This is a genomic window from Thauera sp. GDN1 (assembly GCF_029223545.1).
Classification (GTDB): domain Bacteria; phylum Pseudomonadota; class Gammaproteobacteria; order Burkholderiales; family Rhodocyclaceae; genus Thauera.
This window is the reverse complement of sequence record NZ_CP097870.1, coordinates 3,033,039-3,251,946: the sequence shown is the minus strand read 5'-3', so window position 1 is coordinate 3,251,946 and position 218,908 is coordinate 3,033,039. Positions and strand designations below refer to the sequence as shown.

215 protein-coding genes, 2 tRNA genes, 2 other RNA genes, 1 pseudogene and 1 riboswitch (2 of these 221 only partly in view) are annotated in these 218,908 nt (G+C 68.7%); of the genes and pseudogenes, 104 read left to right on the top strand and 116 right to left on the bottom strand.

Features of this window, described 5'->3' with window-relative positions; all coding sequences use genetic code 11:
- Both rbbA and CKCBHOJB_RS14985 read right to left on the bottom strand, forming a co-directional pair.
- Positions 1-1,506, bottom strand: partial view of a ribosome-associated ATPase/putative transporter RbbA gene (rbbA, locus tag CKCBHOJB_RS14990; protein WP_281051706.1) — the 5' portion only. The gene continues 1,209 nt to the left of window position 1, outside the view; 1,506 of the gene's 2,715 nt are visible here — the first part of the coding sequence; it begins with the start codon at positions 1,504-1,506; its stop codon lies off the left edge, out of view.
- Between the two features lie 59 nt (positions 1,507-1,565).
- Positions 1,566-2,633, bottom strand: coding sequence for an HlyD family efflux transporter periplasmic adaptor subunit (locus CKCBHOJB_RS14985; protein ID WP_281049457.1), 1,068 nt, complete (start codon positions 2,631-2,633; stop codon positions 1,566-1,568).
- A gap of 262 nt (positions 2,634-2,895) precedes the next feature.
- Between CKCBHOJB_RS14985 and CKCBHOJB_RS14980 the strand changes: the two genes are divergently transcribed.
- Genes CKCBHOJB_RS14980 through CKCBHOJB_RS14965 form a run of 4 tightly spaced genes read left to right on the top strand, consistent with a single transcriptional unit; the run spans position 2,896 to position 6,563 of the window.
- On the top strand, positions 2,896-4,065 hold the full coding sequence (locus CKCBHOJB_RS14980) for an ABC transporter permease (protein ID WP_281049456.1): 1,170 nt from the start codon (positions 2,896-2,898) through the stop codon (positions 4,063-4,065).
- Positions 4,062-4,883 (top strand): ATP-binding cassette domain-containing protein, encoded by an 822-nt coding sequence (locus CKCBHOJB_RS14975; protein WP_281049455.1) that lies wholly within the window; start codon positions 4,062-4,064, stop codon positions 4,881-4,883. The genes CKCBHOJB_RS14980 and CKCBHOJB_RS14975 overlap by 4 nt, the downstream gene beginning before the upstream one ends.
- Before the next feature lies 1 nt (position 4,884).
- On the top strand, positions 4,885-5,826 hold the full coding sequence (locus tag CKCBHOJB_RS14970) for an MlaD family protein (RefSeq protein ID WP_281049454.1): 942 nt from the start codon (positions 4,885-4,887) through the stop codon (positions 5,824-5,826).
- On the top strand, positions 5,823-6,563 hold the full coding sequence (locus CKCBHOJB_RS14965) for an ABC-type transport auxiliary lipoprotein family protein (protein WP_281049453.1): 741 nt from the start codon (positions 5,823-5,825) through the stop codon (positions 6,561-6,563). The genes CKCBHOJB_RS14970 and CKCBHOJB_RS14965 overlap by 4 nt, the downstream gene beginning before the upstream one ends.
- 8 nt (positions 6,564-6,571) lie before the next feature.
- On the opposite strand, the gene CKCBHOJB_RS14960 is transcribed toward CKCBHOJB_RS14965, so the two are convergent.
- Both CKCBHOJB_RS14960 and CKCBHOJB_RS14955 read right to left on the bottom strand, forming a co-directional pair.
- A complete protein-coding gene (locus CKCBHOJB_RS14960; protein WP_281049452.1) occupies positions 6,572-7,462 on the bottom strand; it encodes an ADP-polyphosphate phosphotransferase in 891 nt (296 codons plus the stop codon).
- 54 nt (positions 7,463-7,516) lie between these two features.
- Positions 7,517-9,508 carry an SLC13 family permease gene (locus tag CKCBHOJB_RS14955; RefSeq protein ID WP_281049451.1) on the bottom strand — a complete coding sequence of 664 codons (1,992 nt, stop codon included), beginning with the start codon at positions 9,506-9,508 and terminating at the stop codon, positions 7,517-7,519.
- 193 nt (positions 9,509-9,701) lie between these two features.
- Here CKCBHOJB_RS14955 and CKCBHOJB_RS14950 point away from each other — a divergent pair, with 193 nt between their 5' ends.
- Both CKCBHOJB_RS14950 and CKCBHOJB_RS14945 read left to right on the top strand, forming a co-directional pair.
- Positions 9,702-10,358 carry a hypothetical protein gene (locus CKCBHOJB_RS14950; protein WP_281049450.1) on the top strand — a complete coding sequence of 219 codons (657 nt, stop codon included), beginning with the start codon at positions 9,702-9,704 and terminating at the stop codon, positions 10,356-10,358.
- Between the two features lie 66 nt (positions 10,359-10,424).
- Positions 10,425-10,622 (top strand): hypothetical protein, encoded by a 198-nt coding sequence (locus CKCBHOJB_RS14945; protein ID WP_281049449.1) that lies wholly within the window; start codon positions 10,425-10,427, stop codon positions 10,620-10,622.
- A gap of 21 nt (positions 10,623-10,643) precedes the next feature.
- On the opposite strand, the gene CKCBHOJB_RS14940 is transcribed toward CKCBHOJB_RS14945, so the two are convergent.
- From CKCBHOJB_RS14940 to CKCBHOJB_RS14930, 3 genes are all read right to left on the bottom strand, one after another.
- Positions 10,644-13,346, bottom strand: a complete 2,703-nt coding sequence (locus CKCBHOJB_RS14940; protein ID WP_281049448.1) for a cation-transporting P-type ATPase — start codon at positions 13,344-13,346, stop codon at positions 10,644-10,646.
- 185 nt (positions 13,347-13,531) lie between these two features.
- Positions 13,532-14,947: a TonB-dependent receptor gene (locus CKCBHOJB_RS14935; protein ID WP_281049447.1), complete on the bottom strand. Its 1,416-nt coding sequence runs from the start codon at positions 14,945-14,947 to the stop codon at positions 13,532-13,534.
- A gap of 40 nt (positions 14,948-14,987) precedes the next feature.
- Complete coding sequence (locus tag CKCBHOJB_RS14930; protein ID WP_281049446.1) at positions 14,988-15,806, bottom strand: NADPH-dependent oxidoreductase; 819 nt, start codon at positions 15,804-15,806, stop codon at positions 14,988-14,990.
- A 292-nt stretch (positions 15,807-16,098) separates the two neighbouring features.
- Between CKCBHOJB_RS14930 and CKCBHOJB_RS14925 the strand changes: the two genes are divergently transcribed.
- Positions 16,099-17,790, top strand: coding sequence for an AMP-binding protein (locus CKCBHOJB_RS14925; protein ID WP_281049445.1), 1,692 nt, complete (start codon positions 16,099-16,101; stop codon positions 17,788-17,790).
- A gap of 81 nt (positions 17,791-17,871) precedes the next feature.
- Positions 17,872-17,970: signal recognition particle sRNA small type (gene ffs, locus CKCBHOJB_RS14920), an RNA gene on the top strand.
- Between the two features lie 94 nt (positions 17,971-18,064).
- Here ffs and CKCBHOJB_RS14915 read toward each other — a convergent pair.
- Complete coding sequence (locus CKCBHOJB_RS14915; RefSeq protein WP_281049444.1) at positions 18,065-18,958, bottom strand: ZIP family metal transporter; 894 nt, start codon at positions 18,956-18,958, stop codon at positions 18,065-18,067.
- Between the two features lie 216 nt (positions 18,959-19,174).
- Between CKCBHOJB_RS14915 and argB the strand changes: the two genes are divergently transcribed.
- Complete coding sequence (argB, locus tag CKCBHOJB_RS14910) at positions 19,175-20,077, top strand: acetylglutamate kinase (RefSeq protein ID WP_281049443.1); 903 nt, start codon at positions 19,175-19,177, stop codon at positions 20,075-20,077.
- Between the two features lie 115 nt (positions 20,078-20,192).
- Here the strand turns inward: argB and CKCBHOJB_RS14905 are convergent, their stop codons facing one another.
- Entirely contained in the window at positions 20,193-20,630 is a 438-nt protein-coding gene (locus CKCBHOJB_RS14905) for an Hsp20/alpha crystallin family protein (protein ID WP_281049442.1), read from the bottom strand.
- A gap of 230 nt (positions 20,631-20,860) precedes the next feature.
- Between CKCBHOJB_RS14905 and CKCBHOJB_RS14900 the strand changes: the two genes are divergently transcribed.
- Entirely contained in the window at positions 20,861-21,094 is a 234-nt protein-coding gene (locus CKCBHOJB_RS14900; protein WP_348634850.1) for a cysteine-rich CWC family protein, read from the top strand.
- On the opposite strand, the gene CKCBHOJB_RS14895 is transcribed toward CKCBHOJB_RS14900, so the two are convergent.
- The 9 genes from CKCBHOJB_RS14895 to ccsA all read right to left on the bottom strand — a co-directional run bounded on the left by CKCBHOJB_RS14895 (position 21,033) and on the right by ccsA (position 29,536).
- Entirely contained in the window at positions 21,033-21,416 is a 384-nt protein-coding gene (locus tag CKCBHOJB_RS14895; RefSeq protein WP_281049441.1) for a barstar family protein, read from the bottom strand. The genes CKCBHOJB_RS14900 and CKCBHOJB_RS14895 overlap by 62 nt on opposite strands.
- Positions 21,413-21,808 (bottom strand): ribonuclease domain-containing protein, encoded by a 396-nt coding sequence (locus CKCBHOJB_RS14890; protein ID WP_281049440.1) that lies wholly within the window; start codon positions 21,806-21,808, stop codon positions 21,413-21,415. Before CKCBHOJB_RS14890 ends, CKCBHOJB_RS14895 begins: the two co-directional genes overlap by 4 nt.
- An 85-nt stretch (positions 21,809-21,893) precedes the next feature.
- Entirely contained in the window at positions 21,894-23,693 is a 1,800-nt protein-coding gene (gene aspS, locus CKCBHOJB_RS14885) for an aspartate--tRNA ligase (protein WP_281049439.1), read from the bottom strand.
- 84 nt (positions 23,694-23,777) lie between these two features.
- Positions 23,778-24,404, bottom strand: coding sequence for a DUF502 domain-containing protein (locus CKCBHOJB_RS14880; protein WP_281049438.1), 627 nt, complete (start codon positions 24,402-24,404; stop codon positions 23,778-23,780).
- A 1-nt stretch (position 24,405) separates the two neighbouring features.
- Positions 24,406-24,669 (bottom strand): zinc ribbon domain-containing protein, encoded by a 264-nt coding sequence (locus CKCBHOJB_RS14875; RefSeq protein WP_281049437.1) that lies wholly within the window; start codon positions 24,667-24,669, stop codon positions 24,406-24,408.
- 132 nt (positions 24,670-24,801) lie between these two features.
- The gene (locus tag CKCBHOJB_RS14870; protein ID WP_281049436.1) at positions 24,802-25,653 is read right to left on the bottom strand and encodes an A24 family peptidase; all 852 of its coding nucleotides are present in this window, start codon (positions 25,651-25,653) and stop codon (positions 24,802-24,804) included.
- A 3-nt stretch (positions 25,654-25,656) separates the two neighbouring features.
- Positions 25,657-26,886, bottom strand: coding sequence for a type II secretion system F family protein (locus CKCBHOJB_RS14865; RefSeq protein WP_281049435.1), 1,230 nt, complete (start codon positions 26,884-26,886; stop codon positions 25,657-25,659).
- Positions 26,887-26,901: 15 nt separating this feature from the next.
- Positions 26,902-28,617 carry a type IV-A pilus assembly ATPase PilB gene (gene pilB / locus CKCBHOJB_RS14860; protein WP_281049434.1) on the bottom strand — a complete coding sequence of 572 codons (1,716 nt, stop codon included), beginning with the start codon at positions 28,615-28,617 and terminating at the stop codon, positions 26,902-26,904.
- Between the two features lie 85 nt (positions 28,618-28,702).
- Positions 28,703-29,536: a cytochrome c biogenesis protein CcsA gene (gene ccsA, locus CKCBHOJB_RS14855; protein WP_281049433.1), complete on the bottom strand. Its 834-nt coding sequence runs from the start codon at positions 29,534-29,536 to the stop codon at positions 28,703-28,705.
- 48 nt (positions 29,537-29,584) lie between these two features.
- Here ccsA and ffh point away from each other — a divergent pair, with 48 nt between their 5' ends.
- The 5 genes from ffh to gloA are packed head-to-tail and all read left to right on the top strand — an operon-like array spanning position 29,585 to position 33,684.
- Complete coding sequence (ffh, locus tag CKCBHOJB_RS14850) at positions 29,585-30,955, top strand: signal recognition particle protein (RefSeq protein WP_281049432.1); 1,371 nt, start codon at positions 29,585-29,587, stop codon at positions 30,953-30,955.
- A 16-nt stretch (positions 30,956-30,971) separates the two neighbouring features.
- A complete protein-coding gene (locus CKCBHOJB_RS14845) occupies positions 30,972-31,748 on the top strand; it encodes an EI24 domain-containing protein (protein ID WP_281049431.1) in 777 nt (258 codons plus the stop codon).
- Positions 31,745-32,494: a molybdopterin-binding protein gene (locus CKCBHOJB_RS14840; protein ID WP_281049430.1), complete on the top strand. Its 750-nt coding sequence runs from the start codon at positions 31,745-31,747 to the stop codon at positions 32,492-32,494. The genes CKCBHOJB_RS14845 and CKCBHOJB_RS14840 overlap by 4 nt, the downstream gene beginning before the upstream one ends.
- Positions 32,491-33,267: a SprT family zinc-dependent metalloprotease gene (locus CKCBHOJB_RS14835; RefSeq protein WP_281049429.1), complete on the top strand. Its 777-nt coding sequence runs from the start codon at positions 32,491-32,493 to the stop codon at positions 33,265-33,267. Before CKCBHOJB_RS14840 ends, CKCBHOJB_RS14835 begins: the two co-directional genes overlap by 4 nt.
- A 27-nt stretch (positions 33,268-33,294) precedes the next feature.
- On the top strand, positions 33,295-33,684 hold the full coding sequence (gene gloA / locus CKCBHOJB_RS14830) for a lactoylglutathione lyase (RefSeq protein ID WP_281049428.1): 390 nt from the start codon (positions 33,295-33,297) through the stop codon (positions 33,682-33,684).
- A 68-nt stretch (positions 33,685-33,752) separates the two neighbouring features.
- Here the strand turns inward: gloA and CKCBHOJB_RS14825 are convergent, their stop codons facing one another.
- On the bottom strand, positions 33,753-34,997 hold the full coding sequence (locus CKCBHOJB_RS14825; RefSeq protein ID WP_281049427.1) for a nitronate monooxygenase: 1,245 nt from the start codon (positions 34,995-34,997) through the stop codon (positions 33,753-33,755).
- A 140-nt stretch (positions 34,998-35,137) separates the two neighbouring features.
- Here CKCBHOJB_RS14825 and CKCBHOJB_RS14820 point away from each other — a divergent pair, with 140 nt between their 5' ends.
- The 3 genes from CKCBHOJB_RS14820 (at position 35,138) to ssrA (ending at position 37,152) form a co-directional block, all read left to right on the top strand.
- Positions 35,138-36,121, top strand: a complete 984-nt coding sequence (locus CKCBHOJB_RS14820; protein ID WP_281049426.1) for an MDR family oxidoreductase — start codon at positions 35,138-35,140, stop codon at positions 36,119-36,121.
- A 38-nt stretch (positions 36,122-36,159) separates the two neighbouring features.
- Positions 36,160-36,738, top strand: coding sequence for a peroxidase-related enzyme (locus tag CKCBHOJB_RS14815; RefSeq protein WP_281049425.1), 579 nt, complete (start codon positions 36,160-36,162; stop codon positions 36,736-36,738).
- An 89-nt stretch (positions 36,739-36,827) separates the two neighbouring features.
- Positions 36,828-37,152, top strand: a transfer-messenger RNA (tmRNA) gene (gene ssrA, locus CKCBHOJB_RS14810).
- A gap of 70 nt (positions 37,153-37,222) precedes the next feature.
- On the opposite strand, the gene CKCBHOJB_RS14805 is transcribed toward ssrA, so the two are convergent.
- The 4 genes from CKCBHOJB_RS14805 to rpsU all read right to left on the bottom strand — a co-directional run bounded on the left by CKCBHOJB_RS14805 (position 37,223) and on the right by rpsU (position 41,641).
- A tRNA-Ile gene (locus CKCBHOJB_RS14805) sits at positions 37,223-37,298 on the bottom strand.
- Between the two features lie 43 nt (positions 37,299-37,341).
- Positions 37,342-39,342, bottom strand: a complete 2,001-nt coding sequence (rpoD, locus tag CKCBHOJB_RS14800) for an RNA polymerase sigma factor RpoD (protein WP_281049424.1) — start codon at positions 39,340-39,342, stop codon at positions 37,342-37,344.
- A 48-nt stretch (positions 39,343-39,390) separates the two neighbouring features.
- On the bottom strand, positions 39,391-41,277 hold the full coding sequence (gene dnaG, locus CKCBHOJB_RS14795) for a DNA primase (protein ID WP_281049423.1): 1,887 nt from the start codon (positions 41,275-41,277) through the stop codon (positions 39,391-39,393).
- Positions 41,278-41,428: 151 nt separating this feature from the next.
- Positions 41,429-41,641 carry a 30S ribosomal protein S21 gene (gene rpsU, locus CKCBHOJB_RS14790; RefSeq protein ID WP_004260978.1) on the bottom strand — a complete coding sequence of 71 codons (213 nt, stop codon included), beginning with the start codon at positions 41,639-41,641 and terminating at the stop codon, positions 41,429-41,431.
- A 137-nt stretch (positions 41,642-41,778) separates the two neighbouring features.
- Here rpsU and tsaD point away from each other — a divergent pair, with 137 nt between their 5' ends.
- On the top strand, positions 41,779-42,825 hold the full coding sequence (gene tsaD / locus CKCBHOJB_RS14785) for a tRNA (adenosine(37)-N6)-threonylcarbamoyltransferase complex transferase subunit TsaD (RefSeq protein WP_281049422.1): 1,047 nt from the start codon (positions 41,779-41,781) through the stop codon (positions 42,823-42,825).
- Positions 42,826-42,916: 91 nt separating this feature from the next.
- Here tsaD and plsY read toward each other — a convergent pair whose 3' ends face one another.
- On the bottom strand, positions 42,917-43,528 hold the full coding sequence (gene plsY, locus CKCBHOJB_RS14780; protein WP_281049421.1) for a glycerol-3-phosphate 1-O-acyltransferase PlsY: 612 nt from the start codon (positions 43,526-43,528) through the stop codon (positions 42,917-42,919).
- A 164-nt stretch (positions 43,529-43,692) separates the two neighbouring features.
- Here plsY and CKCBHOJB_RS14775 point away from each other — a divergent pair, with 164 nt between their 5' ends.
- Positions 43,693-44,067 (top strand): dihydroneopterin aldolase, encoded by a 375-nt coding sequence (locus CKCBHOJB_RS14775; RefSeq protein ID WP_281049420.1) that lies wholly within the window; start codon positions 43,693-43,695, stop codon positions 44,065-44,067.
- A gap of 201 nt (positions 44,068-44,268) precedes the next feature.
- Here the strand turns inward: CKCBHOJB_RS14775 and CKCBHOJB_RS14770 are convergent, their stop codons facing one another.
- The 10 genes from CKCBHOJB_RS14770 to CKCBHOJB_RS14725 form a co-directional block, all read right to left on the bottom strand.
- Complete coding sequence (locus CKCBHOJB_RS14770; RefSeq protein ID WP_281049417.1) at positions 44,269-44,640, bottom strand: H-NS histone family protein; 372 nt, start codon at positions 44,638-44,640, stop codon at positions 44,269-44,271.
- 197 nt (positions 44,641-44,837) lie between these two features.
- The gene (ybaK, locus tag CKCBHOJB_RS14765) at positions 44,838-45,326 is read right to left on the bottom strand and encodes a Cys-tRNA(Pro) deacylase (protein ID WP_281049416.1); all 489 of its coding nucleotides are present in this window, start codon (positions 45,324-45,326) and stop codon (positions 44,838-44,840) included.
- A gap of 95 nt (positions 45,327-45,421) precedes the next feature.
- The gene (gene xerD, locus CKCBHOJB_RS14760) at positions 45,422-46,351 is read right to left on the bottom strand and encodes a site-specific tyrosine recombinase XerD (protein WP_281049415.1); all 930 of its coding nucleotides are present in this window, start codon (positions 46,349-46,351) and stop codon (positions 45,422-45,424) included.
- On the bottom strand, positions 46,348-46,863 hold the full coding sequence (locus CKCBHOJB_RS14755; protein WP_281049414.1) for a methylated-DNA--[protein]-cysteine S-methyltransferase: 516 nt from the start codon (positions 46,861-46,863) through the stop codon (positions 46,348-46,350). Before CKCBHOJB_RS14755 ends, xerD begins: the two co-directional genes overlap by 4 nt.
- Entirely contained in the window at positions 46,860-47,441 is a 582-nt protein-coding gene (locus CKCBHOJB_RS14750; protein ID WP_281049413.1) for a chalcone isomerase family protein, read from the bottom strand. The genes CKCBHOJB_RS14755 and CKCBHOJB_RS14750 overlap by 4 nt, the downstream gene beginning before the upstream one ends.
- Positions 47,442-47,491: 50 nt before the next feature.
- Entirely contained in the window at positions 47,492-48,769 is a 1,278-nt protein-coding gene (locus tag CKCBHOJB_RS14745) for a glutamate-5-semialdehyde dehydrogenase (protein WP_281051704.1), read from the bottom strand.
- A 133-nt stretch (positions 48,770-48,902) separates the two neighbouring features.
- A complete protein-coding gene (holA, locus tag CKCBHOJB_RS14740; RefSeq protein ID WP_281049412.1) occupies positions 48,903-49,913 on the bottom strand; it encodes a DNA polymerase III subunit delta in 1,011 nt (336 codons plus the stop codon).
- A gap of 77 nt (positions 49,914-49,990) precedes the next feature.
- Complete coding sequence (gene lptE / locus CKCBHOJB_RS14735) at positions 49,991-50,581, bottom strand: LPS assembly lipoprotein LptE (protein ID WP_281049411.1); 591 nt, start codon at positions 50,579-50,581, stop codon at positions 49,991-49,993.
- A gap of 11 nt (positions 50,582-50,592) precedes the next feature.
- Complete coding sequence (leuS, locus tag CKCBHOJB_RS14730; RefSeq protein WP_281051703.1) at positions 50,593-53,220, bottom strand: leucine--tRNA ligase; 2,628 nt, start codon at positions 53,218-53,220, stop codon at positions 50,593-50,595.
- A 229-nt stretch (positions 53,221-53,449) separates the two neighbouring features.
- On the bottom strand, positions 53,450-53,779 hold the full coding sequence (locus CKCBHOJB_RS14725; RefSeq protein WP_281049410.1) for a hypothetical protein: 330 nt from the start codon (positions 53,777-53,779) through the stop codon (positions 53,450-53,452).
- 315 nt (positions 53,780-54,094) lie between these two features.
- On the opposite strand from CKCBHOJB_RS14725, the gene CKCBHOJB_RS14720 reads away from it, so the two are divergent.
- Positions 54,095-56,311, top strand: coding sequence for a UvrD-helicase domain-containing protein (locus CKCBHOJB_RS14720; protein ID WP_281049409.1), 2,217 nt, complete (start codon positions 54,095-54,097; stop codon positions 56,309-56,311).
- Between the two features lie 70 nt (positions 56,312-56,381).
- Here CKCBHOJB_RS14720 and CKCBHOJB_RS14715 read toward each other — a convergent pair whose 3' ends face one another.
- Entirely contained in the window at positions 56,382-57,779 is a 1,398-nt protein-coding gene (locus CKCBHOJB_RS14715) for a phosphomannomutase/phosphoglucomutase (protein WP_281049408.1), read from the bottom strand.
- A gap of 199 nt (positions 57,780-57,978) precedes the next feature.
- Here CKCBHOJB_RS14715 and rfbA point away from each other — a divergent pair, with 199 nt between their 5' ends.
- Together rfbA and rfbC are read left to right on the top strand one after the other, a co-directional pair.
- Positions 57,979-58,863: a glucose-1-phosphate thymidylyltransferase RfbA gene (rfbA, locus tag CKCBHOJB_RS14710; protein ID WP_281049407.1), complete on the top strand. Its 885-nt coding sequence runs from the start codon at positions 57,979-57,981 to the stop codon at positions 58,861-58,863.
- Positions 58,863-59,411, top strand: a complete 549-nt coding sequence (gene rfbC / locus CKCBHOJB_RS14705) for a dTDP-4-dehydrorhamnose 3,5-epimerase (protein WP_281049406.1) — start codon at positions 58,863-58,865, stop codon at positions 59,409-59,411. The genes rfbA and rfbC overlap by 1 nt, the downstream gene beginning before the upstream one ends.
- Before the next feature lie 33 nt (positions 59,412-59,444).
- Here rfbC and CKCBHOJB_RS14700 read toward each other — a convergent pair whose 3' ends face one another.
- From CKCBHOJB_RS14700 to CKCBHOJB_RS14685, 4 genes are all read right to left on the bottom strand, one after another.
- A complete protein-coding gene (locus CKCBHOJB_RS14700; RefSeq protein ID WP_281049405.1) occupies positions 59,445-60,434 on the bottom strand; it encodes an alpha/beta fold hydrolase in 990 nt (329 codons plus the stop codon).
- Positions 60,431-60,856, bottom strand: a complete 426-nt coding sequence (locus CKCBHOJB_RS14695) for a nuclear transport factor 2 family protein (protein ID WP_281049404.1) — start codon at positions 60,854-60,856, stop codon at positions 60,431-60,433. The genes CKCBHOJB_RS14700 and CKCBHOJB_RS14695 overlap by 4 nt, the downstream gene beginning before the upstream one ends.
- Before the next feature lie 86 nt (positions 60,857-60,942).
- Positions 60,943-61,143: a zinc-finger domain-containing protein gene (locus CKCBHOJB_RS14690; RefSeq protein ID WP_281049403.1), complete on the bottom strand. Its 201-nt coding sequence runs from the start codon at positions 61,141-61,143 to the stop codon at positions 60,943-60,945.
- A gap of 23 nt (positions 61,144-61,166) precedes the next feature.
- Positions 61,167-62,087 carry a branched-chain amino acid transaminase gene (locus CKCBHOJB_RS14685; RefSeq protein WP_281049402.1) on the bottom strand — a complete coding sequence of 307 codons (921 nt, stop codon included), beginning with the start codon at positions 62,085-62,087 and terminating at the stop codon, positions 61,167-61,169.
- Between the two features lie 215 nt (positions 62,088-62,302).
- Here CKCBHOJB_RS14685 and CKCBHOJB_RS14680 point away from each other — a divergent pair, with 215 nt between their 5' ends.
- Genes CKCBHOJB_RS14680 through mnmA form a run of 3 tightly spaced genes read left to right on the top strand, consistent with a single transcriptional unit; the run spans position 62,303 to position 64,593 of the window.
- On the top strand, positions 62,303-62,758 hold the full coding sequence (locus CKCBHOJB_RS14680) for an NUDIX hydrolase (protein ID WP_281049401.1): 456 nt from the start codon (positions 62,303-62,305) through the stop codon (positions 62,756-62,758).
- Between the two features lie 13 nt (positions 62,759-62,771).
- On the top strand, positions 62,772-63,467 hold the full coding sequence (locus CKCBHOJB_RS14675; RefSeq protein ID WP_281049400.1) for a hypothetical protein: 696 nt from the start codon (positions 62,772-62,774) through the stop codon (positions 63,465-63,467).
- A gap of 28 nt (positions 63,468-63,495) precedes the next feature.
- Positions 63,496-64,593: a tRNA 2-thiouridine(34) synthase MnmA gene (gene mnmA, locus CKCBHOJB_RS14670; RefSeq protein ID WP_281051702.1), complete on the top strand. Its 1,098-nt coding sequence runs from the start codon at positions 63,496-63,498 to the stop codon at positions 64,591-64,593.
- An 18-nt stretch (positions 64,594-64,611) separates the two neighbouring features.
- On the opposite strand, the gene CKCBHOJB_RS14665 is transcribed toward mnmA, so the two are convergent.
- The 5 genes from CKCBHOJB_RS14665 to glnE all read right to left on the bottom strand — a co-directional run bounded on the left by CKCBHOJB_RS14665 (position 64,612) and on the right by glnE (position 71,384).
- On the bottom strand, positions 64,612-65,559 hold the full coding sequence (locus CKCBHOJB_RS14665) for a hypothetical protein (RefSeq protein ID WP_281049399.1): 948 nt from the start codon (positions 65,557-65,559) through the stop codon (positions 64,612-64,614).
- Positions 65,560-65,608: 49 nt separating this feature from the next.
- Entirely contained in the window at positions 65,609-66,184 is a 576-nt protein-coding gene (locus CKCBHOJB_RS14660; RefSeq protein ID WP_281049398.1) for a DUF2062 domain-containing protein, read from the bottom strand.
- A 224-nt stretch (positions 66,185-66,408) separates the two neighbouring features.
- Positions 66,409-66,861, bottom strand: a complete 453-nt coding sequence (locus tag CKCBHOJB_RS14655) for a histidine phosphatase family protein (RefSeq protein ID WP_281051701.1) — start codon at positions 66,859-66,861, stop codon at positions 66,409-66,411.
- 91 nt (positions 66,862-66,952) lie between these two features.
- Positions 66,953-68,482 (bottom strand): CYTH and CHAD domain-containing protein, encoded by a 1,530-nt coding sequence (locus tag CKCBHOJB_RS14650; protein ID WP_281049397.1) that lies wholly within the window; start codon positions 68,480-68,482, stop codon positions 66,953-66,955.
- A 208-nt stretch (positions 68,483-68,690) separates the two neighbouring features.
- On the bottom strand, positions 68,691-71,384 hold the full coding sequence (gene glnE / locus CKCBHOJB_RS14645; RefSeq protein ID WP_281049396.1) for a bifunctional [glutamate--ammonia ligase]-adenylyl-L-tyrosine phosphorylase/[glutamate--ammonia-ligase] adenylyltransferase: 2,694 nt from the start codon (positions 71,382-71,384) through the stop codon (positions 68,691-68,693).
- 298 nt (positions 71,385-71,682) lie between these two features.
- On the opposite strand from glnE, the gene CKCBHOJB_RS14640 reads away from it, so the two are divergent.
- The 3 genes from CKCBHOJB_RS14640 to tldD all read left to right on the top strand — a co-directional run bounded on the left by CKCBHOJB_RS14640 (position 71,683) and on the right by tldD (position 78,121).
- Positions 71,683-75,558, top strand: a complete 3,876-nt coding sequence (locus CKCBHOJB_RS14640) for a YhdP family protein (RefSeq protein ID WP_281049395.1) — start codon at positions 71,683-71,685, stop codon at positions 75,556-75,558.
- Between the two features lie 171 nt (positions 75,559-75,729).
- Complete coding sequence (locus CKCBHOJB_RS14635) at positions 75,730-76,554, top strand: carbon-nitrogen hydrolase family protein (RefSeq protein ID WP_281049394.1); 825 nt, start codon at positions 75,730-75,732, stop codon at positions 76,552-76,554.
- A 121-nt stretch (positions 76,555-76,675) separates the two neighbouring features.
- The gene (gene tldD, locus CKCBHOJB_RS14630; RefSeq protein WP_281049393.1) at positions 76,676-78,121 is read left to right on the top strand and encodes a metalloprotease TldD; all 1,446 of its coding nucleotides are present in this window, start codon (positions 76,676-76,678) and stop codon (positions 78,119-78,121) included.
- Between the two features lie 75 nt (positions 78,122-78,196).
- Here the strand turns inward: tldD and CKCBHOJB_RS14625 are convergent, their stop codons facing one another.
- The 5 genes from CKCBHOJB_RS14625 to CKCBHOJB_RS14605 all read right to left on the bottom strand — a co-directional run bounded on the left by CKCBHOJB_RS14625 (position 78,197) and on the right by CKCBHOJB_RS14605 (position 82,932).
- Positions 78,197-79,255: a PA0069 family radical SAM protein gene (locus tag CKCBHOJB_RS14625; protein ID WP_281049392.1), complete on the bottom strand. Its 1,059-nt coding sequence runs from the start codon at positions 79,253-79,255 to the stop codon at positions 78,197-78,199.
- A gap of 108 nt (positions 79,256-79,363) precedes the next feature.
- A complete protein-coding gene (locus CKCBHOJB_RS14620) occupies positions 79,364-79,546 on the bottom strand; it encodes a hypothetical protein (RefSeq protein ID WP_281049391.1) in 183 nt (60 codons plus the stop codon).
- A 21-nt stretch (positions 79,547-79,567) separates the two neighbouring features.
- Positions 79,568-80,959: a sigma 54-interacting transcriptional regulator gene (locus tag CKCBHOJB_RS14615; protein WP_281049390.1), complete on the bottom strand. Its 1,392-nt coding sequence runs from the start codon at positions 80,957-80,959 to the stop codon at positions 79,568-79,570.
- Between the two features lie 7 nt (positions 80,960-80,966).
- On the bottom strand, positions 80,967-81,494 hold the full coding sequence (locus CKCBHOJB_RS14610) for a hypothetical protein (RefSeq protein WP_281049389.1): 528 nt from the start codon (positions 81,492-81,494) through the stop codon (positions 80,967-80,969).
- Positions 81,487-82,932, bottom strand: a complete 1,446-nt coding sequence (locus CKCBHOJB_RS14605; protein WP_281049388.1) for a HAMP domain-containing sensor histidine kinase — start codon at positions 82,930-82,932, stop codon at positions 81,487-81,489. The genes CKCBHOJB_RS14610 and CKCBHOJB_RS14605 overlap by 8 nt, the downstream gene beginning before the upstream one ends.
- Before the next feature lie 350 nt (positions 82,933-83,282).
- Here CKCBHOJB_RS14605 and CKCBHOJB_RS14600 point away from each other — a divergent pair, with 350 nt between their 5' ends.
- Positions 83,283-83,891 carry a polymer-forming cytoskeletal protein gene (locus CKCBHOJB_RS14600; RefSeq protein WP_281049387.1) on the top strand — a complete coding sequence of 203 codons (609 nt, stop codon included), beginning with the start codon at positions 83,283-83,285 and terminating at the stop codon, positions 83,889-83,891.
- An 8-nt stretch (positions 83,892-83,899) separates the two neighbouring features.
- Here the strand turns inward: CKCBHOJB_RS14600 and CKCBHOJB_RS14595 are convergent, their stop codons facing one another.
- Together CKCBHOJB_RS14595 and CKCBHOJB_RS14590 are read right to left on the bottom strand one after the other, a co-directional pair.
- On the bottom strand, positions 83,900-84,565 hold the full coding sequence (locus CKCBHOJB_RS14595; RefSeq protein ID WP_281049386.1) for a transglycosylase SLT domain-containing protein: 666 nt from the start codon (positions 84,563-84,565) through the stop codon (positions 83,900-83,902).
- Between the two features lie 34 nt (positions 84,566-84,599).
- Positions 84,600-86,348, bottom strand: a complete 1,749-nt coding sequence (locus tag CKCBHOJB_RS14590; RefSeq protein WP_281049385.1) for a proline--tRNA ligase — start codon at positions 86,346-86,348, stop codon at positions 84,600-84,602.
- 180 nt (positions 86,349-86,528) lie between these two features.
- Between CKCBHOJB_RS14590 and CKCBHOJB_RS14585 the strand changes: the two genes are divergently transcribed.
- The 6 genes from CKCBHOJB_RS14585 (at position 86,529) to coq7 (ending at position 90,829) form a co-directional block, all read left to right on the top strand.
- A complete protein-coding gene (locus tag CKCBHOJB_RS14585) occupies positions 86,529-87,113 on the top strand; it encodes an RNA pyrophosphohydrolase (protein ID WP_281049384.1) in 585 nt (194 codons plus the stop codon).
- Between the two features lie 119 nt (positions 87,114-87,232).
- On the top strand, positions 87,233-87,652 hold the full coding sequence (locus CKCBHOJB_RS14580; protein WP_281049383.1) for a rubrerythrin family protein: 420 nt from the start codon (positions 87,233-87,235) through the stop codon (positions 87,650-87,652).
- Between the two features lie 93 nt (positions 87,653-87,745).
- A complete protein-coding gene (locus CKCBHOJB_RS14575; RefSeq protein ID WP_281049382.1) occupies positions 87,746-89,098 on the top strand; it encodes a heterodisulfide reductase-related iron-sulfur binding cluster in 1,353 nt (450 codons plus the stop codon).
- Positions 89,095-89,682 (top strand): DUF3501 family protein, encoded by a 588-nt coding sequence (locus CKCBHOJB_RS14570; RefSeq protein WP_281049381.1) that lies wholly within the window; start codon positions 89,095-89,097, stop codon positions 89,680-89,682. Before CKCBHOJB_RS14575 ends, CKCBHOJB_RS14570 begins: the two co-directional genes overlap by 4 nt.
- 56 nt (positions 89,683-89,738) lie before the next feature.
- Positions 89,739-90,209 carry a CNP1-like family protein gene (locus CKCBHOJB_RS14565; protein WP_281049380.1) on the top strand — a complete coding sequence of 157 codons (471 nt, stop codon included), beginning with the start codon at positions 89,739-89,741 and terminating at the stop codon, positions 90,207-90,209.
- Positions 90,209-90,829: a 2-polyprenyl-3-methyl-6-methoxy-1,4-benzoquinone monooxygenase gene (gene coq7, locus CKCBHOJB_RS14560; RefSeq protein WP_281049379.1), complete on the top strand. Its 621-nt coding sequence runs from the start codon at positions 90,209-90,211 to the stop codon at positions 90,827-90,829. Before CKCBHOJB_RS14565 ends, coq7 begins: the two co-directional genes overlap by 1 nt.
- A gap of 31 nt (positions 90,830-90,860) precedes the next feature.
- Here coq7 and CKCBHOJB_RS14555 read toward each other — a convergent pair whose 3' ends face one another.
- A complete protein-coding gene (locus CKCBHOJB_RS14555) occupies positions 90,861-91,280 on the bottom strand; it encodes an OsmC family protein (RefSeq protein ID WP_281049378.1) in 420 nt (139 codons plus the stop codon).
- A gap of 627 nt (positions 91,281-91,907) precedes the next feature.
- Here CKCBHOJB_RS14555 and rplM point away from each other — a divergent pair.
- The 4 genes from rplM to erpA all read left to right on the top strand — a co-directional run bounded on the left by rplM (position 91,908) and on the right by erpA (position 94,415).
- The gene (rplM, locus tag CKCBHOJB_RS14550; RefSeq protein WP_002924531.1) at positions 91,908-92,336 is read left to right on the top strand and encodes a 50S ribosomal protein L13; all 429 of its coding nucleotides are present in this window, start codon (positions 91,908-91,910) and stop codon (positions 92,334-92,336) included.
- A gap of 12 nt (positions 92,337-92,348) precedes the next feature.
- Positions 92,349-92,741 carry a 30S ribosomal protein S9 gene (gene rpsI, locus CKCBHOJB_RS14545; RefSeq protein WP_281049377.1) on the top strand — a complete coding sequence of 131 codons (393 nt, stop codon included), beginning with the start codon at positions 92,349-92,351 and terminating at the stop codon, positions 92,739-92,741.
- Positions 92,742-92,932: 191 nt separating this feature from the next.
- The gene (argC, locus tag CKCBHOJB_RS14540; protein WP_281049376.1) at positions 92,933-93,970 is read left to right on the top strand and encodes an N-acetyl-gamma-glutamyl-phosphate reductase; all 1,038 of its coding nucleotides are present in this window, start codon (positions 92,933-92,935) and stop codon (positions 93,968-93,970) included.
- A gap of 94 nt (positions 93,971-94,064) precedes the next feature.
- Positions 94,065-94,415, top strand: coding sequence for an iron-sulfur cluster insertion protein ErpA (gene erpA / locus CKCBHOJB_RS14535; RefSeq protein ID WP_281049375.1), 351 nt, complete (start codon positions 94,065-94,067; stop codon positions 94,413-94,415).
- Positions 94,416-94,490: 75 nt separating this feature from the next.
- Here erpA and CKCBHOJB_RS14530 read toward each other — a convergent pair whose 3' ends face one another.
- Positions 94,491-95,816 (bottom strand): peptidoglycan DD-metalloendopeptidase family protein, encoded by a 1,326-nt coding sequence (locus CKCBHOJB_RS14530; RefSeq protein WP_281049374.1) that lies wholly within the window; start codon positions 95,814-95,816, stop codon positions 94,491-94,493.
- Positions 95,817-95,906: 90 nt separating this feature from the next.
- On the opposite strand from CKCBHOJB_RS14530, the gene tyrS reads away from it, so the two are divergent.
- Positions 95,907-97,106: a tyrosine--tRNA ligase gene (gene tyrS / locus CKCBHOJB_RS14525; RefSeq protein ID WP_281049373.1), complete on the top strand. Its 1,200-nt coding sequence runs from the start codon at positions 95,907-95,909 to the stop codon at positions 97,104-97,106.
- Between the two features lie 31 nt (positions 97,107-97,137).
- Positions 97,138-97,947 (top strand): glutamate racemase, encoded by an 810-nt coding sequence (gene murI, locus CKCBHOJB_RS14520; RefSeq protein ID WP_281049372.1) that lies wholly within the window; start codon positions 97,138-97,140, stop codon positions 97,945-97,947.
- Between the two features lie 114 nt (positions 97,948-98,061).
- Here murI and CKCBHOJB_RS14515 read toward each other — a convergent pair whose 3' ends face one another.
- The 3 genes from CKCBHOJB_RS14515 to CKCBHOJB_RS14505 all read right to left on the bottom strand — a co-directional run bounded on the left by CKCBHOJB_RS14515 (position 98,062) and on the right by CKCBHOJB_RS14505 (position 100,261).
- Positions 98,062-98,916, bottom strand: a complete 855-nt coding sequence (locus tag CKCBHOJB_RS14515; RefSeq protein WP_281049371.1) for a sulfurtransferase — start codon at positions 98,914-98,916, stop codon at positions 98,062-98,064.
- Between the two features lie 24 nt (positions 98,917-98,940).
- Positions 98,941-99,309, bottom strand: a complete 369-nt coding sequence (locus CKCBHOJB_RS14510) for an STAS/SEC14 domain-containing protein (RefSeq protein ID WP_281049370.1) — start codon at positions 99,307-99,309, stop codon at positions 98,941-98,943.
- 109 nt (positions 99,310-99,418) lie between these two features.
- On the bottom strand, positions 99,419-100,261 hold the full coding sequence (locus CKCBHOJB_RS14505) for a DMT family transporter (protein WP_281049369.1): 843 nt from the start codon (positions 100,259-100,261) through the stop codon (positions 99,419-99,421).
- 139 nt (positions 100,262-100,400) lie between these two features.
- On the opposite strand from CKCBHOJB_RS14505, the gene glpK reads away from it, so the two are divergent.
- Together glpK and CKCBHOJB_RS14495 are read left to right on the top strand one after the other, a co-directional pair.
- Complete coding sequence (glpK, locus tag CKCBHOJB_RS14500; protein WP_281049368.1) at positions 100,401-101,894, top strand: glycerol kinase GlpK; 1,494 nt, start codon at positions 100,401-100,403, stop codon at positions 101,892-101,894.
- The gene (locus CKCBHOJB_RS14495) at positions 101,891-103,444 is read left to right on the top strand and encodes a glycerol-3-phosphate dehydrogenase/oxidase (RefSeq protein WP_281049367.1); all 1,554 of its coding nucleotides are present in this window, start codon (positions 101,891-101,893) and stop codon (positions 103,442-103,444) included. The genes glpK and CKCBHOJB_RS14495 overlap by 4 nt, the downstream gene beginning before the upstream one ends.
- Here CKCBHOJB_RS14495 and CKCBHOJB_RS14490 read toward each other — a convergent pair.
- Complete coding sequence (locus CKCBHOJB_RS14490) at positions 103,396-104,727, bottom strand: ATP-binding protein (protein ID WP_281049366.1); 1,332 nt, start codon at positions 104,725-104,727, stop codon at positions 103,396-103,398. The genes CKCBHOJB_RS14495 and CKCBHOJB_RS14490 overlap by 49 nt on opposite strands.
- On the bottom strand, positions 104,724-105,491 hold the full coding sequence (locus CKCBHOJB_RS14485; RefSeq protein WP_281049365.1) for a response regulator: 768 nt from the start codon (positions 105,489-105,491) through the stop codon (positions 104,724-104,726). Before CKCBHOJB_RS14485 ends, CKCBHOJB_RS14490 begins: the two co-directional genes overlap by 4 nt.
- A gap of 194 nt (positions 105,492-105,685) precedes the next feature.
- Here CKCBHOJB_RS14485 and CKCBHOJB_RS14480 point away from each other — a divergent pair, with 194 nt between their 5' ends.
- Positions 105,686-106,243, top strand: coding sequence for a Spy/CpxP family protein refolding chaperone (locus CKCBHOJB_RS14480; protein WP_281049364.1), 558 nt, complete (start codon positions 105,686-105,688; stop codon positions 106,241-106,243).
- Between the two features lie 126 nt (positions 106,244-106,369).
- Here the strand turns inward: CKCBHOJB_RS14480 and aceA are convergent, their stop codons facing one another.
- The 4 genes from aceA to clpS all read right to left on the bottom strand — a co-directional run bounded on the left by aceA (position 106,370) and on the right by clpS (position 111,278).
- Positions 106,370-107,683 (bottom strand): isocitrate lyase, encoded by a 1,314-nt coding sequence (gene aceA / locus CKCBHOJB_RS14475; protein WP_281049363.1) that lies wholly within the window; start codon positions 107,681-107,683, stop codon positions 106,370-106,372.
- A gap of 345 nt (positions 107,684-108,028) precedes the next feature.
- Positions 108,029-108,508 carry a ribonuclease E activity regulator RraA gene (rraA, locus tag CKCBHOJB_RS14470; RefSeq protein WP_281049362.1) on the bottom strand — a complete coding sequence of 160 codons (480 nt, stop codon included), beginning with the start codon at positions 108,506-108,508 and terminating at the stop codon, positions 108,029-108,031.
- Between the two features lie 187 nt (positions 108,509-108,695).
- A complete protein-coding gene (clpA, locus tag CKCBHOJB_RS14465) occupies positions 108,696-110,969 on the bottom strand; it encodes an ATP-dependent Clp protease ATP-binding subunit ClpA (protein ID WP_281049361.1) in 2,274 nt (757 codons plus the stop codon).
- Positions 110,970-111,278 (bottom strand): ATP-dependent Clp protease adapter ClpS, encoded by a 309-nt coding sequence (clpS, locus tag CKCBHOJB_RS14460; RefSeq protein ID WP_281049360.1) that lies wholly within the window; start codon positions 111,276-111,278, stop codon positions 110,970-110,972.
- 389 nt (positions 111,279-111,667) lie between these two features.
- Here clpS and CKCBHOJB_RS14455 point away from each other — a divergent pair, with 389 nt between their 5' ends.
- Positions 111,668-111,871, top strand: a complete 204-nt coding sequence (locus CKCBHOJB_RS14455) for a cold-shock protein (protein WP_002924494.1) — start codon at positions 111,668-111,670, stop codon at positions 111,869-111,871.
- A 237-nt stretch (positions 111,872-112,108) separates the two neighbouring features.
- Here CKCBHOJB_RS14455 and rpmG read toward each other — a convergent pair whose 3' ends face one another.
- The 3 genes from rpmG to radC all read right to left on the bottom strand — a co-directional run bounded on the left by rpmG (position 112,109) and on the right by radC (position 113,332).
- Complete coding sequence (rpmG, locus tag CKCBHOJB_RS14450; RefSeq protein WP_004258834.1) at positions 112,109-112,276, bottom strand: 50S ribosomal protein L33; 168 nt, start codon at positions 112,274-112,276, stop codon at positions 112,109-112,111.
- Positions 112,277-112,301: 25 nt separating this feature from the next.
- The gene (gene rpmB / locus CKCBHOJB_RS14445) at positions 112,302-112,538 is read right to left on the bottom strand and encodes a 50S ribosomal protein L28 (protein ID WP_004358811.1); all 237 of its coding nucleotides are present in this window, start codon (positions 112,536-112,538) and stop codon (positions 112,302-112,304) included.
- Between the two features lie 116 nt (positions 112,539-112,654).
- Positions 112,655-113,332: a DNA repair protein RadC gene (gene radC / locus CKCBHOJB_RS14440; RefSeq protein ID WP_281049359.1), complete on the bottom strand. Its 678-nt coding sequence runs from the start codon at positions 113,330-113,332 to the stop codon at positions 112,655-112,657.
- A gap of 76 nt (positions 113,333-113,408) precedes the next feature.
- Here radC and coaBC point away from each other — a divergent pair, with 76 nt between their 5' ends.
- From coaBC to CKCBHOJB_RS14420, 4 genes are all read left to right on the top strand, one after another.
- Complete coding sequence (gene coaBC, locus CKCBHOJB_RS14435) at positions 113,409-114,596, top strand: bifunctional phosphopantothenoylcysteine decarboxylase/phosphopantothenate--cysteine ligase CoaBC (RefSeq protein ID WP_281049358.1); 1,188 nt, start codon at positions 113,409-113,411, stop codon at positions 114,594-114,596.
- An 88-nt stretch (positions 114,597-114,684) separates the two neighbouring features.
- Positions 114,685-115,134 (top strand): dUTP diphosphatase, encoded by a 450-nt coding sequence (gene dut / locus CKCBHOJB_RS14430; protein WP_281049357.1) that lies wholly within the window; start codon positions 114,685-114,687, stop codon positions 115,132-115,134.
- A complete protein-coding gene (locus CKCBHOJB_RS14425) occupies positions 115,134-115,568 on the top strand; it encodes an NUDIX domain-containing protein (protein ID WP_281049356.1) in 435 nt (144 codons plus the stop codon). The genes dut and CKCBHOJB_RS14425 overlap by 1 nt, the downstream gene beginning before the upstream one ends.
- A 140-nt stretch (positions 115,569-115,708) precedes the next feature.
- Positions 115,709-116,329 (top strand): c-type cytochrome, encoded by a 621-nt coding sequence (locus tag CKCBHOJB_RS14420; RefSeq protein ID WP_281049355.1) that lies wholly within the window; start codon positions 115,709-115,711, stop codon positions 116,327-116,329.
- Between the two features lie 98 nt (positions 116,330-116,427).
- Here CKCBHOJB_RS14420 and CKCBHOJB_RS14415 read toward each other — a convergent pair whose 3' ends face one another.
- Together CKCBHOJB_RS14415 and CKCBHOJB_RS14410 are read right to left on the bottom strand one after the other, a co-directional pair.
- Positions 116,428-117,708: an NAD(P)/FAD-dependent oxidoreductase gene (locus tag CKCBHOJB_RS14415; protein WP_281049354.1), complete on the bottom strand. Its 1,281-nt coding sequence runs from the start codon at positions 117,706-117,708 to the stop codon at positions 116,428-116,430.
- Positions 117,709-117,725: 17 nt separating this feature from the next.
- Complete coding sequence (locus tag CKCBHOJB_RS14410; RefSeq protein ID WP_281049353.1) at positions 117,726-118,025, bottom strand: c-type cytochrome; 300 nt, start codon at positions 118,023-118,025, stop codon at positions 117,726-117,728.
- Between the two features lie 219 nt (positions 118,026-118,244).
- Here CKCBHOJB_RS14410 and CKCBHOJB_RS14405 point away from each other — a divergent pair, with 219 nt between their 5' ends.
- The 8 genes from CKCBHOJB_RS14405 to soxB all read left to right on the top strand — a co-directional run bounded on the left by CKCBHOJB_RS14405 (position 118,245) and on the right by soxB (position 125,268).
- Positions 118,245-118,637 (top strand): metalloregulator ArsR/SmtB family transcription factor, encoded by a 393-nt coding sequence (locus CKCBHOJB_RS14405; protein ID WP_281049352.1) that lies wholly within the window; start codon positions 118,245-118,247, stop codon positions 118,635-118,637.
- A gap of 38 nt (positions 118,638-118,675) precedes the next feature.
- Entirely contained in the window at positions 118,676-120,013 is a 1,338-nt protein-coding gene (soxC, locus tag CKCBHOJB_RS14400) for a sulfite dehydrogenase (protein WP_281049351.1), read from the top strand.
- The gene (locus tag CKCBHOJB_RS14395; RefSeq protein ID WP_281049350.1) at positions 119,997-121,061 is read left to right on the top strand and encodes a c-type cytochrome; all 1,065 of its coding nucleotides are present in this window, start codon (positions 119,997-119,999) and stop codon (positions 121,059-121,061) included. Before soxC ends, CKCBHOJB_RS14395 begins: the two co-directional genes overlap by 17 nt.
- 22 nt (positions 121,062-121,083) lie before the next feature.
- A complete protein-coding gene (gene soxY / locus CKCBHOJB_RS14390) occupies positions 121,084-121,551 on the top strand; it encodes a thiosulfate oxidation carrier protein SoxY (protein WP_281049349.1) in 468 nt (155 codons plus the stop codon).
- 30 nt (positions 121,552-121,581) lie between these two features.
- Positions 121,582-121,893 carry a thiosulfate oxidation carrier complex protein SoxZ gene (soxZ, locus tag CKCBHOJB_RS14385; protein ID WP_281049348.1) on the top strand — a complete coding sequence of 104 codons (312 nt, stop codon included), beginning with the start codon at positions 121,582-121,584 and terminating at the stop codon, positions 121,891-121,893.
- A gap of 113 nt (positions 121,894-122,006) precedes the next feature.
- Positions 122,007-122,810: a sulfur oxidation c-type cytochrome SoxA gene (gene soxA / locus CKCBHOJB_RS14380; protein WP_281049347.1), complete on the top strand. Its 804-nt coding sequence runs from the start codon at positions 122,007-122,009 to the stop codon at positions 122,808-122,810.
- A 13-nt stretch (positions 122,811-122,823) separates the two neighbouring features.
- The gene (gene soxX, locus CKCBHOJB_RS14375; protein WP_281049346.1) at positions 122,824-123,423 is read left to right on the top strand and encodes a sulfur oxidation c-type cytochrome SoxX; all 600 of its coding nucleotides are present in this window, start codon (positions 122,824-122,826) and stop codon (positions 123,421-123,423) included.
- A gap of 120 nt (positions 123,424-123,543) precedes the next feature.
- Positions 123,544-125,268 (top strand): thiosulfohydrolase SoxB, encoded by a 1,725-nt coding sequence (gene soxB / locus CKCBHOJB_RS14370; protein WP_281049345.1) that lies wholly within the window; start codon positions 123,544-123,546, stop codon positions 125,266-125,268.
- Positions 125,269-125,334: 66 nt separating this feature from the next.
- On the opposite strand, the gene aceK is transcribed toward soxB, so the two are convergent.
- Positions 125,335-127,104 (bottom strand): bifunctional isocitrate dehydrogenase kinase/phosphatase, encoded by a 1,770-nt coding sequence (aceK, locus tag CKCBHOJB_RS14365; RefSeq protein WP_281049344.1) that lies wholly within the window; start codon positions 127,102-127,104, stop codon positions 125,335-125,337.
- A gap of 268 nt (positions 127,105-127,372) precedes the next feature.
- Between aceK and icd the strand changes: the two genes are divergently transcribed.
- From icd to CKCBHOJB_RS14345, 4 genes and pseudogenes are all read left to right on the top strand, one after another.
- A complete protein-coding gene (gene icd / locus CKCBHOJB_RS14360; protein WP_281049343.1) occupies positions 127,373-128,617 on the top strand; it encodes an NADP-dependent isocitrate dehydrogenase in 1,245 nt (414 codons plus the stop codon).
- Positions 128,618-128,850: 233 nt separating this feature from the next.
- Entirely contained in the window at positions 128,851-129,108 is a 258-nt protein-coding gene (locus CKCBHOJB_RS14355; RefSeq protein WP_281049342.1) for a DUF4212 domain-containing protein, read from the top strand.
- Positions 129,109-129,121: 13 nt separating this feature from the next.
- Positions 129,122-130,979 (top strand): annotated as a pseudogene (locus CKCBHOJB_RS14350) (sodium:solute symporter family protein).
- Between the two features lie 141 nt (positions 130,980-131,120).
- Complete coding sequence (locus CKCBHOJB_RS14345) at positions 131,121-131,504, top strand: hypothetical protein (protein ID WP_281049341.1); 384 nt, start codon at positions 131,121-131,123, stop codon at positions 131,502-131,504.
- A 57-nt stretch (positions 131,505-131,561) separates the two neighbouring features.
- Here the strand turns inward: CKCBHOJB_RS14345 and CKCBHOJB_RS14340 are convergent, their stop codons facing one another.
- From CKCBHOJB_RS14340 to CKCBHOJB_RS14305, 8 genes are all read right to left on the bottom strand, one after another.
- Positions 131,562-131,822 carry a sodium/substrate symporter small subunit gene (locus CKCBHOJB_RS14340; protein WP_281051700.1) on the bottom strand — a complete coding sequence of 87 codons (261 nt, stop codon included), beginning with the start codon at positions 131,820-131,822 and terminating at the stop codon, positions 131,562-131,564.
- Positions 131,823-131,875: 53 nt separating this feature from the next.
- A complete protein-coding gene (gene fusA, locus CKCBHOJB_RS14335) occupies positions 131,876-133,933 on the bottom strand; it encodes an elongation factor G (RefSeq protein WP_281049340.1) in 2,058 nt (685 codons plus the stop codon).
- Positions 133,934-134,040: 107 nt separating this feature from the next.
- On the bottom strand, positions 134,041-135,666 hold the full coding sequence (locus tag CKCBHOJB_RS14330; RefSeq protein WP_281049339.1) for a hypothetical protein: 1,626 nt from the start codon (positions 135,664-135,666) through the stop codon (positions 134,041-134,043).
- Positions 135,667-135,743: 77 nt separating this feature from the next.
- Positions 135,744-136,478: an LrgB family protein gene (locus CKCBHOJB_RS14325; RefSeq protein WP_281049338.1), complete on the bottom strand. Its 735-nt coding sequence runs from the start codon at positions 136,476-136,478 to the stop codon at positions 135,744-135,746.
- Positions 136,475-136,840, bottom strand: a complete 366-nt coding sequence (locus CKCBHOJB_RS14320; protein WP_281049337.1) for a CidA/LrgA family protein — start codon at positions 136,838-136,840, stop codon at positions 136,475-136,477. The genes CKCBHOJB_RS14325 and CKCBHOJB_RS14320 overlap by 4 nt, the downstream gene beginning before the upstream one ends.
- Positions 136,841-136,878: 38 nt before the next feature.
- Positions 136,879-137,814 carry a nucleoside recognition family protein gene (locus CKCBHOJB_RS14315; protein WP_281049336.1) on the bottom strand — a complete coding sequence of 312 codons (936 nt, stop codon included), beginning with the start codon at positions 137,812-137,814 and terminating at the stop codon, positions 136,879-136,881.
- Positions 137,815-137,915: 101 nt separating this feature from the next.
- Positions 137,916-138,887 carry a DMT family transporter gene (locus tag CKCBHOJB_RS14310; RefSeq protein ID WP_281049335.1) on the bottom strand — a complete coding sequence of 324 codons (972 nt, stop codon included), beginning with the start codon at positions 138,885-138,887 and terminating at the stop codon, positions 137,916-137,918.
- 5 nt (positions 138,888-138,892) lie between these two features.
- Complete coding sequence (locus CKCBHOJB_RS14305) at positions 138,893-139,675, bottom strand: sulfite exporter TauE/SafE family protein (RefSeq protein ID WP_281049334.1); 783 nt, start codon at positions 139,673-139,675, stop codon at positions 138,893-138,895.
- Between the two features lie 284 nt (positions 139,676-139,959).
- On the opposite strand from CKCBHOJB_RS14305, the gene CKCBHOJB_RS14300 reads away from it, so the two are divergent.
- Positions 139,960-140,035, top strand: a tRNA-Thr gene (locus CKCBHOJB_RS14300).
- 54 nt (positions 140,036-140,089) lie between these two features.
- On the opposite strand, the gene CKCBHOJB_RS14295 is transcribed toward CKCBHOJB_RS14300, so the two are convergent.
- Positions 140,090-140,332 carry a hypothetical protein gene (locus tag CKCBHOJB_RS14295; RefSeq protein WP_281049333.1) on the bottom strand — a complete coding sequence of 81 codons (243 nt, stop codon included), beginning with the start codon at positions 140,330-140,332 and terminating at the stop codon, positions 140,090-140,092.
- A gap of 174 nt (positions 140,333-140,506) precedes the next feature.
- Between CKCBHOJB_RS14295 and CKCBHOJB_RS14290 the strand changes: the two genes are divergently transcribed.
- The 10 genes from CKCBHOJB_RS14290 (at position 140,507) to CKCBHOJB_RS14245 (ending at position 150,564) form a co-directional block, all read left to right on the top strand.
- On the top strand, positions 140,507-141,046 hold the full coding sequence (locus CKCBHOJB_RS14290) for an ACT domain-containing protein (protein ID WP_281049332.1): 540 nt from the start codon (positions 140,507-140,509) through the stop codon (positions 141,044-141,046).
- A 170-nt stretch (positions 141,047-141,216) separates the two neighbouring features.
- Positions 141,217-141,984 (top strand): 3-hydroxyacyl-CoA dehydrogenase, encoded by a 768-nt coding sequence (locus tag CKCBHOJB_RS14285; protein WP_281049331.1) that lies wholly within the window; start codon positions 141,217-141,219, stop codon positions 141,982-141,984.
- A gap of 159 nt (positions 141,985-142,143) precedes the next feature.
- On the top strand, positions 142,144-144,633 hold the full coding sequence (locus CKCBHOJB_RS14280; protein ID WP_281049330.1) for a heavy metal translocating P-type ATPase: 2,490 nt from the start codon (positions 142,144-142,146) through the stop codon (positions 144,631-144,633).
- 18 nt (positions 144,634-144,651) lie between these two features.
- On the top strand, positions 144,652-144,861 hold the full coding sequence (gene ccoS, locus CKCBHOJB_RS14275; protein ID WP_281049329.1) for a cbb3-type cytochrome oxidase assembly protein CcoS: 210 nt from the start codon (positions 144,652-144,654) through the stop codon (positions 144,859-144,861).
- Positions 144,862-145,355: 494 nt separating this feature from the next.
- Complete coding sequence (ccoN, locus tag CKCBHOJB_RS14270) at positions 145,356-146,786, top strand: cytochrome-c oxidase, cbb3-type subunit I (RefSeq protein ID WP_281049328.1); 1,431 nt, start codon at positions 145,356-145,358, stop codon at positions 146,784-146,786.
- 15 nt (positions 146,787-146,801) lie between these two features.
- Positions 146,802-147,437 (top strand): cytochrome-c oxidase, cbb3-type subunit II, encoded by a 636-nt coding sequence (gene ccoO, locus CKCBHOJB_RS14265; protein ID WP_281049327.1) that lies wholly within the window; start codon positions 146,802-146,804, stop codon positions 147,435-147,437.
- A 14-nt stretch (positions 147,438-147,451) separates the two neighbouring features.
- A complete protein-coding gene (locus CKCBHOJB_RS14260; protein ID WP_281049326.1) occupies positions 147,452-147,640 on the top strand; it encodes a cbb3-type cytochrome c oxidase subunit 3 in 189 nt (62 codons plus the stop codon).
- Entirely contained in the window at positions 147,633-148,523 is an 891-nt protein-coding gene (gene ccoP / locus CKCBHOJB_RS14255) for a cytochrome-c oxidase, cbb3-type subunit III (RefSeq protein WP_281049325.1), read from the top strand. The genes CKCBHOJB_RS14260 and ccoP overlap by 8 nt, the downstream gene beginning before the upstream one ends.
- A 99-nt stretch (positions 148,524-148,622) precedes the next feature.
- A complete protein-coding gene (ccoG, locus tag CKCBHOJB_RS14250; RefSeq protein WP_281049324.1) occupies positions 148,623-150,053 on the top strand; it encodes a cytochrome c oxidase accessory protein CcoG in 1,431 nt (476 codons plus the stop codon).
- 1 nt (position 150,054) lies between these two features.
- On the top strand, positions 150,055-150,564 hold the full coding sequence (locus CKCBHOJB_RS14245; RefSeq protein WP_281049323.1) for a FixH family protein: 510 nt from the start codon (positions 150,055-150,057) through the stop codon (positions 150,562-150,564).
- A 107-nt stretch (positions 150,565-150,671) separates the two neighbouring features.
- Here the strand turns inward: CKCBHOJB_RS14245 and CKCBHOJB_RS14240 are convergent, their stop codons facing one another.
- Positions 150,672-151,115 (bottom strand): universal stress protein, encoded by a 444-nt coding sequence (locus CKCBHOJB_RS14240; RefSeq protein ID WP_281049322.1) that lies wholly within the window; start codon positions 151,113-151,115, stop codon positions 150,672-150,674.
- Positions 151,116-151,229: 114 nt separating this feature from the next.
- On the opposite strand from CKCBHOJB_RS14240, the gene CKCBHOJB_RS14235 reads away from it, so the two are divergent.
- Positions 151,230-152,639, top strand: a complete 1,410-nt coding sequence (locus CKCBHOJB_RS14235; protein ID WP_281049321.1) for an MBL fold metallo-hydrolase — start codon at positions 151,230-151,232, stop codon at positions 152,637-152,639.
- 36 nt (positions 152,640-152,675) lie between these two features.
- On the opposite strand, the gene CKCBHOJB_RS14230 is transcribed toward CKCBHOJB_RS14235, so the two are convergent.
- On the bottom strand, positions 152,676-153,359 hold the full coding sequence (locus CKCBHOJB_RS14230; RefSeq protein ID WP_281049320.1) for a Crp/Fnr family transcriptional regulator: 684 nt from the start codon (positions 153,357-153,359) through the stop codon (positions 152,676-152,678).
- Positions 153,360-153,452: 93 nt separating this feature from the next.
- Here CKCBHOJB_RS14230 and CKCBHOJB_RS14225 point away from each other — a divergent pair, with 93 nt between their 5' ends.
- The gene (locus CKCBHOJB_RS14225; RefSeq protein WP_281049319.1) at positions 153,453-153,833 is read left to right on the top strand and encodes a SirB2 family protein; all 381 of its coding nucleotides are present in this window, start codon (positions 153,453-153,455) and stop codon (positions 153,831-153,833) included.
- Between the two features lie 19 nt (positions 153,834-153,852).
- Here CKCBHOJB_RS14225 and fnr read toward each other — a convergent pair whose 3' ends face one another.
- The gene (fnr, locus tag CKCBHOJB_RS14220) at positions 153,853-154,593 is read right to left on the bottom strand and encodes a fumarate/nitrate reduction transcriptional regulator Fnr (RefSeq protein ID WP_281049318.1); all 741 of its coding nucleotides are present in this window, start codon (positions 154,591-154,593) and stop codon (positions 153,853-153,855) included.
- 139 nt (positions 154,594-154,732) lie between these two features.
- Here fnr and hemN point away from each other — a divergent pair, with 139 nt between their 5' ends.
- From hemN to ppa, 4 genes are all read left to right on the top strand, one after another.
- Positions 154,733-156,124 (top strand): oxygen-independent coproporphyrinogen III oxidase, encoded by a 1,392-nt coding sequence (gene hemN / locus CKCBHOJB_RS14215; RefSeq protein ID WP_281049317.1) that lies wholly within the window; start codon positions 154,733-154,735, stop codon positions 156,122-156,124.
- A gap of 112 nt (positions 156,125-156,236) precedes the next feature.
- Entirely contained in the window at positions 156,237-156,947 is a 711-nt protein-coding gene (locus CKCBHOJB_RS14210; protein WP_281049316.1) for a sulfite exporter TauE/SafE family protein, read from the top strand.
- Between the two features lie 44 nt (positions 156,948-156,991).
- On the top strand, positions 156,992-157,201 hold the full coding sequence (locus tag CKCBHOJB_RS14205) for a cation transporter (RefSeq protein WP_281049315.1): 210 nt from the start codon (positions 156,992-156,994) through the stop codon (positions 157,199-157,201).
- Positions 157,202-157,284: 83 nt separating this feature from the next.
- The gene (gene ppa, locus CKCBHOJB_RS14200; RefSeq protein WP_281049314.1) at positions 157,285-157,812 is read left to right on the top strand and encodes an inorganic diphosphatase; all 528 of its coding nucleotides are present in this window, start codon (positions 157,285-157,287) and stop codon (positions 157,810-157,812) included.
- Between the two features lie 123 nt (positions 157,813-157,935).
- On the opposite strand, the gene pyk is transcribed toward ppa, so the two are convergent.
- The 6 genes from pyk to gcl all read right to left on the bottom strand — a co-directional run bounded on the left by pyk (position 157,936) and on the right by gcl (position 163,987).
- Positions 157,936-159,354, bottom strand: coding sequence for a pyruvate kinase (pyk, locus tag CKCBHOJB_RS14195; protein ID WP_281049313.1), 1,419 nt, complete (start codon positions 159,352-159,354; stop codon positions 157,936-157,938).
- Positions 159,351-159,785, bottom strand: coding sequence for a heme-binding protein (locus CKCBHOJB_RS14190; protein WP_281049312.1), 435 nt, complete (start codon positions 159,783-159,785; stop codon positions 159,351-159,353). The genes pyk and CKCBHOJB_RS14190 overlap by 4 nt, the downstream gene beginning before the upstream one ends.
- 31 nt (positions 159,786-159,816) lie before the next feature.
- Positions 159,817-160,239, bottom strand: coding sequence for a DUF3830 family protein (locus tag CKCBHOJB_RS14185; protein ID WP_281049311.1), 423 nt, complete (start codon positions 160,237-160,239; stop codon positions 159,817-159,819).
- A gap of 132 nt (positions 160,240-160,371) precedes the next feature.
- On the bottom strand, positions 160,372-161,256 hold the full coding sequence (locus tag CKCBHOJB_RS14180) for a 2-hydroxy-3-oxopropionate reductase (RefSeq protein WP_281049310.1): 885 nt from the start codon (positions 161,254-161,256) through the stop codon (positions 160,372-160,374).
- A 112-nt stretch (positions 161,257-161,368) separates the two neighbouring features.
- Entirely contained in the window at positions 161,369-162,148 is a 780-nt protein-coding gene (gene hyi / locus CKCBHOJB_RS14175) for a hydroxypyruvate isomerase (protein WP_281049309.1), read from the bottom strand.
- Positions 162,149-162,211: 63 nt separating this feature from the next.
- A complete protein-coding gene (gcl, locus tag CKCBHOJB_RS14170; RefSeq protein WP_281049308.1) occupies positions 162,212-163,987 on the bottom strand; it encodes a glyoxylate carboligase in 1,776 nt (591 codons plus the stop codon).
- 278 nt (positions 163,988-164,265) lie between these two features.
- Here gcl and CKCBHOJB_RS14165 point away from each other — a divergent pair, with 278 nt between their 5' ends.
- Positions 164,266-165,189 (top strand): LysR family transcriptional regulator, encoded by a 924-nt coding sequence (locus CKCBHOJB_RS14165; protein WP_281049307.1) that lies wholly within the window; start codon positions 164,266-164,268, stop codon positions 165,187-165,189.
- 66 nt (positions 165,190-165,255) lie between these two features.
- Here the strand turns inward: CKCBHOJB_RS14165 and CKCBHOJB_RS14160 are convergent, their stop codons facing one another.
- From CKCBHOJB_RS14160 to CKCBHOJB_RS14140, 5 genes are all read right to left on the bottom strand, one after another.
- Positions 165,256-166,755, bottom strand: coding sequence for a nucleobase:cation symporter-2 family protein (locus CKCBHOJB_RS14160; protein WP_281049306.1), 1,500 nt, complete (start codon positions 166,753-166,755; stop codon positions 165,256-165,258).
- Positions 166,756-167,138: 383 nt separating this feature from the next.
- A complete protein-coding gene (locus CKCBHOJB_RS14155) occupies positions 167,139-167,654 on the bottom strand; it encodes an AmiS/UreI family transporter (protein ID WP_348634872.1) in 516 nt (171 codons plus the stop codon).
- A gap of 115 nt (positions 167,655-167,769) precedes the next feature.
- Entirely contained in the window at positions 167,770-168,282 is a 513-nt protein-coding gene (locus tag CKCBHOJB_RS14150; RefSeq protein WP_281049304.1) for an ureidoglycolate lyase, read from the bottom strand.
- 8 nt (positions 168,283-168,290) lie between these two features.
- Positions 168,291-169,340, bottom strand: coding sequence for an allantoicase (gene alc, locus CKCBHOJB_RS14145; RefSeq protein ID WP_281049303.1), 1,050 nt, complete (start codon positions 169,338-169,340; stop codon positions 168,291-168,293).
- Positions 169,341-169,389: 49 nt separating this feature from the next.
- Entirely contained in the window at positions 169,390-169,551 is a 162-nt protein-coding gene (locus CKCBHOJB_RS14140; protein ID WP_281049302.1) for a hypothetical protein, read from the bottom strand.
- 173 nt (positions 169,552-169,724) lie between these two features.
- Here CKCBHOJB_RS14140 and CKCBHOJB_RS14135 point away from each other — a divergent pair, with 173 nt between their 5' ends.
- From CKCBHOJB_RS14135 to CKCBHOJB_RS14040, 20 genes are all read left to right on the top strand, one after another.
- Positions 169,725-170,480 (top strand): GntR family transcriptional regulator, encoded by a 756-nt coding sequence (locus CKCBHOJB_RS14135; RefSeq protein WP_281049301.1) that lies wholly within the window; start codon positions 169,725-169,727, stop codon positions 170,478-170,480.
- Positions 170,481-170,534: 54 nt separating this feature from the next.
- The gene (locus CKCBHOJB_RS14130) at positions 170,535-171,266 is read left to right on the top strand and encodes an aspartate/glutamate racemase family protein (RefSeq protein WP_281049300.1); all 732 of its coding nucleotides are present in this window, start codon (positions 170,535-170,537) and stop codon (positions 171,264-171,266) included.
- 139 nt (positions 171,267-171,405) lie between these two features.
- The gene (locus CKCBHOJB_RS14125; RefSeq protein WP_281049299.1) at positions 171,406-172,788 is read left to right on the top strand and encodes an NCS1 family transporter; all 1,383 of its coding nucleotides are present in this window, start codon (positions 171,406-171,408) and stop codon (positions 172,786-172,788) included.
- Between the two features lies 1 nt (position 172,789).
- Positions 172,790-173,722: an allantoinase PuuE gene (gene puuE / locus CKCBHOJB_RS14120; protein WP_281049298.1), complete on the top strand. Its 933-nt coding sequence runs from the start codon at positions 172,790-172,792 to the stop codon at positions 173,720-173,722.
- A gap of 135 nt (positions 173,723-173,857) precedes the next feature.
- Positions 173,858-174,322, top strand: a complete 465-nt coding sequence (locus CKCBHOJB_RS14115) for a cytosine permease (protein ID WP_281049297.1) — start codon at positions 173,858-173,860, stop codon at positions 174,320-174,322.
- Positions 174,319-175,320, top strand: a complete 1,002-nt coding sequence (locus CKCBHOJB_RS14110) for a cytosine permease (protein ID WP_281049296.1) — start codon at positions 174,319-174,321, stop codon at positions 175,318-175,320. Before CKCBHOJB_RS14115 ends, CKCBHOJB_RS14110 begins: the two co-directional genes overlap by 4 nt.
- A 214-nt stretch (positions 175,321-175,534) precedes the next feature.
- Complete coding sequence (locus tag CKCBHOJB_RS14105; protein ID WP_281049295.1) at positions 175,535-176,431, top strand: EamA family transporter; 897 nt, start codon at positions 175,535-175,537, stop codon at positions 176,429-176,431.
- Between the two features lie 66 nt (positions 176,432-176,497).
- A riboswitch (cobalamin riboswitch) is annotated at positions 176,498-176,720 on the top strand.
- A 265-nt stretch (positions 176,721-176,985) separates the two neighbouring features.
- A complete protein-coding gene (locus CKCBHOJB_RS14100; RefSeq protein ID WP_281049294.1) occupies positions 176,986-177,624 on the top strand; it encodes an energy-coupling factor ABC transporter permease in 639 nt (212 codons plus the stop codon).
- Positions 177,624-178,463: a precorrin-4 C(11)-methyltransferase gene (gene cobM / locus CKCBHOJB_RS14095; RefSeq protein WP_281049293.1), complete on the top strand. Its 840-nt coding sequence runs from the start codon at positions 177,624-177,626 to the stop codon at positions 178,461-178,463. Before CKCBHOJB_RS14100 ends, cobM begins: the two co-directional genes overlap by 1 nt.
- On the top strand, positions 178,460-179,389 hold the full coding sequence (locus tag CKCBHOJB_RS14090; protein ID WP_281049292.1) for a sirohydrochlorin chelatase: 930 nt from the start codon (positions 178,460-178,462) through the stop codon (positions 179,387-179,389). Before cobM ends, CKCBHOJB_RS14090 begins: the two co-directional genes overlap by 4 nt.
- A 13-nt stretch (positions 179,390-179,402) precedes the next feature.
- Positions 179,403-180,083: a precorrin-8X methylmutase gene (locus CKCBHOJB_RS14085; protein WP_281051699.1), complete on the top strand. Its 681-nt coding sequence runs from the start codon at positions 179,403-179,405 to the stop codon at positions 180,081-180,083.
- A gap of 9 nt (positions 180,084-180,092) precedes the next feature.
- Positions 180,093-181,259, top strand: coding sequence for a cobalt-precorrin-5B (C(1))-methyltransferase (locus CKCBHOJB_RS14080; protein ID WP_281049291.1), 1,167 nt, complete (start codon positions 180,093-180,095; stop codon positions 181,257-181,259).
- Positions 181,252-182,646, top strand: coding sequence for a precorrin-6y C5,15-methyltransferase (decarboxylating) subunit CbiE (cbiE, locus tag CKCBHOJB_RS14075; RefSeq protein ID WP_281049290.1), 1,395 nt, complete (start codon positions 181,252-181,254; stop codon positions 182,644-182,646). Before CKCBHOJB_RS14080 ends, cbiE begins: the two co-directional genes overlap by 8 nt.
- On the top strand, positions 182,643-183,512 hold the full coding sequence (gene cobI / locus CKCBHOJB_RS14070) for a precorrin-2 C(20)-methyltransferase (RefSeq protein ID WP_281049289.1): 870 nt from the start codon (positions 182,643-182,645) through the stop codon (positions 183,510-183,512). Before cbiE ends, cobI begins: the two co-directional genes overlap by 4 nt.
- A gap of 11 nt (positions 183,513-183,523) precedes the next feature.
- Complete coding sequence (locus tag CKCBHOJB_RS14065) at positions 183,524-184,312, top strand: cobalamin biosynthesis central domain-containing protein (protein WP_281049288.1); 789 nt, start codon at positions 183,524-183,526, stop codon at positions 184,310-184,312.
- Positions 184,309-184,770 (top strand): cobalamin biosynthesis protein, encoded by a 462-nt coding sequence (locus tag CKCBHOJB_RS14060; RefSeq protein ID WP_281049287.1) that lies wholly within the window; start codon positions 184,309-184,311, stop codon positions 184,768-184,770. The genes CKCBHOJB_RS14065 and CKCBHOJB_RS14060 overlap by 4 nt, the downstream gene beginning before the upstream one ends.
- 84 nt (positions 184,771-184,854) lie before the next feature.
- Positions 184,855-185,835: a precorrin-3B C(17)-methyltransferase gene (cobJ, locus tag CKCBHOJB_RS14055; RefSeq protein ID WP_281049286.1), complete on the top strand. Its 981-nt coding sequence runs from the start codon at positions 184,855-184,857 to the stop codon at positions 185,833-185,835.
- Between the two features lie 86 nt (positions 185,836-185,921).
- The gene (leuE, locus tag CKCBHOJB_RS14050) at positions 185,922-186,593 is read left to right on the top strand and encodes a leucine efflux protein LeuE (protein ID WP_281049285.1); all 672 of its coding nucleotides are present in this window, start codon (positions 185,922-185,924) and stop codon (positions 186,591-186,593) included.
- A 66-nt stretch (positions 186,594-186,659) separates the two neighbouring features.
- Entirely contained in the window at positions 186,660-187,607 is a 948-nt protein-coding gene (locus CKCBHOJB_RS14045; RefSeq protein ID WP_281049284.1) for an ABC transporter ATP-binding protein, read from the top strand.
- Entirely contained in the window at positions 187,604-188,365 is a 762-nt protein-coding gene (locus CKCBHOJB_RS14040) for an ABC transporter permease (RefSeq protein WP_281049283.1), read from the top strand. Before CKCBHOJB_RS14045 ends, CKCBHOJB_RS14040 begins: the two co-directional genes overlap by 4 nt.
- A gap of 60 nt (positions 188,366-188,425) precedes the next feature.
- Here the strand turns inward: CKCBHOJB_RS14040 and CKCBHOJB_RS14035 are convergent, their stop codons facing one another.
- The 17 genes from CKCBHOJB_RS14035 to uraH all read right to left on the bottom strand — a co-directional run bounded on the left by CKCBHOJB_RS14035 (position 188,426) and on the right by uraH (position 206,614).
- Positions 188,426-188,719 (bottom strand): hypothetical protein, encoded by a 294-nt coding sequence (locus CKCBHOJB_RS14035; protein ID WP_281049282.1) that lies wholly within the window; start codon positions 188,717-188,719, stop codon positions 188,426-188,428.
- A 214-nt stretch (positions 188,720-188,933) separates the two neighbouring features.
- Positions 188,934-190,244, bottom strand: a complete 1,311-nt coding sequence (locus CKCBHOJB_RS14030; protein ID WP_281049281.1) for a Glu/Leu/Phe/Val dehydrogenase — start codon at positions 190,242-190,244, stop codon at positions 188,934-188,936.
- A gap of 107 nt (positions 190,245-190,351) precedes the next feature.
- Complete coding sequence (locus CKCBHOJB_RS14025; RefSeq protein ID WP_281049280.1) at positions 190,352-191,260, bottom strand: LysR substrate-binding domain-containing protein; 909 nt, start codon at positions 191,258-191,260, stop codon at positions 190,352-190,354.
- 33 nt (positions 191,261-191,293) lie between these two features.
- Positions 191,294-192,622: a guanine deaminase gene (gene guaD, locus CKCBHOJB_RS14020; protein WP_281049279.1), complete on the bottom strand. Its 1,329-nt coding sequence runs from the start codon at positions 192,620-192,622 to the stop codon at positions 191,294-191,296.
- 57 nt (positions 192,623-192,679) lie between these two features.
- Entirely contained in the window at positions 192,680-193,762 is a 1,083-nt protein-coding gene (gene xdhC, locus CKCBHOJB_RS14015) for a xanthine dehydrogenase accessory protein XdhC (protein WP_281049278.1), read from the bottom strand.
- A gap of 10 nt (positions 193,763-193,772) precedes the next feature.
- Positions 193,773-196,124, bottom strand: a complete 2,352-nt coding sequence (gene xdhB, locus CKCBHOJB_RS14010; RefSeq protein ID WP_281049277.1) for a xanthine dehydrogenase molybdopterin binding subunit — start codon at positions 196,122-196,124, stop codon at positions 193,773-193,775.
- A gap of 10 nt (positions 196,125-196,134) precedes the next feature.
- On the bottom strand, positions 196,135-197,652 hold the full coding sequence (gene xdhA / locus CKCBHOJB_RS14005; protein ID WP_281049276.1) for a xanthine dehydrogenase small subunit: 1,518 nt from the start codon (positions 197,650-197,652) through the stop codon (positions 196,135-196,137).
- A 251-nt stretch (positions 197,653-197,903) separates the two neighbouring features.
- Complete coding sequence (locus CKCBHOJB_RS14000) at positions 197,904-199,304, bottom strand: nucleobase:cation symporter-2 family protein (protein ID WP_281049275.1); 1,401 nt, start codon at positions 199,302-199,304, stop codon at positions 197,904-197,906.
- 154 nt (positions 199,305-199,458) lie between these two features.
- Positions 199,459-199,647: a 4-oxalocrotonate tautomerase gene (locus CKCBHOJB_RS13995; RefSeq protein WP_281049274.1), complete on the bottom strand. Its 189-nt coding sequence runs from the start codon at positions 199,645-199,647 to the stop codon at positions 199,459-199,461.
- Positions 199,648-199,686: 39 nt separating this feature from the next.
- Positions 199,687-200,451 (bottom strand): class II aldolase/adducin family protein, encoded by a 765-nt coding sequence (locus CKCBHOJB_RS13990; RefSeq protein ID WP_281049273.1) that lies wholly within the window; start codon positions 200,449-200,451, stop codon positions 199,687-199,689.
- 75 nt (positions 200,452-200,526) lie between these two features.
- Positions 200,527-201,774 carry a diguanylate cyclase gene (locus CKCBHOJB_RS13985; RefSeq protein ID WP_281049272.1) on the bottom strand — a complete coding sequence of 416 codons (1,248 nt, stop codon included), beginning with the start codon at positions 201,772-201,774 and terminating at the stop codon, positions 200,527-200,529.
- 109 nt (positions 201,775-201,883) lie between these two features.
- Positions 201,884-202,393: an ureidoglycolate lyase gene (locus tag CKCBHOJB_RS13980; protein WP_281049271.1), complete on the bottom strand. Its 510-nt coding sequence runs from the start codon at positions 202,391-202,393 to the stop codon at positions 201,884-201,886.
- A gap of 8 nt (positions 202,394-202,401) precedes the next feature.
- Positions 202,402-203,451, bottom strand: coding sequence for an allantoicase (gene alc, locus CKCBHOJB_RS13975; protein WP_281049270.1), 1,050 nt, complete (start codon positions 203,449-203,451; stop codon positions 202,402-202,404).
- A 25-nt stretch (positions 203,452-203,476) separates the two neighbouring features.
- Positions 203,477-204,409, bottom strand: a complete 933-nt coding sequence (puuE, locus tag CKCBHOJB_RS13970; RefSeq protein ID WP_281049269.1) for an allantoinase PuuE — start codon at positions 204,407-204,409, stop codon at positions 203,477-203,479.
- 16 nt (positions 204,410-204,425) lie between these two features.
- A complete protein-coding gene (gene uraD, locus CKCBHOJB_RS13965) occupies positions 204,426-204,974 on the bottom strand; it encodes a 2-oxo-4-hydroxy-4-carboxy-5-ureidoimidazoline decarboxylase (protein WP_281049268.1) in 549 nt (182 codons plus the stop codon).
- A gap of 46 nt (positions 204,975-205,020) precedes the next feature.
- Positions 205,021-206,214 carry a urate hydroxylase PuuD gene (locus CKCBHOJB_RS13960; RefSeq protein ID WP_281049267.1) on the bottom strand — a complete coding sequence of 398 codons (1,194 nt, stop codon included), beginning with the start codon at positions 206,212-206,214 and terminating at the stop codon, positions 205,021-205,023.
- 49 nt (positions 206,215-206,263) lie between these two features.
- Positions 206,264-206,614, bottom strand: a complete 351-nt coding sequence (gene uraH, locus CKCBHOJB_RS13955; RefSeq protein ID WP_281049266.1) for a hydroxyisourate hydrolase — start codon at positions 206,612-206,614, stop codon at positions 206,264-206,266.
- Between the two features lie 178 nt (positions 206,615-206,792).
- Between uraH and CKCBHOJB_RS13950 the strand changes: the two genes are divergently transcribed.
- Entirely contained in the window at positions 206,793-207,731 is a 939-nt protein-coding gene (locus CKCBHOJB_RS13950; RefSeq protein WP_281049265.1) for a LysR family transcriptional regulator, read from the top strand.
- Positions 207,732-207,808: 77 nt separating this feature from the next.
- Here the strand turns inward: CKCBHOJB_RS13950 and CKCBHOJB_RS13945 are convergent, their stop codons facing one another.
- Positions 207,809-208,282: a universal stress protein gene (locus CKCBHOJB_RS13945; RefSeq protein ID WP_281049263.1), complete on the bottom strand. Its 474-nt coding sequence runs from the start codon at positions 208,280-208,282 to the stop codon at positions 207,809-207,811.
- Positions 208,283-208,555: 273 nt separating this feature from the next.
- Between CKCBHOJB_RS13945 and CKCBHOJB_RS13940 the strand changes: the two genes are divergently transcribed.
- Together CKCBHOJB_RS13940 and CKCBHOJB_RS13935 are read left to right on the top strand one after the other, a co-directional pair.
- A complete protein-coding gene (locus CKCBHOJB_RS13940; RefSeq protein WP_281049262.1) occupies positions 208,556-209,266 on the top strand; it encodes a glutathione S-transferase N-terminal domain-containing protein in 711 nt (236 codons plus the stop codon).
- Between the two features lie 56 nt (positions 209,267-209,322).
- Positions 209,323-209,943 carry a glutathione S-transferase family protein gene (locus tag CKCBHOJB_RS13935; RefSeq protein ID WP_281049261.1) on the top strand — a complete coding sequence of 207 codons (621 nt, stop codon included), beginning with the start codon at positions 209,323-209,325 and terminating at the stop codon, positions 209,941-209,943.
- A gap of 64 nt (positions 209,944-210,007) precedes the next feature.
- Here CKCBHOJB_RS13935 and CKCBHOJB_RS13930 read toward each other — a convergent pair whose 3' ends face one another.
- The 4 genes from CKCBHOJB_RS13930 to CKCBHOJB_RS13915 form a co-directional block, all read right to left on the bottom strand.
- Complete coding sequence (locus CKCBHOJB_RS13930; protein WP_281049260.1) at positions 210,008-212,632, bottom strand: EAL domain-containing protein; 2,625 nt, start codon at positions 212,630-212,632, stop codon at positions 210,008-210,010.
- 183 nt (positions 212,633-212,815) lie between these two features.
- Positions 212,816-213,748 carry an ABC transporter permease gene (locus CKCBHOJB_RS13925; protein WP_281049259.1) on the bottom strand — a complete coding sequence of 311 codons (933 nt, stop codon included), beginning with the start codon at positions 213,746-213,748 and terminating at the stop codon, positions 212,816-212,818.
- A gap of 13 nt (positions 213,749-213,761) precedes the next feature.
- The gene (locus CKCBHOJB_RS13920) at positions 213,762-214,826 is read right to left on the bottom strand and encodes an ABC transporter permease (protein ID WP_281049258.1); all 1,065 of its coding nucleotides are present in this window, start codon (positions 214,824-214,826) and stop codon (positions 213,762-213,764) included.
- Positions 214,819-216,423, bottom strand: a complete 1,605-nt coding sequence (locus CKCBHOJB_RS13915) for an ABC transporter ATP-binding protein (protein ID WP_281049257.1) — start codon at positions 216,421-216,423, stop codon at positions 214,819-214,821. Before CKCBHOJB_RS13915 ends, CKCBHOJB_RS13920 begins: the two co-directional genes overlap by 8 nt.
- Before the next feature lie 268 nt (positions 216,424-216,691).
- On the opposite strand from CKCBHOJB_RS13915, the gene CKCBHOJB_RS13910 reads away from it, so the two are divergent.
- Entirely contained in the window at positions 216,692-217,075 is a 384-nt protein-coding gene (locus tag CKCBHOJB_RS13910) for a hypothetical protein (RefSeq protein ID WP_281049256.1), read from the top strand.
- Between the two features lie 19 nt (positions 217,076-217,094).
- Here the strand turns inward: CKCBHOJB_RS13910 and CKCBHOJB_RS13905 are convergent, their stop codons facing one another.
- The 3 genes from CKCBHOJB_RS13905 to CKCBHOJB_RS13895 all read right to left on the bottom strand — a co-directional run.
- On the bottom strand, positions 217,095-217,922 hold the full coding sequence (locus CKCBHOJB_RS13905) for a tetratricopeptide repeat protein (protein WP_281049255.1): 828 nt from the start codon (positions 217,920-217,922) through the stop codon (positions 217,095-217,097).
- A 14-nt stretch (positions 217,923-217,936) separates the two neighbouring features.
- On the bottom strand, positions 217,937-218,176 hold the full coding sequence (locus tag CKCBHOJB_RS13900) for a hypothetical protein (protein WP_281049254.1): 240 nt from the start codon (positions 218,174-218,176) through the stop codon (positions 217,937-217,939).
- 155 nt (positions 218,177-218,331) lie between these two features.
- Positions 218,332-218,908, bottom strand: the 3' end of a protein-coding gene (locus CKCBHOJB_RS13895) for an adenosylcobalamin-dependent ribonucleoside-diphosphate reductase (protein ID WP_281049253.1). 2,297 nt of this gene lie beyond the right edge of the window; 577 of the gene's 2,874 nt are visible here — the last part of the coding sequence; the start codon falls outside the window, past its right edge; its stop codon occupies positions 218,332-218,334.

Here is a 218,908-nt window from a genome sequence, read left to right as displayed (position 1 = left end):
CTCCAGGTAGGCGATGAATGCATCCTCCAGCCGTTCGCTGGCGCGCGCCGCGGTGAGCGCCGCCGGGCTGTCGCTGGCGAGGATGCGGCCGGCGTGCATCAGCGAGACGCGGTCGCAGCGCTGGGCCTCGTTCATGAAGTGGGTGGTGATGAAGATCGTCACCCCCTCCTGGCGCGACAGGTCGACGATCAGCGCCCAGAAATGGTCGCGCGCCACCGGGTCGACGCCCGAGGTGGGCTCGTCGAGGATCAGCACGTCGGGCCGGTGCAGCACCGCCACCGCCAGCTGCAGGCGCTGGCGGATGCCGAGCGGCAGCGCGTCGGGCTGGGTGTCCATCACCGGCTCGAGGTCGAAGCGGCGGGCGAGTTCGGCGATACGGGCCGCGGCCTCGTCCGCGGGCAGGTGGAACAGGCGCGCATGCAGCTCGAGGTTCTGCCGCACCGAGAGCTCGCCATACAGCGAGAAGGACTGCGACATGTAGCCCACGCGGTGGCGGGTCTCGATGTTCTTCGCGTCGAGCTTGCGGCCGAGCAGCAGGGCTTCGCCGGCGGTGGGCTCGAGCAGGCCGGTGAGCATCTTCATCGTGGTCGACTTGCCGCAGCCGTTGGAGCCGAGGAAGCCGAAGATCTCGCCGCGGCGCACGGCCAGGTTGACGTCGTCCACCGCGACGAAGTCGCCGAAGCGCATCTGCAGGCCGCGCGCCTCGATGACGACCTCGCCCGCATCGTGCGGCGGAATTTCGAGCCGGCGATGCTCGCGCCGGCGCGCCTCGGGCAACAGCGCGATGAAGGCCGCTTCCAGCGTGTCGGCGCCGCCGGCGGCGCGCAGCGCGTCCGGGGTGCCGGTGGCGAGCACGCGGCCGGCGTCCACCGCCACCAGCCAGTCGTAGCCCTCGGCCTCCTCCATGTAAGCGGTGGCGATCAGCACGCTCATGCCCGGGCGGGCGGCGCGGATGCGTGCGATCAGCTCCCAGAACTGGCGGCGCGACAGCGGATCGACGCCGGTGGTGGGCTCGTCGAGGATCAGCAGGTCGGGGTCGTGGATCAGCGCGCAGCACAGCCCGAGCTTCTGCTTCATGCCGCCGGAGAGCTTGTTGGCGGGACGGTCGGCGAAGGCGCCCAGGCCGGTGGCCGCGAGCAGTTCGGTGATGCGGCGCGCGCGCTCGGCTGCGGACTGGCCGAACAGGCGGCCGAAGAAGTCGATGTTCTCGAACACCGACAGCGTGGGATAGAGGTTCCTGCCCAGGCCCTGCGGCATGTAGGCGATGCGCGGGCAGACGCGGGCGCGGTGGCGGGCGTCCGCCATGTCGCCGCCGAGCACCTCGACGGCGCCGTGCTGGATCCGGCGCGCGCCGGCGATCAGACCCAGCCAGGTCGATTTGCCCACGCCGTCCGGACCGATGAAGCCGACCATGCGCCCGGCGGGGATGTCCAGCGTGACGCCGGCGGCGGCCAGCGTCTCGCCGTAGCGGTGGCGCACATCGATCAGGCGCGCGACCGGCGGCACGGCGGCGTCCGCTGTGGCGGCCGGCGCAACAGTGCGCGCTGCGTCGCCGCGTTGCGCGCTCACGGCAGCCTCACCTGCAGTTCCGGCGGCCACTCGCGCTGCGTGTTCAGGCGCAGGTGGGCGATGCCGGGCAGGCCGGTCTTTACCTGCTCGGGGTACTTCGCCAGCAGCTCGGGGTCGATGCGCGCCTTGACCCGGAACACCATCTTCTGGCGCTCGCTCTGGGTTTCGACGGTCTTGGGCGTGAACTGGGCGACGCTGGCGACGTAGGACACCTTCGCCGGGATCACGAACTCCCGCGCGGCGTCTAGCACGATGCGCACCTCGCTGCCGAGTGCGACCCGGCCGGCGGCCATCTCGGGCAGGAAGAAGCTCATGTACACGTCGCCGACGTCGACCAGGCTCACCACCTTGCCGCCGCCGCCGACCACCTCGCCCGGCTGCACCACGCGGTACTGCACGCGGCCGTTGCGCGGGGCGCGCAGCTCGCCGTCGGCGATCTCGGTGCGCAGGCGGGCGACGACCGCCTCGGCGGCCAGGATCGCTGCTTCTCCCTGCTGCACCTGGGCCTCGGCGGCGCGCACGCCGGCGCGGGCGGCGGTGATCTGGGCCTGGGCGACGGCGATGTTGGCCTCGGCGCTGCGCGCGCGGGCGGCATCGTCCTCGACCTTCTGCGCCGAGGTGGCGCGGTCGGCAAGCAGGGCGCGCGAGCGGGCCGCGGTGCTGCGCGCGACGTCGAGTTCGGCGCGGCGCTGGATCAGCGTCGCCTCGGCCATCGCCACGTCGGCGTGGCGCTGGGCGACCAGGGCGCGGGCGGTTTCGCGCGCGCTCATCGCGTTGGCGACTTCGGCCTGGGCCTGGGCGAGCTGGGCCTGCAGCGCCTTGACGTCCATGCGCGCGACCATCTCGTCCGCGCGCACGAAGTCGCCTTCGTTGACCAGGATCGCGTCCACCCGGCCGGGGGCCTTGGCGGCGACGTCGACCTCGGTGGCCTCGATGCGGCCGTTGCCGCGCACGAGACTGCCGTCGTCGGCCGCCGGGCGCAGGAGCTGCCAGGCCGCGGCTGCGGCAATGACCACAATCCCGGCCCCGATCCAGGCGAGCCGGCTCCGTTGTGCTGTGTTCATGGAAATCACCTTGGGGCGGTGGCGCCCGTGATGACGCCGCTGGCATGTTGCCGCGCAAGGTCGGCGGGCGCCTTCGGGCCTGGAGCATCACAGGAGCACGCGCGATGTCGCATGCCACGATTGTGCGCCCATTGGCCGCATCGCACAAAACGCACCTCAGCGCCGGCGCGCTCCGGGGCCTGATTCCGACTGTTTCGATTCAATGGCGGAGCTGCGCGGACGGTGTTGTAACATCCGGCCCTTGCCCACCGAGTCGCAACGAATGCCCAGGGATCCCGAACAAGCAGACACTTCCGCGCGCAGGCCCGGCGACGTCGAGCTCGTCTCCGACGCCACCGGCGCGCGGCTGCGGCTGTCGGGTGACTGGACGCTGGCGCACCATGCGGCGCTGGAGGCGCGGCTCGCGGCGCTGGGTGCGCAGGGGGAGGCGGGGCTGCCGGTCGACGTGGGCGCGCTCGGCGCGCTCGACACCGCCGGTGCCCGCATGCTGCATCGCCTGCTCGGTCCCGCGCGCGTGGCCGCGCTGCTCGCCGACGACGGGGCGCTGCCGCGCGAGCGGCGTGCGCTGCTGAAGGCGGTCGCCGACGCGCTCGCCGCACCCGCGGTGCCGGCAGCCGTCGCCGAGGGCTACGCGCTCGGCGACGTGCTCGCCCATATCGGCCATGCCATGGTAGTGTTCTGGCGCCACGTCATCGGCCTCTCCGGCTTCATCGGCCTGATCCTCGAGACCGCCCTGCGGGTCGCGGTGCAGCCGCGGCGCTGGCGGATGACAGCGCTCGTCGCCAACCTCGAGCGCACCGGGCTCGACGCGGTGCCGATCATCGCCCTGCTGACCTTCCTGGTCGGCGCGGTGGTCGCCTTCCTCGGCGCCACCGTGCTCGCCAACTTCGGCGCCAGCATCTTCACCGTCGACCTGGTGGCCTACTCCTTCCTGCGCGAGTTCGGCGTGATGCTGGCGGCGATCATCGTCGCCGGCCGCACCGCGAGCGCGTTCACCGCACAGATCGGCTCCATGCGCGCCAACGAGGAGATCGACGCCATCCGCGTGCTCGGCCTCGACCCGATCGAGCTGCTGGTGCTGCCGCGGGTGTATGCGCTGCTGATCGCGCTGCCGATCCTGAGCTTCGTCGCCATGGTCTCGGGCATCGTCGGCGGCATGCTGGTGTCGGCGCTGTCGCTCGACATCTCGCCGGCGCTGTTCCTGTCGCGCATCCAGGAGAACGTCGGCCTGATCCACTTCTGGGTCGGCATGGCCAAGGCGCCGGTCTTCGCCTTCCTGGTGGCCGTGATCGGCTGCCTGGAGGGCTTCCGCGTGCAGGGCAGCGCGCAGTCGGTGGGCGAGCACACCACCTCCGCGGTGGTGCAGTCGATCTTCGTGGTCATCGTGGTCGATGCGATCGCCGCGCTGTTCTGCATGGAGATGGGGTGGTGAGCGTGGCCGCGAATCCGGTGGACTCGGTCATCGAGGTGCGCGGGGTGCGCAACCAGTTCGGCGCCCAGGTGGTGCACGATGCGCTCGATCTCGACGTGCGCCGCGGCGAGATCCTCAGCGTCGTCGGCGGCTCGGGCACCGGCAAGTCGGTGCTGCTGCGCACCATCGTCGGTCTGAACCGGCCGCGGGAGGGCAGCGTGCATGTGTTCGGCGAGGACCTGCTGAGCCTGCCGGATGCGCGTCGCAAGCAGGTCGAGCGCCGCTTCGGGGTGCTGTTCCAGAAGGGTGCGCTGTTCTCCTCGCTGACCGTGAGCGAGAACGTGGCGCTGCCGCTGATCGAGCATGTCGGCCTGTCGAAGCGCGACGCGGCGGAGCTGGCCGCGCTCAAGATCGCGCTCGCCGGGCTGCCGGCGAGCGCCGGCGACAAGTATCCGGCGGACCTCTCCGGCGGCATGGTCAAGCGCGCCGCGCTCGCCCGTGCGCTCGCGCTCGACCCCGACATCCTGTTCCTCGACGAGCCCACCGCCGGCCTCGACCCGATCGGCGCCGCGGCCTTCGATCAGCTCATCCTGACCCTGCGCGACGCGCTCGGCCTGACCGTGTTCATCGTCACCCACGACCTCGACACCATCTACACCATCACCGATCGCGTCGCCGTGCTGGCGCAGAAGAAGGTGCTGGTCAATGCCCGCCTGGACGAAGTCGCCGCCACCGACGACGACTGGATCCGCGAATACTTCCACGGCCCGCGCGGCCGCGCCGCCGCCGCTGCGGTGGCCGCCGCCCGCGCCGTGCGCGCCGCAACGGAGAACCCCTGACATGGAAACCCGCGCCCATCATGTGCTGATCGGCCTCTTCACCGTGCTCGTCGTCGGCGCCGCGCTGATGTTCACGCTGTGGCTCGGCAAGAGCGACGCCGACCGCCAGTTCGACACCTACGACATCGTGTTCCAGGAGGCGGTGTCCGGTCTGTCCAAGGGCGGCACGGTGGAGTTCAACGGCATCCGCATCGGCGACGTCGTCAGCCTGCGTCTCGACCCCGAGGACGCGCGCCGGGTGATCGCCCGCGTGCGCGTCGACAGCACCGCGCCGGTGCGCACCGACACCCAGGCGCGGCTGGTGCCGGCGGGCATCACCGGGCTGACGATGATCCGCCTCACCACCGGCAACGACCCCGCCAGCCAGCGCCTGGTGAGCGCAGACGGCGAGGTGCCGCGCATCGTCGCCGCACCGTCGCCGTTCAGCCGCCTGCTCGCCGACGGCGAGGATGCGATCACCAACGTCAACGAGCTGATGGTGCAGGCGCGTGCGCTGTTCTCGGCCGACAACGTCGCCGCGATCGGGCGCACGCTCGACAACCTGGAGCAGACCACCGCCGCCCTGGCCGCGCAGCGTGACGACGTGGGGGCGGCGCTCAAGCAGCTCACCGCTGCCAGCGCGCAGGCAGGTGTCGCCCTGGCCGAGGCCACCCGGGTGCTCGGCACCGCCAATCGCCTGGTCGAGAAGCAGGGCGTCCAGACCCTGGTCAGTGCGCGCGATGCGATGCTGGCCTTCGAGCGCGCGATGGGCTCGGTCGACAAGCTGATCGCCGACAATCGCGAGCCGCTCGACGGCGGCATGCGCGGGCTGGCCGAGATCGGCCCGGCGGTGGCCGAGCTGCGCACCACGCTCGCCTCGCTGCGCGCGATCACCCGCCAGCTCGAAGACCGTCCCGCCGACTACCTGCTCGGCCTCGAACCGACCAAGGAGTTCACGCCATGAAAACGCCGCAATCCGTGCCGGGCCGGAACGATGACGGGCCGATGACCACGAATGCCGGAGCCGATCGCGTGCGCGCCGTGAGCCGGACGGCGCGTGCGGTCGCCGGACGCGTCGGATGTCGGGTCGGGTGGGCCGCGCTCGCTGCAGTGCTGCTGCCCGCGTGCACCATCCTGCCCACGGCCGAGCCGGTGGACGTCTACCTGCTGCCGTCCGCCGCGTCCGCTCCGGCCCCGGTCCGCAACGCCGCGCAGGTGGCGCCGTGGTCGCTGCGTGTCGCGCGTCCGGCCGCGGGTGTGCATCTGTCCGGCCAGCGCATCGTGGTCGTGCCCGAGGACAACCGGGTCAGCGTCTACAAGGGGGCCGGCTGGAGCGACCCGGCGCCGGTGCTGGTGCGCAACCGCCTGCTCGACGCCTTCCGCGCCGATGGTCGCATCGCCGCGCTGAGCAGCGACGACAGGCAGTTGCAGGCCGACTTCGAACTCGACAGCGACCTGCGCGCCTTCCACAGCGCGTACCGCGATGGCCGCCCCGAGGCCGTGGTCCGCCTCGACGCCCGCCTGGTGCACACGGCGTCCCGGCGCATCGTCGCCAGCCGCAGTTTCGAGCAGCGCGTGCCCGCCGCCGATGCCGCGGTGCCGGCGGTGGTCCAGGCCTTCGGCAGCGCCGGCGACCGGCTGGCGGCGGAGGTGGTCGAGTGGTCCGTACGCGCTGCCACGGAGCCCGCTGGCGCGCGCTGAGGCGTCGCTCAAACCTCGCCGGCTTCGAGCTGGCGGCGGATTTCCAGCAGCCGTTCGCGGCGCGCCGGGGTGGTGGTCGGGTAGCTCATGTCGAGTGCCGACAGCGTGTCGACCAGGATCTGCGACACGATCAGGCGCGCGTTCTTCTTGTCGTCGGCCGGCACCACGTACCACGGGCAGTCGGACGTGCTGGTCGCGCGCAGGCAGTCGGCGTAGGCCGCCATGTACCTGTCCCAGTGCTTGCGCTGCTCGATGTCGCCCTCGTCGAACTTCCAGTTCTTGTCCTCCTCGTCGATGCGCGCGATCAGGCGGTCGCGCTGCTCATCCCTGGACAGGTGCAGGAAGATCTTGACGATGCGGGTGCCGTTGCGGTGCAGATGGGCCTCGGAATCGGCGATCGAGCGGAAGCGGTCGCCCCAGAAGTCCTTCGCCGCCAGGGTTTCGTCGGGCAGCTTCTCGCCGCGCAGGATGTCGGGCAGCACGCGCACGATCAGCACCTCCTCGTAGTACGAGCGGTTGAAGATGCCGATGCGGCCGCGCTCGGGCAGCGCCACGTGGGTGCGCCACAGGAAGTCGTGGTCGAGCTCGGTGGCGCTCGGGTGCTTGAAGCTGAACACCTGGCAGCCCTGGGGATTGACGCCCGACATGACGTGGCGGATCGCGCCGTCCTTGCCGGCCGCGTCCATGGCCTGGAAGATCACCAGCAGGGAGTAGCGGTCGTGGGCGTAGAGCATTTCCTGCAGCTCGGCGAGATGCTCGGTTCCCGCCTCCAGCCGCGCCTGGTAGTCGCTCTTCGATGCATACAGGGGAGCGATCCGGGTCGGCCAGTCGTCGAGGTCGATCTTCCTGCCGGCCTTGACGCGGAAGTCGGCGATGTCGATCGGTTTGTGCCTGCTCATGGGGTTCTCCGTCGTGAAGGTTCGGGGGGCTCGGGAAAGGCGCCGTGCTCATGCTCAGATGGTGCCTCCGAGCGGCCACACGAGCAGCAGCAGGGGGACGGACAGCGCCACCACGAGCAGTTCCAGGGGCAGTCCGAGCCGCCAGTAGTCGCCGAAACGGAAGCCGCCGGGGCCGAGGATCAGGGTGTTGTTCTGATGGCCGATTGGGGTCAGGAAGGCGCACGAGGCGCCGATGGCGACCGCCATCAGGAAGGCGTCCGCGCCGACCCCGAGCGCCGCGGCGGTACCGATCGCGATCGGGCACATGACCGCGGCGGTCGCGGCGTTGTTCATCAGGTCGGACAGGAACATGGTGACGAGCAGCACCAGGGTGAGGGCGACGATGGCGTCGCCCCGTGCCACGCCGTCGAGCAGCGCACGTGCGATCAGGTCGGCCGTGCCGGTCGACTCCATCGCTCCCGCCACCGGGATCAGCGCCGCGAGCAGCACGATGACCGGCCAGTCGATGCTCTCGTAGACCGATCGCAGCGGGATGGTGCGCAAGGCCATCGTGGCGAGCACGCCGAGCGTGAAGGAGATGGCCGCGGGCAGCACGCCCAGCGCCGCGCTGCCGACCGCGAACAGCATGATGATGCCGGCGGTCCAGGCCTTGCGGCGGTCGGGGATGCGCAGCTCGCGCTCGGCCAGCGGCACGCAACCCGAGTCCGCCGCGAACTCGGTGAGCGCCTCGAGCGGGCCCTGCATCAGCAGCAGGTCGCCGGCCTGGATCTTCAGCGTCCTCAGTCGCGACTTCGAACGGCTGCCGTTGCGCGAGACGGCGAGCAGGTTCAGTCCGTAGCGCGTGCGCAGCGACAGATCGCGGGCCGAGCGGCCGATCAGGATGGCTTCCGGGCGCACGACCAGTTCCATCAGCGTGATCTCGGCGTCAGCGGCGGATCGGGCAGCGTCCTGCTCATCCTCTTCCGCTTCTTCGCTCGCCTCGGTTCCCTTCTTGTCACTCGTGCCTTTCGTGTCCTTGTCTTTTTCCTTTTGCTGACCGCCCTGCTCCTGCTCGCCTGTCTTGCGCGCGTCGTCGCGGTTAGCCTGCGCAGGTTTTGCCGGAGACTTGCGGGGCTGCGCGTCTTCCCCGTCCTGTCGCGCCGCGTCCGCGCTCGACGGGCCGGCCTCTTCGAGCTGCAGGCCGAGCGTGGCGAGGACTTCGGGCAGCGCCTCGATGTCCGCTTCGATGACCAGGATGTCGCCCGCCAGCACCTTGCGGCTCGACTGGGGGGCGGTCATGCGTACCTCGTTGCGTACCAGGCCGATGATCTGCGCGCCGGCCTCGTCGAGTCGGGATTCGATCTCGCGCAGGAAGAGGCCGGCGGCCTTGCTGTCGGGCACCACGCGGACCTCGGTGACATAGGCGCCGGTCTCGAAGCCCTCGGTGCTCGCCTTCTCGCGCGCGGGCACCAGGCGCCAGCCGAGCAGCACGATGAACAGGGTGCCGACCACGGCGACGGCGAGGCCGATCGGCGTGAAGTCGAACATGGCGAAGCTCCCGGCGCCGGTCTGCGCGCGAAAACCGGAAACGATCAGGTTGGGCGGGGTGCCGATCATGGTCGTCATGCCGCCGAGGATGGTGCCGAAGGCGAGCGGCATCAGCACCCTGCCGGGGGGCAGCGCGAGGCGCGAGGCGAGCTGCATCGCCACCGGCATGAGGAGGGCCATCGCGCCGACGTTGTTCATGAAGCCCGACAGCAGCGCGCCCAGGCCGACGAGCGCGGACAGGCTGAGCAGGATGCCGGCCTTGGCCGGCAGGAGTCGCGCGGCGAGCGCATCGACCGCGCCCGAGACCTGCAGGCCGCGTGAGAGCACCAGCACGCAGGCCACGGTGACCACCGCCGGGTGGGCGAAGCCGGCGAAGGCCTCGGCGGGTGCGACCAGGCCGGCGAGCACGCAGGCGAGCAGGGCGGCCGCCGCGACCATGTCGTGGCGCCAGCGCCCCCACAGGAACATGCCCACGGTGGCGGTGAGGATGGCGAGGATGAGGAGCTGTTCCTGGGTCATCGGGCCGGCGCGAAGCGGGGATGGGAGGCCCCAGCTCGGTTCGCGGCTGCCGGCCCGGACCGGGTCGTGCCGAAAGCGAAGCCGGGGGCGAGCTCGGGGCGAGCGTCGGGGGGCAGGTTTGCGGGCATTGTGCGCTGCGCTAAGCTGCAGGTGCAATCACCCCAGCATCCCCCGAAGCCGACCAGGAGCCCCGATGCAGGACCTGTCCCCGCACGCCGAGTCGTCCGCGCCGAAGCATCCCGAGTGGATGGAGAGCCTTTACGAGCGCCTGGCTGAGGACGACGAGGGGCGCGTGTGCAAGGCGATCTCCGAGGATGCCTGCCGCGAGTCGCCGGGCAACTTTTTCCACACCCTGGTCGCCAACACGCTTTCCAGCCTCGCCGACCGCATCGCCAGCGCCAAGACCACGCTGCCCTGGCTGCTGCTGCAGCTTGGTGCGCCGGGCTGGATGCTGAGCCTGCTGGTGCCGATCCGCGAGTCGGGTTCGATGCTGCCGCAGATGCTGATCGGCGCGGTGGTCCGCCGCCAGCCGGTGCGCAAGTGGGTGTGGGTGTGGGGCGGCGCGCTGCAGGGCCTGTGTCTGCTCGGCATGGGCTGGGCGGCGCTGGCGCTGGAAGGGGCCGCGGCAGGCTGGGTGGTGATCGCGCTGCTGGTGCTGTTCAGCCTCGCGCGCGGCGCGTGCTCGGTGGCGTACAAGGACGTGCAGGGCAAGACCATTCCGAAGACGCGGCGCGGACGGCTTTCGGGCTGGAGCAGCGCGGTGTCGGGGATGGCGGCGCTGGGCGTCGGCCTGGCGCCGTGGGCCTGCTCGGGCTCTTCATCGCGGTCGAGGGGCTGGTCGGCCTGTTGAGCGCGCCGGTCTGGGGGCGCTGGGCCGATCGTTCGAACCGGATGGTTTTCGCCCTCGCCTGCGCGCTTGCCGGCCTTCCTGGTGCTGGGTATCGCTCATGCGGGTGTGCGCCTCGGCCGCAAGACCTGCCTGGTGGCCATGGCCGGAAGCAACCGGCGCACCGACTACGTCGCGGTGAGCAACTCGGTGATCGGGGCGATGTTGCTGGCCGTCGGCGTGCTCGGGGCCTGGCTCAGCCTGCACTGGAAGGACGTCTCGGGCTGAGCGCACGCCGCTTGTGGGCCTTCAGCGCCGACGCGCGCGCAGCCATGCCTTCTCGGCCTCGATGACGAGGAACACCGCGGCGCCGACCGCGATCGGCATCAGCCAGTCGCGCAGCGGCAGCGGGGTGGTGCCGAACCAGATGTTCATCACCGGCAGGTAGACGAAACCGAGCTGCAGCAAGGCCAGGATCAGCACCGAGACCTGCGCCGCCGGGTTCGTGAACAACCGTGAGGGCGCCAGGCTGGAGGCGGTCAGGAAGCGGCTGTTGAACAGGTACCAGGCCTGGGCGATGACCAGCGTGTTGACCGCCATCGTACGCGCGGCGTGCAGCTCCATGCCCTGCAGCAGCGAATACTCGAAGGACAGGATGGTGGCGCCGCCGATCAGCAGCGAGACGAAGCCCACCCGCCACAGCATCCCGCCGTCCATGATCGGCGCCCCCGGCTTGCGCGGCGGGCGCTGCATCACCCCCGGCTCGGCCGGCTCGAAGGCGAGCGCCAGCGCCAGGGTGACCGCGACCACCATGTTCACCCACAGGATCTGCACCGGGGTCAGCGGCAGGGTGAGGCCGAACACCACCGCGGCGAGCATCACCAGACCCTGCGCGCCGTTGGTGGGGAGGATGAAGAGAATGGCCTTCCTCAGGTTGTCGTAGATCGTGCGCCCTTCCTCGACCGCGCGTTCGATGGTGGAGAAGTTGTCGTCGGCGAGTACGATCTCGGCGGCTTCCTTGGTTGCCTCGGTGCCCTTGATGCCCATCGCCACGCCGACGTCGGCGCGCTTGAGGGCTGGGGCGTCGTTGACGCCGTCGCCGGTCATCGCGACCACCTCGCCGCGTGCCTGCAGGGCCTTGACCAGGCGCAGCTTGTGCTCGGGGCTGGTGCGGGCAAAGATGTCGCAGTCGTGGGCGATGTCCTGCAACTGCGCGTCGCTGGCAGCCTCGATCTCGGCGCCGGTGATCACCTTCAGCGATTCCGCCGTGCCCAGGCCCATCTCGATGCCGATCGCGCGCGCGGTGCCGGCATGGTCGCCGGTGATCATCTTCACCCGGATTCCGGCGGTGTGGCAGGAGCGGATGGCGTCGATCGCTTCCGGCCGCGGCGGATCGATGATGCCGATCAGGCCGAGGAAGACCATGTCCTCCTCGAGGTCCTCCAGTGCCAGGTCGTCCTTGTCGCGTGCCACCTCGCGCGTCGCGGCGGCGAGCACGCGCAGGCCCTCGGCGCTCAGCGCCTCGATCTGGCCTTCCCAGAAGGCGCGCTCGAGCGGCTCGCACTCGCCGCCGGTGCCGAGTTCCTGGCGGCAGCGGTCGAGCAGGCGGTCGGGCGCGCCCTTCAGCAGGATGCGGCGGGTGCCGCCGGGTACGGTGTTGAGCGTGGCCATGAACTTGTTGGCCGACTCGAAGGGGATGCTGGCGTGGCGCTCGTGGGCCTCGGCGTCGAAGCCGGCCTTGTGGGCGAGGGTGCGCAGCGCGCCCTCGGTGGGTTCGCCGGTGACTTTCCACTGGCCGTCTTCCTCGGCCACATGAGTGTCGTTGGCGACCGCGACCACCTCGATCAGCGCGTGCAGGTGGCCGTGGTTCGCCAGGCTGGCCACCTTGCCTTCGAGCGTGATCTCGCCCTCGGGGCGGTAGCCGGTGCCGCTGACCTCATAGAAGCCGCCGCGGGTGAGGACGTGGCGTACGGTCATCTCGTTCCGGGTCAGCGTGCCGGTCTTGTCCGAGCAGATCACGGTCACCGAGCCCAGCGCCTCGACCGCGGTGAGCTTGCGGGTGATCGCGTTGCGCTGCGCCATGCGCTGCACGCCGAGCGCGAGGGTGATGGTCAGGATCGCCGGCAGGCCCTCGGGGATCGCCGCCACCGCGAAGCCGATCGCGGCGAGGAAGACCTCGGCGAGCGGGAAGTCGTGCACCTTCAGCCCCACCGCCAGCATCAGCAGCGCGAGGGCGACGATCGCCACCGACAGCAGCTTGCTGAACTGCGCCATCTGCCGGGTGAGCGGGGTCTGCAGCGTCTGCACCTCGGCGATCAGGCGGTTGATGCGGCCGAGTTCGGTGTCGCCGCCGGTGGCGACCACCACGCCGATGCCGCGCCCGGCCGCGACCAGGGTGCCGGAGAAGGCCATGCCGCTGCGGTCGCCGACGCCGGCATCCGCCGCCACCGCGTCGGTGCCCTTGTCGGCGGGCACCGATTCGCCGGTCAGCGCCGATTCCTCGATGCGCAGGCTGGTCGCCTCGATCAGGCGCAGGTCGGCGGGCACGCGGTCGCCCGAGCGCAGGCGCACGATGTCGCCCGGCACCAGGGCGTCGGCGTCGATCGCGCTCCAGCGCCCGTCACGGCAAGCCTGGGCGTGCAGCGACAGCATCTTGCGGATGCCCTCGAGCGCCTGTTCGGCCTTGCCCTCCTGGATGAAGCCGATGATGGCGTTGATCACGACCACGCCGAGGATCACGCCGGTGTCGATCCAGTGCCCGAGCAGGGCGGTGATGCCGGCGGCGCCGAGCAGCACGTAGATCAGCACGTCGTTGAAGTGCCTGAGGAAGCGCTTGAGCGCGCCGTCCTTCGCTGCCTCGGGCAGGCGGTTGGGGCCGACGGTCTCGAGCCGGCGTGCGGCCTCGGCGGTGGACAGGCCGCAGGCATCGCTGGCCAGCGCGGCGAGCGCGGCTTCTGCGGGGACGGCGTGGGGATGGTCGATGTTCACAAACGAAGGGCTGGGTGGACTCATGCGCGCTTGGGTTCGGGGCCGTGTGGGTCTCGTGTGCCGCCCGCGGCGGGCGGGCGACCTTGTTGCGCAGCCGGACGACTGCGTTGCTGCGCTGCCATATATGAAGACCGCAACGCCCGCCGAAGTTCAAAAAAAGACCCTGCTTTGGGCAGGGTCGGGGTCTGCAGGGTACGCGGCACAGGCGCTCACTCGGTGTCGAAGCCGAGCAGGCGGCCGTCGATGATGCGCTGCGCGACCGCCTCCGGCACCTCGGCCTCCCAGTCGCCGCGCCCGCGCCGCAGTCGCGCCAGCACGTCGGCGATGTCGATGTGCAGGTGACTTTCGTCGAGCGGCTGCACCGCCACCAGCTTGTCGTTCTCCTTCAGGTGGGCGAGCAGGTGGCGCAGGTTGTCCGGCACCTGCACGTTGTCGAGGGTGACCGTGGCCGAGGCGTCGGTGCCGCGCGGGCGCGAGGGGTAGACATAGACGTGGGTGTTGTCCGGGAACAGCTTGCCGAAGGCTTCCAGGATGCCGCCCTCCAGGCCCTCGTAGTACTTCTCGTCGAACAGGAAGGCGAAGTCGCGCACCGACAGCACGATGCCGATCGGCTTCTGCGTGTAGCGGCGCAGGTAGGCGCGCAGGCGGAAGAAGCGCACGTAGTCCGAGATCATCACCGTGTAGCCCTGCGAGGCGAGCAGGTCGATGCGGGCGAGGAAGTCGGCGCCGTCCACGTTGTCGCCGCTGATCAGCGAGTTCATCGTGATCTCGGCGAGCGACAGGACCTCGTTCTCGTCCACCGCGGCAAGCTGGCTGAACTGCCTGCGGCCAGCGGCCATCATGTCCACGTTGACCAGGGTCACCGGCTTGAAGCTGCCGCGCATCACCATCACCGGCTTGCGGTAGAAGAGCTCGCCCGGCACCACCACCTCGCCCGCCGGGTTGAACACCACCGCGCGCGTGAGCCAGCTGCGGATCAGGTGCAGGTTCATCAGCCGGTTCTCGACTTCCTCGAAGTAGGGGCCGGAGAAGTGGATCAGATCCACCTCGATGCGGTCCGAGCCCAGGCCGTCGGCCAGGCCCTCGACCACCCACTCGGGCTGGTCGTGGTGGAAGAAGGCGCCGTAGATCAGGTTCACGCCGAGGATGCCGAGCGCCTCGGACTGCTGGGCGTTGTCGTTGTCGAGCATGCGCACGTGCATGATCACGTCGCTCGGCTCGGCGCCGGGGTGCAGCTGCAGGCGGATGCCGACCCAGCCGTGGCATTCGTTCTTCTGCTTGAAGCTGCGCGCGGTGACGGTGGCGGCGTAGGCGAAGAAGGTGGTGTTCTTCGGCCGCAGGTGGGCGAGGCGCGCGACCACCTGGGAGAATTCCTTGTCCAGCATCTGCAGCAGGCGGGCGCGGCTGACGTAGCGGTCGACATGGCCGTAGATGTCGTCGCTGACCGCCATGTCGTAGGCCGACATGGTCTTGGCGATGGTGCCGGCCGCGGCACCGACCTGGAAGAAGCGGCGCGCCACCTCCTGGCCGGCGCCGATCTCGACGATCGCCCCGTACTTGTACTTGTCCAGATTGACCGCGAGGGCCTTCTGGTCGGTGGTCAGCGTGGTGTCGCGTTTGCGCATGGACTGTCCTCGGCTGGAACGGGGGCGGCGGATGGCTGGATCACTTGAGCGGGAAGCCGAGCGCGTGCAGCGCCTCGACCAGTCGATCGCGCCCCGACAGGGTCTCGGGACCGGCGATGCGCTTGGCCGAGTGCACCGCCCAGCTGCCATGCACGTTCATGTTCTGTTCCGTGTAGAAGCGCGCCATGGCCTGGTTATAGGCCTCGACGCCCTCGTCCTGGACGTCCTCGCGGTAGCGCTCGTGATGCAGCACCACCGACTGCGGCGGGCGCGGCTTGACCGCGGTCGGGCGGGCCGGATCGGGCGTGCCGACGCACATGCCGAAGACCGCGAACACTTCGGGCGGCAGCTCGAGCAGCGCGGCGACCTGTTCCGGGTGGTTGCGCATGCCGCCGATGTACACGATGCCGAGGCCGAGCGATTCGGCCGCGGCTGCGGCGTTCTGCGCGGCGAGCGCGGCGTCGATGACGCCGGTCAGGAACATCTCGGTGTAATCGAGGCCCGCCGACGGGCGGCCGAGCTGGCCGGCGATGCGGCGCAGGCGGGCGAGGTCGGCCAGCCACACCAGCTGCAGCGGCGCCTCGCGCACATGGGCCTGGTTGCCGGCGAGCTCGGCGAGGCGGGCGCGCTTGCCGGCGTCGCGGACTGCGACCACACTCCATACATTGAGGTTGGACGAGCTGGCAGCCGACTGTGCCGCGGCGACGATGGCGGCGAGCTGTGCGTCGCTGACCGGATCGGGCAGATAGGCGCGCACCGAGCGATGGTCGAGCAGCTGTTCGATCAGCGGGCTCAGTGCGGCAGCCGGCGCGGCGCCAGTGCCGTAGCGGGCGCTCAGGCGGGACGGAGGCGAAGACATGGGCATTCCTCGGGTCGGACAGGGGGTGTCGGCAAGCAGTATAGCGGCTGGCTGCGACGCGGCGCATGCGCGGCCCGGACCGCGTGCAGCCGTTGCCCAAGGAGCCGCCTGACGGGGAGCGGGGCCGGTCGAGCGGCGCGCGCGAATGGCCGCCCGGGTCGTCCGCATGAGTTTTTTTTGATCCCGATCGGTGAATTACGTTAACGTCAACGTAAAATAACGCCCGACCGCGGTGCCGCCGGCCGCCGATGATTCGCCAATGATGCCAACGATGTAATGGAGAGGAGAGCCCATGACTGCCCTGAATGAATTTCTCGCCGCCCGCGACTTCCTGTTGCAGCACCGCAGCGACTACGCCACCGCCTACGCCGGCTTCACGTGGCCGAAGCTGAAGGAGTTCAACTGGGCGCTGGATTACTTCGACGCCATGGCCAAGGGCAACGACAACCCGGCGCTGTGGATCATCGAGGAAGACGGCCGCGAGTCGAAGCTCAGCTTCGCCGAGATGTCGGCGCGCTCGAACCGCGTCGCCAACTGGCTGCGCAAGCAGGGCGTCAAGCGCGGCGAGCGCATCCTGATCATGCTCGGCAACGAAGTGCCGCTGTGGGAGACCATGCTCGCCGCGATCAAGCTCGGCGCGGTCGTGATCCCGGCGACCACGCTGCTGACCCCGGACGACCTGGTGGACCGCGTCGAGCGCGGCCAGGTCAAGCACGTGGTGATCGGCAAGGCCCACACCGACAAGTTCGAGAGCCTGCCGGGCAGCTTCGGCCGCATCGCCGTGGGCGGCGCGCCGGTGGGCTGGAAGGCCTTCGAGGAGGCCGCCGCCGAGTCCGACGTCTTCACCCCGGAGGGCGTGACCCGCGTCGATGACCCGCTGCTGCTGTACTTCACCTCGGGGACCACCTCCAAGCCCAAGCTGGTGCTGCACACCCACCAGTCCTACCCGGTCGGCCACCTGTCGACGATGTACTGGATCGGCCTGAAGCCCAACGACCGCCACATGAACATCTCCTCGCCGGGCTGGGCCAAGCACGCCTGGAGCTGCTTCTTCGCGCCCTGGAATGCCGGCGCCTGCGTGTTCCTGTACAACTACAACCGCTTCAACGCGGCGGCCCTGCTCGACGTGCTGGTGCAGTACGAGGTCACCACCATGTGCGCGCCCCCGACCGTGTGGCGCATGCTGATCCAGCAGGACCTGGCTTCGGTCAAGACCAAGCTGCGCGAGCTGATCGGTGCCGGCGAGCCGCTGAATCCGGAAGTCGTCGATCAGGTGAAGAAGGCCTGGGGCATCACCATCCGCGACGGCTTCGGGCAGACCGAGACCACCGCCGAGATCGGCAACACCCCCGACCAGCCGCTCAAGCCCGGCTCCATGGGCCGTCCGCTGCCCGGCTACAAGATCGCCCTGCTCGACGTGGACAGCAACCCGGTGACCGAGGGCGAGATCTCGCTGGTGCTCGGCGACAGCCGTCCGGTGGGCCTGATGGTCGGCTACTCCGGCGATCCGGCGAAGACCGCGGAAGTGATGCGTGACGGCCACTATCGGACCGGCGACGTCGCCAGCATCGACGAGGACGGCTACATCACCTACGTCGGCCGTGCGGACGACGTGTTCAAGGCCTCCGACTATCGAATCAGCCCCTTCGAGCTCGAGAGCGTACTGATCGAGCACCCGGCGGTGGCCGAAGCCGCGGTCGTGCCGAGCCCGGATCCGGTGCGCCTGGCGGTGCCCAAGGCCTTCGTGATCCTGGTCGCCGGCCAGGAACCGAGCAAGGAGCTGGCCAAGGAGATCTTCGCCTTCACCCGCGAGCGCCTGGCCCCGTACAAGCGCATCCGCCGCCTGTCCTTCGCCGACTTGCCGAAGACGATCTCGGGCAAGATCCGCCGCGTCGAGCTGCGCAAGGCCGAAGAGGCGCGGGGCGAGAACGCGCGTGGCGAGCTGGAGTTCTTCGAGGAAGACTTCCCCGAGCTGAAGGGCTGAACGAGGGGCTGATCCCGCCCGGCGGAGCGCGGCTTCTTTGCCGCACCGCAGCGGCCGGCATGCTGCTACAATGCCGGCCGTGGCGGGTCTCCCCGCATTGCAGCGCGGTGAACCTGGTCAGGGCCGGAAGGCAGCAGCCACAGCCGCTTCCTGCAAGTGCCGGGGGTCAGGCTCGCCACCCCGAATACGACAAGCGAAGGGCGCTCCATGCGGGCGCCCTTCGCTTTTACATCTTCCGCTGGTCGAGGCATGAGGTGCTGGCGCGCCACGCGTCTCAGCCCAGCAACGCATCCATCAGCATCATCAGCACGAAGCCGGCCATGAGGCCGCCGGTGGCCAGGGTTTCATGGCCGCGGCGGTGCGACTCGGGGATGATCTCGTGACTGACCACGAACAGCATCGCGCCGGCGGCACCCGCCAGGCCCCAGGGCAGGATCGTCGCCGACACCGAGACCATCATCGAGCCGGCGATGGCGGCGATCGGTTCCATCAGACCCGACACCGCGGCCACGCCGAAGGCCAGCCAGCGGCCGTAGCCGGCGGTGACCAGCGCGATCGCGACGATCAGGCCTTCGGGAACGTTCTGCAGCGAGATCCCGGTCGCGACCGCATCGCCCGCAACGCCGTCGATACCGGCGGCAACGCCGATCGCGAGGCCCTCCGGGATGTTGTGCACCGCGATCGCGAACACGAACAGCCACACCGCATTGGCGCTGCGCCGCCCTTCCGGCGCGTGGGTGTGGGGCAGGGCGTGGTCCATGGCCAGCAGGCCGCCGGCGCCGAGCAGCAGACCGAGGGCGACCAGCATGGCGGCGCCCGAGGCCGAGCCGGCGTGCCCCTGCGCGGCCTCGAAGGCGGGCAGCAGCAGCGAGAACACGCTCGCGGCCAGCATCACGCCGGCCCCGAAGCCGAGCAGCAGGCCCTGCACGCTGGCGCCGATGCGGCGCACCACGAGCAGCGGCACCGCGCCGAGCGCGGTGGCCGCCGCCGCCATCGCGCCGCCCGAAATCGCGCCGGACACCGGCAGATCGAAGCCTTCGACGCCGCGCACGAGCTGGGCGATCAACAGCGCGAGGCCGGTGAGCGCGATCAGCCAGCCGCTGAGCGCACGCAGGGCGCCGGCCGGGCTGGCGGGCTGGAAATGCAGGCCGGCTACCTTGGCGACCATGGCGGAACTCCTCGTCTCGGGTGCTGAAACGGGCAATCGCCCGCTTTCGACGATTGCAGTATGGACTCCGGTTTTCGATAGCTCAAATTGAACGTAACGACGTGCTCGATAGAAAATTAATATCAATTACGCCGCCGTCTTGCCGATCGTCGCGGTGCGCTTCCGGTTCCGGGGGCGGGCCACTAGAATCTCGGGGTTCGTTCAAGGAGCTTCCCGATGACCCAGTCCGCCCCCCACCAAGACGTGAGCCCCGCGCGCAAGGCCGAGATCCTTGCCGAGGCCCTGCCGTACATCAAGCGCTTCTTCGACAAGACCATCGTCATCAAGTACGGCGGCAACGCGATGACCGACCCGCACCTGAAGGACTGCTTCGCGCGCGACGTGGTGCTGCTCAAGCTGGTCGGCCTCAACCCGGTGGTGGTGCACGGTGGCGGTCCGCAGATCGAGAACCTGCTCGCCCGCGTCGGCAAGAAGGGCGAGTTCATCCAGGGCATGCGGGTGACCGATGCCGAGACCATGGAAGTGGTCGAGATGGTGCTCGGCGGCCAGGTGAACAAGGAGATCGTCAACCTGATCAATCAGGCCGGGGGCAAGGCCGTGGGCCTCACCGGCAAGGACGCCAGTTTCATCCGCGCCAAGAAGCTGCTGATGCAGAAGCTCGACGCCCCCGCGGGCGACCTGATCGACGTCGGCCAGGTGGGCGAGATCACCAGCATCGACCCCAGCCTGATTTCCTTCCTCGACCAGGGCGACTTCATCCCGGTGATCGCGCCGATCGGCGTGGGTGAAGCGGGCGAGACCTACAACATCAACGCCGACGTGGTCGCCGGCAAGCTCGCCGAGATCCTCAAGGCCGAGAAGCTGGTGCTGCTCACCAACACCCCGGGCGTGCTCGACAAGGCGGGCAACCTGCTCACCGGCCTGACCCCGCGCCAGATCGACGACCTGGTGGCCGATGGCACGCTGTCGGGCGGCATGCTGCCCAAGATCGGCTCGGCGCTGGACGCGGCGCGCAATGGCGTGAAGTCGGTGCACATCATCGACGGCCGCGTCGAGCACTGCCTGTTGCTCGAGATCCTGACCGACCACGGCGTCGGCACGATGATCAAGAGCAAGTAGGGGCAAGCGCATCGGGGCTGCGGTTTCACGGTCCGAGAAAAGCAGAACCCGCCGCCGGCGCTCGCCGGGGCGGGTTTTTTCATACGCCCGATGCGGCGGGAACGGTGCCGCGCGATCAGTCGATGGTCAGCCGCTTGGCCTGGGCCTCGGCCTTCTTCGGCAGCGCCAGTTCGAGCACGCCGTCCTTGAACTTGGCCGAAGCCTTGGCCTCGTCGATCTCCTGGCCGAGCTGGAAGCTGCGCGAGACCTTGCCGAAGTAGCGCTCGGTGCGCAGGACCTTCTCGCCTTCCTTCACTTCCTTTTCCTGCTTGCGCTCGGCGCTGATCGACACCACCGGGCCGTCGATGTGCACATGGATGTCTTCCTTCTTCATCCCGGGAAGCTCGGCGTGCACCTCGTAGCCATCGGTGTTCTCCTTGACGTCGACCCGCATCTGCGGGGCATCGGCCCCGAGGTTGGCCAAGGCGCCGCCGCCGAAATCGACGGGGCGGACGAAGAAGCCACGGAAGAAGTCCTCCAGGGGGTCGGCGCGTCGGGTGACATTGGTGCTCATGTGCGGTTCTCCTCTCGACAAGGTGGCCGGTGCATTCCGGCCTCAAAGCCAATATAGGCGCGCATCAGGGGTTTTCAAGACGGCGGGCGTGCGATGTCCGGGAGCAAGGCGGTCGGGAGGAGCGGGCGGCGGGAAGACGCAGGGATGGACTATCATCGCCGGCGCAGTGCTTGCTGCCTCCGCTGCCGGCACTCACCGGCTTCCGACATCCCATCAGGCGGGCATGGACCATGAACGACCACACCAACACCTGTCCACGCTGCGGCGCACGTTTCACCTGCGGCATGCAGGCCGGCGAACCGGCATGCTGGTGCGCCGCCTATCCCGCGGCCTTCGCAGTGCCAGAAGCCGGCGCGGTGGCGGTGGATGCCGGGTGCTATTGCCCGCGCTGCCTCGCGGAACTCATCGAGGAGCGGCGGGCGCGTCTGGCGCAGGCGGAGCATCCGCCTGCGGCGTCTCGCTGAGGGCGAATTCGAACGCGACGCCTTCCGCAGCCCAGAACTCGGCCGCGTCGGTGAGGATGTCGAGCGCGACTTCCAGGGTTTCGGGCGCGGCGGCGCGCAGGGCCTGAGGGTCGGCGAGTTCGAGGCGGTAGTGGTGCGCGGGGAGCCAGGACAGGTCGGTCAGGCAGTCGGCGAGCGCGTCCCAGTTGTGGCCGAACCAGGCGGGGAAGTGGAGCGCACAGGCGAAGCGCGAGAGCAGCTCGGCCTTGTCGGCGCAGGCCGCGAGGTCGATGCGGATGTCGAGCGGTGCGCCGGGGGCGGGGCGCGGCGGCGTGGCGTTCATGGCAGGGGCTCGATCCGGCGGAAGCTGCGGTAATGATCGGCGGTGTAGTAGAACACCTCGGGTGGGTCGCCGCCGGCGACGATGCGGCGGGCGCCGCGGTCGCGCGAACCCGGCGTCGGCACGGTGTATTCGCGGTAGTAGCCGCGCGGCTTGCCCGGCAGCAGGCGTTCGCGGTTGTGGAAGGTGGTGCCGTCCTTGCGATAGGGGAAGGGGCCGCCGCGCTGGATCAGCGCGAGGGTCTCGATCGCCTCGGCCGGCAGCCCGGCGTGGGTGGAGCGGGCAGGCGTGCGTGCGTCTTGGGTGGCCTCGGGCCCGCCTGCCGGCGAGCAGCCCGGCAGGGCCATAACCACCGAGAGCAGGAGCAGCAGGCGCAGCAGCACGGTGCGGAGCATGGCGGTGTTTCGGATGCGGCAGGTTTGCGGGCGGACGGCAGCGGTCCCGCGCGGAGCGCTGCCGTCGTGCGTCGCGGGGCGGCGCTCAGCCGCGCTCGACCTCGACCTGGGTCTCGACCTTCTGGCGCAGGCGGATGTGCAGCTCGCGCAGCTGCTTCTCGTCCACGCCGCTGGGCGCGTCGGTCAGCAGGCACTGGGCGCGCTGGGTCTTGGGGAAGGCGATGACGTCGCGGATGGACTCGGCGCCCGTCATCATGGTGACGATGCGGTCCAGGCCGAAGGCGAGGCCGCCGTGCGGGGGCGCGCCGTACTTGAGCGCGTCGAGCAGGAAGCCGAACTTGGCCTGCTGCTCCTCGGGGCCGATGTTGAGCGCCTGGAACACGCGCGCCTGCACGTCGGCACGGTGGATACGCACCGAGCCGCCGCCGATCTCCCAGCCGTTGAGCGCGAGGTCGTAGGCCTTGGCCAGACACTCGCCCGGGTTGGACTCGAGCAGGTCGATGTGCTCGTCCTTCGGGCTGGTGAAGGGATGGTGGCAGGCGGTCCAGCGCTTGTCGTCCTCGTCGTACTCGAACATCGGGAAGTCGACCACCCACAGCGGGCACCAGGCTTCGCCGGTGACGTAGCCCTTCTCGTGGCCGAGCTTGATGCGCAGCGCGCCCATGGCGTCGTTGACCACCTTGGTCTTGTCGGCGCCGAAGAAGATCAGGTCGCCCGACTGCGCGCCGGTGCGCTCGAGGATGGTACGCAGCGCGGTTTCGTGCAGGTTCTTGACGATCGGCGACTGCAGGCCCTGCTCGTTGGGCTGGGTGAGGTCGTTGACCTTGATGTAGGCCAGGCCGCGGGCGCCGTAGATGCCGACGAACTTGGTGTATTCGTCGATCTCGCCGCGAGTGAGGCTGTTGCCGCCCGGCACGCGCATCGCGGCGACGCGGCCGCCCGAAGTGGCGGGGCCGCTGAAGACCTTGAAGGCGACGTCCTGCACCGCGTCGGTGACGTCGGTGAGTTCGAGCGTGACGCGCAGGTCGGGCTTGTCGGAGCCGTAGCGGCGCATCGCCTCGGCGTAGGTCATGCGCGGGAAGGGCGCGGGCAGTTCGACGTCCATCGCTTCCCGGAACACGACGCGGATCATCTCCTCGACCAGGGCGGTGATCTCGTGCTCGTCCATGAAGGACGTCTCGAGATCGACCTGGGTGAATTCGGGCTGGCGGTCGGCGCGCAGGTCCTCGTCGCGGAAGCACTTGACGATCTGGTAGTAGCGGTCGTAGCCGGCGACCATCAGCAGCTGCTTGAACAGCTGCGGCGACTGCGGCAGGGCGAAGAACTGGCCCGGATGCACGCGCGAGGGCACCAGGTAGTCGCGTGCCCCTTCCGGCGTGCTCTTGGTCAGCATCGGCGTCTCGACGTCGATGAAGCCGGCGCCGTCGAGGAAGCGGCGGAAGGCCATCGTGGTCTTGTAGCGCAGCATCAGGTTCTTCTGCATCTGCGGGCGACGCAGGTCGATGACGCGGTTGGTCAGGCGCACCGTCTCGGACAGGTTCTCGTCGTCGAGCTGGAAGGGCGGCGTGGCGGCGGCGTTGAGCACCTCGATGTCGTGGCAGAGGATCTCGATCTCGCCCGAGGTGAGGTTGGCGTTCTCGGTGCCGGCCGGGCGGCGGCGCACCTTGCCGCTCATCTTCAGCACGAACTCGCTGCGCACCGACTCGGCGGTCTTGAACATCTCGGCGCGGTCGGGATCGCACACCACCTGCACCAGGCCCTCGCGGTCGCGCAGGTCGATGAAGATCACGCCGCCGTGGTCGCGGCGACGGTGCACCCAGCCGCAAATGGTGACGATCTGGTCGAGGTCGGCGGCGGTGACTTTTCCGCAGTAGTGAGTTCGCATGTCGGGTTCCGGCTGGTCGGGGGCGGCGGGCCGCCCCGGGGAGTCAATGATCGTTGAGGGTCTGGCTGGCTGCAGCAGGCGTCGTCATTCGTTGAGCAGCGCGGCACGCGTGGCCGGCTTGCGCAACGGGGGCGCGACCACCCCCATGGAGATGATGTACTTGAGCGCCTCGTCGACGCTCATGTCGAGCTCGATGACGTCCTCGCGCGGCATCATCAGGAAGAAGCCCGAGGTGGGGTTGGGCGTGGTCGGCACGTACACGCTGACGTAGTCGCCCTCGAGATGATTGGCGGCGTCGCCGCCCGGCTGTCCGGTGAGGAAGGCGATGGTCCACGCGCCCTCGCGCGGGTACTGCACCAGCAGCGCCTTGCGGAAGGCCTGGCCGCTGCTGGAGAACAGGGTGTCCGAGACCTGCTTGACGCTGTAGTAGATCGACTTCACTACCGGGATGCGCGCGAGCAGGGCTTCCCACAGCCGCACCAGCTTCTGGCCGAGCACGTTGGCCGCGACCAGGCCGGTGAAGAAGATGATCAGCAGGCTCGCGACCACGCCGACGCCGGGAATGTCGAAGCCGATGTAGCGGCTCGGCTGGTGCTCGGCGGGCAGCCACAGCAGGATGGCGTCGAGCGAGCCGACGATCCAGGCGAGCACCATGAAGGTGATCGCCAGCGGGATCCAGATCAGCAGGCCGGTGATGAAGTATTTTTTCAAGTCAGTGGCACGCGCAGCCGCCGCCGCAACCGGCCGCAGGGGAGGAGTCGGAGGAGGACGAGGCGGCCGGGGCCGAGCTGCTGCCACCCTTGAAGTCGGTCGCGTACCAGCCCGAGCCCTTGAGCTGGAAGCCGGCGGCCGACAGCAGCTTGGCGTAGCCGGCGGCGCCACAGGAGGGGCAGGCGGACAGGGGTTGATCGCTCATTTTCTGCAGGTGTTCCTTCTGGAAACCGCAGCTCGGGCAACGATATTCATAGATGGGCATGGCGTGCTCCCGAAAACAAGTGCGCAAGTCTAACGCAATGCAGCATAAGGAAAAAGCGCGCCCCGGTTGCCGGAGCGCGCTCGATACATGAGGGCGGAGGAGGTCTGCTTCAAGCCCCTTGCGCGGGCAGGGTCAGAGCAGGCCGAGATAGCGTGTCGTCAGCGCTTCGCCCCAGAACAGCGCGATCACGCCGGCGGCGGCGAGGTAGGGGCCGAAGGGGATCGGCACGTTGCGCCCGTGGCGGGCGAACACGATCAGGCCGATGCCGACCGCCGCCCCGACCACGGAGGACAGCAGGATGGTCAGCGGCAGCACCTGCCAGCCCAGCCAGGCGCCGATCGCGCCGAGAAGCTTGAAGTCGCCGTAACCCATGCCTTCCTTGCCGGTGGCGAGCTTGAACAGCCAGAACACCGACCACAGCGCGAGGTAGCCGGCCATCGCGCCGACGACCGCGCTCGACAGTTCGGTGTAGGTGTCCGCGAGGTTGAAGGCCAGGCCCAGCCACAGCAGGGGCAGGGTGATGTCGTCCGGCAGCAGTTGGGTGTCGAGGTCGATGAAGGCCAGCGCCATCATCGCCCAGATGAAGAGCAGGGCACCGGCCGCGGCGGCGCCGAAGCCGAAGTGCCAGGCCGCATAGCCCGACAGCAGCGCGGTGAAGGCCTCCACGATCGGGTAGCGCTTGCTGATGCCGGCGCCGCAGTGGCGGCAGCGCCCGCGCAGCAGCACGTAGCTGACCACCGGGATGTTCTCCAGCGCGCCGATCTGGTGTCCGCAATGCGGGCAGCGCGAGCGTGGGGTGGCGAGGTTGAAGCGTTCGCCGGCCGGCGCGTCCTCGCCGCGCAGTTCGGCGGCCTGGGCGTGCCAGTCCTGCTCCATCATCTTCGGCAGGCGATGGATGACGACGTTGAGGAAGCTGCCGACGAACAGGCCGAGCAGGGTCGCGAGCGTGGCGAAGGCCACCGGGTCGTGCAGCAGCGCGAGCATGGATCAGATGACCGAGCCGAGCTTGAAGATCGGCAGGTACATCGCCACCACCAGGCCGCCGATGATGGTGCCCAGGAACACCATGATGATCGGCTCGAGCAGTTGCGACAGGCCGGCGACGGCGTCGTCGACCTCCTGCTCGAAGAAGTCGGCGACCTTGCCGAGCATGCCGTCGAGCTGGCCGGATTCCTCGCCGATCGACACCATCTGCACCACCATGGTGGGGAACACGTCCGCATTCTGCATGGCGACGGTGAGGCTGGTGCCGGTGCTGACCTCGCTCTGGATCTGCTTGGTCGCCACCATGTAGACGTGGTTGCCGGCGGCGCCACCCACCGAGTCCAGCGCCTCCACCAGCGGCACGCCGGCGGCGAACATCGTCGACAGCGTGCGCGTCCAGCGTGCGATCGTGGCCTTGCGGATGATCGGGCCGATCACCGGCAGGCGCAGCACCAGGCGGTCGAGCGTGGTCTGCATGGCGGTGGAGCGCTTGTAGCTCCAGGCGGTGGCGACGATCGCCCCGATCAGGACGCCGAATATGACGTACCAGTAGTCGACGAAGAAGTCCGACATCGCGATCACCAGCAGGGTCGGCGCCGGCAGATCGGCGCCGAAGCTGGAGAACACGTTCTTGAACTCGGGAATCACGAACAGCATCATCACCGAGATCACCAGCGCGGCGACCACCACGACCGCGGCCGGGTAGAACAGCGCGGACTTGATCTTGCCCTTGATGGCGAGGATCTTTTCCTTGTAGGTGGCGATGCGGTCTAGCAGGCTGTCCAGGATGCCGGCCTGTTCGCCGGCGGCGACCAGGTTGCAGAACAGCTTGTCGAAATGGACCGGATGCTTGGCGAAGGCCTGCGACAGGTTGAGGCCGGTCTCGACGTCGGTGCGGATCTCGTTGAGCAGGCGCGAAAGCGCCGGATTGCCCGAGCCCTTCATGGCGATGTCGAAGGCCTGCAGCAGCGGCACGCCGGACTTCATCATGGTGGCGAGCTGGCGGGTGAACAGCGCGATGTCCTTGTCGGTGATGCGCCCGCCGCGCGACATCTTCAGCTTCTTGATCTTGCCGACCTGGATGCCCTGGCGGCGCAGCATGGCCTGCACCATGGCGTCCCCGTTGGCGCGGATCTCGCCGCGCACGACCTTGCCGGTCTTGTCCTTGCCTTCCCAGGTGTACAGCTCTTCCTTGGGGCCTGTGGCGCGCATCGCCCGGCTCGCAGTCGCCATGAGATCGAACGTCCTTTATTCGTTGGTCGTCGCCAGCACTTCTTCGAGTGAGGTGACGCCCTGTTTCACCTTGCGCAGTCCCGACTGGCGCAGGTCCAGCACGCCCTCGCGCTGGGCCTGGGCCGCGATGTCCATCGAGTTGCCGCCCGTCATGATGATGCGGGCGATTTCCTCGGTGATCGGCATGACCTGGTAGATGCCGACGCGGCCCTTGTAGCCCGTGCCCTTGCAGCGATCGCAGCCCACCGGGCCCATCGTCTGCCAGCTGCCGTCGAGCTCTTCGGGGCCGAATCCAGCCTCGATCAGCGCCTCGACCGGGATGTCCACCGGCTTCTTGCAGGAGCATAGCCGGCGGGCGAGGCGCTGGGCCGTGATAAGAATCACCGACGAGGCGATATTGAACGGCGCCACGCCCATGTTCTTCAGCCGTTCCAGCGTCGCCGGGGCGTCGTTGGTATGCACGGTGGACATCACCAGGTGGCCGGTCTGCGCCGCCTTGATCGAGATCTCGGCGGTCTCGAGGTCGCGGATCTCGCCCACCATGATGACGTCCGGGTCCTGGCGGAGGAAGGCGCGGAGCGCGGTGGAGAAGGTCAGGCCGGCCTTTTCGTTGACGTTGACCTGGTTGATGCCGGCGAGGTTGATTTCCGCCGGATCCTCGGCAGTGGAGATGTTCACGCCGGGCTTGTTGAGCAGGTTCAGGCAGGTGTAGAGCGACACCGTCTTGCCCGAGCCGGTGGGGCCGGTGACCAGGATCATGCCGTAGGGGCGCTCGATGGCGGCGAGCAGGGCCTCCTTCTGATCGGGGTCGTAGCCGAGCGCGTCGATGCCGAGCATGGCCGAGCTCGGGTCGAGGATGCGCATGACGATCTTCTCGCCGTGCAGCGTGGGCAGCGTCGATACCCGGAAGTCGATCGCCTTGTTCCGCGACAGCACCAGCTTCATGCGGCCGTCCTGCGGCACGCGCTTCTCGGAGATGTCCAGGCGCGAGATCACCTTGATGCGTGCGGCGATCTTGTCCTTCAGCACCAGCGGCGGCTGGGCGACGTCGCGCAGGATGCCGTCGGTGCGCACGCGGATGCGGTAGAACTTCTCGTAGGGCTCGAAGTGGACGTCGGATGCGCCCTCGTTGATCGCGTCGATCAGCACCTTCTGGATGAACTTGACGACCGGGGCGTCATCGACCTCGTTGGCCTCGTCCTCGTCGCGCTGCGGCGTCGGCCCGTCCTGCTGCAGCATGTCCATGTCGAAGGCTTCGCCGGTCAGCTCCTTGAGCGTGTCGGCGGCCGATTCGGACAGGGTGTCGACCACGCGCTTGAGCTTGTCCGCCTCGGCGATGACCAGCTCGAGCTGCATGCCGGTCTGGAAGCGGATCTCGTCGAGGGCGCGCAGGTTCGAGGGATCGGCGACCGCGAGCGTGATCCGGTTCTGGCGCTTGAGCAGTGGGGCGACCTGGTGCTTGGCCAGCAGCTTGCGGTCGACCGCCTCGCGGGCGAACAGCGCGGGGTCGAAGGCGGTGATGTCCAGGAGCGGGTAGCCGAAGGTCTCGGCAGCGAAGCGCGCCATTGCGGCACAGCTCATCAGGCCGCGGTTGGCGACCTCGAGCATGAAGGCGCTGGTGGTGTCACCCGCCTGTGCGGAGCAGGTGACGGCATCCGCTTCCTGCAGATGTCCATGCTGGATCAGCGCCCTGGCGAATCCGCTCAGGGTCGGTTTGGTGGTTGCCGCCATGGCTTGCTCGATTTCGGAGTGCGTCCGATGTTGCCCGCCGGGCGCGGCCTTGTAAAGCTTCGCGCCGCCGCTGATCGATGGCGGCTCATCCGGTGCGATGGAGCACTACTTCGATGACGAAACGGCTGCCGACGTAGGCCAGCATCAGCGCCAAGAAACCCGCCAGCGTCCACCGCAGGGCGACACGGCCGCGCCAGCCCCACAGCCGGCGTCCGACCAGCAGGCCGCCGAACAGCAGCCAGGAGATGACGCCGAACACGGTCTTGTGATCCGCACGCAGGGCCTGGCCGAACAGGGTTTCCGAAAACAGCAGGCCGGTCACCAGGGTGAGCGTCAGCAGCACGAAGGCGATGCCGATCAGGCGGAACAGCAGGGCTTCCATGGTGAGCAGGGGCGGCAGGCCGGAGAGCAGGCGGCTGAAGCGCGCGCTGTGCAACTGGCGGCTGGCGACCGACATCAGCATCGCGTGCAGGGCGGCGAGCGTGAACAGGCTGTAGCCCAGCATGGCGATCACGAAATGCACGCGGAAGGCGGGCGAGGCGGCGTTGGCGAGCACGTGCTCGCCGGGGAAGAACAGGGGAATCAGGCTGGCGACTGCGCCGGCGGGCATGATCACCGCGTGCAGGCCCTCGAGCCGGGTGTACAGGGTCTCGACCCAGTAGAAGCACGCCGCGAGCCACACCATCAGCGACAGCGCGACACCGAAGCCGAAGCGCATGTCCATGCCGGGGAAGATGTCGGCGTGCAGTGCGGCCCCGTGGGCGAGCACCGCGGCGAGGAGAAGCAGGCGTTCGCGTGTGCTCATGCATTCGCGCGCCCGGTCGCGACCGGGGCCGGCCATCACGCAGGCTCGCCAGAACAGCAAGCCGCCTGCCGCGTAAAGCGAGGCGGGAAGCAGATGAAGTAGAATTGTGCGCATACGTAGCTGCAGTTTACTCCAAGTCACGCGCCCAAGGCCTGCCCGAACATGCTCGACAATCTCACTCAACGCCTGTCCAAAGTCGTCAAGACCCTGCGCGGCCAGGCCCGCCTCACGGAAGAGAACATCCAGGAGGCGATGCGCGAGGTGCGCATGGCGCTGCTCGAAGCAGACGTCGCGCTGCCGGTGGTCAAGGAATTCGTCGCCAAGGTCAAGGAGAAGGCCGTCGGTCAGGAGGTCGTCGGCTCGCTGACCCCCGGCCAGGCCCTGGTCGGCGTGGTGCACGACGAACTCAAGGCGCTGATGGGCGGGGCCCACGAAGGCCTGAACCTGTCCACCCAGCCGCCCGCCGTGGTGCTGATGGCCGGCCTGCAGGGCGCGGGCAAGACCACCACCACCGGCAAGCTTGCCAAGCTATTGCACGAGCAGCACAAGAAGAAGGTGCTGGTGGTGTCCACCGACGTCTATCGCCCGGCGGCGATCGAGCAGCTGAAGACGGTGGCGGCGCAGGCCGGCGTCGGCTTCTTCCCCTCCGAGACGGCGCAGAAGCCGGTGGATATCGCGCTCGGCGCGCTCGACTATGCCCGCAAGCACCACATCGACGTGCTGCTGGTCGACACCGCCGGCCGTCTCGCGGTGGACGAGGCGATGATGGCCGAGATCCAGGCCCTGCACGCCGCGGTCAAGCCGATCGAGACCCTGTTCGTGGTCGACGCGATGCTCGGCCAGGACGCGGTCAACACCGCGCGCGCCTTCAACGAGGCGCTGCCGCTCACCGGTATCGTGCTGACCAAGCTCGACGGCGACTCGCGCGGCGGCGCGGCCTTGTCGGTGCGCCACGTCACCGGCAAGCCGCTCAAGTTCGCCGGCGTCGGCGAGAAGCTCTCCGGACTGGAGCCCTTCCACCCCGACCGCATGGCCAGCCGCATCCTCGGCATGGGCGACATCCTCGGCCTGGTCGAGGAGGCGCGCCGCGGCGTGGACGAGGAGAAGGCCCGCGTCTTCGCGCAGAAGCTGAAGAGCGGCAAGGGCTTCGACCTCAACGACTTCAAGGAGCAGATCGCCCAGATGCGCAAGATGGGCGGGCTGTCGTCGATGATGGACAAGCTGCCGGCGCAGTTCGCTCAGGCCGCCGGCAAGCTGCAGGGCGGTGCCGAGGAGAAGGCGATCGCCCGCATCGAAGGCATCATCAACTCGATGACCCCGCTCGAGCGTGCCAAGCCGGAAGTTCTCAAGGCCAGCCGCAAGCGCCGCATCGCCGCTGGCGCCGGGGTCACGGTGCAGGAGGTCAATCGCCTGCTCAACCAGTTCGAGCAGACGCAGAAGGTGATGAAGCAGTTCTCCAAGGGCGGCATGAACAAGATGATGCGCGCGATGAAGGGCATGATGCCGGGCGGCCTCCCCGGCATGCCGCGCTGAGCGGGAGGGTCGAGCCGTGAAAGACATCCTGGTCGCTTTCGGACGCGCGAGCCGCAGCCTGATGCGGCGCGACATCTTCTGGCACCTGCTGTGGCCCGGGCTGCTCGCGGTGGTGATCTGGGCCGTGGCTGCGGTGATGCTGTGGGCGCCGGTGACCGAGGGGCTGTACGCCTGGGTGAGCGGCTGGACCTTCATCAGCGGCTGGCTGGCCGCGTCCGAGACCACGGCGGCGATCGTGCTGGTGCTGATCCAGATCACGACCGCCCTGCTGATCGTGCCGCTGGTCTACCTGACCGCGGCGATGCTGGTGGCGACCATCGCGCTGCCGCTGATGCTGGAGAAGGTGGCGCGCACCGACTATGCAGACCTCGAGCAGCGCCGCGGCGGTTCGAACCTCGGCAGTGCGTGGAACTCGATCCTCGCCGGCGTGCTGTTCCTGATCGCGCTGGTGGTGTCGCTGCCGTTCTGGCTGATCCCTGGTGCCGGCCTGCTGATCTCGGTGACGCTGACCGGCTGGCTCAACCAGCGCGCCTTCGGCTACGACGCGCTGATGTTCCACGCCGACCGGTCCGAACTGCAGCGCCTGCGCGAGGACTGGCGGCCACAGATGCTGCTGCTGGGCGGCGGCGCGGCGCTGCTGGCCTACGTGCCGGTGATCAACCTGGTCGCGCCCGCCTACGCGGGTCTGGCCTTCGTCCATTACATGCTCGAAACCCTGCGCCGTCACCGGCTCAAGTACGGGGTCACCGTACTCGACGCCGATCCGGGTGCTGAATCGCGGAAACTGCCATGAACTTCGGTGCACTGATCATCGGCGACGAGATCCTGTCCGGACGTCGCAGCGACAAACACCTGGCCCGGCTCATCGAGCTCCTCGGCGCGCGCGGCCTCAAGCTGTCGTGGGCGCGCTACGTCGGCGACGACTTCGCCCGCCTGACCGAAACCCTGCGCCAGACCTTCGCCACCGGCGACGTGGTGTTCAGCTTCGGCGGCATCGGCGCCACGCCCGACGACCGCACCCGCGAGGCGGCCGGCGCCGCGCTCGGTCTCGAACTCGCCCTGCATCCCGAGGCCGAGGCCGAGATCCGCGCCCGCTTCGGTGACGAGATCACCCCCGAGCGTCTGCAGATGGGCGTGTATCCGGTCGGCAGCGAGATCATCCCCAACAGCTTCAACCGCATCCCCGGCTTCTCGATCCGCCAGCACTACTTCACGCCGGGCTTTCCGGTCATGGCCTGGCCGATGGTGGAGTGGGTGCTGGACACCAGGTACGCTCACCTGCACCACGCCGAGGACTACGTCGAGCAGGCGGTCACCGTGTGGGACACCTATGAAGGGCAGTTGATCGGCCTCATGCGCCAGGTCACCGCCGACTTTCCCGACACCAGCCTGTTCAGTCTGCCGACGATCGCCGCCGAGGGCCAGCGCCGTTCGCTGGAGCTCGGCATGAAGGGCAAGGCGGCACGGACGGCAGCGGCGATGGCGGTGATCAAGGCCGACCTGTCCGCGCGCGGTCTGCAGTGGGAAGACAAGGCTTGAGCGCAGCCGGTCGCTCGCAGGCCCAGGAACAGGCCCACAGCCTGGTCATCGAGGGCACGCGCGTCGAGCTGGTCCTGCGTCGCTCGGCACGGCGTTCGTTCGCGCTCCAGGTCGATCACCGTGGCGCGCGGGTGGCGGTGCCGCTGCGCACTCCGCTGGGCGAGGTGGAGCGCTTCATCCACAGTCATGGCCGCTGGCTGCTCGACCGCCTGCAGGCGCGAGCCGTGCCGCGGCCGACGCAGGTCGTGGCGGTGGTCGACGGCGCCACCGTGCCGCTGTTCGGGCGGCCTTTGACGCTGCGCCTGCAGGCAGGCCGCAGTGCGCGCTGGCGAGTGCTGGCGAATGATTTCGAGGAGCTCCTGCTGCCCACCGCCGCCGATCCGCTGCGTGCGCTGCTGCGTGCCCTGCACGCCAGGGCGCTGGCCTGGTATCGCGGCCGGGTCGAGGAGTACTGCCACCGGCTGGCGCTGCCGGTGCCGGCGGTGCGGCTGTCGAGCGCGCGCACGCGCTGGGGTAGTTGCAGCAGCCGCTCGGGCGTCCGCTTGCACTGGCGGCTGGTTCATCTGCCGCCGGCGCTGATCGATTACGTGGTCGCGCATGAAGTGGCCCATCTGGTTGAGATGAACCACTCCCCGCGCTTCTGGGCGGTGGTCGAGCGCCTGTATCCGGACTGGCGGGCGGCACGCGCCGCGCTGCGCCAGGCCGCCACCACCCTGCCGATCCTCGCCGCCGCGCCGGACGCGGACACCGGCACCTTCGAGCAGGAAGACTGAGACTTTCAACGAACGAGGAAACACCCCATGCGAATCCTTCACACCATGCTGCGCGTCGGCGATCTGGAGCGTTCGATCGCCTTCTATACCGAGGTGCTGGGCATGCGCCTGCTGCGCAGGCACGACTATCCGGACGGCAAGTTCACGCTCGCCTTCGTCGGCTATCAGGACGAGAAGGACGGCGCAGTGCTGGAGCTGACCTACAACTGGGGCGTGGACAAGTACGAGCTCGGTACCGCCTACGGCCACATCGCACTCGAGGTCCCCGATGCCGCCAAGGCCTGCGCAGAGATCCGCGCCCGCGGCGGCAAGGTGGTGCGCGAGGCGGGGCCGATGAAGCACGGCACCACCGTCATCGCCTTCGTCGAGGATCCGGATGGCTACAAGGTCGAGCTGATCCAGGCCCGGACCTACTGAAAACGCAGCAGCCCGGAATGAGCCGCGTGGGGCGGCCATTCCGGGCTGCTGCTGCGGCCGGCTGGGGCTCAGGCGGGGAGGGCGAGCTTGCCTTCGGTGCTGAACTGGTAGTCGTGGAACACGTGTTCGGCCGACAGGATCCGATAGTCGCCGTTGTCCTCGCGCACCGAGGTGTCCTTCAGGCGGTAGGTGTAGTGGCCGCAGGTCCAGCAGTCGAAGTTGCGCATGTGGGTGCACAGGCAGGTCTTGTCGAAGACCTTGACCTTCTTCGCGTCGGGATGCGCCGCGACCTCGCGGTTGTAGGCTTCGATGTACTGGCAGTTGCCGGTGGAGTCGAGCAGGTAGCCGTAGGCCTCGCAGTTCGGGCGGATGCCCGAGTCGATCGCCGGGCTGCTCTTGAGCATGCGCATCGGGTAGCCGGTGGGCGAGATCTGGTTGACCTCGATCTCGTCCTCGCTCGCCTTGAAGTAGTGCTGCTTGACGTCGTCGGGCAGGCCGCATTCCCTGGTGACGGTGAATCGGGTCGCGACCTGGACAGCGGCCGCGCCGGCCTCGAGGAAGTCCACCGCATCGGTGCCGGTGAAGATGCCGCCGGCCGGGATCAGCGGGATGTCGAGCTGCTGCTCGCGCATCCAGTCACGGATCTCGGCGACGATGGTGGCGAGGTCGTACTGCGCCCAGTCCATGCCGAAGCCGAGGTGGCCGCCGGCGAGCGGGCCCTCGACCACCACGTAGTCGGGCAGGCGGCCGGTGCGGGAGCTCTTCTTCAGGAACAGCTGCAACGCGCGCAGCGAGCTGACGATGATGCCGAGCTGCACGTCGCGGAAGCGCGGGTGGTCCTCGATCAGCGCGAACGAGCCTAGGTGCAGGCCCGCGGCGAGCGTGATGCCGTCGATGCCGTGGTCCATCGCGGTGCGCAGGCGCACGCGCAGGGTGTCCTTGGGCGCGTTCATCGTCAGCTTTTCCATGCAGTTGATGAACACCATGCCCGGCCCGCGCTTGCGTTCCATGGTGCGGCTGACGTGGGTCGCGGTGGCCTCGGCGATCAGGCCGAGGTCGAATTGCACCACCGACTTGTCGGCGTTGGCGACGTTGAATTTGTACTGCTGCAGCTTGTTCTTGACGTACTTGGTGTTGTAACGCCGGTCGGATACGGTCGGCAGCATCGCGTCGGAGATGTGTCCGACCCCGCCCAGGCGGGCGGCCTCGAGGGCCAGGTCGGAGGTGGAAATATCCACCCCCATTCCGCCCACCATGATCGGCACGAGTTCGCTGGCACCCAGTTTCAGGCGGAAATCATCTACACGCTTCATTGCTTCGAGTCCGTTAATTCGGCAGTCCGACATTATCACCCGAGAGCCCTTCCGCACCCAAGTTCGAGCTGCGTTCGGCCATCGGTTACCATGCGTCTTCGACATCGAACAGGGCGTCGCGTGCGCCGGCTGGAGGGGACATGTTCAAGGCTGTGCTGATCGAGAAGGACGAGGCGGGTTATCGCGCGGGGGTCACCGAACTGGACGATGCGGCGTTGCCCGAGGGCGACGTCACCGTCCGCGTGGCCTATTCCACGCTCAACTACAAGGACGGGCTGGCGATCACCGGCAAGGGGCCGGTGGTGCGCAAGTTCCCGATGGTGCCGGGCATCGACCTCGCGGGTACGGTCGAGGCCAGCAGCCATCCCGGCATCGCGGTCGGCGATGCGGTGGTGCTGAACGGCTGGGGCGTGGGCGAGGGCCACTGGGGCGGGCTGGCGCAACGTGCGCGCCTCAAGGGCGACTGGCTGGTGCCGCTGCCCCCTGCGTTCTCGCCGCGCCAGGCGATGGCGATCGGCACCGCCGGCTACACCGCGATGCTGTGCGTCATGGCGCTCGAGCGCCACGGCGTGACGCCGGAGCAGGGCGAGGTGCTGGTGACCGGCGCCAACGGCGGGGTCGGCAGCGTCGCGGTGGCCCTGCTGGCGAAGCTCGGCTATACGGTGGTGGCGTCCACCGGGCGCCCGCAGGAGACCGACTATCTGAAGGCGCTCGGCGCCGCCGAGATCGTCGACCGCGCGCAGTTCTCCGCGCCCGGCAAGCCGCTCGCGAAGGAGCGCTGGGCGGGGGCGGTCGACACTGTCGGCAGCCACACCCTCGCCAACGTGTGCGCGAGCACCAGGTACCGCGGTACGGTCGCCGCCTGCGGCCTCGCCCAGGGCATGGACTTCCCGTCCTCGGTCGCGCCCTTCATCCTGCGCGGCGTCACGCTCGCCGGCGTCGATAGCGTGATGGCGCCCCGTGTCGAGCGCCTCGAGGCCTGGCGTCGGCTGGCGCGGGACCTCGACGTCGGCAAGCTCGAGCTGATGACGCGCGAGATCGGCCTCAGCGAGGCGGTCGCCACCGCTGCGGCATTGCTCGAGGGCAGGGTGCGCGGCCGCGTCGTCGTGGACGTCAACCGCTGAACCCGGACCGCAACGATGAGAATAGGAGGAGAAGACAAATGACCGAACGCATCAGCCGCTTTCCCGTGCCCGACCTCTCCCATGTGCCCGAGGACGTCCGCGATCGCATCCTCGCCGTGCAGGAAAAAGCCGGCTTCGTGCCCAACGTTTTCCTGATGCTTGCGCACCGTCCGGCCGAGTTCCGCGCCTTCTTCGATTATCACGACGCGCTGATGGAGAAGGATGCCGGGCTCACCAAGGCCGAGCGCGAGATGATCGTCGTCGCCACTTCGGCGGCGGGTAACTGCCTGTACTGCGTCATCGCCCATGGTGCGGTGCTGCGCATCCGCGCGAAGAATCCGCGTATCGCGGACCAGCTCGCCGCCAACTACCGCAAGGCCGAGCTCAGCCCGCGCCAGCGTGCGATGCTGGACTTCGCGCTCAAGCTCAGCACCCGCGGCGGCGAGGTCGAGGATGCCGACCTCGAGGCGCTGCGGGCGCACGGCTTCGACGACGAGGCGATCTGGGACATCGGCGCCATCGTAGCCTTCTTCGCGATGAGCAACCGCCTGGTGCATCTCACCGGCACGCCGCCCAACGAGCCTTTCTACCTGATGGGGCGCGTGCCGAAGGGCTGAGACGTGCGGGCTTGAGGCGGGGCTGGGGCCGCGTCGTGCGGCATTTCGCCCTGCACGGTGCAATTGCTTACAAACCGGTTCCGTCTTGTCCTCGCGCAGGCATTGAATGCCGCGCCCGACCTGCGTAAGATCGCGGTCATGGTTGTAATCCCGGCAATCTGGAGGCGTTCTGGACAGGGGTTCGATTCCCCTCACCTCCACCCAAGCGCATTCGGGAGTGTGTTTGGGTGGGGGTGTACCGGTTTCGACAGGGCGGGCAAAGGTGAGCAGGCAACCCGAGAGGCGACGGACGTAATCCGCGCAAATCCATAAACGCCAACGATGAGCGTTTCGCAGTCGCTGCATAAGCACTGCCGGGGCCGCTGAAGCCTTGTAACCCAAGACAGCCGATGGGGACTTCGGTCCCCATCGTCACGTCTACGGCCCCCGTTCCTGGAAAGCAAAACGCCAGCCCCGAAGGACTGGCGCAAGTGCTTGAATCTACTGGTGGGCCCTGCGGGATTCGAACCCGCAACCAAAGGATTATGAGTCCTCTGCTCTAACCGTTGAGCTAAAGGCCCGCGCGTGCCCTGCCGCCTGAGCGGCCGGGCGGACACGGTGCCTTTACGCGTCGCTGTCGAGGAAGCTGCGCAGCTTCTCGGAACGGCTCGGGTGGCGCAGCTTGCGCAGGGCCTTGGCCTCGATCTGGCGGATGCGCTCGCGGGTGACGTCGAACTGCTTGCCGACCTCTTCCAGCGTGTGGTCGGTGTTCATCTCGATGCCGAAGCGCATGCGCAGCACCTTGGCTTCGCGCTGCGTCAGCGAGTCGAGCACCTCGCAGGTCGCATCGCGCAGGCCGGAGTACATCGCCGCCTCGGCCGGGGCCAGGGTGGCGGTGTCCTCGATGAAGTCGCCCAGGTGGGAGTCGTCATCGTCGCCGATCGGCGTCTCCATGGAGATCGGCTCCTTGGAGATCTTCATGATCTTGCGGATCTTCTCCTCGGGCATCTCCATCTTCTCGGCCAGCGTCGCCGGATCCGGCTCCTGGCCGGTTTCCTGCAGGATCTGCCGGCTGATGCGGTTCATCTTGTTGATCGTCTCGATCATGTGCACCGGGATGCGGATGGTGCGCGCCTGGTCGGCGATCGAGCGCGTGATGGCCTGGCGGATCCACCACGTGGCGTAGGTCGAGAACTTGTAGCCGCGGCGGTATTCGAACTTGTCCACTGCCTTCATCAGGCCGATGTTGCCCTCCTGGATAAGGTCGAGGAACTGCAGGCCGCGGTTGGTGTACTTCTTGGCGATCGAGATCACCAGGCGCAGGTTGGCCTCGGTCATCTCGCGCTTGGCACGGCGCATCTTGGCTTCGCCGGTGGACATCTGGCGGTTGATGTCCTTGAGCTCCTTGAGCGGGATGCCGATCCTGTCCTGCAGGTCGATCAGCTTCTGCTGCTCTTCGAGCACCGCGGGGTGCACGCGCATCAGGCCGTCGGCGTAGTTCTTGCCGGCGGCGATCTCGTCCTTGAGCCAGTCGAGATTCACTTCCTGGCCGGGGAAGACCTTGATGAAATGCTGGCGCGGCATGCCGGCGCGATCGACGCACAGTTGCAGGATCTGGCGCTCGTGGCTGCGAACCTGCTCGACCATGTGGCGTACCGAGTCGCACAGCTTCTCGATCGCCTTGGCGGTGAAGCGGATGTTGAGCAGCTCATCCGAGATCTGCTGCTGCAGAGCGAGATAGGACAGGTCCTGCGACCCGCGCTTCTCGAGCGCCTCCATCTTCTTCTTGTACAGCTCGCGGATCACGTCGAAGCGGGCAAGCGCGTCGTTCTTGAGTTGCAGCAGCGAGGCGGCGTTCGCGCGCTCGGCGCTCTCGGCGCTGTCCTCCTCGTCGTCCTCCTCGGATTCCTCGTCGGTGTCCGCTTCCTCGTCGGCGTCGGCGTCCGCGTCGGCGGCGTCCTCGTCCTCGGCAGCTTCCTCGGCGCTCGTTGCGTTGAGGTCGATCAGGCCGTCGACCAGTTCGTCGATCTTGGCTTCGTCGGCGGCGATGCGGTCGACGATGCCGAGCATCTCGGCGATCGTGGTCGGGCAGGCGGAGATGGCCTGCACCATGTGCTTGAGGCCGTCCTCGATGCGCTTGGCGATCTCGATCTCGCCCTCGCGGGTGAGCAGCTCCACCGTGCCCATTTCGCGCATGTACATGCGCACCGGGTCGGTGGTGCGGCCGAACTCGGAGTCGACCGAGGACAGGGCCTGTTCGGCTTCTTCCTCGGCGACGTCCTCGTCGACGTTGGTCGCGACGCTGTCGGACATCAGCAGGTCTTCGGCGGCCGGCGCCTCGTCATAGACCTGGATGCCCATGTTGTTGAAGGTGGCGATGATGCCTTCGATCTGCTCGGCGTCGGCGACATCGTCCGGCAGGTGGTCGCTGATTTCGGCATAGGTCAGGTAACCACGCTCCTTGCCGAGCGTGATCAGGGTCTTCAGCCGGGTGCGCCGCACTTCTGCGTCGAGCGGCGTTGCAGCGGGGCTTTCGACGACCGGGGCTGCCTTGTCCTTGGCCTTCGAAGGGCGGCCCTTCGCGGGGGCGTCCTTGCGCGGGTCCTTGGCTTTTTCGCGTGCCATAGCACTCCTCAAGTGAGGGTGTAAGAAAATGGGAAACCCAAAATTGTACTATAAATCTGAGACTTTGCCGCCGCCGACCAGGTTCCGCTTCTCCAGCAGCAGCTCGCTGAGTCGATGGCGAGCGGCTGCGTCCAGGCCGCGCTCACGATCCTGTTGTAGCAGGGCGGTGATCTCGCTGCTGACGCTGTCGGCCTGCAGCTTGCGCAGGCTGTCCTCGAACAGGGTCTCGACCACCGCTTCGTCGAATTCCGCGTCCACGAGTTCCGCGGCTACGCGGGAAAGGGTCTCGCCGTGGGGCGTCTCGCGGAAGCGCTCGATCAGCGCGCCGAGTCCCCCCATGGGGATGGGCTCGCCCAGGCTGAGCAGGTCGATGATGGCAATCAGCGCGAGGCCTTCGGCACTGTCGTCCGGTATCAGCGTCACCGGCAGGCGGGCCGCCCAGGTGGGGTGCTGGAGTACCAGGCGGAGCAGCGTGCTCGTCGTCGATGGCGGCTTGCGGCGTCCGCCCGGGCGCGGGCGGGTGCTGGTGGTGCGTGCGGGTCGGCGTGCTGGTGCATGATCACGGCGCGCTTCCGGGGCGTCGTCGGGCGGTGCAGGCGAGGCGCTGCTGCGTGCAGCGGGCGGGCTGTCGGCGCCGCGTCGCCGCGGCGCCTGGGCGGCCAGCTGCTCGAAGGCGAATTCGACCTCGCCCTGGGTCATGCCTGCGGTCTCGGCGACCGACTTGACGACCTGCAGCTTCAGCAGCGGTGCCGCGATCCGGGTGACGAGCGGTGCGGCCTCGTGCACGAAGGCGGCGCGGCCCTCGGCGCTGTCGAGCGCATGGCGGCCGGCGAGCTCCTGGATCAGGAAGCTTGCCAGTGGCGTGGCGGCGAGTGCCGCCTTGCGGAAGGCCTCGGCGCCCTCGGCGCGCACGAAGGAGTCGGGGTCGTGCTCGGCGGGCAGGAACAGGAAGGCCAGCGTGGCGTCGTCGCGCAGGGATTCGAGCGCGTTCTCCAGCGCGCGCCAGGCTGCACGGCGGCCGGCGGCGTCGCCGTCGAAGCAGAACACGATGCGGTCGGTCTGGCGCAGCAGCGTGTGCACGTGATGCGGCGTGGTCGCGGTGCCGAGGGTGGCGACCGCGTTCTCGATGCCGAACTGGGCGAGTGCGACCACGTCCATGTAGCCCTCGACCACGATCGCGAAGCCGGCGTCGCGGATCGCCTTCTGCGCCAGGAACAGGCCGTAGAGCTCGCGTCCCTTCTCGAACAGCGGCGTTTCGGGCGAGTTCAGGTACTTCGGCTCGCCCTTGTCGAGCACGCGGCCACCGAAGGCGATGATGCGGCCGCGGCGATCGTGGATCGGGAAGATGATGCGCCCGCGGAAGCGGTCGTAGCGCCGACCCTGGTCGTTGTCGATGACAAGGCCGGCGTCGGCGAGCGTCTTCGTCTGGTAGTCGGGGAAGACCTTTTCCAGCCCCTGCCATTCGTCGGGTGCATAGCCGAGCTCGAAGCGTGCCGCGACCGGGCCGGACAGGCCGCGCCGCTTCAGGTAGTCGACAGCCTGGCGGGACGTCTTGAGCTGCTCGCGGTAGAAGCGCGCGGCCATCGCCATCGCCTCGTACAGGCGTTCGCTGGCGTCGTCATGAGGGGCGGGTGCGCTGCGTCCGTCGTCGGGTACCTGCAGGCCGGCCTGGCTGGCGAGCTCCTTGACTGCATCGACGAAGCCCAGGCCGCTGTACTCCATCAGGAAGCCGATCGCGCTGCCGTGCACGCCGCAGCCGAAGCAGTGATAGAACTGCTTTGACGGGCTGACCGAGAAGGAGGCGGACTTCTCGCCGTGGAAGGGGCAGCAGGCGAAGTAGTTGGCGCCGCTCTTCTTGAGCGGAAGATAGCGTTCGATGACGTCGACGATGTCGACGCGGGACAGCAGTTCCTGGACGAAGGACTGTGGAATCATCGCGCGCGCGAACTGACCAGCTGCGCTCGATCCGCGCGCAGTGGCGGAGGAGGGCTGCGGGTGTGGTCGTGAAAAAGCATCACGCCGGAAGAGGGTCGAGAGACCTTCGTCCGGCGTGCAGGCAGCCCCGCGAGGCGGGGTGCGAGAGCAATCAGTACAGCTTCGGCGGCAGCATCTGGCTGCGCAGGCGCTTGTGATTGCGCTTCACTGCGGCGGCCAGCTTGCGCTTGCGCTCGGCGGTGGGCTTCTCGTAGAACTCGCGCGAGCGCAGTTCGGTCAGCACACCGGTCTTCTCGATGGTGCGCTTGAAGCGGCGGATCGCAACTTCAAACGGCTCGTTTTCCTTGACGCGGATACCGGGCATTGCGGACTTCCTTGGGTGTCTGGTGGGCAGAAAGACCGCGAATATAAACCAGGCGCCCTCTCAAGGCAAGGCCCGCGATCGCCTGCCGCGTCTGGCGACGGGTTAAAATGCGACACCGAATCAAACGGATGCATTCCATGAAAGTGCTCGGCATCGAAACCTCCTGCGACGAGACCGGCGTGGCGATCTACGACACCCGGGTCGGCCTGCTCGCGCACGGGCTGCATTCGCAGATCGACCTGCACGCGGCCTACGGCGGCGTGGTCCCCGAACTGGCCTCGCGCGACCACATCCGCCGTCTGCCGCTGCTGATCGGGCGGACGCTGGCCGATGCTGGCCTGCGGGCCGGGGACGTCGACGCCGTCGCCTACACTTCCGGCCCCGGCCTGGCCGGCGCGCTGCTCGTCGGCGCGAGCGTGGCCGAGTCCTTTGCGATGGCGCGTGGCATCCCGGCGCTGCCCGTGCATCACCTCGAAGGCCATCTGCTGTCGCCGCTGCTGGCGGCCGATCCGCCTGCATTCCCGTTCGTCGCCCTGCTCGTGTCCGGCGGCCATACCCAGTTGATGCGGGTGCGCGGGGTCGGCGACTACGCGCTGCTCGGCGAGTCGGTGGACGACGCCGCCGGCGAGGCCTTCGACAAGACCGCCAAGCTGCTCGGGCTCGGCTATCCGGGCGGCCCTCAGCTCGCAAAGCTCGCCGAGCAGGGCGTCGCGGGGCGCTTCCGCCTGCCGCGTCCGATGCTGCATTCGGGCGATCTCGACTTCAGCTTCAGCGGCCTGAAGACGGCGGTGCTCAACGTGGTCTCGGCGCCGGGGTGGAATCCTGCGGACATGGCCGACCTCGCCGCCGAGTTCCAGCAGGCGGTGGTCGAGGTGCTGTGCGCGAAGGCGCTCGCGGCCATGAAGAAGGTCGGGCTGAAGACCCTTGTGGTGGCGGGAGGGGTCGGGGCCAACCGCCACCTGCGCGAGACGCTCGACGAGGCGGTCGCGCGTCGTGGCGGGCGGGTGTATTACCCCGAGCCCGCGCTGTGTACCGACAACGGCGCGATGATCGCGTTTGCCGGTGCGCTGCGCCTGGCTGCCGGGGAAGCGGGGCCGGAGATCGCGGCGGTCAGGATCCGGCCGCGCTGGCCCCTGGTCGAATTGCGCCCGCCGCAGTCTGCGCGGACCTCCTGCGAGACCTAGCGGCCGCGCTGCGCGATGGCCTCCGTTCCGGCGCGGGGACGTGCGGACGTTTCGCGATCGCGCTTTGCAGGGACCGTCTCGGTGCCCCGCTTCAGGCCTCCGAATCGTCCTTCTTCTTGCCCCCGCCGATCTTGCCTTCGGTGCCGGCGCGCAGGCGGGCGATGTTGGCCTTGTGGCGCCAGATCAGCACGGCGGCGATCACCGCCAGCACGCCGACCGCAAGCCGGGGGCCGAGGAAGAGCAGGCCGGCGAAGGGTGCGGCGATCGCGGCGGAGAGGGCCGCGGCCGAGGAGTAGCGCGAGGTGTAGGCGATCATCAGCCAGATCACCGCGCAGAAGATCGCGATCCGCCCGTCGATCCCGGCCAGCACGCCCAGTGCGGTGGCCACGCCCTTGCCGCCGTTGAAGCGCAGGAACATCGAGAACACATGGCCGAGGAAGGCCGCCAGGCCGGCCAGTGCGGCGTGGCCCGCGTCGAAGCCCAGTTGCGTGGCGGCCCATACCGCCAGCCAGCCCTTGAGGCTGTCGCCAACCAGGGTCAGCGCCGCAGCGGCCTTGTTGCCGCTGCGCAGCACGTTGGTGGCCCCAGGGTTGCCCGAGCCGTACTTGCGCGGATCCTCCAGGCCGAACAGCTTGCTGGTGACGATGGCGAAGGGAATCGAGCCGAGCAGATAGGCGGCGACGAGCAGCAGCAGGAGTGACATCTTGGCTCCGCCGGCCGGCGCTGCCGGGCGGCTTTGGTGAAGGACGTTGAAGGGTATTCGGTGATGCGGGTGCTGCGCGGGATGCGGTGTCTGCAGCACAAAGCTTTTTCCGGCGGACCAGCCCCGGCGCGCTAGAATCCCGGCGATTCTAAACGGGAAGCAGCATGGATTTCATCTTCATCGAGGAAATGCGCGTCAAGGCCTGGGTCGGCATCTATGAGCGCGAGAAGACCGGTCCGCAGACCCTCGAGCTCAATCTGACCTTCGGTGTGCCCGAGGCGGCTGCCGAGCGTGACGACATCGCCGATACCATCGATTACGCCGTCGTCACCGCGCGCATTCGTCGCGAGCTCGGCGAGCGTCATTTCAACCTGATCGAGAGCCTGGGCGAATTCGTCGTCAATCTGCTGTTCGAGGAATTCGGCGCGCCCTGGGTGAAATTGAAGGTGGCGAAGATTGGCGTGATGAAGGATGTGCGCCGTGTCGGCGTGCATATCCAGCGCAGCCGCGCCGGGGGGGTGGTGCCGCCGACTGCCTGACTATGCGGAATTTGCCGCGAAGGCGAGCTGCAAACGAGGAGGGGCCGCGAAGCCGGGATTCGCAGGCGGCATCTCGGCCGGACTCCGCCGCGGATGCTGCCCGATTCACGGCCCTCGTTTCTGCAATTGCCCATCGACGGCCGGCAATTCTTCCGGAATCCCCCCGTGAATTGCCCCTGAGGCTGCGGGGGCTTGCAGGACTCAGGCGGCGAGCTCTTCGATCGGCTTGCCCTGCGCGATCCAGTCGAGCGCCCACTGGGGCTTGCGGCCGCGGCCGCTCCAGCCCTGATCCGGATTGGTGGGGTTGCGGTACTTGATGACGGGTGCCGGCTTGGCGGCCTTGGTCGCCTTCGCGCCCGCGCGCTGGCCGCGCTTGGCTGCGGGCTTGGTCTCGGCGCTCGCCGGTGCGCTGCCCACGAGCAGCTCGTCGAGCGACAAGCCTTCGTCGGCGGCCATCTTCTGCATGCGCTTGAGCAGGTTTCGCCGGGTCACGTCGCTGCGGCGACGGATTTCGGCCTCGACCTTGGCTTGAAGGCGGCGCAGCTCGGGCAGGGTGTAGGTCGACAGATCCATGATTTCTCCGTTATTGAAAAGTGGCGATGCCCCGGACGCTCGAGCATTGGCGTCGGATATGCGGCGCGCAATACCGCCCGATTCACTTGCCGGCAATTGTGCCATTTTTCAAAACCGGATTGAAAGCAATTCGATCCGCAGAATTGTCGTTCGAATGCCGCGGCTTTCGATTTCGAATTGAACGGGATTGCCGTGCGTCAATTCGCGACCTGGACCAGCTTTGGCTGCAGCGCGCGGAGCAGGTCGTGCGGATGGATGCCGACCAGGAATCCGCGTCGCCCGCCATTGATGTAGATCAGCGGCAGATCGAGGATGGTGCGCTCCAGATAGACCGGCATCTTCTTGCGGGTTCCGAACGGCGAGGTGCCGCCGACCAGATAGCCGCTGTGGCGATTGGCGGTTTCGGGCTTGCAGGTCTCGACGTGCTTGCTCGGAATCTGGCGCGCGAGCTCCTTGGTCGATACCTTGCGATCGCCGTGCATCAGCACCACCAGGGGCTGGGCATTCTCGTCCTCCATGATCAGGGTCTTGATCACGGCGTGCTCGCTGACGTTGAGTTCGCGCGCGGAAACGGCGGTGCCGCCGTGTTCCTCGTAGGCGTAGAGGTGGGTGGAAAAGGCGATTCCGTGCTGGCGAAGAAAGCGGGTAGCCGGCGTTTCCGGGGCGTGCGTGTCTTGTTTGCTCATGATGGATCCGGATCCGATTGAATCCGTCTGCGGTCGTCGTTGAATGCGCTCGATTGTAATCGGGGCTGCGCCGGTACTGCGTGCTCCGCTTCGAATCATGCGCGCGGATGGTGCTTTTCGTGCAACTGCTTGAGCCGTTCGCGCGCCACGTGCGTGTAGATCTGCGTGGTCGATATGTCGGCGTGTCCGAGCAGCAATTGCACGACGCGCAGATCCGCGCCGTGATTGAGCAGATGGGTGGCGAAGGCGTGGCGCAACGTGTGCGGCGAAATGCGCTCGCGGGCAATGCCGGCATTCATTGCGTGCTGTTTGATGATGCGCCAGAACATCTGCCGTGTCATGCCGGCGCCGAGCCGGGTGACGAAGACCTCGTCGCAACGACGCCCTGCGAGCAATGCCGGCCGGCCTTCGTGCAGGTAACGCATCAGCCAGTCGGCGGCGATCTGGCCCAGGGGGACCAGGCGTTCCTTGCTGCCCTTGCCCATGATGCGCAGCACGCCTTCGTTGAGGCCGACCGCGAAAACCTTGAGGCCGACGAGTTCCGACACGCGCAGCCCGGCGGCATAGAGCACCTCGAGCATGCAGCGGTCGCGCAGGCCCAGGGGCGTTTCCGTATCGGGCGCACCGAGCAGGGCTTCGACCTGGGCCTCGCTGAGCGTCTTCGGAAAACGCTCGGCGGGCATGGGCGAATCCAGCATCAGCGTGGGGTCTTCCGCGATCTCGCGATTGGCGAGCAGCATGCGGTAATAGCGCCGCAAGGTCGCGAGCAGCCGGCGCTGGCTGGCCGGCTTCGCGCTGCGGCTGAATTCGGCCAGATAGGCGGCGAGATCGGCGGAAGTCGCCGCGGGCAGGCCGGAGTCGCGCTTCTCGAGCCAGGCGGCGAAGCGCGCGAGATCGCTGCGGTAGCCTGCCAGCGTGTTGCGTGCAAGGCCGTGCTCCAGCCACAGGGCGTCGGCAAAACGGTCGAGCTCGCTGCGGTGGAAGGGCTGCAGGCCGCGCTCGATGGCCGGCGGGCGAGCGCTCACAAGGCCCCTTCGAAAGCCAGCAGCCAGCGCTTGACTTCGAGCAGCCAGCCGTCGTGCGCGTTGGCGAAGCCGCCCAGTCCCGTCGCGGAGGTCACCCGGTGGCAGGGCACGATCAGCGGGAAGGGGTTGGCGCCGCAGGCCTGGCCCACCGCACGCGGCGCGCTGCCCAGTTGCGCGGCGAGCGCGCCATAGGTCGCGGTGTGGCCGCGCGGGATCGCACTGATCGCCGCCCACACGCGGCGCCGGAACGGCGTGCCGGTGTCCGCGAGCGGCACCGGGAAGGGCTGGTCGGGATCCTCGATCCATTCACGCAGCGCATGGGCTGCGGCGCCCGCGGTGGCATTGCGCGGGTCCTGCAGGGCCGTGCCCGGCGGCAGGAACACCAGCTCCCGGAGCGCGCCTTCATGGGTGCGGATGCCGAACGGGCCGAAGGGCAGGGCGATGATCGCGTCGAAGCCAGGCGGCGCTGCCTCGTTCGGCGCGTGCGCGCCCGCTGCGCTCGGGCAGATCACCTGGGACGCTCGAGCAGGGCGTCGCGCAGGTCGTGGTCGGCCGGGCGGACACCCAGCCAGATGCGCAGCAGGGCGGGATAGAGCTTGGTATCCAGGATGTCCTCGCCCTGCTGCTGGCCATTGACGACCAGGCGCGTGGCGCCGTTGGCGAGCTGATCGAGCAGGATCTCGGTGCCCGACTTGACCGCGCCGACCGCGTTGAGGGCGCCCAGCAGCGCCTCGGTGGCGGGCTTGAGCGCCGCTAGTTCGGCGGGCTCGTGGTTCTTCTCCAGGCCGGTCAGCAGCGCGTCGCCGAACTGCTTCGCCTCCAGGTCGCGGATCGGCACGATGCGGATGCGCTTCTCGCCCTCGTCGGCGATGATCGCCGCGGCATCGGCGAGCGGCGCGCGCAGGTAAAGTCCCATTGCATAGACCTTGAAGCCGAGCCGGGTGCGCAGGCCGGCACCGTTGAGCGTGAGGGTGCGCTTCTGGGCGCTCAGCTGGGGTTCGTAGTCGACGCCGCCGACCTGGATGGCGGCCTGCGCGACGCCGGCCGACAGCAGGGCGGCGATCAGCAGGGAGCGGATGAAGCGGGACATCGGGGTTCCTTGTTTTTCGGGAGGCACGTGGCGTTCGGTAGCCGTCGGGCTCAGCGCCGCACTTCGCCGTTGCCGAACACGATCCACTTCTGGCTGGTCAGGCCTTCCAGTCCGACCGGGCCGCGGGCGTGGATCTTGTCGGTGGAGATGCCGATCTCGGCGCCGAGGCCGTACTCGAAGCCGTCGGCGAAGCGGGTCGAAGCGTTGACCATCACCGAGGACGAATCCACCTCGCGCAGGAAGCGCATGGCGTGGGAATAGTTCTCGGTGACGATCGCTTCGGTGTGGCCGGAGCTGTAGGTGTTGATGTGGGCGATCGCCTCGTCCACGCCGTCCACCAGCTTCACCGCGATGATCGGGGCGAGGTATTCCTCGCGCCAGTCGGCCTCGGTGGCGGCGACCAGCTTGCCGGCGTCGATGCCGGCCGCGCCCAGCAGGGCGAGGGACTCGGCGCAGCAGCGCATCTCCACGCCCTTTGCCGCCAGCATGCGGCCGATCGCGGGCAGGTAGATGTCGGCGACGTCGCGCGCCACCAGCAGCGACTCGGCGGTGTTGCAGGTGCCGTAGCGCTGGGTCTTGGCGTTCTCGACGATGGGGACGACCTTGGTGGGGTCGGCCTCATCGTCGATATAGACGTGGCAGTTGCCGTCGAGGTGCTTGATCACCGGCACGCGGGCGTCCTTCGAGATGCGCTCGATCAGGCCCTTTCCGCCACGCGGCACGATCACGTCCACGTATTCGGGCATGGTGATCAGCGCGCCCACGGCTTCGCGGTCGGTGGTCTCCACAACCTGCACGGAATGCTCGGGCAGGCCGGCCGCCAGCAGGCCGGCGCGCACACAGGCGGCGATCGCGCGGTTGGCGTTGATCGCCTCCTTGCCGCCGCGCAGGATCGCGGCGTTGCCCGACTTCAGGCACAGCGCCGCGGCGTCGGCGGTGACGTTGGGGCGGGCCTCGTAGATGATGCCGATCACGCCCAGCGGCACGCGCATCTTGCCGAGCTGGATGCCGGAGGGGCGGCGCTTGATGTCGGTCATCTCTCCCACCGGGTCGGGCAGGGTGGCGACCTGCTCGAGGCCGGCGGCCATGGCTTCGATGCCTTTTTCGTCCAGTGTCAGGCGGTCGATCAGCGCCGGCTCCAGGCCGGCGGCGCGGGCTTCGTCGAGATCGCGGGCGTTGGCGGCGAGCAGCTCGTCGCGGCGGGCGCGGATTTCGACGGCCATCGCCATCAGCGCGGTGTTCTTGGCGGCGGTCGAGGCCGCGGCGAGTGCGCGCGAGGCGGCACGGGCCTGGCGACCGAGGGTCTGCATGTAGTGCTGGATGTCCATTGGGGGGCGATTCTCGGCGATGTTCGGCGCACCCTTGCTGCGGTGCGGACAGATCTGCATTAAAGCATCGAAAGCGGCACCGATGGAACCGGGGCGGGCAGTCCCGGTGTGCGCGGCTGCCGTGGGCGCGGGCTCAGCCGCGTCGGGCCAGGCGCAGCGCGAGCTGCAGAAACTCGTCCCACACATCGCCGGTGGCGAGGCCCTTGATCATGCGGTCGATGCGCGCGGCGTGCATCAGCGCGGCACGCAGGCTGCCCTGGCTGAGGCGGCCGAGCGCGCGGCCGATGGCCTGCTGGCGGCGCGGCTCGAAGATGCGCTCGGCCTTGAACAGCGCGGGCAGCGGCTGGCCGGCGTCGCGGCCGGCGCACAGGTTGGCGAGGCTGCGCGTCTCGTTGGCGAGCGCCCACAGCACCAGCGGGGGTGCGGCGCCTTCGCCCCTGAGGCCGTCGAGCAGGCGGGCGCAGCGCGCCGGGTCGCCCTCGATCACCGCCTGGCGCAGCTTGTCGATGTCGTAGCGGGCGACGTTGAGCACGGCGTCCTGCACCTGCTCGAGCGTGAGCGCGCCCTCGCCGTGCAGCAGGCCGAGCTTGAGGATCTCCTGGTGGGCGGCGAGCAGGTTGCCCTCGACATGGTCGGCGATGAAGGCGAGCGCCTCGGGCGCGGCGGACTGCTTCTGCGCGGCCAGGCGGCGGCCGACCCAATCGGGCAGGCGCTCGCGTTCGGGGGCGTTCAGTTCCAGCGTCACGGCGGCCTCGGCCACGGCCTTGAACCAGCCGGTCTTGCGCGTCTGCCAGTCGACTTCGGGCAGGGTGATCAGGGTCAGGGTCTGCGCGGGCGGGGCGGCGACGTAGCGCTGCAGGGCGTCGCCGCCGTCGCGCCCGGGCTTGCCGGTGGGGATGCGCAGGTCGATCAGCTTGGCGCCGCCGAACAGCGACATGTTGCCGGCGGCCAGCGTCAGCGCGTCCCACTTGAAGCCCTGGCCGACGACCAGGGTCTCGCGTTCCTCGTAGCCCTGGCGGCGGGCGGCGGCGCGGATGGCGTCGGCGGCTTCCAGCACCAGCAGCGGCTCGTTGCCGTGCAGCAGCCACAGCGGGGCGAGCGGACGCTCGAGCTGGGCAGCGAGCTGGTCGGGACGCAGGTTCATGGATGCGGGGCTACGGGCCGGGAGTGCAGGCGACGGCGCACGCTCGCCCCTCGTCGCGACACGCTCCTCACCTCTGCTCAGTCTGCGCGCCTGGCGGTCGCCAGGCGCCGCATCATCTGCTGCACCAGGTCGTTCTGCATGTCGCGGTAGAGCAGGGCCTCTTCCTGCTCCTTGCCGAGCACCTGGCTGTCGTCGAAGGTGTATTCGCGCCGCGCCGAAAGGCTGGTGGGCGGGATCAGCGGCTTGCCGGCCTTGTCCAGGAGCTGGAAACGCAGTGTCTGGGTGAGCTGGTATTCGCGCACCTTGCCCGCGCCGGTCAGGCTCAGGATCTCGCGGCCGCGGTTGTTGGAGAGGATCTGCAGGCGTGCCTCGGCCTGCTCGGCGTCCTCGGTCACGGTGGTCGTGCCGCTGGTGGCGATCAGGCGGCGCAGCTGGGCGCCGAGCTCGGTCTCGGGCGGGGTGTTGATGTGCACCGTGGCGAAGTCGAGCGCCTGCGGTCCGCGCAGGCGGAAGCCGCAGCCCGAGGCCAGCAGGGCGGCCGCGCCGCAGCCCGCGAGCAGCAGGCGGCGACGTCCGGGGGCGATGCCGAAGTCGACCTCGGCCTCGTCCGCCTGCGGCCGGGCGGGGGCGTCGGCGGATCGGGCGGCGATCGGGTTGCGGACGGACATGCGCGGCCTCCTCAGGCGACGATGTTGACCAGGCGGCCGGGCACGACGACGACCTTCTTCGCCGGTCGGCCTTCCATGAACTTCTGCGCCGCTTCCGAGGCCAGCGCCAGCGCCTCGATGTCGGCCCTGGCGGCGTCGGCGGCGACCTTGATGCTGCCGCGCAGCTTGCCGTTGACCTGGACCATCAGCTCGATCTCGTCCTGCTTCAAGGCGTCTTCGCACACTTCCGGCCAGTTGGCGGCGAGGATGTCGGTGCCGAAACCGCAGTCCTGCCACAGCGCGTGGCAGATGTGCGGGGTGGTCGGCGACAGCAGGCGCAGCAGGATCGAGAAGCCTTCCTCGGCGACCTCGGCGTGCGCGGCCGGCTCGGCGGCGGCCAGATCCTTGTGCGCCTTCTCCAGCGCGTTGAGGATCTTCATCGCCGCCGACACCACGGTGTTGAACTGGTGCTTGCCGAAGTCGTAGCTCGCCTGCTTGAGGTGGGTGTGCACCTCGCGGCGCACGTCGGCCGCTGCCGCGGGCAGCGCGTTGGCGGCGAGCTTGCGCTCGGCGGGCAGGGCGGCGCGGGTCGCGGTGGCGAAGGCGTGGCCGTAGTTCCACACCCGGCGCAGGAAGCGCGAGGCGCCTTCTACGCCGGCGTCGGACCACTCGAGCTGCTGGTCGGGCGGGGCAGCGAACATCATGAAAAGGCGCGCGGTGTCGGCGCCGTACTGGTCCACCAGTGACTGCGGGTCGACGCCGTTGTTCTTCGACTTCGACATCTTCTCGGTGCCGCCGATGACCACCGGCAGGCCGTCCGCTTCGAGCTTCGCGGCGACGATGCGGCCCTTCTCGTCACGCTCGACCACCACGTCGGCCGGGTTGATCCACTGCTTCTTCCCGCCGTCGAGCTCGCGGTAGTAGGTCTCGGCCACCACCATGCCCTGCGTGAGCAGCGCGCTGAAGGGCTCGGAGACATTGACCAGGCCGCAGTCGCGCATCGCGCGGGTGAAGAAGCGCGAGTACAGCAGGTGCAGGATGGCGTGCTCGATGCCGCCGATGTACTGGTCGACCGGCGCCCAGTAATTGACGCGCTCGTCCACCATCGCGGTCGTGCTGTCGGCGCAGGCGTAGCGCAGGAAGTACCAGGACGACTCCACGAAGGTGTCCATGGTGTCGGTTTCGCGCCTGGCCGGCTTGCCGCACTTGGGACAGGCGCAGTCGTAGAACGAAGCCATCTTGGCGAGCGGCGAGCCGCGACCGGTGATCTCGACGTTCTCGGGCAGCACCACCGGCAACTGCTCGTCCGGCACCGGCACGTCGCCGCAGTCGGCGCAGTGGATCATCGGGATCGGGCAGCCCCAGTATCGTTGGCGCGAGATGCCCCAGTCGCGCAGGCGGTACTGCACGCGCTTGGCGCCCAGGCCTTTCGCGGCGAGGTCGGCGGCGATCGCGTCGACCGCGCCCTGGAAGTCGAGCCCGTCGTACTTGCCCGAATTCACCAGGCGGCCATACTCGGCGTAGGCGTCCTGCCAGGGGGCGACGGTGTCGGCGTAGGCGTCCGAACCGACGACCATGCGGATCGGCAGCTCGTACTTGGTGGCGAAGGCGAAGTCGCGCTCGTCGTGCGCCGGCACCGCCATCACCGCGCCCTCGCCATAGCCCATCAGCACGTAGTTGGCGACCCAGACCTCGAGCGGCTCGTCGGTGAGCGGGTGGCGCACCTTGAGACCGGTGGGCATGCCCTTCTTTTCCATCGTGGCGATGTCGGCCTCGGCGACGCCGCCGCGCTTGCACTCCTCGATGAACTCGGCGAGCGCCGGGTTGCTGGTCGCAGCCTGGGTGGCGAGCGGATGCTCGGCGGCCACCGCGACATAGGTCGCGCCCATCAGGGTGTCGGCACGGGTGGTGAAGACCTTCAGCGCGCCCTCGTGGCCGATGCTGGAGACGTCGTACGGGAAGCTGATCTCCACGCCTTCCGAGCGCCCGATCCAGTTCTTCTGCATCAGCTTGACCTGCTCGGGCCAGTCAGGCAGATCGTCGAGCGCGGACAGCAGTTCGTCGGCGTAGGCGGTGATCTTCATGTAGTACATGGGGATCTCGCGCTTCTCGACGAGCGCGCCCGAGCGCCAGCCGCGGCCGTCGATGACCTGCTCGTTGGCGAGCACGGTCTCATCGACCGGGTCCCAGTTGACCGTGCCGAGACGCTTGTAGATCAGGCCCTTCTCGAACAGGCGGGTGAACAGCCACTGCTCCCAGCGGTAATACTCGGGGGTGCAGGTGGCGAGCTCGCGCGACCAGTCGATGGCGAAGCCGAGGCGCTTCAACTGCGCCTTCATGTAGTCGATGTTGGCGTAGGTCCACTTCGCCGGCGGCACGTTGTTCTGGATCGCGGCGTTCTCGGCCGGCATGCCGAAGGCGTCCCAGCCCATCGGCTGCAGCACGTTGAAGCCCTTCATGCGGTGGAAGCGCGCGAGCACGTCACCGATGGTGTAGTTGCGCACGTGCCCCATGTGCAGCTTGCCCGAGGGGTAGGGGAACATCGACAGGCAGTAGTACTTCGGACGGCTGGCGTCCTCGGTCACGCGGAAGGCGTCGGTGGAGTCCCAGTGCTGCTGGGCGGCGGTCTCGACGGCGGCGGGCTGGTATTTTTCCTGCATGGTGTCCTGCATGGCGTGCGCGCGGGCTGGATGACGTTGAAAACACGCCAGTATACCCGGAAGCGCAGGCTGCGGCTCCCGGGTGCCGGTGCAGCCGTCCGCCGGAGCCGCTTGTGGGCAAAAAAATGGCACTCCGCAGGCGCGGAGTGCCGAATCTCCATTGAAGGAGGGAGGGAGACAAATGACCGGGGTGCGCCGCGATCGCGGCGCGGGAAATCTGCTTGTGCGCTCAGGCGGCGCGACGGGTGTCGCCGCCGTGCTGGCGCTGCCAGTTGGCGTGGAAGGCCGAGAACAAGTCTTCCATCGCGAGCAGCGGCAGGCGCCACATGCGGTTCTGGGTGCGCACGTAGGATTGCACGCGCGGGGCGCACAGCGTGCTGCGCTCCTCTTCGAGGAGGCGCACGAAGTGATCCATGGCCGAGCCCCAGTATTCGGCGTTGCCGACCCAGCCGGTTTCGGTGGTGGCTTCGCGGACGGCCTTGCGCCACAGGGCTTCGGCACGTTCGAGGGAGACACCCGCCTTGCGGGCATACCAGGGCAGCAGCTTGGGCGTTTTCATGATCCGTTCTCCATCGGGGCCGGGTATGGCCCGTCTTGTTCCGCCCGCTTTCTGGGCGGGCGTTTCGTCGTCTATGTTGTGGCGCAATATAGGTCCGGCGCCTTCGGCATTCCTTGATTTTGCACAATTGAGAGCAGGTTGAATGGGAAAGGTTCCTGTCTCTCGAAATCTGTTTGTGCAACGCACAATGCAAATTTAGCGTAAAACCGCGTTCCTGCAAGTAACTTGTTGTTGCGATGCAACATCATGCCGTGCCACATCGATTCGGCCTCGCCCGCCGTGGCCGATACAATGCGGGCTCGAAGAGGAACCGCGATGTCCACGCTGCTCAGCAACCTGAATCCCGAACAACTGCAGGCGGTCACGCTGCCTGCGCAACACGCCCTGATCCTCGCCGGCGCCGGCTCCGGCAAGACCCGCGTGCTCACCACCCGCATCGCCTGGCTGATCCAGTCGGGCCAGGTCGACCCCGCCGGCATCCTTGCCGTGACCTTCACCAACAAGGCGGCGAAGGAGATGCTCGCCCGTCTCGGCTCGATGCTGCCGGTCAGCACCCGCGGCATGTGGATCGGCACCTTCCACGGCCTCGCCAACCGCCTGTTGCGCGCCCACCATCGCGATGCCGGCCTGCCGCAACTGTTCCAGATCCTCGATTCGGGCGACCAGCTCGCCGCTATCAAGCGCCTGCTCAAGACCTTGAACGTCGACGACGAGAAATTCCCGCCGCGCGAGCTGCAGCACTTCATCAACGGCCAGAAGGAAGCCGGCAACCGCCCGCACGCGGTCGAGGCCTGGGACGACTACACTCGCCAGCGCGTACACCTGTTTCAGGAGTATGAAGCACAGTGCCAGCGCGAGTCTGTTGTGGATTTTGCGGAGTTGCTGCTGCGCAGCTACGAGCTGCTGGAGCGCAACGAACCGCTGCGCCGCCACTACCAGCGCCGCTTCCGCCACATCCTGGTCGACGAATTCCAGGACACCAACCGCCTGCAGTACCGCTGGCTCAAGCTGTTCGCCGACGAGGGCCGCGAGGGCGGCGCGGCGATGTTCTGCGTCGGCGACGACGACCAGAGCATCTACCGCTTCCGCGGCGCCGAGGTCGGTAACATGCGCGACTTCGAACGCGAGTTCCGGGTGCACAACGTCATCCGGCTCGAGCAGAACTACCGCTCGCACAGCAACATCCTCGATGCTGCGAACGCGATCATCCGCCACAACAGCAACCGCCTCGGCAAGAACCTGTGGACCGACCAGGGCGCGGGCGAGCCGATCCGTGTGTTCGAGGCCTACTCGGACGGCGACGAGGCGCGCTGGATCGTCGAGGAGATCCAGTCGCTGGTGCGCGACGGCGCGCTGAGGAGCGAGATCGCGCTGCTCTACCGCTCCAACGCGCAGTCGCGGGTGCTGGAGCACCAGCTGTTCTCGGCCGGCATTCCCTACCGCGTGTACGGCGGCCTGCGCTTCTTCGAGCGCCAGGAGATCAAGCATGCGCTCGCCTACCTGCGGCTGATCGCCAACGCGGACGACGACACCTCCTTCGCGCGCGTCGTGAACTTCCCCACCCGCGGCATCGGTGCGCGCTCGCTGGAGGTGCTGACCGATGCCGCGCGCGTCTACAACACCAGCCTGTACGCCACCGTGCCGCACCTGACCGGCAAGCCGGGCACCTCGCTGGCCCAGTTCGTGCGTCTGATCGAGGACCTACGCCGCGATACCGCCGGCCTGCCGCTGCCCGAGCTGGTCGACCACGTGCTCGACCTCAGCGGCCTGCGTGCGCACTACAAGGCCGACAAGGAAGGCCGCGAGCGCCTGGAGAACCTGGACGAGCTGATCAACGCCGCCGCCAACTTCCTCGCCGAGTCGCAGGCCGATGCCGACGTGCTGGCGCAGCCCCATGCGCTGCTGGCCGACTTCCTCGCCCACGCCTCGCTCGAAGCCGGCGACCATCAGGCCGACCAGGGCGCGGACGCGGTCCAGCTGATGACGGTGCACTCGGCCAAGGGCCTGGAATTCAACGTCGTGTTCGTGTCGGGGCTGGAGGAGGGGCTGTTCCCACACGAGAACAGCATCCTCGAGACCGACGGCCTGGAGGAGGAGCGTCGCCTGATGTACGTCGCGGTGACGCGGGCGCGCGAACGCCTGTACCTGTCCTTCGCGCAGAGCCGCATGCTGCACGGGCAGACGCGCTACAACCTGCGCTCGCGCTTCCTGGAGGAGATCCCCGCCGAGCTCACCAAGTGGCTGACGCCGCCCAATCCGCGCTCGGCTGCAGGCGGGGCGATGGGCGGCATGGGGGGCGGCTACTTCAAGCCTTCGCCGGCGACGGTCCAGGTGCAGCGCGCGCCGCGGCCGACGTTCGCGACCCTGCCCAACGGCCTGCGCATCGGCCAGGCGGTCAGCCATGCGAAGTTCGGCCAGGGCGTGATCGTCGCCGCCGAGGGCAGCGGCAGCGATGCCAAGGTGCAGATCAACTTCGGCCCCGCCGGGGTAAAGTGGCTGCTGCTGGCGGTGGCCAAGCTGGATCCGGCCTGAGCGCGCCGGCCGGCGTGCGCGATCGGTCGCGCCCGCGTGCGGCAGCGTTCGCGGCGCCTGCCCGCAATGCTCAGAACGGCAGTTCCAGGCCCGGCCACACCGCTTCGATCGCCTGCCGGAAGCGCGCCTGGATCGCCGCCAGGCCTTCGGCATCGTCGGCCTCGAAGCGCAGCACCACCACCGGCGTGGTGTTCGACGGCCGCGCCAGGCCGAAGCCATCGGCGAACTCCACCCGCACGCCGTCCAGCGTGATGAGCTCGCGCGCGTCGGCGAAGCACGACGGCGTGGCGAGCGCCGCCTCGCGCAGCCGGCGCACCAGCTCGAAGGGTTCGCCTTCGGCCATCTTGAGGTTGAGTTCCGGCGTGCTCACCGCGTCGGGCAGCGCCTTCAGCGCGGCGCTGGCGTCGGGGCGGGCAGAGAGGATCTCGAGCAGGCGGGCGCCCGCGTACAGGCCGTCGTCGAAGCCGAACCAGCGCTCCTTGAAGAACATGTGGCCGCTCATCTCGCCGGCGAGCGGTGCGCCGGTCTCCTTGAGCTTGGCCTTGACCAGCGCGTGGCCGGTGTTCCACATCGTCGGCTTGCCGCCGCGCGCGCGGATCCACGGCGCCAGGTTCCGCGTGCATTTGACGTCGTAGATGATCTCGCCGCCCGGCACGCGGGAGAGCACGTCCTCGGCGAACAGCATCAGCTGGCGGTCGGGGTAGATGATCTCGCCGTCCTTGGTGACCACGCCGAGGCGGTCGCCGTCGCCGTCGAAGGCCAGGCCCAGTTCGGCGTCGGTGTCGCGCAGCGCGCGGATGACGTCCTGCAGGTTCTCGGGCTTGGACGGGTCGGGGTGGTGGTTGGGGAAGCTGCCGTCGACCTCGCAGAACAGCTCGACCACCTCGCAGCCGAGGCGGCGGAACAGTTCGGGGGCGATGCCGCCGGCGACGCCGTTGCCGCAGTCGACGACGACCTTCATCGGCCGCGCCAGCTTCACGTCGGCGGCGATGCGGTCGATGTAGGCGGCGCGCACGTCGGCGCTGCGCAGCGCGCCGGCGCCGTGGGCGAGATCGTTCTCGGCGATGCGCCGGCGCAGGCCCTGGATCATGTCGCCGTGCAGCGTCTCGCCGCCGAGCACCATCTTGAGGCCGTTGTAGTCGGGCGGGTTGTGGCTGCCGGTCACCGACACGCAGGAGTCGCAGCCGAGCTGCCAGGCGGCGAAGTAGGTCAGCGGCGTCGGCACGCAGCCGATGTCGATGACGTCCACGCCGGCGGCGCGGATGCCGTCGGCGAGCGCGCCGGCGAGCGCCGGGCCGGACAGCCGGCCGTCGCGCCCGACCGCGATCGCATGCTGGCCGCGTGCGACCGCCTCGGCGCCGAGGGCATGGCCGATCGTGCGCACCGCATCGGCGGTGAGCACGGTGTCGACGATGCCGCGGATGTCGTAGGCCTTGAAGATCTCGGGGGCGGGCTGGGCGTGGCGCATGAGGGTGTCCGGCGGAAGGTCGTGCGGGGCGCCTGTGCGTCCCGGAGGGCGTACAGGCGGCGTGGATCGGAGGATTCTATGCTGCGCCGCGCAAGCTTGCATGCGTGGCGGGGCGTGCGGCCCGCGTGCGCGGGCGCATACAATGCCGCCTGCACGCGGGCCGCAGGGCCCGCCCCCCGCTTCCGGAGCACATCACCTCATGACTCGACGCAAGGGCATCATCCTCGCCGGCGGTTCCGGCACCCGGCTGCATCCGGCGACCCTGGCGGTCTCCAAGCAGCTGCTGCCGGTGTACGACAAGCCGATGGTCTATTACCCGCTCGCGACGCTGATGCTGGCGGGCATCCGCGACATCCTGGTGATCTCGACGCCGCAGGACACGCCGCGCTTCGCGCAACTGCTCGGCGATGGCAGCCGCTGGGGCCTGCGCCTGCAGTACGCGGTCCAGCCCAGCCCCGACGGCCTCGCCCAGGCCTTCCTGATCGCCGAGGATTTCCTCGCCGGCGCGCCCTCGGCGCTGGTGCTCGGCGACAACCTGTTCTACGGCCACGATTTCGCCGCCGAGTTGCGCGCCGCCTCGGCGCGCGCCGACGGGGCGACGGTGTTCGCCTACCCGGTGCAGGACCCCGAGCGCTACGGCGTGGTCGAGTTCGACGCCGACGGGCGTGCGGTCAGCCTGGAGGAAAAACCGGCGCGGCCCAAGAGCCGCTACGCGGTGACCGGGCTGTACTTCTACGACGCGCGCGCGGTCGAGTTCGCGCGCGGGCTGGAGCCGAGCGCGCGCGGCGAGCTCGAGATCACCGACCTCAATCGCCTCTATCTCGAGCGGGGCGCGCTCGACGTGCAGGTCATGGGCCGCGGCCATGCCTGGCTCGACACCGGCACCCACGAGAGCCTGCTCGAGGCCGGCATGTTCATCCAGACCATCGAGAAGCGGCAGGGCCTGAAGATCGCCTGCCCCGAGGAGATCGCCTGGCGCGCGGGTTGGATCGACGGCGGGCAACTGAAGGCGCTGGCGCGGCCGCTGGCCAAGAGCGGCTACGGCCAGTACCTGCTGCGCCTGCTCGAGGATCGGGTGTTCTGATGAAGGCGACCCCGACCGCACTGCCCGAGGTGCTGCTGCTCGAGCCCAAGGTGTTCGGCGACGCGCGCGGTTTCTTCCTCGAGAGCTGGAATGCGCGCAGCTTCCGCGAGCTGACCGGGCTCGACGTGGATTTCGTGCAGGACAACCACTCGCGCTCGGCGCGCGGCGTGCTGCGCGGCCTGCACTACCAGCTGCTGCAGCCGCAGGGCAAGCTGGTGCGGGTGGTGCGCGGCCGGGTGTTCGACGTCGCGGTCGACCTGCGCCGCGACTCACCGCGCTTCGGGCGCTGGGCCGGCGTCGAGCTGGGCGAGGACGATCACCGCCAGTTGTGGATCCCGCCCGGTTTCGCGCACGGCTTCCTGGTGCTCAGCGAATCGGCCGACTTCCTGTACAAGACCACCGACTACTACGCCCCGGCGCACGAGCGCTGCATCGCCTGGAACGATCCGCAGATCGGCATCGACTGGCCGCTGCAGGGAGAGCCGCTGCTGTCGGCCAAGGATGCGCAGGGTTCGAGTCTCGCCGCGGCCGAGGTCTACGGCGACTGAGTCACGGCGCCGGAGCGGGCTTGCACGGCGCGTTCAGCGCAGCGCCGCGAAATGCGCCAGCACCCGCGCGGCGAGCCAGTCCTGGCTGCCCGGCCAGCGGCCGGCGAGGAAGCCGACGTGGCCGCCCTGCTGCGGACACTCGAAACGCACTGCGGACGGCAGCGCCTGCGTATCGGGCCAGGCCGCGGCAGGCACGAAGGGGTCGTTGGCGGCATTGAGCACCAGGGTCGGCATCGCGATGCCGCCCAGCCAGGGCCGTGCGGAGGCTCGGCGCCAGTAATCCTCCACGCCGGCGAAGCCGTGCGCCGGTGCGGTGTAGGCGTCGTCGAACTCGGCCAGCGAGCGCGCACGGGCGATGCGCCCGGCGTCGAAGCGGCCGGGATGCCGGTCGCTCTTGGCCAGCGCCTTGGCGCGCAGGGTGGCGAGGAAATGGCGGGTGTAGACGCGGTTGAAGCCGCGGCCGAGGGCGTGGCCCGAGATCGTCAGGTCGAGCGGGGCGCAGATCGCCGCCGCGCCATCCACCAGTTCGCCGGCCGCGCTGCCGCGCTCTCCCAGCCATTTCAGCAGCGCGTTGCCACCGAGCGACACGCCGGCGGCGTACAGCGGCGCGGGGCCGGCGAGCAGGCGCAGGCGGCGCAGGATCCAGTCGATCTCATCGCTGTCGCCGGAGTGGTAGGCGCGCGCCAGTCGGTTGGGCGTGCCGCCGCAGCCGCGAAAGTGCGGCACGACGGCACGCCAGCCGCGTGCCTGCGCGGCGCCGGCGAGGGCGCGGGCATAGTGCGAGCGGCTGCTGCCTTCGAGGCCGTGGAAGAGAACGACAAGGGGGATCAGCAGGGGACGCGCGGGTCCGGCTGCGGCCAGGGGTGCATCCAGCCAGTCGAGCTCGATGAAGTCGCCGTCCGGTGTGTCCCAGCGTTCGCGCTGGTAGGCCGGCAGCGGCGGCTTGCACGCCAGCGGGAAGATGGTCTGCAGGTGGCCGCCGGGCAGCCACCATGGGGCGCGGTAGGCGGTCGGCCTGCTCAATGCACCACGCGCGGAGACAGGTCGCCGAAGTCGGCCTGTTCCGGAGTCGGCGAGGCGTGGTGCAGCACCATGCGCCAGCCGTTGGGGCCGCGCACGTAAACATTGGTCGCCGCCAGGGTCGGGCCGCTCTGCAGCGCGCCTTCGCCGGCGACGCGCTCGAACACGCAGTGCATCGCCATCATCGCGCTCGCGCTGACCACGGCCTGGCTGACGTCGATCTTCAGGCCGCCGCCGCTCAGGATCTGCCGCCAGGTGTCGCGCACGGCCGCCAGGCCGACGATGCGCGGCCCGCCGGGGTGGACGCACACCACCTCCTCGTCCTCGGACCAGACCGCCATCAACGCGTCGAGGTCGCCCTGGGCCAGCGCCTGGTAGAACGCGGCCTCGGCTTCCAGTGCGGTGGTGAAGTTGGCTTTGCTCACGGGATCGCTCGCTGCTTGTTCGGGGGGGCAAACGCGACGGGGGCCGAAGCCCCCGTGCATGCGAGACTGCGGAACGACCGCAGGGTTCAGTGGTGGCCCTTCGGGCGCTCGCCGGCGAACACGTAGTGCGCGCTGCAGTACGGGCACACCGCCTCGCCGGTCTTCAGGATGTCCAGGAAGACGCGCGGGTGGCGGGCCCACAGCGGCGCGCCCGGCGGCGGGCAGTGCAGCGGCAGGTCCTTGGCGGCGATGACGACGGCCTGGGTCTTGTCGGTGTTCTCAACCATGACGGAATCCTTGGAGAAGGGAATCAGACGTGGGCGAGCCAGTGCGCGTACTCCGGCGCACGGCCATTGACGACGTCGAAGAAGCGGGACTGGATCTTCTCGGTCACCGGGCCGCGCTTGCCTTCGCCGATCTTGCGGTCGTCGAGCTCGCGGATCGGGGTGACTTCGGCGGCGGTGCCCGTGAAGAAGGCCTCGTCGGCGAGATAGATGTCGTCGCGAGTCAGGCGCTTGGTGCCCACCTCGTAGCCGAGCTCGCGCGCGACGACGTGGATCGAGTCGCGGGTGATGCCGGTCAGCGCGGAGGCGATCTCCGGCTCGTAGATGCGGCCGTCCTTGACGATGAACAGGTTCTCGCCCGCGCCCTCGGCGACGAAGCCCTGGTTGTCGAGCAGCAGCGCCTCGTCGTAGCCCATGCGGGTGACCTCGAGGTTGGCGAGGATCGAGTTCGGGTAGGTCGCGGACAGCTTGGCGCGCGGCATCGTCGAGTTGACGTGGTGGCGGGTGTAGGACGAGGTCTTCACCCGGATGCCCTTCTCCAGGCCTTCCTCGCCGAGGTAGGCGCCCCAGGGCCAGGCGGCGATCGCCACGTGCACACGCGCGCCGATGGTCGAGATGCCCATCTTCTCCGAGCCGTAGAAGGCGATCGGGCGCAGGTAGCAGGACTCGAGCTTGTTGGCGCGCACGACCTCCTTCTGCGCCTCCATGAGTTCATCCTTGGAGTACGGGATGTCCATCATGTAGATCTTGGCGGAGTTGATCAGGCGCTGGGTGTGCTCGGCGAGGCGGAAGATCGCGGTGCCGCTGACGGTGTTGTAGGCACGGACGCCCTCGAAGACGGCGAGGCCGTAGTGCAGCGAGTGGGTGAGGACGTGCGTGGTCGCCTCGCGCCACGGGACGAGCTTGCCGTCCTGCCAGATGAAGCCGTCGCGGTCAGCCATGGACATGATCAAAATCTCCGCCTGTATGAGTGTTCGCTGGATGGGTGTCGGGAACGCCCCGGCCAGGATCTCGTCGGGGCATAGCCGGCGAATTCTAGCGTAAAGGCGGGCGTCCGATGCGCCCGACGTGCAATGTCGGTGATCACGGCCGCGGCGCGGGTGGTTGGGAGGGCGCGCCGGCGCGCGCTAGAATGCAGCGCTTTCTGCGCCCGGAGCCGGAATTGAAGGATCGTCCCTGGAAACCCAACGTCACCGTCGCCGCCGTGATCGAGCGCGACGGCCGCTTCCTGCTGGTCGAGGAGGAAACGCCCGAGGGCCTGCGCTTCAACCAGCCCGCCGGCCACCTCGAGGAAGGCGAGTCGCTGGAAGAGGCGGCGGTGCGCGAGGCGCTGGAGGAAACCGCGCACCGCTTCGTGCCCGAATACCTGGTCGGCATCTATCAGTGGACGCGGCCGCAGGGTGACATCACCTACCTGCGCTTCGCCTACGGCGGGCGGATCGAGGGCGAGGAGGTCGGGCGCCGGCTGGACGAGGGCATCGTTCGTGCGGTGTGGATGAGCATCGATGAGGTGCGCGCCACCGCCGACCGCCATCGCAGCCCGCTGATCCTGCGCTGCATCGAGGACTGGCTCGCCGGCGAGCGCCACCCGCTGGCGCTGGTGCGCCACTACCGCTGAACGCCGGGCCGGGATGATCCGCACGCTGCTCGCACTGCTGCTGTTCCTGCCCCTGTTCGCGCAGGGGGCGGCGCTGCGGGGCGGGCACGGGACGGCGGCGGCAGGCGTGCGGGAAGGCGCCGAGATCAGCATCTGCTACAACTACGGCTGCGTGCGCGAGGACGTGGTGCGCTTTCATGCCGGGACGCTGACGCGCCTGGGCGAGCGCCTGGCCACCGCCCGCACCGCGGCCGAGGAGCGCGAACTGCTCGCCGAGGCGGTCGGTCGCCTGTACCGGGTCGCGGGCACGCAGACCCCGGTGGGCGCCGACCGCGCCGGCAATTTCCTCGATGCCGAGGTCCATGGCCGCATGGACTGCATCGACCATTCGACCTCGACCACGCGTCTGCTCGAACTGGTCGAGGCGCGCGGCTGGCTGCGCTTTCATCGCGTGCTGGAGCCGGCGCGGCGCACACGCTTCATCCTGCAGCACTTCAGCGCGGTGGTGGAGGTGCTGTCGGCGGAGGAGCGCATCGCCCGCCTGCCGCCCGGCCAGGCGCTGGCGGGCTGCAACTGTACCGAGGACGGGCAGACGATCGGGGATGCGGACGAGCAGGGTCGTCCGGGCGAACGTTACGTGGTCGACAGCTGGTTCGTCGACAATGGCGAGCCGGCCGTGGTGCTGCCGCTCGCGGAATGGCTCAAGGGAGGTGGACCGAATGTCCAGTAGGAAGAATGGAATGCAGGATGGGCAGGGCATGAAGGTGGTCGTCGGCATGTCCGGCGGCGTGGATTCGTCGGTGACCGCGCTGCTGCTCAAGCAGCAGGGCTATGACGTGACCGGGCTGTTCATGAAGAACTGGGAGGACGACGACGACTCGGACTACTGCTCGACGCGCCAGGACCTGGTGGATGTCGCCTCGGTGTGCGACGTGATCGGCATCGAGCTCGAGGTCGTCAACTTCAGCACGGAATACAAGGACCGCGTGTTCGCCGACTTCCTGCGCGAGTACGAGGCCGGCCGCACGCCCAACCCGGACGTGCTGTGCAACTCCGAGATCAAGTTCCGCTGCTTCCTCGACCACGCCATGCGGATGGGCGCCGAGCGCATCGCCACCGGCCACTACGCCCAGGTGCGCGAGTGGACCAACGACGGCCGCAGCGAGTACCAGCTGCTCAAGGCAGAGGACGGCACCAAGGACCAGAGCTACTTCCTGTACCGCCTCACCCAGGAGCAGCTGGCGAAGACCATGTTCCCGCTCGGTGCGCTGTACAAGCGCGAGGTGCGCAGGATCGCCGCCGAGGCCGGCCTGCACGTCGCAGAGAAGAAGGACTCCACCGGCATCTGCTTCATCGGCGAGCGCCCCTTCCGCGAGTTCCTGATGCGCTACCTGCCGACCCGGCCGGGCGAGATCCGCGCGCTCGACGACGAGCGCGTGCTGGGCGAGCACCAGGGCCTGATGTACCACACCATCGGCCAGCGCAAGGGCCTGCACATCGGCGGCATCAAGGGTAACCAGGACGAGGCCGGCGAGCACGACGCGTGGTATGTGGCGAAGAAGGACGTCAAGACCAACGTGCTGTACGTGGTGCAGGGGCACGATCATCCGGCGCTGCTGCGCGACCGCCTGGTGGCGACCGACCTCAACTGGATCGCCGGCCGCGACCCGCATACCAACTGGGTCTACACCGCCAAGCCGCGCTACCGCACGCCCGACCAGCCGTGCGAAATCGACCGCATCGCCGACGGTCGCGCCGAGATCGCCTTCGCCCAGCCGCAGTGGGCGATCACCCCGGGGCAGAGCGTGGTGGTCTACGAGTCGAAGGTCTGCCTCGGCGGCGGCATCATCGTCTGAGCGCCCGCGGGCGCGGCGTCACGCCCGCAGCACGCCGCCCGCCACCGCCAGTGGCGGGTGGTTCGCCGCCTGCAGGCGCGCGGCATAGGCTTCGCAGCGTTCGATGTACTCGCGCGCGCTCTTGGGCATGGTCACGCGCGCGCGCGTGATGTCGGTGACCAGGTTGCGTCCCTGCAGGATCAGGCGCAGGCCGTCGGTGGCGAGCTGGCGCTCGTGTTCGGTCGAGGCCGGCGACAGCATCGCGCTGACCGCGCCGAGGTGCTCCGAGGCGACCACGAAGTCCGCCCACACGTCGAAGATGTCGGGGTCGGTGCGCAGCGTCTCGCACTTGATCTTGGCGATGCGGGTGAATTCCAGCACCAGCGGGGCTACGCCCTGGAACAGGTGCGTCCCCGAAAAGCTCGCCGCCATCACCGCGCCCAGGCGGTCGATCTCGCGCAGGGCCTGGGCGATCTTGATGTAGCGGCTCTCGTAGAAGGCCTCGACCGGGATCGAGAACGCGCGGAAGGGCTCGCCCCACAGCTCGTCGATGCCCTCGTCGCCGCTGCGATGCAGGACCAGGCGACCGAGCGCGAGCGCCTCCTGCAGGCACAGGCCGCATTCGCGCATCAGCGCGTTGTCGGTCTCGATCTCGATGCCGAGCTCCTGCAGTTCGACCAGCTTGGTGAAGATGTCGGTGGCTCGGTTGAACAGCGCGCCCGCGTACATCGCACCCTTGACGCGCTTGCGTTCCGGGTCCGGCTCGTCCAGGTAGGAGCGGCGCGCATCGTCCAGGCGCTTGCCGGGGATGTTGATGCCGTGCTCGACGTGGTTGAACAGGCGGCGGGTGAGGGCCTGGATCAGCTTCTTCTTGGCGTCGAGCGAATCCACCGGCGGGTCGTAGACCTTGAGCCAGTAGCCGTCGTGGTGAATGCGCCGGATGCCGTCGATGAGGGCGACGGTGCCGTCCTGGATGGGCTCTTCCATTGCGCTAGGCCGTCAGCGTGGGATCGGGAGGCCAAGGATACGCCCGTGCTCAGGCGCTTCCAATAGCTCGCTCCCCTGCGGCCGCGGCGCGCAGCTTGCGTTCGCGGCGCAGCTTGCGCCACTTGGCGGTGACGCGCAGGCGCCAGACGAGCTGGGTGAGCAGATAGGCGACGATGGACCCGGTGACCGCCATGATCAGCATCCCCATCAGCAGCGGCTGGCCGATGCCGGTGAGCCAGGCCCAGGCCTGGGCGAACGAGTCCATCACGCGGAAGGGCTGCTCGACGTCGCCGGGCGTGAGTTCGGCCGGCGTGTGTGCGCCGATCACGCCGGCGCCGAGCCGGTAGGCGAAGTAGTACAGGGGGCCGTAGGTCAGCGGATTGCTGACCAGCGTGGAGACCGCGGCGATCCACAGGTTGCCGCGCAGCAGCAGGGAGGCGACCGCCGCCGCGGGGATCTGCGCGACCGGGATCATCAGCCCGAAGAACACGCCCATCGCCACGCCGCGCGCCACCGAACGCCGATTGACATGCCACAGCAGCGGATCGTGGATGCGCGGCCCGAGCCAGCGCAGCAGACGGCTGCGCGTGATGGCGTCGCGGGTAGGCAGGAAGCGTTCGAGCATGGTCCGGTCCGGGGCGAAGACGGCATCTTACGCATTGCGTGACAAAGCACAAGCAAGGCTCCCGCGGGCGACCGGGCTCGCGCCGAACCCCCGCCGTCGGGTGGGTGTTCATGCTCGCTGAGACCGCTCTCGCGGCGCGAAATTCAGCGCTCGGCCGAGGGGGGTGCGCGCTTCCCCGGGAGACGGCGCGAACGCGGCCGTCCGCTACCGGCGACCGCAGCGCTTCACGCCAGATCGCTCGGAATCATCGCGCGCAGCACGGTCTGCGTCTCGCCTTCGCGCACACGGTTGGTGAACCACCACAGCGCGCCCTTCTTGATCGTCCAGTCGGCTTCGCTGCCCGACAGCAGCAGTGCGCACAGGCGACCCAGCGCCGGCTGGTGACCGACCACCAGGGCGGCGCCGCTGGCGTCCGGCCAGCCGGTGGCGCCGAGAATGTCGGCGACGTTGCCGTCGGGGCCCAGACTGCCGACGATCTGGAAGTCGTCGGTGAAGGCGGTGGCGGTCTGGCGGGTGCGCAGGGTCGGACTGACCAGCACCTTGAGTTGCTTCGGCCGGCGCTCGTCGAGCCAGCGTGCCATGCGGCGCGCCTGCTTCAGTCCGCGCGGAGTGAGCTCACGGGTGTGGTCGGGCGTGCCGTCCACCGCCTCCGCATGTCGCCATAGCAGCAGGTCCATCGTGTTCGTCCAGGTGTCGAGGGCCGGCATCATCGGTTCTCCATGTTGCAGCACGATGACCCTGCCGATTTCCGCGCCGCGCGTGACACCGTCACCATGGCTTCCTCCCCTCCAGCAGTGGCGCGCATTCGTGCAGCACGCGGCGGCGCAGGCGGGCGTAGCGCGGCGCATGCCAGCCGAGCACGAACGCGGCCGCGGGTGCGAGCGCCGGATTCGCCTGCGTCCAGGTGATGAGGCGCTGGCGGGCGATATCCACGTCCTGCAGGAAGCCGAGCGCGGTCTGCGCCCGCACCACGCCCTCGAGGTAGCGCTCGACGGTGCGCGCGGGGAACAGCGGGGCGAAGAACTCGACCCCGTAGCGCAGCAGCTTGAAGGCGATGCGGAGCGCATGGAGGCGGGTGGGCTCGAGGCTGGCCGCGGCTGCGGCCCGGCGCCGGGCGCGCTTCCTCAGGCGGCTCAGGCGCAGGCGTGCGAACGCGCGCAGGTCCACCGCGGCGGCGAGACTGCCGACCGGCAGGCGGTGGAGGTCGGCGGTGAAGGCGAGCAGCAGCCGGCCCTGGGTGGCCATGTCGAGGTTGTGGCTGGCGAAGCGGCGGGCCTCGTTGCGCGCCTGGTGCACGGTGTCGAGGAGCGCGGCCATCGCCGCCGGGTCGGCGAGACCCTCGGGCGTGACCGGTTCGAGCAGCTCGGCGTAAAAGACGTCGAGATCGCGGGCGTCGCCGAAGCGCTCGGCGTTGTCGCGCAGGCGGGCGTTCCAGGTGCCGGCGAAGTTCTCCGGCAGCGCCGGCGCGAACAGTTTGAGCAGCGCGCGCAGCCGGCGCTGGGAGACGCGCAGCTGGTGGATGAAGTCGGGATGGATGGCGTCGGGGGCGGCGCTGGCGAGCGCGGCGGCGGCATTGCCCTGCCACTGGCGCACGCAGGAAAAGGCCAGGTTGCGGAAGGCGTCGACGACGTTCTGGCCGGCGGCGATCGTCGACGCTTCGGCGCGCAGCGGGCTTGGCGGGGTGTCGAGGAACAGTCGGTAGCCACGCTCGGCCTTGGAGATGTCTGCCGGCATCAGCGGCAGGTCCTGCGCCAGCGTGCACGCGAGCTCGACGAGATCCTGCGCGCGGCCGCGCTCGAGCTCGAGTTCGAGCTCGCAGATCGGCGCGCTGCGCTCGGTGCCGTCCGGCGTGCGCACGGTGACCTCGCCGGTGTCGATCATCAGCAGGATGGAGAGCTCCGGCGTGGGCGCGTGGCGGCGCGTCTCGCGGCGGAAGCGGGTGGTGAACACCGGCACCAGGTCGTCGCGGTGGCGGGCGAGCAGCCTGGCGGCCTCGGGCTGGTCCACCGCCGAGAAGTCGAAGGCGCCGGTCCACGGCTGCTCCCATTCCGGCCGGCTCGAAAGGCCGCCGCTGGAGACGGCCGCGCACTTCACGGTCTGCAGCATCTGCCGGCCCTGGCGGCGGGTGCGCACCGCCACCTTGCGCGCCTTGAGCGCGAGCGCGGGGGTGTCGAAATAGGTGTTGTCCAGCGTGCTGGCGTTGCCGAGCTTCTCCGCCGCTGCGACCAAGGGATGGCGGCGCAGGGCAGGTAGCGCGTTTTTCGGCAGGGCAAGCTTGAGTTCGATTTCGTTGCTCATGGACGTCCGCCCGGATCGGGCGCCAGAAGAGGTGGGCGCTTGGATTCTAGATGGCGACCGGCGGGGCGTCATGCACGCCTTGATGACATGAAACACGACGGCGCGCGTCGCTTCGACTACTGCGGACGGCTGGGGCCCCGCGGGCCGTGCGCGGTCCCGGGCAAGCCCCGCCCTGCGGCCTCGGGCGCGGCACGCTCGCGTCAGGCGCTCATTCGCCGAACACCAGCCGCCACAGCGCGCGCACCGGCGCGCGCGCGGGCTCGGCCTCGTCCGCATCGATCCGCGAGGGGCGGTCGTTGAGGCGCTGGCGGTGCTGCAGCCGGCGCAGTTCGCGGTAGCTGTCGGCGCAGGCGGCGGCGAGGTCGGCGGGGATCAGCCCGATCTCGCCGGCGATGCGCAGCAGCGCGATGTTGCCGAGGTTGCCGGTGAGCTGCGGGTGGTCGTGGCTGTGGCCGAGCACCAGATACTGGATCAGGAACTCGACGTCGATCAGCCCGCCCTCGTCGTGCTTGAGGTCGAAGAGTTCGCTCTTGCCGCCATGTGCGTCACGCATCTTCCTGCGCATCGCCAGCACCTCGGCGCGCAGGCCGTCGAGCTCGCGCTTCATGCGCAGCACCTCGCAGCGGATGCGCTCGAAGGCCTCGCCGAGCGCGCGGTCGCCGGCCGAGAAGCGTGCCCGCGTCAGCGCCTGGTGCTCCCACACCCAGGCCGATTCCGTCTGGTACTTGCGGAAGGCCTCGAGCGAGCTGACGAGCAGGCCGGATTCGCCGTTCGGACGCAGGCGCAGGTCGGTGTCGAAGAGCTGCCCGGCCGCGGTCTGGCTCGACAGCCAGGTGTTGGTGCGCTGGGCGAGCCGGGTATAGACCTCGGACGCCTCGGGGGCGTCGTCGTCGTAGAGGAAGACGATGTCGAGGTCTGAGGCGTAGCCGAGCTCCTTGCCGCCGAGCTTGCCGTAGCTGATCACGGCGAACTTCGGTTCCTCGCGATGGCGGATCTTGATCCGTCGCCAGCACAGCGGCAGGGTGAGGTCGAGCACGAGGTCGGCGAGTTCGGACAGGTGGTCGGCGAGCTTCTCCACCGTCAGCAGGCCGGCGAGATCCTGGGTGAGCAGGCGGAACACCTGGGCGTGGTGGCGCTCGCGCATCACGTCCATCTGGCGCTCCATGTCGGGCTCGAGCGACTCGAGCTCGGCGGCCAGGCTGGCGCGGAAGGCCTGCCAGTCGGGTGCGCTCTCCAGGTTGCGCGCGTCCAGCATCTCGTCGAGCAGGATCGGGTGGCGGGTCAGGAACTGTGCGCCCCAGCGCGAGGCGCTCATCAGGTCCGCCACCCGGCGCAGCGCCTGCGGATACTGCTGCAGCAGGGCGAGATAGGCGCCGCGGCGGCCGATGGCCTCGATCAGGTCGAGCATGCGCGCCAGCGTGTCGTCCGCCCCGGGGGTGGCGGCGGCGGCCTCGATCATGCGCGGCATCAGCGCGTCGAGCCGGCTCTTGATGTTGTTCGGGAGCTGGCGGTAGCGCGGGCTGGCGTGGATCGCCGCCAGGCGTTCGGCGCCGGCCTGCGGGCGGCGGTAGCCGAGCTCGCCGAGGGCGTTGGTCGTGGCCTCGGTGTCCTCGGCGTTGGTCCAGGTCGCGTCCAGGCTGTGGTCTTCCTCCGAGGGGTCGCCGAACACGCTGTCGAAGTGGCGGCTCACCACCTTGCGGTGGGCATCGAGCACGGCCAGCAGCGCCGGGTAGTCGGCGAAGCCCATGGTCTCGGCGACCAGCGCCTGGTCCTCGGCCTTCGTCGGCAGGTCGTGGGTCTGCGCGTCGTCCAGATACTGCAGGCGGTGCTCCAGCCGGCGCAGGAAGACGTAGGCGGTGCTCAGCTCCTCCACCGTCTGCGTCGACAGGATGCCGCGCTCGGGCAGCAGGGACAGCACCCTCAGCGTCGGCCGCACCTGCAGCGCGACGTCGCGGCCGCCGCGGATGAGCTGGAAGACCTGGGCGATGAACTCGATCTCGCGGATGCCGCCGGGGCCGAGCTTGACGTTGTTGGCGCGGTCGCGGCGGGCGACCTCGCGCCGGATCTGCGCGTGCAGCTCGCGCATGGCGTTGATCGCGCCGAAGTCGAGGTACTTGCGGAACACGAAGGGGCGGGCGATGTTGCGCAGCTCCTGCCAGCGTTCGCCGAGCAGCACCCGGCCCTTGATCCAGGCGTAGCGTTCCCACTCCCGGCCCTGGGTCATGAAGTAGTTCTCCAGCATGTCGAAGCAGCACACCAGCGGACCGGAGTCGCCGTTGGGGCGCAGGCGCATGTCGACGCGGAAGACCTGGCCATGCTCGGTGACCTCGGCCAGGGCCTGGATCAGCTGCTTGCCGAGGCGTTCGAAAAACTCGAAGTTGCTGATCACCTTGCGGCCGCCGGTGTCGCCGTCCTCGGGGTAGATGAAGATCAGGTCGATGTCGGAGGACACGTTGAGCTCGCGCCCGCCGAGCTTGCCCATGCCGATCACCAGCAGCTCCTGCTCCCAGCCGGTGGGCGACAGCGGCTGGCCGTAACGCTCGACCAGCGCGGCGCGCAGCACGTCGTGGGCGTGGCGGATCGCGACCTCGGCGAGCAGGGTCATGGTCGTGGTGACTTCCTGCAGCGGGGCCGCGCAGGCGAGGTCGCGCACGACCAGATGGCACAGCACCCAGATCCGCAGCTGGCGAAGGGCCGGGCGCAACGCGGCGTCGCCGCCGCCGGACACCGCCTCGCGCGCGGCGAGGAAGCGCTGCAAGTCGGCCTCGCCGATCGGCCCTGCGATGCTGTCGGCAAGGGCGGCACCCAGCCAGGGCTGGCTGTCCAGCATGCGCGACAGATAACGCGACAGGCGGCGGGCGGAGCGCACCGGCTGCGGCAGGGCGTCGGGTAGGGAGGACATGGCTGGGCTCCAGTGCGGGCGCGGATCGTTGGTAGAATGTGGGCCTGGCCGGCGATCCTGCGCCAGCGGGCGGTGCACAGGCATTTTATCCGCCCGTGCAGGCAGCCGGCATGTCTCGCGCAGGCGGCCCGCGCAAGCCCGCCGGGCCGGCCTCGCAAGCAGCAGGCTTGCCCGGCACGACCTCGCCGGCAAGGATCGGCCGCCAACATCTCTCCGAGCACCTTCCCTGAGCACGCCCGCACCCCCTTCCTCCGCTGCACACACTCCGTCGCCCGTGCCCGCGCGCCGGAACGGCGGCGTGCGCAATGCGATCGCATGGCTGCTCCGCGTCCTCGTCCTGGCCTGGCTGGTCGCGGCCGGCACCGTGCTGGTGGTGCGCCACGTGGTCATGCCCGCGGTCGGCGGATTCCGCGAACCGATCGCCGCGCTGCTCGCGCAGCAGCTCGATCTCCCGGTCGCGATCGACCATATCGAGGGGGCATGGGCGGGCTGGCGGCCGCGCGTGCGCATCGAGGGGCTGCGCATCGCCGACCGCGAGGGGCGCGAGGCGCTGACGCTGGGCGAAGTGGATGCGGTCGTGGCCTGGTCGTCGCTGCTGAAGGGCGCGCCGCATTTCGACCGTCTCGACATCCGCGCGCCCGAGCTGGTGCTGCGTCGCGACCCGGCGGGGAAAATCTTCGTGGCCGGCATTCCGCTGCCGGCGGACGAGGGCGGGGAGGCCGGCGGGCTGGACTGGTTGCTCGCCCAGCGCCAGATCACGATCCACGGCGCCCGCCTGGTCTGGCAGGACGAGCTGCGTGCCGCGCCCGCGCTGGAGCTCGAGGACCTGGCCTTCCGCCTCGACCGCCGCGGCGGCGCGCTGCGGGTCGCGCTCGACGCCCGGCCGCCGCCGGCGCTGGCCTCGGCGCTGCGCGTGCGCGCCGAGCTGCGGCGCGGGCTGCAGCTCGCCGACCTGCAGCGTCCCTGGCCGGCGATCGGCCGCCTGTACCTCGAACTCGAACGCGCCGACCTGGGCGGCTGGCAGCCCTGGCTGGACTACCCGCTGGCGCTCGCGGGGCACGGCGGGCTTCGTGCCTGGCTGGATGCGGAGGAGGAAGGCGCGCTGGCGCTGACCGCGGATCTCGCGCTCGACGGGGTGAGCACCCGTCTGGCCGAGGCCTTGCCGGAGCTGCAGGTCGCCCACCTGGCGGGGCGCCTCATGCTGGCGCGGGACGCGACCGGCACCCGGCTGAGCTCGCGCGCACTGACGCTGAGCCTGGCCGACGGCCTCGCGGTGGCGCCCACCGACTTCGAGCTCGGGCTCGAGCAGGCGGCCGACGGTGCGATCGCAGGCGGCACGATGAACGCGAACCGGCTCGATTTCGCCGCGCTCGCGGTGCTCGCGGGCTATCTGCCGCTGGACGAAGGCGTGCGCGCACGGCTGGCCCGCTTCGAGCCCAGCGGCAGCGTGGAGGACCTGCGCCTGAAGTGGCGCGGCGAGCCGGGGGCGCCGAGCCACTGGGCGCTTACGGCGCGCTTCGACGGCGTCGGCCTGCTCGCGCGCGAGGGCTGGCCCGGGCTGGGCGGCCTGTCGGGGAGCATCGATGGCGACGCCGACGGCGGGCGTTTCAGGCTGGCCGGCAGCGGCATGCATCTCGACCTGCCGATGGTGTTCGATCCCGGCCGGCTCGAATTCGACCGCCTGCGCGCCGAGGGCGGCTGGCAGCGCCGCGACGGCCGGCTGGAGATCGCGCTCGACGGTGCCGAGTTCGACAACGCCGATGCCGCCGGCACCGCCTCCGGGCGTTACTGGCCGACTGCGGACGGCACGGGCGCGGTCGACCTCCAGGCCCGCCTGAGCCGGGCGCAGGCGACGTCCGTTTGGCGCTACCTGCCGCGGGTGGTCAACGCCCATACCCGGGAATGGGTGCAGCACGGCATCCGCGCCGCGGGCGTGCCGGAAGCCAGGCTGCGCCTGCAGGGCAGGCTGGCGGACTTCCCGTTCCGCGACGGCTCGGGCCAGTTCCTGGTCACGGTGCGGGTGGCGGACGGGGTGCTGGATTACGCGTCCGGCTGGCCGGGCATCGACGGCATCCAGGGCGAACTGCGCTTCGAGGGGCCGGGCATGCGCATCGCGGCCGAGCGCGGGCGCATCCTGGGCGTCGATCTGGTCGACGTGGTCGCCGACGTGCCCGACCTCGACGCCCGCCCGAGCGAGATCATGACCATCACCGGGCGTGCGCGCGGGCCGACCGCGGAATTCCTGCGCTTCGTGGCGGAAAGCCCGGTGTCGGAGCGCATCGGCGGCTTCACCGACGACATCCGCGCCGAAGGCCGGGGCGAGCTCGACCTGAAGCTGGTGATGCCGCTGCGCAATGTCCGCGAGACCGAGGTCGAGGGCGAGTTCCGTTTTGCCGGCAACCGCGTCGAACTGCTCGACGGGCTGCCGGCGCTGGAGCGCGCCGCCGGCAAGGTCCGCTTCACCGGCGACTCGCTCGCCATTCCGGAGGCGCGTGCGCAATTCCTCGGTCATCCGGCGACGGTCAGCGCGCAGACCGCGGCCGACGGTGCGGTGCGCTTCGAGGCGAGCGGGCGCGCCGACGCCGGCGCCGTGCGCGCCCGCTACGCCCTGCCGCCGCTCGACGGGCTGTCCGGCACCGCCGGATGGCAGGCCGCGATCCGCGTCGGCAAGGGCGGCACGCGGGTGGAGGTCGCGTCCGATCTGCTCGGGTTCGCGTCCAGCCTGCCGGCGCCGCTGAACAAGTCGGCAGGTGATGCCTGGCCGTCGCGCTTCGTGTTCGAGCATCCGGCCGGTGGGGAGGTCGACGGCATCGCGCTGCAGATCGGCGGGCAACTGCGTGCCGATCTGCAGCGCGCGCGCGACGAGGTCGGAACGCTGCGCGGCGGCCTGGCGATCGGACGCGCCACCGCCGATGCGCCGCCCGCCTCCGATCGCGGCCTGCGGGTGGCGGCGGTGCTCGACCATCTCGACGTCGACGCCTGGCGCCGCGTGCTCGAGGCCGACGAGGGCGTGGCCGGGGAGGCGGCGGACGGTGCCGGGGCCGACAGCGGATCGGGCGGCGCGATGCTGCCCGCCTCCGGCTTGAGCGATCTCGCACTCGCTGCGGACGAGGTGCGTGCCTTCGGCCACACCCTGAAGGCGGTGGATCTGCGCGCCGCGGCCGATGCCGGGGGCTGGAAGGCGCGACTGGAGAGCGACATCGCCGACGGCGAGTTCGACTGGCGCAACGCGGGCGACGGCGCACTGCGGGCGCGCTTCCGCCATCTGCGCGTGGGGCAGGAGGGCGCCGATGCGGCGGAGGCGGGCGAGGACGGTGGCGAGACGCGCGCGGCGGCGGAGGAAGCGCCCCCGCGCCGACTGCCCGCGCTCGACGTGATCGCCGAGCGCTTCGAGCTGCGCGGCCTGGCGCTCGGGCGGCTGGAGGTGTTCGCGCGCAATCGCGGCGGGCTGTGGGAGCTCGAGCGCTTCGAGCTCGCCAACGACGACGGCCGGCTGGCCGGCAGTGGTCAATGGCGGGCGGCGGGGCGCCAGCGCACGCGGCTCGACTTCCGCCTCGAGACGCCCGATGTCGGCCGCCTGTCGCAGCGCCTGGGGCATCCGGAGGTGGTGCGCGGGGGCAAGGCGAGCCTGGCCGGGCAGCTCGGCTGGCAGGGCGCGCCCACGCGCATCGACTATCCGAGCCTGAACGGCAACATGAGGCTCGAGGCCGGCGCCGGCCAGTTCAGGAAGCTCGAGCCCGGCGTCGGCCGCCTGCTCGGCATCCTCAGCCTGCAGGCCCTGCCGCGGCGGATCACGCTCGACTTCCGCGACGTGTTTTCCGAAGGATTCGCCTTCGATCGCATTTCCGGTAGCATCGCTGTGGCTGCCGGCGTGATGCGCACCGAGGACCTGGAGATACGCGGGCCGTCGGCGCGGGTGACGATGACCGGCTCGGCCGACGTCGTCGCCGAAACGCAGGACCTGCGCGTGCTGGTGCAGCCCACGCTGTCCGAGTCGGTGGCCATCGGCGCGGCCGCCGGCCTGCTGAACCCGGCGGTGGGGGTGGTGACCTACCTCGCGCAGAAGGTGCTCAGCGACCCGATCGAGAAGCTCTTCGCCTTCGAATACGCGGTGACCGGGGGGTGGTCCGACCCGCAGGTGGCCAAGCGTGGCCAGGCGCCGGTGGCGGAATAGGGATGCACTTCGCCGCCTTTCCCAGATCGGTGCGCCGCGTCGCGAAGGCTCCGCGATCGTCGCGGGGGCGCCTCGCCTCATTCGCCGGCGCGCCTGCGCGATGCCGACACCGATCCGATCATTACCCGAGTTGACGCGCCTCCCGCGCCGTCCGCGACCAAGAATCCAGACATGAACCCGCAGAGCCCTTCCTCCCCGGTGCGCATCGCCGCCATCCAGACCATCTCCGGCCCCGACGTGCAGGCCAACCTCGACGTCGTCGCCGGCCTGATCGCCGAGGCGGCGGCGGGCGGCGCGAAGCTGGTCGCCCTGCCGGAGTATTTTCCGGTGATCAGCAAGGACGAGGCGGCCAAGGTGCGCATTCGCGAAGCGGAAGGTGCCGGGCCGCTGCAGGACTTCCTCGCCGACGCGGCGCGCCGTCACGGTGTGTGGCTGATCGGCGGCACTATCCCGCTGGTGGCCGAGGCCGAGGACAAGGTCCGCAACAGCACGCTGGTGTTCGACGACCAGGGGCGGCCGGTGGCGCGCTACGACAAGATTCACCTGTTCGGTTTCCAGCGTGGCGAGGAGCGCTACGACGAGGCGGTCACCATCGAGCCCGGCGGAACCGTCGCCTGCTTCGATTCGCCGGCCGGGCGCACCGGGCTGTCGGTGTGCTACGACCTGCGCTTTCCCGAGCTCTTCCGCGCCATGGGCGAGGTCGACCTGATCGTGCTGCCGGCGGCCTTCACCTACACCACCGGCCGTGCGCACTGGGAGGTGCTGCTGCGCGCGCGCGCGATCGAGAACCAGTGCTACCTGATGGCACCGGCGCAGGGCGGGCGCCATCCGAGCGGGCGGGTGACCTGGGGGCACACGATGATCATCGACCCCTGGGGCGAGATCCTCGCCTGTCGCGAGGAAGGCCCGGGCGTGGTCATCGCCGAGCTCGATCCCGCACGCATCGCCGCTGTGCGCGAGAGCCTGCCGGCGCTGCGCCACCGCTGCCTCGCCTGATGGCCCCGCTTGCGAAGGGCGGCGGCCGGTCCGTGCCGGGACCGCGCCACGGCAAGCACCCGACCACGATCGTTTTCGCCTGACGCCGGTCCAACCGGCACGATTCCCCAAGGATTTCCGCATGAGCAAGAGCCAGAACCCCCTCAAGGTCGCCGACCGTTACCTGCTGTCGCCCTACGGCCTGGGCGAGGCGGAGCTCGAGAAGACCTTCCGCAAGCTGATGCGCCACGACATCGACTTCGCCGACCTCTACTTCCAGTACCAGCGCTCCGAGGCCTGGAGCCTGGAGGAAGGCATCGTCAAGTCGGGCAGCTTCGACATCGAGCAGGGCGTGGGCGTGCGTGCGATCAGCGGTGAGAAGACCGCCTTCGCCTACTCCGACGACATCTCGATCGATGCGCTGGTCGGCGCCGCCACCGCCACGCGCGCGATCGCCGCGGCGGGCGAGCGCCGCCGCGTCGGCATCCGCCCGCACAAGCTGAGGACGCGGCTGTACCGCGCCGACGACCCGCTCGATTCGCTCGACGACACCGCCAAGGTCAAGCTGCTCGAGCGCCTGGAGAGCTTCGCGCGTGCCGAGGACCCGCGCGTCACCCAGGTCATGGCCCACATCGCAGGCTCCTGGGAGGTGGTGATGGTGGCGCGCAGCGACGGCCACCTGGCTGCCGACGTGCGTCCGCTGGTGCGGGTGTCGATCACCGTGATCATGGAGGAGGCCGGCCGCCGCGAGCAGGGCAGCGCCGGCGGCGGCGGGCGCTACGATTACGGCTGGTTCTGCGACGACCGCCTGCACGACTATGCGCGCGAGGCGGTGCACCAGGCGCGCGTCAATCTCGGCGCCGATCCGGCGCCGGCGGGCACCATGCCGGTGGTGCTCGGCCCCGGCTGGCCGGGCATCCTGCTGCACGAGGCGATCGGCCACGGCCTGGAGGGCGACTTCAACCGCAAGGGCAGCTCGGCCTTCTCCGGGCGCATCGGCCAGCAGGTGGCGGCGAAAGGCGTCACCGTGGTCGATGACGGCACCCTGCAGGACCGCCGCGGCTCGCTCTCCATCGACGACGAGGGCAACCCGACCGAGCGCACCGTGCTGATCGAGGACGGCGTCCTCACCGGCTACATGCAGGACATGATGAACGCGCGCCTGATGGGCATGCCGCTGACCGGCAACGGCCGCCGCGAATCCTTCGCCCACCTGCCGCTGCCGCGCATGACCAATACCTACATGCTCAATGGCGACAAGGACCCGGAGGAGATCATCAAGTCGGTGAAGAAGGGTTTGTACGCGGCGAACTTCGGCGGCGGTCAGGTGGACATCACCTCCGGCAAGTTCGTGTTCTCCACCGCCGAGGCCTACCTGATCGAAGACGGCAAGGTCACCCGCCCGGTCAAGGGCGCGACCCTGATCGGCAACGGTCCGGACGCGCTGACCAAGGTGAAGATGATCGGCAACGACATGCGCCTCGATCCCGGCGTCGGCACCTGTGGCAAGGACGGCCAGAGCGTGCCGGTGGGCGTCGGCCAGCCGACGCTGCGCATCGACGGGCTCACGGTGGGCGGCACCGCCTGACGGGCAGGCGCCGCATCCCCGGCTGGGTGCACGGGCGCGGCGCAAGCCGCCAGCGCTCGCCTGGCCGCAGCGCGCTCAGAACAGCGCGAGCTGCGGCCCGTCCGGGCGTGGCGGGCGGAACAGCGTGGTGTCGAGCCCGCGCCGCATCCGCCCCATCCCCAGCCTGGCCTGCAGCCGGCGCATGCGCTGGCTGTAGAGCTGGGCGATGACGCCCTCGCCGCGCATGCGGTGGCCGAAGCGCGGGTCGTTGGCCTTGCCGCCGCGCAGCTCGGCGATGCGGCTCATGACGCGCGCGGCGCGCGCCGGGAAATGGGTCGCCAGCCACTCCTCGAACAGCCCGGCGAGCTCCTGCGGCAGGCGCAGCAGCACATAGCCGGCGCTGCGCGCGCCGGCCGCGTGTGCGGCCTCCACCACCGCCTCCATCTCGTGATCGTTGAGCGCCGGGATCAGCGGCGCGAACAGCACGCCCACCGGCACGCCCGCCTCGTGCACGCGGCGCAGGGTCTCCAGTCGCCGTGCCGGGCGGGCGGCGCGCGGTTCCAGACGGCGGGCGAGGGCGTCATCCAGCGTCGTCACCGAGATCGTCACCTCGACCAGATCCTCGCGTGCCAGCTCGGCGAGCAGGTCGAGGTCGCGCTCGATCAGCGCCGACTTGGTGATCAGGCTCACCGGGTGGCGGGTCTCGAGCAGCACCTCGAGGAGCTGGCGGGTGAGGCCGGTATGGCGCTCGACCGGTTGCCAGGCATCGGTGTTCATGCCGAGGGCGATCGGTGCGCAGCGGTAGCCGGGCGCAGCGAGTTCCTTGCGCAGCAGGACGGCGGCGTCGGGCTTCCAGAACAGCCTGGTCTCGAAATCCAGCCCTGGGGAAAGATCCAGATAGGCGTGGCTGGGGCGCGCGAAGCAGTAGATGCAGCCGTGCTCGCAGCCGCGGTAGGGGTTGATCGAGCGGTCGAAGGGGACGTCGGGCGAGCTGTTGTAGCTGATGACGCTGCGCGCGTTGTCGATGAAGAGCTGGGTGCGCAGCGGTTGTCCGGCGTCGTCGCCTTCAGTCTGCCAGCCGTCGTCGAAGGCTTCGCGACGGTGATCGAGGTAGCGCGCGCCGGGGCGCGACGCACTGCCGCGGCCGCGCGGCAAGTCGAACGCCGGGTACCGTTCGGCGCTGCCAGGAAGAATTGAATAGCTGTTTTTATATACAGTCACGAGGCGAAGTTTCCGCCTCGTGACCGGGGCCGTCAAGCGTGTTCAGGTCTGCGCCGGCTTGTCCTTGCGCTGGTCCGGGGTGGCGGTGGCCGGATTGTCGCTGCTGCAGGCAGCGATGTCGAGGCGGGGCCCGTCGACGAGGCGGGCGGCCTGGGCCGGGGTGGCGATCGAATAGGCCACCGCGGTGGTGGCGAGGATGGCGGCGATGGTCTGGCGCTTGATCATGTCTGGCTCCTTCGGGATTCGTCATTGTTCGACATCGGGCCCGTCGCCACGGAAATGCTCGGGCGTCAGGCCGTGCCGGCGCAGCAGGCGGTAGAACTCGGTGCGATTGCGTTCTGCCAGTCGTGCAGCGTCGGAGACATTACCCGCAGTAAGTTTCAATAGCTGTATCAGGTAGTTTCGTTCGAAGCGCCGCTTTGCCTCCGCATACCCCAGGGCCTCGATCGGCTTCACGCGCAGCGCACGTGCGACCAGCGCCCGCGGGATCAGCGGGGTGGTCGCGAGCGCGCACACCTGTTCGACCACGTTCTGCAGCTGGCGCACGTTGCCCGGCCAGGCCGCGGTGGCGAGCGCCTCCAGCGCGTCGGGCGCGAAGCCGGACAGGCGCTTGCCGTACTTGCGTGCCAGCTCGCGCAGGAAGTGCTCGGCCAGCAGCGGGATGTCCTCGCGGCGTTCGCCCAGGGTCGGCAGTTCGAGGCTGACGACGTTGATGCGGTAGTAGAGGTCCTCGCGGAACTGGCCGGCGGCGAGCGCGGCATCGAGGTCGCGATGGGTGGCGGACAGGAGGCGCAGGTCGACCGCTTCCGCATGCGTGGCGCCGACCGGGCGCACCGCGCGCTCCTGCAGCACGCGCAGCAGCTTGACCTGCAGCGCCGGCGGCATGTCGCCGATCTCGTCGAGGAACAGGGTGCCGCCGTGTGCGGCCTGGATCAGGCCGGTGTGGGCGCTGGTGGCGCCGGTGAAGGCGCCGCGCACGTGGCCGAAGAGCTCGGATTCGAGCAGCGGCTCGGGGATGGCGCCGCAGTTGATGGCGACGAAGGGGGCGGCGGCACGCGGGCTGGCGAGGTGGATCGCGCGCGCCAGCAGCTCCTTGCCGGTGCCGCTGTCGCCGCGGATCAGCACGCTCGCGTCCGACGCCGCGACCAGGCGCGCCTCGTCGAGCACGGCGTGCATCAGCGTGCTGCGGCTGATGATGCCGGCGCGCCAGGCAGGGTCGCCGGCGGCCGGCGGCGCCGCGTCCGCCGTGCCCAGCTGCAGGATCTGCTCGATGCGCTGGGTCAGGCTGTGGCCGTCGAAGGGCTTGGTCAGATAGCCGGCGACGCCGCGCGAGGTGGCCTCGACCGCGTCCGGGATGGTGCCGTGGGCGGTGAGCAGGATCACCGGCAGCGCCGGATGCTGGTGGCGGATGTCCTCGAACAGCGCCAGACCGTCGCCATCGGGCAGGCGCACGTCGCTGAGTACCAGATCGAAGCGCTCGACGCCGAGCCGGGTACGTGCGGCCTGGGCGCACTCCGCGGTCGACACGCGGTAACCGCTGGCCTGCAGGCGCATCGACAGCAGGCGCAGCAGGTCGCGGTCGTCGTCGATCAGCAGCAGGTGCGCGCGCGTGCAGGCAGCGGAGGCGGGGCGGGTCATCGCGGCCTCATTCCGCACTGCCGGGATCCGGCTGCAGCGCCGGTGGGCTCAGGCGACGCTCGATCTCGGTCAGCGCATCGAGCTTCTTCTGCAGTTCCGCGTTCTGCAGGTGGAGGGCTTCGAGCTCGCGTTTCTGCGCCTCGAGGCCGCCGTTGCGCTCGTCCAGTTCCTGGTTCAGGCGTTCGAGCTGTGCGCTCAGGCGCTGGCGTTCGCGGATCTGCTCGAGCAGCGCGCGCGCGTAGGGGTGGTGCGCGCGGGCTTCGGTGCTGTCGTCGGCGAGCAGGCTCTCCAGGGCCTGGCGCGCCTGCGCGAGCCGGGCGTGGCCGGGCTGGGCGGCCTGCACGGCGAGGTGCAGCTTGCGCTGCGCGGCATCGTGGGCCGCGGCGTCGGCAGCGGTGGGAATGAGGCCTTCGTCCCCGTCCAGCCAGGCGGGCAGGCTGCCGCATCCGGTCAGCAGGACGAGCACGAACGGCAGCAACACGAGCGCGATGACGCTGCGGCCGGATGAGCGGGGCAGGGCGCGATCCTCAGGCATGGGGCAGTTCGATCCGGAAATGGGCGCCGTGGGCGCTGGGCAGCGCGCGGACGGTGCCGTGGTGGGCCGAAATGAACTCGTGCACGATCGCCAGCCCGATGCCGCTGCCCTTGACCGGCGCGCCGGAACTGCGGCTGCCCTGGAAGAAGGGCTCGAAGATACGCTCGAGCTCGGCCGGCTCGATGCCGGGACCCTGGTCGCGGCAGTCGATCACCACCCGTTCGCCGTCGACGCCGATCTCGATCTCGATGCGGCCGTCGGCCGGGCTGAAGGCAACGGCGTTGGCGAGCAGATTGGAGAAGGCGGTGCGCAGCTTGGCGATGTCGGCGGAGACGATGGGCGCCGCGCCGGCGAAGTCGATGCCGACGCCGCGGGCCCGGGCCTGGAGACGGAGTTCTGCGGCGACCTCGCGCAGCAGGGGCAGCAGCGCGGTCGGCTGAAGGTCCAGCGTGCGTGCGTCGAACTGGCTGGCGTTGTATTGCAGGAGCTGCTCGATGCGCTCCTGCAGCGTGCGTGCGCTGTGTTCCAGGATGCCGGCGACCTCGCGCTGCTCGGGAGTGAGCCGGCCGAGCACGCCGTCGGCGAGCAGGGCCACACCCTCGTGCAGCGAGGCGAGAGGGGTCTTCAGCTCGTGCGAGACGTGGCGCAGCACGCGGTTGCGGTTGGCTTCGAGTTCGGCGAGGCGCAGGCGCAGCCAGTCGAGGCGTTCGCCGAGCTGGCGCAGGTCGGCGGGGCCGGTGATCTGGATCGCTTGGGCGAGGCGGCCCTCACCGAGCGCCGCGATCGCGTGCTCGATGCGGCCGAGCGGGCGCAGCAGCCACCAGCCGCCGAGGGCGGCGAGCGCCGCGGCCAGCAGCAGCGCACCCAGTACCTGCACCGCTACCGTGTGGCGTTCCCGGTCGAGCGCATCCATCACCGCCCGGTCCCGACGGGCCAACCGATCCTCGACCAGGGTGGCGAGTGTCGCCGAGAGCGCAGCGAGACGGGCGAAGTCGCCATCGGCCTCGTCCGCTGCCAGGACGGTGGGCGTGGTCGGTGTCCCCACGTCGTCGTGCGCGGCCGCGTGCGCCGCCTCCAGTCGCGCCCCGATCCGCTCCGCGGTCGCGCGCCAGTCTGCGCTCGGGGCGGAGAAGTCGGTGCCGGCGGATTCGAGCACGGCGAGCGCTGCCCGTGCGTCTTCCACCGTGCCGGCGAAGCGTGTCGCCAGGGTTTGGTCGCCGAGCACCAGGTACTGGCGGGCGCTGCGCTCGAGGTCGACCGTGCGCTCGCCGATCCGCCTCGCCGCCGCGCTGAGTGCGAGCGCCTCGCGCTTGCCGTCCTGGATCGCGCGTGCGGTCGCCTCGAGGCCCAGCCAGCCGGTCACGGCGGCGGCGGCCAGGGCACCCGCGATCAGCAGGAAGCTCACCAGCAAGGTGCTGCGGAACGAGAGACGAAGCATCGGGAGTCGGGGGGGCGCAGGCGGGGGCGACACAAACCCTGAAGTCTAGGTCAGCCGCTCGCCAGATGCAGTCGTGGAAGTGCAAGGCGAAGTAAGTCGGCGGCCGCGTCGTCGCTCCACGGCGACAAACGAAAATGCTTTTGAAACAGTGGCCTGTCTCACTCGGCTGCATCGACTGTCGGGTTGCGGCGACAGATGGGGCCGATCAGCGGTGGCGCCCTCATTCCCGCTCCCCCGGACCGAGTCCGCAAGTCCTTGCCTGATTTGGCGAAAACGTTATCTGGCACGGGTATTGCTGAAGTGCTGGTCGGACTGCAGCGCAGGGGCTGCACCCCATTCAAGGAGAAAGCATGTTCAACAAGCCCAATATGTTCCAGAAGACGGCGGACACTTCCCCGATTCGCAACACCCAGCGTCCGGCAGGCAGCCTGGGCACGTCCGGCAGCGTCCTTGCCGCTGCCGAATCGACCGGCACGACGGCGTCCGGCATGTCGAGCGAGGCGGTGCGCAGGACGGAGATGCCGGCGTCCGCTGGCGCTGCGCCCGCGCCGGGCAGCGAAACGACGGGCGGAAGCCGTCTGATCGTCGGTCCCGACGTCAAGCTAAAGGGCGCCGAGATCCTCGACTGCGACACCCTGGTGGTCGAAGGCCGGGTCGAGGCGACGATGGACAGCCGGGTGCTGAAGATCGCCGAGAAGGGGGCTTACAAGGGCACGGTCGTGATCGACATCGCCGAGATCCATGGCCACTTCGAGGGCGAGCTGACCGCGCGCCAGCAACTGTTGATCCAGGCCACCGGCCGGGTGAGCGGCAAGATCCGCTACGGCAAGATCCTGATCGAAGAAGGCGGGGAGCTGTCGGGCGACGTGCAGTCGCTGAGCGCCGCGGGCAAGGAGTCACTGCGCGCGGTCGACGGGAAGACCCAGGAGCCGCGCGTGCTCGCCGCAGTGGCGGGCTGAGGCGACGCTCAGCGCGACCGGCTCGCGGTCGCGTCGGAGCCGGCCGGGGTCGCGGCGGCGAGCTGTTGCGGCGACCAGCTCCAGTGCTTCTCCCAGGCCGCACGAACCAGATTGGGGTAGTGCGGCTTGCCCAGGCTGCCGTTGTAGCGCCCGAGCGCGCGGTAGAGGTCGCCCTTCTCTATGTCGAGGTAGTGGCGCAGGATGTTGCAGCCGTAGCGCAGGTTGGTGCGCATGTGGAAGAGGTTGTCATCGGTGCGGCCGATGACCTTGATCCAGAACGGCATCACCTGCATGTAGCCGCGCGCGCCGGCGGACGAGATCGCGTACTTGCGGAAGTTGCTCTCGACCTGGATCAGGCCGAGCACCAGCTGCGGGTCCAGCCCGGCGCGGGTGGCCTCGTAGTGGATGGTGGTCAGCAACTCCCTGCGGTAGGCCTCGTCCGGGATGCGTTTCTGCAGCCGGCGCGACATCTCGGCCAGCCATTGCGCGCGCTCGCCGGCGTCGGGAATCGGCAGCATAGGCGCCGCTGCGTCGCTGACCGCAGCGTGCAGCGCGGCGCGCACGCTCGCCGCCATCGGTTCGTACTGCTGTGCCCCCGCCTGAACTCCGCTGGCCGCCAGCGCGAGCACGCAGGCGGCGGTCAGGTGGCGGAGCGTGACGGGCAGGGGGCGCATGGTGGCAGGTGGTCCCGAGCGTCGTTGCGGAGGATCAGCCCTGCTTCAGCCGGTCGAGCACGTGGCCGAGGACTTCGCCGGCTGGCAGCTTGCTCGCTTCCGGATCGCGGCGGCCCTGGTACTCGACCAGGCCTTCCTTGAGCCCGCGGTCGCCGATGGTGACGCGGTGCGGCACGCCGATCAGCTCCCAGTCGGCGAACATCACCCCGGGGCGTTCGTCGCGGTCGTCGAGGATGGCATCGACGCCGGTGGCGATCAGCGCGTCGTACAGCTTCTGCGCCTCGTCGCGCACGGTCTCCGACTTGCCCCAGCCCACCGGGCAGATCACCACCTCGAAGGGCGCGATCGCGCGTGGCCAGATGATGCCGCGGGCGTCGTGGTTCTGCTCGATCGCCGCGCCCAGGATGCGGGTCACGCCGATGCCGTAGCAGCCCATCTCGAAGTGCTTGGGCTTGCCGTCCTCGTCGAGGAAGGTGGCATTCATCGCCTTGGAGTACTTGGTGCCGAGGTAGAACACGTGGCCGACCTCGATGCCGCGCTGGATGGCGAGCACACCCTTGCCGTCCGGGCTGGGGTCGCCTTCGACCACGTCGCGGATGTCGGCCACCAGGTCGGGCTCGGGCAGGTCGCGGCCCCAGTTCACCCCGGTGAAGTGGAAATCCTCGTCGTTGGCGCCGCAGATGAAGTCGGCCATGTGGGCGACCGTGCGGTCGGCGATGATCTTGACCGGCTTCAACAGCCCGATCGGGCCGAGGTAGCCCGGCTTGCAGCCGAAGTGCTCGAGGATCTCGGCCTCGGTGGCGAAGCGGAATCCGGCTTTGAGGCCTTCCAGCTTGCTCGCCTTGACCTCGTTGAGCGCGTGGTCGCCGCGCACCAGCAGCAGCCACACGGTGACGCCGGCAGGGTTGCCCTTGTCGTCGACGTCGTCGGTGGCGAGCACCAGCGACTTGAGGCTTGCGGTGAGCGGCGCGCCGAGGAACTCGGCGACGTCCTTGCACGTGGCCTTGCCCGGGGTCGAGGTCTTTTCCAGCGCCTTCTCGGGCGCGGCGCGGCGGGCGAGCACCGACACCGCTTCGGCCAGCTCGATGTTCGCGGCGTAGTCGGAGTCGGGGCAGTAGACGATGGCGTCCTCGCCGGTGTCGGCGATGACCTGGAACTCGTGCGAGCGGTCGCCGCCGATGGCGCCGGTGTCCGCTGCCACCGCGCGGTATTCGAGGCCGAGGCGGTCGAAGATGCGCTTGTAGGCCGCGAACATGAGCTCGTAGCTGCGTCCGGCGGCTTCCTCGCTGCGGTCGAAGGAGTAGGCGTCCTTCATGGTGAATTCGCGCCCGCGCATGACACCGAAGCGCGGCCGGCGCTCGTCGCGGAACTTGGTCTGGATCTGGTAGAAGTTCTTCGGCAGCTGGCGGTAGCTCTTGAGCTCCTGGCGCGCGATGTCGGTGACGACTTCCTCGGAGGTGGGCTGCAGCGCGAAGTCGCGTTCGTGGCGGTCCTTCAGGCGCAGCATCTCGGGACCCATCTTGTCCCAGCGCCCGGTTTCCTGCCACAGCTCGGCGGGCTGGACCAGCGGCATGGCGATTTCCATCGCGCCGGCGCGGTTCATTTCCTCGCGGATGATGGTCTCGACCTTGCGGATCGCGCGCAGCCCCATCGGCAGGTAGCTGTAGATGCCGGCGGCGGTCTTGCGGATCATGCCGGCGCGCAGCATCAGCTTCTGGCTGACGACTTCGGCGTCGGACGGGGCTTCCTTGAGGGTGAAGAGATGGAACTGGCTGGCGCGCATGAGGATCTTCTTTCGGGAGACGTGTTGAGGCGTGAGCAAGCCCGCGATTCTAGCGCATGGCCTCGCCGCGCGACGTCAGGTGCACCGCGAGCTTAGTGGATGCACCCGGGTGGTGCGCTTTCAAAGCATGCCCAAGTGTGAAAAAATCGAGCCCAATCAACCGAATTTTGAAGGTTACTCATGCTTGACCGTGAAGGCTTTCGCCCGAACGTCGGCATCATTCTGGTCAATGCGCGCAACGAGGTGTTCTGGGGCAAGCGCATCCGCGAACATTCCTGGCAGTTCCCCCAAGGTGGCATCAAGCACGGCGAATCGCCGGAGCAGGCCATGTACCGGGAGCTCTTCGAGGAAGTCGGACTGCGCCCGGAGCACGTCAGGATCCTGGGCCGCACGCGCGGCTGGCTGCGCTACGAGGTGCCCAAGCACTGGATACGGCGCGAGTGGCGCAACACCTACCGCGGGCAGAAGCAGATCTGGTTTCTGCTGCGGCTGGTGGGGCGCGATTCGGACGTCTGTCTGCGCGCGAGCACGCATCCGGAATTCGATGCCTGGCGATGGAGCAACTACTGGGTGCCGCTCGACGCGGTGATCGAGTTCAAGCGTCAGGTGTACCAGCTGGCGCTGATCGAGCTCGCGCGCATCCTGTTCCGTTCGCGCAGCTTCGAACTGCCCGAGAGCTATCGCCTGCCGGAGCCCGAGCCCGAAGTGGAGCCGGTCCGCGTGGTGCTGGGGCAGCGTGCGCAGCGAGGGGCTGCCCATGAATAGCCGGGTGCAATCGGGCGCATAGCCTCACTCAATTTGGGGCTTTCCCGGTCCATGTCTAAGTTGATAGTGCAGCCGCCCGCAGGCGGCGCACATCACTGTCCGCAAAAAGGAGAGGAGACATGGAACTGAAAGGATCGCGCACCGAGGGCAACCTCAAGGCCGCATTCGCAGGCGAGTCCCAGGCCAACCGGCGTTATCTGTACTTCGCGGCCAAGGCCGACGTCGAGGGGCAGAACGACGTCGCCGCGGTCTTCCGCTCCACCGCCGAGGGCGAGACCGGGCATGCGCACGGCCACCTCGAGTATCTCGAAGCCTGTGGCGATCCCGCCACCGGGCTGCCCTTCGGCCCCACCCGCCAGAACCTCGGCGCGGCCATCGCCGGCGAAACGCACGAATACACCGACATGTATCCGGGCATGGCGAAGACCGCGCGCGACGAGGGTTTCGAGGAGATCGCCGACTGGTTCGAGACCCTGGCCAAGGCCGAGCGCTCGCACGCCAATCGCTTCCAGAAGGCGCTGGACGCGCTCGCCGACTGAGGTCCGCCGCCGTTCCTGCATGCCGGACGGGCGCGGTGCCGCTCGTCTCCTGATCGTCGTGCCCGGCGCGTGCCGGGCAGGAGAGGGGGTGTCATGAGCAAGCGAGAAGGCAGTCTGGAGGCGCCCAGGCGTCACCCCATCGCCTGGCGCGACCCTGCGTACCACGACGAGGACAAGGTCCTCGCCGAGATGGAGCGGGTGTTCGACATCTGCCATGGCTGTCGGCGCTGCGTGAATCTGTGCAACGCCTTCCCGACCCTGTTCGATCTGGTGGATTCCAGCACCACGATGGAAGTCGATGGGGTGGCGAAGAAGGACTACTGGCAGGTGGTCGACCAGTGCTACCTGTGCGACATCTGCTTCATGACCAAATGCCCTTACGTGCCGCCGCACGAGTGGGATCTCGATTTCCCTCACCTGATGCTGCGCGCGAAGGCGGTCAAGTTCCGCAAGGGCGAGGTGAAGTTCCGCGACAAGCTGCTGACCAGCACCGATGCGCTCGGCAGGCTGGCGGCGATCCCGGTGGTGGCGCAGACGGTCAATGCCGCCAACCGCAACGGCGCCGCGCGCGGCGTGCTGCAGTCGGTGCTGGGTGTCGACAGGCGCCGCGAACTGCCGCCCTATGCGCCGGCGAAGTTCCGCGCCAAGGCGAAGCCGGCGGCCTCCTGGCCGGTGCGCGATGGCGAGCGCACGCCGGGGAAGGTGGCGATCTTCTCGACCTGCTACATCAACTACAACGAGCCGGGCATCGGTCACGACCTGGTCGCGGTGCTGGCGCACAACGAGATTCCGACCGTGCTGGCGCCGCAGGAGGCGTGCTGCGGCATGCCCAAGCTGGAACTGGGTGACCTCGAGGGGGTGGACCGGCTGAAGCAGCGCAACATCCCCACGCTGGCGAAGCTGGCGCGCGAGGGCTACGCGATCCTGGCGCCGGTGCCGTCCTGTGCGCTGATGTTCAAGCAGGAGCTGCCGCTGCTCTACCCTGACGATGCCGAGGTCGCCGCGGTGGCCGAGGCGATGTTCGACCCCTTCGAGTACTTCGTCCAGCGCAACAAGGACGGCCTGCTGAAGACCGACTTCAAGCGTCCGCTAGGCAAGGTGGCCTACCACATCCCCTGTCACGGCCGGGTGCAGAACATCGGCCAGAAGACGCGCGAAACCCTGCAGCTGATCCCCGACACCCAGGTCACGACCATCGACCGCTGCGCCGGCCACGATGGCACCTGGGGGGTCAAGGAGGAATACTTCGAGCAGTCGATGAAGATCGGTCGCCCGGTGTTCCGCCAGATGGTCCAGGCCGCGCCCGACTTCATCAGCTCGGACTGCCCGATCGCCGGACGCCATATCCAGCAGGGCATCCGCGACGCCGGCACCGAGCTCGACGCGCAGAAGGCCCATCCGCTGACCCTGCTGCGCATCGCCTACGGACTGGAGGAGACACGATGAGCGCGATCGCACGCGACAGCCTGCTGAGCCTGGAGCATTACGCCCGCGAGCGCGCGGCCTTCCGCGCGCGGGTGATCGCGCACAAGAAGACGCGCACGCTCGCGCTCGGCCCCAGCGTGACCCTGGTTTTCGAGGACGAGCTCACCATCCGCTACCAGATCCAGGAGATGCTGCGCATCGAGCGCACCTTCGAGGAAGCCGGCATCCAGGACGAGCTCGACGCATACAATCCGCTGGTGCCCGACGGCCGGAACTGGAAGGCGACGATGCTGATCGAGTTTCCCGACGAGGCCGAGCGCAAGGCCTGGCTGGCGCGCCTGATCGGCATCGAGGACCGCGTCTGGGTGCGGGTGGCGGGCTTCGAGCCGGTCTTCGCCATTGCGGACGAGGACCTCGAGCGCGAAAATGCCGAAAAGACCTCGTCGGTGCATTTCCTGCGCTTCGAGCTCGGCCCTGCCCGCGTGGCGGCGCTGAAGGCGGGGGCGGCGCTTGCGGCGGGGGTCGATCATCCCAACTACACGGTCACGGTCGATGTCGTGCCGGAGACGGTACGGCAGTCGCTGTGCGGAGATTTGCTTTCTTGAACCCGATCCTCAGGCAATGTCTGTGCGGGGGCCTCGTGGCCCTCGCGTCTTTTTCCATGTCGGCATCCGCGGGCCTGCTCGTCGATGCCGATCCCGACTGGAAGGAGGTCGAGGCGGCCATGCCGCCGGCGCCGCAGGAAGCGGGGCTGCGCGCGTTCGACATCGGCTCGCCGTCCCCCAATGCGTTCTTCGTCGATGAGGGCAGCGTCAGCGTCGGCGAGGACGGCGTGGTCCGCTACACGCTGGTGGTGCGTACGCCCGGCGGCGCCGAGAACGTGACCTTCGAAGGCATCCGCTGCGCCACCGGCGAGCGCCGCATCTACGCCAGCGGCCGCAAGGATGGCAGCTGGGTGGCGATGAAGAACAGCGACTGGCAGCCGATCGGCGACAACACCTACAACCGGCCGCGCGCGGCGCTCGCCTGGGACTATTTCTGCGATGGCCCGGCGGGTCCGCGCGACCGCAAGCACGCGCTGCAGCTCCTCCAGCAGCGGCGCGACCTCAGCCATCCCTACGGAGGTCGATAATGATCGATCAGGCCATCGTCGAGTTCGACAAGGCGCTGCGCACCGTCTTCGCTCCCGCGCGCAGCGTCCGTCCGGTACCCGGGGAAGACGTACCCGATGCCGCGCTGAGTGACGCCGAGCGCGCCCATGCCGCGGCGCTGATGCGGGTCAACCATGTGGGGGAGGTGTGCGCGCAGGCCCTTTACCAGGGGCAGTCGATCATGTCGGGCGACCCGGCGATCCGCGACACGCTGCGCCAGGCCTCGCAGGAGGAAACCGAGCACCTGGCATGGACCGAGCGTCGCATCGCCGAACTGGGCGGACGCAAGAGCCTGCTCAACCCGCTCTGGTATGGCGGGGCGCTGGCCATCGGCATGCTCGCCGGGCGCTTCGGCGAGCGCTGGAACCTCGGCTTCCTCGCCGAGACCGAGCGTCAGGTGGAACAGCATCTTAAGAGCCACCTCGGCACGCTGCCGGCCGCCGACCAGCGCTCGCGCGCCATCGTCGAGCAGATGAAGGCGGACGAAGCCGAGCATGCCGAGACCGCGGTGCGTCTCGGTGCGCATGAACTGCCCGCCCCGGCCAGGGGGCTGATGAAGCTCGCTGCGCGGGTGATGACCACCGTCACCTACCGGATCTGAGCGCGCCGCCCGCCGCTTGCGACAGTCGCGCTCAGTCGGCGTCGACCAGCTCCACCTCGTGGCTGATCTCGGCGGTCTTGGCGAGCATGATCGAGGCCGAGCAGTACTTCTCGGCCGACAGATGCACCGCGCGCTCGACCGCCTCGCGCTTCAGCTTGCGTCCGGTGATGGTGTAGATGAAGCGGATGCGGGTGAATACCTTGGGGTCGGTGTCGGCGCGTTCGGCCACGAGGCGCACGCTGCAGCCGCGCACGTCGTGACGCCCGCGCTTGAGGATCAGCACGACGTCGAAGGCGGTGCATCCACCCGCGCCGGCCAGCATCAGTTCCATCGGCCGCGGCGCCAGGTTGCGGCCGCCGGCGTCCGGCGCACCGTCCATCGCGACCAGGTGTCCGGTGCCGGTCTCGGCGATGAAGCTCATCCCGTCCAGCCATTTGATCGTGCATTCCATTCCTGTCTGCTCCCCGGGGTGGCCCCGTCGATGTTCGTTCGTCGAGGGGCGGATGTTACCGCAGCGCGACATCGCTGCGACGAGCGCGCCCCGATTCGGGGTCGGTCCGCATGGGCTGGCAGTCGGGTGGAGGCGGGCGTTCGTGAACCGGAGGGCAGGGTTCGATACGGGGGCGTAGTGATGCGGTGCACAATATCGATGTGCGCTGCTTATCAGAATGGCGCCCTGAGGCATGGGAGGAGGGTGTGAGCTGGGCTGAAAATTGAGATAAATCAAAACGCTGAAAGCTAATAAACAAAGCTGATCAATAAATCAAATCTTTCGTTCTGCGGCGCACAAAAAACTGTTGCAGCAGGCTGCCCGGCTCTGCATAATTCGTCTCAGTCGGATCGCAGACGCAGCTGTTGAAGTCCATGAGCTTGTGCCGATCCAAATGGTGTCTCCTCCACCCTCCTCCTTTGGTGTGGATTTAACGCAGTCCGGTCGGACTGCGTTTTTTTTGCCTTTCGCACGCGAACATTCGCCATCGTAATCCTGTGATTGACACAGTCGGGGTGTTGGTCGTAGGATTGCGAGCTTTCCGTTTGACGGCCATCTGTTACGGCCCGACAAAGATCGAGGATTCACATGAAGACGTTTTCCGCCAAGCCGCACGAGGTCAAGCGCGACTGGTTCGTTGTCGACGGCACGGACAAGGTGCTTGGCCGTCTCGCCGCCGAAGTCGCCCGCCGCCTCCGTGGCAAGCACAAGGCCATCTACACTCCGCACGTCGATACCGGCGACTTCATCGTCGTGGTCAACGTCGACAAGCTGCGCGTGACCGGTAACAAGGCGCAGGACAAGAAGTACTACCGTCACTCGGGCTACCCGGGCGGTATCTACGAAACCAACTTCACCAAGCTCCAGCAGCGCTTCCCCGAGCGTGTGCTCGAGAAGGCGGTGAAGGGCATGCTGCCGAAGGGCCCGCTGGGCTACGCCATGCTGAAGAAGCTGAAGTGCTACGCGGGTCCGTCGCATCCGCACACCGCTCAGCAGCCGCAAGTTCTCGAGATCTGAAGGAGCCGATAGATGGCTGTCACTTACAACTACGGTACCGGCCGCCGCAAGACTGCGGTCGCTCGCGTGTTCATCAAGCCGGGCACCGGCAACATCGTCGTCAACGGCAAGCCGGTCGACGAGTTCTTCTCCCGTGAGACCGGCCGCATGATCGTGCGTCAGCCGCTGGTCCTGACCGGCAACGAAGGCAAGTTCGACATCATGGTCAACGTCGTCGGTGGCGGCGAGTCCGGCCAGGCCGGCGCCGTGCGTCACGGCATCACCCGCGCGCTGGTGGACTACAACGCCGAGCTCAAGGGCGAGCTGCGTGCCGCCGGCTTCGTGACCCGCGATGCCCGTGAAGTCGAGCGCAAGAAGGTCGGTCTGCGCAAGGCCCGCCGCGCCAAGCAGTTCTCGAAGCGCTGATCTTCGCGCTCGCTGCAGTATCCGCGAAGCCGCCCCATGGGGCGGCTTTCGTGCTTTCGGACGGCAGTCGCAACGCGTGTGCGTGCGCATGCGCATCGGTCGCTCGCCCCGGCGGTAACGCCTTGTTAAGCGCCCGCGTCCGCCGATGATGAGATAATCATCGCCTCAGTCTTTCGCTGCGAGGAACAAGCATGATCAAGGTTGGAGTTGTAGGCGGGACCGGATACACCGGCGTCGAGCTGCTGCGTCTGCTGGCGCGTCACCCCGACGTCGAGCTGACCGCCATCACCTCGCGTGGCGAGGCGGGCATGGCGGTGTCGGACATGTTCCCCAGCCTGCGCAAGCGGGTGAACCTGAAGTTCGTCACGCCGCAGGACGCCGCGCTCGAGAACTGCGATGCGGTCTTCTTCGCCACGCCCAACGGCATCGCGATGAAGCAGGCTGCGGAGCTCGTCGCCGCCGGGGTGCGCGTCATCGACCTCGCCGCCGACTTCCGCATCCGCGATGTTGCCGAGTGGCAGAAGTGGTACGGCATGGAGCACGCCGCGCCCGAGCTCGTAGCCGAGGCGGTGTACGGCCTGCCCGAGGTCAATCGCGCGCAGATCCGCAGCGCGCGCGTGCTCGCCAACCCGGGCTGCTATCCGACCGCAGTCCAGCTCGGCTTCCTGCCGCTGGTCGAGGCCGGCCTGATCGACACCGAGCACCTGATCGCGGACGCCAAATCGGGCGTGTCGGGTGCCGGCCGCAAGGCCGAGGTGCATACCCTGCTGCCCGAGGCCGCGGACAGCTTCAAGGCCTACGGTGTGCCGGGTCACCGCCACCTGCCCGAGATCCGCCAGGGGCTGTCGCTCGCGGCGGGGCGGCAGGTCGGGCTGACCTTCGTGCCGCACCTGACGCCGATGATCCGCGGCATCCATGCCACGCTCTACGGTCGTCTGAAACCGGGTGTCGACGCCTCCGACCTGCAGGGGCTCTATGAGAAGCGCTACGCGGGCGAGGCCTTTGTGGACGTGATGCCGGCGGGCAGCCACCCCGAGACGCGCTCGGTACGGGCGTCCAACCTTTGCCGCATCGCGGTTCACCGTCCGCAGGGCGGCGACACCGTGGTCGTGCTGTCGGTGATCGACAACCTCGTCAAGGGTGCCGCCGGCCAGGCGATCCAGAACCTCAACATCATGTTCGGCTTCGACGAGGAAGCCGGCCTGGACATCGTTCCGGTCAGCCCCTGACGGGAACTTGCAGCACGGACGACGATCCGATTTTGACGGTTGGGCCGCGGACGGCGCATCATCCGTGGCACCACGCCCCTACAGAGGAGAAAACATGAGCGCAGAAGTCGCAACCCCCGATATCCTGGTCTTTACCGACAGCGCCGCGAACAAGGTTCGCGAGCTGATCGAAGAGGAAGGCAACCCCGAGCTCAAACTGCGCGTCTTCGTGTCGGGCGGCGGCTGCTCGGGCTTCCAGTACGGCTTCACTTTCGATGAGGAAGTGAACGAGGACGACACCACGTTCGAGAAGAACGGCGTGATGCTGCTGGTCGATCCGATGAGCTACCAGTATCTGCTGGGCGCCGAGATCGACTACACCGAAGGCCTGGAAGGCTCGCAGTTCGTGATTCGCAATCCGAACGCGACCAGCACCTGCGGCTGCGGCTCGTCGTTCTCGGCCTGACGCGTCAGTCAGGGCGGCAATGAAAAACGGGGCGCTTCGGCGCCCCGTTTGTTTTGCATGTTCCGCGCGATGCGCTCAGTTCGCGCTGGCGAGCTCGTAGTTGAGCAGCGCGAAGCGCTGGCGCAGGTGGGCGGTGTCGCGCCTGAACTTGGCGAGCTCCTTGTCGTTGAAGGAATCCGCCATCGGCAAGGCGACGGTCATCGGATTGGCCGGCACCTTCTTCAGGTGCACCTCGTAGTGCAGGTGCGGGCCGGTGCACCAGCCGGTGCAGCCCACGTAGCCGATCACGTCGCCCTGGCTGATGCTCTGGCCCTTGCCGAGGCCCTTGGCGAAGCCGTTGAGGTGGGCGTAGTGGGTGGTGATGTCGTTGCGGTGCTTGAGCACGATCAGGTTGCCGAAGCCGCGCTGGGTGCCGATGAATTCGATCGTACCGTCCGACGTGGCCATGATCGGCGTGCCGACCGGGGCGGCGAAGTCGGTGCCGTTGTGGTCGCGCCAGCCGCCGTGGACCGGGTGCACGCGGCGGCCGAAGTTGGAGCTGACACGCGAGAACGGCAGCGGCGAGCGCAGGAAACCCTGCTGCAGGCTCTCGCCGTCATCGCTGTAGTACTGCTCCTTGCCGCTGGGGCCGCGGTACAGCACCACGGCGTGGCGTTCGCCGTTGTTGATGAACTCCGCAGCCAGGATGCGGCCGGCGCTGACCGGGTTGCCGTCCTCGTAAATGGCCTCGTAGACGACGTTGAAGCGATCGCCCTTGCGCAGGTCGCTGTGGAAGTCGATCCAGGTGCCGAAGATCGTGGCGAGCTGGGTGGCGACGTCGTCGGGCAGGCCGGCGGCGTCGGTGGCACCGAACAGCGAGCTGGTGATCGTGCCCGAGCGCATCTCCACCATCTTCGTCTGCGTCGCGCTGGGCGCCTCGCGCAGCGCGAGACCGGATTCCCCGCGCTCGAGCACGACGCGCTCGGCGGTGTTGCCGATCGGCAGCGTGAACGACATGACCCTGCCCTCGGGAGACACCACCGCGGTGACCGAACGGCCGGCACGGAGCTGGCGGATGGCCTGCTTGCCGGCGTCGGCGTCGCTCAGATGGGCGAGCGCCTCGGCGTCGTCGATGCGCAGGCGATTGAAGATGGCCTGCAGGGTGTCACCGGCCTGAATGCGCTCGGTGTGGACGAAGGGGAGGGCCGCTTCCTCGACGGCGATGCTCGCCGCCGGCACGGGCAGGGTTTCGACCACGCGCGCGAACGGGATGTCGGCGGGGGCGGTGTCGGGTGCGACGGCGGTGGCGGCCACCACGCCCATCAGCGACACGCCGGTCACGCCGGCGGCGATCCAGGTGCGCGGGCGGGAGAGGAGACGGGCCGGCAGATCGGCTAGAATTCGGGTCTTTCTGGCCTGCATGAGCTCGGGGGGCTGGAATGGGTGAAAAAAATTTGCGGAAGTGTAGCAAAGTTATTCCCCTGATCGGGAAGGTATTTTTGGAGAAATTGAATGACTGATGTCCAGGCGGCGATCGACCTGATCAAGCGCGGCACCGACGCCCTGCTGATCGAGGCCGAGCTGGTCGAGAAACTCAAGCGTGGCCGCCCGCTGCGGGTGAAGGCCGGCTTCGACCCCACCGCACCCGATCTGCATCTCGGTCACACCGTGCTGATCAACAAGATGCGCCACTTCCAGGAGCTCGGGCATCAGATCCAGTTCCTGATCGGCGACTTCACCGGCATGATCGGCGACCCCAGCGGCAAGAACACCACCCGCCCGCCGCTTTCGCGCGAGCAGATCATGGAGAACGCGAAGACGTATCAGGACCAGGTGTTCAAGATCCTCGACCCGGAGAAGACCGAGATCTGCTTCAACTCGGCCTGGATGAACGACCTCGGCTCGGCGGGGATGATCCGCCTGGCCTCGCAGCAGACCGTGGCGCGCATGCTCGAGCGCGACGACTTCGCGAAGCGCTACGGCAACAACCAGCCGATCGCGATCCACGAGTTCCTCTACCCGCTTTGCCAGGGCTACGACTCGGTGGCGATGAAGGCCGACGTCGAGCTCGGCGGCACCGACCAGCGCTTCAACCTGCTGATGGGCCGCGAGCTGCAGAAGCACTACGGCCAGGAGCCGCAGTGCGTGGTCATGGTGCCGCTGCTCGAGGGCCTCGACGGCGTGAACAAGATGTCGAAGTCGCTCGGTAACTACATCGGCATCGCCGAGCCGGCGAAGGAGATCTTCGGCAAGACCATGTCGGTGTCAGACACCCTGATGTGGCGCTACTACGAGCTGCTGTCCTTCCGCTCCACCGCCGAGATCGCGCAACTGCGCGCCGACGTGGAAGGCGGGCGCAACCCGCGCGACGTCAAGGTGATGCTGGCGCAGGAGTTCGTCGCCCGCTTCCACGGCCGGCGCGCGGCGGAAGAAGCACTCGCCGACTTCGAGGCGCGCTTCCAGCGCAACGCGATCCCGGACGACATCCCGCAGGTCAATGTGAACGTCGGCGCCGACGGACTGCCGCTGTTCCAGGTGCTCAAGCAGGCCGGCCTCACCGGCACCACCTCGGAAGCGATGCGGATGATCGAGCAGGGCGGGGTGCGCATCGATGGCGAGCGCGCCGAGGACAAGGGCCTCGTGCTGCGTGCCGGCGAGACCGTGGTGCTGCAGGTGGGCAAGCGCAAGTTCGCTTCGGTGGTGCTGCTTTGAACTCTTGCCCTTGTCACAGCGAGGCCGGGCGATGAGCGCGGCGGCGGCGTCGCGCCCGATCGGCGTGTTCGATTCCGGCGTCGGCGGGCTCACCGTGGTGCGCGCGCTGATGGAGCGCCTGCCGCTGGAGGACATCGTCTATTTCGGCGACACCGCGCGCGTGCCCTACGGTGTCAAGTCGGTCGCCACCATCGAGCACTTCACCGCGCAGATCACCGAGTTCCTGCTCCAGCGCGACGTGAAGATGCTGATCATCGCCTGCAACACCATGGCGGCGGTGGCCGCCGAGGTGGTGCACCGGCTTGCCGCCGGCATTCCGGTGCTAGACGTCATCGAGGCCGGCGCGCGCGCCGCGGTGGCGGCTTCGCCCGGGCGGCGGATCGGCGTGATCGGCACGCCGACCACGATCAACAGCAATGCCTACGCCCGCCGCATGCACGAGCTCGACCCCACGGTGCGGGTGTATTCCCAGGCCTGTCCGCTGTTCGTGCCGCTTGTCGAGGAAGGCTGGCTGGAGCACGAGGTCACCCGCCTCACCGCGCAGGAGTACCTGCGCCCGGTGCTCGCCGAGGAGGTCGACAGCCTGGTGCTCGGCTGCACCCACTATCCGCTGCTCAAGCCGCTGCTGCGCGACGTGGCCGGGCCCCGGGTGCGCCTGATCGATTCCGCGCTGACCACGGCCGAATTCGCCGCCGAGCGCCTGCAGCAGGCGGGGCTCGCGCGCACCGGCGGCGCGGCGGATTACCGCTTCGTGGTCAGCGACGTGCCGCTGCGCTTCCAGACCATCGGCGAGCGTTTCCTCGGGCGTTCGCTGGGGGCGGTGGAGAAGGTCGACTGGTGAGGCGCCGCGGGCTGCGCTGGAAGCACATCTGCAGCGAGCGGCCGGCCGATCCCTCTTGCATCCCTGCCGCTGCGCGTGCCGGACTGCGCTCGTGGAATCCTTTCCCGCCGGCCCTTATGCCGGACCGCGCGCCACCGGTCGCGACGGGTCGGCGCACCATTCGCTCCACGAGCCGGCGTAAAGCCGGGAGCCGGTCAGCCCGGCCGCCTCCATCGCCAGTGCATTCACGCACGCCGTGACGCCCGAGCCGCACTGGTGAATCACCTGACGCGGGCTGTGCGCGCCGAGCAGTGCGCCGAACTCCTCACGCAGCACCGAGGCCTGCTTGAAGCAGCCATGGGCGTCGAGGTTGTCGCGGAAGAAGCGGTTGATCGCGCCCGGGATGTGTCCACCGACCGGGTCCAGCACTTCGTTCTCGCCGCGGAAGCGGTCCGGGCTGCGGGCATCGATCAGCACCATGTCGGGCTGCCCCAGGTGCTGACGCACGTACTGCGCATCGACGCGGTCGGCGCGCAGCGCCAGCGTGTAGGTGGCGGACCGGGGTTCCGGCTCGGTGTCGTCGAGCGCCTGTCCCGCCGCCAGCCAGGCCTGCAGGCCGCCGTCGAGCACCGCGACCCGATGATGGCCGAACCAGCGCAACAGCCACCACAGGCGCGCGGCGAACATGCCGCCGGCGTCATCGTAGGCGACCACCTGGGCGTGGTTGCCTACGCCGCAGCCCGCCAGGCGCGCGGCGAGCCGCGCCGGATCGGGCAGGGGATGGCGGCCGTTGCTGCCCGTCTTCACGCCCGAGAGGTCCTCGTCGAGGTCGAGGAAGAATGCACCGGGCAGATGGCCGGCCGCATAGGCCTGGCGACCGAAGGCCGGATCGGCGAGGTCGAAGCGGCAGTCGATCACGATCCAGTCCGGATCGTGGATGCGCTGCGCCAGCTCCAGCGCGCCGATCAGCGTCGAATAGGAAGCGCTCATGAGCGCACGCTCAGGCGTGCATGCTCACTGTGCCGTCTCGGCCGCCTCGTCGGCGGCGAGCCAGGCACGGGCCTCGTCCTCGTCGTCGAAGACCCGGACCTCGGCATTGACGAACAGTTGCGACACCCAGGCGCTCCAGGTCAGCCACTGGTCTTCGGTCAGCACCGCGATGCGGCGGAAGTCGCCAGCGTGTTGGCGCGAGAACTTGATCTCCTCCCAGGCCACGTCGAGCGTGAAGCCGACCATCTGGCGCAGGTCGAAGAGCAGGTCGACCGTGCCTTCGAACTGGATGTGGTAATTCACCACATCCTCGAATTCCTTGTAATCGGCCAGGGTGAATTCGCCGAACACGGCGACGGCGACCATCTTCTCGGTGTTCTCGATGCTGATCATGACAGCCTCCATGGAATGGGCCGGGATGCAGCAACTATAGTCCGGACGCCGGTCCGGCTCAATTGCGCCGAGCCCGCAGGGCCGTGCCGCCGGCCGGGCCGGTGCCGGCTCACGCCGTCTTGCGCGTGCTCAGCGAGACGAGGATGGCGCCGGCGACGATCAGCGCGACCGCCAGCCAGGCGCTCGCCGGCATGATCTCGTCCCACAGCAGCATGCCGAACAGGCTCGCGAACACCACCGTCGCATAGCTCAGGTTGGCGGATACCACGGTGCGGCCGTAGCGGTAGGAGCGCGTCATCGCGAGCTGGGCGAGGCCGCCGAACAGGCCGACGCCGAGCAAGGTGGCGAGCTGGCGCAGATCCGGCAGGTGGAGCTCGCCGAACACGCTCCAGGCCAGGCCGATCACGGTGGTCATCAGCGAGAACCAGAACACGGTGCGCACTTCGGGTTCACCCTTGCGGCCGAGCTCGCGCAGACTGAGGTAGGCCAGGCTCGCCAGCGCCCCCGAACCGAGGCCGACGGCCGCGCCCAGCCATTGCTCCGGCTGCAGCGTCGGGCGCAGCAGCAGGACGACGCCGGCGAAGCCCATCAGCACCGCGCCGGAAGCGAGCGCGTTCAGGCGCTCGCCCATGACGAGCGCGAGCAGCAGGGCGAGGAAGAGCGGTGAGGTGTAGTTGAGCGTGACCGCGGTCGCCAGCGGCAGCGCGCCGATGGCGAAGAAGTAGCACACCAGCGCGGTCGAGCCCGAGATGCTGCGCGACAGGTGCATGCGCCAGTGCGGTGTGCTCAGCCCGATGCCGCGGCTCAGCGCCAGCCCGGCCATCATCAGCATGCTCACGAGGCCGCGCCAGAACACGATCTCGCCGGTCGAGAACACGGACGACGCCAGCTTCACGCATACGCCCATGCAGGCGAACAGGAGGCAGGAGACGATCATCCAGAAGGCGGGCATGGTGCTTGCTGCATTGCAACGATACGGATGCGCATTGAACCACATCGCGGCGCATGCGGGTTGGCGTGTTCCCGGGCTGGGCCGGGGACGGGATTGGCGGTAGGCTGTGCTCCTCCTTCCCCGGTCCCGTGGAGGCAACATGGCCTACCTGCTCGCCCTCGACCAGGGCACGACCAGTTCGCGCGCCATTGTGTTCGATGCCTCCGGCCGCGTATGCGGGCTGGCCCAGGCGGAATTCGCCCAGCATTTCCCGGCACCCGATCGGGTCGAGCACGATCCGCAGGACATCCTGCGCACGCAGTTCGACTGCGCGCGCGAGGCACTCGCCAATGCCGGCATCGCGGCACGCGAGGTCGCGGCGATCGGCATCGCCAACCAGCGCGAGACCACGGTGCTGTGGGAGCGCGCCAGCGGTCGGGCGCTGGCGCCGGCGATCGTGTGGCAGGACCGGCGCACGGCCGCCGCATGCGCGCACCTGCGTGCCGAGGGCTGGGGCGACGAGGTGCGCGCACGCACCGGGCTCGAGCTCGACCCCTACTTCTCGGCGACCAAGCTCGCCTGGCTGCTCGATCATGTGCCCGGCGCGCGCGAACGCGCCGAGCGCGGCGAGCTCGCCTTCGGCACCATCGACAGCTGGCTGGTCTGGCACCTGAGCGGCGGAAGGCTGCACGTCACCGACCCCGGCAACGCCTCGCGCACGATGCTGTTCAACCTGCATGCCCTGGACTGGGATCCGGTGCTGCTCGCGCACTTCCGCATTCCGCCCGCGCTGTTGCCGCGGGTGGTGCCGAGCAGCGGGGTGTGCGGCGAGACCGAGCCGGCGCTGTTCGGCGCCGCGATTCCGATCGCCGGCATCGGCGGCGACCAGCAGGCGGCGACCTTCGGCCAGGGCTGCCTGCTGCCGGGCATGGCCAAGAACACCTATGGCACCGGCTGCTTCCTGCTGATGAATACCGGCGCCACGCCGGTGGCGTCGACGAACCGGCTGCTGAGCACGGTCGCCTGGTCGGGGGTGGAGGCGGGCGCGAGCTACGCGCTCGAGGGCAGCGTGTTCATGGGCGGGGCGGTGGTGCAGTGGCTGCGCGATGCGCTCGGCCTGGTGAAGAGGGCCGCGGAGGTCGAAGCGCTCGCGGCCAGCGTGCCCGACAGCGGCGGGGTGGTGCTGGTGCCGGCCTTCACCGGGCTGGGGGCGCCGTACTGGGATGCGAATGCGCGCGGCACCCTGCTCGGCCTGAGCCGCGGCAGCAGCGGCGCCCACATCGCGCGCGCCGCGCTCGAGTCGATCGCGATGCAGAGCGCCGATCTGGTCCAAGCCATGGCGCGCGACGGTGCGGCGCCGTTGCAGGAATTGCGCGTCGATGGCGGCGCGGCGGCCAACGACCTGCTGATGCAGATGCAGGCGGACGTCCTCGGCGTGCCGGTGTTGCGCCCGCGCCTGCTCGAGACCACCGCCTTCGGCGCCGCCTGCCTGGCCGCGCTGGGTTGCGGCCTGTGGACGCGCATCGATGCGATCGCGGCCCACTGGCAGCTCGATCGCCGCTTCGAGCCGCAATGGTCGCCGGCCCGCCGCGCCGAGGCGCGGGCGCACTGGGCGCGAGCGGTGGAGCGGGCGCGGGACTGGGCACGAGGATGAATCCGCTGGGCCGCGATGCGCTGCTCGCACGCCTGTCGGCGACGCCGGCATGGGACTTCGTGATCGTCGGCGGCGGGGCGACCGGGCTGGGCTGTGCGGTCGACGCGGCGGCGCGTGGTCACTCCGTGCTGCTGGTCGAGGCACGCGATTTCGCCGCCGGTACCAGCTCGCGCTCGACCAAGCTGATCCACGGCGGGGTGCGCTATCTGGCGCAGGGCCGGCTCGGCCTGGTGCGCGAGGCCCTGATCGAGCGCGCGCACCTGCTCCGCAACGCGTCGGCGCTGGTGCATCCGCTACGCTTCGTCGTGCCCGCCCGCAGCCGCTGCGAGCGCGCCATGCTGCGGCTCGGGCTGGGCTTCTACGACCGCCTGGCCGGCGCGGGGCGGATCGAGTCCAGCATCACGCTGGATCCGGCCGGCCTCAATGCAGCGCTGCCGGGGCTGTGCGACGAAGGACTCGCGGGCGGGGTGGCCTACTGGGACGCGCAGTTCGACGATGCCGGACTCGCGCTCGCCCTGGCGCGGACGGCGAACCGGCTGGGCGCGCTGGTGCTGAACCACTGCGCGCTGGTCGGACTGATGGTGGAGGGGGGGCGGGTGCACGGCGTCCGCGTGCGGGATGCGGAGTCCGGGCACGAATGGGCGATCGGCGCGCGCAGCGTGGTCAATGCCGCCGGTGTCTGGAGCGACGCCGTGCGCCGGCTCGCCGACCCGGGCGCCGTGCCGCGGCTACGTCCGAGCCAGGGTGTGCACCTGGTGGTGGATGGCGACTTCCTGCCCGGCGGCGATGCCCTGCTGGTGCCGCGTACCGCGGACGGCCGGGTGCTGTTCATGATTCCCTGGCTCGGCAAGCTGCTGATCGGTACCACCGACACCCCGCGCAGCGACCTGCCGGCGGAGCCCGAGGCGCTCGCGGGCGAACTCGACTTCCTGCTGTCGACGGCCGCGCAATGGCTGCGCCGCCCGCCGCTGCCGGCCGACGTGCGCAGCGTGTTCGCCGGGCTGCGGCCGCTGCTGGATGGCGACGGGGCGGGCATGACGCGGCGGCTTTCGCGCGAGCACCGGGTCGAGGTCTCGGCGCAGGGCCTGGTCAGCGTGATGGGCGGCAAATGGACGACTTACCGCTGCATGGCCGAGGATGCGATCGATGCCGCCGAGTCGGTCGCGGGCTGCGCGCGGCGGCCCTCGCCCACCGCGACGCTGATGCTCGACGCGGCTCCGGGGGGCGCGGATGAAGCCGACCCGGGGGGCGAGCCGCTGCTGCCCGAGCTGCCCTGCGGGGGGCTGCTGCCGACCGCGAGGGACGTGCGGCGGGCGGTGCGCGAGGCCTTCGCGCTCACCGTGGAGGACGTGCTCGCGCGCCGCAGCCGGGCGCTGTTCCTCGATGCCGCGCTGGCCGCGGCAGCGGCGCCGGCGGTAGCGGGCATCCTCGCGCACGAACTGGGCTGGTCGTCCGCGCGCGAGGCGGCCGAGGTCGCGGCCTTCGTCGCGCTCGCGGAGCGCTATCGACCGCGCAGCGCGACGATGGCCACCAGCCCGCCTGCGGGGTGATTGCGCAGGCTCACCGCGGCGTCCTGGCTGCGCAGCAGGTTGCGCGTGATCGCCAGGCCGAGGCCGGTGCCGCCGGTCTCGCGGCTGCGCGAGGACTCGGTGCGGTAGAAGGGCTCGAACACCTTTTCCTGTTCCTCGTCCGCCAGCCCCGGGCCATGGTCGCGGATGCGGATCTCGAAGCCGTCGGTCGTGGGCGCCAGCTCGATGTCCACTTCGCCGCCGAACTTGACGCCGTTCTCGATCAGGTTCCACAAGGCCCGGCGCAGCGCCGCGGGGCGGCCCATGACCCGGCCGTGGGCGTCCTCTGCCACGCGCACCGTCCACCCCATGTCGTGCGCATCCTGCGCCAGCGCCTGCAGCAGCGGGCCGAGCTCGATCGTCTGGACCGGGCTGCGCTCGTCCAGGCTGCGAGCGTAGGCCAGGCCTTCCTTGACCAGCCCCTGCATGGCATCGAGGTCGGACTGGATGCGGGCGCGCAGCGCCTCGTCATCGACCAGCTCGGCGCGCAGGCGCAGGCGGGTGATCGGCGTCTGCAGGTCGTGCGAGATCGCGGCGAGGATGCGGGTGCGCTCGGTGACGTGCTCGCCGATGCGGCGCTGCATCTGGTTGAAGGCGGCCGCCGCCTGGGCGACCTCGGTGGGGCCGGCGGTGTCCATCGGCGCGCGCCCGGGATCCTCGCCGAGCGCGCGTGCGGCGGCCGCCATGCGCGACAGCGGCCGGGTGGCGACCCGCACCGCGATCCAGGTCAGCAGTCCGACGCCGAGCACGAGCGCTGCGAGGGCGGCGAAGAAGGGCCCGGGCTGGTGCGGCGCCAGGCCCGGAACGGGCGGGATGCCGGGCAGGCGCACCTGCAGCGGCGTACCGTCGGCGAGCGGCAGCACGATCAGCAGGACCGGGTGCGGGCGGTCGCCGCGCGGGTGGGTGTACAGCGTGGCGGCGCGCTGCGGCATGGCTTCGCGCAGCGCGGCCTGCAGGGGGTGGTCCGGTGCGAGCGGGCGCAGGTGTTCCCGTGGCGGGCGCAGGCTCAGGCGCAGCCGGCGGCGTCCGATCTCGTCGATCCAGCGTTCGCGCTCGGGCGGCGACATGCTGTCGAGCAGTTCCGCTGCGGCGGCGATCTCCTGCGCGACGCCCTCGAACAGCGCGCTGCGCCCGATGCGCTCGCGTTCGGCGACGAACAGCGCCAGGCTGACTGCCAGCACCAGCGCCATGCCGAGCAGCCAGATCAGCATCAGGCGGGCGAACAGGCTGCGCGGGATCAGCACGCGCGGCAGGGTCAGCCTCATCCGCCGGCGCTCCCTTCCGGGGCGACCACGCTGACGTCCGCGGCGAGCACGTAGCCTTCGTTGCGCACGGTCTTGATGATCATGGATTCGCGCGCGTTGTCGCCGAGGCGCTGGCGCAGGCGGCTCACCAGCAGGTCGATCGAGCGGTCGAAGACGTCGGCCTCGCGGCCCTGGGTCAGCTCCATCAGCTGGTCGCGCGACAACACCTTCTGCGGATGCGAAAGGAATACGCTCAGCATGCGGTACTCGGCGCCCGAGAGTGCGACCACGCTGCCGTCCTCGGCGAGCAGATGACGGTTGACGGTGTCCAGCCGCCAGTTGGCGAAGCGCAGCTCGCGCGCATTGGCGGGCGGCGCGGCATCGAGGTTGGGCGGCAGTGCGCGGGTGCGGCGCAGCACCGCGCGGATGCGGGCGAAGAGTTCGCGCGGCACGAAGGGCTTGGGCAGGTAGTCGTCTGCGCCCATCTCGAGGCCGATGATGCGGTCCATGTCCTCGCCGCGCGCGGTCAGCATCAGGATCGGGGTGTTGGCGTGCGCGCTGCCGCTGGCGCGCAGGTTGCGGCACAGGGTGAGGCCGTCCTCGCCCGGCATCATCACGTCGAGCACGATCAGGTCGATGCGGTGCTGCTCGAGCGCGGCCTTCATCTCGCGGCCGTCGGCCGCGGTGGTGCAGCGCAGGCCCTGCTTCTCGAGGTAGTCGGCGAGCAGCTGGCGGATGTCGCGATCGTCGTCGACGATCAGGATGTGGTCGGCGGAATGGTTCATGAGCGGCTCTCCATGGCCCGCATCTTAAGGGCAGGGCGCGGGGGTTTTGTATCCCAGCGTATCTGCGGGCGGCGGGGAGACATGGGGCAGCAAAACACCGCCGTGCAGACAAACCGCGCTTACATCGCGGTGCTGTAATGGCTCCGTCGCCCGAACGGACGGGCAACACGGAATCCAACCGACAGGAGTTCATCATGAAAAACTGGATCAAGACCTCGATCGCCGCCGCCGTCATCGCCACCGGGGCCATCGGCAGCACCGCAGCGCTGGCCTGGGGCGGTCACTGCGACGGTCCGCGCGGCGGCAAGGCCGGCTGGTCGCAGATGGAGCCCGAGCAGATGAAGGCGAAGATGGCCGAGCGCGCCGAGCTGCACATGGCCCGCCTGGAGCTCGCGCTGGCGCTGAGCGCGGAGCAGAAGCCCGCCTTCGAGACCTTCAAGGCCGACATGAAGGCGCGCGCCGAGCGCATGGCCACCACGATGGCCGAGCGTCGCGCGGCGGGCCAGCCGAAGACCGCGATCGAGCGCATGCAGCGCATGGAGGAGATGAGCAAGCTGCGCCAGGCCGAGATGGCCGAAGCGCGCAAGTCGGTCGAGAGCTTCTACGCCACGCTGAGCGATGCGCAGAAGACGGTGTTCGATGCCGAGTTCCAGAAGATGGGGCCGCGCGGCGGCCAGGGTGGGCACGGCATGCATGGCGGCATGGGCGGCGGCCCGCGCGACGGCAGCGGCATGGGACCGGGCCGCGGCTGACCGGATCCCGCCAGGAGGCGGGGCCGCCTGGACGGCCACCGCCACAGCTCACCGGGTCGACGAGAAAGGCCACCCCGAGGGGTGGCCTTCCTGTCTCCTCCCCCTGTTGTCGGGGGACGCAGTCTCTTAGTGGAACTGCTCTTCTTCGGTCGAACCGGTCAGGGCCTTCACCGAGGACGAGCCGCCCTGGATCACGGTGGTCACGTCGTCGAAGTAGCCGGCGCCGACTTCCTGCTGGTGCGACACGAAGGTGTAGCCCTGCTCGCGCGCGGCGAATTCCGGTTCCTGCACCATCTCGGTGTAGTGCTTCATGCCTTCGCCGCGGGCGTAGGCGTGGGCGAACTTGAAGGTGTTGAACCAGTTGATGTGGATGCCGGCCAGGGTGATGAACTGGTACTTGTAACCCAGCGCCGACAGCTCGTCCTGGAACCTGGCGATGGTGGCGTCGTCGAGGTTCTTCTTCCAGTTGAAGGACGGCGAGCAGTTGTACGACAGCAGCTTGCCCGGGCAGGCTGCATGCACGGCCTGCGCGAACTCGCGGGCGAAGCCGAGGTCGGGCGTGCCGGTCTCGCACCACACCAGATCGGCGTAGGGGGCGTAGGCGACACCGCGGCTGATGGCCTGCTCGAGGCCGTTCTTGACGCGGTAGAAGCCTTCCTGGGTACGCTCGCCGGTGCAGAACGGCTTGTCGTTGGCGTCGTGGTCCGAGGTCAGCAGGTTGGCGGCTTCGGCGTCGGTCCGGGCGAGGATCAGCGTCGGAACGCCCATGACGTCGGAGGCGAAGCGGGCCGAGATCAGCTTCTCGATCGCTTCCTGGGTCGGAACCAGCACCTTGCCACCCATGTGGCCGCACTTCTTCACGGCAGCCAGCTGGTCTTCGAAGTGCACACCGGCGGCACCGGCGGCGATCATGTTCTTCATCAGCTCGAAGGCGTTCAGCACGCCACCGAAACCGGCCTCGGCGTCGGCGACGATGGGCAGGAAGTAGTCGATGAATTCCTTGTCGCCCGGGTTGATGCCGCGCGACCACTGGATCTCGTCGGCGCGCTTGAAGGTGTTGTTGATGCGGCGCACCATGGTCGGCACCGAGTCGTAGGCGTACAGCGACTGGTCGGGGTACATGGTCTCGGAGGTGTTGCCGTCGGCGGCGACCTGCCAGCCGGACAGATACACCGCTTCCAGGCCGGCCTTGGCCTGCTGCATCGCCTGACCGGCGGTGATCGCGCCGAAGGCGTTCACATAACCCTTCTTGGCGCCGCCGTTGACACGCTCCCACAGCAGCTTGGCGCCGCGCTGAGCCAGGGTGTACTCGGGCTGCAGGCTGCCACGCAGGCGAACCACGTCAGCGGCGGAGTAACCACGCTTGATGCCTTTCCAACGGGGATTCTCGGCCCAGTCTTTTTCCAGAGCGGCGATTTGCTGTTCGCGGGTCAGGGTCATGATTCGTCCTTTTCAATGCAGAAGGGTGTCAACCATCGCGGCTGGCTCAGGCGTCCGTCGCGGTGTTCCGCTGCAGCTTCTTCGAGGGAGAAAGGCGCTGCAGATGGGAAGGAAGTATAGGGGGCATTCCGCATAGCAGCAAGATGTCTTATATAAGATATAAGAAAAAATCTTATGACGTTAAAACAATGGCTTGCGTTCTTGTTTTTGTGATGCGAAACGCGATCGAGCTTTGTGAAACGACATCGGGTCGCGGGTGTGCTGCATTGCACCTGGACATGGGCTGCCGTGCTTGGGCCTCCCGCCGCGGGCAGTGAATCGGTGCGGCGGGATGCCGGTGGCTCGTCAGAGCAGGGCTGTCGCACTCACCACCACGCCATCCTCGTCGGCATAGAGGTAGTGGCCGGGGTGGAAGGTGACGCCACCGAAGGCGAGCGGCACGTCGACCTCGCCGACGTTGCGCTTGACCGTCTTCTTCGGGTGGGTCCCGAGCGCGAACACGCCGAGGTCCATCTCGCCGATCGCCTTCGAGTCGCGGATGCAGCCGTAGACGACGATGCCGGCCCAGCCGTTCCTGACGGCGAGCTCGGCGAGCTGGTCGCCGACCAGGGCGCAGCGCATCGAGGCGCCGCCGTCGATCACCAGCACACGGCCCCTGCCGGCGCTTTCCAGCGCCTTGCGCACGAAGGAGTTGTCCTCGAAGATTTTCAGCGTCGAGATCGGCCCGCCGAAGGCCGGGCGTCCGCCGTAGCTGGCGAACATGGGGGCGACGACGGCGAGTTTGTCTTCATGAGCGTCGCACAGGTCGGCGGTCTGGATGGTCATGGCGTCTCCTCGATGAACTTGATGCGCCGTAAGGGCGGCGCGGGAGGCGGCATGATAAACGACCGCGCCGCCGGCGCGCCCACGGCGGGTGAGCCGGCGGACGCGTGGCCGCAATGAAAAACGGCATGTCCCGTCTTGCGGACATGCCGTTTCCCGTGTGCGCCGGAAGCCGTCCGGCGACGGTCGATCAGGCGGTTGCGGTCTCGGTTTCCTCGAACACCAGCTTCACCTTGTCGTCGTCGTCGAGATCGATGGTCACCTTGCCGCCATTGACCAGGCGGCCGAACAGCAGCTCGTCGGCGAGCGCGGAGCGGATGGTGTCCTGGATCAGGCGTGCCATCGGGCGCGCGCCCATCAGCGGGTCGAAGCCCTTCTCGGCCAGCCAGGCCTTGAGATCGTCGCTGAAGTGGGCCTCGACCTTCTTCTCGTGCAGCTGGGCTTCGAGCTGCATCAGGAACTTGTCGACCACGCGCAGGATGACGTCGTTGTCGAGCGCCTTGAACGAGATCATCGCATCCAGGCGGTTGCGGAACTCGGGCGTGAACAGGCGCTTGATGTCCGCCATCTCGTCACCCGGCTCGCGCTTGGCCGAGAAGCCGATCACCGACTTCTGCATCGACTCGGCGCCCGCGTTGGTGGTCATGATGATGATCACGTTGCGGAAATCCGCCTGGCGGCCGTTGTTGTCGGTCAGGGTGCCGTGGTCCATGACCTGCAGCAGGATGTTGTAGATGTCCGGATGCGCCTTCTCGATCTCGTCGAGCAGCAACACGCAGTGCGGCTTCTTGGTGATCTGCTCGGTCAGCAGCCCGCCCTGGTCGAAGCCGACATAGCCCGGCGGCGCGCCGATCAGACGGCTCACCGCATGGCGCTCCATGTACTCGGACATGTCGAAGCGCACCAGCTCGATGCCCAGCGTGTAGGCGAGCTGGCGCGCGACTTCGGTCTTGCCGACGCCGGTGGGGCCGGAGAACAGGAAGGAGCCGATCGGCTTCTGCGGGTTGCCGAGGCCGGAGCGCGACATCTTGATCGCCTTGGCGAGCGCCTCGATCGCCGCATTCTGGCCGAACACCACGTTCTTCAGGTCGCGCTCGAGCGTCTTCAGCGCGGCCTTGTCGTCGTTGGACACGGTGCGCGGCGGGATGCGGGCGATCTTGGCGACGATCTCCTCGATCTCGTTGCGGCCGATGGTCTTCTTCTGCTTCGACTTGGGCAGGATGCGCTGCGCTGCGCCGGCCTCGTCGATGACGTCGATCGCCTTGTCCGGCAGGTGGCGGTCGTTGATGTACTTGGCCGACAGCTCGGCGGCGCTGGACAGCGCCGAGTTGCTGTACCTGATGCCGTGGTGCTCCTCGAAACGGCTCTTCAGGCCTTTGAGGATCTCCACCGTCTCGGCCACCGAGGGCTCGACCACGTCGATCTTCTGGAAGCGCCTCGAGAGCGCGTGATCCTTCTCGAAGATCTGGCGGAACTCGTTGTAGGTGGTCGCACCGATGCACTTCAGCTGGCCGGAGGACAGCGCCGGCTTGAGCAGGTTGGAGGCGTCGAGCGTGCCGCCCGAGGCCGCACCGGCACCGATCAGGGTGTGGATCTCGTCGATGAACAGGATCGCGTTCGGGTTCTCGATGAGCTGCTTCAACACCGCCTTGAGGCGCTGCTCGAAGTCGCCGCGGTACTTGGTGCCGGCGAGCAGCGCGCCCATGTCGAGTGCGAACACCTGGGCGTTCTCCAGGATCTCGGGCACGCGGCCCTCGACGATGCGCCGCGCCAGGCCTTCGGCGATCGCGGTCTTGCCGACGCCGGCCTCGCCGACCAGCAGCGGATTGTTCTTGCGCCGGCGGCACAGGGTCTGGATGACGCGCTCGACCTCCTTCTCGCGGCCGATCAGCGGGTCGATCTTGCCCACCAGCGCCTGCTGGTTGAGGTTCTGGGTGTAGCTCTCGAGTGCGCCGCCGGACTGCTTCTCTTCCTGCTCCTGCTCGCCCTGTTCGGATTCGTTGCGGCCCTGCGGAGCGGCGCCCTGCGGCGGTGCCTTGGCGATGCCGTGCGAGATGAAGTTCACCACGTCCAGGCGCGAGATGTTCTGCTTCTGCAGGAAATACACCGCATGCGAATCCTTTTCGCCGAAGATCGCCACCAGCACGTTGGCGCCGGTGACCTCCTTCTTGCCCGAGGACTGCACGTGCAGGATCGCGCGCTGGATCACGCGCTGGAAACCCAGCGTGGGCTGGGTGTCGATCTCGTCCGTGCCTTCGATGCGCGGCGTGTGTTCGTCGATGAAGTTCGTCAGCTCACGGCGCAGTTCGTCGATGTTGGCGGCGCAGGCCTTCAGCACCTGGGCGGCGGAAGGATTGTCCAGCAGGGCAAGCAGCAGATGTTCCACGGTGATGAACTCGTGGCGCTTCTGCCGTGCCTCGACGAAAGCCATGTGCAGGCTGACTTCAAGCTCTTGCGCGATCATTCAGTTTTCCTCCATCACGCATGCCAGCGGATGTTGATGCTGACGAGCAAACGAGGTGACCTGCTCAACCTTGGTCGTGGCGATGTCCCTGGGAAAGACGCCGCATACCCCCATGCCCTCTCTGTGGACTTGGAGCATGACCCGCGTGGCACGTTCGCGGTCCATGCCGAAATATTTCTGCAGCACGACGATCACGAAATCCATCGGTGTGTAGTCGTCGTTCAATAGCAGGACCTTGTACAGGGGTGGCGGCCGGGTGCGTGTCCGCTGTGCTTCCAGTACCAGATCGTCTTGTTTTCTGGTGCCCATAAAATCATTCTAATGAAGTCGAAGCATAGTGCAACACACCGTGGAGCGGGCCGGAAGCGCCGTTTGCGCGTGCATCGACGTGCAAATGTGCCACTCGGTATGGGTTTGCGCTTCGTGCGCTGCAGAAAAGGCCGGAGTCCGCGCGGCTGGCGGGATTGTGGAAAAGTGGGTGGCTTTTTATGTGCTTCGGGTGTTGCGGTGCGCCAAGAACGCGCGCAAAAAGGTCGTTGACGCTGCATCGGCGAATGCGTAAAAGCTAGGGCGTGCGCCGGCTCGAGCTTGATCCCGAGGGGTTACCGGAGGTGGTCCATGTCCCGGTCAGCGCCCACAGCCACTGCGGCAGTGTCCCTGTCGCGGCGTAACAAGCAACCTTGAAGGATCCAAGCAATATGGCAACTGGTACCGTGAAGTGGTTCAACGATTCCAAGGGATTCGGTTTCATCACGCCCGATGATGGAAGCGAGGACCTGTTCGCACATTTCTCCGCCATCAACATGAGCGGGTTCAAGAGCCTGAAGGAAGGCGAGAAGGTCTCCTTCGAGGTGACCCAGGGTCCCAAGGGCAAGCAGGCCTCGAACATCCAGCGCGCCTGACGTCCATCGGTGCGGACCGTCGCGTCGCCGGCTCCGGCACGCGACGGTGAAGAAGGGTGCTCCAGGCACATCGGGCTCCAGAAAACGAGAAGGCCATCAGCGAACTGATGGCCTTCTCGTTTTCTGGAGCATTGCTGCTGCACTCTGCCCCGGATTCGCACCAGGACATGCGCCTTGCCTGCTTGACTGGCTGCTCGTCGCAGCCAGTGACCGGACTCGGGTTCCGGACCGGCAGGATTACTTCAGCTTGACTTCCTTGTACGGCACGTGCTTGCGCGCGACCGGATCGTACTTGTTGAACTCGAGCTTTTCAGGCGTGGTGCGCTTGTTCTTCGAGGTGGTGTAGAAGTGACCCGTGCCTGCGGTCGACTCCAGCTTGATCTTTTCGCGAATGCCCTTGGCCATGGCGTTCTCCGTTCAGTGCGGTTGCTTACAGCTTCTCGCCGCGGGCGCGAAGCTCGGCAAGGACGACGTCGATGCCTTTCTTGTCGATCGTGCGCAGACCGGCGTTGGACACGCGCAGGCGGATCCAGCGGTTCTCGCCTTCGCTCCAGAAGCGGCGGCTCTGCAGGTTGGGCAGGAAACGACGCTTGGTCTTGTTGTTTGCGTGGGAAACATTATTTCCCACCATCGGTGCTTTACCGGTCACTTGGCAGACGCGAGCCATACGATGCTCCAGGGAATTCTGATTGCGGAAAACGGAAGAGGATAATGCATGAGTCCGGCCCATGGCAAGCCCCGCGCTCCGATTCGCGCGTCGGGCCGATGGCCGGCGGCGGTGCTTCAAAGCAGTCCGCGTTCTGCGAATGATACCGGAGAGCCGTGTGCCGGCACCACGAAGTGGTCGAGTACGCGCACGTCTACAAGGTTGAGCGCGTCCTTCAGGGCGCGGGTGAGCATCTCGTCGGCGGTGCTCGGCTCCGCGGCGCCCGAGGGGTGGTTGTGGGCGAAGATCACCGCTGCGGCGTTGTGAGCGAGGGCGAGCTTGACCACCTCGCGCGGATAGACCGAGGTCTGCGTGAGCGTGCCGCGGAACAGATCCTCAGCTGCGATCAGGCAGTGACGGGCATCGAGCAGCAGCACGCAGAAGGTCTCGTGCGGCAGGTGGCCGAGGTGCAGGCGCAGCCAGTCGCGCACGACCTGGGGCGCATCGAACAGCGGCCGCTCCTGCAGGGTCTCGCGCAGTGCGCGCCGCGACAGTTCCATGACCGCCTGCAGTTGGGCATACTTGGCCGGTCCCATGCCGGGGACGGCGGCGAAGTCGTCCGCGCCGGCGTTGCACATGTGGGTCAGGCTGCCGAAGCGTGACAGCAGGGCGCGTGCCAGATCGACCGCGCTGTGGCCGCGGATGCCGACGCGCAGGAAGATCGCCAGCAGCTCCGCGTCCGAAAGTGCGGCCGCGCCGCGTGTAAGCAGTTTCTCGCGCGGACGCTCGTCCGCCGGCCAGTCGGTGATCGCCATGATGTGCAGGGCTCCTCGCGCGCGCAGTGCGCGCTTTTATTTGAATGGCATCATCTGCCGAGTATAAGTGATTGTCATGAGCGTGTTGAAGGGTCGCAGGATTGTTCTCGGAGTCAGTGGCGGCATCGCGGCCTACAAGGCGGCGGAGCTGGTCCGCCTGCTGGTCAAGGCCGGCGCCGACGTGCATGTGGTGCTGAGCGAGGGCGGTGCGCGCTTCATCACGCCGGTCACCTTCCAGGCGCTGTCGGGCAACACCGTGTGGACCGACCTGTGGGATGCGCGCATGCCGAACAACATGGCGCACATCGACCTCGGGCGTGACGCCGACGCCATCCTGGTCGCGCCGGCCACCGCCGATTTCCTCGCCCGCCTGGCGCAGGGGCGGGCGGACGACCTGCTGAGCACGCTGTGCCTCGCGCGCGACGTGCCGCTGATCGTGGCGCCGGCGATGAACCGCCAGATGTGGGAGGCGCCGCCGACGCAGCGCAACCTCGGGCTGATCCGCGCGGACGGCGTCACGGTGTTCGGCCCGGCCGCCGGCGACCAGGCCTGCGGCGAGGTCGGCATGGGGCGCATGCTCGAGCCGGAAGAGCTGCTCGAGCGGCTGGAGGGCTTCTTCGTGCCCAAGCTGCTCGCCGGGCGCAAGGTGGTGATGACCGCGGGGCCGACCTTCGAGGCGATCGACCCGGTGCGCGGCATCACCAACATCAGCTCGGGCAAGATGGGCTATGCGCTGGCGCGGGCCTGCGCGCAGGCCGGGGCGGAGGTGGTGCTGGTCAGCGGGCCGGTGAGCCTGCCGGTGCCGGCGGACGTGCGCTGCGTGCCGGTCGCGAGCGCGCTGCAGATGCGTGCGGCGGTGCTCGACGCGCTGCCCGGCGCGCAGGTGTTCATCGGCGTGGCGGCGGTGGCCGATTACCGACCGCTGGAAGCGGCGGAACACAAGCTGAAAAAATCCGCGGGTACGCTGACCCTGTCGCTGACGCCCAATCCGGACATCCTGGCCGAGGTGGCTGCGCGCGAAGACGCGCCCTTCTGCGTCGGCTTCGCCGCGGAAAGCCGCGATCTCGATGCCTATGCCGAGGGCAAGCGGCGCAACAAGCGCCTGCCCATGCTGGTCGGCAACCTGGTCAGCGACGGCATGGGCGGCGACGACAACACCGTGATCCTGTACGACGATGCCGGTCGCCATCCCTTGCCGCGCGCGCCCAAGGCCGAGGTCGCGCAGGGCATCGTCGCCCACCTGGCGCGGCTGCTGGGCGATTGAGCGGCGGTATTCGCGCCGGCCGCACGAGGACGAAACGCAATGATGTCGTCCGCCGCTGCCATGCGGCGGGCGCACGGGGAGAACCGAGATGCACCGAATCGACGTCAGGCTGCTCGACGAGCGCCTGAAGACCCATCCGCCGGCCTATGCCACCGAGGGCGCTGCCGGGCTGGACCTGCGCGCCTGCCTGCCGGGACCGATCACGCTTCACCCTGGCGAGACCACGCTGATCCCGAGCGGCCTGGCCATCCATCTGGCCGACCCCGGGCTGGCGGCGATGGTGCTCCCGCGCTCGGGTCTGGGCCACAAGCATGGCATCGTGCTGGGCAATCTGGTCGGCCTGATCGACTCCGACTACCAGGGCCAGATCTTCGTGTCGGTGTGGAACCGGGGGCGGGCGAGCTTCACCATCCAGCCGATGGAGCGCATCGCGCAACTGGTGGTGGTGCCGGTGCTGCAGGTCGGCTTCAACCTCGTGGACAGCTTCGACGCGAGCACGCGCGGTGCGGACGGGTTCGGCAGCACGGGCAAGCACTGATGCATGTCGGCATCCCGACCGGCGTGCATGTGCTGTGCGAGCGCGACGGCCGGCTGCTGTTGATGCGGCGGGCGGGCACCGGCTTCTTCGACGGGCTGTACAGCCTGCCGGGCGGGCATGTGGAACCGGGCGAATCGGTGCGGATGGCGGCGCGGCGCGAACTGCGCGAGGAAACGGGGCTGGAGGTGGAGTCGTCGGACCTGGTGTTCATGGGCGTCGTGCATCGGCGGTCGGATACCAATCGCATCGACTTCTTCGTCCGTGCCGAACGCTTCGCGGGCGAGCCGCGCATCCTCGAGCCCGCCAAGTGCGACCGTCTGGAGTGGCACGATCGCCGCGCGTTGCCGGCGGATACGGTGGCCTATGTCCGGGCCGCGCTGGAGGCGGGCGATCCGCCCTGGGTGCTGGAGCTCGGCTGGGCGGACGGGGGCTGAGCGGCTGCGCGCGCGCACCGACGGTGTGCGCGGGGTCGTCGCCCGAGGCTGGATCCTGTTCAGGCCAGGCGAGGATTCCTATAATCCCGCGCTGGGTGATGACGATTGACGATACGCGCCAGCGCGAACGGGAGGTGTAGATGAAGGCTTGGAACAGACTGATCCTGCTGTGTGCGGCGGGCTTCGGCCTGCCCCTGGTTGCCGCCGCGGCGGAACTGCCGAAGGTCGATCTGGCACGCGCTGCCGAGATCAGCGGCGGGCGCTGTGCGCTGTGTCACGGGCCGGACGGCGACAGCTCGTCGCCGCTGTATCCGCGCCTGGCCGGGCAGCATCATCAGTACATCGCCAAGCAGCTCGGGGACTTCAAGTCTGGCCGGCGCAAGAGCGACACCATGAACGGCATGGCGCAGGACCTGACTCCGGAGGAGATGGTCGCACTCGGCGTCTATTTCGAGCAGAAGCCCACCAAGCCGCGCGAGGCGCGCGACGCGGAGCTGGCCGCAGTCGGCCGTTTCGTCTTCCATCGCGGCAACGAGTATTCGGGTGTGGCGGCCTGCGCCGGCTGTCATGGCGACAAGGGCCTCGGTACCGAGCAGTTGCCGCGCCTGGCCGGGCAGGTGCCGCGCTACATCGAGGCGCAGCTGAAGTCCTTCAACACCCGCGCGCGCACCAACGACAACGAGATCATGCACTCGATCGCCTCCAAGCTCTCCGAGCTCGAGGTCAAGGCGGTCGCGCTCTACATCAGCACGCTCGACTGACGGCAGCTTCGACCGCATCGACTCGTGGGGCATGTCCCGCGGGAAGAAAGGGAAACGGGGTCGCAAGGACCCCGTTTTTCATGGCCTGGCGATGCGGATCAGGCCAGCATGTCGGCCCAGATGTTGCGCGCCCAGGCCAGCGCGGACTTGCCTTCGAGGTCGTTGGCCATCGCCGACACCCCGCCCGCGCCCTCGACCGGCATCGGCTGCTTCTTCGCGGCGTCGAACTGGTGCACCGAGGCGACGTGGATCACGTTCTTGCTGTCCACGAAGCTGTAGCAGGTGTTCATGACCACCGGCGTCGGGTTGGGCGGCAGGCCTTCGAACAGGTTGAGGATCGCGGCCGCGGCCACCTTGGCGTGCTGGTTCGCCATGTGGCCCGACTTCGGCATCGCCGGCGCGGGGAACAGCGCGTCGCCGAGGACGTGCACGCCGGGCAGGCCCTTGGCCTCGAGCGTCAGCCAGTCGACGTCGACCCAGGCGTCGTTGACCAGCGGCAGGCCGGTGGTGGCCGCGATGTTGCCGGCACGCATCGGCGGGATCACGTTCAGCACGTCGGCCTTGATCGAGTCGAACTCGAGCTCGGCGGTCAGCGTGGTGGCGTCCACGCTCTGCAGCGCGCTGTTGGGCACGTATTCGATCAGCGCACCGTAGCGCTCGAAGGCCTGGGTGAACAGGGCCTTCTTCGACTGGATCTCGCCGTTGGCATCGAGCACCAGCACCTTCGACTTCGGCTTGGCTTCGCGCAGGTAGTTGGCGACCAGGCAGGCGCGCTCGTAGGGGCCGGGCGGGCAGCGGTAGGGCGCGCGCGGGATGTGCATCGCGAACACGCCGCCGTCGGGCATGGCCTCGAGCTGCTTGCGCAGCAGCACGGTCTGCGGCCCGGCCTTCCACGCGTGCGGGATGCGTTCCTGGTTGCCTTCCAGTCCGCCGATGCGGCCGGGCAGCAGATCGATGCCGGGCGACAGGATCAGGCGATCCCAAGCGATCGCCCCGTGCTTGGCGGTGGTGACGGTCTTCTTGTCGAGGTCGATCGCGGTCGCCTCGTCGGTGATCAGCTTCACCCCCCACTTCGACTTCAGGTTGTCGTAGCTGACCGTGATGTCCTCGATCTGCTTGACGCCGCCGATGACGAGGTTGGAGATCGGGCAGGACACGAAGCTGGTGTTGCGCTCGATCAGCGTGACGTCCACCGCGCCCTTGCCCCACATGCGCAGGTACTTGGCCGCGGTGGCGCCGCCGTAGCCGCCGCCGACGATGACGACGTGGTGGCGCGCCTTCGCAGTGGCGGCCATGGCGTTGCCGATGAGGCCGGGGAGGGCGCCGGTGCCGGCCGCGGCGACCGCCGCCGATTTGAGGAAATCGCGTCGATTCAGCATCTTGCTCGTCTCCGTCGTCATTTCTGTGCGGCGAACCAGGTGGTGATCAGGTCGAGCTGCTCGTCGGTATAGCCGACGACGATCTGGTGCATGATCGTCGCCGGCTTGTCGCCCGAACGGTAGTCGGCGAGCTTCTGCAGCAGCTTTTCCTTCGGCTCGCCGGCGAGCGACTCCATGCCGCCCAGGCTCTTGCCGTTGGTCCCGTGACAGTTGGCGCAGGTCGCCGCGAGGTTGCGCGCGAGATTGGGGTCCTGCGCGTGGGCGGCGCCGACGAGGCCGGCGATGCCGAACGCGGCGATGGCGATGTTCAGCTTCACTGTTGTGCTCCTCTTCCTGGATGTGGCGAAGGGACGTGGACGCGCACCGAGGGAGTCGTCCGGAATCTCTGCGACCGATGCAGGGCACGAGTATAGCCCGCGCATGGGGCGCAAACGACCCTGCGCCGTGCTTCCGTCCGATCCGACTTCCTGTTGGCATGCAGGTTGCTGCAGGGCACAAATATTAGTGCTTGACTATATGATTCTATAGTTTTAGATTTGATTCAGATCAAAAATGAGCGGATCAAAGGGGCTGATATGGACGAGCTGGAGAAGGTCTTCGAAAGCGCTGCCGAGTATTTCAGCCTGCTTTCCGAGCCTTCGCGCCTGAAGATCATGCACTGCCTGTGCGATGGCGAGCGCTCGGTGAACGAGGTGGTGGAGGCGTCCGGGCTGAACCAGGCCAACGCCTCGCGGCATCTGAACATGTTGTACCGCGCGGGCGTTGTCGGGCGGCGGCGGGACGGGGCGCAGGTGATCTACCGCCTGGTCGATCCGAACTTCACCGAACTGTGCCGGACCGTGTGCGTGCGCATCGCATCCCGCGAGCACCTCAGCGCACCCGAGACCGGGTTGCTGAAGCACGACGACGATGCGGATCACGAAGACTGATTTTTTTGTGCTTTGAAAGTAAAGAGGGGAGACAAGGCATGGCGATGATCGATGCCCGGCCCGGCCGGGTCAGGCCGGCGCCGGAAAACTTCCTGACCGACGAGCAGATCGCCGCGGTCAAGGATGGACGGCGGGATTTCCTGCGCAAGGCGTTCCTGACCGCTTCGGCGGCGATGGCCGCCCCTGCGGTTGCGCGCGCCGCGGTGGAGGGGGATCCTGCGATCCTGGAACTGCCGCAGTGGTCCACCACGCTCGGCCTGCCGGTCGCTGCGAACCCGTACGGCATGCCGTCGAAATACGAGCGCGGCCTGCAGCGCCGCGAGAGCCCGGGCCTGACCCGGGTCGGCGGCTCGTCGGTGGCGTTCACGCCGCTGCAGGGCCTGTTCGGCATCATCACGCCCTCGGGCCTGCACTTCGAGCGCCACCACCAGGGCTGGCACGACGTCGATCCGTCGAAGCACCGCCTGATGATCAACGGCATGGTCAAGACCAACGCCGTGTTCACCATGGACGACCTGATGCGTCTGCCCTCGGTGTCGCGCATCCACTTCATCGAGTGCGGCGCCAACACCGGCATGGAGTGGGGCAACGTCGCGGTGCCCACCGTGCAGTACTCGCACGGCATGCTGTCCTGTTCCGAATTCACCGGCGTGCCGTTGAAGGACATCCTCGACATGTGCGGCGCGGACTACAAGAAGGGCCGCTTCGTGCTCGCCGAAGGCGCCGACGGTTCGTCGATGACGCGCACCATCCCGATGGAGATGATCGAATCGGGCGAGGTGCTGGTGGCCTACGGCATGAACGGCGAGATGCTGCGCCCCGAGAACGGCTACCCGCTGCGCCTGGTGGTGCCGGGCGTGCAGGGGGTGAGCTGGGTGAAGTGGCTGCGCCGCATCGAGGTGGGTGACAAGCCCTGGGGCGCCAAGGACGAGGCCGTTCATTACATGGACCTCATGCCCGATGGCCAGCACCGTCAATACACCTCGATCCAGGAGTGCAAGTCGGTCATCACCACCCCTTCGGGCGGACAGCTGCTGCTCGACAAGGGCTTCTACAACATCTCCGGCATGGCCTGGTCGGGCCGCGGCAAGGTCACCCGGGTCGATGTGTCGACCGACGGCGGCATCAACTGGCGTCAGGCACGCCTGGAGACTCCGGTGCTGTCGAAGGCGGTGACACGCTTCAACATCGACTGGGTGTGGGACGGCAAGCCGGCGATCCTGCAGTCGCGTGCGGTCGACGAGACCGGTTACGTGCAGCCCACCTACGGCCAGCTGCGCGCCGCGCGTGGCACCAAGTCCATCTATCACAACAACGCCATCCAGTCCTGGAAGGTGGTCGAGTCCGGGGAGGTGAGCAATGTCCAGGTTCTCTAAGACGCTGATCGCGCTGCTCGTCGCCGGCGCAGCGACCTCGGCCGCGGCCTGGGAGCGCTATCCCGGCGTCGGTCGCGAAGCCACGCCTGCCGAGGTGAAGGCCTGGGACATCGACGTGCGTCCGGATTTCGCCGGCCTGCCCAAGGGCAGGGGCAATGTCGATGACGGCATGGCGCTGTGGGAAACGCACTGCGCCAGCTGTCACGGCGTGTTCGGCGAATCCAACGAGGTGTTCACGCCGCTCGTCGGTGGCACCACGCAGAAGGACATCGAGACCGGCCGGGTGGCGGCGCTGGTGACCGGATCCTTCCCCCAGCGCACGACGCTGATGAAGGTGCCGACGGTGTCGACCCTGTTCGACTACATCCAGCGCGCGATGCCCTGGACGGCGCCAAAATCGCTGAAACCCGACGAGGTTTATGCGATCCTCGCCTACCTTCTGAACCTGGCGGAGGTCGTCCCGGCCGATTTCGAGCTGAGCGACGAGAACATCCAGGAGGTTCAGGCGCGCATGCCCAACCGCAACGGCATGACCACCGACCACGGCATGTGGCCGGGCGCGTCGCAGGCCAAGGGCGGCATCGGCAACGGCGGCACGCCCGACGTCAAGAACGTGGCGTGCATGAAGGACTGCAAGAAGGAAGTGGAGATCGCGTCGGCGCTGCCCGACTACGCGCAGGACGCCCATGGCAACCTCGCCGAGCAGAACCGTCCGGTCGGCCAGACCCGCGGCAAGCCGACGGGTGCGCCGGCCGAGGCCGCGGCTGCGCAGCCGGCCGCGGGCGCCGCGGCGACGCTCGCCCTCGCCAACGCCAAGGGCTGCATGGCCTGCCACGGCGTGGCGAACAAGCTCGTCGGCCCCGGGTACAATGAAATTGCACAAAAGTATCAGGGGCAGGCGGATGCCGAAGCCGGACTCATCGCCAAGGTGAAGGCCGGTGGTCAGGGGGTCTGGGGCGCGGTGCCGATGCCGCCGCAAGGCCACCTAAAGGACGAGGAACTCGCGCAACTCGTCAAGTGGATTCTGGAAGGCGCGAAAGCGCAGTAACACCTAAACAAGGAGAGACGGGATGAACCATCAACGCAGGGATACCCTGAAAGCCGGCGGCGGCCTGGGCGTGCTCGGTCTGCTGGCTGCGGCCGGCATGATCAAGCCGGAAATGGCGAATGCGGCCTGGAACCAGACCGCGTTCGAGGCCAAGAACATGGACGCCGCGTTCGCCGCCTTCAGTGCCGGCAAGCCGGCCGAGAGCGCCGACGTGGTGATCACCGCGCCGGACATCGCCGAAAACGGCGCCGTGGTGCCGGTGGGCGTGGTCAGCAAGCTGCCCAAGACCGAGCAGATCGTGATCATGATCGAGAAGAACCCGAACATGGTCGCCGCCACCTTCAACCTGCCCGAAGGCACCGTCGCCGACGTGCAGACGCGGGTGAAGATGGGCCAGACCTCCGACGTCTATGCGATGGTCAAGGCCGACGGCAAGTTCTACATGGCCAAGAAGGAAGTCAAGGTCACCCTCGGCGGCTGCGGCGGCTGATCCGGCAACAAGATCAAGGAGATAAACACTATGGCAAGCCCGATGCGCATTCGCGCCGCCGCCAAGGATGGCGTCACCGAAGTCCGCGTGCTGATGTCCCACGTCATGGAAACCGGCCAGCGCAAGGATTCCGCCGGCGCGGTGATCCCGGCCCACTTCATCACCGAGCTGACCGCCAAGCACAACGACAAGCTCGTGCTCAGCGCCGAGTTCGGCCCCTCCGTGTCCACCAACCCCTACCTCGCCTTCAAGTTCAACGGCGGCGCAAAGGGCGACAAGCTCGTGGTGAGCTGGGTGGACAACAAGGGCGACACCCGTACCGACGAAGTCCAGATCGCCTGACGCCGCGCTCCGGCTCGTGTCGCGGACCCGGGCCGGAGCGGACGAAGGATGCGGGATGTGTCGACATCCCATGAACGCAGGCAGCAGGGACGCGACCCCCTGGAGGAGAGACGATGAAAAAACAACTACTGCTCACCGCGCTCGGCGCCGCGATCGCGCTGACCGCTCCGCTGGCGACCGCGGCGGACGATGAGCTCAACTTCGACGCCTATCGCGAGATGCTCGCCGACGGCAACCCGGCCGAGCTGTTCGAGATGGAAGGCGAGGAGCTGTGGCGCACCGCGCGCGGCCCTAAGAACGCCACGCTCGAGCAGTGCGACCTCGGCCTCGGGCCGGGCGTCGTCGAAGGGGCGGCCGCGCAGCTGCCGCGCCATTTCGCCGACACCGACAAGGTGCAGGACCTCGAATCCCGCCTGATGCACTGCATGGAAACCCAGCAGGGCATTCCGTCGGCGGAGATCATCGGCGGCAGCTTCGGCAAGGGCGAGCGCGCCAAGCTCGCGGCGCTGGTGGCCTACGTGGTCACGCACTCCAAGGGCAAGCCGATCGCGGTCGACCTGTCGCATCCCAAGGTGAAGGAGATGTACGACATGGGCGAGCGCGTCTTCCATTACCGCACCGGGGCCATGGACTTCGCCTGTTCGTCCTGCCACAGCCAGGACGACAAGCGCATCCGCGCCACCCAGCTGCCCAACATCACCAAGCCCGAAGGCGCGGCGGCAGGCTGGGGCTCGTGGCCGGCCTATCGCGTGTCGAACTCCCAGTTCTGGACCATGCAGCATCGCCTGTGGGATTGCTTCCGCCAGCAGCGCACGGCCGAGCCGGTGTTCGGGTCGGATGTGACGATCGCCTTGTCGGTGTTCATGGCAGGCAAGGGCAACGGTGCCGAGGCCCAGTGGCCGGGCGTGAAGCGCTGAGGGAGAAGACCACATGAAGAAACTGTTCCTTGCCCTGCCGCTCGCGCTGGGTGTCTCCGTCGCACAGGCCGACGAACTGCAGACCAAGGTCGAGCAGATGATGGTGAGCTCGTTCAAGGCCAACGGCATCGCCAGCATCGATCGCCAGAAGCAGGACGCGGTCCAGAAGGCCTGCTCCGGCCTGACGCCGCCCGACGCCGAAACCATGAAGAAGCTCGAGGCCGCGGAAATGGCCACGATCAAGTGGCCGGCCGACGGCAACTTCACCGGTGGCGACTGGAAGGAAGGGCAGAAGATCGCGATCAGCGGTCGCGGCCTGACCTGGACCGACAAGACGCCCGACAACAACGGCGGCGGCTGCTACAACTGCCATGCGATGGACCCGAAGGAAGTCTCCGAAGGCACCATCGGCCCCAGCCTCGAGGGCTATGCCAAGCTGCGCGGCAACTCGGAAGAGGTCGTGAAGTACACCTGGGGCAAGCTGTGGAACTCCAAGGCCTACAACGCGTGCAGCGACATGCCGCGCAACGGCTTCGGGGGCATCCTCACCGAAGAGCAGATCCGCCACGTGATGGCCTACCTGTTCGATCCCGCCTCCCCGGTCAACCAGTAAGTCCCGCCTGAAGGCGGTCCACACGGGCCCGCGGCCTCGGCCCCGGGCCCTTGTTTCATCCCGAGTGCGGCAGGGAGGGTCTGCCACGTCCGCGCTCCCGTTCATGCAAAGGGTTTTCCCATGTCGATGAATCGTCGTGAATTCATGCAGATGCTTGCCGTTGCGGCGGCCGGTGGCATGACGCTGCACTCGAACTTCGCCCGCGCCGAGAAGGCCGCCGAGGCGCTCTACGACCTGCCGCCCTTCGGCAACGTCAGCCTGCTGCACATGACCGACTGCCATGCGCAGTTGCTGCCGATCTACTTCCGCGAGCCCAACGTCAACCTCGGCGTCGGCAGCATGCGCGGCAACGCGCCGCACATCGTCGGCGACGGCTTCCTCAAGCACTTCGGCATCAGGCCGGGCAGTCTCGAGGCGCACGCCTTCACCTATCTCGACTTCGTCGAGGCGGCGAAGACCTACGGCAAGGTCGGCGGCTTCGCCCACCTGTCCACCCTGGTCAAGAAGATGAAGGCCAGCCGTCCCGGCGCGCTGCTGCTCGACGGCGGCGACACCTGGCAGGGATCGGGTACCGCGCTGTGGACCAACGCCCAGGACATGGTCGATGCCTGCAAGCTGCTCGGCGTGGACGTCATGACCCTGCACTGGGAGTCGAGCTACGGCGCCGACCGCGTCAAGGAGATCGAGGAGAAGGACTTCGCGGGCAAGATCGACATCGTCGCCCAGAACGTGAAGACCACCGACTTCGAGGATCCGGTCTTCAAGCCCTACGTCATCAAGAACATCAACGGCGTGCCGGTCGCCATCGTCGGCCAGGCCTTCCCCTACACCCCGATCGCCAACCCGCGCTGGCAGACCCCGGACTGGAGCTTCGGCATCCGCGACGAGGAGATGCAGCAGGCGGTGGACGCCGCGCGCGCCGAGGGCGCCCAGGTCGTGGTCGTGCTGTCGCACAACGGCATGGACGTCGACCTCAAGATGGCCAGCCGCGTCACCGGCATCGACGCCATCTTCGGCGGCCATACCCACGACGGCATGCCTGCGCCGACGGTGGTCGAGAACGCCGGCGGCAAGACCCTGGTGACCAACGCCGGTTCCAACGGCAAGTTCCTCGGCGTGATGGACTTCGAGGTCAGGAACGGCAAGGTGGCGGATTTCCGCTACAAGCTGCTGCCGGTGTTCTCCAACCTGCTGCCCGCCGACCCGGAGATGGCCGCCTTCATCGACAGGACGCGCGCCCCCTTCCTCGAGAAGCTCACCGAGAAGCTCGCCGTCACCGAGGGCCTGCTGTATCGCCGCGGCAACTTCAACGGCTCGTGGGACCAGCTCATCGTCGATGCGCTGATCGCCGAGAAGGACGCCGAGATCGCCTTCTCGCCCGGCTTCCGCTGGGGCACCTCGCTGCTGCCGGGCGACACCATCACCATGGAGCATCTGCTCGACCAGACCGCGATCACCTATCCGTGGACCACGCTCACCGAGATGAGCGGCGAGATGATCAAGACCGTGCTCGAGGACGTGGCCGACAACCTGTTCAACCCCGATCCCTATTACCAGCAGGGCGGCGACATGGTGCGCGTGGGCGGCCTGCAGTACACCTGCGATCCCAACGCCGCGATGGGCAGGCGCATCGACAACATGATGCTCAAGGGCAAGCGCATCGAGCCGAACAAGACCTACAAGGTCGCCGGTTGGGCGCCGGTGTCGGAAGAGGCGAAGGACTCCGGTCCGGCGGTGTGGGACGTGGTCGCCAACTACCTGCGCAGCCAGAAGGTGATCACCCAGCGCACGCTCAACCTGCCGACGCTCAAGGGCATGGACGGCAACCCGGGCGTCGCGATCTGAGCCTGCGGTCTGCGTGTCGATGAGGCCCGCCGCCATGTGTCGAGCATGGTGGCGGGCCTCGCCGTTTCAGGGCGCGCCCGTGCTTGCGGCTTGCGGGAACAGATTGCAGAAGCGCAGCTCCTCCGGATAGGGGAAGAAGTCCTCCACGTAGCCCTCACGGATGCGTTGCTGCGCCTGCTGCCAGAAGCCGGGCGAGAGCAGGTCGCGGTGGTACCTGAGGAAGGCCTTGCGCACCCGCGGCACGCCGAGCAGGAAGGTGGCGAACTCCTCCGGGAACACGTCCATCGGCCCCGCCGAGTACCACGGCTCGGCCGCCAGCTCCATCTCCTCGTAGGGCGCGGGCGGGATGGCGCGGAAGTTCATGTCGGTCATGTACTCGATCTCGTCGTAGTCGTAGAACACGACCCGCCCGTAGCGCGTCACTCCGAAGTTCTTCCACAGCATGTCGCCGGGGAAGATGTTGGCGATCGCCAGTTCGCGGATGGCGTTGCCGTATTCCCTGACCGCGGCCTCGGTCTCGGCGTCGTCGGCCTTCTCGAGGTGGAGGTTGAGCGGGGTCATGCGGCGCTCGATGTACAGGTGCTTGATGATCAGCTTGTCGGCGTCGATCTCGAACGCTGACGGCGCCAGCGTGCGCAGCTCCTCCAGCAGCTCGGGGTGGAAGCGCGACAGCGGCAGCGCGGCGTAGGAGAACTCCAGCGTGTCCGCCATGCGCCCGACGCGATCGACGTGCTTGACCATCAGGTACTTGCGCTTGACCGTGGCGCGGTCCATGTTCTTCGCGGCGCCGAACACGTCCTTGATGACCTTGAACACGTAGGGGAAGGACGGCAGCGTGAATACCAGCATCACCAGCCCGCGGATGCCCGGCGCGACGATGAACTGGTCGTTGGAGTGGCGCAGGTGGGCCACCAGGTCGCGGAAGAACATCGTCTTGCCCTGCTTGCCCAGGCCGAGCATGGTGTACAGCTCGCTCCGCGGCTTGTTGGGCATGACCGAGCGCAGGAACTGCACGTAGCCCGAGGGCACCTCCATGTCGACCAGGAAATAGGCGCGCGACAGCGAGAACAGCACCGAGATGCGCCAGGGGTCGAGCAGCACGGTGTCGAGGTAGAGCTGGCCGCGTGCGTTGTGGCGCACGGCGATCGCGAACGGGTATTCCTGGTAGCCGTTGACCGTCTTGCCGATGATGTAGGCGGTCTTGTTGCGGTAGAAGGCCGAGTACAGCACCTGGATCTGGCAATTGACCTCCATCTGCGGCCATTCGCCAAGGTGGGCGAGGGTGGCGCGCATCAGGAGGTCGACGTCGCGATCGAGATCCTCGAAGCTGCGCTGCCAGTCGAAGTCCTCGACGATGCGGCGGATGGTGGTGCGCAGGCCGCGGTCGCGCGGGTAGTAGCTCGAATACACCGGCGGATAGGCCTCGATGTATTCGGTGGAGATCGCCGGGCGCGCGAACAGGTAGTCGTTGTTGAAGTAGCTGCGGTGCAGGATCCTGGTCGTGACCGAGTTGAAGAAGGTCTCGGCGAGCTCGGGCTGGCGGTGGTTGATCAGCATGCCGATGAACTGGAGCTTGACCTGCTGCCAGGTGATGTCGTCGAGCGCGTCGGCGTCGAACTCGTCGTGCAGGCGCGCCACGGTCTCGTCGACGCGGTCGTCGTAGAACTGCACGCGCTCGCGCACCGCATCGAGCTGCTTCTGCCAGTGCGCCGCCTCGAACAGCTCCTTGGCCCGGCGCGAGGTGTCGCGGAAGATGCGGTAGTGCTTGTTGAAGCCCTCCACCAGGGCCTGCGCGATCGCATGCGCGACCGGGTTCTCTCCCAATTGCACGTCCATCGAGCACCTCCGCAAGGGGCCTGCCGCATGCGCCTCGGTCGCGGCGGAAAACGCCCGGATCTTAACACCGGCGCCGAGGCGGCCATGCTGCGCCGCATCGTTTCGGCATGCCGGCCTTTGGGGGATAATCGCCGCTCGGTACGGGGTTGCGGTGCGCCCGATACGCCGTCGCAGCCCTCCCGTTCGTCGCAGGACGAGCGTTCCCGTGGCAGTTCATCCACACCTGATCCGCGGAACTCATCCGCGGACATCGAGCGAGGGAGCAGACATGAGCGCATCGAAGATCACGGTACCCGCAGGCGGCCGGAAGATCGTTCCGGGGCAGGCCGTTCCGGACAACCCGATCATCCCCTTCATCGAGGGCGACGGCATCGGCGTCGACATCACGCCGGTGATGATCAAGGTCATCGACGCCGCGGTCGACAAGGCCTACGGCGGCAAGCGCAAGATCCACTGGATGGAGGTCTATGCCGGCGAGAAGTCGACGCAGATCTACGGTCCCGACGAGTGGCTGCCGAAGGAGACCTTCGACGCCCTCAAGGAATACTCGGTGTCGATCAAGGGCCCTATGACCACCCCGGTGGGCGGCGGCATCCGCTCGCTCAACGTCGCGCTGCGCCAGGAGCTCGACCTCTACCAGTGCGTGCGCCCGGTGCGATACTTCAAGGGCGTGCCCAGCCCGCTGAAGAACCCCGAGCTCACCGACATGGTGATCTTCCGCGAGAACACCGAGGACATCTATGCCGGCATCGAGTGGCAGGCGGGTTCGGAGGCGGCGAACAAGGTCATCCGGTTCCTGCAGGACGAGATGGGGGTCAGGAAGATCCGCTTCCCGCAGGACTGCGGCATCGGCGTCAAGCCGGTGTCGGTCGAGGGCACGACCCGCCTGGTGCGCGCCGCGATCCGCTACGCCATCGACAACGATCGCAGGAGCGTGACCCTGGTGCACAAGGGCAACATCATGAAGTTCACCGAGGGCCTGTTCCGCGACACCGGCTACAAGGTCGCGCAGCAGGAATTCGGTGCGCAGCCGATCGACGGCGGCCCGTGGTGCAAGTTCAGGAACCCGAACACGGGGCGCGAGATCGTGGTCAAGGACGCGATCGCCGACGCCTTCCTGCAGCAGATCCTGCTGCGTCCGGCCGAATACGACGTGATCGCCACGCTCAACCTCAACGGCGACTACGTCTCGGACGCGCTCGCCGCCCAGGTGGGCGGCATCGGCATCGCGCCGGGCGCCAACATCTCGGACCGGTACGCCTGCTTCGAGGCCACCCACGGCACCGCGCCCAAGTACGCCGGGCTGGACAAGGTGAACCCGGGCTCGCTGATCCTGTCGGCCGAGATGATGCTGCGCCACCTGGGCTGGAAGGAGGCCGCCGACCTGGTGATCAAGGGCATGGAGGCGGCGATCGCCGACAAGCAGGTCACCTACGACTTCGCCCGCCTGATGGAAGGCGCCAACGAGGTCTCGTGCTCGGCCTTCGGTGACGCGATGATCGCGCGCATGTGACCGAGGTCGCGATCGCCGGCGGGCGCGCGCCTGCCGCGGCGCCGTCCACAGCCCGCCCGCTCCGACCGGAGCCGGCGGGCTTTTTCGTGCCTGGCGCGGCGCGTTCAGCTTTCTGTAAGGCGCTGTAAGCGATAAGTAAGAGTGATGTTTCTATAATTCGCCCACCTTTGCATGAGCGGGACTGTTCCTCCCGCGTTCACGCGACGGCGGTGTTTCAAACAAATCGAGGAGACATGATGGAAAACAACAGCAAGACGTACTGGGGAACGGTACTGAGCCTGCTGACCAAGATCCTTGTCATATGGTTCGTGGTCTCGTTCGGCGCCGGCATCCTCTTCGCGCCTGCCCTCAACAGCATCTCGTTGGGAGGCTATCCGCTCGGCTTCTGGTTCGCCCACCAGGGATCGATCTACATCTTCATCGCGCTGATCTTCTGGTACGCGAAGAAGATGGGCGACATCGACCGTCAGTTCGACGTTCACGAAGAATAACGAGGGGAGACACATGGATCTTCAAACCATCACCTATCTGGTGGTCGGCGCGTCCTTCGCGCTGTACATCGGCATCGCCATCTGGGCGCGCGCCGGCAGCACCAGCGAGTTCTATGCCGCGGGCGGCAGCGTGCACCCGATCACCAACGGCATGGCCACTGCGGCCGACTGGATGTCGGCAGCGTCCTTCATCTCCATGGCCGGCCTCATCGCCAACATGGGTTACGGCGGCGGCCTGTTCCTGATGGGCTGGACCGGCGGCTATGTGCTGCTGGCGATGCTGCTGGCACCGTACCTGCGCAAGTTCGGCAAGTTCACCGTGCCGCAGTTCATCGGCGACCGCTTCTACTCGAAGACCGCGTCGACCGTGGCGGTGGTGTGCCTGCTGACCGCGTCGCTGACCTACATCATCGGCCAGATGACCGGCGTCGGCGTCGCGTTCTCGCGCTTCCTCGGCGTGTCGAGCGACACCGGCATCTACATCGGCATGGCGATCGTGTTCATGTACGCGGTGTTCGGCGGCATGAAGGGCATCACCTACACCCAGGTCGCGCAGTACATCGTGCTGATCGCCGCCTACCTGGTGCCGGCGATCTTCATCTCGCCTGCAACTCACCGGCAACCCGCTGCCGCAGCTCGGCCTGGGCTCGAACATTTCGGGCACCGAGACCACGCTGCTGGCCAAGCTCGACCTGGTGGTCAAGGATCTCGGCTTCGACCAGTACACCACCTCGATGCCGGGCAGCATGCTCAACATGTTCATGTATACGCTGTCGCTGATGATCGGTACCGCGGGTCTGCCGCACGTCATCATGCGATTCTTCACCGTGCCGACGGTGAAGGATGCGCGCAGCTCCGCGGGTTGGGCACTGGTCTTCATCGCCCTGCTGTACACCACCGCGCCGGCCGTTGCCGCGATGGCCAAGCTGAACCTGCACGCCACGGTGAACCAGGCCGTCGGCCTCGAGACCACTGCCGCCGGCAACCTGGTCGTCAATCCGGAGAAGGTGAAGGCGAACGCCGACCTGTACGCGACCGAAAACAGCCTGCAGTACGAGCAGCGTCCGGAATGGATGAAGCGCTGGGAAAAGACCGGCCTGCTGAAGTTCGAGGACAAGAATGGCGACGGCCGCATCCAGTACTACAACGACAAGAGCAAGAGCGCCGATGCCAAGGCCAAGGCCGAGGCTGCAGGCTGGAAGGGCAACGAGCTGACGGTGAACGCCGACATCATCGTGATGGCGAACCCCGAAATCGCGCTGCTGCCGAACTGGGTGATCGCGCTGGTGGCTGCCGGTGGTCTGGCTGCCGCGCTGTCGACCGCTGCCGGCCTGCTGATGGCGATCTCGTCCGCGGTCTCGCATGACCTGGTGAAGGGTGTGTTCAACCCGAACATCAGCGACAAGAACGAGCTGCTCGCGGGCAAGATCTCGATGGCGGTCGCCATCGTGATCGCGGGCTACCTCGGCCTGAACCCGCCGGGCTTCGCTGCCGGTACGGTCGCGCTGGCCTTCGGTATTGCCGCCTCGTCGCTGTTCCCGGCGATCATGATGGGCATCTTCTCCAAGAAGATGAACAAGGAAGGCGCCATCGCCGGCATGCTGGCAGGTCTGTTCATCACCCTGTTCTACGTGTTCGCTCACAAGGGCCTGTTCTTCATCAAGGGCACCGAGTACGTCGACCTGATCGGTGGTGCGAACAGCTTCTTCGGCATCACGCCGGAAGCCTTCGGTGCGGTCGGTGCGATCTTCAACTTCATCGTCGCCTTCGCGGTCGACAAGGTGACCAAGGAGCCGCCCGAGCACATCCAGCACATGGTCGAGTCGGTGCGCATCCCGCGCGGTTCGAAGCTGGTGGATGGTGCCCACTAAGCCCGATTGTCGAATGGGCTGCGTCACCCGGTGCGTTCCGGCCGGGTGATGCGACCGGAGCCCCGCCGGCTGCATTGGCGGGGCTTTTCTTTTGTGGCACCTTCCCGACTGCGGGTTCTGCCGCGTCCAGCGGAGTAGCAAATGATCTTCAATGCCAGCATTGCCCTGAACTGGATCCTGTTCCTCGCCCTGTTCCCGATCGCCTTCTTCTGGTTCCGGCGTGCGTGGAGGATCCTGTTCAAGCGCGACTTTTCCGAGGTGGCACTCAAGCGCGGCATGCCGCCGCCCAACCCGGCGCGCTACGCTCCCTTCACGCTCGCCATCAACCTGATCGGCGGGGTGGTGATCCTGTTCACGATCTTCGGCATCGTCACCGGCAGCATGGATTTCGACGCGTGGACGGCGACCGCGGGGGTGACGATCTGGATGAAGTTCTTCCTCGATTTCGCGCTCGGCCGCCATGCGCACCCGATCGTGCCCAAGCGCAAGAAGCTCGAGGAGGCGGGGCCGACGGCGCAGAAATGAGGCCGCGACCGGTGTCGGCGCGAGACGTGCCTCCCGCGCGCGGTGCCAAAGGACGTCTCAGAATCGTCCGTCGTGCCGGTACTTGCGGTCGAGACGATTCATCACGAACACGTAGATCACGATGATCAGCAGGTAGATCAGCAGGGAGCCCTGGGCGAACAGGTAGAAGCCCAGCGGGAAACCCAGGAAGCTCAGCGTGTTGAGCTCGCTGGCGTAATAGCCGCCGATAAAGGTCACGCCGAACCAGACGCTGAGCAGCGTCAGGGTCAGGGTCAGGTTGCGGCGCCAGTAGGCGCGCTGGCGATCATCGAGCTTCATCGGCATGGACAGGGACAGCGGCCCGGCCGCTCGGGACCGGGCCGCGACGGCGTTCAGTGTGCGCCGTTGCCGTTGCCGCCACTGGCATGGACGCGGGCGAGCTCGGATTGTACGTCCTGCGGCGCCGGCTCGTGCCCGCCGGCTTCGAGCACGAACTCGCTCTCGCCGGCGCAGATCGCCTTCAGCCGGCTCTCGAAGCCTTCCAGCGCCGCCATCGGCACGCGCGCCGAGATCAGTGTCCAACCCGGTGCCGGACTGTCGGTCGCGGTGAGCCGGCCGCGACGGCCGGCCAGTTCCGCACTCACCTCGCCGAACAGCGCGTCGGCCACCTTCACCTGCACGTCGAGCAGCGGCTCGAGCACGATCGGGCGGGCGGCAAGCACCGCCTCGACCAGCGCATGACGACCGGCGGTGACGAAGGAAACCTCGTTCGAATCCACCGCGTGATGCTTGCCGTCGGTGATCACGACGCGCACATCCTGCAGCGGGAAGCCGGCGAGCGCGCCCTCGGCGAGCGCCTGGCGCACGCCCTTCTCGACCGCGGGCATGAAGTTGGTCGGGATGGTGCCGCCCTTGACCTCGTCGCCCAGCTCGATGCCGGCGCCGCGCGGCAGCGGTTCGACGCGCAGCGCGACCTCGCCGAACTGCCCGGCACCGCCGCTCTGCTTCTTGTGGCGGTAACGCGCCTCGGCGACGACGGTGATCGTCTCGCGGTAGGGGATGCTCGGCGTGGCGGTGTCGAGCTGCAGGTTCCAGCGCGTGGCGAGCTCCTCGAGCACGATCTTCAGGTGCTGCTCGCCCAGCCCGCGTACCACGGTGCGGCGGTGGCGCGCATCGAAACTGACCTCGAGGCAGGGGTCTTCCTCGGTCAGGCGCGCGAGCGCCTCGGACAGCTTCTGCTCGTCGGCCGGCTTGCGCGTCATCAGCGCGAGCCCGAACACCGGCTGCGGCCAGGCGGCGGGGGCGAGGTGGTAGAAGTCCTCGTCATGCGAGTCGTGCAGCACCGAGTCGCGCTGGATCTCGTCCACGCGGGCGACCGCACACAGGTCGCCGGGCACGGCGAGCGTGGTCTCGACCGCGTTCTTGCCCTGCATGCGCAGCAGGTGGGCGACCTTGAAGGGCTTGCGGCCGTCGCCGATGTAGAGCTGCGAGTTGGGCGTGACCTGGCCCTGATGGACGCGGAACAGGCCGAGCTTGCCGCGATAGGGGTCGTTGGCGATCTGGAAGACGTGGGCGACCACATGGCGCTCGGAGTCGAGCGCCACCTCCACCGGCTCGGCTGCGGCGCCCTCGCCCTTCAGGAAGGCGGGGGCGTTGGCCTCGGTGGGGTCGGGTGCGAGCCTGCCGAGGATGTCGAGCAGCTCGCGCACGCCGGCGCCGGTGCGTGCGGACACGAAGCACACCGGCACCAGGTGAGCTTCGCGCAGGGCCTGCTCGAAGGGCGCGTGGAGCTGCTCGGGGTCGAGCGACTCGCCCTGCTCGAGGTACTTCGCCATCAGTTCCTCGTCGAGCTCGACGACCTGGTCGACGATCGCGTCGTGGGCGGCCGAGGGGCTGGAGAAGGCGGTGGCGGCGGCGTTGTCCGGTGCGAAGAAGCAGTCGACGACGCGGCTGCCGTCGGCCGCGGGCAGGTTGATCGGCAGGCATTCGCGACCGAAGGTGGCGGTGATCGCGTCCATCAGTGCGCCGTGGTCGGCACCGGCGGCGTCGATCTTGTTGACCACGACCATCCGGCACTTGCCCTTCGCGGCGTCCATCATGCGCCGCGTGCCGCTCTCGATGCCGGCCGCGGCGTTGATCACCACGACCGCGGTGTCGGCCGCCGGCAGCGCGACCAGGGCGCGCCCGGTGAGGTCGGGCAGGCCCGGGGTGTCGAGGAGGTTGATCCAGTGCCCGGCCCACTCCAGATGCACCAGCGCGGCGTGCAGCGAGTGACCCATCGCCTTCTCCTGCGGGTCGAAGTCGGCGACGGTGTCGCCGCGCTCGACGCTGCCCGCGGCGCCGATCTCGCCGGCGGCGGCGAGCAGGGCCTCGACCAGCGTGGTCTTGCCGCTGCCGGCGTGGCCGAGCAGGGCGAGGTTGCGGATGTCGTGTACCGAGCTGGGTGTCATGGTGATCCTCGCTGAGGGTTGAATGCCCTCAAGTGTCCGCCTGCTGCCGGCGGAAGACAATGCGACAGATCAACTCCGCGGGCGCGCGCCGGCGGCGTCGCGCGTGTTCAGGCGCTGCGCAGTCCGGTCAGGCGGGTGAGCAGGATCGCCGCCAGCGGCAGTGCGAGCCCGAGCAGCGTCACGGTCACGAGCAGTGTGCCGAGCTCGCCGTAGTCGGCCGGCGTGGCGATGGCGCCGGTGGCGGCATCCTTGACCTCGCGCGCGATCGTGTAGATCTGGTTGAGGTACTTGGTGCCGAGCTGCGAGGCCGAGAGCGCGAGGTTGGTGAAGGAGGCCATCACCGCGAAGAAGGTCGCCTTCAGGTGCGGCGGCGCGGAGTTGGCGATCCAGGCCAGCATCGGCACCATCGACACCTGGCCGAGCGGCGACTCGAGCGCGGTGTTGGCGATGGCGATGAAGCGCGCGTCCACCACGCCGCCGGTGTGCGCCGCGGTCCATTCGTGCAGGCCGTGGAACATGCCGATGATCGGCAGCGACAGCGCGGTGGCGGCGACGGTGAGGAAGATCACGATCTGCGCGATCGACTTCTCGGCCATGAAGCGGCGGAACAGGAACAGCCCGGCGAGCGTCAGCGTGCTGGTGATGAGGTCCAGCCGCGACAGGAAGCTCTGGTCGAAGCCGAGCTCGTCGATCATCCACCAGCTCGCCCCGGCGCCGGGGCCGGGCAGGGCGCGGAATGCGAAGATGATGATCACCGTGCCGAGCAGGGTGCGCGCGGCCTCGGGCGAGAGCTCGCGCAGCAGGCGGCTGATCATGAAGCCGATGATCGCGAACGAGGTGGCGAAGATGATCTCCTGGCCGTACTGGATGCCCGACAGGCCGATGCCGATGGTGAGCGCGACGAACACCGCGCTGCCGCCGAGGATCCACCAGTTGGGCGCGGTCTTTTCTTCCGGGTCGTGGAGCAGGCGGTCGATCTCTGCGCGGCTGCGCCCGAGCGCGATGAGCCGCTTCGCCTCGCGGCGCTTGAGGAGGCCGCCGAACAGCACGCCGCTCACCGACAGCAGCGGGATGATCAGCGCGAGCTCGTAGATGCGCAGGTAGATCGCGACCTTGTCGGCTTCCGGCAGGTTCTCCGAGCCCTGGAACATCGCCACGTTGGCAAGCGAGACCAGCACCGTGCCGCCGATGATCGCCACCCGGCCGAGCATCTGCATGGTGGTGTGCATCAGGCGCACGGTTTCGGCGGGAATGGCTTCGCCGCGCGCATCCAGGCGCGGCACCGCCTCCACCGTCATCGCGTCGGCCACCGCGTCCTGCATCACGTAGCCCACCGGCGACAGCAGCACCGACAGCACGAACCAGGCCTCGATCGGCATCACCGCGCGCATCGCGTCCGGGCTGCCGATCAGCCCGATCATGATCAGCAGGCTGGCGGCGATCAGGCCGGCGCCGAGGTAGACCAGCCCCGCCTTGTGCCGCCACATCAGGTCGACCAGGTGGCCGATCGGCATCTTCAGCGCCCACGGGATGCCGGCCCAGAAGCCGAGTGCGGCGAGGAAGGCCGCCGAAAGACCGAGGTAGTCCTTGACGAAGAAGGTGCCGACGATGCCGGTGAGGCCGGACACGCCCGCCGCGCAATACACCATCAGCGGCGGCAGGTAGGAGAGCCGCATCTCGCGGCCGAGCTCGAGCAGGTTGCGGTCGATCCAGCGGTAGATTGCGTTCGGCACTCGGTCGGCCCCTCGTCGTCGGGTCGTGTCGGGTCGGGTTCTGATCGTTCTGGCGGCAGCGTGCGTGCGGGCCCGCTTCAGCCTGCGAACAGCCGTTCCACCCAGGGCATGATCCACGGCAGGGACAGCGCGGTGAGCAGACCGTTCAGTCCCATCGCCAGCGCGGCGAAGGCGCCCGCCTGTTCGCTGACCTGGAAGGCGCGCGCGGTGCCGATGCCGTGCGAGGCGATGCCGATCGCGAAGCCGCGCACGGCGTGGTCGTCGATGCGCAGCCAGCGGTAGATGCTGCGCGCGAACACGGCGCCGATGATGCCGGTGCTGATCACCAGCACCGCGGTCAGCGAGGGCAGGCCGCCGATGCGTTCGGCGACGCCCATCGCGATCGGCGTGGTCACGCTCTTGGGGGCGAGCGACATCAGCGACTCGCGGCTGCCGCCGAGCAGGGCGCCGAGGGCCCAGGCCGACAGCGCCGCGGTCAGCGAGCCGGCGACGAGCGCGATCGTCAGCGGCCCGGCCATCGCCTTCAGTCGTGGCCATTGCGCATGGAGCGGGATCGCCAGCGCCACGGTGGCGGGGCCGAGCAGGAAGTGCACGAACTGCGCGCCGTCGAAATAGGTCTGGTAGGGCGTGTCGGTGGCGAGCAGCAGGCTGGCGAGGATGGCGACGCTGATCAGCACCGGGTTGGCGAGCGGATGGAAGCCGCAGCGCTTGTAGACCCAGAACGCCGCCTGGTAGGCGAGCAGGGTCAGCGTCAGCCCGAGCAGCGGGGAGGTCGACAGATAGACCCAGATTTCCTCGAGGTTCGGATTCATCGGCCGTCTCCCGTCGGCGTTTTGGGCCGCTTGCCGATCAGCGCCTTGAGCACCAGCGCGGTCACCGCGAGGGCGAGGAAGGTGCTGAGGAACAGCGCCACCAACAGCGGCAGCCATTCGGCGGCGATGCGGTCGCCATAGATCACGATGCCGGTGCCAGCGGGCACGAACAGCAGCGACAAATGCTGCAGCAGCTGTCCGGAGGTCTGGCGCAGATCCTCGCCCGGCCCGCCGCGAAGCATCAGGGCGAGGAACAGCAGGGCCATGCCGATCACCGGGCCGGGTACCGGCAGGGCGAGCGCGCGGGCGATGACCTCGCCGGCGAGTTGGAACACGAGGAGCAGGGTCAGGGCAGCGATCATGGCGGAGGACCGGTGGCGTGTGACGGGGTGGAGCGAGCTTACAGCAGCCCGTGGCCCACGGTCCGCACCACGATGCCGACCACCGCGCCGAGCGCCGCCGGCTTCCACACCGCGGCCACCCGACGCCCGGCCGAGATCAGCACCGCCACCCCGGCGACGTCGAAGGGGTGGATCAGGAAGCCGGCGCTGGCGTTGAGCGTATCGACGGTGGTCGTGCCGGCCTTCAGCATCTCGTCCATCACCCCCATCATCGCGGTGCCGCCGGCGATGTACTTGGTCAGCGTCAGCAGGATCAGCGCGGGGTCGAGGTCGAAGGCGCGCAGCAGCGGGGTGAGCAGGCCGGTCAGCAGGTCGATGCCGCCGCTCGCGCGCAGCGCCATCACCGCCACCAGCGCCAGCACCAGCATCGGTATGGCGCCGACCGAGATCTTGAAGGCCTCGGCGCCGGCGCGGTTGATGACGTCGAGCACGCCCTTGGCGTCGTCGGCGACGCGGTGGTGCAGGGTCTCGTCCATCGGCGCCTCCGCGCTCGACAGGCCGCGGCCGAAGAGGTGGTAGGTGGTGGCCGCCGCGGCGATGCCGCCGACCAGCGACAGCAGCAGCGCCGGCCCGAAGGCCAGTCCCATCGCCGCCATCGGGAAGGTCACGTTGGCCTGCGCCATCGCCATCACCATCGCCAGCGTGGCGGCGAGGTGGCGGTCGGAGGCGCCGCGCCCTTCCATCATCGTCAGCGTCGCCATCGGTGCGGCGAAGCTCACCAGGTTGATCTGCAGCGCGGCGAACACGCCCAGGCCGGTGAGCCCGGCCGGGCGCAGCAGCGGTGCGAGCCGGGCCACGACCCAGTCGAGCACGCCGCGCGCCTCGAGCAGGCGCATCAGCGACAGCATCACCACCATGATCGGCAGCAGTACGAAGAGCGAGAGCTCGACCGCCGAGCGGCCGGCCTGGAGGATGATCTGGGTCAGCTGGTCCATGGGTCGGGAGCGGATTTCCGGGTGCTGGTGCTGCAGTGCAAAAGAGGCGACATGATAGCGCCCATCGCGTGCCGCATGCCTGCTGTGGCAGCTGAGCGGCCTCAGCTGCCCGGCGATTCCGGTGCGCGGCGGAACACGCTCACGCCACCGATCACGCCCAGGATCAGCAGGACGATGCCGGCGGCCTCGGCCAAGGCCGGCCAGCGACCGTACCAGATGAAGGCGTAGAGCAGGGCGGCGAGGGTCTCGAACACGATCAGCTGGCCGACGAGGGCGGCGGGCAGCAGGTGGCTGGCCTGGTTCCACAGCAGGGTGCCGAGCCAGGATGCGGCCAGGCCGAGCAGCAGGCACATCAGCACGAACAGCAGCGGCCGGGGACCGAGCGGCCACTCGAAGCCGGCGCCGCCGCTCGCCGCCATGTCGTCCCACAGGCCGTAGCCCAGGCCCGCGATGATCGCCACCGGCAGCGTCGCCAGGCCCTGCGCGGTCGCCCACGCGCGCGCCAGGCCGGGGCCGCGCGCGCGCAGCCAGCGGCTGTTGCGGATCGGGTACCAGGTCCAGCACGCCAACGCGCAGAGCGCGAAGGCGAGGCCGAGGAGGTAGTCGCCGGCGGTGGCGGTCGCGGCGTGCGTGCCGGCGTCGGCGTGCACCACCAGCAGGCCGGCGAGGATCAGCGCGAGCGGCAGGGCGAGGCGGATCCATGGCGCGCTGTCCTCGCCGCTGCCGCGACGGCGGTCGAGCAGGTTGGCGCTCACCGCGATCACCACCGGCAGCGTGCCGATGATCAGGGTCGGCACCGGGGCGCCGGCGAGCTGGATCGCGCTCGCCAGGGCGGCGTAGTAGAGGAGGTTGCCGATCAGCGCGAGCTTGGCGGCCTCGATCCAGTCGGCGCGATCGAGCTGGGCGAGCGCGCTGCGGTCGAACCAGGCGAGGCCGACGGCCAGCACGCCGAAGGCCAGGTAGCGGCCGACGGCCAGCATGAAGCCCGGGTAGTCGTGGAGCACCAGCGGGGTCAGGAACACCAGGCCCCACAGCAGGCCGGCGCCGAGCGCGGCGGACAGGCCGGCGAGCATGGCGCTCAGAGCGTCTTGCCGAAGTAGTAAAGCGTCAGCAGACCACCGACGGTGATGATGAAGCGCCGCAGCCAGATGGCCGGCAGCTTGCGCGCCATGGCCGCGCCCCAATAGCCACCCACGGTGGCGGTGACCAGCATCACCAGTGTGTGCGGCCAGGACACGGCGTTGGCGATCACGAAGGTGCCGACCGCGACGCTGTAGATCACCGCCGACAGCCAGTTCTTCAGCGCGTTGATCTCATGCACGTCCTTGAAGCCCTGGATGGCGAGCGCGGCGATCATCAGGATGCCCATGCCGGCGCCGAAGAAGCCGCCGTACACCGAGACGACGAGCTGGAACAGGTAGCCGCCGGGTCCGATGTGGCGCTCGTCCATGCCGTCGGGCGTCGGTTTCCATTTCTTGACCAGGGCGGAAATCTGCGCGCTGAAGGCGAACAGCACGGTGGCGACCAGCAGCAGCCAGGGGATCAGCCGGGCGAAGGCGGCGTTCGAGGTCGCGAGCAGCAGCAGGCCGCCGGCGATGCCGCCGATGAAGGCCACCACCGAGAGGATCGGCAGACTTCCGGAAAAACGCATCAGCTCGCGGCGGAAGGCCCACGCGCCGGCCAGGCTGCCCGGCCACAGGGATACCGAGTTGCTGGCGTTGGCGACCACCGGGGGGACGCCGACCGCGAGCAGGGCGGGGAAGGAGAAGAAGGTGCCGCCGCCGGCGACCGAATTGACCGCGCCTGCGGCAAAGGCTGCGGCGCCGATCAGGGCGATCTCGAAAAGGTCCAGGCCGAACATGGGAGCGGAGTGAATGCAGGGGGACGATGCGGCGAACGGGCGGCAATGACTGCGGCGCACCGGGGATTCTGTGGCGCGGCTGCCGCGGGGGAGGTCGTCCCCCGCGGCGCTGCGTTCTGTAATCGGGCTTGTCTCCTCCGCCCTGGATTGGGCCGGATTCTAGCGGAGTCTCATACGGAAAAGTAGATTGCGCGCAAAGTTTTTCTTATTCTCCCGGGCCGCCGAGAAAACGCCGCGCGATGGTTGCTGCGGGCTAGGCGCATGGGGTAATATCCGCGCCCTCAGCCGGTGTAGCTCAGTTGGTAGAGCAGCGCATTCGTAATGCGAAGGTCGGGAGTTCGAGTCTCTTCTCCGGCACCATCTGTTTCAACGAAAAAGGCCAGTCCATCGGGACTGGCCTTTTTCGTTGCGGCGTCAGGCATCGGCCGGCCGGCCGTCGAACATGTTCAGCAATCCGTTGAATGCTTCCGCGCTGACACTCGGATCGTAACGGGCGAACAATGCCTGCTGGCGACTGCGCATGGCCGCCGGCATTGCGTTCATGATTTCCTCGCGTTCGGCGAGGATCTCGCGACACATGCGTTCGGTCACGAACAGGAAGGGAATCGGCTGGTACAGGCCGTCCGCCTTCTGGGCATGGAAGCGGGGCAGTTTCATCGGGCTCCTCCTCGTTATCACCACGGCGGTATTCTCCCCTTTGCCGGGTGTGTGCGTTATCGTGTCATTCCCTGTTTCTATTATCGCAAGGTGGTGGCACGTGCCTTTTGATCCCGCGCAGAAAGTCTTGCATCGGGATGGTCGGGCATGGCTTGCCCACTCGGGAGCGCGAACATGAAGACATCCCTGATTCTCACCCTCGTCGGGCCGGATCGGCCCGGTCTGGTCAGCGCGATTTCCGCGCGCGCAAGCCAGTGTGGCGCCAACTGGATGGAGAGCCGCCTGACCCAGCTGGCTGGCCAGTTCGCCGGCGTGGTGCGGCTAGAGGTCGACGACGCGGCTTTCGATACGCTGGAGGCCGCGCTGCGCGGGCTGGAGTCCGAAGGCTTGCGCGTGGCGATCGCGCGTGGTGGCGAGCCGGCGGCCGCCGATGTGCGGCGGGTGTGCCTCGATCTGGTGGGCCACGACCGGCCGGGGATCGTGCGCGAGATCTCGACCGTCCTGGCCCGTCACGGGGTCAGCATCAAGGCGCTGGAGACGGCGTGCGAGAGCGCGTCGATGAGCGGCGAGGTCCTGTTCAGGGCGCGCGCCGAGCTGTCGGTGCCGCTTGCCGCCGATCTGGCGCGCATCGGCGCCGACCTGGAAGCGCTGGCCAACGAGCTGATGGTCGATCTGGCGCTGGACGAGACGCCGGTGGCGGGGGCGACGGCCTGAATTCCGCTCCGGGCCGCCAGACCCACCGCCGTGGTGTCCGTGCGGCAGGTTGCTTGGGGGCTTGTCCGGACACCTGCGGTTTGGCTTGAAGTTGACGTTTACGTAAACGCGAACTAAGGTTCGCGCCGATGCCGCGTGCGGCGACGTGTCTGTCCTGGGAGGGAGTTCGAATGCAGATCGAGAATGGTGTTTTCGTGGTGACGGGTGGTGGCTCGGGGTTGGGCGCAGCCACCGCGCGCATGTTGGTCGAGGCGGGGGCCAAGGTCGTGCTCGCCGACGTCAATCGTGAGGCTGGCGAGGCGCTGGCGGCCGAGCTCGGCGCGGCGGCCGTGTTTGCGCTTACCGACGTCACCGATGCCGACAGCGGCAAGGCGGCGATCGACCTGGCCGTGAGCCGTTTCGGCCGTCTGAGCGGTCTGGTCAACTGCGCCGGCGTCGCGCCGGCGGAGAAGATCGTCGGCCGCGAGGCGCCGCACCGGCTGGAGAGCTTTGCGCGTACCGTGTCGATCAACCTGATCGGCACCTTCAACATGCTGCGCCTGGCCGCCGACGTGATGAGCAAGGCCGAGCCGGATGCTGGCGGCGAGCGCGGCGTGATCGTCAACACCGCCTCGGTCGCGGCCTTCGACGGCCAGATCGGCCAGGCCGGCTACGCCTCGTCCAAGGCCGGTGTGGTCGGGCTGACGCTGCCGGTGGCGCGCGAGCTGGCGCGCTACGGCATCCGCGTGATGGCGATCGCGCCCGGGATCATGGAAACGCCGATGCTGATGGGCATGCCGCAGGACGTGCAGGATGCACTCGGTAAGATGGTTCCCTTCCCCTCGCGCCTGGGCAAGCCGGCCGAGTTCGCCGGCCTGGTCCGCCACATCGTCGAGAACCCCTACCTGAACGGCGAGGTGATCCGCCTCGACGGCGCGATCCGGATGGCCGCCAAGTAATCGTATCGGGCGTCGCCCGATCACGATCGGAGTCGGGTCGGCACAGTGGCCGATGCTGCAGCGCAATAGCCGCTGCCGGCGAAATGTGCTAAAACCCGGGCTCCCTTTCGCTCCGCCTCGAACGGTCCTGCCGTCCGGGGCGGCTCTGCATTCGTGTCCATGACTCCTGCCGAACTGCCCGCTTCCGTGGCCGACGATGCAGCCGATACCGACTGCTACCACTGCGGCCTGCCGATCCCGCCCGACACACGGCATTACGTGCAGATCGACGGACGCCGGCGCCGCATGTGCTGCATCGGCTGCGAGGCGGTCGCGCAGTCCATCGTCGATAACGGCCTGGTCGATTACTACCGCCACCGCGACGCCATGCCCGAGACGCGGCGCGAGGCGATGCCGGTCGAGCTGCAGGAGCTCGGCCTCTTCGACCATCCCGACTTCCAGAAGAGCTTCGTGCGCCCGGTGGGCGAGCACGAGCGCGAGGCCTCGCTGATCCTCGAGGGCATCACCTGCGCCGCCTGCGTGTGGCTCAACGAGAACCACGTCGCGCGCCTGCCGGGCGTGTCGGCGATCCAGATCAACTACGCCACCCGCCGTGCGCGCGTGCGCTGGGACGAGCGCAGCATCAGGCTGTCGGACATCCTGGCCGCGATCCAGGCCATCGGCTATCGCGCCTATCCCTACGACGCCGAGCGTTCCGAGCAGGTCGCCGGCCGCGAGCGGCGCTCGATGCTGTGGCGGGTGTTCGTCGCCGGCTTCGGCATGATGCAGGTCATGATGTACGCGTTCCCCGCCTATGTCGCCGGCGAGGGCGACATGACCTGGGACATCGAGCTGCTGCTGCGCTGGGCCAGCCTGCTGCTGACTCTGCCGGTGGTGCTGTACTCGGCCGCGCCCTTCTTCCAGCGCGCCTGGCGCGACGTGCGCCTGCGCCGCCTGGGCATGGACGTGCCGGTGGCGCTCGGCGTCGGCAGCGCCTTCCTTGCCAGCCTGTGGGCGACGCTGACCGACGGGCCGGAGGTGTATTTCGATTCGGTGACGATGTTCGTGTTCTTCCTGCTCGGCGGGCGCTACCTGGAGATGCTCGCGCGCCAGAAGGCGGTGCGCGGCGTGGAGGAACTGGGCAAGGCGCTGCCTTCCTTCGCCGAGCGCCTGGCGGGCTGGCCCGGGCAGGGCACGGGGGAGCGCGTGCCGACCGCGCAGCTCGTGCCCGGTGACATCGTCCGCGTGCGGCCGGGTGAGGTGATCCCGGTCGATGGCGTCGTCGTCGAAGGGGTGGGCGAGGCCAACGAGGCGCTGCTCACCGGCGAGAGCCTGCCGGTGTCCAAGCAGGTCGGCGACCGCCTGACCGGTGGCAGCATCAACGTGTCCTCGCCGCTCTTGCTGCGCGTCGAGCATGTCGGCGACGCTACCCGGCTGGCGGCCATCCGCCGCCTGATGGAGCGGGCGGCGGGCGAGAAGCCGCGCATCGCCACGCTGTCGGACCGGGTCGCGGTGTATTTCATCGTCACCCTGCTGGTGCTTGCCGCGCTCACCGGCATCGGCTGGTACCTGGTCGAGCCGGAGCGCGCGCTGTGGGTGTTCGTGTCGGTGCTGGTGGTGGCGTGCCCGTGCGCGCTGTCGCTGGCGACACCGACCGCGCTCACCGTGGCTACCGATGCGCTCGCCCGCATGGGGGTGCTGGTCACCCGCGGCCACGCCATCGAAACCCTGGCACGGGCGAACCAGTTCGTGTTCGACAAGACCGGCACCCTGACCCGCGGCCGCATGCGCCTGGAGGAGGTCCTGGTGCTGGGCGGGTGTGGCGAGGCCGAACTGCTGCGGCTGGCGGCGGCGATCGAGCAGGGCTCCGAGCATCCGCTGGCCGCAGGCCTGCGCGAGGCCAGCGCCGGGCAGCCGCTGCCGACGGCCTCGGAGGTGAGGGCCGAAACCGGGCAGGGCATGCGCGGTCTGATCGAGGGCGAGCCGTTCTGGATCGGCCGCCCGGATTACGTGGCGGCGGCCGCCGGGCTCGCGTCGCCCGTCGGGCTGGAGGCCTTTGCCGCCCGCGGCGGCACCGTGATCGGCCTTGCCGGACGTGCGGGCTGGCTCGGGCTGTTCCGCCTGGCGGACCAGTTGCGCGACGAGGCGTCGCTGCTCACGCGTCGGCTGGCGGGCGAGGGGGTCGGCATGAGCGTGCTCTCGGGCGACGCGCCGGCGGTGGTGGCCGATGTGGCCGGGGCGCTCGGCATCGACGACGCCCACGGCGGTCTGAGTCCGCAGGGCAAGCAGGAGGCGATCTCGGCGATGCAGCGCGATGCGCACGCGGTGGTCGCGATGGTGGGTGATGGCGTCAATGACGCGCCGGTGCTCGCGCAGGCGCACGTTTCGGTAGCGATGGGCGGAGGCACGGATCTCGCGCGCAACCAGGCCGACATCGTGCTGCTGAACGAGAACCTCGCCAGCCTCGGGCGAGGGATCGATCTGTCGCGAAAGACGCTGCGGATCATCCGCCAGAACCTATGGTGGTCCTTTGCCTACAACTTCACGTCGGTGCCGCTGGCGATGGCCGGCCTGGTCACGCCGTGGATGGCCGGCATCGGCATGGCAGCGAGTTCGCTGCTGGTCGTGCTCAATGCGATGCGCCTGCAGCGCGTGCCTGGAGCGCGCTGAGCGCCGGGAGAGTTTGCGATGGAAAGCCTGTATCTGCTGATCCCGATCTCGATCGTGCTGGTGTTCGTGATCGGCGTGCTGTTCTGGTGGTCGCTGCGCAGCGGGCAGTACGACGACCTCGAAGGTCCGGCCTACCGCCTGTTGATGGACGACCGCGACGAACCACCGGCGGTGCGTGCGGAGAACGAGGGCGGTGCGGGACCGGAAGAGCGCTCGCCGAAGAGGTGAAGGACAAGATTCGGCGGTGATCTCGCGCCGGGTTGACCTAGGTCAACATGGCCTACGACTGCATTGGCAAAATGGCGGCGTGTTGATCAGGCGGCATGACGTGCCGATGGTCGATCCGAATTTTTGTCTCTCTGTTGGGGTTGGGGGTGCGTGCATGCGCACCCTTTTTTTTCGTCCCCCGCATCCCCGATCAAGCCGCCTTCGCGGCGCTCGCCGCTTCCTCGCGGCCCCGCTCCGAATTCCTCCCGCGCATGCCGATCACGATATGTGCCGCGATACTGCTGCTGCAATGCGCAAGCCAGTAATGGCGCCGGTTTGCGGGCGTTTTTGGACTTCTTCCAATTTTCCCTTCCGCACCCTGCTGGGGTGCAATACAATGTTGATCTGTGTCAAATTGCGTACTCGCTATAGGGGTATTCTCGGTCGGCTGCTTATGACGCCCAGCCACCGAGGGGCTGCGCAGGCAAGGTTTTTAAAACGAAGAGGTGACTCACATGCAATCGCAAGCGACTTATAACTATAAAGTCGTGCGGCAGTTCGCCATCATGACGGTGGTGTGGGGCATTGTGGGCATGCTGGTCGGCGTGATCGCCGCGGCACAGCTCGTATGGCCCGAACTGAACGTTCACGAATTCCTGCACTTCGGCAGGCTCCGTCCGCTGCACACCAACGCCGTGATCTTCGCGTTCGGTGGCTGCGCGCTGTTCGCCACGTCCTACTACGTGGTCCAGCGCACCTGTCACACTCGCCTGTTCGCCCCCGGACTGGCCGCGTTCACGTTCTGGGGCTGGCAACTGGTCATCGTGCTCGCCGCGATCACCCTGCCGCTGGGCTACACCAGCTCGAAGGAATACGCCGAGCTCGAGTGGCCGATCGACATCCTGATCGCGATCGTGTGGGTGTCCTACGCCATCGTGTTCTTCGGCACCGTCGCCAAGCGCAAGGTCTCGCACATCTACGTCGCGAACTGGTTCTTCGGCGGCTTCATCCTAACCGTCGCGCTGCTGCACATCGTCAACAGCGCAGCGATCCCGGTCTCGCTCACCTCGATGAAGTCCTACTCGGCCTATGCGGGCGTTCAGGACGCGATGGTGCAGTGGTGGTACGGCCACAACGCGGTGGGCTTCTTCCTGACCGCGGGCTTCCTCGGCATGATGTACTACTTCGTGCCCAAGCAGGCTGACCGTCCGGTCTACTCCTACCGTCTGTCGGTGGTGCACTTCTGGGCGCTGATCTTCACCTACATGTGGGCGGGTCCGCACCACCTGCACTACACCGCGCTGCCCGACTGGACCCAGTCCGTGGGCATGGTGTTCTCGCTGATCCTGCTCGCACCGTCCTGGGGCGGCATGATCAACGGCGTGCTGACCCTGTCGGGCGCCTGGCACAAACTGCGCACCGACCCGATCCTCAAGTTCCTGATCACCTCGCTGTCCTTCTACGGCATGTCGACCTTCGAAGGTCCGATGATGTCGATCAAGACGGTCAACGCGCTGTCGCACTACACCGACTGGACGGTCGGCCACGTGCACTCCGGTGCGCTGGGCTGGGTGGCGATGATCTCGATCGGCTCGGTGTACTTCCTGCTGCCGCGCCTGTACGGCAAGACCGAGATGTACAGCGTCAAGCTGATCAACGCCCACTTCTGGATCGCCACCATCGGCATCGTGCTTTACATCGCCTCGATGTGGATCTCCGGTGTGATGCAGGGCCTGATGTGGCGCGCCACCAACCCGGACGGCACGCTGACCTACTCCTTCGTCGAGAGCGTCAAGGCAAGCTATCCGTTCTGGACCATCCGCTTCATCGGCGGCGCACTGTTCCTGACCGGCATGTTCATCATGTTCTACAACATGGTGAAGACGATCGCCGGCCAGAAGGCCTACGACGCGCCGGTGCTCGCACCCGCCGCTGCCCACGCCTGATCGGAGAAAAACAACATGGCTCAATCGAAGCACGAAAAGATCGAACGCAACGTATTCCTGATGATCGTGCTCACGCTGATGACCGTCAGCGTGGGTGGTCTGGTGGAAATCGTGCCGCTGTTCTTCCAGCACTCGACCACGACCCCGATCGACCACAAGGGCAATGCGCTCGACGTCAAACCTTACGATCCGGTGCGCCTGGTCGGTCGCGACATCTATGTGCGTGAGGGTTGCTACAACTGCCACTCGCAGATGATCCGTCCGTTCCGCGCCGAGACCGAGCGCTACGGCCACTACTCGGTGGCGGGCGAGTACGTCTATGACCACCCGTTCCAGTGGGGCTCGAAGCGTACCGGCCCGGACTTGGCTCGCGTCGGTGGCCGCTACTCGGACGAGTGGCAGCGTGTCCACCTGCTCAATCCGCGCGACGTGGTGCCGGAGTCGAACATGCCGGCCTTCTCGTGGCTCGATCGTCCGGTCAAGGCCGACGACATCCAGGACAAGATGCGCGCGCTGAACAAGGTCGGCCTGCACAAGTACAGCGATGAAGAGATCGCTGCCGCGCCGGCCGCGCTCGAAGGCAAGACCGAACTCGATGCCATCGTGGCCTACCTTCAGGGCCTCGGCACCGCGATTTCGAACTTCCGTTAATCAGGAGACGCGCCGTGGATATCAACGACATCCGGAGCCTGATCACCGTGCTTGGCTTGGTCTGCTTCCTGGCCATCTGCGCATGGGCTTACAGCAAGCACGCGAAGGCGGGCTTCGATGCGGCGGCGCGCCTGCCTTTCAGCGACGATGACCTGCCGGCCCGTGGCGGACGGCAAGACCTTGAGGGAAAAACAAATGGCTGACTTTATCAGCGGTTTCTGGAACATGTATGTGATGGTCCTCGTGGCCCTCTCCATCCTGTTCTGTGTGTTCGTGCTGGTGTCGAACATGACCAAGCGCGAGAAGGGCCCGGTCGAACTGCACGGTCACGTGTGGGACGAGACGCTCGCCGAGTACAACAACCCGCTGCCGCGCTGGTGGATGTACCTGTTCTGGATCACCATCTTCTTCGCGGTCGCGTATCTGGCGATCTATCCCGGTTTCGGCAACTCCAACCAGAGCCGTGGCCAGTGGGCTCAGTACGACGCCGAGATGAAGGCCGGCCAGGAGCGCTTCGGCCCGGTCTTCGCCAAGTATCGCGAGATGGACGTCATGGCCGTCGCCGCCGATCCCGAGGCCAATGCCATGGGCAAGCGCCTGTTCCTGACCTACTGCCAGCAGTGTCATGGCGCGGCCGCGCAGGGTGCGAAGAGCTTCCCGAACCTCACCGACAGCGAGTGGCTGTGGGGGGGCGCACCGGAGAACATCAAGGAGACCATCACCAACGGCCGTAACGGCGTCATGACGCCCTTCGGTCAGGTGCTCGGTGCCGACGGCGTGAAGGACGTCGCCAACTACGTGCGTTCGATGAACGGACTGGCTCACGATTCGGTGCGTGCCCAGCGTGGCAAGGAAGCCTTCGAGAACAACTGCGTGGCCTGCCACGGTGCCGACGCCAAGGGCAATCCGATGCTCGGTGCGCCCGATCTGACGAATAACCAGTGGCTCTACGGCTCGTCGGAAGCGACCATCATCGAGACCGTCACCCATGGGCGCAACAACAAGATGCCGGCATTCGGCGAGTTCCTCGGCGAGGACAAGGTCCACATCCTGGCCGCCTATGTGCTCAGCCTGAGCAAGAAGTAATCGAAGTCTCGGCAGTTTGCAGTTCCATCCCGGGAGGAGGGGGTCCTCCCGGGGTTTCGAAAATAACAATAACAACAAGAATTCATTGGTAAAAAGGCCATGAACAGCCCATCCCCTTCGCCGCAGAAGACGGCGAACAAGTCCCCGGAATCCTCAGAGGACACGCTTTACGCCTCCCGCAAGAAGCTCTACGTGCGCGCGGTCACCGGCCTCTTCGCCAACTGGCGCTGGGCGCTGGTGTGGATCACGCAGCTGATCTACTACGGACTGCCGTGGCTGACCTGGAATGACCGCCAGGCCGTGCTGTTCCACCTCACCGAACGCAAGTTCTACATCTTCGGCTGGGTCTTCTGGCCGCAGGACGTCTTCTTCCTCGCGCTGCTGCTGATCATCTCGGCCTACGCGCTGTTCTTCTTCACCGCGATCGCCGGCCGCCTGTGGTGCGGCTACGCCTGCCCGCAGACGGTCTACACCGAGATCTTCATGTGGATAGAGCAGAAGATCGAGGGTGATCACAACAAACGCCAGAAGCTCGACCAGGCGCCGATGAGTGCCGAGAAGGCCGTGCGCCGTGGTGGCAAGTTCCTCGCGTGGGCCATCGTCGCGCTATGGACCGGCTTCACCTTCGTGGCCTATTTCTCGCCGCTCGACGAACTGCTGCAGTCGCTGACGAGCTTCAGCTTCGGCCCGTGGGAGATCTTCTGGATCCTGTTCTATTCCGCGTTCACCTACCTGTTCGCCGGCGTCATGCGCGAGCAGGTGTGTACCTACATGTGCCCGTATGCCCGCTTCCAGGCGGTCATGTTCGATCCGGACACGCTGGTCATCACCTACGACGAGGAGCGCGGTGAGCCCCGCGGCACGCGCAAGAAGGGCATCGACCCGCGCACCGTTAGCAAGGGGGACTGCATCGACTGCGGCATCTGCGTGCAGGTGTGTCCCACGGGCATCGACATCCGCAAGGGCCTGCAGTACGAGTGCATCGGCTGTGCCGCCTGCATCGATGCCTGCGACCAGGTCATGGACAAGATGAACTATCCGCGCGGCCTGATCCGCTATTCGACCGAGAACGCGATGAAGCGGCACTGGGGTCGCAAGGAGATCGTCAGCCACGTGCTGCGGCCGCGGACCCTGATCTACGGCGCCATCCTCGTGCTGATCTGCATCGGCTTCGTGTGGGGCCTGGCGGCACGCGAGCCGCTGCGCGTCGACATCATCCGCGACCGCTCCTCGCTGGGGCGCGAGGTCGAGGGCGGCCTGATCGAGAACGTCTACCAGCTCCAGGTCATGAACATGACCGAGGTGCCCCGTGCCTTCCGGCTCGAGGTCTCGGGTCTGCCCGGGGTGCGCATCGCCGGCGAGCAGCGCGTCGACGTGGCGCCGGCAGCCACCCAGTCGGTCACGCTGCAGGTCGTGGTGCCCTACGACTCCGGTCAGCCCGGCACCAACAACATCGCCTTCCAGGTGACGGCGGAAGACGATCCCGGGCTCACGCTCAGGGAAGAGACCACTTTCCTGATCCCGCGCTGAAATGAGTACGAGCATGAGTGAGAAGCCGCGCCAACCGTGGTACCGCCAGGGCTGGCCCTGGTTCCTGATCGCCTTCCCCGCGGCTGCGGTCGTCGGCGGAATCGCCACCCTGGTGATCGCCGTTCAGAGCTTCGACGGCATGGTGGTCGACGACTACTACAAGGAAGGTCGCGCGATCGTGCAGACGATCGGACGGGTCGAGCATGCCCGCGAGTTGGGACTGCGCGCCCAGCTCCGGGTGCGCAGCGAATCGGTCCACATCGAACTCTCCGCCGCGGATGCCGTCCGCTTGCCCGAGCGCATCCGCCTGACGGTGGCCCACCCGACGCGCGGCGGCCTCGATCAGGAACTGGTGCTCGCCGGCAGTGCCGGTGTGTATGAGGCGGCGCTGGCACCGCTCGGCACCGGACGCTGGTTGTTCGTTATCGAAGACGAGGCCCGAAGCTGGCGAATGGACGGGTCCGCATTCCTCCCTGCAGAGATGGAGATCACGATCGATCCGAATGTCTGATATCGAGCGCAGCCACTGAAACACGCTCCGCCAACGAAAACGGCCCGCACATGCGGGCCGTTTTGTTTCCTCCCCCGATCGATCGAGGGCGCAGGACCGTCCGACGATCAGCGATACACCAGGACCGGCGTCTTGCTGTGGGTCAGGACCTTCTGCGTTTCGCTGCCGAGGAGCAGGCCGGCGATGCCGCGGCGTCCATGCGAGGCCATGAAGATCAGGTCGCAGCCATGACGGTCGGCTGCATCGATGATGGCTTCGTAGGGCACTTCATTGACGACGGTGTCGCTGTCCGCGGCCACACCGGCCGCATCGGCCGCATCCTTGGCCTTGGCGAGGATGGTTTCGGCCTCGGCGGCCGCGGACTTCGAGAACTGCTCCGGCGTCGTGGGGTCGATCAGTGCACCCTCGCCATAGATCGGCATCGGGAAGTCGGGCTGGGCATAGAAGAAGGTGATCCGGGCTCCCGTCTCCTTGGCGAAGGAAACCGCCCGGGCTACCGTACCTTCCGACAAGGCCGACCCATCGGTCGGGACCAGAATGTGCTTGAACATGACGGATGCTCCCTGTTGTGTGTCACGATCCGATTATAGCGAGGTGGGGCGGTCTGCCATGATTGATCGTGATCAAACCGCGGCAAGTTCCTACGAGATCCTTGGAGATGCGAGATGAGGCTGACTTTTCTGGGGGCCGCCGGCGAGGTCACCGGCTCATGCATGCGGGTCGACCACGAGCGCGGCAGTTTCCTGATCGACTGCGGACTGTTCCAGGGGGGGCGCGAGGCGGATCGCAAGAACAGCGAGGCGCTGAGCTTCAACCTGCGCGAGATCGACTTCGTGCTACTGACGCATGCCCATCTCGACCATACCGGCCTCGTTCCGCGGCTGGTGGCGCTGGGCTACAAGGGACCGATCTTCGCCACCGCCGCCACCGTCGATCTGCTCGCCGTGATGCTGATGGACTCCGCGCACATCCAGGAAAAGGAAGCGGAATGGGCCCTGCGCAGCACGCGTTCGCGCAAGGCCGGGCGCGGCGGGCAGCTCGTGCCGCTCTACACCGTCGAACAGGCGCGCCACAGCCTCGGACGCCTGCGCCCGCTCGCCTTCGACGAGATGGTCGAGGTCGGCCCCGGCGTGCGCTGCCGCTTCCGCAATGCCGGCCATATCCTCGGTTCGGCGATCATCGAGATCGACGTCGAGGAGCGCGGCCACACCCGCCGCCTGGTCGCCTCGGGCGATCTCGGCCAGCCGATGCGCCCGGTGCTGCAGGACCCGGTGCATATCCCGGCAGCGGATTACCTGTGCGTCGAGTCGACCTACGGCGACCGCGCCCACCGCTCCTTCGCCGAGACCTGCGACGAGCTGGCCGAAGTGCTGCGGCGCACGTTGAAGGTCGATGGCGGCAACGTGATCATTCCCGCATTCGCGGTCGGGCGCACGCAGGAACTGCTGTTCGTGCTGGCGGATCTGGTGCGCGCAGGCCGTGTCGATCGACTCGACGTCGTGGTCGATTCGCCGATGGCCTCCGCGGTCACCGAGCTCACCGTGCGCCATGACGACCTGTGGGACGAGGAGACGCGCGAGCTTTATGCGTGGACGCGCAAGCACCCGGACAGCTTCAACCTGCGCTTCGTGCAGGACGTCGAGGAGTCGATGGCGCTCAACGCGGTGCGCGGTGGCCTGGTGATCATCTCGGCGAGCGGGATGTGCGATGCCGGGCGGATCAAGCATCACCTGCGCTACAACCTGGGGCGGCGCGAGTGCGCGATCGTGATCGCCGGCTTCCAGGCTGCCGGGACGCTGGGGCGGCGGCTGGTCGATGGGGCGCGCCAGGTCACCCTGTTCCGCGAGCGCATTCCGGTGCGGGCGCGCATCCACACCATCGGCGGCCTGTCGGCGCATGCCGACCAGCCCGCCTTGCTGAACTGGCTGCGTGGGTTCAGGAATCCGCCGCGACGCACCTTCGTCGTGCATGGCGAGCCGTCCGCGGCATCGGCGCTCGCCGACCTCGCCGAGCGCGAGCTCGGCTGGCGTCAGGTCGAGGTCGCCGTGCCGGGTGTGCCCTGCGTGCTGAACTGAGGGACCGGCGTCGCGGATCGCAGGCCGGGTGTGGTCTCAGGCGTTGTAGCGCGACAGGCGCTGCGGATCGTGCAGCGTGATGCGCTTGCCATGGACGCTGATCAGGCCGGCCTCGCTGAGGTCGTGGAAGATGCGCGACAGGGTTTCCGGCGTCAGGTTGAGCCGGGACGCGATCACCTGCTTGCTGGTGGGCAGGGCGATCTCGCTGGGCGTGTCGCTGTCGGCGACCTGCAGCAGGTAGCCGATCACGCGCTGCATGCTCGAGCGCAGCGAATAGGTCTCGACGTCCTGGATCAGACCGTGCAGGCGGATCGCCATGCCTGCCAGCAGCTTGTGGGCGAAGGTGGAGTCCTGGTCGATCAGGTCGGTCACCACCTGCTGGCCGACATGCACGAGCACGGTGTCGGTCAGGGCCTCGGCGAAAACCGGGTAGGGGTGGTTCATGAACATCACCGCCTCGCCGAAGCTCTGCATCGGGCCGATGATCTCCACCACCTTCTCGGTTCCCTGCGCCGACGAGAATGCGAGCTTGACCTGGCCCGAGACGACGAAGTAAAAGCCGTGCGGCTGGTCGCCGCGCTGGAACAGCACCTCGCCGCGGGCGACGTGGCGGTCACGCGTGTAGCGTGCGACGAGCTGGATGTCCGCGTCCGACAGTTCGCTGAACAGCGGGATCCGGTGCAGCAGGGACGGGATGTCGAGCTGGGAATGAGGGGGCATCGAAAGACTCTCCGTAAGGCGTCGCAATTCTAGTCCAGCCGGTGCGTTGCCGGCTGTTTCCGGCTCTGTGGCCGGCTATCGGAAGGAGAAGGGATGTATTTCGCGATCAAACATCTGCATGTCACCTGTGTCGTCCTCAGTGCGACCGGTTTCCTGCTACGCGGGCTGTGGATGATCACCGGCAGTCCGCTGCTGCGCCACCGGCTGACCCGGGTGCTGCCGCACGTCGTCGACAGCCTGCTGCTGCTGTCGGCCATCACCCTCGCGGTGATGATCCAGCAGTACCCGTTCGCCGCCGACTGGGTGACGGCCAAGGTTGCCGGCCTGCTCGCCTACATCCTGCTCGGCACCGTCGCGCTCAAGCGCGGGCCGACGGTGGGCATCCGCGTCACCGCCTTCGTCACCGCGCTGATGGTCTATGGCTGGATCGTGTCGGTCGCCCTCACCAAGAATCTGGCCGGATTCCTCGCCTGAATCCGGCGGCGGGCGGCGGTCAGCGCACGCCCTGCTGGTGCTGGATGAGGCGCTTGAGTCCGGCCGGGTCGAGCAGCAGGACGTGCTTCTGCTGCACCGAGATCAGCCCGTCTTCCTGGAAGCGCGAGAAGGCGCGCGACACGGTCTCGAGCTTGAGCCCGAGGTAGGAGCCGATCTCCTCCCGGGTCATGCGCAGGTTGAACTCCTGCGACGAGAACCCGCGGGCGTTGAAACGCTGCGACATGTTCAGCAGGAAGGCAGCCAGGCGCTCCTCGGCGCGCATCGAGCCGAGCAGCATCATCACGCCGTGGTCGCGCACGATCTCGCGGCTCATCACCTTGTGGAACTGCAGCTGCAGGCCCTCGATCTGGTGCGAGAGCTGCTCGAGCTTGTCGTAGGCGATCACGCACACCTCGCTGTCTTCCAGCGCCACCGCGTTGCAGCTGTGCGTCTCGGTGCTGATGCCGTCCAGCCCGAGGATCTCGCCGGTCATCTGGAAGCCGGTGACCTGCTCGCGCCCATCCTCGAGCAGCACGTCGGTCTTGAAGGAGCCGGCACGGATGGCGTAGATCGCCTCGAAGCTGTCGCCGGCGCGGTAGAGGTTCTGCTGGCGCTTGACCTTGCGGCGCGCGCCCACCAGTTCATCGAGGCGGCTCAGCTCGCTGTCCGACATGCCGAAGGGCAGGCACAGCTCGACGAGGTTGCACTGCGAACAGGCGGTCTTGAGCCCATTCACGGTAATTGGCACGGTCGCCCTCATCTGCACGATAATCCTGCTTCCCCGACAAAAGACACCGATTCGGGCACGAGTGGATCTTCAGATCAAGCTCGTTGACCCACGTCAACCAAAAAATTGCGCTGGTCTGCCATTGTTCGGCACACCCTGCAGCAGCAAGATCATGAAAAGTCAGAACGAACTCATCTTCGATCCGCAACTGATCCGTAGATTCGACATCAACGGACCGCGGTACACCTCCTACCCGACGGCAGATCGCTTCGTCGAGGCCTTCAACGCCGAGGCGCTCAAGTCCTGGCTCGCCAAAAGGGCCGTGGGCGGCGTGAGCAAACCGCTCTCATTATACTTCCACATCCCGTTTTGTAACACGATCTGCTATTACTGCGCCTGCAACAAGATCATCACCAAGGATCACGGGCGCTCGGCCAAGTATCTGAAATACCTGGCGAAAGAGATCGCGATGCAGGCCGCCTGCCTCGAGGGCAGCCGGCAGGTGACCCAGCTCCACCTCGGTGGCGGCACCCCGACCTTCCTGTCGCACGACGAGATGCGCGAGCTGATGGCCGCGGTGCGCGAGCACTTCACGCTGGTGCCCAACGGCGAGTATTCGATCGAGGTCGATCCGCGCAAGGTCGATTTCGACACCGTCAAGCTGCTCGCCGATCTCGGCTTCAACCGCATGAGCGTCGGCGTGCAGGACTTCGCCGAGGACGTGCAGGCCGCGGTCAACCGCATCCAGAGCTTCGACGAGACCAAGCTCGTGATCGACGCCGCGCGCGCCACCGGCTTCAAGTCGGTGAGCATGGACCTGATCTACGGCCTGCCCAAACAGAACGTGATCAGCTTCAACCGCACGCTCGAGCAGGTGCTGGAGATCTCGCCCGACCGCATCTCGCTCTACAGCTACGCGCACCTGCCCGGGCTGTTCAAGCCGCAGCGCCGCATCAACAGCGGCGACATGCCCACCGCCGACACCAAGCTGCAGCTTCTGCAGCTCGGCATCCGCCGCCTCACCGAGGCCGGCTACGTCTATATCGGCATGGACCACTTCGCCAAGCCCGACGACGAGCTCACCATCGCCCAGCGCCAGGGCCGGCTGCATCGCAACTTCCAGGGCTACTCCACCCAGGCCGAGTGCGACCTGCTCGCCTTCGGCGTGTCGGCGATCGGCAAGATCGGCCCGGTGTATGCGCAGAACGTCAAGACCCTGGACGAGTACTACGACGCGCTCGACCGCGACGAACTGCCGGTGCTGCGCGGCATCGAGCTCACTGCCGACGACCTGCTGCGGCGCGCGATCATCCAGGCCCTGATGTGCCATTTCGAGCTCTCGATGCAGTCGATCGAGATCGCGCACCTGATCAACTTCCGCGAGTATTTCGCCGACGAACTCGCCGACCTCGCCGAGATGGAGAAGGCCGGCCTGGTGAAGATCGACGGCGACTGGATCAGCGTGCAGCCGGGCGGTCGCCTGCTGGTGCGCGGCATCGCCATGGTGTTCGACCGCTACCTGCGCGCCGACCGCGAGCGCGCGCGCTACTCGCGGGTGATCTGAGGCGCAGGGCCGGCGACCGGATGGCTGGGGGCGCGGCGATTCGCCGCACCCGCCGCGCGCTGCGGCGTAAAATGGCGGCCTCGCGTTCCCGGCGGCCTTGGCCCGTCTCCCCATGCCCGAAACCGGTTACTTCGCCGTCTTCCTGATCGGCCTGCTCGGCGGCACGCACTGCGTGTCGATGTGCGGCGGCATCGTCGGCGCGCTCACCATGCAGGTGCAGACGCCGGGCGGCAAGCCGCAATGGCCGCTGCATCTGGCCTACAACCTCGGCCGCATCGGCACCTACACCGCGCTCGGCGCGGCGGTCGGCTTCATCGGCTCGGTCGGCCTGCTGTACGACGGCATGCTCCCGGTGCAGATGACGCTGTACGTGCTGGCCAACCTGATGCTCGTCGCGCTCGGTCTGTATCTGACCGGTTTCACCCGTCTGCTGGCGCCCATCGAGCGCGTCGGCCACGTGCTGTGGCGCAGGATCCAGCCCGCGACCCGTCGCTTCCTGCCGGCGCGCTCCGTGAAGCAGGCGTTGCCGCTGGGCATGCTGTGGGGCTTCATCCCCTGCGGTCTGACCTATTCGATCCTCGCCACCGCGCTGGTCACCGGCTCTGGCGCCCGCGGCGCCGGGCTGATGCTGGCCTTCGGCCTGGGCACGCTGCCCAACCTGCTGCTGGCGGGCATGCTGTTCAAGCGTTTCCGCGATTTCACCCGTCACCGCAAGGTGCGCCTCGCCTCTGGCCTGCTCGTGCTCGGCTTCGGGCTGTTCGGGCTCTATCATGCGCCCACGCTCGGCGGCGACCTGTGGGGCGGCGTGGTGTGCGTGACCTGAGCGCCGCATCCGCTGGCGCGGCGTCGAACATTGAGGAGTGAAGCATGGAAGAAGTGACGATCAAGGTCGAAGGCATGAGCTGCGGCGGCTGCGTCAGGAACGTGACCGGCGTGCTCAAGGGGCTCGCGGGCGTCGAGGACGCGCAGGTGTCGCTCGAGCAGGGCAGCGCCACGGTGCGCTTCGACCCGGCGCAGGTGTCGGTCGACGCACTGCGCACCGCGGTCGAGGACGCCGGCTTCGACTCGCCGGCCTGAGTGCCGGATGCACGCAGGACGCCGTGCAAGACATTGTGGTTTCCCCCTATAATCCGCGCACAATTTTTCCACGGGAGGGATTCATGGGCTTCGATATGGTCAGCGCCGGCAAGGACGTGCCGAACGACATCAACGTCATCATCGAGATCTCCGCTCAGGGCGATCCGATCAAGTTCGAAGTGGACAAGGACAGCGGCGCCGTCTTCGTCGACCGCTTCATGGGCACTTCGATGCGTTACCCGCTCAACTACGGCTACGTGCCGCACACCATCGCCGGCGATGGCGACCCGGTCGACGTGCTGGTCGTAACCCCCTTCCCGCTGCAGCCGGGCGTTGTCATCCGCTGCCGTCCGGTGGGCGTGCTGAAGATGGAAGACGACGGTGGCGTGGATGCAAAGGTCGTGGCCGTGCCGGTGTCCAAGCTGACCCCGCTGTACGACAAGGTGCAGACCACCGACGACCTGCCCGAGCTGCTGATGAAGCAGACGGTGCATTTCTTCGAGCACTACAAGGACCTCGAGCCCGGCAAGTGGGTCAAGGTCCTGGGCTGGGGCACGGTCGAGGAAGCCAAGCAGGAAATCGTGAACGGCCTGGCTGCCGCCAAGAAGTGATTGCCTAGCTCTCCGCTGCATGCAGAAGGCCCGCTCGATGCGGGCCTTTTGCCGTGTACGGCATACGCTTGCGGGCGTGCCGGCGCTGCGCGGGGGTCAGGGCTGGTGCCTGCCGAGCCGGCCTCAGCCCGGGATGCGCGCGACGTGCAGCAGGTTGGTGCTGCCGCTGGTACCGAAGGGCAGGCCGGCGATCACCACCACCACCTCGCCCGCACGCGCGAAGCCGTGGCTGAGCGCGGCGCGACTGGCGTGCTCGACCATCTCGGCGACGTCATGCACCTCCTCGAAGGGCACCGGATGCACGCCCCAGGCCAGGGCCAGGCGGCGCGCGGTGGCCGCGTGCGGCGTCAGCGCGAGGATCGGCACTGCGGGGCGCTCGCGGCTGGCGCGCAGGGCGCTGAAGCCGGAGCTGGTGTAGGCCACGGTCGCGGCCGGTTCGAGGAGTGCGGCGACGCGGCGCAGTGCGCAGCAGATCGCATCCGGCGTGTTGGCCTCGGCTGCGGTGTGGCTGGCCTCCAGTGCGCTGCGCCAGGCGGGGTCGCGTTCCACCTCGCAGATGATGCTGTGCATGATGGTCACCGCCTCTACAGGGTACTGGCCCGAGGCCGATTCGGCCGACAGCATCACCGCGTCGGCGCCGTCGTAGATCGCGGTGGCGACGTCCGAGGCCTCGGCACGGGTCGGCACCGGCGAGGTGATCATCGACTCCAGCATCTGCGTCGCCACCACCACCGGCTTGCCGGCGGCGCGGGCCGCACGCACGATGCGGCGCTGCAGCACCGGCACCTGCTGCGGCGGCAGCTCCACGCCCAGGTCGCCGCGTGCCACCATGACGCCGTCGGCGAGCGCCACGATCGGCTCCAGGGCGTCGATCGCCGCCGGCTTCTCGAGCTTGGCCATGATCCAGGCACGGTCGCCGATGAGCTCGCGCGCCTCGCGGATGTCCTCCGGACGCTGCACGAAGGACAGCGCCACCCAGTCCACCCCGAGCGAGAGGCCGAAGTCGAGATCGGCGCGGTCCTTGGCGGTCAGCGGCGAGATCGGCAGCACCACGCCGGGGACATTCACGCCCTTGCGGTCGGACAGCGGCCCGCCGACCAGCACCGTGGTGTCGGCGAAATCGGGGCCGAAGGCATCCACGCGCAGGCGCAGCTTGCCGTCGTCGAGCAGCAGCTCGGTGCCGGCCTCGAGCGCGGCGAAGATCTCCGGGTGAGGCAGGTTGGCGCGGGTAACGTCGCCCACGGCAGGGTCGAGGTCGAGGCGGAAGCGCGCGCCGGGGGCGAGCACCACCTTGCCCTCGGTGAAGCGGCCGACGCGCAGCTTGGGACCCTGAAGGTCCATCAGCACGCCGATCGGACGGCCGATTTCCCGCTCGAGCTCGCGGATCAGGCGGTAGCGTTCGGCGTGGTCCTCGTGGCTGCCGTGGCTGAAGTTGAGGCGGAACACGTCGGCGCCGGCCTCGGCCAGGGCGAGGATGCGTTCGCGGGTGGAGCTCGCCGGCCCGAGGGTGGCGAGGATGCGGGCACTGCGTTCGCGTTTCATGCTGCGATCTCCTGATTCGTTGCGGCGATGTGGGCGAGCAGGGCGGAGACGGCGGCGCGCGCCACCCGTGCGTCCTCGCCGGCCTTGACGCCGGAGACGCCGACCGCGCCGACCACGTTGCCGGCGACCACGATCGGCTCGCCGCCCTCGAGCGGCACCACCGGCATCGCCAGCGCGGCGAAGCGGCCGTTGTTGACCATGTCCTCGAAGGCCTTGCTCGGCTTGCCGCTGAGCACGCAGGTGCGCGCCTTCTCGGGGGCGACGGCGGCGCTCATCAGCGGCGCGCCGTCCATGCGCTGCAGCCACAGCGCGTGGCCGCCGGCATCGCAGACGGCGATGCTGACCGCCCAGCCGCAGGCGAGCGCCTCGGCTTCTGCGGCTGCGGCGGCGAGCTTGACGTCGTCGAGCGTCAGTGCGTGGGTGGGTTTCATGTCGTCCTCGTGATGATCGTTCGGTCGGGACTCAGCGCTTGCCGAGGTCGGTGAAGCGGATCCACTGCGCGCCCTTCCACAGCACGGTCCGCCCCATCTCGTTGAGCTGCTCGGCGCCTTCGACCACGGTCAGGAAGTGGTTGCCGGCGAGCTGGCCCATCTTGCTGGCGAAGCAGCTGCTGCCGTAGGCGAACAGGATCTCGGTCTCCGAGAAGCCGCCCGGATAGAGCAGGATGTCGCCGCGCGAGGGGTGGCTGGTGTGGTTCTCGAAGCCGAGGCCGGTGTCGAACTCGCCCAGCGGCACCCATACCGCCTCGCCGCTCCAGCGCGAGTGGATCACCTGGTTGGAAAACGGCAGCAGTTCGAGGAAGGCGGCGCAGGTCTTGGGCGCGGCGGCTTCCTCCATGCGGGCGACGAAGCGGAACGAACCGACGTCGATGGCGAGGTGGCGCATCGGGGTTTCCTTTGATGGGTGGGCGGCGCGTTGGGGAGCACGCGCCGCCCGGGGGCACGCCGGTCGATGCCGGCGCTTTCTGCTCTGTTGCGGCTGGGGTGGCGGCGGGCCTCGCGGCCCTCTGCTCCGGCCTTACTGGCCGATCTCGAAGTTGGCCATCTTCTCCAGCGCGCGCACCATGCCCGAGTGGTCCCACTTCGCGCCGCCGTGCGCGGCGCAGGCGTTGAACAGCTCCTGGGCGGTGGCGGTGTTGGGCAGCGACACGCCGAGCTGGCGGGCGGTGGTCAGCGCCAGGTTGAGATCCTTCTGGTGCAGCTCGATGCGGAAGCCCGGATCGAAGGTGCGCTTGACCATGCGCTCGCCGTGAACTTCCAGGATGCGCGAATTGGCGAAGCCGCCCATCAGCGCCTGGCGAACCTTGGCCGGGTCGGCGCCGGCCTTCGCGGCCAGCAGCAGGGCCTCGCCGACGGCCTCGATGTTGAGCGCGACGATGATCTGGTTGGCGACCTTGGTGATCTGGCCGTCGCCGTTGCCGCCGACGAGCGTGATGTTCTTGCCCATCAGCTCGAAGATCGGCTTGACCTTGTCGAAGCTCGCCTCGTTGCCGCCGACCATGATGGTCAGGCTTGCCGCCTTGGCGCCGACTTCGCCACCCGACACCGGGGCGTCGAGATATTCGCAGCCGAGCGCATTGATGCGCCTGGCGAACTCCTTGGTGGCGACCGGCGAGATCGAGCTCATGTCGACCACGATCTTGCCCTTCGACAGGCCGGCGGCGACGCCCTCGGGGTTGAACAGCGCGTCCTCGACGTGCGGCGTGTCCGGCACCATGGTGATGATGATGTCGGCCTGGCGCGCGACCTCGGCGCCGTTGGCGCACGGCCGGGCGCCGGCTTCGATCAGCGCGGCGGGGGTGTCGCCGCGGGTGTGGGTGAAGACCGTGTGGCCGCCCTTGATGAGGTTGCCCGCCATGGGCGTGCCCATGATGCCGAGGCCGATGAATCCGATGTTTGCCATTTTGTTGTCTCCTGAATGTCGATGATGTCCTGATCGCGGCCTCCGCCGCTCCCACCGAAACCGGTACGGCTTCCGCAAGCCCTGTGGGAGCGGTGGAAGCCGCGAATGTCGATTAGCCGGCCAGTGCCTTGATCCAGCCCAGGCCCTCGCGGGTACCGGCGGCGGGCTTGTATTCGCAGCCGATCCAGCCGTCGTAGCCGAGCTGGTCGATGAAGCGGAACAGCCAGGCGTAGTTGATCTCGCCGCTGCCCGGCTCGTGGCGGCCCGGGGTGTCGGCGATCTGCATGTGGGCGATCTTCGGCAGGTGTTTCGCGATGGTGTTGGCGAGTTCGCCCTCCATGCGCTGCATGTGATAGATGTCGTGCTGAAGGTACAGGTTGGGCGAGCCGACTTCCTCGATCAGCGCGATCGCCTGCGCGGTGCGGTTCAGGTAGAAGCCGGGGATGTCGAAGGTGTTGATCGGCTCGATCAGCAGGCGGATGCCGGCCTCCTTGAGCGCGCCGGCGGCGAAGCGCAGGTTGGCGACGAAGGTCTCGCGCGTCTTCTCGGGATCGACGCCGGCCGGGGCGATGCCGGCCAGGCAGTTCACCTGCTTGCAGCCGAGCGCGGTGGCGTATTCGATCGCGCGTCCGACGCCGTCCTGGAATTCGCCGACCCGGTCCGGATGGCAGGCGATGCCGCGCTCGCCGCCGTCCCAGTCGCCCGCCGGCAGGTTGTGCAGCACCTGCACCAGGCCGTGCTTGACCAGGCGCTCGGCGATCTCGTTCTTGTCGAAGGCATAGGGGAAGAGGAACTCCACGCCCTTGAAGCCGGCTTCGGCCGCCGCCTGGAAGCGGTCGAGGAAAGGCACTTCGTTGAACAGCATGGTCAGGTTGGCATTGAACTTGGGCATTGCTTCATCTCCGGTTGTCTGCTGGGAACGGGCCTGGGAGGGCCCGTCCCCGGGGCGGTGCGTTCAGTCGAGGATCGAGATCGCGGTCGGCGCGTCCTCGCCGCGCTCGGCCAGTTCCTCGAACTCGTTGATGGCGTCGATCTCGGTCCCCATCGCGATGTTGGTCACGCGCTCGAGGATGATCTCGACCACCACCGGCACGCGGAACTCCTCCATCCACTGCCGTGCCTGGGCGAAGGCGGGCTGAATGTCCTCCGCCTTGCGCACGCGGATCGCCTTGCAGCCCAGGCCCTCGACCACGCTGACGTGATCGACGCCGTAGCCCTCGGTTTCCGGCGCGTTGATGTTCTCGAACGCGAGCTGCACGCAGTAATCCATGTCGAAGCCGCGTTGCGACTGGCGGATCAGGCCGAGATAGGCATTGTTGACCAGCACGTGGATGTAGGGGATCTTGAACTGCGCGCCCACCGCCAGTTCCTCGATCATGAACTGGAAGTCGTAGTCGCCCGAGATCGCCACCACCTTGCGCTGGGGATCGGCTGCACACACGCCGAGCGCGGCCGGGATGGTCCACCCGAGCGGGCCGGCCTGGCCGCAGTTGATCCAGTGGCGCGCCTTGTACACATGCAGGAACTGCGCGGCGGCGATCTGCGACAGGCCGATCGTGCTGACGTAGCAGGTGTCCTTGCCGAAGGCGCGGTTCATCTCCTCATACACGCGCTGCGGCTTCATCGGCGTGGCATCGAAGTGCGTCTTGCGCTGCATCGTGCGCTTGCGCTGCTGGCACTCGGCCACCCAGGCGCTGCGGTCGGGAAGCTGGCCGGCGGCCTTCATCTCGCGCGCCACCTCGAGCAGGCGGTCGAGCGCCGCGCCGGCGTCGGACACGATGCCGTAGTCGGGGCCGAACACGCGACCGATCTGGGTCGGCTCGATGTCGACATGCACGAACTTGCGACCCTGGGTGTAGACCTCGACCGAGCCGGTGTGGCGGTTGGCCCAGCGGTTGCCGATGCCGAACACGAAGTCGGACGCCAGCATGGTCGCGTTGCCGTAGCGGTGCGAGGTCTGCAGGCCGACCATGCCCGCCATCAGCGGATGGTCGTCGGGGATGCTGCCCCAGCCCATCAGGGTCGGGATCACCGGCACGCCGGTGAGCTCGGCGAATGCCTGCAGGCGGGCGGCTGCATCGGCGTTGATGACGCCGCCGCCGGACACGATCAGCGGACGTTCGGCGGCGTTGAGCATCGCCATCGCCTTCTCGGCCTGGGCGCGGGTGGCGGCCGGCTTGTAAGCGGGCAGCGGCTCGTAGGTGTCGATGTCGAACTCGATCTCGGCCATCTGCACGTCGAAGGGCAGGTCGATCAGCACCGGGCCGGGGCGGCCGGAGCGCATGATGCTGAAGGCCTGCTGGAACACGCGCGGCACCAGCGCCGGCTCGCGCACGGTCACCGCCCACTTGGTCACCGGCTTGGCGATCGACTCGATGTCCACCGCCTGGAAGTCTTCCTTGTACAGGCGGGCGCGCGGCGCCTGGCCGGTGATGCACAGGATCGGGATCGAGTCGGCGGAGGCCGAATACAGGCCGGTGATCATGTCGGTGCCGGCCGGGCCGGAGGTGCCGATGCACACGCCGATGTTGCCCGGGTTGGCGCGGGTGTAGCCCTCGGCCATGTGCGAGGCGCCCTCGACGTGGCGGCCGAGGATGTGGCGGAAGCCGCCTTCCTTCTTCATCGCCGAGTACAGCGGGTTGATTGCGGCGCCAGGCACGCCGAACACGGTGCTCACGCCTTCCTTGCGCATCACCGCGGCTGCGGCATCGACTGCTCTCATGCGGGCCATTTCCTGTCTCCTGATGGGATGTTGTTGAAATCGATGGCTGCAGGATAGGGAGCGCGCGGCGATGAATGAATGGGTGTATAAATCGGTTCTGTCGATACTTTTGATATCGAGTCGCGTCGGTGCTGGGCTCTGGGTGCCTCTATTCCCGGGCGCTTATGGGCATTATCAGCATCCGGAATAACGTTCAGGTATCTTCCAGCGCCACTCGTGCGTGGATCGCGGCCGCCGCTGCGCCCACGGGGCGCCGGAGACTGCGCCGGGATCGCCAAGGAACAGGAATGGATCGCCATACCGAAATTCGCAGCTTCGTGCTGGTCGCCGAGAAGGGCAGTTTCGCCAGCGCTGCGCTGGTCGAGGGGGTCACGCCGGTGGTCATGGGGCGGCGGCTCGATGCGCTGGAGAAGCGCCTCGGCGTCAAGCTGATGCACCGTTCGACGCGGGGCCTGGCGCTGACCGAGCTCGGCGAGCAGTTCCTCGAGCAGGGCCGCGGCCTGCTGCGCGAGTTCGACGAGATCGAGCGCGCGGTCAGCCTCGGCCGCAACGTGGTGCGCGGCCACCTGGTGGTGTCGGCGCCGGCGGCCTTCGGGCGCCGGCACGTGGCGCCGCATGCGGCGGCGTTCAAGGCGCTGCACCCCGAGCTGCGAATGTCCTTCAACTTCACCGACAGCGTCGTCGACCTGGTGCGCGAGGGCTACGACATGGCGATCCGCATCGGCGAGGTCACCGATCCCAACTATGTCGCCGTGCGTCTCTTTCCCAACCGCCGCGTGGTGTGCGGCACGCCGGACTACTTCGAGCGCCACGGCGTTCCGCATCAGCCGGAGGAACTGGCCCGTCACAACTGCCTCGCGTTCAACCTTGCCGGCGGTCAGCAGCGCGGGTGGACCTTCCAGCGCGACGGCCGCCTGTTCGCGGTGCGGGTCGAGGGCGACCTGGCCTGCAACGACGGCGAGCTGCTGTACGGCTGGGTCAAGCAGGGGCTGGGCGTGGGCTGGCGTTCGACCTGGGAGATCCAGGCCGAGCTCAAGCGCGGCGAGCTGGTCACCGTGCTCGACGAGTTCGCGGTGCCCACCTACGACATCCAGGCGGTGTATCCGCAGCAGCGCTACCTTCCGGCCAAGGTGCGGCATTTCATCGACCATCTGAAGCTGATCTACAACCGACCGGGGTACTGGGAAGGAAACCGAGGGGAAGGAAACTGAGCGGATGGCGGCGCTCGGGCCCGACGATCGCGCACTTCCGCAGGGGCTGCCTGCGCGCATTGTCGATCAGTGCGCTTCCGCCGACTTCGCCGCCTCGATCGCGCCGGCGCGATCCTCGCGTCCGCCGTTGAAGTACAGGTTCAGCACCACCGCCGAGATCGCGGTCAGCAGGATCCCCGACTCGAGCAGGGGGTGCAGGCTGTGCGCCATGTGCTGGGTCCAGCGCGGCGCCACCAGCGGCACCAGGCCGAAGCCGATCGACAGCGCGACGATGTACAGGTTGTTGCGGTTGCCCTTGAAATCGACGTTGGTGAGGATGCGGATGCCGGTCGCGGCCACCATGCCGAACATCACCAGGCCCGCGCCGCCGAGCACGAAGGTGGGCACCGACTCCACCAGCGCGGCCATCTTCGGCAGCATGCCGAGGACGATCATGATCGCGCCGGCCGCAACGCACACCCAGCGGCTCTTGACCCCGGTCACGCCCACCAGGCCGACGTTCTGCGAGAAGCTTGTATAGGGGAAGGTGTTGAACACGCCGCCGATCACCGTGCCCAGGCCGTCGGTGCGCAGGCCGGCGGCGAGTTCGATGCGCGAGATGCGCTTGTCGGTGATCTCGCCCAGCGCCAGGAACATGCCCACCGACTCGATCATCACCACGATCATCACCAGGGTCATGGTCAGTACCATCACCGGGTCGAAGGTCGGCATGCCGAAGGCGAAGGGGGTGACGACGTCGAACCAGTCCGCCTTGGCGACCTTGTCGAAGTGCATCTTGCCCATCACCACCGCGACCACGCAGCCGACGACGATGCCCAGCAATACCGCGATGTTGGCGACGAAGCCGCGCCCGTAGCGCACCAGGAGCAGGATCACCGCCAGCACGAAGGCGGCCACCGCCATGGTGTCGAGCGCGCCGTAGCCGGGGTTGTCGACCATCGGGATGGGCCCCGGCAGCTTGCTGAGTTCGGTTCCGGAAGCGGCGGCCTTCTCCTTGGCGCCGTCTACCATCTGCACCAGCTTCGGCACGTCGACGCTCTGCGCCAGGTGGGCAGGGCCGCCCATCGCCCAGCCCACGCCCACCCGCATCAGGCTGATGCCGATGATGGCGATGATGGTGCCGGTGACCACCGGCGGGAAGAAGCGCAGTAGCCGGCTCATGAAGGGGGCGATGAAGATCGAGATCAGGCCGGCGCCGATGATCGCGCCGAAGATGGCGCGCGCGCCCTCGGGCCCGCCCTGGACGTTGGCCATCGCCACCATGGGCCCGACGGCGGCGAAGGTCACCCCCATCATCACCGGCAGCTTGATGCCGAAGTGCTTGCCGAAGCCGAGCGACTGGATCAGCGTGACCAGGCCGCAGCAGAACAGGTCGGCGGAGATCAGCAGTGCGACCTGCTCCGGGGTGAGGCCGAGCGCGCGGCCGACGATCAGCGGCACCGCGACCGCCCCGGCATACATCACCAGCACGTGCTGCATGCCCAGCGCCGCGAGGCGGCCGCCGGGCAGTTTCTCGTCGACCGGGTGGACCGGGTCGCCGCGACCTTCGAGTGCGAGCTCAGACATCGTTGTCTCCTTCCTTTTCTTTTGTCTCTGTATCGCCGTCCGTGCCGGATCGGGCGGGGGCCGTATACCTGCGGCTCGTGCAGGTGTCGTGCGAACGCGTCCTGCGTGTCGTCCGGCGCGGGCCGATGGCCCGTAGGACGCTCGGCGCGTGGCCGACGGCGCGGCACGACTCGAGATGAAGTCTAGGGACTCGTGTCCGCAGCGGGTGCGACTGCGGCTAATAAGTCGAATATTAAAATTTATATTTTTGCGATGCAGCAATGCCGTCTGCGGCCCGGCTGCGGTCGGCCTTCGGCGTGCCCCGGACGGCACGAAGGCCGTGCGCCTGGTAGGCGGCACGGCCTTCGTGTGCGCAGCGTCGGATGGGGCTCGGTGCAGGGCGCTTAGTGCAGGGCGCCGGTCAGTAGCAGGTAGCCCGGCAGCCAGGCGGTGAGCACGCCCTGACCGATCGCAAACACCGCGGTCTGGCGGAGGATGGGCTTGTTCAGTGCGAGCAGCAGGAAGAACATCAGCCATAGCAGCGCCCACGCGCCCCACGACAGCCCGAGCCACCAGTCCCAGGTGCTCGAGGCGGTGCCCAGCGTGTCGATGGTCACCGGCACCGCGGTGATCGCGACGAACAGGCTGAACCAGCCCAGGCCGCGGCCGTCCGCGCCGGTCAGGCGGTTGAAGGCGACCCACAGGTAGGTCAGCGAGAACAGCAGCGACAGCGCCGCATTCTTGATCGACACCGCGTCCGCCCCTTCGCCGAAGGCGAGCTTCAGCGACACCAGCAGGGTAAGCCCGCCGGTGAACAGGTTGATCACCGTGATCTCGCGCTCGCTGATCCGGCCGAGCATCCACAGGCCATTCAGGATCAACACCGCACCGACATAGAGCAGGGACAGGCCGAACAGCATCATGCACTCCTATGGTGCGTATTGGGGCTCGAGGATTCTATACGGGCTGGGCGGGGCCGGGGCCGGACGAAGCTGATGGCGCCCATCGGCCGGCCCGTATCTGGCGCATCCGCGCTCAGTTCGGCTCGGCGATGAGGCCCGCCGTTTCGAGCTGGACCTCGTCGCAGTTGTGGCCGGGCCCGCTGCGATCGACGACGAGGAAGTCGGAGACCCCCTCGAGGGCGAGCAGGGGGTGGTGCCAGACGCCGGTGGCGTAGTTGACGCCCTGGTCGGCGCGGGCGAGGAAGACCCGGAGGTCCTCGACCCTGGGTACCGCGCCGGCGGGGGCGACCACGACCAGGTAGGGCCTGCCCGACATCGGGATGAAGGCCTGTGAGGCGAGCGGGTGGCGCTCCATCATGGTGACGGTGAAGGGCAGGGCACGCGGCTGGCCGCGGAAGATGGAGACGATCACCCGCCCGTCGGGGCCGGGCTCGATGTGGGCGAGGTCGTGGTAGCGCTCGGTGTTGCCGGCGTTGATGGTGAAGTGCTGGACCGCATCGCTGGCCTCGATGACCTCGCCGTAGGGGGCGAAGGCCTCGCGGGTGAGCGGTCGGACCGTGAGGGGGAGGGGCGTCGGGGCGGACATGGCGGCGCTTACTTCGCCTCGACCTTGCCCCACAGGCGCAGGCGCGAGACGCCGCCGTCGGGGAAGATGTTGAAGCGCACGTGGGTGATCGGGCCGAGCTTGGCCACTTCCGCGGTGAAGGTATGGATGGCGTCCATCTCCAGCTTCTGCTCGGGCAGCAGGGTGTGCCAGAACATCGACTGGGTGGTGATCGAGCGGTCGGTGCCGCCGGTCACATAGGCGGCCTGCACCGAGCAGCGGTCCGGGTAGTTGCCCTTGAAGAAGGCGGTGTCGACTTCGATCTTCTCCACCGTGCCGGGGGCGCCGAGCTCGAGCACGCACCAGTCGTTGCCCGGTTCGCGGCGGCGGCGGGTCTCCCAGCCGTCGCCCATGTTCATGCCGCGCCCGGGCAGCAGCAGGGCGGCAGCGGACGAACCGAAGCTGGCGTCGTTCCACGACACCGCACGGCCGCCGTTCTCCATCGCGATCAGATCGACCAGTTCGCCCGCAGCGGCCTTGGCCGCCAGCGTGCCGACCGGGCGGCCATAGACGCGCAGGCGGGCGATGCCGCCGTCCGGATACATGTTCACGCGCAGGTGGGTCCACGCCGCGTCGCTCGCGCACTCGAGGATGTGGTGGCTGTTGGGACCGCAGGCGGTGGCCGGGAGGATCTCGGTCCAGGTCGCGGCCTTCAGGGCCTCGATGTCGTCGGTCTCCGACACGCAGGCCTCGATCGAGACCGCCGGCGGGTAGTTGCCGGTGAAGTGCGAGGTGTCGACATCGAAGCCGCGGATCACGCCCTTGACGCCGAGCCTGACCAGGGCCCAGTCGTGGCCGGCGACGCGCTTCCTGCGCGACTCCCAGCCGTCCATCCACTTGCCGTTGGTGTCGAACTTGCCGGGGACGAACTGGGCGGGTTCGGGGTTGAGCATGCGCGAAACCTCGGCGAAGAAGTCGTCGGAGGCGGCGAGCGCCTTGGCGCCCAGGCGCGGGTTGGCGAGGTCGACCGAACGCAGCGCCCAGTCGGGCAGCTCGGCAGCGGGGGCGAAGACGGGGGCGCCGGGGGTGTGGCTGGCCATGGGGATGCTCCTCGAGTCGGTGTTGGTGCAAAAAAGTGTATTCGCAGACTTATGAAATCGTATACAAAAACATTTGAATGCTTCGCGGAGGCACCATCCACGACTTCAGTCCGGCCTGATAGCCGGTATCAATGCGCGCCGATGTCGTCGTCACGCCAGTCGAAATGCCCGCGCGCCAAGGCTTCACGGCCGGTGACCAGGCCAGCGTCATGATGTGTCTGGTTCGTCGCGCCACGGCTGGGATTGGCTCGAAGTCTGGAGATGTTGATCAAATTTTCAAATGACAGCAAAAAAGATTTGTTTTGTGTACAAAGTTGGAATTAAATTGTGTTCAACAAGGGTGCCTGCCTGTCACGGGTCGGCACCGGGCATGGAGGAAGGACCATGAGTAGAAAACGTTCGTCGATCGATCTTGGCGCGATGCAGCCGGAAGAAGGCATGTCCGGTTCCGGTCGCGACGAGGCCATCTACCGCAATCTCTATGCGGCGATCGTCGAGAACCACCTCGAGCCCGGCACCAAGCTGCCCGAGGACACGCTGGCCGAGGCCTTCGGCGTCAGCCGCACCAGCATCCGCAAGGTGCTGCAGCGCCTGGCCTACGAGCGCCTCGTCGACATCCGCCTCAACCGCGGTGCGACCGTCGCCCAGCCCACGGTGAAGGAGGCGCGCGACATCTTCGCCGCCCGCCGCATCGTCGAATGCGGCGTGATCCCGCAGGTGATCGCCAAGGCCACGCCGGTCCGGCTCGATGCGCTGCGCGACATCGTGCGCCGCGAGCACGACGCCGAGGGCCGGGGTGACCGCCGCGAGGCCATCTACCTCTCGGGCGAATTCCACGTCGCTCTCGCCCGCATGGCCGACAACGAGGCGATCGCGGACGTCCTCGCCGGCCTGGTTTCGCGCTCCTCGCTGGTGATCGCCACCTACGGCGCACCGATGGCCGGCAGCTGCCGCCATTCCGAACACCACGACGTTTTGGACCTGATCGCCAGTGGCGACGTCGAGGGCGCCAGGGCGTGGATGGAGCGCCACCTGAAGGACGTCGAGCGCAGCGTGGTGCTGGTCGAGGAGGAACCCTCCGCCCTCGACCTGCGCAAGGTGCTCGACGAGGTCGCCCGCCGCCACCGCGGCGAGCGCTGAGATCGAACTGACGATATTCGCGACCGACGCAGTCGCGGCACCGAGGAGAACAGCATGCACATCCGCCTGATCAACCCCAACACCACCGCCTCGATGACCGAGAAGATCGGCGTCGCCGGCGCGCGCGTCGCCGCCGCCGGCACGCGCATCTCGGCGACCAATCCCGACGCCGGCCCGGTATCGATCGAGAGCCACTTCGACGAGGCGATCAGCGCCGTCGGCGTGCTCGAGGAGATCCGCCGCGGCGAGCAGGAGGGCGTCGACGCCTACGTGATCGCCTGCTTCGGCGACCCCGGGCTGCTCGCCGCGCGCGAACTCACCGCGGCGCCGGTCATCGGCATCGCCGAGGCCGCCTTCCATCTCGCGACGCTGATCAGCACGCGCTTCTCGGTGGTGACCACGCTGGGACGCACCTGCATCATCGCCGAGCACCTGCTGCAGAACTACGGCTTCGCCCACCACTGCCGCCAGGTGCGCGCCGCCGAGATTCCGGTGCTCGACCTCGAGGACGACGGCGCCTGCGCCCTCGATCGCATCATCGACGAGTGCCGCCGCGCCAAGGCCGAGGACGGCGTCGGCGCGATCGTGCTCGGCTGCGGCGGCATGGCCGACCTGACCGAGGAGATCCGCGAGGCGGTGGGACTGCCCATCGTCGAAGGCGTGACCGCGGCGGTGAAGCTGGCCGAATCACTGGTCAGCCTGCGCCTGGGCACGAGCAAGCACGGCGACCTCGCCTTCCCGCGGCCGAAGCCTTTCACCGGTCGTTTCGACTACCTCGGTCGCTGATGCGGCGCGCCGCCCTCCAACCCCCCACTCCAATCCCAGCCGCACACGACAGCAGTCCCCCGGGGCCCAGCCCGCCCCTGATTCCCAGAACGAGCGGTCCATGAATCGCCTGTCCAGCACCACCGGAGGAGCACGCAAAATGACAAGCAAGGCACAAACCCTGTCCGCGCCCGGCCTCGAGGCACCCGGCACGGCGACCGCCGATCCGCACTCCAAGGCGATCGGAGAGGAATCCCTGATGCCGCAGCAGACCCGCATCATGGGCAAGTGGTCGTATCTGCTCGCCTGGTTCGGCGGCTGCGTATCGATCGGCACCTTCGCCATGGGCTCGAGCATCGTCGGCACGCTCAACCTGCTGCAGGCCACGGTCGCGATCGCGATCGGCTGCTTCGTGATCGGCGTCGCGCTGACGATCAACGGCGCCGCCGGCTACAAGTACGGCATCCCCTTCGTGGTGCAGGCGCGCAGCGCCTTCGGCTTCTCGGGCACCAAGTTCCCGGGTCTGGTACGCGCGGTCCCGGCCATCGTCTGGTACGGCTTCCAGAGCTGGGTCGGGGCAGGGGCGCTGAACGCGGTGTCGGTGTCGCTATTCGGCTTCGACAGCCTGGTGTTCTGGTTCATCGTCTTCCAGCTGCTGCAGATCGGCCTGTCGGTGCTCGGCTTCCAGGGCATCAAGTGGCTGGAGAACATCGGCAGCGGCTTCATCCTGGTGTCGCTGACCTACATGTTCTTCAGCGTCATCGACAAGTACGGCGACGTCATCAGCGAGCGCCTGGTGAACATCGAGGGCACCTGGGGCATGCCGTTCTGGGGCGCGACCATGCTCTTCCTCGGCATCTACAGCACGATGATGCTCAACGTCAGCGACTACTCCCGCGAGCTCGAGCGCGGCGTGAAGCGCGGGCCGCTGACCACCCTCTACGCCATGTCCATCCTGCCCTGCACGCTGTTCATGGGCCTGATCGGCCTGATGGTGTCGGGCGCCACCGGCGTCGCCGACCCGATCCAGGTGTTCTCGAGCGCGGTGGATAACAAGCCGCTGCTGATCGCCACGCTGCTCTTCATCACCTTCGCCCAGGTCACCACCAACGTGCTCAACAACGTGGTGCCGCCGACCTACGTGCTGATGGACGTGTTCAAGCTGTCCTTCCGCAGCTCGGCCGTCATCGTCGGCCTGCTGGCCTTCGGCACCTTCCCCTGGGAGCTGGTCAAGGACGAATCCGCCGCCGGCCTGCAGATCTTCGTGCAGACCTACTCGGCCTTCCTCGGCCCGATCTTCGCGGTGCTGGTGGTGGACTACTACTTCATCCGCGGCCGCAACCTGAACCTCGGCAAGCTCTACGACGAGAACGGCCCCTACCGTGGGGTGAATTGGGCGGGCATCGTCGCCTCGCTGGTCGGCGCAGCGGTCGCACTGAGCTTCTCCGCGGTGTCCTGGTACGCCAGCCTGATCCCGGCCGGCCTCGCCTACTGGCTGCTGATGAAGAACTGGGGCGCCTGCAAGCGCTTCCTGGAGAACTGACATGCATCCGAACGCCGCCTACCCCCGCGACCTCATCGGCTACGGCAGGAACCCGCCCCACGCCGACTGGCCCGGCCGCGCCCGCGTCGCCGTGCAGTTCGTCCTCAACTACGAGGAGGGCGGCGAGAACTGCGTGCTGCACGGCGATGCCGGCAGCGAGCAGTTCCTCTCGGAACTCTTCAACGCCGCCAGCTACCCCGAGCGCCACCTGTCGATGGAAGGCATCTACGAGTACGGTTCGCGCGTGGGCGTGTGGCGCTTCCTGCGCGAGTTCGAGCGCCGCGGCCTGCCGATGACGATCTTCGGCGTGTCGATGGCGCTCGAGCGCCACCCCGAGCTCACCGCCGCGTTCAAGGAGCTCGGCCACGAGATCGCCTGCCACGGCTGGCGCTGGATCCACTACCAGAACGTGCCCGAGGAGATCGAGCGCGAGCACATGCGGATCGGCATGGAGATCATCGAGCGCCTGACCGGCGAGCGCGCGCTGGGCTGGTACACCGGCCGCGACTCGCCGAACACCCGGCGCCTGGTCGCCGACCATGGCGGCTTCCTGTACGACTCGGACTACTACGGCGACGACCTGCCGTTCTGGACCGAGGTGCAGAAGACGAACGGCGACACCGTGCCGCATCTGGTCGTGCCCTACACCCTCGACACCAACGACATGCGCTTCGCGCTGCCGCAGGGCTTCTCGCACGGCGACGAGTTCTTCGAATACCTGCGTGACGCCTTCGACGTGATGTACGCCGAGGGCGAGGAGCGTCCGGCGATGATGAGCATCGGCATGCACTGCCGCCTGCTCGGCCGCCCGGGCCGCTTCAAGGCGCTGCAGCGCTTCCTCGACCACATCGAGAAGCACGACCGGGTGTGGGTGTGCCGCCGCGTCGACGTCGCCCGCCACTGGATCGAGCATCACCCCTACCAAGCCAGGTAAGCCCGCCGCGGCAGCCGCGAGGCTGTCCGGCCCATGAACGAATCGCCCGTTGCGGAGCGGGCGAGGGGTTTTTGCGTCCGCAGGCATCCTCGACACCGATAACCAGAAGCCGCAGCGGCGGTCATGGAGACAGACATGGAAAGCGAAAAGATCGACCTCAGGATCCAGCACATGGATCCCAGCCTGTACAACTCGGACCTCGCGCCGCTGCCGCCCGCGCAGCGCAAGTGGGGCTGGTTCGAGATCTTCAACGTGTGGTCCAACGACATCCAGAGCCTGTTCGGCTACACGCTGGCGGCCACGCTGTTCATCTCCTACGGCCTCAACGGGTGGACGGTATTCGCCGGCATCATCCTCGCGGGCATCATCGTCAACGTGCTGGTGAACCTCACCGGCAAGCCGGGGGTGAAGTACGGCATCCCCTATCCGGTCATCGCGCGGGCCTCGATGGGGGTGCGCGGCGCCAACTTCCCCGCACTGATCCGCGGCATCGTCGCCATCTTCTGGTACGGGGTGCAGACCTACTTCGCCTCCACCGCGCTCGCGCTGCTGTTCAATGCGCTGCTCGACAACCCCGGGGGGGCACCTTCCTGGGCATGAACGCGGTCGACTGGGTGTCGTACGCGATCGTCTGCGTGTTCCAGCTCGGCCTTTTCCTGCGCGGCTTCGACTGGATCACCAACTTCCTCAACTGGGCGGGCCCGTTGGTGTACCTGGTGATGATCGCGCTGCTTGGGGTGATCTGGTACAAGGCCGGCGGCGGCCTGGTCGCCGAGCTCGGCAACATCTTCGACGGTCGCGGCGAGCATCCGGGCGGCCCGGTCGCGGCCTTCGCGGCGGTGGTCGGCACCATGGTGGCCTACTTCGCCGCGGTGGTGATCAACTACGGCGACTTCTCGCGCTTCGTGAAAAGCGAGTCGCACATGAAGTGGGGCAACTTCCTCGGCCTGCCGGTGAGCCTGGCGTTCTTCTCCTTCCTGGCGCTGTTCATCACCGCCGGCACCGCCGTGCTGTTCGGCGAGATCGTCACCAACCCGGCCGAGATGGCGGCCAAGGTCGACAACCTGGCGCTGACCATCATCGCCGCGCTGACCTTCTTCGCCGCCACCGTCGGCATCAACCTGGTCGCCAACTTCATCCCGGCGGCCTTCGGCCTCGCCAATCTCGCCCCGGCGAAGATCAGCGCGCGCACCGGCGGCATCATCACCGCGGTGATCTCGTTCTTCATCGGCGGCCTGTGGGTGGCGCTGATCAGCCACATCGGCATCGCCGGCTTCGTCGATACCCTGGGTGCAGTGCTCGCTCCGCTGTACGGCATCGTGGTCGCCGACTACTACCTCGTGCGCAAGCAGAAGCTCAACGTGCAGGACCTGTTCTCGGCCGAGCCGGGCTCGACCTACTACTTCGACAAGGGCTGGAACAAGCGCGCCCTGTTCGCCTTCTCGGTGGCCTCGCTGTTCTCGGTGGCCTCGGTGTGGACGCCGGCGCTGGCGGCCTGGGCGGGCTTCTCGTGGATGTTCGGTGCGCTGCTCGGTGCGGTGCTGCACCTGGCGCTGATGAGCCGCAAGGCGCCGGTCATGGCGGTGCAGCCGGTCTGAGTCCGCTTCCGCAGTCGTGCCCTGTGGCGGGCAGGCTCTTGAGGGGCGCCCGCTCCGGTCCCCGATAGCCCTTATCAGCGCGGTCGTATGTCGTCCCCGTCGCGGCGGTGCATAATCCACCCCGCACTGTTACTCGCCGCCGAACTCCCGGGCGGCAGCCCTTCGGCCGCGGCCCCCGTCAGGGGCGCCGCGGCGTTTTCCTTTTGGAGGTCCGATGTCCGCATCCGGCACGCCGCGCCTGGCGCTCGTCGCGCTCGCCGCACTGTCCCTGATCTGGGGTTACAACTGGGTGGTCATGAAGCAGGTGATCCAGTACGTCGATCCCTTCGACTTCTCCGCGATCCGCACCCTGCTCGGTGCAGCCACCCTGTTCCTGGTGCTGCTCGTGCTGCGCCGGCCGCTTTCGCTGGTGGCGGCGCGCCAGGTGATCCTGCTCGGCGTGCTGCAGACCGCCGCGTTCACCGCGCTGATCCAGTGGGCGCTGGTGTCCGGCGGCGCGGGCAAGACCGCGGTGCTGGTCTATACGATGCCGTTCTGGGTCATCCCGATGGCGTGGTGGGTGCTCGGCGAGCGGGTGCGCGGCCTGCAGTGGGCGGCGATCGCGATCGCCGGCTGTGGCCTGGTGCTGGTGCTGCAGCCGTGGGCCATGGGCGGCAGCGCCTTCGGCAACCTGCTCGCGGTGGCCGGCGGCATCACCTGGGCGGCCTCCGCGGTGGTGGCCAAGCGCATGCGTCGCGACCAGGCGTTCGACCTGCTCTCGCTGACGGCCTGGCAGATGCTGTTCGGCGCGATCGCGCTGTGCGTGCTCGCCGCGCTTCACCCCTCGCGGCCGATCGACCCGACGCCGTACTTCTTCGGCGCGCTCGCCTTCAACGCGGTGCTCGCGACCGGGCTGGCGTGGCTGCTGTGGCTGTACGTGCTGCAGAAGCTGTCGACCGGCATGGCCGGCCTGTCGGCGCTGGGCATCCCGCTGATCGGCGCGCTCGCGGGCTGGATCGAACTCGGCGAGCGGCCGAACGCGGTCGAATTCACCGGCATGGTGCTGATCGTCGGCGCGCTGGCGCTGATCAGCCTGTGGTCGCTGGTGCAGTCGCGGCGGGCGGCGGGTTGAGCGGCTCGCCCCGCATGCGCTTGCCGTAACGGCAACTTGCGGACGTTGTCCGCTTTCGATTAGTCTCCGCCTGCATTCGATCCGGGTGCCCCGTCATACAACCGTATGACGGGGTGAAACGGGAAGTCCGGTGACGTCGTTCGCCCCGCGCGAACGGCCAGTCCGGCGCAGCCCCCGCTGCTGTGAGCCTGACGAATCCGCCAACACGCCACTGAGCCTCGCGCTCGGGAAGGTCGGCGGAGGAGGAAGACGGCGAGCCAGAAGACCGGCCCGATCGAGTACGGAACACCGCGCCCCGCAAGGGCCGTGGCGTTCCAGGTTGATGTGAGCCCCGGGGTGTGGGTTCGATCCGACTGGTTATCCGCCGGCCGCCCGCGTGCGCCGGAAGCTCCAGCCGACTCGTCGTGCATTCGTCTCCAGGCACTGCCGTGCCGGGCATGCGTACGCGCTATCGCCGCGTCCGCAGCGCCCTCGGCCGTGCCATGGCAGGACGCAAGGCCGCCCCCCGCCCGCGTGGTTCGCATCGTCGTTCCAAGCACTCGTGGGGAGTCATCATGCACATCGAACCCGGCATCCTTTCCGGCGCCAAGATCGCCGCCGCCAACCTCGCCGCCACCGCGCTTGCCGCCGCGCAGGCGCCGCAACTGTTCAAGAAGCCGCAACTGATCCTGCGCACGCTGCTCGCGGCGCTGTTCCTTTCGGTCTTCATGCAGAGCTTCCACATGCCTGCGGGCGTGTCGGAGCTGCACTTCATCGGCGCCATGCCGATCTATCTCGCGCTCGGCTTCGCGCCCACGCTGCTCGGCTTCGGTCTAGGCCTGCTGCTGCAGGGCGTGGTCTTCGAGCCGACCGACCTGCTGCACCTGGGCGTCAACTTCCTGTCGCTGGCCGTGCCGCTGGTGGCGCTGCACGCCACGCTCGGCCGCAGGCTCGCGGCTGGCGCCGCCACCCGGGTGCAGTCGGTGCTGAAGCTCGACGCCGCCTACTACGCCGGCGTCGCCGCCATGGTCGGCTTCTGGCTGGCGATGGGCGAGGTTGCAACGCCCTTCGGCGAATGGGTGACCTTCGCCGCGGCCTACCTGCCGGTGGTGCTGATCGAGCCGGTGCTGACCGTGGCGGTGGTTCGGCTGCTGCAGTCGCATGCGCATCGCCCGCTCGTGCAGCTCTGCTTCGCCGTGCCGGCGCGCGGTTGATGCCGGCCGTGGCGAACAAGGCCGGAGGCACCGTCTGGTTCGTCGGCGCAGGCCCCGGCGATCCCGACCTGATCACGGTGAAGGGCCGCCGCCTGCTCGAGCAGGCGGGGGCGATCCTGTTCGCGGGCTCGCTGGTCGACCGCGCGGCCACGCAGTTCGCGCCGCCCGGCTGCGAGATCCGCGACTCGAAGGACATGACGCTCGAGGACATGAGCGCCTGGCTGCTGGACGCCTGCGCCCGCCATCGCACCGTGGTGCGCCTGCAGACCGGCGACCCCGGCCTGTATGGCGCGCTGGTCGAGATGACCCGCCCGCTCGATGCGGCGGGCATCGCCTGGCAGGTGGTGCCGGGCGTGTCCTCGGCGATGGCCTCGGCCGCCGCCGCCGGCGAGACCCTGACCCTGCCGGAAGTGACGCAGACCGTGATCCTCACCCGCGTCGCCGGCCGCACGCCGATGCCGCCGGGCGAGGACCTGGCGGCGCTCGCCGCGCACCGCACGACGCTGTGCATCTTCCTGTCGATCACGCTGCTGCACGAGGTGCAGCGCGCGCTGCGCACCGCCGGCTGGCCGGAGGAGGCGCCCATCGTGGTGGTGCAGAAGGCGAGCTGGCCCGGCGCGGAGAAGATCGTTCGCGGCACGCTGGCCGACATCAAGCGCCGCTGCCAGGACGAGAAGATCGCCAGCCAGGCCATGATCATCGCCAGCCCCGCACTCGGCGCCCGCCACTGGCCCGACATCGCCCGCTCGAAGCTGTACGACCCGGGCTTCGGCCACCGCTTCCGCCAGGCCTCCACACCTGCCGCCGACGCCGGCCTGCCCACCGGAGAACACGCATGAACGACACCGCCATCCTCCTCGTCGGCCACGGCTCGCGCAATCGCGAGGGCAACAAGGAGATCCAGCATTTCGCCGCCCAGTGGCGCGATCGCCACCCCGGCTGGCGCATCGAGACCTGCTTCATCGAGCACGCCGAGGTGTTGCTCGACGAGGGCCTCGATCGTGCCGCGCACGGGGCGCGGCGGGTGGTCACGATTCCCTTCATCCTCAACGCCGCCGGCCACGTCAAGATGGAACTGCCGGCCGCCATCGAGCGCGCGCGCCAGCGCCACCCCGGCGTCGCCTTCGCCTGCGCGCGCCACCTCGGCATGGGACGCGAGATCTTCGCCGTGCTCAAGGGCCAGCTCGACCGCCTGCTCAAGCAGCTCGACGTGCCCGATCCGCGGACCACCGGCGTCGTGCTGCTCGGCCGCGGCTCGTCGGACGCGGGCGCCAATGGCGAGCTGGCCAAGATGGCGCGCTGGCTGTTCGAGGACGGCGACCACGAGCTGGTCGACCTCGCCTTCACCGGCGTCACCTGGCCGCGACTCGAAACCGTCGTCCAGCGCCAGGCGCGGCTGGGCATGACGCAGATTTGCGTCGTGCCGGTGTACCTCTTCACCGGGGTGCTGATGGAGCGCATCAAGGCCCAGGTCGAGCGCCTGCAGCGCCAGTACCCGCAGATCGCCTTCGCCCTCGGCACGCACTTCGGTTTCGACAAGGGCATCTTCGATCTGCTCGACGCCAAGGTCGGCGGCCAGGAACTACCCGAAGGCGCGCTGCTGGAGTGCGACGGCTGCAAGTACCGCCTCGCCGCCGAGGCCGAGCATCTGCATGACCACAGCCATACACATGTCCATCACTCGCACGTCCCTCACACGGACCACGACCATGGCCATCACCACGGTTCCGACCATGCCCACGCCCATGAACATGCTCACGCCTGAGGCCGGCGCCGCGATGAACACCAACACCGTCACCGAACAGCTCACCGCAGCCGGTCGCGCGATCGAGCACGACTCCTTCGCCATCATCGACGCCGAGGTCGGCGCCCATGCCTACGGCGCCGGCCAGTGGCCGGTCGTGCGCCGCATGATCCACGCCAACGCCGACTTCGACTTCAACGGCCTCACGGACTTCCACCCGGACGCGGTGGAAGCCGGCCTCGCCGCCCTCCTCGGTGGCGGCACGAACATCGTCGCCGACGTCGAGATGATCTGCGTCGGCCTGTCGGCCTCGCGCCTGGCGCACTTCGGCATGCGCACCCATCAGTTCATTTCCGACGCCGATGTCATCGAACGCGCCCGCGCCGAGGACACCACGCGTGCGGTGCAGGCAATGCGCAAGGCCCACCGGCTCGGCCTGCTCGACGACGCCATCGTCGGCATCGGCAACGCACCCACGGCGCTGATCGAGCTGGTGCGGCTGATCCGCGAGGAAGGCGTGCGCCCGGCGCTGGTCGTCGGCATGCCGGTCGGATTCGTGTCGGCGGCCGAATCCAAGGACCTGATGGCCGGGGTCGACGAAGTGCCGTGGATCGTCATCCGCGGCCGCAAGGGCGGCTCGACCCTGGTGGTGGCGGCGATCCACGCCCTGCTCGGGCTGGCCGAGGCTCGCCAGCTGCAGGCCCTGCAGGGCTGAGGACCGGCCATGGCGGCAGGACACGCATTGCCGGAGAAGGTGCGCAAGGGCGATCCCAAGCGCGACCGTGGCAACCGCACGGGCCTCTCCACCGGCGCCAATTCGGCCGCCGCCGCGGTGGCGGCCACGCTCGGCCTGGTGCGGGGCGCGGTACCGGACGCGGTGGAATGCGTGCTGCCCAACACGATGCGGGTGCGCTTCGAGATCAGTGACGGCCGCGTCGACGGTGATCACGCCCATGCGGTGTCGATCAAGGACGCCGGCGACGACCCGGACGCCACCCATGGCGCCCACCTCACGGCGGACGTACGCCGCATCCCCGGCGGCGGCGGCGAAGTGATCCTCCTGGGCGGCCCCGGCGTGGGTGTGGTGACGAAGCCCGGCCTCGGGCTGGACGTGGGCGGTCCGGCGATCAACCCGGTGCCACGGCGCAACATCGTCGACAACGTGCGCGCGGCGGGCGCCCCCCTCCTCGACGCCGGGGACAGCCTGGCGGTGACGATCTCGGTGCCGGGCGGCGAAGAGATGGCGAAGAAGACGCTCAACGCCCGCCTCGGCATCGTCGGCGGCATCAGCATCCTCGGCACCACCGGCATCGTCCGCCCGTATTCGACCGCCGCCTTCCGCGCCAGCGTGATCCAGGCCATCGATGTCGCCGCCAACCAGGGCCAGACCAGCGTGGTGTTCACCACCGGCGGGCGCACCGAGAAATGCGCGATGCGCGAATTCCCGCAACTGGACGAAGCCTGCTTCGTGCAGATGGGCGACTTCGTCAAGGCCGCCTTCACCACCGCGGTGAAGCAGGGCATGCAGCACATCATCGTCGGCGCCATGGTCGGCAAGCTCACCAAGATCGCCCAGGGTCTGTCGGTCACGCACGCCTGGCGCGAGGAAGTGGACCGCGCGCTGATCGCCGGCGCCGCCGCCGAGGTCGGTGCGCCGCCCGCGCTCGTGGCCGAGATCCGTGCCGCCGAGACCGCCCGCTTTGCCGCCGAACGCCTGGCCGGATTCGGCCTGGCCGTGGCCTTCCACCGCGCGCTGGCCGAGCGCGCCATCCGCAGCCTGCGCCAGCGCTACCCCGGCCCGCACCGGCTCACGGTGCTGGCCTGCAACTTCGAGGGCGTACCGATCGTGACTGTCGATGAGGCCGACCTGATGGAGACCACGCATGCCTGAATCCACCACGCCCGCCTACAGCATCGTCGGCCTGCTCGACGAGGGCTGGGACGGCCTCGGCGCCGTGGCGCGCCAGCGCATCGAAGCCGCTGCCTGCGTCATCGGTGCCGGACGCACGCTGGCGCTGATCGCGCCACACGCGCCGGCCGCCCGCCTGCTGGACATGGACGGCGCGCTGAGCCGCGTGCCGGGCTGGATCGAGGAGGTTGCCGGGCAGGGTGGCCACGCCGTGGTGCTCGCCACCGGCGACCCCTTGTGCCACGGCATCGCCGGCTTCCTGATCGGCAAGCTCGGCGCCGCGCGGATCGAGGTGCTGCCCGCGCCGTCCACGCTGCAGCTCGCCTTCGCCCGCCTGAAGAAGCCGTGGCAGGAGGCCCGCTTCACCTCCTGCCACGGCGCCGATGCCGGCGAATGGCGGGCCGACCCGCTGCAACCCGGGCCGACGCCGGAGCACGGCCTGTACCGATTGGTTCGCGCCGTCGCCGAGCATCCGCTGGTCGCCAGCTTCACCAGCCCGGCCAACAGCCCCGACCGCATCGCCCGCGCCTTGCTGGCGGCCGGCCATGGCGAGCCGGGCGGCGGCGAGGACCTGCGCCTGTCGGTGGTTGCCCGCCTGTGCCTGGACGACGAGGCCGTCTTCGAGGGACTGAGCCTGCACGAGGCCGCCACCCGGCGTTTTCCGGAGCCCAACATCCTCGTGATCGAACGCTCGCACTCCCCCGAGCGACGAGACGGGGCGGCGGCGGGCAGGGAGACGGCAACTGCAGCCGACGTCGCGCTCCGCGCCCTGCCCGCCGATACGCCCCTGTTCGGCCTCGACGATCTCGACTACGTGCAGCGCAGCCCCGAGAAGGGCCTGATCACCAAGCTGGAGGCACGCGCGGTGTCGCTCGCCAAGCTGGCGCTGCGTGCCGACAGCCTGGTATGGGACATCGGCGCCGGTTCTGGCTCGGTCGGCCTGGAGGCGAGCCGGATCGCCCGCCATGGCCATGTGTGGGCGATCGAGAAGAACGCGGGCGATGCCGCCAACGCGCGCGCCAACGCCCGTCGCCTGCGCGCGAGCAACTACAGCCTGCACGAAGGCAAGGCCCCGGCCGGGCTGGACGCCTGGCCCGACCCCGACGCGGTCTTCATCGGCGGCTCGGGCGGCGAACTGGGCGAACTGATCGCCCTCGTGCTGCGCCGGCTCAGACCCGGCGGCCGGCTGGTGATGAACTTCGTCACCCTCGAGAACCTCGCCACCGCCACATCCGCACTGGCGGCAAGCGGCGCTGCCTGGGACGTGACCATGCTGTCGGCCGCGCGCAGCCAGCCCATCCTCGACATGCACCGGCTCGCTGCGCAGAACCCGGTGTGGATCGTCACCGCCCGCAAGGAGACCGCATGAACGCGCCCACACTGACCCCCCATCGTTTCGGCCGCCTGATCGGCGTCTCGCTCGGCCCCGGCGACCCCGACCTCATCACCCGCCGCGGCTGGACCGCACTGCAGTCGGGCGCGCGCTGGGCCTATCCGGTCAAGCGCGCCGCGGAATCCTCCTACGCACTGGACATCGCCCGCCGTGGCGGACTGGCGGTTCCGGACGACGCCGTCGAACTGGTGTTCCCGATGACGCGCGACGCGATCGCGCTCGCCAGGGCCTGGGCACGCGCCGCGGCGCAGACGCTGCAGTTGCTGGCCGAAGGCCGCGACCTCGCCTTCCTGGTGGAAGGCGACGCGTCCACCTACTCCACCTTCCGCCACCTGGCCCGCGCCGTGCGCGAGCTGGCACCCGAGGTCGAGGTCGAGACCATCCCCGGCGTCAGCTCCTTCGCTGCCGCCGCGGCCGTGGCCGACCTCGCACTGGCGGAAGAGGACGAGACGATGGCGGTGATCCCCGCCGCCTACGGCACCGCCGTCATCGACCACCTGCTCGACGAGTTCGACACCCTGGTGCTGATGAAGGTGAAGCCACTGCTCGACGAGGTGCTCGACCTGCTCGAACGCCGCGGCCTGCTCGCCAGCAGCTGCTTCGTCGAGAAGGTGGGAGCGCCCGCACAGCGCGTCGTCCATGACGTGGCCAGCCTGCGCGGCGCGAAGGTCAATTACCTGTCGCTGCTGCTGGTGCAGAACCCCAAGCGCCAGCGCGGCGAACTGCGCCGTGGCTGCCGCAAGCGCGCCGTGCAAGCGGAGCCGCACGCGCCCGCCAGCTCCGGCACGCCCGCCCACGCGGTCGAACAGGCCGTCCGCCCCGCCACCGCGGCCATTTCCTGAGACCCCGCCCGATGTCACCGCAGACCACGCAACACCTGCCCTTTCCCAACACTCGCATCGCCGTGGTGTCGATCACCCGCCACGGCATCGCGCTTGCCGGCCGCGTCATCGCCGCGCTGCCCGGCGCCATGCTGTTCGCACCGCAGAAGTTCGCCACCGAAGCCGCGGCTGCCGCGCCCGGCGCATTCGCCTGCTACGAGGGCAAGGTCGGCGACCAGGTGCCGGCGCTGTTCGCCGGCTTCGACGGCATCGTCGCCATCGTGTCGCTGGGCGCGGTGGTGCGCCTGCTTGCCCCGCACCTGAGGAACAAGGAGACCGATCCCGGCGTGGTGGTGCTCGACGAAGCGGGGCGCTGGGCGATCCCGGTGCTGTCCGGCCACCTCGGCGGTGCCAACGCCATCGCCGGCGCGCTGCAACAGGCAGTGGGCGCCACGCCGGTGCTGACCACCGCCTCGGACGCGCGCGCGACGCTGGCGGTCGACCTGCTCGGCCGCGAGCTGGGCTGGACCTTCGAGGCCAGCCACGACGAGATCGTGCGCGCCAGCGCCGCGGTGGTGAACGACGAGCCGGTGGCGCTGGTGCAGGAGGCCGGCAGCCCCGACTGGTGGACGCGGCATGCCAACGGCCGCAGCGGCCCGCTGCCGGCGAACATCCAGCGCTTCACCCGCCTGGAGGACGTCGAGCCCGAGCGCTTCGGCGCCGTGCTGTGGATCAGCCATCGCCCGCTGCCCGCCGGCTACGCCGAGCGCCTCGCCGGCAAGCGCGTGATCTACCGCCCGGCCGCGCCGGAGGCGGCGTGAGCGCGGCCGGAGGTACCGGCACGGCTCCGCCGAAGCTCGCGCTCGGCCTCGGCTGCGACCGCGGCACGCCGGCGGCGACCATCGCACAGGCCGTCGATGCCGCGCTCGCGAGCATCGGCGCCGGGCGTGCCGCGGTCGCGGCCGCGGCCAGCATCACGCTCAAGGCCGACGAGGCCGGCCTGCTCGAAGTGGCGGCCGCGTCCGGCTGGACGCTGCGGTTCTTCCCGCCCGGCGCGCTGGCGGTCGTCACCGTGCCCAACCCCTCGGAGACGGTGCGCAGACACGTCGGCACGCCGTCGGTGTCGGAGGCGGCGGCGCTGCTCGCCGCCGGTACCGATCTCGCCACCGACCCCGGCGCGCTGCTCGTCGAGAAGCACCGGCTGCGTGGCGCCGATGGCCGCAACGCCACCGTTTCGATCGCGCGGATGCCGTCCGTCGGCAGCTTCCGTGCCGCCTGATCGCACGCCGGAACCCCGGCCTCCGGGCCGGGGTCCCGCTTCACGCCCCTCGCGGCGGATCCTGAAACCGGAGTCTGTCTCACCATGAACGCCCCCCAAGCCCATTTCCCGTTCGCCGCCGGCGGCAAGATCATGCTCGTCGGTCTCGGCCCGGGCAGCCACGCGCACCTCACCGCGCGCGCCCGCGCCGCGATCGCCGAGGCGGATACCGTGATCGGCTACGTCACCTACATCCGCCTGGTCGCCGAGCTGCTCGAAGGCAAGGAGGTCATCAGGAAGTCGATGACCGAGGAGCTCGACCGCGCCATCGAGGCGCTCGAGCGCGCCCGCCGGGGGCGCAAGGTGGCGCTGGTGTCCTCGGGGGATGCCGGCGTCTACGGCATGGCCGGCCCGACCTTCGAGGTGCTGTTCCAGGCCGGGTGGACGCCGGGCTGCGGGGTCGAGGTCGAGATCGTCCCCGGCGCCTCGGCGCTCAACAGCTGCGCCGCGCTGGTCGGCGCGCCGCTGACGCACGATTTCTGCGCGATCTCGCTGTCGGACCTGCTCACGCCCTGGCCGACCATCGCCCGCCGCCTGGACGCGGTCGCCTACGCCGATTTCGTCGTCGCCCTCTACAACCCCAAGAGCGGCCGCCGCACGCGCCAGATCGTCGAGGCCCAGCGCCTGTTCCTGCGCCACCGCCGCCCGGATACGCCGGTCGCCATCGTCAAGTCCGCCTATCGTCCGAAGCAGCGCATCGAGTTCACCACGCTGGAGCGCATGGCCGAGGCCGACATCGGCATGCTGAGCACCGTGCTGATCGGCAACTCCAACACCTTCGTGCGCGACGGCCTGATGGTCACGCCGCGCGGCTACGCCAACAAGTACGAGGTCGCCGAGGGCGAACGCGCCACCCGCGACGGCGAGCAGGCCGGGCGCTCGCTCTCCACCGGCCTCGACGGCTGGCTGCAGGCCATCCGCGCCAGCGGCCTCGACGCCGCGCAGCTCGCGGCCGAGTACCGCCTGCCGCCGGACTACGTCGCCGCGCTGCTGGCCGAGGACGACGATGCCGCCGTCCGGCGGTAGGCGCGGCCGCCGCCGGGCGGCTGGCGAGCGCTGCGGGGGCGTGGCAAAGTAGGTGCTCGCTCGTTTCCGATTCGCCCGGCGCCCCCATGTTCTACGGCATCACCGATCTCACCACCTTCATCCTCGGCACCATCTTCATCGTGCTGCTGCCCGGGCCCAATTCGCTCTACGTGATGGCGGCGGCCTCGCGCTGGGGCGTGCGCGCCGGTTACCGGGGCGCGGCGGGGATATTCGTCGGCGACACCATCCTGATGCTGCTCGCGGTTACCGGCATGGCTTCGGTTCTGCGCGCCACGCCCGAGCTGTTCATGATCATCAAGTACGCCGGCGCGGCGTACCTGGCCTGGGTGGGGCTGAGCCTGCTGCGCGGGGCGCTCGCCACCTGGCGGCGCGGCGACGAGACCGCCGAGCAGGTCGGCGACGGCCGTCCGGACTACCCGCCGGTGCGCAGCATGCCGCACCCCTTTCGCACCGCGCTGGTGATCAGCCTGATGAACCCGAAGGCGATCCTGTTCTTCGTGTCCTTCTTCATCCAGTTCGTCGATCCGGGCTACGAGCACCCGGCGCTGTCCTTCGTGATCCTGGGCGTGATCGTGCAGGTGTGCAGCGTGCTCTACCTGTCGATGCTGATCTTCTCCGGCGCGAGGCTTGCCGCCCAGTTCCGCCGCCACCGCCGCGTCGCCGCCGGCGCGACGGCGGGGGTGGGCGGCGTGTTCATCGGTTTCGGCGCCAAGCTGGCGACGGCGACGCTGGGCTGAGTTGCGGGCGCGCCCCGCACGGGCGCGGCGGACGATGAGGGCGCCTCGATCTGCTATCTTGCAGCCATGCCGACCATCATCTCCATCTCGGGTCTCTCCAAGACCTATGCCTCCGGCTTCGCCGCGCTCAAGGGCGTCGATCTCGACATCCGCCGCGGCGAGATCTTCGCCCTGCTCGGGCCCAACGGCGCCGGCAAGACCACGCTGATCAGCATCGTCTGCGGGCTGGTGCGCGCCACCGCCGGGCGCGTCACGGTCGACGGCCACGATATCGTGCGCGACTACCGCGCCGCGCGCGCACTGATCGGCCTGGTGCCGCAGGAACTCACCACCGACGCCTTCGAGACGGTGTGGAACACGGTGAGCTTCACCCGAGGCCTGTTCGGCAAGCCGCCCGATCCGGCCTACCTCGAGCGCCTGCTCAAGGACCTGTCGCTGTGGAACAAGAAGGACGCCCGGCTGATGATGCTCTCCGGCGGCATGAAGCGCCGGGTGCTGATCGCCAAGGCGCTGTCGCACGAGCCGCGCATCCTGTTCCTCGACGAGCCCACCGCCGGCGTGGACGTCGAGCTGCGCCGCGACATGTGGCAGCTCGTGCGCCGGCTGCGCGAGCAGGGCGTCACCGTGATCCTGACCACGCACTACATCGAGGAGGCGGAGGAGATGGCCGATCGCATCGGCGTGATCGCCAAGGGCGAGCTGATCCTGGTCGAGGACAAGGCCGCGCTGATGCGCAAGCTCGGCGGCAAGCAGCTCACGCTGCAGCTCGCCGCGCCGCTGGGAGCGGTGCCGCCCGCGCTCGCGCGCTACGGCCTGAGCCTGGGCAAGGGCGGGGCCGAACTGATCTACCGCTACGAGGCCGAGACCGAGGACAACGCGATCGCCGACCTGCTGCAGGACCTGGGCGCCGCCGGCATCGCCTTCGCCGACCTGCACACCACCCAGCGCTCGCTGGAGGAAATCTTCGTGAGCCTGGTCAGCGAGCGCGAACCGGCCGGGGAGGGCGCACGATGAACTGGCATGCGGTCCGTTCGATCTACCTGTTCGAGATGGCGCGCACCAAGCGCACCTTGCTGCAGAGCGTGCTCGCGCCGGTGATCACCACCACGCTGTACTTCGTCGTGTTCGGTTCGGCGATCGGCGCACGCATCCCCGAGGTGGAAGGGGTGAGCTACGGCGCCTTCATCGTGCCCGGGCTGATCATGCTCAACCTGCTCACGCAGAGCGTCTCGAACGCGTCCTTCGGCATCTTCTTCCCGAAGTTCTCGCGCACGATCTACGAGATCCTGTCGGCGCCGGTGTCGCACTTCGAGATCGTGCTCTCCTACGTCGGCGCGGCGGCGACCAAGGCGGTGCTGCTGAGCGTGATCATCCTCGCCACCGCCGCCTTCTTCGTGCCGCTGCGCATCGAGCATCCGCTGTGGATGGTGGGCTTCCTGCTGCTGACCGCGGTCAGCTTCAGCCTGCTCGGCTTCATCCTCGGCATCTGGGCGGACAACTTCGAGAAGCTGCAGCTCGTGCCGCTGCTGATCATCACCCCGCTGACCTTCCTCGGCGGCAGCTTCTACTCGATCGACATGCTGCCGGCGGCGTGGCGCACGGTGTCGCTGTTCAACCCGGTGGTGTATCTGGTGAGCGGCTTCCGCTGGAGCTTCTATGGCAGCGCGGACGTGGCGGTGGGGGTGAGCCTGGGGATGACGCTGCTGTTCCTGGCGGTGTTCGCGGGGATCGCGACCTGGATGCTGCGCACGGGATATCGGCTGAAACCGTAGCGGCCCGGTCCGCCCCCCCGCATGCGGGGCAGGCGGCGACCGGGCCGGCGGGGAGATGAATCAGCGACGCTCGGCGCGTTCAGGCTTCTCCGGGCGCTCCGGCCTTTCCGGACGCTCGGGCTTCTCGGGGCGCTCGGGCTTTTCCGGGCGCTCCACCCGCTCCGGACGCTCCACCCGTTCGGCCCGTTCGGCCCGTTCGCCGCGCGCAGGACGCTCGACCTTGGCCATGCGCTCGGCCTTCTCGGCTTTTTCCGCGCGCGTCGCGCGTTCGGCCTTGGCGGCCTTGTCGCTGCGTTCGCTGCGGGCCAGCGCCCGGCTGTCACGATCCGCCAGCCGCTCGTTGCCCGAGCGCATCGAGCTGATCCCGCGATCAAGCGCTTGTGCATACGCATCATGTTCGTCCCCGAGTTGATGTTTTCAGTCCAGACACGTATCGGGAGACGCGCTGCGCCTCCCGAACGAATGCAAGCCTATCAGCCTCGGCGGCCGCTGGAAATGCGCCGCGGATAAGTGGGGGACATGCGTCGGGCGCTGGACGTGCCCCGCACCCCGACTTGCGCCCCCCAGATCACGGATACAGCCCGCGCTCGGCGCGCGCTTCCAGCACCCGGTGGCAGGCGACGATGAAGGCGGCGGTGCGCAGCGACACCCGCTTTTCCTGCGCGATCTTCCAGATCGCCGCGAAGGCGCCGACCATGATGCGCTCGAGGCGGTCGTTGATCTCCTCCTCGGTCCAGAAGAAGCTGGAGAAGTCCTGCACCCACTCGAAATAGGACACGGTGACGCCGCCGGCGTTGGCCAGCACGTCGGGCACGACCAGGATGCCGCGCTCGCGCAGCACGTCGTCGGCCGCGGGTGTGGTCGGGCCGTTGGCGCCTTCGACTACGACCCTGGCGCGCACCCCGGCGGCGCGCTCGACGGTGAGCTGGCCTTCGAGCGCGGCGGGGACGAGGAACTCGCACTCCAGGCGCCAGAAGTCCTCGATGTCGATCGGCGCGGCGCCGGCGAAGCCCTTCAGGCCGCCATGCGCGGCGGCGTGCGCGAGCGCGGCCGGGATGTCGATGCCGGCTTCGTTGACCAGCGTGGCGGTGTGGTCGGCGACCGCGATCACACGCGCGCCGGCCTCGTGGAACAGGCGCGCGCCGATGCCGCCGACGTTGCCGAAGCCCTGCACGACCACGCGTGCGCCTTCGATCGGGATCTGCTGGTGGCGCGCGGCCTCGCGTGCGGTGATGAACACGCCGCGGCCGGTGGCTTCCTGGCGGCCCAGGCTGCCGCCGAGGGCGATCGGCTTGCCGGTAACCACGCCGGTGGCCGTGCCGCCGCGGTTCATCGAGAAGGTGTCCATCATCACCGCCATCGTCATCGCGTTGGTGCCGACGTCGGGCGCGGGGATGTCCTTGTCGGGGCCGATGATGACGCCGATCTCGGAGGTGTAGCGGCGGGTGATGCGCTGCAGCTCGCCCTTGCTCACGCTCGCCGGATCGACGCGGATGCCGCCCTTGGCGCCGCCGAAGGGCAGGCCGACCGCGGCGTTCTTGATCGTCATCCAGCCGGCGAGCGCCATGACCTCGTTGAGCGTGACGTCGGGGTGGAAGCGCACGCCGCCCTTGCCCGGGCCGCGCGACAGGCTGTGCTGCACGCGGTAACCCTCGTAGTGCGCGACGGTGCCGTCGTCGCGCTCGATCGGCACGTCGACGATCAGGGTGCGCTTGGGATGCTTGAGCGTCTCGATCCAGCGCTCGAGCGCGCCCAGGTAGGGGCGCACGCGCTCGATCTGCTCGACGAAGCTCGCCCACGGCTCGGGGGCGGCGGGGTTCAGGTAGGACAGGCCGGCAAGGCGGTCGAAGTTCTTGTTGTCCTGGGGTGCTGCGCTCATCTGTCTGCCTCGTGTGGCGTGGAAGGTGGGCGCATTCTGGGCGCTGCGGGCACGCGGCTGCATGCCGTTGCTTCATCGGGTCATGCGTTTCGCGCATGACCCCTATGTCATCGGGCGCGCTCCGCCTCCAGGTGCGCCCACAGCCGGGCGAGCTCGGGCCGGGTGTTGGCGCGGTCGCGGTACAGCCGCACCTCCATGTCCAGGCTCCATTCCGGCCCGCCCGCGACCACCACCTCGCCGCGCTCGACCTCGCGCGCCACCGCGCTCGCCGGCAGGAAGGCGAGGCCGTGGCCGGCGAGCAGCATCGCCTTGAGGCTCTCGGCCATGTCGGTCTCGTACTGCAGGGCGAGGTGAGCCGGTCGCGGGGCGCGGTCGAGGATGGTGTCGACCATGCGCCGCAGATAGGTGTTGGGACCGTAGCGCAGGAAGGGGATGGGCGCCTCCGCAGTGCCCGGCAGCTGCCAGCTGGCGAGCCTGGCGAGCCGGCGCGGCAGGTAGGGGCGGACGTGCTCGACCGCCAGGTTCAGGCCCTCGAAGCGCGCCGGGTCGAGCCACACCGGGTGGGCGGGGTGGTGGTAGCACAGCAGCAGGTCGCAGCCGCCTTCGCTCAGCATCATCACCACGTCGTGGACATTGCCCGCCACCAGCCGCGTCGGCACCTCGCCGAAGCTCGCCTTCAGCCGCCCCAGCCAGCTCGGGAAGAAGGCGAAGGCCAGGGTGTGCGGCACCGCCACGACGAGCGCGTCGCTGGCGATCGCCTGGTGTCCGCGCACCAGCGCCCGGGCGGCGTGCAGGCGGTTGAGCAGATCGACCGCCGGGCCCTTGAAGGCCTCGCCGGCCCCGGTGAGCCGGGTCGGGAAGGTGCTGCGGTCGACCAGCGCCACCCCCAGCCAGGCCTCGAGCGCACGGATGCGGCGCGAGAACGCCGGCTGCGAGACGTGGCGCTGCTCCGCGGAGCGCGAGAAGCTGCCGCTGTCGGCGAGGCTGAGGAAGTCTTCCAGCCATTTCAGTTCCATCGTCGGGGTTCCCGTGGGTGGTGCGTGAGGGGCTCAAGCGGCCGGGGCGCGCGGCCATGCGGGCCGGCCCAGCACGTGCGTCGCCGCCACCGCGCGGTCGTCGCCCAGCATCATCAGCACGAAGAGGCGCTCGTCCAGCGTCGCGCATGCCGCGCTGCGGCGGGCGAGCAGCGGCGTGGCCCGGGGGTCGAGGACGACGAAGTCGGCCTCCTTGCCGGCGGCGAAGTTGCCGATGCGGTCATCCAGGTACAGGCTGTGCGCGCCGCCCAGGGTGGCGAGGTGGAAGGCGCTTGCCGCCGACAGCGACTGGCCGGCGAGCTGCAAGACCTTGTAGGCCTCGTTCATCGTCTGCAGCATCGAGAAACTGGTGCCGGCGCCGACGTCGGTGCCGAGGCCGACGCGCACCCCGAGTTCGCGCGCACGTCGCAGGTCGAAGAGGCCGGAGCCGAGAAAGAGGTTGGAGGTCGGGCAGAAGCTGATCGCGGTGCCGGTGTCGGCCATGCGGCGGCGGTCGGTGTCGTCGAGCCAGATGCAGTGCGCGTACACCGCACGCATGCCGAGCTGGCCGCAGCGCTCGTAGACGTCGAGATAGCTGCGCGCCTCGGGGTGGAGTTGCGCCACCCAGTCGACCTCGCCGCGGTTCTCGGCCAGGTGCGACTGCAGGAACACGCCCGGGTGCTCGGCGAACAGCCGGCCGGCGAGGCGCATCTGCGCCGGCGTCGAGGTCGGCGCGAAGCGCGGTGTCACCGCGTACAGCAGGCGGTCGCGGCCGTGCCAGCGCTCGATCAGCGCCTTCGATTCGGCGTAGCCGCTCGCGGCGGTGTCGCGCAGGAAATCGGGGCAGTTGCGGTCCATCAGTACCTTGCCGGTGATCAGGCGCATGCGGCGGCGCTGCGCGGCCGTGAACAGCGCATCGACCGAGGCCGGGTGCACGGTGGCGAAGGCGGCCGCGGTGGTGGTGCCGTTCTTCAGCAGCTGGTCGCAGAAGAAGGCGGCGACCTCGGCGGCGTGGGCCGGATCGGCGAAGCGGCGCTCGGCGGGAAAGGTGTACTTCTCCAGCCACTCCAGCAACTGCTCGCCGTGGCTGGCGATGATGTCGGTCTGCGGGTAATGGACGTGGGTATCGACGAAGCCGGGCAGGATCAGCTTGCCGCGGTGGTCGGCCACCGGCGTACCGGCCGGCAGTTTCGCCAGCAGCTCGGCGGCGGGGCCGCATTCGGCGACGTGACCGTCACGCACGATCAGCAGGCCGTCGGCGAAGTGTTCGAGCGCGTGCGCGTCGTGGGCGGGGTCGGCGATGAAATGCACGATCTCGCCGCGCACGGCGCTCAGGCGGATGTCGGTCGTGGCGGTCGGGTTCATCGAGCCGGGGCTGGCCTCAAGTGCGGTGGACGCGGGGCGCGCATCTTCGCACGGGTTTCATGGCTGCGCGCGCGCGCCGGATCCGGTCGCCGGGGTGCTGCTGCCGCGCTGCGCCGGGCGTGCGGCGAGCGAGGCGCCACGCAACTGCAGCACCTCGGCGGCGATCGCGATCGCGATCACCTCGGGTTCCTTGCCGGCGAGTCCGTGCACCCCGAGCGGGCAGTGCAGGCGGGCGATCGCGTGTTCGGCGACGCCGCGTGCGCGCAGGCGCTGCTCGAAGCGGGCGCGCTTTGACTGCGAGCCGAGCAGGCCGCACAGGCGGAAATCGCCGCGTTCGAGGATGGCGCGCACCAGCTCGAAATCGAGCGCGTGGCTGTGGGTGAGCACCAGGAACACGGCATCGGCCGGGGCGTCGCGCACCTCGGCCTCGGGTGTGTGGGTGCAGCGGAGCTCGATGTTGGCGGCGACGGCGGCGGGAAATTCTTCCGCCCGCGGATCGACCCAGCGCACCCGCAGCGGCAGCCGGCCGAGGACCTCGGCGAGCGCGCGCCCGACATGGCCGGCGCCGAACAGCACGAGCTGCAGCTCGGGCGGTACGCAGACGTCGATCAGGCTGTCGGCGCCCGTCCCGGGGCTCGTTGCGGCGAGCGCCGCACCGTCGCCCGCGCCGGCGAGCAGGCTCGACGCGCGTTCGGCCTGCGCCGGAACCCCGAGCACGCTGCTCACCGTGTCGCCGTCGAACACGCGGGTGTCGCCGCCGCCGAGGGCGACGTGGCGGCCCCATGGGCGGTCTGCGGCCGCGCGCGCGCATGCCTCGGCGATCCAGCCGCGGGCGGCCGTGCCGACCGGCTCGAAGACCAGCTCCATGACCCCGCCGCAGCACTGGCCGACGCTGGCGCCGAGCGGGAAGCGCACCAGGCTGGCGGTGGTCGCGCCATCGGCGAGCAGGCCGCGGGCGAGGCCGATCGCGCGCTGCTCGAGCTGGCCGCCACCGATGCTGCCCTGGCTGTGCGCAGCGGTCACGATCATGCGTGCGCCCGGGGCGCGCGGCGTCGAGCCGCGGGTGGCGGCGACGGTCACCAGCACGGCCGGCGTGGCGGACTCGGCGAGACGGGCGAGGTGTTCGAGCCAGGCATGCATCGGTGGGTGCTCAGGTGGCGGGCGTCGTGGCCGGGGCGGCGGCCTGCGCACGGACGGCGTCGATCGCATCGAGGATGGCCTCGGGCGTGGCGGGCGCGCGCAGCGGCGGGTTGCTGCGCCCGTCGCCGGTCGCGGCGACCGCGTCGCGGAGCGCGAACCACACCGAGAACGCGAGCAGCAGCGGCGGCTCGCCCACCGCCTTCGAGCGCAGGATGGTGTCCTCGCTGTTGCGGTTCGGATACAGGCGGACGCGGAGATCCGCCGGACAGTCGTGCGCGGCGGGGATCTTGTAGGTGGAGGGCGCGTGGGTCAGCAGCCGGCCGTCGGCGTCCCGGCACAGCTCTTCCATCGTCAGCCAGCCCATGCCCTGGATGAAGGCGCCTTCGACCTGGCCGCGGTCGATCGCCGGGTTGATCGAATCGCCGGCGTCATGCACCAGGTCGGCGCGCAGCAGCCGCCATTCGCCGGTCAGCGTGTCGACGATCACCTCGGACACCGCCGCGCCGTAGGCGAAGTAGTAGAACGGGTGGCCGCTCAGAGACTTCGCGTCCCAGTGCAGCCCGGGGGTGGCGTAGAAGCCCTCGGACCACAGCTGCACGCGCGCCAGGTAGGCCTGGCGCAGCACCTCGGCGAAGGCGAGCGTGCGTCCGCCGACATGGACCTGATCGTCCGCGAAGCGCACCTCGGCGGCGGAGGCGCCATCGCCCCAGCTGCGCGCGGCGAACTCCGCCAGGCGCAGGCGGATGCGGCGCGCGGCGTCCGCGGCGGCCTGGCCGTTGAGGTCGGCGCCGGTCGAGGCCGCAGTGGCCGAGGTGTTGGCGACCTTGCTGGTGTCGGTGGCGGTGGCGCGCACGCGGGTAAGCGAAATGCCGAGCTCGTGCGCCACCACCTGGCAGACCTTGGTGTTGACGCCCTGGCCCATCTCGGTGCCGCCGTGGTTCACCAGCACCGAGCCGTCGGTATACACATGGACCAGCGCGCCGGCCTGGTTGAGGTGGCTGAGGTTGAAGGAGATGCCGAACTTGACCGGCGTCAGCGCCAGGCCCTTCTTCAGCACCGGGCTCGCCGCGTTGAAGGCGGCGATCTCGGCGCGGCGGGCGCGGTAGTCGCTGTCCGCCTCGAGCTCCGCGACCAGCTCCAGGATCACGTTGTCGGCGACGGTCTGGCCGTAGGGCGTGGTGTCGCGGCCTTCGCCGCCATAGAAGTTGAGCCTGCGCACGTCGAGCGGGTCGCGCCCCAGCGTGCGCGCAATGCTGTCGAGCACATGCTCGATCGCGAGCGCGCCCTGCGGCCCGCCGAAGCCGCGAAACGCCGTATTGGACTGGGTGTTCGTGCGCGCGAGCAGGGCGCGGATGTCGACGTCCGAGAGGTAGTAGGCGTTGTCCACATGGCACACCGCGCGCGTGGCGACCGGACCCGACAGGTCGGCGGAGAAACCGGCGCGCGCGACCATCTCGATGCGCAGCGCGAGCACGCGGCCGTCGTCGTCGAAGCCGACCTCGTAGTCGTAGTGGAAGTCGTGGCGCTTGCCGGTGATCAGGATGTCGTCGTCGCGGTCGGGGCGCAGCTTGACCGGGCGGCGGAATGTCCACGCCGCCAGCGCCGCCACGCAGGCGAACAGCGCCGACTGCGACTCCTTGCCGCCGAAGCCGCCGCCCATGCGGCGCGTCTCCACCACCACGCGATTGGCCGCCAGCCCGAGCATCTGCGCGACCACGTGCTGCATCTCGGTGGGGTGCTGGGTGGAGCTCCACAGCTGGATGCAGCCGTCCTCGCGCGGCGCCGCGCAGGCAATCTGGCCCTCGAGGTAGAAGTGCTCCTGGCCGCCGACCTGCCACTGTCCGGCGAGGCGGCGGGGGGCGCCGGCCAGGCGCGCCGCCGGGTCGCCGCGCACGAGCTGCATCGGCGGCAGCACGAGGGATTGCCGGCGTGCGGCCTCGAGCGGGTCGAGCATGGCGGGCAGCGGCGCGTAGTCGATGACCGCGGCGCGCGCGGCGCGGCGCGCGGCCTCGTGGCTGGCGGCGATCACCGCGAACACCGGCTGGCCGGCATAGTGGACCTCCCCATCGGCGAGGATCGGGTCGTCGTGCATGATCGGCCCGCAGTCGTTGGGGCCGGGGATGTCGGCGGCGGTGAGCACGCCGATCACCCCGGGCATCGCACGCACCGCGTCGAGCCCCAGGCGGACGATGCGGGCGTGGGCCTGCGTCGCCAGGCCGAGCGCGGCGTGGGCGGTGCCGGCGAGCTCGGGCAGGTCGTCGAAGTACATCGCCTCGCCGCTGACGTGCAGGTGGGCCGATTCGTGCGGGTGCGGATAGTGCGCGGCGGGCGGGGGGGCGGGGCCGGGACGGGGCGTGCTCATGGCGGCGGCCTCAGGCGTCTTCGCCGCGGGGGAGCACGGCGCAGGGGTCGAAGGCGGCGAAGACCCGCGTCTGCGCGGGCGCGAGCGGCGTGTCGACGCGGGTCTCGAGGAAGAAGCGGCGCAGCAGGCCGGCGGCGGCGCGGCGACGGTAAGCGGCGCTGGCACGCAGGTCGGTGAGCGGATCGAAGTCCTGGTCGAGGGCCTGCACCGCGAGCGCAAGCGTGGCCTCGTCCCAGGGCCTGCCGTCGAGCGCGGCCTCGGTGCGCGCCGCACGGCGCGGGGTGGCGGCCATGCCGCCGAAGGCGATGCGCGGCGTGCGTACCATGCCGTCCTCCAGGCGCAGCGTGAAGGCGCCGCACGCCGCGGAGATGTCGGAGTCGTAGCGCTTCGACAGCTTCCAGGTGCGGAATCGCAGGTCGGCGGCGGGCAGCGGGACCTCGATCGCGGCGACGATCTCGTCGGCGGCGAGGTCCTTCTTCATGTAGTCGAGGTAAAACTCCTCCAGTGCCAGGCTGCGCCGGCCGCGCACGCTGGCGAGCACGACGCGGGCGCCGAGCGCGATCAGCGCCGGCATCGAGTCGCCGATCGGCGAGCCGTTGGCGACGTTGCCGCCCAGGGTGCCGGCATTGCGCACCGGCGGCGAAGCGAAGCGCTCCCACAGCTCGCCGAGCTCGGGCCAATGGCGGGCGAGCGCGGCGAAGGCGGTGGTGAGGCTGGCGCCGGCGCCGACGTGCAGCACGCCGTCTTCCTCGACCACCCGGCGCAATTCCGCGACCTCGCCGAGGTAGAGGACGGTGCCGAGCGTGCGCAGCTGCTTGTTGACCCACAGGCCGACGTCGGTGCCGCCGGCGAGCACCGTCGCCTCGGGATGGCGTGCGCGCAGCTCGAGCAGTTCGCTCAACGTGCGCGGGGCAAGGAAGCGCGCGGCCGGATGCGCGTAGTCCAGCGTGTCGTGGCGCTGCAGGGCGAGCAGGCTGCGGCGCAGCGCGTCGCGGTCGAGCGCGCGCACGGGCAGCTCGAACATGCGCTGCCCGGCCTCGACGATCGGCCGGTAGCCGGTGCAGCGGCACAGGTTGCCGGTGAGCGTGCTGCGGATGCGGGCCGCGTCCGGCCGGCTGTCGTCGGCCACGCAGGCGTTGTAGAGCGCCCATAGCGACATCGCGAAACCGGGCGTGCAGAAGCCGCATTGCGAGCCGTGGCAATCCACCAGCGCCTGCTGCACCGGATGCAGCTCGCCGCCGCACTGGGCGCGCAGGTATTCGACGGTGAACACCGCCTTGCCGTCGAGCGTGGGCAGGAAGCACAGGCAGGCGTTGAGACTGGCGAGCTCGAGCGCGGCATCTTCGCCGGCGAGCGCGGCGACGACCACGGTGCACGCGCCGCAGTCGCCCTCGTTGCAGCCTTCCTTGGTGCCGGTCAGGCCGCGCGCGCCGCGCAGCCAGGCGAGCAGGCTGGTGGTGGGAGGGACGCCGGCGACTTCGACCGGTTCGCCGTCGAGCAGGATGCGGAGGGTGTTGCGATCCATCATCGGGTCCGGGGCTGCTGCAGACCCGACGATGGTAGCGCGTTCCGCGCGCACTGTGCCTCCGGCCGCGGCCGCAGCCCGCGTAACGGGCGGAGCCCGCAAGAGACCCGGTGGGGGCAAGGGTATGGGGGTCTCCGGTGGCATCGTCGCGGCGGCGAGCCTTGTTTTCGCGGCGGCCACCGTTCCCACAGCGCATCGCGCCAGCTTTCAGGGTGGGAGCTGCGGCAGCCGCGAAACTGCCGCGCGGCCCGCCCTCAGTGCGCCATCGCCGGCTGGATCGCGTCGCTGGTGGCGTCGCGGCGGCCGCCGTTGAGGAACAGGTTGAGCGTGACCGCGGTGATCGCCGCCAGCAGGATGCCGCTGTGCAGCAGCGGTTCGAGCGCATGCGGCATCTGGTGGAAGAACTTCGGCGCCACCATCGGGATCATGCCCGCGCCGACCGACAGCGCGACGATGTAGAGGTTGAAGCGGTTGTTGCGCAGGTCGGCCGCGAGCAGGATCTTGATGCCGGTGGCGGCGACCATGCCGAACATCACCAGACCGGCGCCGCCGAGCACGTACTGCGGCACCGAGGCGATGATCAGCGCCATCTTCGGGAACAGGCCGAAGGCCATCAGGATCGCGCCGCCGGCCACGCACACCCAGCGGCTCTTCACCCCGGTGACGCCGACCAGGCCCACGTTCTGCGAGAAGCTGGTGTGCGGGAAGGTGTTGAGGAAGCCGCCGATCAGGGTGCCCAGGCCGTCGGTGCGCAGCCCCCGGGTGAGGTCGTCGCGCGACAGGCGGCGGCCGGTGAGCTCGCCGAGCGCGAGGAACATGCCGAGCGACTCGACCATCACCACCACCATCACCAGGCACATGGTGGCGATCGAGACCGGATCGAAGATCGGCATGCCGAAGTGCAGCGGCGTGACCACCGACATCCAGGGCACGTCGGCCAGGCCGTCGAAGCTGACCTTGCCCATCGCCATCGCAATCGCGAAGCCCACGCCCATGCCGACCAGCACCGCGACGTTGGACAGGAAGCCGCGGCCGAAGCGGGTGACCGCCAGCACCACCAGCAGCACGATGGCGGCGATGGCGAGGTATTCGAGCGAGCCGTAGGCCGGGTTGTCGATCAGCAGGCCGCTGGCCGCGTCGCGTATCTTCGGCTGCCCGCCGGCCGACCAGTTGATCGCCACCGGCATCAGCGAGATGCCGATCACCGCGATGATCGAGCCGGTGACCACCGGCGGAAACAGCGGCAGCGCGCGCGATACCAGCGGTGCGAACAGGATGCCGAACAGGCCGGCGGCGATGCCCGAGCCGAGGATGGCGTTGATGCCGAGCTCGGGATTGCCCGCCATCGCCACCATCGGCCCGACCGCGGCGAAGGTGACCCCCATCATGATCGGCAGGCGGATGCCGAAGCGGCCGACGCCGAGCGCCTGGATGATGGTGACCAGTCCGCAGCACAGCAGGTCGGCGTTGATCAGGAAGGCGATCTGGTCCTTGGGCAGCTTGAGCGCGCCGCCGACGATCAGCGGCACCGCGATCGCGCCGGCGTACATCACCAGCACGTGCTGCAGGGCGAGGGTGAACAGGCGCCCGCCGGGCGGGCACTGGTCCACGGGGTCGAGCTCGGGCTGGCGGCGGGTGCCGGATTGGGCGGACATCGTGGCGTCTCCTTGTCGTTATGGACTGATGGGTCCAGTCTAGGAGCACGCCGTGATATGAAAACCTTTATGGGCTTATAGAACGCATCAGTGGATCCGTATATCCGCCACCCGGCGGCAGCGCGGGATCACCTCGCCGAGCCGGCGCAGAGACTCAGTTCCGCTCCGACCACAGCACCCCGCCGGTGGCCCAGTGCTCGCGCCTGACCTCGACCAGGATGATGTCGACCGAGCCAGGCTCGCATTCGAGCACGCGGCAGGTTTCCCGGGTCAGGGCTTCGACGAGCTCGCGTTTTTTCTCGGGGCTGCGGCCTTCGAAGAGTTCGATGTGGAAGGTGGGCATGGAGGGCTCCTGGTGGTAATTGGGGGCAGTGCGGCAGGTTCAGCGCGCGAAATCCGGCTCGCTGCGCATCAGGGCGCGCAGCAGCGCGGGCCATTCGAGGGCGCCTTCGGGCTCCGGGTCGGCGGTGAGCTGGGCATGGGTGCGGGCGAGCACGTCTTCCGCCGGCATGGTCACCGCGCCGGCGGCCATCGCCGCGAGCTGGATGCGGCAGGCCTTGTCCAGCGTGTCCATCAGCACGAAGGCTTCGGCCACCGTCCGCCCGCAGGTCAGCGTGCCGTGGTTGCGCAGCATCATCGCGCGGTGGGCGCCCAGTTCGGCGATCAAGCGCGCCTGCTCCTCGGCGCCGAAGGCCAGCCCCTGGTAGTCGTGGTAGCCGAGGTCGCGCCAGAAGCGCATCGCGTGCTGCGACAGCGGCAGCAGGCCGTCGGCGAGCGCCGACACCGCGATGCCGGCGTCGGTGTGGAGGTGGATCACGCAATGGGCGTCGGCGCGCGCACGGTGCACCGCGCCGTGGATGGCGAAGCCGCTCGGATTGGCGACGCGGTCGCTGCCGTCGATGACGCGGCCGTCGAGGTCGATGGTCAGCAGGCTGGAGGCGGTGATCTCGTCGAAGCGCTGGCCGAAGGCGTTGATCAGGAAGGCGTCGTCGCGGCCGGGCAGGCGCAGCGAGATGTGGGTGTAGATCAGGTCCGACCACCCCCGGCGCGCGGCCAGGCGGTAGCAGGCGGCGAGGTCGACGCGGGCGCGCCATTCCTCGGGGCTGACGGTGTCGGGGCGGGTGGCATAGGGATCGAAGGGCTGCATGGCGGGATGGGGCGCGAGTCGGTGTGCGGGTCGCCGCTGCGGCGAGTTCCCGGCGTGTAGGCGGGGACGAGCCCCCTAGGCCAGCGACAGGCGGTCGCGCCCGCTGCGCTTGGCCGTGTACAGCGCCGCATCGGCGCGGGCGACGAGTTGCTCGAAGCTTTCATCCTGCGCCCGGCCGGCGAGTCCGAGCGACAGGGTGAGCGCGCCGACCTCGGCGTCCTGATGGGCGCGGACCCGGTTGCGGACGCGTTCGCCCAGATCGATCGCGGCCTCCAGCGCACAGTTCTCGAGCAGGATCACGAACTCCTCGCCACCCCAGCGGATCACGGCGTCGCCGCTGCGCACGGAGTCGCGCAGGATGTGGGCGACATCGCTCAGCACGCGGTCGCCCGCGGGATGGCCGAAGCGGTCGTTGATCTGCTTGAAGTGGTCGATGTCGCACACGATCAGGCTCAGGACCCCGCCGCGCTTCTGGGCCCTGCGGCATGCCTCTTCGAGCAGGTGCTCGCCGTGACGCCGGTTGTAGAGGCCGGTGAGCTTGTCCCGGGTGGCGGCGTGGCGCAGGGCCTGCTCCATGTCGACCCGATCGGAGATGTCCTTGCTGACGCTCACGTAGTGCGTGATGCGCCCGCTTTCGTCGCAGATCGGGGAGATGCTTTGCTCGGCATGATAGAGCGAGCCGTCGCGTCGCCGATTGACGAACGTGGCGCGGAAATCCTGGCCATCCGCGAGTACCCGGTGCAGCTTCGCATAGAAGGCCTCGTCATGCTCGTCGGAGCGAAGCAGGGCCGGGGTCCTGCCTTTGACCTCGTCGATCGTGTAGCCGGTGGCCTCTTCGAAGGCGACGTTGGCGAAGATGATCCGCGCCTGAGCATCCGTGATCAGCACCGGATCCGTCGTGGCGTCCAGGGCGCGGGCCAGCAGCCGGTTCTCGCGCTGGGCGAGAACGTAGGCGGTGATGTCCTGCTGCACGGAAATGAAATGCGTCAGCGTGCCAGCGTCGTCGCGTATCGGCGAGATGTTCCAGCGCACGATGTAGGGCGAGCCGTCCTTGCGGTAGTTGGTCGTCGTGCCTTCGAAGTAACGCCCTTCGCGCAGGCAGTTGCGCAGCTCCTCGATCAGGGCCGGGTCGGTATCCGGCCCCTGCAGCAGCTTGAGCGTGCGCCCGCGCAACTCCTCCAGGGGGTAGCCGGTCATCGCACAGAAGGCGGGATTGGCGATTTCGACCCGGCACCCTGCTGCGAGGTCGGCATCGGTGATCACGATCGCGTTCCAGGACTGCATCACGGCGGCCCGGAACAGGGCCGACTCGGCTGTACTCATCGCTGCTGGCGCTCTTCGGAAAGGAAGCAATGCTATCAGCCCGGACGCCCGTCGGCTCGTGTCCGGGCGCCCGGGCATCGCATTGGCGCTTCGTCCCGCTGCGCCGCGATCACATGCCGGCGATGAGGCCCGCCGTTTCGAGCTGGACCTCGTCGCAATTGTGGCCGGGCCCGCTGCGATCGACGACGAGGAAGTCGGAGACCCCCTCGAGGGCGAGCAGGGGGTGGTGCCAGACGCCGGTGGCGTAGTTGACGCCCTGGTCGGCGCGGGCGAGGAAGACCCGGAGGTCCTCGACCCTGGGTACCGCGCCGGCGGGGGCGACCACGACCAGGTAGGGCCTGCCCGACATCGGGATGAAGGCCTGTGAGGCGAGCGGGTGGCGCTCCATCATGGTGACGGTGAAGGGCAGGGCACGCGGCTGTCCGCGGAAGAGGGAGACGATGACCCGCCCGTCGGGGCCGGGCTCGATGCGTGCGAGGTCGTGGTAGCGCTCGGTGTTGCCGGCGTTGATGGTGAAGTGCTGGACCGCATCGCTGGCCTCGATGACCTCGCCGTAGGGGGCGAAGGCCTCGCGGGTGAGCGATCGGACCGTGAGGGGGAGGGGCGTCGGGGCGGACATGGCGGCGCTTACTTCGCCTCGACCTTGCCCCACAGGCGCAGGCGCGAGACGCCGCCGTCGGGGAAGATGTTGAGGCGCACGTGGGTGATCGGGCCGAGCTTGGCCACTTCCGCGGTGAAGGTATGGATGGCGTCCATCTCCAGCTTCTGCTCGGGCAGCAGGGTGTGCCAGAACATCGACTGGGTGGTGATCGAGCGGTCGGTGCCGCCGGTCACATAGGCGGCCTGCACCGAGCAGCGGTCCGGGTAGTTGCCCTTGAAGAAGGCGGTGTCGACTTCGATCTTCTCCACCGTGCCGGGGGCGCCGAGCTCGAGCACGCACCAGTCGTTGCCCGGCTCGCGGCGGCGGCGGGTCTCCCAGCCGTCGCCCATGTTCATGCCGCGCCCGGGCAGCAGCAGGGCGGCAGCGGACGAACCGAAGCTGGCGTCGTTCCACGATACCGCACGGCCGCCGTTCTCCATCGCGATCAGATCGACCAGTTCGCCCGCAGCGGCCTTGGCCGCCAGCGTGCCGACCGGGCGGCCATAGACGCGCAGGCGGGCGATGCCGCCGTCCGGATACATGTTCACGCGCAGGTGGGTCCACGCCGCGTCGCTCGCGCACTCGAGGATGTGGTGGCTGTTGGGACCGCAGGCGGTGGCCGGGAGGATCTCGGTCCAGGTCGCGGCCTTCAGGGCCTCGATGTCGTCGGTCTCCGACACGCAGGCCTCGATCGAGACCGCCGGCGGGTAGTTGCCGGTGAAGTGCGAGGTGTCGACATCGAAGCCGCGGATCACGCCCTTGACGCCGAGCCTGACCAGGGCCCAGTCGTGGCCGGCGACGCGCTTCCTGCGCGACTCCCAGCCGTCCATCCACTTGCCGTTGGTGTCGAACTTGCCGGGGACGAACTGGGCGGGTTCGGGGTTGAGCATGCGCGAAACCTCGGCGAAGAAGTCGTCGGAGGCGGCGAGCGCCTTGGCGCCCAGGCGCGGGTTGGCGAGGTCGACCGAACGCAGCGCCCAGTCGGGCAGCTCGGCAGCGGGGGCGAAGACGGGGGCGCCGGGGGTGTGGCTGGCCATGAGTGTTCTCCTTTTGGGGGTGGCGTTATTTCGGGTTGTAGGGGTGGTGCTCGATCCAGTGGCGGGCGACGTCGACGCGGCGGCACACCCACACCCGGTCGTGCTTCTCGATGTGGTCGAGGAAGCGCTGCAGCGCCTTGAAGCGGCCCGGGCGGCCGAGCAGGCGGCAGTGCATGCCGATGCTCATCATCGCCGGACGCTCCTCGCCCTCGGCGTACATCACGTCGAAGGCGTCACGCAGGTATTCGAAGAACTCGTCGCCGTGCGAGAAGCCCTGCGGCAGGGCGAAGCGCATGTCGTTGGTGTCGAGCGTGTAAGGCACGACGAGGTGCGGCACGGTGTCGCCGTTCGTCTTCTGCACCTCGGTCCAGAATGGCAGGTCGTCGCCGTAGTAGTCCGAGTCGTACAGGAAGCCGCCATGGTCGGCGACCAGGCGCCGGGTGTTCGGCGAGTCGCGGCCGGTGTACCAGCCCAGCGCGCGCTCGCCGGTCAGGCGCTCGATGATCTCCATGCCGATCTTCATGTGCTCGCGCTCGATCTCCTCGGGCACGTTCTGGTAGTGGATCCAGCGCCAGCCGTGGCAGGCGATCTCGTGGCCGAGTTCCTTGAAGGCGGCGGTCAGCTCGGGGTGGCGCTCGAGCGCCATCGACACGCCGAAGATCGTCATCGGCAGGCCGCGGCGCTCGAACTCGCGCAGGAAGCGCCACACGCCCACGCGCGAGCCGTACTCGTAGATGCCTTCCATCGACAGGTGGCGCTCGGGGTAGCTGGCGGCGTTGAAGAGTTCCGAGAGGAACTGCTCGCTGCCGGCATCGCCGTGGAGCACGCAGTTCTCGCCGCCCTCCTCGTAGTTGAGGACGAACTGCACGGCGACGCGGGCGCGGCCGGGCCAGTCGGCGTGCGGCGGGTTCCTGCCGTAGCCGATGAGGTCGCGGGGGTAGGTCTTGGTCGAGGTCATGGTGTCCTTCCTCCGCTCAGGCGCCGGCCGCGAACATCGCATCCAGGCGGAAGCGGGCGATCTTGCCGATCTCGTTCAGGCAGGTGCGGAACTCGATGTCGCGGTCGTTGGCCAGGCGCGCCTCGACGCGGTCCATGATCTGGTGGCGGGTGAGGCCCTTGACCGCGACCACGAAAGGAAAGCCGAAGCGCGCGCGGTAGTCCTTGTTGAGCTGGCGCAGGCGCTGGAGTTCTTCCTTGCTGCACTGGTCGAGCCCGGCGCCGCGCTGTTCGCCGGTGGAGGCGGTGGTCAGCGTGCCTGCCTCGGCCTCCTTGCCGGCGAGCTCCGGGTGGGCGCAGATCAGGCCGAGCTGCTCCGAGGGCGCGGCGGTGTCGACCACCAGGCACATCGCGGCGTGCAGTGCGTCGATGCTGGTGAAGGGGCCGGCGCTCCAGGCGCGCTCGGCGATCCACGGCGAGTGTTCGAAGATGCCCTCGAGGCGGGCGACGAAGGCGTCCTGCGGCAGGCGCGAGAGTTCGGCAAGCGCTTCGCCGCTGCGGTCGACGGTGGTGGTGGGGGTGCTCATGGCTGTCTCTTCCTGTTGTCCTTGGCGTGGTGCCCGGTCGGCGCTTTCAGTCCGCCGTACGGGCGCCCTGGGCGAACCAGATCGCGATCTTTTCGCGCTCTTCTTCGGTGATGCCGGTGAGGTTGCCGAGCGGCATGTAGCCGCTGGCCACGGTCTGCGCGCTCATCACCGCGTTGGCGGCGATCTGCTCGGGGGTCTGCAGCATCACGCCCTTGGGGGCCTGGGCGAAGCCCTCGTGGGTGGGCTTCTCGGCGTGGCAGGTGATGCAGCGCTGCGCCATGATCGACCTGACGGTGGCGAAGCTGACCTTGTCGCCGCTGGCGTCGACCTGCTTCGGCGCCATCAGCACCATCAGCAGCGCGATCAGCGCCACGCCGGCCGCCGGCAGCCACCACTTCACCTGGCCGCGGTGGCGCAGCACGAAGAACTGGCGGATCAGCACGCCGGCCACCATCAGCACGCCCAGCACCAGCCAGCCGTTGGCGTTGGCATAGGTCATCGGGTAGTGGTTGCTGATCATGATGAACAGCACCGGCAGCGTGAAGTAGGTGTTGTGCACCGAGCGCTGCTTGCCGATGATGCCGGGCCGCGGATCGACCTTCTCGCCGGCGTGGATCTGCGCCACCATCCGGCGCTGCCCCGGCATGATGTGGAAGAACACGTTGGCCGCCATCATCGTGCCGAGCATCGCACCGACATGGATGTAGGCGCCGCGGGCCGAGAACACCTGGTGCAGCACGTAGTTCGCGACCATCACGAACACGAACACGATCGCCGCGAGCAGGCCGTCCTTGCCCACCATGTTGCGGCACAGGAGGTCGTAGAACACCCAGCCGGCGACGAGGAAGGCGATCGAGATGCCGATGGCTGCCGCCTGCGACAGCGCCATCACGCTGCTGTCGATCAGGTAGCTCGAGGCGCCGATCCAGTACACGATGGCCAGCATGCCCATGCCCGACAGCCAGGTGGTGTAGGCCTCCCACTTCGACCAGTGCAGGTCCTGGGTCAGCGGCTCGCCCTTGGGGCCGGTGAGGTACTTCTGGCTGTGGTAGAAGCCGCCGCCATGCACCGCCCACAGCTCGCCGAACACGCCGCGCTTCGCATCGTTCGGGTTCTTCGGGGGCTTGAGCGAGTTGTCCAGCATCACGAAGTAGAAGGACGCCCCGATCCAGGCGATGCCCGCGATCAGGTGCAGCCAGCGGACCAGCAGGTTGGCCCAGTCGAGCAGATAGGCTTCCATGATCTGTTCTCTTTATCGGTTCTGTTTGGCGTGGAGGTGGAAGCGGGGCTCAGCTGCCGCGGTAGGTGGAGTAGCTCCACGGCGACACCAGCAGCGGCACGTGGTAGTGCTGGTCGACGTTGGCGATGCCGAAGCGCAGCGCGACCTCGTCCACGAAAGGCGGCTCGGGCAGGTCCAGGCCGAGCGCGCGGAAGTAGTCGCCGGCGGCGAACACGATCTCGTACTTGCCGGCCTCGAGTGCGGCGCCCTCGAGCAGCGGCGCATCGCAGCGGCCGTCGTGGTTGGTGACCGTGCGCGCGACCTCGCGGCGCTCGCCGTCGAGGCGATAGACGGTCACTGCGATGCCGACGCCGGGCTTGCCGTGGGCGGTGTCGAGTACGTGGGTGGTCAGGCGTCCCATGCTGTTGTCTCCTGGTGTGCTGCGGATGTGGGGATCGTGTGAGGCGCAGTGTAAGTCGCTACCGTGTTAACGGATCGCATATGTTTTTATAAGTGATATATGCTCTCGCGTATCTATCTCGGACGGGCGGCATACTCCCCGGGCGCAGAACGACAATGACGACACGAGGAGACCCATCATGAGCCTGCGCCGCAGCGACGACCCGCTCGACACCTATCTGCTGCGCATCTTCGTGCTGCTGATCACCGAGCGCAGCGTATCGCGTACCGCGTTGCGCATGAACCAGTCGCAGCCGGCGGTGAGCGCCGCCTTGAAGCGCCTGCGCGAGATCCTCGGCGATCCATTGCTGGTGCGGGAGAAGGGCGGCATGGTGCCGACCGAGCGCGCGCTGGCGCTGATGTCGCACGCCAAGGGCGCGCTCGCCGAGATCGACCGCATGATCGATGCGCCCGAGACCTTCGAACCGCACAGCACGCGCCAGGAGTTCCGCGTCGGCTCGCCCGACTATCTGGCGCCGGTCTTCGTCGCCGGCGTCGCCGAGCGTTTCCGCCGCGAGGCGCCGGGCGCGCGCCTGACGCTGCATGCGCTGGGGCCCAACTTCGATTTCGAGCGCTCGCTCGCCGAGGGGGATCTGGACGTGGTGATCGGCAACTGGCCCGAGCCGCCGCACCGCATGCACCTGTCGATGCTGCTCGAGGACGAGATCGTGTGCCTGGTCGCGGCCAGCCACCCGTGCGCGAGGAAGGGGATGACGACCGAGGACTACATGCGCGCCGCGCACGTGGTGCCGATGCCGTATTCGATCAGCCAGCGCGGCGTCATCGACGGCGTGCTGGCGTCGATGCGCATCAACCGCGACGAGCGCGTGGTGGTGCAGTCCTTCACCGCCGCGCCCTATCTGCTGCAGGGTACCGACCTAGTGTACACCACCACCCGCCACTTCGCGCAGTTCTACGCCAACCTGCTGCCGCTGGCGATCGTGCCCTCGCCGATCGCCTTCCCGCCGATGCGCTTCTACCAGCTCTGGCACGAGCGCAACCACCACTCGGCGGGGCACCGCTGGCTGCGCCGGCTGCTGTCGGACTGCGGGCGGCGCATCGTGCCGCCGGCGGGGTGAGGGGGCGATGGATCGCGGCTTCCGCCGCTCCCACGGGAGCGTCCGGGGTGGGGGCGGAAGCCGCGATTGGCGGTCGTTCAGCGGTCGATCGGCACCAGCATCACCGGGATGTCGGCCTTCATCGTGACCTTGTGCGCCACCGAGCCGAGCAGCAGTTCGCCGATCGTGCTGTGGCCGCGCGAGCCCATGACGATCACGTCGGCGAGCACGTGCTTGGCCACGTCGAGGATGCGGCGCGATGCGTCGCCTTCGAGCGCGCGCACGCTGGCGAGCACGCTCTTGACGTCGAGGTCGGGGTTGGCCTCGGCGAAGACGTCGATGCGGTGGCGCAGCAGGGCCTCGGCCTTCTTGTGCCCGGCGAGCTTGATCTCGTCCATCTTCTCCTCGCTGATGAACTCCTCGTAGGGCAGGCTGCTCGAAGGCAGCGTGACCGTGACCGCGTGCAGCCGGGCGTTGAACTTCATCGCCAGGCCGACGGCGTGGCGGAACACGGCGGGCGAGCGCGGCGTCAGGTCGGAGGCGTACAGGATGGAGCGGATTTCGTAGCTCATGGGGATCTCCCGGTGTCGGTGGCGTGGTCCGCCCGTGCGCGCGGCGGCGGGCGGTGAATGTTCTTGCCGTTCGGGCCGGCGACGCTGCGCAGGCCTCTGCGATGAAGTTTAGTGGGCTTGGGAGACGCTTCGCAGCGCCCGCCGGTCGATAGCCCTTATACGAAAACGATGATATTCCACCCCGGACGCAGCCGGCTTGCGCCAGCGAGCGCACGCACCGATCATGGCCCGTCCGCCGCCTCGCCGGCCTGCCCGAATCCAAGGAGAATGCCGATGATCGACCTATACACCGCCGCCACGCCCAACGGGCACAAGATCTCGATCGCCCTCGAGGAGCTCGGCCTGCCCTACTCGCTGCGCGTGCTCGACCTGTCGGCCAACGAGCAGAAGGAGCCCTGGTTTCTCGCCATCAACCCCAACGGCCGCATCCCGGCGATCGTCGATCACGACGAGGGCGACTTCGCGGTGTTCGAGTCGGGCGCGATCCTGATCTACCTCGCCGAGAAGACCGGCCGCCTGATGCCGCAGGACCCCAAGGGGCGCTCGCGCGTGCTGCAGTGGCTGATGTTCCAGATGGGCGGCATCGGCCCGATGATGGGCCAGGCCAACGTTTTCTACCGCTACTTCCCGGAGAAGATCCAGCCCGCGATCGACCGCTACCAGGGCGAGGTCAGGCGGCTGTTCCGCGTGCTCGACGGCCATCTGGCGAAGAACGAGTACCTCGCCGGCGACTACTCGATCGCCGACATCGCCAACTGGGCTTGGGTGCGCACCCACAACTGGTCGGGGGTGGCGATCGACGACCTGCCCAACCTGAAGCGCTGGCGCGACCAGATCCGCGCCCGCCCCGCGGTGCAGCGCGGCATCGAGATGCCGCCGTCGAGCTTCGACCGCGACGGCGACTCCGCGGAGCAGGCGCAGGCCTTCTCGGCGAAGGTGCGCAGCATGGTCGAGACCGGGCAGTCGCGCAGCGGCGGGGTTTGAGACCCGGGGGCGGCCCTTGCAGGGCCTTGCCGATTCATGACACTTGAGGAGACTTCATGAAGCTCTACGTTTCACCGCGCGCGCCCAATCCGCGCCGCGTGCAGATGTTCATCGCCGAGAAGGGCATCGCCGGCATCGAGGAGGTGGTGGTCGAGATCGGCAAGGACGAGCACCGCAGCTCCAACTACCGCGCCAAGAGTCCGCTCGCCAAGGTGCCGGTGCTCGAGCTCGACGACGGCCGCTACCTCGGCGAGACGCGCGCGATCTGCAGCTACCTCGAAGGCCTCCACCCCGAGCCCAACCTGATGGGCGAGAGCTTCGAGGAGCGCGCCTTCGTCGAGATGACCGACCGCCGCATGGAGCTCTACCTGTTCGGCACCATCGCCAACTGCATCCGCCACACCCACCCCGGCCTGGCGCCGCTCGAGCAGCCGCAGTTCCCCGACTTCGGCCGTTCGCAGGGCGAGAAGATGCGCGAGGTTGCGCGCTGGCTGGACGGCGAGCTCGCCAGCCGGCCCTTCGTCGCCGGCGAGCGCTTCACCATCGCCGACATCACCGCCTTCTGCGCGATCGAGTTCGCGCGCGGGCTGATGAAGTTCAGGCCGGGTGCGGAAGGCATGGCCCACCTGCAGACCTGGCGCGACCGCATCGCGGAGCGGCCGAGCGCGAAGGTGTGAGCGCCGGCCGCAGCGCACGGCAGGCCCTGCCGCGGGCGCCTCGATGACGGCGCCCCGCGCGGCCTCATGCGCGATCCGGTGGCCGCGCCTCGAAGTCCTCGATCGTGGCCGGGTGATGGAACAGGAAGCCCTGGAATCCGCTGCAACCGTTGCGGAGCAGGACCTCGAACTGCGCGGCGTTCTCCACGCCTTCGGCGATGACGCGCAGGCCGAGTGCGTGAGCGAGGGCGACGATGGTCCGGATGATCGCCAGGCTGTTCGGGTTGGCCGGCAGGTCGCGGACGAAGGAGCGGTCGATCTTCAGCTCGTCCAGCGGTAGCCGCTGCAGGTAGGCGAGCGAGGAGTAGCCGGTGCCGAAATCGTCGATCGAGAAGCGGATGTCCAGCGCACGCAGCGCGTGCATGGTCTCGATCGCATGTTCCATGTCGGTGAGCAGCATCGACTCCGTCAGCTCGAAGACGAGGCGGTCGGGCGGGCATCCGGTGTGCTCGAGCAGGGCGCGGGTGTCGGCGACGAAGTTCGGCGCGTAGATCTGCGTCGCGCTGACGTTGAGCGACAGGCGCAGTTCGCCGAAGCGGGCGTCGCCCGCCCACCGCGCGAGCTGGATGCAGGCCTTTTCCAGCAGCAGGCGCCCGAGCGCCGGCATGAAGCCGCAGCGTTCCACAGCCGGGATGAACAGGTCCCGCGGCACCAGGCCGCGCTCGGGATGGCGCCAGCTCGCGAGCGCCTCGACGCCGGTGACCCGGCCCTCGCCGTCGCACTGCGCCTGGTAGTTCAGTTCGAACTGATCCAGGGGCATGGCTGCGCGCAGGTCCGCCTCGAGCTGCAGCCGTTCGGAGACGGTGCGCTGCATCACCGGGTCGAAGAAGCGGATCTGGTTCTTGCCCTGGCGTTTCGATTCGTACATCGACAGGTCGGCGCTGCGCATCAGCGCCTCGACGGTCTGCGCACGGTCGCGGAACATCGCGATGCCGATGCTGGCCGTGCACACGTAGCGCTGGTTGCCGATCGGATAGGGCTCGCCCATCTTCGCGCGCAGCGTCTCGGCGAGGTGTTCCGCCGCGGCCGCGGCGGCGATCTCGTCCGCCGGCAGCTGTTCGATCAGGACCACGAACTCGTCGCCACCGAAGCGGGCGACGGTGTCCGTTTCGCGCACCGCGGCGCGCAGCCGCGCCGCCGCCAGGGTCAGCAGCTCGTCGCCGGCCTGGTGGCCGAGCAGGTCGTTGATGTTCTTGAAGTCGTCGAGGTCGATGAAGATCAGCGCACCGCGCCAGCCGTCGCGGTCGGCATGTGCGAGCGCCTGGTGCAGGCGATCGGTCAGCAGGCGCCGGTTGGCGAGCGCGGTCAGGTGATCGTAGAAGGCGAGGGCGTGGATTTCCGCCTCGCTTTCCTTGGTCCGCGTGATGTCGGTGAAGCAGCCGACATAATGGGTGACGACGCCATGGTCGTCACGGACCGCGCTGATGGACAGGCGCTCCGGATACACCTCGCCGTTGCGGCGCTGTTTCCAGATCTCGCCCTCCCACAGATCCTCGTGCTCCACCTCCGCCCACAGGTCGCGATAGAAGGCGGGGCTGTGGCGGTCCGAGTGCAGGATGCTGGCCGGCCTGCCGATCACCTCGCCGGCGGGGTAGCCGGTGATCTCGGTGAAGGCCTTGTTGACGCGCAGGATGCGGGTGTCGGCATCGGTGACCATCATGCCCTGCTGCGACTCGAAGGCGATCGCCGCGATGCGCCGCTCCTGCTCCAGGGTGGCGCGATGGGTGACGTCCTGCACGATCGCGACGACGGTGCGCGGCGCCTCTTCGCCCTCGATGGCCTGGATGCGGCCCTCGAAGATGCAGTGGCCTTTCGGTGTGTCGAGCGCGTATTCGACGGCCATCGGCCTGCCCGAGCGGATGGCATCGCGGATTGCGCCCAGCAGCTCGGCCGCGATCGGACCCGGTAGCACCTCGTGCAGATTCCGGCCCAGGAACTTGTCCGTTTCGCGGTAGAGCAGGCCCTCGTCGTGCGTCATCGCTTCCAGATAACGCCCGTTCTCGTCGAGGACGAACAGGATGTCGGGCACGGCACCGGCGATGGCGCGCAGATGCGCCTCGCGCTGGCGCAGGGCGCGCTCGTTGTGCAGGCGGGTGTCGAGGTCGTGCAGCAGCGCGCCGAGCAGGGCGGTCGCCGTGCCCATGATCAGCAGGTAGGGCAGGCCGAGCGCGGCATACACCGATGCCACGCTCTGTGACGGAACCAGCCCGATCATGAGGATGGACAGGGCGTGGGTCAGGACTCCGAACACGAACAGGGGGAGCAGCTGCCGCGACAGCCGGCCGCGCGTCCATGCCGCACGGTAGGCCAGGCCGAGCGCAACCGCGCCGGCGATCACCAGGGTGCCGACCAGCATGCCGTCACCGCCGAGCGAGATCCGGTAGGCGGCGGCGATCGCGCCGGCGATCAGCCCGGCAAGCGGGCCGCCGAACAGCCCGGCCATCGACAGCAGCACGGAGCGCCCGTCAACGATGACCCCCGGGGCGAGGGTGATCGGAATCATCATGCCGACCAGGCACACGGACCCGAAAACCACCCCCGAAGCGATCTCGGCGATCCGCGGCTTGAGTGCGAGAAAACGGATGCACAGGCCCTGCAGCAGGCTGAGCGCCAGGAGCAGGGCTGCGGTCTGGATCAGTTCGAGGATCATCGACGGGCGTGAGCCGGGTTGAGCGTGTGCAGGCTGTGCAGCCTGTCCGTCCAGCTTAATCCAGCCTGTGGGCGCGCAGCGTAGAAAAAAGCACGCCGGCGGCACGATCGACCCTCCGGCGCACCCCACGAGCGGCCGGGCTGCAGGCCGCAGCCCCGGGTCGGCCGGGGGCGGACATGCGGCTCAGGCGTCCGGCCGGTAGGGCTTGCCCAGCGACACCGGCGAGTTGAGCCGGATCGTGTTGGCGTTGCGCGAGATCGCCACCAGCACGACGATGGTCGCCCAGTAGGGCAGGGAGGACAGCAGCTGCGAGGGGAAGTCGATCTGCAGGCCCGAACCCTGGATGAAGAGCTGGGTGATCATGACGCCGCCGAAGAGGTAGGCGCCGACCATCACCCGCAGCGGCCGCCAGGTGGCGAACACCACCAGCGCGAGCGCGATCCAGCCGCGCCCGGCGACCAGGCCTTCGGCCCACATCGGGGTGTAGAACACCGACAGGAAGGCGCCGCCGATGCCGGCCATGGCGCCGCCGAACAGCACCGCCAGGTAGCGGATACGGATCACCGGATAGCCGATCGCGTGCGCCGAGGACGGGGCCTCGCCGACCGCGCGCAGCACCAGTCCGGCGCGGCTGCGGTGCAGGAACCAGAGCAGGCTCCAGAACAGCGCCCAGGAGAAATACACCAGCGCCTGCTGGTTGTAGAGCGCCTCCCCGATCAGCGGCAGGTCGGCGATGAAGGGGATGCGGATCGGCGGCACCGCCTGCAGCGCCACCGCCTCGTAGGGCTTGCCGACGAAGGCCGCCAGGCCCACGCCGAAGATCGCCAGCGCGAGTCCGGAGGCGACCTGGTTGGCCATCAGCGTGAGCGTGAGCACGCCGAACAGCAGCGCCATCGCCATGCCCGCGCCCATGCCTGCGAGCACGCCCAGCCAGGGGTTGCCGCTGTGATGGGTGACCGCGAAGGCGGCGACCGCGCCCATCGCCATCATGCCCTCGGCGCCGAGGTTGAGCACCCCGGCCTTCTCGTTCACCAGCAGGCCGAGGGCGACGATGATCAGCGGCGTGCCCGCCACCACGGTGGCGAACAGCATCGAGGTGAAGAGGCTCGCGTCCATCGCTCGTCCTTCTTCAGGCCGCGCGGCGGCGCAGCCGCAGGCGGTAGTTGATGAACACGTCCGAGCCCAGCAGGAAGAACAGCAGCATGCCCTGGAACACCATCGAGATCGCGCTGGGCAGGTTCAGGTACTGCTGCGCCTGCTCGCCGCCGATGTAGAGCAGCGCCATCAAGAGGCTGGCGAGCAGGATGCCGAAGGCGTTCAGCCGGCCGACGAAGGCGACGATGATCGCCGCGAAGCCGTAGCCGCTGCCGACCTTGTCGGTGAGCTGGCCCATCGGTCCGGCGACCTCGCCCATGCCCGCCAGCCCCGCCGCGGCGCCGCCCAGCAGCAGGCCGATCCAGATCATGCGGTGCGCGGAGAAGCCGGCGTAGCGGGCGGCGTCCGGCGCCTCGCCCGCCACCCGCATGCGAAAGCCGGCGTAGCTGCGGTTCATGAAGGCGTAGCCCGCCACCAGCACCGCGAGCGCGATCGGGAAGCCCAGGTGCAGGCGGGTGTCCTCCAGCACCACCGGCATCAGCGCGGCGTCGCCGAACATCTTCGTCTGCGGGAAGTTGAAGCCGTCCGGGTCCTTCCACGGCCCGAACACCAGCCACGACACGAGGAGCTGCGCCACATACACGAGCATCAGCGACACCAGGATCTCGTTGGCGTTGAAGCGTGTGCGCAGCAGCGCCGGGATGCTCGCCCAGGCCGCGCCGCCCGCCGCGCCGGCGACGATCATCGCCGGCAGCAGCAGGGCGCTCTCCGAACCCTCGAAATGCAGCGCGACGCCGGTCGCCGCCACCGCGCCGAGCATGAACTGACCCTCGGCGCCGATGTTCCACACGTTGGCGCGGAAGCCGATCGCCAGCCCGATCGCGCACAGCATCAGCGGCGTGGCCTTCAACAGCAGCTCGGAGAGGCCGTAGAGGTCCTTGACCGGGTTGAGGAAGAAGATGCGGAAGCCTTCGACCGGGTCCTTGCCGAGGGCGGCGAACACCAGCATGCCGCCGGCGAGCATCAGCACGACCGCGAGCAGCGGCGAAAGGAAGGACATCAGCCGCGAGGGCTCGGCGCGGGCTTCGAGTTCAAGCATCGAGGGACTCCGCGTGCGCGGGCAGCGGTCTGGATTCGTTGGATGGATTCGGCTCGGCGCCCGGCCACATGCCGCTCATCCACACGCCGATGTCTTCGACCGTGGTCTCGGACGCGGGGCGGGTGGGCGACAGCCGGCCCTTGGCGATCACCGCGATGCGGTCACAGATCTCGAACAGCTCGTCGAGCTCTTCCGAGATCACCAGCACCGCGCAGCCGCGGTCGCGCAGGTCGATCAGCGCCTGGCGGATGAAGGCGGCGGCGCCGACGTCCACGCCCCAGGTGGGCTGGGCGCACACCAGCAGCCGGGGCGCCTGCAGGATCTCGCGGCCGACGATGAACTTCTGCAGGTTGCCGCCCGACAGCGACTTGGCCGCAGCGCCCGGGCCCCCGCACTTGACGTTGAAGGCCTCGATGCAGCGTCGGGCGAAGGCTTGTGCGCGCGCGAAGCGCAGGAAGCCGCCGGCGACCAGGTCCTGGTTGTGGGCCGCCGTGAGCAGCGCATTGTCCGCCAGCGACATGCCGGGCACGGCGCCGCGGCCGAGGCGCTCCTCGGGCACGAAGGCGAGGCCCAGCTTGCGGCGCTGGCCGGGCGAAAGCCGGCCGGCCTCGACGCCGCAGATCTGCACCGGGAATCTCTCGCTCAGCGGCTCCTCGCCGGAGATCGCGCGCAGCAGCTCCTGCTGGCCGTTGCCCGACACCCCGGCGATGCCGACGATCTCCCCGGCGCGCACGTCGAGGTGGATGTCCCTGAGGTCGGTGCCGAAGGGATCGTCCGAGGCGTGCGACAGCCCCGCCAGGCGCAGGCGCACGTCGCCGTCCGTCCTGGCCACGCCGTGCTCGCAGTGCGGCAGGTCCTTGCCGATCATCAGCCGCGCCATCGACGCGGGCGTCTCCCGCGCCGGCACGCATTCCCCGGTGACCTTGCCGCCGCGCAGCACGGTCGCCGAGTGGCAGAGTTCCTGGATCTCGTCGAGCTTGTGGCTGATGTAGAGGATGGCGCAGCCCTCGGCCGCGAGCTGGCGCAGGGTCTCGAACAGCTTGCGCACCGCCTGCGGGGTCAGCACCGAGGTGGGCTCGTCCATGATCAGCAGGCGCGGGTTCTGCAGCAGGCAGCGGATGATCTCGACGCGCTGGCGTTCTCCCACCGACAGCGCGTGGATGTGGCGGCGCGGATCGACTGGCAGGCCGTAGCGCTCCGACACCGCGGTGATGCGCTGCGCCAGTTCGTCCAGCGCCGGCTTGCCGGGCAGGGCGAGCGCCACGTTCTCCACGACGGTCAGCGTCTCGAACAGCGAGAAGTGCTGGAACACCATGCCGATGCCCAGGCTGCGCGCGTGCGCCGGGTTCTCGACCTCGACCTGTTCGCCTTCCCACCAGATCTGCCCGGCGCTCGGGCGGGTGACGCCGTAGATGATCTTCATCAGCGTCGATTTGCCGGCGCCGTTCTCGCCCAGGATGGCGCGGATCTCGCCCGGCTGCACCGCCAGATCGACCCGGTCGTTGGCGACCACGGTCGGATAGACCTTGCTGATGCCCTTCAGCACCAGGCGGGGCGTACCAGCGGGGGGCGTACCGTGGGGTGGGCGTCCGGTCATGGTGAGTGCGGAAGGGTCGGCGGTTGGAAGACGGGTGCGTGGCTGCGAGCGTCCGGGGCACGCGGCGAGCGCCACTCAGGCCCGCAAGATACGCGCCGCAACGGGCCCGGGCAAGCCGGAGAAACCGCAGTCGGTCCGCGCCGCCGCGGGGTGATGGATTAGCTGTGCTTATGTAGGGGCAACAAATGTTCGAATGGACGTTCTAGGTCTGGCTGATACAATGCCCGCATTGATGTTGCAATGCAGCATCGTTCCAAGGATAGAAACCATGACCTCCACGACCACCACCGTCCGTTCGTTCTCGCTCGCCGCCCTTGCGGCCATCTCCTTTGCCGGCGCGATGCCGGCCGCCCAGGCCGCGGCGGATGCGCCCGTCCAGCTCGCGCTGGCTTCGCCCGCCGCTCATGCCGAGCGCGTCCATGCCGAACGCCCGCTGGCGGTGATGATCGACCAGCCCACCGGCGGCCGCTTCGTCTATCTGCCCGAGCAGGGCTGGACCTTCGCCGGGCGCCAGGTCGATGCCCCCGTGGCCACGGTCGCCGATCCCGGCCAGCCGGTGAGTCTGTTCATCGACGAGCCGACCGGTTTCGTCTTCAACTACGTGGTGGACCAGGGCTGGGTCTTCGCCGGCAAGCTGGACACGGCGCGCTGAGCTCCCGTCCCCTCGCGTCTCACTCGCCAGGCCCGGTCGACATGCCCGGCGCGGCCGCGGTCTCGGCCGCCGCTCCGGTGGCACGGTCGGCAGCATTGTCCGTTTCGTGCTCCAGCGATAGCGCCTGCGCGCGCTTCAGGTCCTCGGGCGCAAGCTTGAGCGAGATGCTGTCGCGCTCCTGCGCACCATCCAGGTTCAGCGCCGCCGCGGCGCGGTTGAACCACACATAGGCCTGCATCGCGTCCTGCTCGACGCCGATGCCGCTGCGGTGCAGGCGGCCGAACTCCACCATCCCCTCCGCATCGCCCGCGCGCGCCGCCGCGCCCAGCCAGTGCGCGGCGAGCTCGTAGTTCTGCGGCGTGCCGACGCCGCTCTTGTACAGCTTGCCCAGATGGATCATGGCGCCGGTGTGGCCGTTCTCGGCCGCGCGCCGCAGCCAGTCGACCGCCTCGCGGGTAGCTTCCATGCCGCGCTCGGGATCGAGCAGCGCCGCGCGCGCGACGCGGAACTGCGCGTCGGGATCGCCCTGGCGGGCGGCTTCCAGCGTCGGCGCCGTGAGTGGCGGATGCGCCGGGTCGTCGTGGGCATGCTCGCCGCCCAGCACCACGAACAGGCTCGCGCCAACGACCGCGAACAGCAGCATGACGGAGGCTGCGGCCACCGCGATCGGCCACCGCCGCCGCCCGCCGTGCGTGCCGCCGGGCGCCAGGAAGCGGTGTCCGCAGTGGTTGCAGCGATACGGGTGCAGGCCGGGGTTGTCGATGCGCTCCTCGTGCGAGCGCCAGCGCGACAGCCGCGTTTCGCCCGAACCGCAGGCCGTACAGGCGATCACGGGCGGCGTGCTCATCCGCGCGTGTCCCTTCAGTTCTTCCACAGCCAGACGATCGTGATCACCGCGACCGTCAGGATCAGTGTGCTGCCGCCGACCGCGGCGACGATCGGATTGTCGAACAGCACGTTCCCCGGCGCCGGGCCGTAGAAGCGATGCACGCAGGACATGCAGCGATAGGCGAGCTCACCCTTGTGCTCGCGCTTCTCGTCCTCGGAGCGCCAGGGGGATGGACGACAGTCGGTGCCGTCGCAGCGGGGACAGGTGGGCATGGCGTCTTCTCGCAGCGGGCGCTCGTCGCAGCCGGCTGGCGTGGTGGGAACTGAATTTGTACCCAATTATAGGAGCAAAAAAGGCAGGCCTTCGCAGGCCTGCCTTCCGGTTTTCCTTGCGCCGGCCGATGAGCTGCCCGGCGATGGGGCCGCGATCAGCCGCAGGTCCCCACCGCGCCGCATGCGGTGCAGAAGTCGCAGCCGTCCTTGCGGATCACCGTGTGGTTGCCGCACTCGTTGCACAGCGCGCCCTGCATCAGCTTGGGCTCGTTGTCGTCGCGCGGCGACTCGAGGATGCCCATCTCGCGCGTCGGGTAGCCCTTTTCGTCGAGCACGCCGAGCATGGCGTAGCGGTGGATGATGAGCTGGGCCAGGTAGGCCACCGTGCTGGGCCAGTTCTGCTGGCGGCGGGTGCCGGGCACGAAGGCCATGAAGTCGCCCAGCGGCTCGGGGTAGTCGAGCAGCTTGCGCAGCTTCATGCCGATCCAGGCCGGGTCCATGACGCGCATGTCGAGCGAAAGGATGCGGGTCAGGCCGTCCAGCGCGCGCGGGTAGTTGCCCGACAGCCACACCGAGTACGGGCGGGTGACGCCGTCCGGCAGGGTGATCTCCTTGAGGCCGAGCACGAAGTCTTCGCCAGTCGCCGGGTTGTAGATGTCCACCGTCCACGACAGCGTGCCGTCGGTGCCGGTCTTGGGCTCTTCCAGGCTGAACAGCGTGTCCAGCACCGAG

Excerpts from the sequence above, each read along its gene's own strand:
- CKCBHOJB_RS13960 (WP_281049267.1), bottom strand. The coding sequence starts at position 206,214 with ATGGAAGCCTATCTGCTCGACTGGGCCAACCTGCTGGTCCGCTGGCTG.
- CKCBHOJB_RS13945 (WP_281049263.1), bottom strand. The coding sequence starts at position 208,282 with ATGAGCTACGAAATCCGCTCCATCCTGTACGCCTCCGACCTGACGCCG.
- cobM (WP_281049293.1), top strand. The coding sequence starts at position 177,624 with ATGCCGGCCGTGGCGAACAAGGCCGGAGGCACCGTCTGGTTCGTCGGC.
- ccoG (WP_281049324.1), top strand. The coding sequence starts at position 148,623 with ATGAACAGCCCATCCCCTTCGCCGCAGAAGACGGCGAACAAGTCCCCG.
- rpmG (WP_004258834.1), bottom strand. The coding sequence starts at position 112,276 with ATGGCCAAGGGCATTCGCGAAAAGATCAAGCTGGAGTCGACCGCAGGC.
- CKCBHOJB_RS14420 (WP_281049355.1), top strand. The coding sequence starts at position 115,709 with ATGAAGGCTTGGAACAGACTGATCCTGCTGTGTGCGGCGGGCTTCGGC.
- CKCBHOJB_RS14725 (WP_281049410.1), bottom strand. The coding sequence starts at position 53,779 with ATGAAAACGCCCAAGCTGCTGCCCTGGTATGCCCGCAAGGCGGGTGTC.
- CKCBHOJB_RS14620 (WP_281049391.1), bottom strand. The coding sequence starts at position 79,546 with ATGATCAAGCGCCAGACCATCGCCGCCATCCTCGCCACCACCGCGGTG.
- CKCBHOJB_RS14105 (WP_281049295.1), top strand. The coding sequence starts at position 175,535 with ATGTCCGCATCCGGCACGCCGCGCCTGGCGCTCGTCGCGCTCGCCGCA.
- CKCBHOJB_RS14280 (WP_281049330.1), top strand. The coding sequence starts at position 142,144 with ATGACTCCTGCCGAACTGCCCGCTTCCGTGGCCGACGATGCAGCCGAT.
- soxZ (WP_281049348.1), top strand. The coding sequence starts at position 121,582 with ATGGCAAGCCCGATGCGCATTCGCGCCGCCGCCAAGGATGGCGTCACC.
- CKCBHOJB_RS13940 (WP_281049262.1), top strand. The coding sequence starts at position 208,556 with ATGATCGACCTATACACCGCCGCCACGCCCAACGGGCACAAGATCTCG.
- CKCBHOJB_RS13990 (WP_281049273.1), bottom strand. The coding sequence starts at position 200,451 with ATGCAGCCCTTCGATCCCTATGCCACCCGCCCCGACACCGTCAGCCCC.
- tyrS (WP_281049373.1), top strand. The coding sequence starts at position 95,907 with ATGACTGATGTCCAGGCGGCGATCGACCTGATCAAGCGCGGCACCGAC.
- xdhB (WP_281049277.1), bottom strand. The coding sequence starts at position 196,124 with ATGAGCACGCCCCGTCCCGGCCCCGCCCCCCCGCCCGCCGCGCACTAT.
- CKCBHOJB_RS14190 (WP_281049312.1), bottom strand. The coding sequence starts at position 159,785 with ATGAAACCCACCCACGCACTGACGCTCGACGACGTCAAGCTCGCCGCC.
- CKCBHOJB_RS13910 (WP_281049256.1), top strand. The coding sequence starts at position 216,692 with ATGACCTCCACGACCACCACCGTCCGTTCGTTCTCGCTCGCCGCCCTT.
- CKCBHOJB_RS13905 (WP_281049255.1), bottom strand. The coding sequence starts at position 217,922 with ATGAGCACGCCGCCCGTGATCGCCTGTACGGCCTGCGGTTCGGGCGAA.
- CKCBHOJB_RS14930 (WP_281049446.1), bottom strand. The coding sequence starts at position 15,806 with ATGTCTTCGCCTCCGTCCCGCCTGAGCGCCCGCTACGGCACTGGCGCC.
- CKCBHOJB_RS14960 (WP_281049452.1), bottom strand. The coding sequence starts at position 7,462 with ATGAGCAGGCACAAACCGATCGACATCGCCGACTTCCGCGTCAAGGCC.
- cobJ (WP_281049286.1), top strand. The coding sequence starts at position 184,855 with ATGAACGCCCCCCAAGCCCATTTCCCGTTCGCCGCCGGCGGCAAGATC.
- alc (WP_281049303.1), bottom strand. The coding sequence starts at position 169,340 with ATGGCCAGCCACACCCCCGGCGCCCCCGTCTTCGCCCCCGCTGCCGAG.
- CKCBHOJB_RS14510 (WP_281049370.1), bottom strand. The coding sequence starts at position 99,309 with ATGATCAGCATCGAGAACACCGAGAAGATGGTCGCCGTCGCCGTGTTC.
- CKCBHOJB_RS14970 (WP_281049454.1), top strand. The coding sequence starts at position 4,885 with ATGGAAACCCGCGCCCATCATGTGCTGATCGGCCTCTTCACCGTGCTC.
- hemN (WP_281049317.1), top strand. The coding sequence starts at position 154,733 with ATGAAAAGTCAGAACGAACTCATCTTCGATCCGCAACTGATCCGTAGA.
- CKCBHOJB_RS14665 (WP_281049399.1), bottom strand. The coding sequence starts at position 65,559 with ATGGAAGAGCCCATCCAGGACGGCACCGTCGCCCTCATCGACGGCATC.
- CKCBHOJB_RS14185 (WP_281049311.1), bottom strand. The coding sequence starts at position 160,239 with ATGCGCCACCTCGCCATCGACGTCGGTTCGTTCCGCTTCGTCGCCCGC.
- CKCBHOJB_RS14315 (WP_281049336.1), bottom strand. The coding sequence starts at position 137,814 with ATGGACCAGCTGACCCAGATCATCCTCCAGGCCGGCCGCTCGGCGGTC.
- CKCBHOJB_RS14485 (WP_281049365.1), bottom strand. The coding sequence starts at position 105,491 with ATGAACCATTCCGCCGACCACATCCTGATCGTCGACGACGATCGCGAC.
- CKCBHOJB_RS14870 (WP_281049436.1), bottom strand. The coding sequence starts at position 25,653 with ATGCTCGCGCTGCTGCACGACCCGGTGGCCTTCGCCACGCTCGCGACC.
- CKCBHOJB_RS14890 (WP_281049440.1), bottom strand. The coding sequence starts at position 21,808 with ATGCTCCGCACCGTGCTGCTGCGCCTGCTGCTCCTGCTCTCGGTGGTT.
- CKCBHOJB_RS14115 (WP_281049297.1), top strand. The coding sequence starts at position 173,858 with ATGGAAAGCGAAAAGATCGACCTCAGGATCCAGCACATGGATCCCAGC.
- CKCBHOJB_RS14490 (WP_281049366.1), bottom strand. The coding sequence starts at position 104,727 with ATGAGGCTGACCCTGCCGCGCGTGCTGATCCCGCGCAGCCTGTTCGCC.
- CKCBHOJB_RS13930 (WP_281049260.1), bottom strand. The coding sequence starts at position 212,632 with ATGATCCTCGAACTGATCCAGACCGCAGCCCTGCTCCTGGCGCTCAGC.
- CKCBHOJB_RS14225 (WP_281049319.1), top strand. The coding sequence starts at position 153,453 with ATGTATTTCGCGATCAAACATCTGCATGTCACCTGTGTCGTCCTCAGT.
- CKCBHOJB_RS14690 (WP_281049403.1), bottom strand. The coding sequence starts at position 61,143 with ATGGTTGAGAACACCGACAAGACCCAGGCCGTCGTCATCGCCGCCAAG.
- CKCBHOJB_RS14065 (WP_281049288.1), top strand. The coding sequence starts at position 183,524 with ATGTCACCGCAGACCACGCAACACCTGCCCTTTCCCAACACTCGCATC.
- CKCBHOJB_RS14030 (WP_281049281.1), bottom strand. The coding sequence starts at position 190,244 with ATGAGCGCAGCACCCCAGGACAACAAGAACTTCGACCGCCTTGCCGGC.
- CKCBHOJB_RS14605 (WP_281049388.1), bottom strand. The coding sequence starts at position 82,932 with ATGCTTCGTCTCTCGTTCCGCAGCACCTTGCTGGTGAGCTTCCTGCTG.
- CKCBHOJB_RS13935 (WP_281049261.1), top strand. The coding sequence starts at position 209,323 with ATGAAGCTCTACGTTTCACCGCGCGCGCCCAATCCGCGCCGCGTGCAG.
- CKCBHOJB_RS14905 (WP_281049442.1), bottom strand. The coding sequence starts at position 20,630 with ATGAGCACCAATGTCACCCGACGCGCCGACCCCCTGGAGGACTTCTTC.
- CKCBHOJB_RS14775 (WP_281049420.1), top strand. The coding sequence starts at position 43,693 with ATGGATTTCATCTTCATCGAGGAAATGCGCGTCAAGGCCTGGGTCGGC.
- CKCBHOJB_RS14395 (WP_281049350.1), top strand. The coding sequence starts at position 119,997 with ATGTCCAGGTTCTCTAAGACGCTGATCGCGCTGCTCGTCGCCGGCGCA.
- CKCBHOJB_RS13920 (WP_281049258.1), bottom strand. The coding sequence starts at position 214,826 with ATGCTTGAACTCGAAGCCCGCGCCGAGCCCTCGCGGCTGATGTCCTTC.
- alc (WP_281049270.1), bottom strand. The coding sequence starts at position 203,451 with ATGGCCAGCCACACCCCCGGCGCCCCCGTCTTCGCCCCCGCTGCCGAG.
- CKCBHOJB_RS14985 (WP_281049457.1), bottom strand. The coding sequence starts at position 2,633 with ATGAACACAGCACAACGGAGCCGGCTCGCCTGGATCGGGGCCGGGATT.
- CKCBHOJB_RS13925 (WP_281049259.1), bottom strand. The coding sequence starts at position 213,748 with ATGGACGCGAGCCTCTTCACCTCGATGCTGTTCGCCACCGTGGTGGCG.
- CKCBHOJB_RS14615 (WP_281049390.1), bottom strand. The coding sequence starts at position 80,959 with ATGACCCGCCCCGCCTCCGCTGCCTGCACGCGCGCGCACCTGCTGCTG.
- CKCBHOJB_RS14750 (WP_281049413.1), bottom strand. The coding sequence starts at position 47,441 with ATGTCCCGCTTCATCCGCTCCCTGCTGATCGCCGCCCTGCTGTCGGCC.
- CKCBHOJB_RS14955 (WP_281049451.1), bottom strand. The coding sequence starts at position 9,508 with ATGACCCAGGAACAGCTCCTCATCCTCGCCATCCTCACCGCCACCGTG.
- soxA (WP_281049347.1), top strand. The coding sequence starts at position 122,007 with ATGAAAAAACAACTACTGCTCACCGCGCTCGGCGCCGCGATCGCGCTG.
- CKCBHOJB_RS14840 (WP_281049430.1), top strand. The coding sequence starts at position 31,745 with ATGAACTTCGGTGCACTGATCATCGGCGACGAGATCCTGTCCGGACGT.
- soxC (WP_281049351.1), top strand. The coding sequence starts at position 118,676 with ATGGCGATGATCGATGCCCGGCCCGGCCGGGTCAGGCCGGCGCCGGAA.
- gloA (WP_281049428.1), top strand. The coding sequence starts at position 33,295 with ATGCGAATCCTTCACACCATGCTGCGCGTCGGCGATCTGGAGCGTTCG.
- dut (WP_281049357.1), top strand. The coding sequence starts at position 114,685 with ATGCACCGAATCGACGTCAGGCTGCTCGACGAGCGCCTGAAGACCCAT.
- murI (WP_281049372.1), top strand. The coding sequence starts at position 97,138 with ATGAGCGCGGCGGCGGCGTCGCGCCCGATCGGCGTGTTCGATTCCGGC.
- CKCBHOJB_RS14245 (WP_281049323.1), top strand. The coding sequence starts at position 150,055 with ATGAGTACGAGCATGAGTGAGAAGCCGCGCCAACCGTGGTACCGCCAG.
- CKCBHOJB_RS14035 (WP_281049282.1), bottom strand. The coding sequence starts at position 188,719 with ATGCGCTCGGGCAACGAGCGGCTGGCGGATCGTGACAGCCGGGCGCTG.
- CKCBHOJB_RS14745 (WP_281051704.1), bottom strand. The coding sequence starts at position 48,769 with ATGGACATCCAGCACTACATGCAGACCCTCGGTCGCCAGGCCCGTGCC.
- CKCBHOJB_RS13985 (WP_281049272.1), bottom strand. The coding sequence starts at position 201,774 with ATGAGTACAGCCGAGTCGGCCCTGTTCCGGGCCGCCGTGATGCAGTCC.
- dnaG (WP_281049423.1), bottom strand. The coding sequence starts at position 41,277 with ATGATTCCACAGTCCTTCGTCCAGGAACTGCTGTCCCGCGTCGACATC.
- CKCBHOJB_RS14125 (WP_281049299.1), top strand. The coding sequence starts at position 171,406 with ATGACAAGCAAGGCACAAACCCTGTCCGCGCCCGGCCTCGAGGCACCC.
- CKCBHOJB_RS14240 (WP_281049322.1), bottom strand. The coding sequence starts at position 151,115 with ATGTTCAAGCACATTCTGGTCCCGACCGATGGGTCGGCCTTGTCGGAA.
- holA (WP_281049412.1), bottom strand. The coding sequence starts at position 49,913 with ATGAACCTGCGTCCCGACCAGCTCGCTGCCCAGCTCGAGCGTCCGCTC.
- leuE (WP_281049285.1), top strand. The coding sequence starts at position 185,922 with ATGTTCTACGGCATCACCGATCTCACCACCTTCATCCTCGGCACCATC.
- CKCBHOJB_RS14340 (WP_281051700.1), bottom strand. The coding sequence starts at position 131,822 with ATGAAGCTCGATGATCGCCAGCGCGCCTACTGGCGCCGCAACCTGACC.
- CKCBHOJB_RS14685 (WP_281049402.1), bottom strand. The coding sequence starts at position 62,087 with ATGTCCATGGCTGACCGCGACGGCTTCATCTGGCAGGACGGCAAGCTC.
- CKCBHOJB_RS14205 (WP_281049315.1), top strand. The coding sequence starts at position 156,992 with ATGGAAGAAGTGACGATCAAGGTCGAAGGCATGAGCTGCGGCGGCTGC.
- gcl (WP_281049308.1), bottom strand. The coding sequence starts at position 163,987 with ATGGCCCGCATGAGAGCAGTCGATGCCGCAGCCGCGGTGATGCGCAAG.
- CKCBHOJB_RS14935 (WP_281049447.1), bottom strand. The coding sequence starts at position 14,947 with ATGCGCAAACGCGACACCACGCTGACCACCGACCAGAAGGCCCTCGCG.
- CKCBHOJB_RS14295 (WP_281049333.1), bottom strand. The coding sequence starts at position 140,332 with ATGAAACTGCCCCGCTTCCATGCCCAGAAGGCGGACGGCCTGTACCAG.
- CKCBHOJB_RS13915 (WP_281049257.1), bottom strand. The coding sequence starts at position 216,423 with ATGACCGGACGCCCACCCCACGGTACGCCCCCCGCTGGTACGCCCCGC.
- CKCBHOJB_RS14160 (WP_281049306.1), bottom strand. The coding sequence starts at position 166,755 with ATGTCTGAGCTCGCACTCGAAGGTCGCGGCGACCCGGTCCACCCGGTC.
- CKCBHOJB_RS14610 (WP_281049389.1), bottom strand. The coding sequence starts at position 81,494 with ATGCCTGAGGATCGCGCCCTGCCCCGCTCATCCGGCCGCAGCGTCATC.
- CKCBHOJB_RS14480 (WP_281049364.1), top strand. The coding sequence starts at position 105,686 with ATGAAAAACTGGATCAAGACCTCGATCGCCGCCGCCGTCATCGCCACC.
- CKCBHOJB_RS14815 (WP_281049425.1), top strand. The coding sequence starts at position 36,160 with ATGACCGAACGCATCAGCCGCTTTCCCGTGCCCGACCTCTCCCATGTG.
- CKCBHOJB_RS14130 (WP_281049300.1), top strand. The coding sequence starts at position 170,535 with ATGCACATCCGCCTGATCAACCCCAACACCACCGCCTCGATGACCGAG.
- soxY (WP_281049349.1), top strand. The coding sequence starts at position 121,084 with ATGAACCATCAACGCAGGGATACCCTGAAAGCCGGCGGCGGCCTGGGC.
- soxX (WP_281049346.1), top strand. The coding sequence starts at position 122,824 with ATGAAGAAACTGTTCCTTGCCCTGCCGCTCGCGCTGGGTGTCTCCGTC.
- CKCBHOJB_RS14415 (WP_281049354.1), bottom strand. The coding sequence starts at position 117,708 with ATGCTGAATCGACGCGATTTCCTCAAATCGGCGGCGGTCGCCGCGGCC.
- fusA (WP_281049340.1), bottom strand. The coding sequence starts at position 133,933 with ATGACACCCAGCTCGGTACACGACATCCGCAACCTCGCCCTGCTCGGC.
- CKCBHOJB_RS14585 (WP_281049384.1), top strand. The coding sequence starts at position 86,529 with ATGCTTGACCGTGAAGGCTTTCGCCCGAACGTCGGCATCATTCTGGTC.
- CKCBHOJB_RS14600 (WP_281049387.1), top strand. The coding sequence starts at position 83,283 with ATGTTCAACAAGCCCAATATGTTCCAGAAGACGGCGGACACTTCCCCG.
- ybaK (WP_281049416.1), bottom strand. The coding sequence starts at position 45,326 with ATGAGCAAACAAGACACGCACGCCCCGGAAACGCCGGCTACCCGCTTT.
- cobI (WP_281049289.1), top strand. The coding sequence starts at position 182,643 with ATGAACGCGCCCACACTGACCCCCCATCGTTTCGGCCGCCTGATCGGC.
- CKCBHOJB_RS13950 (WP_281049265.1), top strand. The coding sequence starts at position 206,793 with ATGAGCCTGCGCCGCAGCGACGACCCGCTCGACACCTATCTGCTGCGC.
- ffh (WP_281049432.1), top strand. The coding sequence starts at position 29,585 with ATGCTCGACAATCTCACTCAACGCCTGTCCAAAGTCGTCAAGACCCTG.
- hyi (WP_281049309.1), bottom strand. The coding sequence starts at position 162,148 with ATGCCCAAGTTCAATGCCAACCTGACCATGCTGTTCAACGAAGTGCCT.
- coaBC (WP_281049358.1), top strand. The coding sequence starts at position 113,409 with ATGAGCGTGTTGAAGGGTCGCAGGATTGTTCTCGGAGTCAGTGGCGGC.
- erpA (WP_281049375.1), top strand. The coding sequence starts at position 94,065 with ATGAGCGCAGAAGTCGCAACCCCCGATATCCTGGTCTTTACCGACAGC.
- CKCBHOJB_RS14305 (WP_281049334.1), bottom strand. The coding sequence starts at position 139,675 with ATGTTCGGCCTGGACCTTTTCGAGATCGCCCTGATCGGCGCCGCAGCC.
- ccoS (WP_281049329.1), top strand. The coding sequence starts at position 144,652 with ATGGAAAGCCTGTATCTGCTGATCCCGATCTCGATCGTGCTGGTGTTC.
- rpmB (WP_004358811.1), bottom strand. The coding sequence starts at position 112,538 with ATGGCTCGCGTCTGCCAAGTGACCGGTAAAGCACCGATGGTGGGAAAT.
- ccoP (WP_281049325.1), top strand. The coding sequence starts at position 147,633 with ATGGCTGACTTTATCAGCGGTTTCTGGAACATGTATGTGATGGTCCTC.
- CKCBHOJB_RS14675 (WP_281049400.1), top strand. The coding sequence starts at position 62,772 with ATGATCCGCACGCTGCTCGCACTGCTGCTGTTCCTGCCCCTGTTCGCG.
- CKCBHOJB_RS13980 (WP_281049271.1), bottom strand. The coding sequence starts at position 202,393 with ATGTCCGCCCCGACGCCCCTCCCCCTCACGGTCCGATCGCTCACCCGC.
- CKCBHOJB_RS14505 (WP_281049369.1), bottom strand. The coding sequence starts at position 100,261 with ATGCCCGCCTTCTGGATGATCGTCTCCTGCCTCCTGTTCGCCTGCATG.
- CKCBHOJB_RS14235 (WP_281049321.1), top strand. The coding sequence starts at position 151,230 with ATGAGGCTGACTTTTCTGGGGGCCGCCGGCGAGGTCACCGGCTCATGC.
- pilB (WP_281049434.1), bottom strand. The coding sequence starts at position 28,617 with ATGGCGGCAACCACCAAACCGACCCTGAGCGGATTCGCCAGGGCGCTG.
- CKCBHOJB_RS14085 (WP_281051699.1), top strand. The coding sequence starts at position 179,403 with ATGAACACCAACACCGTCACCGAACAGCTCACCGCAGCCGGTCGCGCG.
- CKCBHOJB_RS14080 (WP_281049291.1), top strand. The coding sequence starts at position 180,093 with ATGGCGGCAGGACACGCATTGCCGGAGAAGGTGCGCAAGGGCGATCCC.
- CKCBHOJB_RS14875 (WP_281049437.1), bottom strand. The coding sequence starts at position 24,669 with ATGCCCATCTATGAATATCGTTGCCCGAGCTGCGGTTTCCAGAAGGAA.
- CKCBHOJB_RS14950 (WP_281049450.1), top strand. The coding sequence starts at position 9,702 with ATGCAGGACCTGTCCCCGCACGCCGAGTCGTCCGCGCCGAAGCATCCC.
- CKCBHOJB_RS14135 (WP_281049301.1), top strand. The coding sequence starts at position 169,725 with ATGAGTAGAAAACGTTCGTCGATCGATCTTGGCGCGATGCAGCCGGAA.
- CKCBHOJB_RS14210 (WP_281049316.1), top strand. The coding sequence starts at position 156,237 with ATGCCCGAAACCGGTTACTTCGCCGTCTTCCTGATCGGCCTGCTCGGC.
- CKCBHOJB_RS14040 (WP_281049283.1), top strand. The coding sequence starts at position 187,604 with ATGAACTGGCATGCGGTCCGTTCGATCTACCTGTTCGAGATGGCGCGC.
- CKCBHOJB_RS14110 (WP_281049296.1), top strand. The coding sequence starts at position 174,319 with ATGAACGCGGTCGACTGGGTGTCGTACGCGATCGTCTGCGTGTTCCAG.
- ppa (WP_281049314.1), top strand. The coding sequence starts at position 157,285 with ATGGGCTTCGATATGGTCAGCGCCGGCAAGGACGTGCCGAACGACATC.
- fnr (WP_281049318.1), bottom strand. The coding sequence starts at position 154,593 with ATGAGGGCGACCGTGCCAATTACCGTGAATGGGCTCAAGACCGCCTGT.
- rfbC (WP_281049406.1), top strand. The coding sequence starts at position 58,863 with ATGAAGGCGACCCCGACCGCACTGCCCGAGGTGCTGCTGCTCGAGCCC.
- ccoN (WP_281049328.1), top strand. The coding sequence starts at position 145,356 with ATGCAATCGCAAGCGACTTATAACTATAAAGTCGTGCGGCAGTTCGCC.
- rpoD (WP_281049424.1), bottom strand. The coding sequence starts at position 39,342 with ATGGCACGCGAAAAAGCCAAGGACCCGCGCAAGGACGCCCCCGCGAAG.
- CKCBHOJB_RS14530 (WP_281049374.1), bottom strand. The coding sequence starts at position 95,816 with ATGCAGGCCAGAAAGACCCGAATTCTAGCCGATCTGCCGGCCCGTCTC.
- icd (WP_281049343.1), top strand. The coding sequence starts at position 127,373 with ATGAGCGCATCGAAGATCACGGTACCCGCAGGCGGCCGGAAGATCGTT.
- CKCBHOJB_RS14570 (WP_281049381.1), top strand. The coding sequence starts at position 89,095 with ATGAGCGCGATCGCACGCGACAGCCTGCTGAGCCTGGAGCATTACGCC.
- CKCBHOJB_RS14575 (WP_281049382.1), top strand. The coding sequence starts at position 87,746 with ATGAGCAAGCGAGAAGGCAGTCTGGAGGCGCCCAGGCGTCACCCCATC.
- CKCBHOJB_RS14290 (WP_281049332.1), top strand. The coding sequence starts at position 140,507 with ATGAAGACATCCCTGATTCTCACCCTCGTCGGGCCGGATCGGCCCGGT.
- CKCBHOJB_RS14635 (WP_281049394.1), top strand. The coding sequence starts at position 75,730 with ATGAACCCGCAGAGCCCTTCCTCCCCGGTGCGCATCGCCGCCATCCAG.
- ccoO (WP_281049327.1), top strand. The coding sequence starts at position 146,802 with ATGGCTCAATCGAAGCACGAAAAGATCGAACGCAACGTATTCCTGATG.
- CKCBHOJB_RS14345 (WP_281049341.1), top strand. The coding sequence starts at position 131,121 with ATGATCTTCAATGCCAGCATTGCCCTGAACTGGATCCTGTTCCTCGCC.
- CKCBHOJB_RS14515 (WP_281049371.1), bottom strand. The coding sequence starts at position 98,916 with ATGAGCGCTTCCTATTCGACGCTGATCGGCGCGCTGGAGCTGGCGCAG.
- puuE (WP_281049269.1), bottom strand. The coding sequence starts at position 204,409 with ATGACCTCGACCAAGACCTACCCCCGCGACCTCATCGGCTACGGCAGG.
- cbiE (WP_281049290.1), top strand. The coding sequence starts at position 181,252 with ATGCCTGAATCCACCACGCCCGCCTACAGCATCGTCGGCCTGCTCGAC.
- CKCBHOJB_RS14455 (WP_002924494.1), top strand. The coding sequence starts at position 111,668 with ATGGCAACTGGTACCGTGAAGTGGTTCAACGATTCCAAGGGATTCGGT.
- CKCBHOJB_RS14025 (WP_281049280.1), bottom strand. The coding sequence starts at position 191,260 with ATGGAACTGAAATGGCTGGAAGACTTCCTCAGCCTCGCCGACAGCGGC.
- plsY (WP_281049421.1), bottom strand. The coding sequence starts at position 43,528 with ATGTCACTCCTGCTGCTGCTCGTCGCCGCCTATCTGCTCGGCTCGATT.
- glnE (WP_281049396.1), bottom strand. The coding sequence starts at position 71,384 with ATGTCCTCCCTACCCGACGCCCTGCCGCAGCCGGTGCGCTCCGCCCGC.
- xdhA (WP_281049276.1), bottom strand. The coding sequence starts at position 197,652 with ATGATGGATCGCAACACCCTCCGCATCCTGCTCGACGGCGAACCGGTC.
- rfbA (WP_281049407.1), top strand. The coding sequence starts at position 57,979 with ATGACTCGACGCAAGGGCATCATCCTCGCCGGCGGTTCCGGCACCCGG.
- CKCBHOJB_RS14320 (WP_281049337.1), bottom strand. The coding sequence starts at position 136,840 with ATGATCGCTGCCCTGACCCTGCTCCTCGTGTTCCAACTCGCCGGCGAG.
- pyk (WP_281049313.1), bottom strand. The coding sequence starts at position 159,354 with ATGAAACGCGAACGCAGTGCCCGCATCCTCGCCACCCTCGGGCCGGCG.
- uraD (WP_281049268.1), bottom strand. The coding sequence starts at position 204,974 with ATGAGCACCCCCACCACCACCGTCGACCGCAGCGGCGAAGCGCTTGCC.
- CKCBHOJB_RS14915 (WP_281049444.1), bottom strand. The coding sequence starts at position 18,958 with ATGGTCGCCAAGGTAGCCGGCCTGCATTTCCAGCCCGCCAGCCCGGCC.
- CKCBHOJB_RS14100 (WP_281049294.1), top strand. The coding sequence starts at position 176,986 with ATGCACATCGAACCCGGCATCCTTTCCGGCGCCAAGATCGCCGCCGCC.
- clpS (WP_281049360.1), bottom strand. The coding sequence starts at position 111,278 with ATGGGCACCAGAAAACAAGACGATCTGGTACTGGAAGCACAGCGGACA.
- rpsI (WP_281049377.1), top strand. The coding sequence starts at position 92,349 with ATGGCTGTCACTTACAACTACGGTACCGGCCGCCGCAAGACTGCGGTC.
- CKCBHOJB_RS14495 (WP_281049367.1), top strand. The coding sequence starts at position 101,891 with ATGAATCCGCTGGGCCGCGATGCGCTGCTCGCACGCCTGTCGGCGACG.
- CKCBHOJB_RS14555 (WP_281049378.1), bottom strand. The coding sequence starts at position 91,280 with ATGGAATGCACGATCAAATGGCTGGACGGGATGAGCTTCATCGCCGAG.
- CKCBHOJB_RS14045 (WP_281049284.1), top strand. The coding sequence starts at position 186,660 with ATGCCGACCATCATCTCCATCTCGGGTCTCTCCAAGACCTATGCCTCC.
- argB (WP_281049443.1), top strand. The coding sequence starts at position 19,175 with ATGACCCAGTCCGCCCCCCACCAAGACGTGAGCCCCGCGCGCAAGGCC.
- CKCBHOJB_RS14825 (WP_281049427.1), bottom strand. The coding sequence starts at position 34,997 with ATGAAGCGTGTAGATGATTTCCGCCTGAAACTGGGTGCCAGCGAACTC.
- CKCBHOJB_RS14150 (WP_281049304.1), bottom strand. The coding sequence starts at position 168,282 with ATGTCCGCCCCGACGCCCCTCCCCCTCACGGTCCGACCGCTCACCCGC.
- coq7 (WP_281049379.1), top strand. The coding sequence starts at position 90,209 with ATGATCGATCAGGCCATCGTCGAGTTCGACAAGGCGCTGCGCACCGTC.
- CKCBHOJB_RS14715 (WP_281049408.1), bottom strand. The coding sequence starts at position 57,779 with ATGCGCCACGCCCAGCCCGCCCCCGAGATCTTCAAGGCCTACGACATC.
- tsaD (WP_281049422.1), top strand. The coding sequence starts at position 41,779 with ATGAAAGTGCTCGGCATCGAAACCTCCTGCGACGAGACCGGCGTGGCG.
- CKCBHOJB_RS14660 (WP_281049398.1), bottom strand. The coding sequence starts at position 66,184 with ATGCTCGAACGCTTCCTGCCTACCCGCGACGCCATCACGCGCAGCCGT.
- rpsU (WP_004260978.1), bottom strand. The coding sequence starts at position 41,641 with ATGCCCGGTATCCGCGTCAAGGAAAACGAGCCGTTTGAAGTTGCGATC.
- CKCBHOJB_RS14655 (WP_281051701.1), bottom strand. The coding sequence starts at position 66,861 with ATGGACCTGCTGCTATGGCGACATGCGGAGGCGGTGGACGGCACGCCC.
- CKCBHOJB_RS14140 (WP_281049302.1), bottom strand. The coding sequence starts at position 169,551 with ATGACGCTGGCCTGGTCACCGGCCGTGAAGCCTTGGCGCGCGGGCATT.
- CKCBHOJB_RS14355 (WP_281049342.1), top strand. The coding sequence starts at position 128,851 with ATGATGGAAAACAACAGCAAGACGTACTGGGGAACGGTACTGAGCCTG.
- CKCBHOJB_RS14965 (WP_281049453.1), top strand. The coding sequence starts at position 5,823 with ATGAAAACGCCGCAATCCGTGCCGGGCCGGAACGATGACGGGCCGATG.
- CKCBHOJB_RS14820 (WP_281049426.1), top strand. The coding sequence starts at position 35,138 with ATGTTCAAGGCTGTGCTGATCGAGAAGGACGAGGCGGGTTATCGCGCG.
- CKCBHOJB_RS14000 (WP_281049275.1), bottom strand. The coding sequence starts at position 199,304 with ATGTCCGCCCAATCCGGCACCCGCCGCCAGCCCGAGCTCGACCCCGTG.
- argC (WP_281049376.1), top strand. The coding sequence starts at position 92,933 with ATGATCAAGGTTGGAGTTGTAGGCGGGACCGGATACACCGGCGTCGAG.
- CKCBHOJB_RS14580 (WP_281049383.1), top strand. The coding sequence starts at position 87,233 with ATGGAACTGAAAGGATCGCGCACCGAGGGCAACCTCAAGGCCGCATTC.
- radC (WP_281049359.1), bottom strand. The coding sequence starts at position 113,332 with ATGGCGATCACCGACTGGCCGGCGGACGAGCGTCCGCGCGAGAAACTG.
- CKCBHOJB_RS14590 (WP_281049385.1), bottom strand. The coding sequence starts at position 86,348 with ATGCGCGCCAGCCAGTTCCATCTCTTCACCCTCAAGGAAGCCCCGTCC.
- CKCBHOJB_RS14900 (WP_348634850.1), top strand. The coding sequence starts at position 20,861 with ATGAACGACCACACCAACACCTGTCCACGCTGCGGCGCACGTTTCACC.
- xdhC (WP_281049278.1), bottom strand. The coding sequence starts at position 193,762 with ATGCATGCCTGGCTCGAACACCTCGCCCGTCTCGCCGAGTCCGCCACG.
- guaD (WP_281049279.1), bottom strand. The coding sequence starts at position 192,622 with ATGAACCCGACCGCCACGACCGACATCCGCCTGAGCGCCGTGCGCGGC.
- rplM (WP_002924531.1), top strand. The coding sequence starts at position 91,908 with ATGAAGACGTTTTCCGCCAAGCCGCACGAGGTCAAGCGCGACTGGTTC.
- CKCBHOJB_RS14165 (WP_281049307.1), top strand. The coding sequence starts at position 164,266 with ATGGATCGCCATACCGAAATTCGCAGCTTCGTGCTGGTCGCCGAGAAG.
- CKCBHOJB_RS14770 (WP_281049417.1), bottom strand. The coding sequence starts at position 44,640 with ATGGATCTGTCGACCTACACCCTGCCCGAGCTGCGCCGCCTTCAAGCC.
- CKCBHOJB_RS14720 (WP_281049409.1), top strand. The coding sequence starts at position 54,095 with ATGTCCACGCTGCTCAGCAACCTGAATCCCGAACAACTGCAGGCGGTC.
- rraA (WP_281049362.1), bottom strand. The coding sequence starts at position 108,508 with ATGACCATCCAGACCGCCGACCTGTGCGACGCTCATGAAGACAAACTC.
- puuE (WP_281049298.1), top strand. The coding sequence starts at position 172,790 with ATGCATCCGAACGCCGCCTACCCCCGCGACCTCATCGGCTACGGCAGG.
- clpA (WP_281049361.1), bottom strand. The coding sequence starts at position 110,969 with ATGATCGCGCAAGAGCTTGAAGTCAGCCTGCACATGGCTTTCGTCGAG.
- CKCBHOJB_RS14595 (WP_281049386.1), bottom strand. The coding sequence starts at position 84,565 with ATGCGCCCCCTGCCCGTCACGCTCCGCCACCTGACCGCCGCCTGCGTG.
- CKCBHOJB_RS14090 (WP_281049292.1), top strand. The coding sequence starts at position 178,460 with ATGAACGACACCGCCATCCTCCTCGTCGGCCACGGCTCGCGCAATCGC.
- CKCBHOJB_RS14325 (WP_281049338.1), bottom strand. The coding sequence starts at position 136,478 with ATGAATCCGAACCTCGAGGAAATCTGGGTCTATCTGTCGACCTCCCCG.
- CKCBHOJB_RS14180 (WP_281049310.1), bottom strand. The coding sequence starts at position 161,256 with ATGGCAAACATCGGATTCATCGGCCTCGGCATCATGGGCACGCCCATG.
- CKCBHOJB_RS14230 (WP_281049320.1), bottom strand. The coding sequence starts at position 153,359 with ATGCCCCCTCATTCCCAGCTCGACATCCCGTCCCTGCTGCACCGGATC.
- CKCBHOJB_RS14980 (WP_281049456.1), top strand. The coding sequence starts at position 2,896 with ATGCCCAGGGATCCCGAACAAGCAGACACTTCCGCGCGCAGGCCCGGC.
- CKCBHOJB_RS14425 (WP_281049356.1), top strand. The coding sequence starts at position 115,134 with ATGCATGTCGGCATCCCGACCGGCGTGCATGTGCTGTGCGAGCGCGAC.
- leuS (WP_281051703.1), bottom strand. The coding sequence starts at position 53,220 with ATGCAGGAAAAATACCAGCCCGCCGCCGTCGAGACCGCCGCCCAGCAG.
- lptE (WP_281049411.1), bottom strand. The coding sequence starts at position 50,581 with ATGTCCGTCCGCAACCCGATCGCCGCCCGATCCGCCGACGCCCCCGCC.
- aceA (WP_281049363.1), bottom strand. The coding sequence starts at position 107,683 with ATGACCCTGACCCGCGAACAGCAAATCGCCGCTCTGGAAAAAGACTGG.
- aspS (WP_281049439.1), bottom strand. The coding sequence starts at position 23,693 with ATGCGAACTCACTACTGCGGAAAAGTCACCGCCGCCGACCTCGACCAG.
- tldD (WP_281049393.1), top strand. The coding sequence starts at position 76,676 with ATGAGCAAGAGCCAGAACCCCCTCAAGGTCGCCGACCGTTACCTGCTG.
- CKCBHOJB_RS14865 (WP_281049435.1), bottom strand. The coding sequence starts at position 26,886 with ATGGCGACTGCGAGCCGGGCGATGCGCGCCACAGGCCCCAAGGAAGAG.
- ccsA (WP_281049433.1), bottom strand. The coding sequence starts at position 29,536 with ATGCGCACAATTCTACTTCATCTGCTTCCCGCCTCGCTTTACGCGGCA.
- CKCBHOJB_RS14310 (WP_281049335.1), bottom strand. The coding sequence starts at position 138,887 with ATGCTCGCCGGCCTGTCCGCCGCGCTCGGCGCCGGCCTGCTGTGGGGC.
- CKCBHOJB_RS14940 (WP_281049448.1), bottom strand. The coding sequence starts at position 13,346 with ATGAGTCCACCCAGCCCTTCGTTTGTGAACATCGACCATCCCCACGCC.
- mnmA (WP_281051702.1), top strand. The coding sequence starts at position 63,496 with ATGAAGGTGGTCGTCGGCATGTCCGGCGGCGTGGATTCGTCGGTGACC.
- glpK (WP_281049368.1), top strand. The coding sequence starts at position 100,401 with ATGGCCTACCTGCTCGCCCTCGACCAGGGCACGACCAGTTCGCGCGCC.
- CKCBHOJB_RS14895 (WP_281049441.1), bottom strand. The coding sequence starts at position 21,416 with ATGAACGCCACGCCGCCGCGCCCCGCCCCCGGCGCACCGCTCGACATC.
- CKCBHOJB_RS14565 (WP_281049380.1), top strand. The coding sequence starts at position 89,739 with ATGTCGGCATCCGCGGGCCTGCTCGTCGATGCCGATCCCGACTGGAAG.
- CKCBHOJB_RS14650 (WP_281049397.1), bottom strand. The coding sequence starts at position 68,482 with ATGAGCAACGAAATCGAACTCAAGCTTGCCCTGCCGAAAAACGCGCTA.
- CKCBHOJB_RS13995 (WP_281049274.1), bottom strand. The coding sequence starts at position 199,647 with ATGCCCACCTTCCACATCGAACTCTTCGAAGGCCGCAGCCCCGAGAAA.
- uraH (WP_281049266.1), bottom strand. The coding sequence starts at position 206,614 with ATGGGACGCCTGACCACCCACGTACTCGACACCGCCCACGGCAAGCCC.
- aceK (WP_281049344.1), bottom strand. The coding sequence starts at position 127,104 with ATGGACGTGCAATTGGGAGAGAACCCGGTCGCGCATGCGATCGCGCAG.
- CKCBHOJB_RS14925 (WP_281049445.1), top strand. The coding sequence starts at position 16,099 with ATGACTGCCCTGAATGAATTTCTCGCCGCCCGCGACTTCCTGTTGCAG.
- CKCBHOJB_RS13900 (WP_281049254.1), bottom strand. The coding sequence starts at position 218,176 with ATGCCCACCTGTCCCCGCTGCGACGGCACCGACTGTCGTCCATCCCCC.
- soxB (WP_281049345.1), top strand. The coding sequence starts at position 123,544 with ATGTCGATGAATCGTCGTGAATTCATGCAGATGCTTGCCGTTGCGGCG.
- CKCBHOJB_RS14285 (WP_281049331.1), top strand. The coding sequence starts at position 141,217 with ATGCAGATCGAGAATGGTGTTTTCGTGGTGACGGGTGGTGGCTCGGGG.
- CKCBHOJB_RS14155 (WP_348634872.1), bottom strand. The coding sequence starts at position 167,654 with ATGCTGTTCGGCCTGTCCCTGCTCTATGTCGGTGCGGTGTTGATCCTG.